At 61.8% G+C, this 225,381-nt stretch carries 234 protein-coding genes, 2 tRNA genes and 3 pseudogenes (1 of these 239 running past the window's edge); 86 read left to right on the top strand and 153 right to left on the bottom strand.

Annotation, left to right across the window (positions count from 1 at the left end; all coding sequences use genetic code 11):
* Positions 1-127 precede the first annotated feature (127 nt).
* Genes M2395_RS14560 through M2395_RS14570 form a run of 3 tightly spaced genes read left to right on the top strand, consistent with a single transcriptional unit; the run spans position 128 to position 2,699 of the window.
* Positions 128-430 (top strand): helix-turn-helix transcriptional regulator, encoded by a 303-nt coding sequence (locus M2395_RS14560; RefSeq protein WP_011059679.1) that lies wholly within the window; start codon positions 128-130, stop codon positions 428-430.
* Positions 431-448: 18 nt separating this feature from the next.
* The gene (locus M2395_RS14565) at positions 449-1,615 is read left to right on the top strand and encodes an MFS transporter (RefSeq protein ID WP_041116345.1); all 1,167 of its coding nucleotides are present in this window, start codon (positions 449-451) and stop codon (positions 1,613-1,615) included.
* 34 nt (positions 1,616-1,649) lie between these two features.
* A complete protein-coding gene (locus M2395_RS14570; protein WP_011059677.1) occupies positions 1,650-2,699 on the top strand; it encodes an alkene reductase in 1,050 nt (349 codons plus the stop codon).
* A gap of 193 nt (positions 2,700-2,892) precedes the next feature.
* Here M2395_RS14570 and M2395_RS14575 read toward each other — a convergent pair whose 3' ends face one another.
* Both M2395_RS14575 and emhR read right to left on the bottom strand, forming a co-directional pair.
* Entirely contained in the window at positions 2,893-3,777 is an 885-nt protein-coding gene (locus M2395_RS14575; RefSeq protein WP_011059676.1) for a DMT family transporter, read from the bottom strand.
* Positions 3,778-3,920: 143 nt separating this feature from the next.
* Positions 3,921-4,571 (bottom strand): efflux system transcriptional repressor EmhR, encoded by a 651-nt coding sequence (gene emhR, locus M2395_RS14580; protein ID WP_053156695.1) that lies wholly within the window; start codon positions 4,569-4,571, stop codon positions 3,921-3,923.
* Positions 4,572-4,836: 265 nt separating this feature from the next.
* Here emhR and emhA point away from each other — a divergent pair, with 265 nt between their 5' ends.
* From emhA to M2395_RS14615, 7 genes are all read left to right on the top strand, one after another.
* Entirely contained in the window at positions 4,837-5,994 is a 1,158-nt protein-coding gene (gene emhA / locus M2395_RS14585) for an efflux RND transporter periplasmic adaptor subunit EmhA (RefSeq protein ID WP_015634435.1), read from the top strand.
* A gap of 3 nt (positions 5,995-5,997) precedes the next feature.
* On the top strand, positions 5,998-9,144 hold the full coding sequence (locus tag M2395_RS14590; protein WP_041751993.1) for an efflux RND transporter permease subunit: 3,147 nt from the start codon (positions 5,998-6,000) through the stop codon (positions 9,142-9,144).
* On the top strand, positions 9,141-10,601 hold the full coding sequence (gene adeC, locus M2395_RS14595) for an AdeC/AdeK/OprM family multidrug efflux complex outer membrane factor (RefSeq protein WP_077933460.1): 1,461 nt from the start codon (positions 9,141-9,143) through the stop codon (positions 10,599-10,601). The genes M2395_RS14590 and adeC overlap by 4 nt, the downstream gene beginning before the upstream one ends.
* Positions 10,602-10,900: 299 nt before the next feature.
* Positions 10,901-12,163 (top strand): OprD family porin, encoded by a 1,263-nt coding sequence (locus M2395_RS14600; protein ID WP_077933459.1) that lies wholly within the window; start codon positions 10,901-10,903, stop codon positions 12,161-12,163.
* A gap of 243 nt (positions 12,164-12,406) precedes the next feature.
* Positions 12,407-13,597: an FAD/NAD(P)-binding oxidoreductase gene (locus tag M2395_RS14605; protein ID WP_053156689.1), complete on the top strand. Its 1,191-nt coding sequence runs from the start codon at positions 12,407-12,409 to the stop codon at positions 13,595-13,597.
* Positions 13,598-13,622: 25 nt separating this feature from the next.
* Positions 13,623-14,012, top strand: a complete 390-nt coding sequence (locus tag M2395_RS14610; RefSeq protein WP_041116334.1) for a DUF1641 domain-containing protein — start codon at positions 13,623-13,625, stop codon at positions 14,010-14,012.
* Positions 14,013-14,025: 13 nt separating this feature from the next.
* The gene (locus M2395_RS14615) at positions 14,026-14,850 is read left to right on the top strand and encodes a methyltransferase domain-containing protein (protein WP_015634429.1); all 825 of its coding nucleotides are present in this window, start codon (positions 14,026-14,028) and stop codon (positions 14,848-14,850) included.
* Between the two features lie 25 nt (positions 14,851-14,875).
* Here the strand turns inward: M2395_RS14615 and pcaC are convergent, their stop codons facing one another.
* From pcaC to pcaR, 11 genes are all read right to left on the bottom strand, one after another.
* On the bottom strand, positions 14,876-15,268 hold the full coding sequence (pcaC, locus tag M2395_RS14620; RefSeq protein WP_011059667.1) for a 4-carboxymuconolactone decarboxylase: 393 nt from the start codon (positions 15,266-15,268) through the stop codon (positions 14,876-14,878).
* 22 nt (positions 15,269-15,290) lie between these two features.
* Positions 15,291-16,079 (bottom strand): 3-oxoadipate enol-lactonase, encoded by a 789-nt coding sequence (gene pcaD, locus M2395_RS14625; protein ID WP_041116332.1) that lies wholly within the window; start codon positions 16,077-16,079, stop codon positions 15,291-15,293.
* A gap of 11 nt (positions 16,080-16,090) precedes the next feature.
* Positions 16,091-17,455: a 3-carboxy-cis,cis-muconate cycloisomerase gene (locus tag M2395_RS14630; protein ID WP_011059665.1), complete on the bottom strand. Its 1,365-nt coding sequence runs from the start codon at positions 17,453-17,455 to the stop codon at positions 16,091-16,093.
* Between the two features lie 48 nt (positions 17,456-17,503).
* Positions 17,504-18,814 (bottom strand): MFS family transporter, encoded by a 1,311-nt coding sequence (locus M2395_RS14635; protein ID WP_255313395.1) that lies wholly within the window; start codon positions 18,812-18,814, stop codon positions 17,504-17,506.
* 246 nt (positions 18,815-19,060) lie between these two features.
* Positions 19,061-19,627, bottom strand: coding sequence for a protocatechuate 3,4-dioxygenase subunit alpha (gene pcaG / locus M2395_RS14640; protein ID WP_053156683.1), 567 nt, complete (start codon positions 19,625-19,627; stop codon positions 19,061-19,063).
* A 1-nt stretch (position 19,628) separates the two neighbouring features.
* A complete protein-coding gene (pcaH, locus tag M2395_RS14645) occupies positions 19,629-20,333 on the bottom strand; it encodes a protocatechuate 3,4-dioxygenase subunit beta (protein WP_011059662.1) in 705 nt (234 codons plus the stop codon).
* A 37-nt stretch (positions 20,334-20,370) separates the two neighbouring features.
* Complete coding sequence (gene pcaF, locus M2395_RS14650; RefSeq protein ID WP_170866331.1) at positions 20,371-21,576, bottom strand: 3-oxoadipyl-CoA thiolase; 1,206 nt, start codon at positions 21,574-21,576, stop codon at positions 20,371-20,373.
* The gene (locus M2395_RS14655) at positions 21,573-22,352 is read right to left on the bottom strand and encodes a CoA-transferase subunit beta (protein WP_011059660.1); all 780 of its coding nucleotides are present in this window, start codon (positions 22,350-22,352) and stop codon (positions 21,573-21,575) included. Before M2395_RS14655 ends, pcaF begins: the two co-directional genes overlap by 4 nt.
* Positions 22,352-23,209: a CoA transferase subunit A gene (locus M2395_RS14660; protein ID WP_011059659.1), complete on the bottom strand. Its 858-nt coding sequence runs from the start codon at positions 23,207-23,209 to the stop codon at positions 22,352-22,354. Before M2395_RS14660 ends, M2395_RS14655 begins: the two co-directional genes overlap by 1 nt.
* 307 nt (positions 23,210-23,516) lie before the next feature.
* On the bottom strand, positions 23,517-24,863 hold the full coding sequence (locus M2395_RS14665) for an MFS transporter (RefSeq protein ID WP_011059658.1): 1,347 nt from the start codon (positions 24,861-24,863) through the stop codon (positions 23,517-23,519).
* Positions 24,864-25,150: 287 nt separating this feature from the next.
* The gene (gene pcaR / locus M2395_RS14670) at positions 25,151-25,993 is read right to left on the bottom strand and encodes a pca regulon transcriptional regulator PcaR (RefSeq protein WP_011059657.1); all 843 of its coding nucleotides are present in this window, start codon (positions 25,991-25,993) and stop codon (positions 25,151-25,153) included.
* 686 nt (positions 25,994-26,679) lie between these two features.
* Here pcaR and M2395_RS14675 point away from each other — a divergent pair.
* Together M2395_RS14675 and M2395_RS14680 are read left to right on the top strand one after the other, a co-directional pair.
* Positions 26,680-26,880: a hypothetical protein gene (locus tag M2395_RS14675; protein WP_011059656.1), complete on the top strand. Its 201-nt coding sequence runs from the start codon at positions 26,680-26,682 to the stop codon at positions 26,878-26,880.
* Positions 26,881-27,257: 377 nt separating this feature from the next.
* Positions 27,258-28,733 carry an inorganic phosphate transporter gene (locus tag M2395_RS14680; RefSeq protein WP_011059655.1) on the top strand — a complete coding sequence of 492 codons (1,476 nt, stop codon included), beginning with the start codon at positions 27,258-27,260 and terminating at the stop codon, positions 28,731-28,733.
* A 134-nt stretch (positions 28,734-28,867) separates the two neighbouring features.
* Here M2395_RS14680 and ccoM read toward each other — a convergent pair whose 3' ends face one another.
* Together ccoM and M2395_RS14685 are read right to left on the bottom strand one after the other, a co-directional pair.
* Entirely contained in the window at positions 28,868-28,984 is a 117-nt protein-coding gene (gene ccoM, locus M2395_RS31675; protein ID WP_015634423.1) for a cytochrome c oxidase subunit CcoM, read from the bottom strand.
* Between the two features lie 144 nt (positions 28,985-29,128).
* Positions 29,129-29,290: a hypothetical protein gene (locus tag M2395_RS14685; RefSeq protein WP_174394842.1), complete on the bottom strand. Its 162-nt coding sequence runs from the start codon at positions 29,288-29,290 to the stop codon at positions 29,129-29,131.
* A gap of 199 nt (positions 29,291-29,489) precedes the next feature.
* On the opposite strand from M2395_RS14685, the gene gcvA reads away from it, so the two are divergent.
* From gcvA to M2395_RS14700, 3 genes are all read left to right on the top strand, one after another.
* Positions 29,490-30,359 carry a transcriptional regulator GcvA gene (gene gcvA / locus M2395_RS14690; protein WP_041120569.1) on the top strand — a complete coding sequence of 290 codons (870 nt, stop codon included), beginning with the start codon at positions 29,490-29,492 and terminating at the stop codon, positions 30,357-30,359.
* An 88-nt stretch (positions 30,360-30,447) separates the two neighbouring features.
* Positions 30,448-30,918 carry a RidA family protein gene (locus tag M2395_RS14695; protein WP_041116323.1) on the top strand — a complete coding sequence of 157 codons (471 nt, stop codon included), beginning with the start codon at positions 30,448-30,450 and terminating at the stop codon, positions 30,916-30,918.
* Positions 30,918-32,120, top strand: coding sequence for an aminotransferase class V-fold PLP-dependent enzyme (locus M2395_RS14700; RefSeq protein WP_123430179.1), 1,203 nt, complete (start codon positions 30,918-30,920; stop codon positions 32,118-32,120). Before M2395_RS14695 ends, M2395_RS14700 begins: the two co-directional genes overlap by 1 nt.
* Here the strand turns inward: M2395_RS14700 and M2395_RS14705 are convergent.
* Positions 32,117-32,458 carry a hypothetical protein gene (locus M2395_RS14705; protein WP_011059650.1) on the bottom strand — a complete coding sequence of 114 codons (342 nt, stop codon included), beginning with the start codon at positions 32,456-32,458 and terminating at the stop codon, positions 32,117-32,119. The two genes, M2395_RS14700 and M2395_RS14705, sit on opposite strands and share 4 nt — an antisense overlap.
* Positions 32,459-32,676: 218 nt before the next feature.
* Between M2395_RS14705 and rapA the strand changes: the two genes are divergently transcribed.
* Complete coding sequence (gene rapA, locus M2395_RS14710) at positions 32,677-35,526, top strand: RNA polymerase-associated protein RapA (RefSeq protein WP_015634418.1); 2,850 nt, start codon at positions 32,677-32,679, stop codon at positions 35,524-35,526.
* Positions 35,527-35,610: 84 nt separating this feature from the next.
* On the opposite strand, the gene M2395_RS14715 is transcribed toward rapA, so the two are convergent.
* A complete protein-coding gene (locus tag M2395_RS14715; protein ID WP_015634417.1) occupies positions 35,611-36,993 on the bottom strand; it encodes an MFS transporter in 1,383 nt (460 codons plus the stop codon).
* Positions 36,994-37,321: 328 nt separating this feature from the next.
* On the opposite strand from M2395_RS14715, the gene M2395_RS14720 reads away from it, so the two are divergent.
* Positions 37,322-37,690 (top strand): YkgJ family cysteine cluster protein, encoded by a 369-nt coding sequence (locus M2395_RS14720; RefSeq protein ID WP_015634416.1) that lies wholly within the window; start codon positions 37,322-37,324, stop codon positions 37,688-37,690.
* 142 nt (positions 37,691-37,832) lie between these two features.
* Complete coding sequence (locus M2395_RS14725) at positions 37,833-40,112, top strand: bifunctional diguanylate cyclase/phosphodiesterase (RefSeq protein WP_053156675.1); 2,280 nt, start codon at positions 37,833-37,835, stop codon at positions 40,110-40,112.
* Here M2395_RS14725 and M2395_RS14730 read toward each other — a convergent pair.
* Entirely contained in the window at positions 40,003-40,899 is an 897-nt protein-coding gene (locus M2395_RS14730; RefSeq protein WP_015634414.1) for an NAD(P)-dependent oxidoreductase, read from the bottom strand. The two genes, M2395_RS14725 and M2395_RS14730, sit on opposite strands and share 110 nt — an antisense overlap.
* Before the next feature lie 198 nt (positions 40,900-41,097).
* Between M2395_RS14730 and M2395_RS14735 the strand changes: the two genes are divergently transcribed.
* Complete coding sequence (locus M2395_RS14735; protein ID WP_011059644.1) at positions 41,098-43,278, top strand: hypothetical protein; 2,181 nt, start codon at positions 41,098-41,100, stop codon at positions 43,276-43,278.
* 274 nt (positions 43,279-43,552) lie between these two features.
* On the opposite strand, the gene M2395_RS14740 is transcribed toward M2395_RS14735, so the two are convergent.
* Positions 43,553-43,858 (bottom strand): DUF2288 domain-containing protein, encoded by a 306-nt coding sequence (locus M2395_RS14740; protein WP_041116319.1) that lies wholly within the window; start codon positions 43,856-43,858, stop codon positions 43,553-43,555.
* A 340-nt stretch (positions 43,859-44,198) separates the two neighbouring features.
* Between M2395_RS14740 and M2395_RS14745 the strand changes: the two genes are divergently transcribed.
* The 9 genes from M2395_RS14745 (at position 44,199) to M2395_RS14785 (ending at position 51,849) form a co-directional block, all read left to right on the top strand.
* Positions 44,199-45,326, top strand: coding sequence for a branched-chain amino acid ABC transporter substrate-binding protein (locus M2395_RS14745; RefSeq protein ID WP_123430178.1), 1,128 nt, complete (start codon positions 44,199-44,201; stop codon positions 45,324-45,326).
* Between the two features lie 230 nt (positions 45,327-45,556).
* Positions 45,557-46,480, top strand: coding sequence for a high-affinity branched-chain amino acid ABC transporter permease LivH (gene livH / locus M2395_RS14750; protein WP_011059641.1), 924 nt, complete (start codon positions 45,557-45,559; stop codon positions 46,478-46,480).
* Positions 46,477-47,733 (top strand): high-affinity branched-chain amino acid ABC transporter permease LivM, encoded by a 1,257-nt coding sequence (locus M2395_RS14755; RefSeq protein WP_011059640.1) that lies wholly within the window; start codon positions 46,477-46,479, stop codon positions 47,731-47,733. The genes livH and M2395_RS14755 overlap by 4 nt, the downstream gene beginning before the upstream one ends.
* Positions 47,730-48,497 carry a high-affinity branched-chain amino acid ABC transporter ATP-binding protein LivG gene (gene livG / locus M2395_RS14760; protein WP_011059639.1) on the top strand — a complete coding sequence of 256 codons (768 nt, stop codon included), beginning with the start codon at positions 47,730-47,732 and terminating at the stop codon, positions 48,495-48,497. The genes M2395_RS14755 and livG overlap by 4 nt, the downstream gene beginning before the upstream one ends.
* The gene (locus M2395_RS14765; protein WP_015634412.1) at positions 48,498-49,199 is read left to right on the top strand and encodes an ABC transporter ATP-binding protein; all 702 of its coding nucleotides are present in this window, start codon (positions 48,498-48,500) and stop codon (positions 49,197-49,199) included. It abuts the gene before it with no gap.
* Between the two features lie 152 nt (positions 49,200-49,351).
* A complete protein-coding gene (locus M2395_RS14770; protein ID WP_011059637.1) occupies positions 49,352-49,654 on the top strand; it encodes a DUF2282 domain-containing protein in 303 nt (100 codons plus the stop codon).
* A gap of 25 nt (positions 49,655-49,679) precedes the next feature.
* Positions 49,680-50,570 (top strand): DUF692 domain-containing protein, encoded by an 891-nt coding sequence (locus tag M2395_RS14775; RefSeq protein WP_053156672.1) that lies wholly within the window; start codon positions 49,680-49,682, stop codon positions 50,568-50,570.
* A complete protein-coding gene (locus tag M2395_RS14780; RefSeq protein ID WP_123430177.1) occupies positions 50,567-51,337 on the top strand; it encodes a DNA-binding domain-containing protein in 771 nt (256 codons plus the stop codon). Before M2395_RS14775 ends, M2395_RS14780 begins: the two co-directional genes overlap by 4 nt.
* Before the next feature lie 2 nt (positions 51,338-51,339).
* On the top strand, positions 51,340-51,849 hold the full coding sequence (locus M2395_RS14785) for a DoxX family protein (RefSeq protein WP_015634409.1): 510 nt from the start codon (positions 51,340-51,342) through the stop codon (positions 51,847-51,849).
* A 70-nt stretch (positions 51,850-51,919) separates the two neighbouring features.
* On the opposite strand, the gene M2395_RS14790 is transcribed toward M2395_RS14785, so the two are convergent.
* Positions 51,920-52,828 carry a LysR family transcriptional regulator gene (locus M2395_RS14790; RefSeq protein ID WP_123430176.1) on the bottom strand — a complete coding sequence of 303 codons (909 nt, stop codon included), beginning with the start codon at positions 52,826-52,828 and terminating at the stop codon, positions 51,920-51,922.
* A gap of 102 nt (positions 52,829-52,930) precedes the next feature.
* Here M2395_RS14790 and M2395_RS14795 point away from each other — a divergent pair, with 102 nt between their 5' ends.
* The 3 genes from M2395_RS14795 (at position 52,931) to M2395_RS14805 (ending at position 56,130) form a co-directional block, all read left to right on the top strand.
* Positions 52,931-53,530: a short chain dehydrogenase gene (locus M2395_RS14795; RefSeq protein WP_011059632.1), complete on the top strand. Its 600-nt coding sequence runs from the start codon at positions 52,931-52,933 to the stop codon at positions 53,528-53,530.
* Positions 53,531-53,725: 195 nt separating this feature from the next.
* Positions 53,726-54,403, top strand: a complete 678-nt coding sequence (locus tag M2395_RS14800) for a COG3650 family protein (RefSeq protein WP_011059631.1) — start codon at positions 53,726-53,728, stop codon at positions 54,401-54,403.
* Between the two features lie 113 nt (positions 54,404-54,516).
* Positions 54,517-56,130, top strand: coding sequence for an NAD(P)/FAD-dependent oxidoreductase (locus M2395_RS14805; RefSeq protein ID WP_053149409.1), 1,614 nt, complete (start codon positions 54,517-54,519; stop codon positions 56,128-56,130).
* Between the two features lie 132 nt (positions 56,131-56,262).
* On the opposite strand, the gene M2395_RS14810 is transcribed toward M2395_RS14805, so the two are convergent.
* On the bottom strand, positions 56,263-57,357 hold the full coding sequence (locus tag M2395_RS14810; RefSeq protein WP_011059629.1) for a PLP-dependent cysteine synthase family protein: 1,095 nt from the start codon (positions 57,355-57,357) through the stop codon (positions 56,263-56,265).
* Positions 57,358-57,678: 321 nt separating this feature from the next.
* On the opposite strand from M2395_RS14810, the gene nhaA reads away from it, so the two are divergent.
* Entirely contained in the window at positions 57,679-58,866 is a 1,188-nt protein-coding gene (gene nhaA, locus M2395_RS14815; protein ID WP_011059628.1) for a Na+/H+ antiporter NhaA, read from the top strand.
* Between the two features lie 79 nt (positions 58,867-58,945).
* On the opposite strand, the gene M2395_RS14820 is transcribed toward nhaA, so the two are convergent.
* The gene (locus tag M2395_RS14820; protein ID WP_011059627.1) at positions 58,946-59,410 is read right to left on the bottom strand and encodes a glycine zipper 2TM domain-containing protein; all 465 of its coding nucleotides are present in this window, start codon (positions 59,408-59,410) and stop codon (positions 58,946-58,948) included.
* Positions 59,411-59,584: 174 nt separating this feature from the next.
* Here M2395_RS14820 and M2395_RS14825 point away from each other — a divergent pair, with 174 nt between their 5' ends.
* Positions 59,585-59,821, top strand: coding sequence for a hypothetical protein (locus tag M2395_RS14825; RefSeq protein WP_011059626.1), 237 nt, complete (start codon positions 59,585-59,587; stop codon positions 59,819-59,821).
* 12 nt (positions 59,822-59,833) lie between these two features.
* On the opposite strand, the gene pdxH is transcribed toward M2395_RS14825, so the two are convergent.
* The 5 genes from pdxH to dinG all read right to left on the bottom strand — a co-directional run bounded on the left by pdxH (position 59,834) and on the right by dinG (position 67,827).
* A complete protein-coding gene (pdxH, locus tag M2395_RS14830; RefSeq protein WP_011059625.1) occupies positions 59,834-60,481 on the bottom strand; it encodes a pyridoxamine 5'-phosphate oxidase in 648 nt (215 codons plus the stop codon).
* A gap of 23 nt (positions 60,482-60,504) precedes the next feature.
* Positions 60,505-61,755: an OmpA family protein gene (locus M2395_RS14835; RefSeq protein WP_053149407.1), complete on the bottom strand. Its 1,251-nt coding sequence runs from the start codon at positions 61,753-61,755 to the stop codon at positions 60,505-60,507.
* A 140-nt stretch (positions 61,756-61,895) separates the two neighbouring features.
* Entirely contained in the window at positions 61,896-63,041 is a 1,146-nt protein-coding gene (locus M2395_RS14840; RefSeq protein ID WP_019094465.1) for an EstA family serine hydrolase, read from the bottom strand.
* 160 nt (positions 63,042-63,201) lie between these two features.
* Positions 63,202-65,589 (bottom strand): beta-galactosidase, encoded by a 2,388-nt coding sequence (locus M2395_RS14845; RefSeq protein ID WP_123430175.1) that lies wholly within the window; start codon positions 65,587-65,589, stop codon positions 63,202-63,204.
* A gap of 93 nt (positions 65,590-65,682) precedes the next feature.
* Positions 65,683-67,827 carry an ATP-dependent DNA helicase DinG gene (gene dinG / locus M2395_RS14850; RefSeq protein ID WP_011059621.1) on the bottom strand — a complete coding sequence of 715 codons (2,145 nt, stop codon included), beginning with the start codon at positions 67,825-67,827 and terminating at the stop codon, positions 65,683-65,685.
* Positions 67,828-67,926: 99 nt separating this feature from the next.
* Here dinG and M2395_RS14855 point away from each other — a divergent pair, with 99 nt between their 5' ends.
* Positions 67,927-68,391, top strand: a complete 465-nt coding sequence (locus M2395_RS14855; protein WP_011059620.1) for a CopD family protein — start codon at positions 67,927-67,929, stop codon at positions 68,389-68,391.
* Positions 68,392-68,451: 60 nt separating this feature from the next.
* On the opposite strand, the gene M2395_RS14860 is transcribed toward M2395_RS14855, so the two are convergent.
* The 3 genes from M2395_RS14860 to M2395_RS14870 all read right to left on the bottom strand — a co-directional run bounded on the left by M2395_RS14860 (position 68,452) and on the right by M2395_RS14870 (position 70,420).
* Positions 68,452-69,210, bottom strand: coding sequence for a hypothetical protein (locus tag M2395_RS14860; protein WP_015634398.1), 759 nt, complete (start codon positions 69,208-69,210; stop codon positions 68,452-68,454).
* Complete coding sequence (locus tag M2395_RS14865; protein WP_123430174.1) at positions 69,203-69,481, bottom strand: DUF1145 domain-containing protein; 279 nt, start codon at positions 69,479-69,481, stop codon at positions 69,203-69,205. The genes M2395_RS14860 and M2395_RS14865 overlap by 8 nt, the downstream gene beginning before the upstream one ends.
* Positions 69,482-69,730: 249 nt before the next feature.
* Complete coding sequence (locus tag M2395_RS14870) at positions 69,731-70,420, bottom strand: OmpA family protein (RefSeq protein ID WP_011059617.1); 690 nt, start codon at positions 70,418-70,420, stop codon at positions 69,731-69,733.
* Between the two features lie 190 nt (positions 70,421-70,610).
* Here M2395_RS14870 and M2395_RS14875 point away from each other — a divergent pair, with 190 nt between their 5' ends.
* From M2395_RS14875 to M2395_RS14890, 4 genes are all read left to right on the top strand, one after another.
* Positions 70,611-71,108: a DUF6231 family protein gene (locus M2395_RS14875; protein WP_011059616.1), complete on the top strand. Its 498-nt coding sequence runs from the start codon at positions 70,611-70,613 to the stop codon at positions 71,106-71,108.
* A 4-nt stretch (positions 71,109-71,112) separates the two neighbouring features.
* On the top strand, positions 71,113-71,589 hold the full coding sequence (locus M2395_RS14880; RefSeq protein WP_011059615.1) for a YchJ family protein: 477 nt from the start codon (positions 71,113-71,115) through the stop codon (positions 71,587-71,589).
* A gap of 64 nt (positions 71,590-71,653) precedes the next feature.
* Positions 71,654-72,139 carry an LEA type 2 family protein gene (locus tag M2395_RS14885; RefSeq protein ID WP_015634397.1) on the top strand — a complete coding sequence of 162 codons (486 nt, stop codon included), beginning with the start codon at positions 71,654-71,656 and terminating at the stop codon, positions 72,137-72,139.
* Between the two features lie 6 nt (positions 72,140-72,145).
* Positions 72,146-72,346, top strand: coding sequence for an SEC-C metal-binding domain-containing protein (locus tag M2395_RS14890; protein WP_007923047.1), 201 nt, complete (start codon positions 72,146-72,148; stop codon positions 72,344-72,346).
* A gap of 38 nt (positions 72,347-72,384) precedes the next feature.
* On the opposite strand, the gene M2395_RS14895 is transcribed toward M2395_RS14890, so the two are convergent.
* The gene (locus M2395_RS14895; protein WP_041751986.1) at positions 72,385-72,954 is read right to left on the bottom strand and encodes a cysteine hydrolase family protein; all 570 of its coding nucleotides are present in this window, start codon (positions 72,952-72,954) and stop codon (positions 72,385-72,387) included.
* A 141-nt stretch (positions 72,955-73,095) separates the two neighbouring features.
* Here M2395_RS14895 and M2395_RS14900 point away from each other — a divergent pair, with 141 nt between their 5' ends.
* From M2395_RS14900 to M2395_RS14930, 7 genes are all read left to right on the top strand, one after another.
* Entirely contained in the window at positions 73,096-73,737 is a 642-nt protein-coding gene (locus tag M2395_RS14900) for a glutathione binding-like protein (protein WP_015634395.1), read from the top strand.
* Positions 73,738-73,970: 233 nt separating this feature from the next.
* Positions 73,971-76,400: a penicillin acylase family protein gene (locus tag M2395_RS14905; RefSeq protein ID WP_123430173.1), complete on the top strand. Its 2,430-nt coding sequence runs from the start codon at positions 73,971-73,973 to the stop codon at positions 76,398-76,400.
* Positions 76,401-76,725: 325 nt separating this feature from the next.
* Positions 76,726-77,508 (top strand): transporter substrate-binding domain-containing protein, encoded by a 783-nt coding sequence (locus tag M2395_RS14910; RefSeq protein ID WP_077933441.1) that lies wholly within the window; start codon positions 76,726-76,728, stop codon positions 77,506-77,508.
* Positions 77,509-77,564: 56 nt separating this feature from the next.
* Positions 77,565-78,293 carry an ABC transporter permease gene (locus M2395_RS14915; protein WP_011059609.1) on the top strand — a complete coding sequence of 243 codons (729 nt, stop codon included), beginning with the start codon at positions 77,565-77,567 and terminating at the stop codon, positions 78,291-78,293.
* Positions 78,290-79,000 carry an ABC transporter permease gene (locus tag M2395_RS14920; protein WP_011059608.1) on the top strand — a complete coding sequence of 237 codons (711 nt, stop codon included), beginning with the start codon at positions 78,290-78,292 and terminating at the stop codon, positions 78,998-79,000. Before M2395_RS14915 ends, M2395_RS14920 begins: the two co-directional genes overlap by 4 nt.
* Positions 79,001-79,023: 23 nt before the next feature.
* Positions 79,024-80,142 (top strand): succinylglutamate desuccinylase/aspartoacylase family protein, encoded by a 1,119-nt coding sequence (locus M2395_RS14925; RefSeq protein WP_053156655.1) that lies wholly within the window; start codon positions 79,024-79,026, stop codon positions 80,140-80,142.
* Between the two features lie 14 nt (positions 80,143-80,156).
* Positions 80,157-80,921 (top strand): ABC transporter ATP-binding protein, encoded by a 765-nt coding sequence (locus M2395_RS14930; RefSeq protein ID WP_123430417.1) that lies wholly within the window; start codon positions 80,157-80,159, stop codon positions 80,919-80,921.
* 52 nt (positions 80,922-80,973) lie between these two features.
* Here M2395_RS14930 and M2395_RS14935 read toward each other — a convergent pair whose 3' ends face one another.
* Positions 80,974-81,186, bottom strand: coding sequence for a hypothetical protein (locus M2395_RS14935; RefSeq protein ID WP_011059605.1), 213 nt, complete (start codon positions 81,184-81,186; stop codon positions 80,974-80,976).
* A 106-nt stretch (positions 81,187-81,292) separates the two neighbouring features.
* Entirely contained in the window at positions 81,293-81,859 is a 567-nt protein-coding gene (dcd, locus tag M2395_RS14940) for a dCTP deaminase (RefSeq protein ID WP_011059604.1), read from the bottom strand.
* 352 nt (positions 81,860-82,211) lie between these two features.
* On the opposite strand from dcd, the gene M2395_RS14945 reads away from it, so the two are divergent.
* A complete protein-coding gene (locus tag M2395_RS14945; protein WP_002554837.1) occupies positions 82,212-82,421 on the top strand; it encodes a cold-shock protein in 210 nt (69 codons plus the stop codon).
* Positions 82,422-82,525: 104 nt separating this feature from the next.
* Here the strand turns inward: M2395_RS14945 and M2395_RS14950 are convergent, their stop codons facing one another.
* Positions 82,526-83,533, bottom strand: coding sequence for a DUF481 domain-containing protein (locus M2395_RS14950; RefSeq protein ID WP_041751985.1), 1,008 nt, complete (start codon positions 83,531-83,533; stop codon positions 82,526-82,528).
* A 161-nt stretch (positions 83,534-83,694) separates the two neighbouring features.
* Here M2395_RS14950 and M2395_RS14955 point away from each other — a divergent pair, with 161 nt between their 5' ends.
* The 4 genes from M2395_RS14955 to M2395_RS14970 all read left to right on the top strand — a co-directional run bounded on the left by M2395_RS14955 (position 83,695) and on the right by M2395_RS14970 (position 88,472).
* Positions 83,695-84,048, top strand: a complete 354-nt coding sequence (locus M2395_RS14955) for an MGMT family protein (RefSeq protein WP_015634389.1) — start codon at positions 83,695-83,697, stop codon at positions 84,046-84,048.
* Between the two features lie 42 nt (positions 84,049-84,090).
* Complete coding sequence (locus tag M2395_RS14960) at positions 84,091-85,656, top strand: AmpG family muropeptide MFS transporter (RefSeq protein ID WP_011059601.1); 1,566 nt, start codon at positions 84,091-84,093, stop codon at positions 85,654-85,656.
* Positions 85,657-85,785: 129 nt separating this feature from the next.
* Positions 85,786-87,501 (top strand): proline--tRNA ligase, encoded by a 1,716-nt coding sequence (locus M2395_RS14965; RefSeq protein ID WP_019094460.1) that lies wholly within the window; start codon positions 85,786-85,788, stop codon positions 87,499-87,501.
* 17 nt (positions 87,502-87,518) lie between these two features.
* Positions 87,519-88,472: a hypothetical protein gene (locus tag M2395_RS14970; protein ID WP_053156652.1), complete on the top strand. Its 954-nt coding sequence runs from the start codon at positions 87,519-87,521 to the stop codon at positions 88,470-88,472.
* Positions 88,473-88,535: 63 nt separating this feature from the next.
* Here the strand turns inward: M2395_RS14970 and dinB are convergent, their stop codons facing one another.
* Positions 88,536-89,603 (bottom strand): DNA polymerase IV, encoded by a 1,068-nt coding sequence (dinB, locus tag M2395_RS14975; protein ID WP_015634387.1) that lies wholly within the window; start codon positions 89,601-89,603, stop codon positions 88,536-88,538.
* A 295-nt stretch (positions 89,604-89,898) separates the two neighbouring features.
* Between dinB and M2395_RS14980 the strand changes: the two genes are divergently transcribed.
* The 5 genes and pseudogenes from M2395_RS14980 to M2395_RS15000 form a co-directional block, all read left to right on the top strand.
* Positions 89,899-89,975: transfer RNA gene (locus M2395_RS14980), tRNA-Met, on the top strand.
* A 202-nt stretch (positions 89,976-90,177) separates the two neighbouring features.
* Positions 90,178-90,254, top strand: a tRNA-Met gene (locus M2395_RS14985).
* Positions 90,255-90,531: 277 nt separating this feature from the next.
* Positions 90,532-93,180 (top strand): bifunctional lysylphosphatidylglycerol flippase/synthetase MprF, encoded by a 2,649-nt coding sequence (gene mprF, locus M2395_RS14990; RefSeq protein ID WP_015634386.1) that lies wholly within the window; start codon positions 90,532-90,534, stop codon positions 93,178-93,180.
* Positions 93,180-94,478: a virulence factor family protein gene (locus M2395_RS14995; RefSeq protein WP_123430172.1), complete on the top strand. Its 1,299-nt coding sequence runs from the start codon at positions 93,180-93,182 to the stop codon at positions 94,476-94,478. Before mprF ends, M2395_RS14995 begins: the two co-directional genes overlap by 1 nt.
* Before the next feature lie 98 nt (positions 94,479-94,576).
* Positions 94,577-94,732 (top strand): annotated as a pseudogene (locus M2395_RS15000) (DUF3077 domain-containing protein); the annotation flags it as partial.
* A 167-nt stretch (positions 94,733-94,899) separates the two neighbouring features.
* Here M2395_RS15000 and M2395_RS15005 read toward each other — a convergent pair.
* Positions 94,900-96,741 (bottom strand): potassium transporter Kup, encoded by a 1,842-nt coding sequence (locus M2395_RS15005; RefSeq protein ID WP_374046137.1) that lies wholly within the window; start codon positions 96,739-96,741, stop codon positions 94,900-94,902.
* A gap of 381 nt (positions 96,742-97,122) precedes the next feature.
* Here M2395_RS15005 and rimO point away from each other — a divergent pair, with 381 nt between their 5' ends.
* The 6 genes from rimO (at position 97,123) to tsaA (ending at position 102,083) form a co-directional block, all read left to right on the top strand.
* Positions 97,123-98,460: a 30S ribosomal protein S12 methylthiotransferase RimO gene (rimO, locus tag M2395_RS15010; RefSeq protein WP_123430170.1), complete on the top strand. Its 1,338-nt coding sequence runs from the start codon at positions 97,123-97,125 to the stop codon at positions 98,458-98,460.
* A gap of 117 nt (positions 98,461-98,577) precedes the next feature.
* Entirely contained in the window at positions 98,578-99,051 is a 474-nt protein-coding gene (locus M2395_RS15015; RefSeq protein ID WP_077933437.1) for a GNAT family N-acetyltransferase, read from the top strand.
* An 82-nt stretch (positions 99,052-99,133) separates the two neighbouring features.
* A complete protein-coding gene (locus M2395_RS15020) occupies positions 99,134-99,844 on the top strand; it encodes an rRNA pseudouridine synthase (RefSeq protein ID WP_015634380.1) in 711 nt (236 codons plus the stop codon).
* Positions 99,845-99,910: 66 nt separating this feature from the next.
* Complete coding sequence (locus M2395_RS15025; RefSeq protein WP_077933436.1) at positions 99,911-100,372, top strand: DUF1456 family protein; 462 nt, start codon at positions 99,911-99,913, stop codon at positions 100,370-100,372.
* A 127-nt stretch (positions 100,373-100,499) separates the two neighbouring features.
* Entirely contained in the window at positions 100,500-101,270 is a 771-nt protein-coding gene (locus M2395_RS15030; protein ID WP_053149360.1) for an SDR family oxidoreductase, read from the top strand.
* A 117-nt stretch (positions 101,271-101,387) separates the two neighbouring features.
* Complete coding sequence (gene tsaA / locus M2395_RS15035; protein ID WP_123430169.1) at positions 101,388-102,083, top strand: tRNA (N6-threonylcarbamoyladenosine(37)-N6)-methyltransferase TrmO; 696 nt, start codon at positions 101,388-101,390, stop codon at positions 102,081-102,083.
* Between the two features lie 122 nt (positions 102,084-102,205).
* Here tsaA and fpr read toward each other — a convergent pair whose 3' ends face one another.
* On the bottom strand, positions 102,206-102,985 hold the full coding sequence (gene fpr, locus M2395_RS15040; protein WP_003198368.1) for a ferredoxin-NADP reductase: 780 nt from the start codon (positions 102,983-102,985) through the stop codon (positions 102,206-102,208).
* 119 nt (positions 102,986-103,104) lie between these two features.
* Here fpr and M2395_RS15045 point away from each other — a divergent pair, with 119 nt between their 5' ends.
* Positions 103,105-104,031, top strand: a complete 927-nt coding sequence (locus M2395_RS15045) for a LysR family transcriptional regulator (RefSeq protein WP_011059588.1) — start codon at positions 103,105-103,107, stop codon at positions 104,029-104,031.
* A 1-nt stretch (position 104,032) separates the two neighbouring features.
* Here the strand turns inward: M2395_RS15045 and M2395_RS15050 are convergent, their stop codons facing one another.
* Together M2395_RS15050 and erdR are read right to left on the bottom strand one after the other, a co-directional pair.
* Positions 104,033-104,395 (bottom strand): diacylglycerol kinase, encoded by a 363-nt coding sequence (locus tag M2395_RS15050; protein WP_011059587.1) that lies wholly within the window; start codon positions 104,393-104,395, stop codon positions 104,033-104,035.
* A gap of 75 nt (positions 104,396-104,470) precedes the next feature.
* A complete protein-coding gene (gene erdR, locus M2395_RS15055) occupies positions 104,471-105,121 on the bottom strand; it encodes a response regulator transcription factor ErdR (RefSeq protein WP_011059586.1) in 651 nt (216 codons plus the stop codon).
* A gap of 238 nt (positions 105,122-105,359) precedes the next feature.
* Between erdR and M2395_RS15060 the strand changes: the two genes are divergently transcribed.
* Positions 105,360-106,265: a DMT family transporter gene (locus tag M2395_RS15060; RefSeq protein WP_053156644.1), complete on the top strand. Its 906-nt coding sequence runs from the start codon at positions 105,360-105,362 to the stop codon at positions 106,263-106,265.
* On the opposite strand, the gene M2395_RS15065 is transcribed toward M2395_RS15060, so the two are convergent.
* A complete protein-coding gene (locus M2395_RS15065) occupies positions 106,249-106,959 on the bottom strand; it encodes a tRNA-uridine aminocarboxypropyltransferase (protein ID WP_011059584.1) in 711 nt (236 codons plus the stop codon). The two genes, M2395_RS15060 and M2395_RS15065, sit on opposite strands and share 17 nt — an antisense overlap.
* A gap of 191 nt (positions 106,960-107,150) precedes the next feature.
* Between M2395_RS15065 and M2395_RS15070 the strand changes: the two genes are divergently transcribed.
* On the top strand, positions 107,151-107,576 hold the full coding sequence (locus M2395_RS15070; RefSeq protein ID WP_011059583.1) for a quorum-sensing-regulated virulence factor family protein: 426 nt from the start codon (positions 107,151-107,153) through the stop codon (positions 107,574-107,576).
* Here the strand turns inward: M2395_RS15070 and M2395_RS15075 are convergent, their stop codons facing one another.
* Complete coding sequence (locus tag M2395_RS15075; protein WP_123430168.1) at positions 107,577-107,771, bottom strand: hypothetical protein; 195 nt, start codon at positions 107,769-107,771, stop codon at positions 107,577-107,579.
* 444 nt (positions 107,772-108,215) lie between these two features.
* On the opposite strand from M2395_RS15075, the gene M2395_RS15080 reads away from it, so the two are divergent.
* Positions 108,216-109,334: an LOG family protein gene (locus M2395_RS15080; protein WP_011059581.1), complete on the top strand. Its 1,119-nt coding sequence runs from the start codon at positions 108,216-108,218 to the stop codon at positions 109,332-109,334.
* 40 nt (positions 109,335-109,374) lie between these two features.
* Here the strand turns inward: M2395_RS15080 and recX are convergent, their stop codons facing one another.
* The 41 genes from recX to M2395_RS15285 all read right to left on the bottom strand — a co-directional run bounded on the left by recX (position 109,375) and on the right by M2395_RS15285 (position 142,703).
* The gene (recX, locus tag M2395_RS15085; protein WP_011059580.1) at positions 109,375-109,842 is read right to left on the bottom strand and encodes a recombination regulator RecX; all 468 of its coding nucleotides are present in this window, start codon (positions 109,840-109,842) and stop codon (positions 109,375-109,377) included.
* Positions 109,843-109,850: 8 nt separating this feature from the next.
* Positions 109,851-110,903, bottom strand: coding sequence for a recombinase RecA (gene recA / locus M2395_RS15090; RefSeq protein ID WP_011059579.1), 1,053 nt, complete (start codon positions 110,901-110,903; stop codon positions 109,851-109,853).
* A gap of 83 nt (positions 110,904-110,986) precedes the next feature.
* Entirely contained in the window at positions 110,987-111,487 is a 501-nt protein-coding gene (locus M2395_RS15095) for a CinA family protein (RefSeq protein WP_011059578.1), read from the bottom strand.
* A gap of 169 nt (positions 111,488-111,656) precedes the next feature.
* The gene (locus tag M2395_RS15100) at positions 111,657-112,298 is read right to left on the bottom strand and encodes a hypothetical protein (protein WP_041116265.1); all 642 of its coding nucleotides are present in this window, start codon (positions 112,296-112,298) and stop codon (positions 111,657-111,659) included.
* A gap of 269 nt (positions 112,299-112,567) precedes the next feature.
* Positions 112,568-113,083, bottom strand: a complete 516-nt coding sequence (locus M2395_RS15105) for a hypothetical protein (protein WP_041116263.1) — start codon at positions 113,081-113,083, stop codon at positions 112,568-112,570.
* A 108-nt stretch (positions 113,084-113,191) separates the two neighbouring features.
* The gene (locus tag M2395_RS15110; protein WP_015634371.1) at positions 113,192-113,755 is read right to left on the bottom strand and encodes a glycoside hydrolase family 19 protein; all 564 of its coding nucleotides are present in this window, start codon (positions 113,753-113,755) and stop codon (positions 113,192-113,194) included.
* A gap of 50 nt (positions 113,756-113,805) precedes the next feature.
* Positions 113,806-114,183 (bottom strand): phage tail assembly chaperone, encoded by a 378-nt coding sequence (locus M2395_RS15115; RefSeq protein ID WP_041116261.1) that lies wholly within the window; start codon positions 114,181-114,183, stop codon positions 113,806-113,808.
* On the bottom strand, positions 114,180-115,277 hold the full coding sequence (locus M2395_RS15120) for a phage tail protein (RefSeq protein WP_015634370.1): 1,098 nt from the start codon (positions 115,275-115,277) through the stop codon (positions 114,180-114,182). Before M2395_RS15120 ends, M2395_RS15115 begins: the two co-directional genes overlap by 4 nt.
* A gap of 15 nt (positions 115,278-115,292) precedes the next feature.
* Positions 115,293-115,892, bottom strand: a complete 600-nt coding sequence (locus M2395_RS15125) for a YmfQ family protein (RefSeq protein WP_077933433.1) — start codon at positions 115,890-115,892, stop codon at positions 115,293-115,295.
* Complete coding sequence (locus tag M2395_RS15130; protein WP_077933432.1) at positions 115,880-116,920, bottom strand: baseplate J/gp47 family protein; 1,041 nt, start codon at positions 116,918-116,920, stop codon at positions 115,880-115,882. The genes M2395_RS15125 and M2395_RS15130 overlap by 13 nt, the downstream gene beginning before the upstream one ends.
* Entirely contained in the window at positions 116,910-117,308 is a 399-nt protein-coding gene (locus M2395_RS15135; protein WP_077933431.1) for a phage GP46 family protein, read from the bottom strand. Before M2395_RS15135 ends, M2395_RS15130 begins: the two co-directional genes overlap by 11 nt.
* A gap of 2 nt (positions 117,309-117,310) precedes the next feature.
* Positions 117,311-117,817: a phage baseplate assembly protein V gene (locus M2395_RS15140; RefSeq protein ID WP_011059569.1), complete on the bottom strand. Its 507-nt coding sequence runs from the start codon at positions 117,815-117,817 to the stop codon at positions 117,311-117,313.
* Positions 117,818-117,926: 109 nt separating this feature from the next.
* On the bottom strand, positions 117,927-118,967 hold the full coding sequence (locus M2395_RS15145) for a phage baseplate assembly protein (protein WP_077933430.1): 1,041 nt from the start codon (positions 118,965-118,967) through the stop codon (positions 117,927-117,929).
* 3 nt (positions 118,968-118,970) lie between these two features.
* Positions 118,971-120,215, bottom strand: a complete 1,245-nt coding sequence (locus M2395_RS15150) for a DNA circularization protein (RefSeq protein ID WP_077933429.1) — start codon at positions 120,213-120,215, stop codon at positions 118,971-118,973.
* Complete coding sequence (locus M2395_RS15155) at positions 120,205-121,926, bottom strand: phage tail protein (RefSeq protein WP_077933428.1); 1,722 nt, start codon at positions 121,924-121,926, stop codon at positions 120,205-120,207. The genes M2395_RS15150 and M2395_RS15155 overlap by 11 nt, the downstream gene beginning before the upstream one ends.
* 130 nt (positions 121,927-122,056) lie before the next feature.
* On the bottom strand, positions 122,057-122,353 hold the full coding sequence (locus tag M2395_RS15160; protein ID WP_011059565.1) for a phage tail assembly protein: 297 nt from the start codon (positions 122,351-122,353) through the stop codon (positions 122,057-122,059).
* Positions 122,350-122,697, bottom strand: coding sequence for a phage tail tube protein (locus tag M2395_RS15165; RefSeq protein WP_011059564.1), 348 nt, complete (start codon positions 122,695-122,697; stop codon positions 122,350-122,352). The genes M2395_RS15160 and M2395_RS15165 overlap by 4 nt, the downstream gene beginning before the upstream one ends.
* Before the next feature lie 66 nt (positions 122,698-122,763).
* The gene (locus M2395_RS15170) at positions 122,764-124,260 is read right to left on the bottom strand and encodes a phage tail sheath subtilisin-like domain-containing protein (protein ID WP_077933427.1); all 1,497 of its coding nucleotides are present in this window, start codon (positions 124,258-124,260) and stop codon (positions 122,764-122,766) included.
* Positions 124,260-124,442, bottom strand: coding sequence for a DUF2635 domain-containing protein (locus M2395_RS15175; RefSeq protein WP_011059562.1), 183 nt, complete (start codon positions 124,440-124,442; stop codon positions 124,260-124,262). The genes M2395_RS15170 and M2395_RS15175 overlap by 1 nt, the downstream gene beginning before the upstream one ends.
* Positions 124,439-125,020: a hypothetical protein gene (locus M2395_RS15180; protein ID WP_077933426.1), complete on the bottom strand. Its 582-nt coding sequence runs from the start codon at positions 125,018-125,020 to the stop codon at positions 124,439-124,441. Before M2395_RS15180 ends, M2395_RS15175 begins: the two co-directional genes overlap by 4 nt.
* A gap of 52 nt (positions 125,021-125,072) precedes the next feature.
* A complete protein-coding gene (locus M2395_RS15185; RefSeq protein ID WP_077933425.1) occupies positions 125,073-126,224 on the bottom strand; it encodes a glycosyl hydrolase family 18 protein in 1,152 nt (383 codons plus the stop codon).
* Between the two features lie 106 nt (positions 126,225-126,330).
* Entirely contained in the window at positions 126,331-127,374 is a 1,044-nt protein-coding gene (locus tag M2395_RS15190) for a phage late control D family protein (RefSeq protein WP_077933424.1), read from the bottom strand.
* A 61-nt stretch (positions 127,375-127,435) separates the two neighbouring features.
* On the bottom strand, positions 127,436-127,642 hold the full coding sequence (locus tag M2395_RS15195; protein WP_077933423.1) for a tail protein X: 207 nt from the start codon (positions 127,640-127,642) through the stop codon (positions 127,436-127,438).
* Complete coding sequence (locus tag M2395_RS15200; protein WP_077933422.1) at positions 127,617-128,462, bottom strand: phage tail protein; 846 nt, start codon at positions 128,460-128,462, stop codon at positions 127,617-127,619. The genes M2395_RS15195 and M2395_RS15200 overlap by 26 nt, the downstream gene beginning before the upstream one ends.
* A gap of 9 nt (positions 128,463-128,471) precedes the next feature.
* The gene (locus tag M2395_RS15205) at positions 128,472-131,018 is read right to left on the bottom strand and encodes a phage tail tape measure protein (RefSeq protein ID WP_015634357.1); all 2,547 of its coding nucleotides are present in this window, start codon (positions 131,016-131,018) and stop codon (positions 128,472-128,474) included.
* A gap of 141 nt (positions 131,019-131,159) precedes the next feature.
* Positions 131,160-131,465 (bottom strand): phage tail assembly protein, encoded by a 306-nt coding sequence (locus tag M2395_RS15210; protein WP_015634356.1) that lies wholly within the window; start codon positions 131,463-131,465, stop codon positions 131,160-131,162.
* Positions 131,466-131,474: 9 nt separating this feature from the next.
* A complete protein-coding gene (locus M2395_RS15215) occupies positions 131,475-131,984 on the bottom strand; it encodes a phage major tail tube protein (RefSeq protein WP_015634355.1) in 510 nt (169 codons plus the stop codon).
* 12 nt (positions 131,985-131,996) lie between these two features.
* The gene (locus tag M2395_RS15220) at positions 131,997-133,163 is read right to left on the bottom strand and encodes a phage tail sheath family protein (protein WP_015634354.1); all 1,167 of its coding nucleotides are present in this window, start codon (positions 133,161-133,163) and stop codon (positions 131,997-131,999) included.
* Positions 133,164-133,264: 101 nt separating this feature from the next.
* Entirely contained in the window at positions 133,265-133,717 is a 453-nt protein-coding gene (locus tag M2395_RS15225; RefSeq protein WP_134532557.1) for a phage tail assembly chaperone, read from the bottom strand.
* Positions 133,714-134,484, bottom strand: a complete 771-nt coding sequence (locus tag M2395_RS15230; protein WP_134532553.1) for a hypothetical protein — start codon at positions 134,482-134,484, stop codon at positions 133,714-133,716. The genes M2395_RS15225 and M2395_RS15230 overlap by 4 nt, the downstream gene beginning before the upstream one ends.
* Positions 134,484-135,710, bottom strand: a complete 1,227-nt coding sequence (locus M2395_RS15235; RefSeq protein ID WP_015634352.1) for a phage tail protein — start codon at positions 135,708-135,710, stop codon at positions 134,484-134,486. Before M2395_RS15235 ends, M2395_RS15230 begins: the two co-directional genes overlap by 1 nt.
* On the bottom strand, positions 135,707-136,312 hold the full coding sequence (locus M2395_RS15240) for a phage tail protein I (protein WP_015634351.1): 606 nt from the start codon (positions 136,310-136,312) through the stop codon (positions 135,707-135,709). The genes M2395_RS15235 and M2395_RS15240 overlap by 4 nt, the downstream gene beginning before the upstream one ends.
* A gap of 1 nt (position 136,313) precedes the next feature.
* A complete protein-coding gene (locus M2395_RS15245) occupies positions 136,314-137,195 on the bottom strand; it encodes a baseplate J/gp47 family protein (RefSeq protein WP_053149296.1) in 882 nt (293 codons plus the stop codon).
* The gene (locus M2395_RS15250) at positions 137,192-137,518 is read right to left on the bottom strand and encodes a GPW/gp25 family protein (protein WP_015634349.1); all 327 of its coding nucleotides are present in this window, start codon (positions 137,516-137,518) and stop codon (positions 137,192-137,194) included. The genes M2395_RS15245 and M2395_RS15250 overlap by 4 nt, the downstream gene beginning before the upstream one ends.
* A 4-nt stretch (positions 137,519-137,522) precedes the next feature.
* Positions 137,523-137,726: a hypothetical protein gene (locus M2395_RS15255; protein WP_015634348.1), complete on the bottom strand. Its 204-nt coding sequence runs from the start codon at positions 137,724-137,726 to the stop codon at positions 137,523-137,525.
* 92 nt (positions 137,727-137,818) lie between these two features.
* Positions 137,819-138,409 carry a phage baseplate assembly protein V gene (locus M2395_RS15260; protein WP_041751979.1) on the bottom strand — a complete coding sequence of 197 codons (591 nt, stop codon included), beginning with the start codon at positions 138,407-138,409 and terminating at the stop codon, positions 137,819-137,821.
* Positions 138,406-138,927 (bottom strand): hypothetical protein, encoded by a 522-nt coding sequence (locus M2395_RS15265; protein WP_041751978.1) that lies wholly within the window; start codon positions 138,925-138,927, stop codon positions 138,406-138,408. Before M2395_RS15265 ends, M2395_RS15260 begins: the two co-directional genes overlap by 4 nt.
* A gap of 88 nt (positions 138,928-139,015) precedes the next feature.
* Entirely contained in the window at positions 139,016-139,366 is a 351-nt protein-coding gene (locus tag M2395_RS15270) for a phage holin family protein (RefSeq protein ID WP_011059558.1), read from the bottom strand.
* Between the two features lie 517 nt (positions 139,367-139,883).
* Complete coding sequence (locus M2395_RS15275; protein ID WP_019093195.1) at positions 139,884-140,630, bottom strand: XRE family transcriptional regulator; 747 nt, start codon at positions 140,628-140,630, stop codon at positions 139,884-139,886.
* Between the two features lie 374 nt (positions 140,631-141,004).
* Complete coding sequence (umuC, locus tag M2395_RS15280) at positions 141,005-142,285, bottom strand: translesion error-prone DNA polymerase V subunit UmuC (protein WP_123430167.1); 1,281 nt, start codon at positions 142,283-142,285, stop codon at positions 141,005-141,007.
* Positions 142,278-142,703: a LexA family transcriptional regulator gene (locus M2395_RS15285; protein WP_123430166.1), complete on the bottom strand. Its 426-nt coding sequence runs from the start codon at positions 142,701-142,703 to the stop codon at positions 142,278-142,280. The genes umuC and M2395_RS15285 overlap by 8 nt, the downstream gene beginning before the upstream one ends.
* 97 nt (positions 142,704-142,800) lie before the next feature.
* Between M2395_RS15285 and M2395_RS15290 the strand changes: the two are divergent.
* Positions 142,801-143,024 (top strand): annotated as a pseudogene (locus M2395_RS15290) (DUF159 family protein); the annotation flags it as partial.
* On the opposite strand, the gene M2395_RS15295 reads toward M2395_RS15290, so the two are convergent.
* The 4 genes from M2395_RS15295 to M2395_RS15310 form a co-directional block, all read right to left on the bottom strand.
* A complete protein-coding gene (locus M2395_RS15295) occupies positions 142,996-143,166 on the bottom strand; it encodes a hypothetical protein (protein WP_185057761.1) in 171 nt (56 codons plus the stop codon). The pseudogene M2395_RS15290 and the gene M2395_RS15295 overlap by 29 nt on opposite strands.
* Positions 143,163-143,480 (bottom strand): hypothetical protein, encoded by a 318-nt coding sequence (locus tag M2395_RS15300; RefSeq protein ID WP_123430165.1) that lies wholly within the window; start codon positions 143,478-143,480, stop codon positions 143,163-143,165. Before M2395_RS15300 ends, M2395_RS15295 begins: the two co-directional genes overlap by 4 nt.
* Before the next feature lie 171 nt (positions 143,481-143,651).
* Entirely contained in the window at positions 143,652-143,894 is a 243-nt protein-coding gene (locus M2395_RS15305; RefSeq protein ID WP_123430164.1) for a hypothetical protein, read from the bottom strand.
* 59 nt (positions 143,895-143,953) lie between these two features.
* Positions 143,954-144,181, bottom strand: a complete 228-nt coding sequence (locus tag M2395_RS15310) for a hypothetical protein (RefSeq protein WP_123430163.1) — start codon at positions 144,179-144,181, stop codon at positions 143,954-143,956.
* A 486-nt stretch (positions 144,182-144,667) separates the two neighbouring features.
* Here M2395_RS15310 and M2395_RS15315 point away from each other — a divergent pair, with 486 nt between their 5' ends.
* Complete coding sequence (locus M2395_RS15315) at positions 144,668-145,048, top strand: type II toxin-antitoxin system RelE/ParE family toxin (protein ID WP_123430162.1); 381 nt, start codon at positions 144,668-144,670, stop codon at positions 145,046-145,048.
* 19 nt (positions 145,049-145,067) lie between these two features.
* Here the strand turns inward: M2395_RS15315 and M2395_RS15320 are convergent, their stop codons facing one another.
* From M2395_RS15320 to M2395_RS15490, 35 genes and pseudogenes are all read right to left on the bottom strand, one after another.
* Positions 145,068-145,379 (bottom strand): helix-turn-helix domain-containing protein, encoded by a 312-nt coding sequence (locus M2395_RS15320; RefSeq protein ID WP_123430161.1) that lies wholly within the window; start codon positions 145,377-145,379, stop codon positions 145,068-145,070.
* A 357-nt stretch (positions 145,380-145,736) separates the two neighbouring features.
* A pseudogene (locus M2395_RS15325) lies at positions 145,737-145,910 on the bottom strand (site-specific integrase); the annotation flags it as partial.
* A gap of 98 nt (positions 145,911-146,008) precedes the next feature.
* Positions 146,009-146,524 (bottom strand): lysis system i-spanin subunit Rz, encoded by a 516-nt coding sequence (locus tag M2395_RS15330; RefSeq protein ID WP_123430160.1) that lies wholly within the window; start codon positions 146,522-146,524, stop codon positions 146,009-146,011.
* Positions 146,521-147,072, bottom strand: coding sequence for a glycoside hydrolase family 19 protein (locus tag M2395_RS15335; protein WP_123430159.1), 552 nt, complete (start codon positions 147,070-147,072; stop codon positions 146,521-146,523). Before M2395_RS15335 ends, M2395_RS15330 begins: the two co-directional genes overlap by 4 nt.
* Before the next feature lie 27 nt (positions 147,073-147,099).
* Positions 147,100-148,143: a phage late control D family protein gene (locus M2395_RS15340; RefSeq protein ID WP_123430158.1), complete on the bottom strand. Its 1,044-nt coding sequence runs from the start codon at positions 148,141-148,143 to the stop codon at positions 147,100-147,102.
* Positions 148,144-148,204: 61 nt separating this feature from the next.
* Positions 148,205-148,411: a tail protein X gene (locus M2395_RS15345; RefSeq protein ID WP_041118641.1), complete on the bottom strand. Its 207-nt coding sequence runs from the start codon at positions 148,409-148,411 to the stop codon at positions 148,205-148,207.
* Positions 148,386-149,231 carry a phage tail protein gene (locus M2395_RS15350; protein WP_185057760.1) on the bottom strand — a complete coding sequence of 282 codons (846 nt, stop codon included), beginning with the start codon at positions 149,229-149,231 and terminating at the stop codon, positions 148,386-148,388. The genes M2395_RS15345 and M2395_RS15350 overlap by 26 nt, the downstream gene beginning before the upstream one ends.
* 9 nt (positions 149,232-149,240) lie before the next feature.
* Entirely contained in the window at positions 149,241-151,805 is a 2,565-nt protein-coding gene (locus M2395_RS15355; RefSeq protein WP_123430157.1) for a phage tail tape measure protein, read from the bottom strand.
* Between the two features lie 141 nt (positions 151,806-151,946).
* A complete protein-coding gene (locus M2395_RS15360; protein WP_041118644.1) occupies positions 151,947-152,252 on the bottom strand; it encodes a phage tail assembly protein in 306 nt (101 codons plus the stop codon).
* An 11-nt stretch (positions 152,253-152,263) separates the two neighbouring features.
* Entirely contained in the window at positions 152,264-152,773 is a 510-nt protein-coding gene (locus M2395_RS15365; protein ID WP_041118645.1) for a phage major tail tube protein, read from the bottom strand.
* Between the two features lie 12 nt (positions 152,774-152,785).
* Positions 152,786-153,952, bottom strand: a complete 1,167-nt coding sequence (locus tag M2395_RS15370; protein ID WP_041118646.1) for a phage tail sheath family protein — start codon at positions 153,950-153,952, stop codon at positions 152,786-152,788.
* Positions 153,953-154,051: 99 nt separating this feature from the next.
* On the bottom strand, positions 154,052-154,435 hold the full coding sequence (locus tag M2395_RS15375) for a phage tail assembly chaperone (RefSeq protein ID WP_080774201.1): 384 nt from the start codon (positions 154,433-154,435) through the stop codon (positions 154,052-154,054).
* Entirely contained in the window at positions 154,432-156,123 is a 1,692-nt protein-coding gene (locus M2395_RS15380; RefSeq protein WP_123430156.1) for a phage tail protein, read from the bottom strand. The genes M2395_RS15375 and M2395_RS15380 overlap by 4 nt, the downstream gene beginning before the upstream one ends.
* On the bottom strand, positions 156,120-156,809 hold the full coding sequence (locus tag M2395_RS15385) for a phage tail protein I (RefSeq protein ID WP_123430155.1): 690 nt from the start codon (positions 156,807-156,809) through the stop codon (positions 156,120-156,122). The genes M2395_RS15380 and M2395_RS15385 overlap by 4 nt, the downstream gene beginning before the upstream one ends.
* A 1-nt stretch (position 156,810) precedes the next feature.
* Positions 156,811-157,692 carry a baseplate J/gp47 family protein gene (locus M2395_RS15390; protein ID WP_123430154.1) on the bottom strand — a complete coding sequence of 294 codons (882 nt, stop codon included), beginning with the start codon at positions 157,690-157,692 and terminating at the stop codon, positions 156,811-156,813.
* Positions 157,689-158,015: a GPW/gp25 family protein gene (locus M2395_RS15395; RefSeq protein ID WP_123430153.1), complete on the bottom strand. Its 327-nt coding sequence runs from the start codon at positions 158,013-158,015 to the stop codon at positions 157,689-157,691. Before M2395_RS15395 ends, M2395_RS15390 begins: the two co-directional genes overlap by 4 nt.
* 4 nt (positions 158,016-158,019) lie before the next feature.
* Complete coding sequence (locus M2395_RS15400) at positions 158,020-158,235, bottom strand: hypothetical protein (RefSeq protein WP_058433787.1); 216 nt, start codon at positions 158,233-158,235, stop codon at positions 158,020-158,022.
* A 43-nt stretch (positions 158,236-158,278) separates the two neighbouring features.
* Positions 158,279-158,869 carry a phage baseplate assembly protein V gene (locus M2395_RS15405; RefSeq protein ID WP_123430152.1) on the bottom strand — a complete coding sequence of 197 codons (591 nt, stop codon included), beginning with the start codon at positions 158,867-158,869 and terminating at the stop codon, positions 158,279-158,281.
* The gene (locus M2395_RS15410; RefSeq protein ID WP_123430151.1) at positions 158,866-159,378 is read right to left on the bottom strand and encodes a hypothetical protein; all 513 of its coding nucleotides are present in this window, start codon (positions 159,376-159,378) and stop codon (positions 158,866-158,868) included. Before M2395_RS15410 ends, M2395_RS15405 begins: the two co-directional genes overlap by 4 nt.
* Entirely contained in the window at positions 159,371-160,030 is a 660-nt protein-coding gene (locus tag M2395_RS15415; protein ID WP_123430150.1) for a hypothetical protein, read from the bottom strand. Before M2395_RS15415 ends, M2395_RS15410 begins: the two co-directional genes overlap by 8 nt.
* Positions 160,027-160,347 carry a hypothetical protein gene (locus M2395_RS15420; RefSeq protein ID WP_123430149.1) on the bottom strand — a complete coding sequence of 107 codons (321 nt, stop codon included), beginning with the start codon at positions 160,345-160,347 and terminating at the stop codon, positions 160,027-160,029. Before M2395_RS15420 ends, M2395_RS15415 begins: the two co-directional genes overlap by 4 nt.
* A 2-nt stretch (positions 160,348-160,349) precedes the next feature.
* A complete protein-coding gene (locus M2395_RS15425) occupies positions 160,350-160,526 on the bottom strand; it encodes a hypothetical protein (protein WP_185057759.1) in 177 nt (58 codons plus the stop codon).
* A 1-nt stretch (position 160,527) separates the two neighbouring features.
* Positions 160,528-161,562, bottom strand: coding sequence for a major capsid protein (locus tag M2395_RS15430; RefSeq protein ID WP_123430148.1), 1,035 nt, complete (start codon positions 161,560-161,562; stop codon positions 160,528-160,530).
* Between the two features lie 11 nt (positions 161,563-161,573).
* Positions 161,574-161,924 carry a head decoration protein gene (locus M2395_RS15435; RefSeq protein WP_123430147.1) on the bottom strand — a complete coding sequence of 117 codons (351 nt, stop codon included), beginning with the start codon at positions 161,922-161,924 and terminating at the stop codon, positions 161,574-161,576.
* Between the two features lie 8 nt (positions 161,925-161,932).
* Positions 161,933-163,156 carry a S49 family peptidase gene (locus M2395_RS15440; RefSeq protein WP_058437107.1) on the bottom strand — a complete coding sequence of 408 codons (1,224 nt, stop codon included), beginning with the start codon at positions 163,154-163,156 and terminating at the stop codon, positions 161,933-161,935.
* A gap of 2 nt (positions 163,157-163,158) precedes the next feature.
* Positions 163,159-164,766 carry a phage portal protein gene (locus M2395_RS15445; protein WP_123430146.1) on the bottom strand — a complete coding sequence of 536 codons (1,608 nt, stop codon included), beginning with the start codon at positions 164,764-164,766 and terminating at the stop codon, positions 163,159-163,161.
* 2 nt (positions 164,767-164,768) lie between these two features.
* Positions 164,769-164,984, bottom strand: a complete 216-nt coding sequence (locus tag M2395_RS15450; protein WP_123430145.1) for a hypothetical protein — start codon at positions 164,982-164,984, stop codon at positions 164,769-164,771.
* A 15-nt stretch (positions 164,985-164,999) separates the two neighbouring features.
* The gene (locus tag M2395_RS15455; RefSeq protein ID WP_185057758.1) at positions 165,000-166,886 is read right to left on the bottom strand and encodes a phage terminase large subunit family protein; all 1,887 of its coding nucleotides are present in this window, start codon (positions 166,884-166,886) and stop codon (positions 165,000-165,002) included.
* 43 nt (positions 166,887-166,929) lie between these two features.
* A complete protein-coding gene (locus M2395_RS15460; RefSeq protein WP_123430143.1) occupies positions 166,930-167,451 on the bottom strand; it encodes a terminase small subunit in 522 nt (173 codons plus the stop codon).
* 149 nt (positions 167,452-167,600) lie between these two features.
* Complete coding sequence (locus tag M2395_RS15465) at positions 167,601-167,942, bottom strand: phage holin family protein (RefSeq protein ID WP_123430142.1); 342 nt, start codon at positions 167,940-167,942, stop codon at positions 167,601-167,603.
* Positions 167,943-168,204: 262 nt separating this feature from the next.
* Entirely contained in the window at positions 168,205-168,687 is a 483-nt protein-coding gene (locus tag M2395_RS15470) for a hypothetical protein (RefSeq protein ID WP_123430141.1), read from the bottom strand.
* 328 nt (positions 168,688-169,015) lie between these two features.
* On the bottom strand, positions 169,016-171,712 hold the full coding sequence (locus M2395_RS15475; RefSeq protein ID WP_123430140.1) for a bifunctional DNA primase/polymerase: 2,697 nt from the start codon (positions 171,710-171,712) through the stop codon (positions 169,016-169,018).
* Positions 171,709-171,915: a TraR/DksA C4-type zinc finger protein gene (locus tag M2395_RS15480; protein ID WP_123430139.1), complete on the bottom strand. Its 207-nt coding sequence runs from the start codon at positions 171,913-171,915 to the stop codon at positions 171,709-171,711. Before M2395_RS15480 ends, M2395_RS15475 begins: the two co-directional genes overlap by 4 nt.
* Positions 171,908-172,396, bottom strand: a complete 489-nt coding sequence (locus M2395_RS15485; protein ID WP_123430415.1) for a phage regulatory CII family protein — start codon at positions 172,394-172,396, stop codon at positions 171,908-171,910. The genes M2395_RS15480 and M2395_RS15485 overlap by 8 nt, the downstream gene beginning before the upstream one ends.
* Before the next feature lie 321 nt (positions 172,397-172,717).
* Complete coding sequence (locus M2395_RS15490) at positions 172,718-172,948, bottom strand: YdaS family helix-turn-helix protein (RefSeq protein ID WP_077934323.1); 231 nt, start codon at positions 172,946-172,948, stop codon at positions 172,718-172,720.
* A gap of 96 nt (positions 172,949-173,044) precedes the next feature.
* Between M2395_RS15490 and M2395_RS15495 the strand changes: the two genes are divergently transcribed.
* The 13 genes from M2395_RS15495 to M2395_RS15555 all read left to right on the top strand — a co-directional run bounded on the left by M2395_RS15495 (position 173,045) and on the right by M2395_RS15555 (position 181,261).
* Positions 173,045-173,695 carry a helix-turn-helix transcriptional regulator gene (locus M2395_RS15495; RefSeq protein ID WP_123430138.1) on the top strand — a complete coding sequence of 217 codons (651 nt, stop codon included), beginning with the start codon at positions 173,045-173,047 and terminating at the stop codon, positions 173,693-173,695.
* Between the two features lie 138 nt (positions 173,696-173,833).
* Positions 173,834-174,019, top strand: a complete 186-nt coding sequence (locus tag M2395_RS15500; RefSeq protein WP_123430137.1) for a hypothetical protein — start codon at positions 173,834-173,836, stop codon at positions 174,017-174,019.
* Complete coding sequence (locus tag M2395_RS15505; RefSeq protein WP_148071247.1) at positions 174,016-174,591, top strand: deoxynucleotide monophosphate kinase; 576 nt, start codon at positions 174,016-174,018, stop codon at positions 174,589-174,591. Before M2395_RS15500 ends, M2395_RS15505 begins: the two co-directional genes overlap by 4 nt.
* Before the next feature lie 10 nt (positions 174,592-174,601).
* A complete protein-coding gene (locus tag M2395_RS15510) occupies positions 174,602-174,877 on the top strand; it encodes a phage antirepressor KilAC domain-containing protein (RefSeq protein WP_058434354.1) in 276 nt (91 codons plus the stop codon).
* Complete coding sequence (locus M2395_RS15515) at positions 174,874-175,257, top strand: hypothetical protein (RefSeq protein ID WP_123430135.1); 384 nt, start codon at positions 174,874-174,876, stop codon at positions 175,255-175,257. Before M2395_RS15510 ends, M2395_RS15515 begins: the two co-directional genes overlap by 4 nt.
* Complete coding sequence (locus tag M2395_RS15520) at positions 175,254-175,496, top strand: pyocin activator PrtN family protein (RefSeq protein ID WP_058434352.1); 243 nt, start codon at positions 175,254-175,256, stop codon at positions 175,494-175,496. The genes M2395_RS15515 and M2395_RS15520 overlap by 4 nt, the downstream gene beginning before the upstream one ends.
* Before the next feature lie 50 nt (positions 175,497-175,546).
* The gene (locus M2395_RS15525) at positions 175,547-175,897 is read left to right on the top strand and encodes a hypothetical protein (protein ID WP_123430134.1); all 351 of its coding nucleotides are present in this window, start codon (positions 175,547-175,549) and stop codon (positions 175,895-175,897) included.
* A 41-nt stretch (positions 175,898-175,938) separates the two neighbouring features.
* Complete coding sequence (locus M2395_RS15530) at positions 175,939-176,751, top strand: DUF2303 family protein (protein ID WP_123430133.1); 813 nt, start codon at positions 175,939-175,941, stop codon at positions 176,749-176,751.
* A gap of 77 nt (positions 176,752-176,828) precedes the next feature.
* Entirely contained in the window at positions 176,829-177,446 is a 618-nt protein-coding gene (locus M2395_RS15535; protein WP_123430132.1) for a hypothetical protein, read from the top strand.
* On the top strand, positions 177,443-179,407 hold the full coding sequence (locus M2395_RS15540) for a DNA cytosine methyltransferase (RefSeq protein WP_123430131.1): 1,965 nt from the start codon (positions 177,443-177,445) through the stop codon (positions 179,405-179,407). The genes M2395_RS15535 and M2395_RS15540 overlap by 4 nt, the downstream gene beginning before the upstream one ends.
* On the top strand, positions 179,404-179,853 hold the full coding sequence (locus M2395_RS15545; protein ID WP_185057757.1) for a hypothetical protein: 450 nt from the start codon (positions 179,404-179,406) through the stop codon (positions 179,851-179,853). The genes M2395_RS15540 and M2395_RS15545 overlap by 4 nt, the downstream gene beginning before the upstream one ends.
* Positions 179,850-180,047 carry an excisionase gene (locus M2395_RS15550; RefSeq protein WP_123430130.1) on the top strand — a complete coding sequence of 66 codons (198 nt, stop codon included), beginning with the start codon at positions 179,850-179,852 and terminating at the stop codon, positions 180,045-180,047. The genes M2395_RS15545 and M2395_RS15550 overlap by 4 nt, the downstream gene beginning before the upstream one ends.
* Positions 180,014-181,261 (top strand): site-specific integrase, encoded by a 1,248-nt coding sequence (locus M2395_RS15555; protein WP_123430129.1) that lies wholly within the window; start codon positions 180,014-180,016, stop codon positions 181,259-181,261. Before M2395_RS15550 ends, M2395_RS15555 begins: the two co-directional genes overlap by 34 nt.
* A gap of 8 nt (positions 181,262-181,269) precedes the next feature.
* Here M2395_RS15555 and M2395_RS15560 read toward each other — a convergent pair whose 3' ends face one another.
* The gene (locus M2395_RS15560) at positions 181,270-182,607 is read right to left on the bottom strand and encodes a PIN-like domain-containing protein (RefSeq protein ID WP_148071246.1); all 1,338 of its coding nucleotides are present in this window, start codon (positions 182,605-182,607) and stop codon (positions 181,270-181,272) included.
* Positions 182,608-182,809: 202 nt separating this feature from the next.
* On the opposite strand from M2395_RS15560, the gene mutS reads away from it, so the two are divergent.
* The gene (gene mutS / locus M2395_RS15565; protein ID WP_185057768.1) at positions 182,810-185,377 is read left to right on the top strand and encodes a DNA mismatch repair protein MutS; all 2,568 of its coding nucleotides are present in this window, start codon (positions 182,810-182,812) and stop codon (positions 185,375-185,377) included.
* Between the two features lie 143 nt (positions 185,378-185,520).
* On the top strand, positions 185,521-185,844 hold the full coding sequence (fdxA, locus tag M2395_RS15570; protein ID WP_011059555.1) for a ferredoxin FdxA: 324 nt from the start codon (positions 185,521-185,523) through the stop codon (positions 185,842-185,844).
* A 511-nt stretch (positions 185,845-186,355) separates the two neighbouring features.
* On the opposite strand, the gene rpoS is transcribed toward fdxA, so the two are convergent.
* From rpoS to M2395_RS15610, 8 genes are all read right to left on the bottom strand, one after another.
* On the bottom strand, positions 186,356-187,363 hold the full coding sequence (rpoS, locus tag M2395_RS15575) for an RNA polymerase sigma factor RpoS (RefSeq protein WP_011059554.1): 1,008 nt from the start codon (positions 187,361-187,363) through the stop codon (positions 186,356-186,358).
* Between the two features lie 106 nt (positions 187,364-187,469).
* Positions 187,470-188,330 (bottom strand): peptidoglycan DD-metalloendopeptidase family protein, encoded by an 861-nt coding sequence (locus M2395_RS15580; RefSeq protein WP_011059553.1) that lies wholly within the window; start codon positions 188,328-188,330, stop codon positions 187,470-187,472.
* Positions 188,331-188,542: 212 nt separating this feature from the next.
* The gene (locus M2395_RS15585) at positions 188,543-189,178 is read right to left on the bottom strand and encodes a protein-L-isoaspartate(D-aspartate) O-methyltransferase (RefSeq protein WP_169892832.1); all 636 of its coding nucleotides are present in this window, start codon (positions 189,176-189,178) and stop codon (positions 188,543-188,545) included.
* A 41-nt stretch (positions 189,179-189,219) separates the two neighbouring features.
* A complete protein-coding gene (surE, locus tag M2395_RS15590; protein WP_015634343.1) occupies positions 189,220-189,969 on the bottom strand; it encodes a 5'/3'-nucleotidase SurE in 750 nt (249 codons plus the stop codon).
* The gene (gene truD, locus M2395_RS15595; RefSeq protein ID WP_015634342.1) at positions 189,957-191,015 is read right to left on the bottom strand and encodes a tRNA pseudouridine(13) synthase TruD; all 1,059 of its coding nucleotides are present in this window, start codon (positions 191,013-191,015) and stop codon (positions 189,957-189,959) included. Before truD ends, surE begins: the two co-directional genes overlap by 13 nt.
* On the bottom strand, positions 191,012-191,485 hold the full coding sequence (gene ispF, locus M2395_RS15600; RefSeq protein WP_011059549.1) for a 2-C-methyl-D-erythritol 2,4-cyclodiphosphate synthase: 474 nt from the start codon (positions 191,483-191,485) through the stop codon (positions 191,012-191,014). Before ispF ends, truD begins: the two co-directional genes overlap by 4 nt.
* Positions 191,486-191,537: 52 nt before the next feature.
* Positions 191,538-192,383: an S-formylglutathione hydrolase gene (gene fghA / locus M2395_RS15605; protein WP_019093198.1), complete on the bottom strand. Its 846-nt coding sequence runs from the start codon at positions 192,381-192,383 to the stop codon at positions 191,538-191,540.
* 86 nt (positions 192,384-192,469) lie between these two features.
* Entirely contained in the window at positions 192,470-193,582 is a 1,113-nt protein-coding gene (locus tag M2395_RS15610; RefSeq protein WP_011059547.1) for an S-(hydroxymethyl)glutathione dehydrogenase/class III alcohol dehydrogenase, read from the bottom strand.
* A gap of 104 nt (positions 193,583-193,686) precedes the next feature.
* Between M2395_RS15610 and M2395_RS15615 the strand changes: the two genes are divergently transcribed.
* Positions 193,687-194,586: a LysR substrate-binding domain-containing protein gene (locus M2395_RS15615; protein WP_011059546.1), complete on the top strand. Its 900-nt coding sequence runs from the start codon at positions 193,687-193,689 to the stop codon at positions 194,584-194,586.
* 117 nt (positions 194,587-194,703) lie between these two features.
* Here the strand turns inward: M2395_RS15615 and ispD are convergent, their stop codons facing one another.
* From ispD to rpsB, 23 genes are all read right to left on the bottom strand, one after another.
* Positions 194,704-195,411 (bottom strand): 2-C-methyl-D-erythritol 4-phosphate cytidylyltransferase, encoded by a 708-nt coding sequence (ispD, locus tag M2395_RS15620; protein ID WP_011059545.1) that lies wholly within the window; start codon positions 195,409-195,411, stop codon positions 194,704-194,706.
* The gene (ftsB, locus tag M2395_RS15625) at positions 195,408-195,686 is read right to left on the bottom strand and encodes a cell division protein FtsB (protein ID WP_011059544.1); all 279 of its coding nucleotides are present in this window, start codon (positions 195,684-195,686) and stop codon (positions 195,408-195,410) included. The genes ispD and ftsB overlap by 4 nt, the downstream gene beginning before the upstream one ends.
* A 172-nt stretch (positions 195,687-195,858) precedes the next feature.
* On the bottom strand, positions 195,859-197,148 hold the full coding sequence (eno, locus tag M2395_RS15630) for a phosphopyruvate hydratase (protein ID WP_011059543.1): 1,290 nt from the start codon (positions 197,146-197,148) through the stop codon (positions 195,859-195,861).
* Between the two features lie 155 nt (positions 197,149-197,303).
* Positions 197,304-198,149, bottom strand: a complete 846-nt coding sequence (gene kdsA, locus M2395_RS15635; protein ID WP_011059542.1) for a 3-deoxy-8-phosphooctulonate synthase — start codon at positions 198,147-198,149, stop codon at positions 197,304-197,306.
* 5 nt (positions 198,150-198,154) lie between these two features.
* A complete protein-coding gene (locus M2395_RS15640) occupies positions 198,155-199,786 on the bottom strand; it encodes a CTP synthase (protein WP_011059541.1) in 1,632 nt (543 codons plus the stop codon).
* A 274-nt stretch (positions 199,787-200,060) separates the two neighbouring features.
* Complete coding sequence (gene tilS / locus M2395_RS15645; RefSeq protein ID WP_123430125.1) at positions 200,061-201,377, bottom strand: tRNA lysidine(34) synthetase TilS; 1,317 nt, start codon at positions 201,375-201,377, stop codon at positions 200,061-200,063.
* Positions 201,378-201,510: 133 nt separating this feature from the next.
* A complete protein-coding gene (locus M2395_RS15650) occupies positions 201,511-202,458 on the bottom strand; it encodes an acetyl-CoA carboxylase carboxyltransferase subunit alpha (protein WP_011059539.1) in 948 nt (315 codons plus the stop codon).
* Between the two features lie 139 nt (positions 202,459-202,597).
* The gene (gene dnaE / locus M2395_RS15655; protein ID WP_053149264.1) at positions 202,598-206,119 is read right to left on the bottom strand and encodes a DNA polymerase III subunit alpha; all 3,522 of its coding nucleotides are present in this window, start codon (positions 206,117-206,119) and stop codon (positions 202,598-202,600) included.
* Positions 206,120-206,188: 69 nt separating this feature from the next.
* Positions 206,189-206,821 carry a ribonuclease HII gene (gene rnhB, locus M2395_RS15660; protein ID WP_015634336.1) on the bottom strand — a complete coding sequence of 211 codons (633 nt, stop codon included), beginning with the start codon at positions 206,819-206,821 and terminating at the stop codon, positions 206,189-206,191.
* 17 nt (positions 206,822-206,838) lie between these two features.
* Entirely contained in the window at positions 206,839-207,963 is a 1,125-nt protein-coding gene (gene lpxB / locus M2395_RS15665; RefSeq protein WP_015634335.1) for a lipid-A-disaccharide synthase, read from the bottom strand.
* A gap of 2 nt (positions 207,964-207,965) precedes the next feature.
* Positions 207,966-208,742 (bottom strand): acyl-ACP--UDP-N-acetylglucosamine O-acyltransferase, encoded by a 777-nt coding sequence (gene lpxA, locus M2395_RS15670; RefSeq protein WP_011059535.1) that lies wholly within the window; start codon positions 208,740-208,742, stop codon positions 207,966-207,968.
* The gene (gene fabZ / locus M2395_RS15675; RefSeq protein ID WP_007924058.1) at positions 208,739-209,179 is read right to left on the bottom strand and encodes a 3-hydroxyacyl-ACP dehydratase FabZ; all 441 of its coding nucleotides are present in this window, start codon (positions 209,177-209,179) and stop codon (positions 208,739-208,741) included. The genes lpxA and fabZ overlap by 4 nt, the downstream gene beginning before the upstream one ends.
* Positions 209,180-209,288: 109 nt before the next feature.
* Positions 209,289-210,344, bottom strand: a complete 1,056-nt coding sequence (lpxD, locus tag M2395_RS15680; protein WP_015634334.1) for a UDP-3-O-(3-hydroxymyristoyl)glucosamine N-acyltransferase — start codon at positions 210,342-210,344, stop codon at positions 209,289-209,291.
* A gap of 3 nt (positions 210,345-210,347) precedes the next feature.
* A complete protein-coding gene (locus M2395_RS15685) occupies positions 210,348-210,851 on the bottom strand; it encodes an OmpH family outer membrane protein (RefSeq protein ID WP_011059533.1) in 504 nt (167 codons plus the stop codon).
* 45 nt (positions 210,852-210,896) lie between these two features.
* A complete protein-coding gene (bamA, locus tag M2395_RS15690) occupies positions 210,897-213,287 on the bottom strand; it encodes an outer membrane protein assembly factor BamA (RefSeq protein WP_072451168.1) in 2,391 nt (796 codons plus the stop codon).
* Positions 213,288-213,361: 74 nt separating this feature from the next.
* Complete coding sequence (rseP, locus tag M2395_RS15695; protein WP_011059531.1) at positions 213,362-214,714, bottom strand: sigma E protease regulator RseP; 1,353 nt, start codon at positions 214,712-214,714, stop codon at positions 213,362-213,364.
* 49 nt (positions 214,715-214,763) lie between these two features.
* Positions 214,764-215,954: a 1-deoxy-D-xylulose-5-phosphate reductoisomerase gene (gene ispC / locus M2395_RS15700; protein WP_041751975.1), complete on the bottom strand. Its 1,191-nt coding sequence runs from the start codon at positions 215,952-215,954 to the stop codon at positions 214,764-214,766.
* Positions 215,951-216,757 (bottom strand): phosphatidate cytidylyltransferase, encoded by an 807-nt coding sequence (locus M2395_RS15705; protein WP_011059529.1) that lies wholly within the window; start codon positions 216,755-216,757, stop codon positions 215,951-215,953. The genes ispC and M2395_RS15705 overlap by 4 nt, the downstream gene beginning before the upstream one ends.
* Positions 216,757-217,512 carry a polyprenyl diphosphate synthase gene (gene uppS / locus M2395_RS15710; RefSeq protein WP_011059528.1) on the bottom strand — a complete coding sequence of 252 codons (756 nt, stop codon included), beginning with the start codon at positions 217,510-217,512 and terminating at the stop codon, positions 216,757-216,759. Before uppS ends, M2395_RS15705 begins: the two co-directional genes overlap by 1 nt.
* 15 nt (positions 217,513-217,527) lie before the next feature.
* Complete coding sequence (gene frr, locus M2395_RS15715) at positions 217,528-218,085, bottom strand: ribosome recycling factor (RefSeq protein ID WP_011059527.1); 558 nt, start codon at positions 218,083-218,085, stop codon at positions 217,528-217,530.
* A complete protein-coding gene (gene pyrH, locus M2395_RS15720) occupies positions 218,082-218,825 on the bottom strand; it encodes a UMP kinase (RefSeq protein ID WP_011059526.1) in 744 nt (247 codons plus the stop codon). Before pyrH ends, frr begins: the two co-directional genes overlap by 4 nt.
* Positions 218,826-219,034: 209 nt before the next feature.
* Positions 219,035-219,901: a translation elongation factor Ts gene (tsf, locus tag M2395_RS15725; RefSeq protein WP_123430124.1), complete on the bottom strand. Its 867-nt coding sequence runs from the start codon at positions 219,899-219,901 to the stop codon at positions 219,035-219,037.
* A 203-nt stretch (positions 219,902-220,104) separates the two neighbouring features.
* Complete coding sequence (gene rpsB / locus M2395_RS15730) at positions 220,105-220,842, bottom strand: 30S ribosomal protein S2 (RefSeq protein ID WP_011059524.1); 738 nt, start codon at positions 220,840-220,842, stop codon at positions 220,105-220,107.
* Positions 220,843-221,249: 407 nt separating this feature from the next.
* On the opposite strand from rpsB, the gene map reads away from it, so the two are divergent.
* The 3 genes in view from map to dapC are tightly spaced (at most 48 nt apart) and all read left to right on the top strand, a layout consistent with a single transcriptional unit that may run on beyond the window.
* Positions 221,250-222,032, top strand: coding sequence for a type I methionyl aminopeptidase (gene map, locus M2395_RS15735; protein WP_011059523.1), 783 nt, complete (start codon positions 221,250-221,252; stop codon positions 222,030-222,032).
* 48 nt (positions 222,033-222,080) lie between these two features.
* On the top strand, positions 222,081-224,783 hold the full coding sequence (locus tag M2395_RS15740; protein WP_123430123.1) for a [protein-PII] uridylyltransferase: 2,703 nt from the start codon (positions 222,081-222,083) through the stop codon (positions 224,781-224,783).
* A 38-nt stretch (positions 224,784-224,821) separates the two neighbouring features.
* Positions 224,822-225,381, top strand: partial view of a succinyldiaminopimelate transaminase gene (dapC, locus tag M2395_RS15745; protein WP_123430122.1) — the start only. The gene runs 640 nt beyond the window's last position; the window shows 560 of its 1,200 coding nt (coding positions 1-560); the start codon lies at positions 224,822-224,824; the stop codon falls past the right edge of the window.

A 225,381-nucleotide genomic window follows, 5' to 3' on the forward strand; every position in this document is an offset into this window, starting at 1 on the left:
ATATCGTTATAACCCGATATACCGATAAGTAATGATTTGAGAACAAAATCATATTGGTATATCGCGAAATAACGATTTAAATTTCGCTTCATCGCGATACAACGTTTCACAAAAAACGAGCACCGCCATGTCCCTCGACCTCGACGAAATAATAAAAGCCCTGGCACATCCGGTTCGCAGGGAAATCCTGCACTGGCTGAAAGACCCGACTGTCGAATTTCCCGATCAGGCTCACAGCAATGAGCACGGCGTCTGCGCCGGGCAGATCGACCAACGCTGCGGCCTGTCGCAGTCGACCGTGTCCGCCCACCTCGCCACCTTGCAACGCGCAGGCCTGATCAGCAGCCGGAAAGTCGGCCAATGGCATTTTTTCAAACGCAACGAGGAAACCATCCAGCAGTTCCTCACGCAAATGAGCCAACAGCTCTGACCTGACAAGGACCCGACAATGCCCCTTTCGCTTCTCATCCTGGCCTTGAGTGCCTTCGCCATCGGTACCACCGAGTTCGTCATCATGGGCCTGCTGCCCGATGTGGCGGCGGACCTCGGGGTGTCGATTCCCGGCGCCGGCTGGCTGGTCACCGGCTACGCCCTTGGGGTGGCCATCGGCGCGCCCTTCATGGCCCTGGCCACTGCCCGCCTGCCCCGCAAGGCAGCCCTGGTGGCGCTGATGGGAATCTTCATTGTCGGCAACCTGCTGTGTGCACTGGCCAGTGATTACAACGTGCTGATGTTTGCCCGGGTGATCACCGCGCTGTGCCATGGTGCCTTCTTTGGTATCGGTTCAGTGGTGGCCGCCGGCCTGGTGCCCGCCAACAAGCGCGCTTCGGCCGTGGCCCTGATGTTCACCGGCCTGACCCTGGCCAACGTCCTTGGCGTGCCCCTGGGCACCGCCCTGGGCCAGGCAGCGGGCTGGCGCTCGACCTTCTGGGTGGTGACGGTGATCGGCGTAGTGGCGCTGATCGGCCTGCTGCGCTTCCTGCCGGCCAAGCGCGACGAGGAAAAACTCGACATGCGTGCAGAGCTGGCGGCCCTCAAGGGCGCGGGTATCTGGCTGTCCCTGAGCATGACCGCGCTGTTCGCCGCATCGATGTTCACCCTCTTCACCTACGTTGCACCGCTGCTCGGTGATGTCACCGGTGTCTCGCCCAAGGGCGTGACCTGGACCCTGCTGCTGATCGGCCTGGGCCTGACCCTGGGCAACATCATCGGCGGCAAACTGGCGGACAAGCGCCTGGGCGCCACCCTGATCGGCGTGTTCGCGGCCATGGCCGTGGTCTCCACCGTACTGACCTGGACCAGCGTGGCGCTGATCCCCACCGAGATCACCCTGTTCCTCTGGGCCACCGCTTCGTTTGCCGCAGTGCCGGCGTTGCAGGTCAACGTAGTGACCTTCGGCAAGGCCGCACCGAACCTGGTTTCGACCCTGAACATCGGCGCCTTCAACATCGGCAATGCCCTGGGTGCCTGGGTCGGCGGCAGCGTCATCGCCCACGGCTTCGGCCTGACCAGCGTGCCGTTGGCAGCTGCGGCCCTGGCAATCCTGGCCCTGCTGGTGACGCTGATTACCTTTCGCCAGGGCGGCAACGCCGAACTGGCTCCTGCAACCCACTGATCCTCTCCCTATCCCTTAAAGAAGGCTGCACTCCATGACGACTCTCTTTGATCCGATCAAACTCGGCGATCTCGAACTGTCCAACCGCATCATCATGGCGCCGCTGACCCGCTGCCGCGCCGATGCCGGCCGCGTACCCAACGCGCTGATGGCCGAGTACTACGTACAACGGGCTTCCGCCGGCCTGATCCTCAGCGAGGCCACCTCGGTGACCCCCATGGGCGTGGGCTACCCGGACACCCCCGGCATCTGGTCCAACGACCAGGTGCGTGGCTGGGCCAATGTGACCAAGGCAGTACACGGCGCCGGCGGCAAGATCTTCCTGCAGCTGTGGCACGTCGGACGCATCTCCCACCCGTCCTATCTGAACGGCGAAACCCCGGTGGCACCCAGCGCCCTCCAGCCCAAGGGGCATGTCAGCCTGGTGCGCCCACTGGCCGACTTCCCAACTCCGCGGGCCCTGGAAACCGCTGAGATCGCCGACATCGTCGACGCCTACCGGGTCGGCGCGGAAAATGCCAAGGCCGCCGGTTTCGACGGCGTGGAAATCCACGGCGCCAACGGCTACCTGCTGGACCAGTTCCTGCAAAGCAGCACCAACCAGCGTACCGACCAGTACGGCGGCTCCCTGGAAAACCGTGCCCGCCTGCTGCTGGAAGTCACCGACGCGGCCATCGAGATCTGGGGTGCCGGCCGGGTAGGCGTGCACCTGGCACCACGTGCCGACTCCCATGACATGGGTGATGCCAACCTGGCGGAGACCTTCACCTACGTCGCTCGGGAGCTGGGCAAACGCGGTATCGCCTTTATCTGCTCCCGCGAGAAAGAAGGCGCCGACAGCCTGGGCCCGCAACTCAAAGAAGCCTTCGGCGGCCCCTACATCGCCAACGAACGCTTCACCAAGGACAGCGCCAACGCCTGGCTGGCCGCTGGCAAGGCTGACGCCGTGGCCTTTGGTGTGCCCTTCATCGCCAACCCGGACCTGCCAGCCCGCCTGAAGGCCGATGCGCCGTTGAACGAAGCGCACCCGGAAACCTTCTACGGCAAGGGCCCGGTCGGCTATATCGACTACCCGACTCTGTAAGCCTGCATCGCTCGATAAAAAGCCCCGACTCTCGCGAGCCGGGGCTTTTTCATGGCCTGCACATTCGTTGTAGCCGCTGCCACAGGCTCGAGCCGCGTACGCACGGTCGCCCCGAAGGGGCGCGATCATCTCAAGTTCGATGAAGGTCCTGCGGACCTTGTCGCGGCCTGCGGCAGCGGCTACAGAAAGCCATTCAGCGTTTGCGCTGGGCCCAGGCCACCGCCAGGCCGCTGAGGCAGATGACCGCGATACCGACCAGGGCGTACTGGTCCGGGGTATGGTCGAAGATCAGGTAGCCAAAGAGCCCGGCGAAAAGAATCTGCCCATAGCTGAAAGGCGCCAGCATCGCCGGCGCGGCATGGCGGAACGCCTGGGTCAGCAACATGTGGCCGAGCATGCCGCAGGTGCCCAGGCCGATCATGAACAGCCCATGAACCAACGTCGGCGTGCTCCAGAAGAACGGCAGCAGCGCGCTCATGATCAGGCTGTTGAGGATCCCGGTGAGAAAGTTGCTAGTGGTCGGGCTGTCGACACCACTGAGCTTGCGGGTCAGCAACTGGTAGAAGCCGAAGCACAGCGCCGACCCCAGCGGCAGCAGGATCGCCGGCGTGAACAACGCGCCCCCGGGACGCACCACAATCAGCACCCCGACGAACCCCGCCAGCACTGCCAGCCACTGGGCGCGACTGACCCGCTCCCCCAGAAACGGCACCGACAGGGCAGTCACCAGCAAGGGCGCCAGGAAGTTGACCGCGGTCGCTTCTGCCAGGGGTATATAGCGCAGGCCGGTGGTGAACAGCAGGCTGGTGCCGATCAGGCACAGGGCCCGCAGCAATTGCAGCCCGGGGCGCTTGGTGCGCACCACCGCAGAGAAACCACTGCGCGGCACGAAGACCACCAGCATCAACAGGGTGTGCACCACATAGCGGGCCCAGACCACCATGACGATGGGATAAAAAGCCGACAGGTATTTGGATAACGTGTCGTGGCTGGCAAACAACAGGACCGCCAGGCAGATCAGGGCGATCCCCTTGATGGGGTGTTCCGCGCCGTTGAACGGTGAAGGGCTCACACTCATTCACACACCCGCAACAAAATCCCTACAAAATACGTAGCTCGCTATCTATCAACCTGCAGCAAGCCCGTATATAAAAGCACCCCATTGTGAAGTGCGACCCCGGGTATGAACGTCCCTCGCCTTAAATGTTGACACAACCGGACTCAATTACGCATTTTGTCTTTATGACGGAGGTTGGGGCTCAAGCGCAGCATATCCAGCCCGATGTCGATCCAGCGCTCTGCTTCGGTGTGCAGGGCGAAGCTGTCAGGGGCCAGCAACCACTGGTAGAGAATGCCATCGATGAACGCATGCAACGTGATAGCTGCCCGCGCCGCATCGAGATTCTCGGGCAATTGCCCACGATTCACTGCATTACGCAACGCCAGCTCGATGTGTACGTTGCAGTCCAGGCTGGCAGCGCGACGCTGGCGGCGCAGGTCGCACATTTCGTCGGTGAACTCGCACTTGTGAAACAGGATTTCATTGATGCGTCGGGTTTTCGGGTCCAGGGCAACTTGATGAAACAAATGAATGAGCAGCTTGCGCATGCAGCCCAACGGGTCCATTTCATCTACATTCTCACTGGCCGCGGCCATTTCATCCAAAGGTTCACGCAGGCTGTCGAGCATGGCCTGCACCAGATCGGCCTTGTTGCTGAAGTGCCAATAGATGGCACCTCGCGTGACTCCCGCCAGCGCCGCGATGTCGGCCAGGGTGGTACGCGCCACGCCACGCTCGTAAAAGGCCTTTTCGGCGGCCTCGAGTATCTGGCTGCGAGTTTCTTGAGCTTCCTCTTTGGTACGACGGACCATGGCAGTAAAACCTCGATCAGGATCTTTCAGCGATGCGTGAAGACCTTCTGAATAAATATGGAACGGCATCTCGAGTGCCGTTTGCCCAGCCTACAATTCAACACCTACAGGGGCTTTTGTAACCGGATGGGTACGCCGCAGGGGTATTTACAAACAACCATGAACGTAAGTATATTCCTTAGCAAGCTACTTATCCACTCAGCCAAGCATTTTTACCCTTCCACTTTTCTTGTGCGCATCTTGCGTGCCTGACCCGAGGATTTTCATGCAACTCAAGCCAGCTGTTACCGCTCTGGTCACTGCCGTCGCCCTGGCATCGCTGCTCAGCGGATGTAAAAAGGAAGAGGCGGCGCCTGCCCCTCAAGCCCCTCAGGTCGGCGTCGTTACCCTGCAACCACAAGCCTTTACCTTGACTTCCGAACTCCCGGGCCGGACCACTGCGTTCCGCATCGCCGAAGTTCGCCCACAGGTAAACGGGATCATTCTCAAGCGTCTGTTCAAAGAAGGTGGAGACGTCAAGGAAGGTCAGCAGCTTTACCAGATCGATCCATCGGTCTATGAGGCAACGCTGAAGAGTGCCGAGGCTAATCTGCAATCGACCAAGTCGATTTCTGATCGCTACAAGCAACTGGTCAACGAGCAGGCCGTAAGCCGCCAGGAATACGACACTGCCGTGGCCAACCGCCTGCAGTCGGAAGCCTCGCTGCAAAGCGCCCAGATCAACCTGCGCTACACCAAAGTGCTGTCGCCACTGACCGGCCGAATCGGCCGTTCCTCGGTGACCGAAGGCGCCCTGGTGAGCAATGGCCAGGCCGATGCCATGGCCGTGATCCAGCAGCTGGACCCAATCTACGTCGACGTTACCCAGTCCTCGGTGGAACTGCTGGAACTGCGTCGCGAACTGGAAAGCGGCCGCCTGCAGAAAGTCGGCGACAATGCCGCCAAGGTCAAACTGACCCTGGAAGACGGCAGCCAGTACAAGCTCGACGGCAAGCTGGAATTCTCCGAAGTCTCGGTGGACGAAACCACCGGCTCGGTGACCCTGCGCGCAGTGTTCCCGAACCCTGAGCACACCCTGCTGCCTGGCATGTTCGTCCACGCCCAACTGCAAGCCGGGGTGAACAGCGCGGCGATCCTGGCTCCCCAGCAAGGCGTGACGCGCGACCTGAAAGGCACCCCGACCGCCCTGGTGGTTGGCCCGGATAACAAGGTCGAGCTGCGTCAACTCAAGGCCAGCCGCACGGTCGGCAGCCAGTGGTTGGTGGAAGATGGGCTGAAAGCCGGCGATCGCCTGATCACCGAAGGCCTGCAGTTCGTCAAGCCGGGCATTGAAGTCAAGGCCAGCGAAGCAACCAACGTTCCAGCGAAGAACCCGGCCCCTGCACAGGCAACTGACAAAGCTGCAGGCGGCAAAGGGGAGTAAACCATGTCGAAATTTTTTATCGACCGTCCGATCTTCGCCTGGGTAATCGCCCTGGTGATCATGTTGGTCGGGGCTCTATCGATCCTCAAATTGCCGATCAACCAGTACCCGAGCATCGCGCCGCCAGCGATCGCCATCTCCGTGACCTACCCAGGCGCTTCCGCACAGACCGTGCAGGACACCGTGGTTCAGGTGATCGAGCAGCAGCTCAACGGTATCGACAACCTGCGTTATGTGTCCTCGGAAAGTAACTCCGACGGCAGCATGACCATCACCGCGACCTTCGAACAGGGCACCAACTCGGACACCGCGCAGGTTCAGGTACAGAACAAGCTCAACCTGGCCACTCCGCTGCTGCCTCAAGAAGTGCAGCAGCAGGGTATCCGCGTGACCAAGGCAGTGAAGAACTTCCTGCTGGTGATCGGCGTGGTTTCCGAGGACGGCAGCATGTCCAAGGACGACCTGTCGAACTACATCGTGTCGAACATGCAGGACCCGATCTCGCGGACCGCGGGCGTCGGTGACTTCCAGGTATTCGGTGCCCAGTACGCGATGCGGATCTGGCTCGACCCGGCCAAGCTGAACAACTACAACCTGACCCCGGTGGACGTGAAGACCGCGGTTGCCGCGCAGAACGTCCAGGTATCGTCCGGCCAGCTCGGCGGCCTGCCTGCCCTGCCCGGCCAGCAACTCAACGCCACCATCATCGGCAAGACCCGCCTGCAGACTGCCGAGCAGTTCAAGGCGATCCTGCTGAAGGTCAACAAGGACGGCTCGCAAGTGCGTCTGGGCGATGTCGCGGACGTCGGCCTGGGTGGCGAGAACTACGCCATCAGCGCCCAGTTCAACGGCAAGCCGGCGTCCGGCCTGGCAGTGAAACTGGCCAACGGCGCCAACGCCCTGGACACCGCCAAGGCCCTGCGCAACACCATCAAGGACCTGGAACCCTTCTTCCCGCAAGGGATGAAGGTGGTGTTCCCGTATGACACCACCCCGGTGGTGACCGAATCCATCAAGGGTGTGGTTGAAACCCTGGTGGAAGCGATCGTCCTGGTGTTCCTGGTGATGTTCCTGTTCCTGCAGAACTTCCGCGCCACGGTGATCACCACCATGACGGTGCCGGTGGTACTGCTGGGTACCTTCGGCATCCTTGCGGCGGCCGGTTTCAGCATCAACACCCTGACCATGTTCGGCATGGTGCTGGCCATCGGCTTGCTGGTGGACGACGCCATCGTCGTGGTGGAGAACGTCGAGCGGGTGATGCACGAGGAAGGGCTGTCGCCCAAGGAGGCGACGAAAAAGTCCATGGGCCAGATCCAGGGAGCCCTGGTGGGTATCGCCCTGGTGCTGTCCGCGGTACTGCTGCCAATGGCCTTCTTCAGCGGCTCCACCGGGGTGATCTACAAGCAGTTCTCGATCACCGTGGTCTCGGCCATGGCCCTGTCGGTGCTGGTTGCCCTGATCTTCACTCCGGCCCTGTGCGCCACCATGCTCAAGGCCGTACCGCAAGGCGAACACGCCACCGAGAAGCGCGGCTTCTTCGGCTGGTTCAACCGCACCTTCGATCGCAGCGTGAAGAGCTACGAACGCGGCGTGGGCAACATGCTGCGCCATAAGGTTCCGTACCTGCTGGCCTACGTGCTGATCGTCCTGGGCATGATCTGGCTGTTCACCCGCATCCCGACCGCGTTCCTGCCGGAAGAAGACCAGGGCGTTCTGTTCGCCCAGGTACAGACGCCGGCCGGCTCCAGTGCCGAGCGGACCCAGGTGGTGGTGGACGAAATGCGCGCCTACCTGCTGGACAAGGAAAAGGACACCGTGGCTTCGGTGTTCACCGTGAACGGCTTCAACTTCGCCGGTCGCGGCCAGAGCTCGGGCATGGCCTTCATCATGCTCAAGCCGTGGGGCGAGCGTTCCGCGGAAAACAACGTGTTCAACCTGGCAGCCCGCGCCCAGCAGCACTTCTTCAGTTTCCGTGACGCGATGGTGTTCGCCTTCGCCCCTCCGGCGGTACTGGAGCTGGGTAACGCCACCGGTTTCGACGTGTTCCTCCAGGACCGCGCCGGTATCGGCCATGAGAAACTGATGGCTGCACGCAACCAGTTCCTCGGCATGGCAGCCCAGAGCAAGGTGCTGTCCCAGGTACGTCCGAACGGCCTGAACGATGAACCGCAGTACCAGTTGACCATCGACGACGAGCGCGCCAGTGCCCTGGGCGTGACCCTCACCGACATCAACAACACCTTGTCGATTGCCCTGGGCAGTAGCTACGTCAACGACTTCATCGACCGTGGTCGGGTGAAGAAGGTGTACATCCAGGGTCAGGCCGGTGCCCGCATGAGCCCCGAAGACCTGAAGAAGTGGTACGTACGCAACAGCGCCGGAACCATGGTGCCGTTCTCCTCCTTCGCCAAGGGCGAGTGGATCTACGGCTCGCCCAAGCTGGCCCGTTACAACGGCGTGGAAGCCATGGAAGTGCTCGGTGCCCCGGCCCCTGGCTACAGTACCGGTGAAGCCATGGCCGAAGTCGAGGCCATTGCCGCGAAGCTGCCGGCGGGTGTCGGTATCTCCTGGACTGGCCTGTCCTACGAGGAACGTCTGTCGGGCTCCCAGGCACCTGCGCTGTACGCCTTGTCCCTGCTGATGGTGTTCCTGTGTCTGGCAGCGCTGTATGAAAGCTGGTCGATTCCGATCGCAGTGATGCTGGTTGTGCCCCTGGGGATCATCGGTGCACTGATGGCAACCAGCATGCGCGGCCTGTCCAACGACGTGTACTTCCAGGTGGGTCTGTTGGTGACCATTGGTCTGGCGGCGAAAAACGCCATTCTGATCGTCGAGTTCGCCAAGGAACTGCACGAGCAGGGCCGCAGCCTGGTAGACGCCGCGGTGGAAGCCTGCCGGATGCGTCTGCGGCCGATCATCATGACCTCCCTGGCCTTCGTCCTAGGGGTCGTGCCACTGGCCATCTCCACGGGCGCCGGCTCGGGTAGCCAGCATGCGATCGGTACCGGCGTGATCGGCGGTATGCTCACCGCGACTATCCTGGCGATCTTCTGGGTGCCATTGTTCTTCGTCACCGTATCGTCCATGGGCCGCAGGAAAGCGGACCTGTCAGAAACTACTGCAACCCCTAATGAGGCTGGCCAATGAGCAAGTCGCTACTCTCCCTGGCAATCACCGCCATCGCGCTAAGTGGTTGCTCGCTGATCCCGGATTACCAGCGCCCGGAAGCGCCGGTGGCGGCGCAGTTCCCCCAAGGCCCTGCCTACTCGCCAAAGGAGGCCGCCAACGTGGCGGCCGCCGAACAGGGCTGGCGGCAGTTCTTCCATGACCCGGCGCTGCAGCAACTGATCCAGACGTCCCTGGAAAACAACCGCGACCTCAAGGTCGCGGCGCTGAACATCGATGCCTATGCCGCGCAGTACCAGATCCAGCGTGCGGACCTGTTCCCGGCGGTTTCGGCCAACGCCAGCGGCAGCCGCCAGCGCACTCCGGCACGCATGTCGCAGACCGGCGAAGCCGGGATCACCAGCCAGTACTCGGCCACCGTGGGCGTCAGCGCCTACGAACTGGACCTGTTCGGCCGGGTTCGCAGCCTGAGCGAGCAAGCCCTGCAGACCTACTTCTCCAGCGAAGAGGCCCGGCGCAGCACCCAGATCAGCCTGGTGGCCAGCGTGGCCAATGCCTACATGACCTGGCAGGCCGACAAGGAGCTGCTGAAACTGACCCAGGACACCCTCGGTGCCTACGAGGAAAGCTACCGGCTGACCTCGCGCAGCAACGAAGTGGGCGTGGCCTCGGCCCTGGACCTGAGCCAGTCGCGGACTTCGGTGGAAAACGCCCGGGTCCAGCTGGCGCGCTACACCCGCCAGGTGGCCCAGGATGAAAACAGCCTGACCCTGCTGCTGGGTACGGCGATTCCGGCCAATCTGCCGAAGGCCCAGCCGCTGTCGGCCGACCTGCTGAGCGACCTGCCGGCAGGCTTGCCGTCGGAGCTGCTGCAACGGCGTCCGGACATCCTCGAAGCCGAGTACAAGCTGAAAGCGGCCAACGCCAATATCGGCGCGGCGCGGGCAGCGTTCTTCCCGAGCATCAGCCTGACCGCCAATGCCGGTACCTTGAGCCCGGATCTCTCGGGCCTGTTCAAGGGGGGCTCGGGCACCTGGCTGTTCCAGCCGCAGATCAACCTGCCGATCTTCAACGCCGGCAGCCTGCGCGCCAGCCTGGACTACTCGAAAATCCAGAAAGACATCACCGTCGCGCAGTACGAGAAATCCATCCAGACCGCCTTCCAGGAAGTCTCCGATGGCCTGGCGGCACGCCAGACCTACAACCAGCAGTTGCAGGCCCAGCGTGATTTCGTCAACGCCAACCAGGACTACTATCGTCTGGCCGAGCGCCGCTACCGTATCGGGGTCGACAGCAACCTGACCTTCCTCGATGCCCAGCGGTCGCTGTTCAGCGCCCAGCAGGCACTGATCACCGATCGCCTGTCGCAGCTCACCAGCGAGGTCAACCTGTACAAGGCCCTCGGCGGTGGCTGGAGCGAACAGACAGCGAAGAACGAGCCACTGGCGGAAAAAGCCCCGGCGCTGCACCTGTTCTGAAGCGTCACCTGGCCATATGAAAAACCCACCTGACGGTGGGTTTTTTTATATGTACCAACTGGAACATTTGTGTTCGATTACCGCCCAAAAAGTGTTTCGTCCAATTGATTGGCCCTGATCCGCGACGCACCATTCCCGGCACCTGGACACACCAATAACAACAGGTCCGATGCCATGCCCCCACGCCCTGCCCGCTGCGGCTGATACCTCCGGTTCCACCCTGCTCCCCTGAAACCTGTGCCCAGACCCTTTGCGCGGCACTGGCCGGCTGCACCCCTAACAATTAGAGAGACCGACGAATGAAGCCAAGCACCCCGCCGTCCTACCTTCTGCCCAGCCTCCTGGCCCTGGCGCTGAGCAGCACCGCCCTGCCGGCACTGGCCGCAGAGTCGGGCTTTCTCGAAGATGCCCAGGCCAACCTGACCCTGCGCAACTTCTATTTCAACCGCAACTTCACCAACCCGACCAAGGCCCAGGGCAAGGCCGAGGAATGGACCCAGAGCTTCATCCTCGATGCAAAGTCCGGCTTCACCCAGGGCACCGTCGGTTTCGGCATGGACGTGCTGGGCCTCTACTCGCTGAAACTCGACGGCGGCAAGGGCACCGGCGGCACCCAACTGCTGCCCCTGGATCACGACGGCCGCCCGGCGGACAACTTCGGACGCCTGGGAGTAGCCTTCAAGGCGCGACTGTCTCAGACCGAGGTCAAGGTCGGCGAATGGATGCCAGTGCTGCCGATCCTGCGCTCCGACGACGGCCGCTCGCTGCCACAGACCTTTCGCGGCGGCCAGATCACCTCGAAGGAAATTGCCGGCCTGACTCTCTATGGCGGCCAGTTCCGCGCCAACAGCCCGCGTGACGACAGCAGCATGAGTGACATGAGCATGTTCGGCAAAGCGGCCTTCACCTCCGACCGTTTCAACTTCCAGGGCGCCGAATATGCCTTCAACGAGAAGCGCACCCAGATCGCCCTGTGGAATGCCCAGCTCAAGGACATCTACAGCCAGCAGTTCATCAACCTGATCCACAGCCAACCCCTGGGCGACTGGACCCTGGGCGCCAACCTGGGCTTCTTCTATGGCAAGGAAGACGGCAGCGCCCGCGCCGGCGACATGGAGAACCGCACCTGGTCCGGCCTGTTCTCGGCCAAATATGGCGGCAACACCTTCTATGTAGGCCTGCAGAAGCTCACTGGCGACAGCGCCTGGATGCGGGTCAATGGCACCAGCGGCGGCACCCTGGCCAACGACAGCTACAACGCCAGCTACGACAACGCCAAGGAGAAGTCCTGGCAGGTGCGCCATGACTACAATTTCGCCGCGCTGGGCGTTCCCGGCCTGACCCTGATGAACCGCTACATCAGCGGCAGCAACGTGCACACCGCCACCGTCAGCGACGGCAAGGAATGGGGCCGGGAAAGCGAAGTGGCCTACACGGTCCAGAGCGGCACACTGAAGAACCTCAACCTGAAGTGGCGCAACTCCACCATGCGCCGGGACTTCAGCAACAACGAGTTCGACGAGAACCGCCTGATCATCAGCTATCCCCTCAGCCTGCTGTAAGCCCCTCCAACACGGGGCCGAGCCAAAAGGCCGGCCCCTGCAGTTGTCGGCCTTGAACCGTGGCGCCCAAGGAGAGGTCCGCTGGTCGGGCTTAGTAAAAAAAATCCAATACACAGATAAAGTAAAGGGGTATTCACTTCAGGCGGGCAGTGCTCGCTTCCAGGAAAGGAAACCTATCGATTCAGTTCCGTTATCCATCGGATGTCGTACGTGAAGCTGGCGTAGCCTTGGAGGGTCTGCGTTATGAGCAAGCACATCGTCATTGTCGGAGGAGGTGTAGGCGGTACCATCCTGGCCAATCAACTGGTCAGCAAGCTCTACCCGGAGATACTCAGGGACGAGGTCAAAATCACCCTGCTGTCCGAATCGCCGGATCATTTCTACAAGCCCGCCTTCATGTATGTGGCGTTCAACCTGTTCTTCCAAGAAGAACTCAAGCGACCCGAACGCTCCCTGCTACGCCCCGAAATAACCTTCCGGGTCGACCCCGTCACCCGCTTCGATTTTGCCGGCCAGAGCCTGCACACTCGCAGCGGCAAACGTCTTGGCTACGATTTCCTGGTGATCGCCACCGGCTGCGTACCGGCACCGGAACGGATCGAGGGGCTCAAGGAAGCCGGCGACCACTTCTACCAATACCAGCCTGCCCGGCAACTGGCGCAGCGCCTGAGCCGGATCGAAAAGGGCCGGGTGTTCATCACCGTGTCGTTTCCGCAAACACCCAATGTTCCTCATCAATGCGGCATCGCGCCGGTAGAAACGACCCTGATGCTCGATGACTTCCTGCGGCGGCGCGGAGTACGGGATCGGGTCGAGATCATCTACACCTACCCCAGCACCGCGCAGCTACTGCGCAATTGCCTGTTCCTGCAACGCCCGGTCGGCGAGGTGCTGCCGGATATCTTCGAACAGAGGAACATCCGCTTCCAGCGCGGCTTCACCCTGGCCAGGGTCGACCCGGACCGGCGCATCGCCTACTCGGAGGAAGGCGCTGAGCAGCCTTTCGACATTCTCATGGCCACCCCGCCAATCCGGGCCGTGGACGCCGTGCTCGAATCCGGCGCGTCTCAGGCACAGGGCCAGGAGGGCTGGCTGCCGACCCATCACGAAACCCTGCAAGTCTATGGCCTGGAGCGGGTCTATGTGATTGGCGATACCGTCGACCTGCCGATCAGCAAGGCCGGCGGCGCCTGCCACAACCAGGCCCCGGTGATTGCCAACAACATTGCCGGAGAAATCCGCCTGGGCTCTCCCGAGGCGGTTTATGACGGTAGGGTCCAGGCGGTCGCGCAGATGGGCCTCAATGCCGGCATGCCCCTTTGGTACGACTATGCCCACGACGTTCTGCCCACCCCGTCGAGCAAGTTGGGTGGCCTGCTGCGCACCGGATTCAATCGCGGCCTGTACTGGGCCGTAGCCCGCGGAATGCTTTGACCCTGCACAGGGAGGAGACAACGCCATGGACAGCTTTGATCCAAGCATGCCTGGTCCAAGGGCGACCCAGCCTGAAGTCGCCGGCACACCAGGCCTGGAAGCCCTGATGAAAAAGCTCCAGCCGCTGCTGGACAGCGCTCGCCTGGACAACATGGTCGACCTGTTGTCCCTGCTTTGCGATCTGATCGACATGCTCGATCAGGCGATGATCGAAAAACTTGCGCAACAGTTCGAAGAAGCCACCGCTGCCACCTGGATGCTGGGCAATGCACTACGCATGGCCAAGGCCGAAACCTCAGCGCAAGGTACCGCTCCCAGCCTGTACGGGCTGCTCTCGCTGCTGCGTGAGGAGGACACGCGACGTGGCGCAGCCCTGCTCCTCAGAACCCTGAATGTCATTGGACGACAACTTTAAAAAGGATGTTTACATGAGTACCAAGCCTCAGCCGACCACGGCCAGGAACCTCAGCACCCAATGGGATCCCCAGGCCTACCAGCAGTTCGTGCGCCTGCGAGAACGACCGGCGGTCGAGCTACTGGATCATGTCGCCCTGCAGCAACCCCATCACATCTACGACCTGGGTTGCGGAACAGGTATCGCCACTCAACTGCTGGCGCAGCGCTGGCCCTACGCGGAGCTGACAGGCGTGGACAGCTCCTCGGAAATGCTTGCCGAAGCCAGCTGCCTGCCGATCAAGGCGCTGTGGCGCAGGTGCGACCTGCTGCAATGGAAAGCCGAACAGCCTGCAGACCTGTTGTTCGCTGCCGCAGTGCTGCACTTCATGAGTGACCACGAACACCTGCTGCCGCGCCTGTTGAACCAGCTCAACCCCGGCGGCTGCCTGGCGGCGCATATGCCCAATTGGCGCGACGCCCTGTGGTATCAGTTGATACTCGAAAGCCTGGAACAGGCAGGACCGGACGGCAAGCCGCTGGGCACCCCGGAGCTGCGGGCGTTCATGGCCGAGCGCCGGGTACTGTCGCTGGATAGCTACTACCGTTTGCTGGCGCCCCTGACTCGGGAACTGGACATCTGGGAAACCGAACACCTGCAGGTCGTGGAAGGCCAGTCGCCGATCTTCGACTGGGTCAAGGTCTCGGCCTTGCGCCCCGTACTCCTGAGCCTGGACGAGCGGCAACGACAATGCTTCCTCAACCATTACCTGGCACGGGTACATCGCTACTATCCGCCCGAAGGCGATGGCCGGACGCTGTTCCCGTTCAAGCGGGTGTTCATTCTGGCCACCGTCTGAAATCGCGCGGTGCAGCCCCGGCGCCTCAACTGCGGGATTCGATGCCCAGTTCGTCCCACACCGATTCCGCCAGGTGGAAGGTGGCGTTGGCCGCCGGGATTCCGCAGTAGATCGCGCTCTGCATGATCACTTCCTTGATCTCGCTGCGGCTCACCCCATTGTTGGCGGCGGCCCGCAGGTGCAGCTTGAGCTCCTCGTTGCGGTTCATGCCGATCAGCATGGCGATGGTGATCAGGCTGCGGGTGTGTCGCGGCAGGCCCGGGCGGGTCCAGATGTCGCCCCAGGCATGGCGGGTGATCATTTCCTGGAACTCCGAGTTGAACTCGGTCAGGGCATTGAGGCTGCGGTCTACATGGGCATCGCCCAACACCGCGCGGCGAACCTGCATGCCTTCGTCATAACGCTGTTTCTCGTCCACAAAGGGCTCCTTGAATCGACTCTCAGGCCAGCAGAAAATCCACGACCCGGGCGCTGAAAGCGTCGCCGGCCTGGACGTTGGACAAATGCGCAGCATAGAACTCGGCATACTCCGCGCCCGCCACATGCTGCTGGATGAAATGCCCGCCGGACGGTGGTGTCACGGCGTCTTCAGTGCCGGCAATCACCAGGGTGGGCACCTTGATCGCCCCCAGCTGTTCACGGAAATCCGCGTCCCGCACCGCCGCGCAGTTGGCCGCATAGCCTTGCGGCGAGGTGGCCGCGAGCATGTCGGTGATCAGCTTGGCCTGGTCAGGGTGAGCTTCGGCAAAGTCGCTGGTGAACCAGCGGGCGATGGAGGCATCGCGCAGTGCCACCATGGCTGCCTGGCCGTCACGTAGCACGGTCTCGATCCGCGGGTTCCATACGGACGGGTCGCCGATCTTCGCCGCGGTGTTGCACACCACCAGCTTGTGCAGACGCTCGCCGGCATTGATCCCCAGCCACTGGCCGATCAGCCCGCCCATGGACAGGCCACAGAAATGCGCACGCTGGATATCCAGCGCATCCAGCAGCGCCACCACGTCGCGGCCCAGTTGCTCGATGCTATAGGGACCTTCGGTGACCAGGGAACGGCCGTGGCCACGGGTGTCCATGCGCAGCACCTGGAAGTGCCGGGTGAAGGCCGCCATCTGCTTGTCCCACATGTGCAGGTCGGTGCCCAGGGAGTTGGACAGCACCAGTACCGGCGCGCCCTCGGGCCCTTCGAGTTGATAGTGCAGTTCGCCCTCGGCGAGTTTCACGAATCCCACAGCAGTCTCCTTCAGGCCTTCAAGGCAAAATGTTCAGCCACGGCGCGCTCGACCCAGGCCTGCGCCTGGCCCAGGTAGTGCGCCGGGTCCAATAGACGATCCAGGTCCGCCGCCGACAGCTCGGCGGTAACCTGGGAATCCTCCCCCAATACCCCACGCAGATGGCGTTTCTCGGCCACTGCGCGCTTGCAGCATTGTTCCAGCAGATGGTGGGCGGTTTCCCGCCCCAGGCGCTGGGCCAGGGCAATGCTCACCGCTTCGGCCAGCACCAGGCCCTGGGTCAAGTCGAGGTTGTGCGCCATGCGCGCGCTGTCGACCTCCAGGCCTTCGGCCACCAGCAATGCTTGTTGCAACGCGCCAGACACCAGGCAGCAGATCTCCGGCAGGGTTTCCCATTCGGCGTGCCACAGGCCCAGGCTGCGCTCGTGCTCCTGGGGCATGGCGGCAAACATCGTCGCCAGCAGGCCGGGAACCCGGGTCGCGGCGCTGATCAGCACCGCCGCGCCCACCGGGTTGCGCTTGTGCGGCATGGTGGACGACCCGCCCTTGCCCGGCGCCGAGGGCTCGAAGACCTCCGCCGCCTCGGTCTGCATCAGCAGGCTGATATCCCGCCCCAGCTTGCCCAGGCTGCCGGCCAACAGGCCCAGCACCGAAGCGAACTCCACCAGGCGGTCGCGCTGGGTGTGCCAGGGCTGCTCCGGCAGGGCTAATTGCAGCTCGTCGGCCAGGGCCTGGGCAATCGGCAACGCCTGCTCGCCCAAAGCCGCCAGGGTTCCGGAAGCGCCGCCGAACTGCAGCACCAGCAAACGCGGCTTGAGCTGCTGCAGGCGCTCGCGGCTGCGGGTCAATGCCCCCAGCCAGCCGCCGATCTTCATCCCCAGGGTCACCGGCGTGGCATGTTGCAGCCAGGTGCGGCCGGCCATCGGGGTCGTGGCGTAACGTTGGGCCTGGGCAACAAGGATGTCCCCCAGGCGCTCCAGGTCCTGCTCCAGCAGGAGCATGGCGCGGCGCAGTTGCAGCACCAGCCCGCTGTCCATCACGTCCTGGCTGGTAGCCCCCAGGTGCACAAAGCGCTCGGCCTCGCCATCGCTGCGGGCGATCTGTCGGCCCAGGGCCTTGACCAGGGGAATGGCCGAGTTGCCGGCCGTGGCAATCGCCTCGCCCAGCATCTGGAAGTCATACAGCCCGGCATGGCAGGCGGCCTCGATGGGCGCTACTGCACTGGCCGGGATCACCCCGACGCGGGCCTGGGCCCGGGCCAGGGCGGCTTCGAAATCGAGCATGGCCTGGACCCGCCCCTGATCGCAGAACACCCCGCGCATTTCCCGGGCAGTAAAGTAGGCATCGAACAACTGATTGCTCGCAGTCAGGGTCATAAACAGTCCTTGGCAAACCTGCGCCCGAGCCGGGCGCAGGTACACAGGTCAAAGGTCGTGGTGCAGGTAGGCGGCCTGTTTCGGCAGGCGCAGGCTGAACAGGAAGGCAATCGCCATCATCGCCGTGACATACCAGTAAAAGGTGTTTTCCATGCCCATGTTCTTGAAGTTCAGGGCCACCCATTCCGCCGAGCCACCGAAGATCGCATTGGCCACCGCATAAGCCAAGCCCACCCCGAGTGCGCGCACTTGCGGCGGGAACATCTCGGCCTTCACCAGGCCGCTGATGGAGGTGTAGAAACTGACGATGGCCAGGGCCAGGGTGATCAGCACAAAAGCTAGGAACGGGCTGGTGACGGTCTTCAAGGTCAGCAGGATCGGCACTGTGAACAGCGTACCCAGGGCACCGAACCAGAGCATCGAGTTACGCCGGCCGATCTTGTCCGCCAGCATGCCGAACAGCGGCTGCATGCACATGTAGAGAAACAGCGCGCCGGTCATGATGTAGCTGGCGGTCTTGGCGTGCATGCCCGCGGTGTTCACCAGGTACTTCTGCATGTAGGTGGTGAAGGTGTAGAAAATCAGCGAGCCGCCGGCGGTGTAGCCGAGCACGGTGATAAACGCCGCCGAGTGGTTCTTGAACAGCGCAGCGATGCTGCCGGCGTCCTTGTCCTCACGGATTTCCTTGCTGGTGGTTTCCTTCAGCGAACGGCGCAGCAGCAGCGAGATCACCGCGGCGATGGCACCGATCACGAAGGGAATGCGCCAGCCCCAGGCCTTGAGCTCGGCCTCATCGAGAAACTGCTGGAGGATCACCACCACCAGCACCGCCAGCAGTTGCCCGCCGATCAGGGTCACGTACTGGAAGGAGGCAAAGAAGCCGCGCTGGCCCTTGAGCGCCACCTCACTCATGTAGGTGGCGGTGGTGCCGTACTCGCCGCCCACCGACAGGCCCTGGAACAGGCGCGCCACCAGCAGCAGGAACGGCGCCCAGGCACCGATGCTGGCGTAGGTGGGCAAGAAGGCGATCACCAGGGAACCGGCGCACATCATCAGCACCGAGATCATCATCGAGTTCTTGCGCCCATGACGGTCGGCGACCCGGCCGAACAGCCAGCCGCCGATGGGCCGCATCAGAAAGCCGGCGGCGAACACCCCGGCGGTGTTGAGCAACTGCACCGTCGGATCGTCGGAGGGAAAGAAGGCCGGGGCGAAATAGATGGCGCAAAAGGCATAGACATAGAAGTCGAACCATTCCACCAGGTTGCCGGAGGAGGCGCCGACAATGGCAAAGATCCTTTTGCTGCGTTCCTCTCCGGTGTAGTGACTTGTCGTTGTTGTCATGGTTTTTTCACTCATGGGGGACAGTGTGAGTCTAGACACACTTGGCAACATTCCCGTTCCCTGCGGATAGCGCCCTGCCCGCTCCCGGGCAAGGGTCAATCGACCCTGTCAACCTGTAGCGACTGTAGCCGCTGCCAAGCCACGGCGAGGCTGAGAAAAGGCCCGAAGGGCCTTGCTTGGCGGTCTCAAGCCGAACCTCTGCCGGTCTCAAGCCCGCCGCGCCTGCTACGCAACCCGCGGCAGTGGCCACACAAGGCCGGGTCAGTAGTCGAAGAACACGGTTTCGGCGTCAGTACCCTGGAGGATCACGTTCCACTGGTAGTGACCGTCAGCATCGGCCTTGGCCAGCAAGGTGCCTCGGCGCTCCTCGGGCACGCAGGCCAGCAGCGGATCGCTGGCGTTGGCCGGCTCCCCCTCGAAGTAGATGCGGGTCAGCAGGTGCTTGACCAAACCGCGGGCGAACACCAGTACCACCAGATGCGGGGCCTGGGTCGTGCCTTTCAGGCCCGGCACCGTGCCCGGCTTGATGGTGGTGAAGCGAAAGCGCCCTTCGGCGTCCACCGGCACCCGGCCAAACCCCTGGAAGTTCGGGTCCAGGGGTTTGGCCTGATCGTCTTCGGGGTGGCGGTACTTGCCGGCGGCGTTGGCTTGCCAGACTTCCAGCATGGCGTCGTTGACGAAGTTGCCGTTGCCGTCCACCACCTGGCCGGTGATCGCCACCCGCTCGCCCAGGGTGCCTTCCTCGGTCAGGTCTTCGCGGTTCAGCCAGGTCAGGCCGATGTGGTAGTAGGGGCCGACGGTGTGGGATGTAGTCGCGGTCAGGGTCACGTTATTTCTCCATCGGCGTGGCGTCGCGGCCGCGCAGGACAATGTCCCAACGGTAACCGAGGGCGTAGGAAGGAATGGTTTTCTCCAGGTCGAAGCTGGCGATCAGGCGCTCCTTGGCGCGGGTGTCCGGCACGCAGTTGTAGATCGGGTCATAAGCCAGCAGCGGGTCGCCAGGGAAATACATCTGGGTCACCAGGCGGGTAAGAATGCTCGGCCCGAACAGCGAAAAATGGATATGCGCCGGGCGCCAGGCATTGTGGTGGTTGCCCCAGGGGTAGGCCCCGGGCTTGATGGTCTGGAACTGGTACCAGCCGTCGGCGTCGGTAACGGTGCGCCCGGTGCCGGTGAAGTTCGGGTCCAGGGGCGCATCGTGCAAGTCGCGATCGTGGTTGTAGCGACCGGCCGCGTTGGCCTGCCAGATCTCCACCAGGATGCCCGGCACCGGCAGGCCGTTCTCGTCCAGAACCCGGCCGTGGATGATGATGCGCTCGCCCTGGGGCTGCCCTACGTGCTGGGCCGTCAGGTCGTTGTCCCGTTCCTGGATCGACTCGGCGCCGATGCTCGGGCCGGTGATTTCCGACAGCGAGTGGGGAATGAACACCAGCGGCTTGGACGGCGAGCGGGTGTTGGTCGACTGGTAGGCCGGGTGCAGGTAATCAGGCTGAGTGCCCGCTTGCGGGCGCCGGTAACCGGGCTTGTCACTCATGGTGGTTCCTCGTTCTCTTCTTATATAAGGCAGGCAATCAAACGCGCTCGATAGCCAGCGCCAGCCCTTGGCCGACGCCGACGCACATGGTCGCCAGGCCTTTTTTACCGCCGCTCTTTTCCAGCTGATGCAAAGCCGTCAGCACCAACCGCGCGCCGCTCATGCCCAGGGGATGGCCCAGGGCAATCGCGCCGCCGTTGGGATTGACCTGGGGCGCATCGTCCGCCAGGCCCAGCTCGCGCAGCACCGCCAGGCCCTGGCTGGCGAAGGCTTCGTTGAGTTCGATCACGTCGAAGTCGCTGACCGCCACGCCCAGGCGCTCGATCAGCTTGCGCACTGCCGGCACCGGGCCGATGCCCATGACCCGCGGCGCAACCCCGGCGCTGGCCATGCCCAGTACTCGCGCACGTGGGGTCAGGCCGTGTTTCTTGACGGCTTCGGCCGAGGCCAGGATCAGCGCCGCCGCACCGTCGTTGACCCCGGAGGCATTGCCGGCGGTGACGGTCTTGTCCGGGCCGTTGACCGGCTTGAGCTTGGCCAAGGCTTCCAGGGTGGTGTCGGCACGGGGATGCTCGTCCTGCTCCACCACTGTCTCGCCCTTCTTGTGGGCGATGCGCACCGCAACGATTTCCTCAGCGAAGAAACCGGCGGCCTGGGCCGCCGCGGCACGCTGCTGGCTGCGCAGGGCGAAGGCGTCCTGGTCAGCGCGGGACACTTTGTAGTCATCCGCCACGTTGTCGGCGGTCTGCGGCATGGCATCCACACCGTACTGGGCCTTCATCAGCGGGTTGATGAAACGCCAGCCGATGGTGGTGTCTTCCAGCTTCATGTTGCGCGAAAAGGCGGTATCGGCCTTGCCCATGACAAAGGGCGCGCGGGACATGGACTCGACGCCACCGGCAATCGCCAGCTCCATCTCGCCGCTGGCAATGGCGCGGAAGGCCGTGCCGATGGCGTCCATGCCCGAGGCGCAGAGACGGTTGAGGGTGACGCCGGGCACGCTGTCCGGCAGGCCGGCCAGCAGCAGAGCCATGCGCGCCACGTTGCGGTTGTCCTCGCCGGCCTGGTTGGCGCAGCCGAGGAACACCTCGTCCACGGAGCTCCAGTCCACGCTGGGGTTGCGCTCCATCAAGGCCTTGATCGGCAGCGCCGCCAGGTCGTCAGCGCGCACTGTCGAGAGGCCGCCACCAAAACGGCCGATGGGGGTGCGAATGGCATCGCAGATGAATACGTCGCGCATCAGGCTTCTCCAGGGGCTTGGCCATGGGCCGCGGCGGTGCGCGCTTCCAGGTCACGCAGGGCGGTCAGTTCAACCTCGGTGGGTGCTGCGGTCTCGGCCACCTGGTCGGCGAAGCGGATCGCCCAGCCAGTGGCGGCCACCACCTGCTCGCGGGTCACGCCCGGGTGCAGCGAAGTGACGATGAATTCGTGGGTACCGGCTTCCGGCTCCATGATGCACAGGTCGGTGATGATGCCCACCGGCCCCGCCCCTGGCAGGCCCAGGCGCTTGCGCGAATCGCCGCCTTCGCCGTGGCCGACCGAAGTCACGAAGTCCAGCTTGTCGACGAAGGAGCGCGAGGATTGCTTGAGGATGATCAGCACGCTCTTGGCCGAACCGGCGATCTCCGGAGCACCGCCGGCGCCCGGCAGGCGCACCTTGGGCCGGTGGTAGTCGCCGACCACGGTGGTGTTGATATTGCCGAAACGGTCGACCTGGGCCGCGCCGAGGAAACCCACATCGATGCGCCCGCCCTGCAGCCAGTAGCGGAAGATCTCGCCGGTAGGCACCACGGTGTCGGCGGTTTCCGCCAGTTCGCCGTCACCGATGGACAGTGGCAGGACGCTGGGCTTGGCGCCGATCGGGCCGGACTCGTAGATCAGCACCACGTCCGGTGATGAGGTCAGGCGTGCCAGGTTAGCGGCCTTGGACGGCAGGCCGATGCCAACGAAGCACACCGAGCCGTTCTGCAAGCGACGGGCCGCGGCCACGGTCATCATTTCATTGGTGGAGTAGGTCATTACTGGGCCTCCGAAGCTGCGGCCAGCTTGGCCTGGAATTCGCTGAAATCGGCACTGCCGTGGATGTATTCGTTGATCCAGGCGGTGAACGCCTCACGGTCGCGGGCGATCGGGTCCCAGGCCTGGTAGAAGCGGTTGTCGCGCTCGGAGTAGCCGTGGGCGTAGGACGGATGGGCGCCACCAGGCACATGGCAGACCGCGCTCAGCGCCCAGGTCGGCAGTACGCAGGCGTTCATCGGCGCGTTCAGGTCGTCGACGATTTCCTCGACGGTGACGATGCAGCGCTTGGCGGCGAGGGCGGCCTCTTTCTGTACCCCGAGAATGCCCCACAGCAGCACGTTGCCCTTGCGGTCGGCCTTCTGTGCGTGGATTACCGTGACGTCCGGGCGCACCGAAGGCACCGCCGCCAGCACTTCACCGGTAAACGGGCAGGTCACGGTCTTGATCAGGGGGTTGACCTTGGGCAGGTCGGAACCGGCGTAGGCCCGCAGGACGGCAAAGGGCAGGCCCGAGGCGCCGGCGACATAGGCGTTGGCCAGGTCGGCGTGGCTGTGTTCCTCAATCTCCAGGGGCTGTGGCCATTGCTTTTCCACGGCGTCGCGCAGGCGGTGCAGGGAGCCCACGCCCGGGTTGCCCCCCCAGGAGAAAATCAGCTTGCGAGCGCAACCGGCACCGATCAACTGGTCGTAGATCAGGTCAGGGGTCATGCGCACCAGGGTCAGGTCTTTCTTGCCCTGGCGGATGATTTCATGACCTGCGGCCGTAGGAATCAGGTGGGTGAAGCCTTCGAGCGCGACGGTGTCGCCGTCGTTGACGAATTGCTTCACCGCGTCGTGCAGCGAAAGGATTTCAGCCATGGATGGGGTCTCCCGATTGTTATTCAGCGACTGGAGAAAAAGGCGCTCTAGGCGCGCCGCAGTGACTGAAGATTAAGCCGGGGCCAAACCCCAAACAATCCGATAATCGACTGAGCGTTCGATTATCGAACAGATTGTTGCAGGGCTATCGATTGCTTTTCCTCAACCCCGCAACAGCCCTGCCGGCCTTCTGGGGCCGCTGCTGCGGGCGAGGATAACGTTCGAAGAACCCTCTGCGCCCTTCAGGAGCAGCGGGCCCTTCGAGCCCGGTCGCAGCCTGCGGCAGCGGCTACAGGGTAGTCCGCGGTCAGGTCGCGTCTGCGTGACTGACCATGCCCTTGATCACCACCGCGGTGGTGGCCAGGGCCGCCGGAATCACCAGGGCAGTCAGCACTTGTTCGAAGTTCCAGCCCAGGCCCAGCAGGGTCGCTCCCATCCACGCACCGAGAATGGCGCCGAAACGGCCGATGCCAAGCATCCAGGAGACCCCGGTGGCACGCCCCTGGGTCGGGTAGAAGCGCGCGGCCAACGACGGCATTGCCGATTGCGCACCGTTGACGCACATGCCGGCGATCAGCACCAGGGTGGCCAACAGGGTGATGTTGCCCAGGCTCTGCCCGACGGCGTAGGCAAAGACCCCAGCCAGCAGGTAGAAACAGCCGATCACCTTGTGCGGGTTGAAACGGTCCATGGCCCAGCCCACGGCCACCGCGCTGAGGACGCCGCCAAACTGGAACAGGGCGCCGATAAAGGCCGCCTGTTCCATGCTCGCCCCGCTGTCGCGCATCAGGGTCGGCAGCCAGCTGGTGAGCAGGTAGACAATCACCAGCCCCATGAAATAGGTCAGCCACAGCAACAGGGTGCCGACGCTATAGGTGCCGGAGAAGATCACCGCGAACACGTTGCGCGCCTTCACGGTCTTCTGTTCCGGCACGCTGAAGCTGCCAGCCTCGCCGACTATGGCCGGGGCAATCGGCGCCAGGGTCTTGCGCACCTTGTCGGTGCCGCGATTACGCACCACCAGGTAACGCGCGGACTCCGGCAGCCAGAGCACCAGCACCAGGGCCAGGATCAGCGGCAGGACCCCGCCGATCAGCAGCAGGCTGTGCCAGCCGAAGGCCGGGATCAGCTTGGCGGAAATGAAACCGCCGCCGGCCATGCCCAGGTTGAAACCGCAGAACATGCTGGTCACCAGCAACGACTTGTGGCGTTCGGGGGTGTATTCCGAAAGCAGCGTGGTGGCGTTGGGCATGCCTGCCCCCAGGCCCAGGCCGGTAAGGAAACGCAGGACCAGCAACTGGTCGACGTTGGTGCTGTAGGCCGAAGCCAGGCTGAAGGCACCAAACAGCAGCACCGCCCCCACCAGCACCACCTTGCGGCCGAAACGGTCGGCCAGGGGGCCGGAGCCCAGGGCGCCGAAGACCATGCCGATCAATGCAGCGCTCATGACCGGGCCGAGGCTGGCGCGGTCGATGCCCCAGTCCTGGGACAGCGCCGGGGCGATGAAGCCCATGGCCGCGGTGTCCAGGCCATCGAGGAAGACAATCAGGAAACACAGGATCACCACGCGCCACTGGTAACGGGACAGCGGCTGGGCATTGATGAAGGACTGCACATCAAGGCAGTTCCCTACAGCGGATTGGGGTTGGTTCATTGTTGTTATTTCCACGCTAAAACGCAGGCGAGCACAGGCCGCCAGGGCTGATCAGGTCACTAAAGGGGTGGCGATATCAGGCGATGCGAGCGGGACGGCAGGAACGGTCGCGGCAACGACGCAGGGAAAGCGTGCTCATGAGTATTGGCCTCTTCTTTATTATTGGGCGGGCCACCAGCGGCGGGCGAAGATGCCAGCTTGCCGCCGATGACGCTGCCGCGACATTAATGAGCCAGGGGAAACAGCGTCAATTCGCCAAAGGCGTATCTGTGCGTTTATCGAACAGCTTAAGCAAACAACTGCGCGCTCAGATCGCGGCTGGCGCTCAGCAAACCGGGGAGAAAGCGCTGCTCCAGCTCGGCACGGCTGACCCGCCCGGCGTGGGTACTGACGTTCAGCGCCGCCAGCACCTGGCCGGAAGCGTCATACACCGGTACCGCAATGGAGCGCAGGCCCTGCTCCAGTTCCTGATCAACGATGCACCAGCCCTGCTGGCGCACTTGCTGCAGGCACTCCAGCAAGGCTTCCGGGGTGTGCAGGGTGCGGCTGGTCTTGGCTTGCAGGTCCGCATGGTCGAGGTATTCATGCAGCGACGAATCGTCCAGGGCCGCGAGTAGGATGCGCCCCATGGAGGTGCAATAGGCTGGCAAGCGGCCGCCGACAGACAGGTCGACCGAGATCAGCCGCTGGGTCGTGGCGGAACGGGCGATGTAGAGAATGTCGTCGCCTTCCAGGGTGGCCATGTTGCACGCCTCGTGCAGTTGCTCGCTCATGCGGTCCAGGTAGGGCTGGGCGGAGACCGCCAGAGGCGTCGACGAAAGATAGGCGTGGCCCAGGGTCAGCACCTTGGGCAGCAATGAATAGGTACGCCCGTCGGTGGTGGCGTAACCCAGCTTGATCAGGGTGTGCAGGCAACGGCGCACCGCAGCCCGGGGGATTTCCGTGCGATGGCTGATCTGGGCGATGGTCAAGTGCCGCTTGCGCTCCTGGAACGCCTGCACCACCGCCAGGCCCCGGGCCAGAGAGGTCATGAAATCCGGGTCACCGGTCAACGCCTGAATCCTCTTTGCCGCAGACGCCACGATCGGCGGGGCCACTGAGGTAAAGGAATTACGCATCTGATCGTTCATTTCAGGCTCTCTGCGACGAAATTCTTCGGTATTACAAGCCGTATTGGCGAAGAAGCACAAGCTGGGGCCGGCAACATTGGGCGATTATCGAACCATCGGCCGATAATCGCAATCCGCCAAGCCTGGCACACGCGGCAGTGAGCCCGTGGGTTTATTGCAAAAAACCATAGTAATAATCACCAGTGGAATGCCCGGTTATCCCGAGTCTTTTGCAACCGACCACTTGCATCAAGATGCAGACTCCCCATATAGACTTGTACCAGCGGAGTAAGAATCAGGCTTTCCTCGTGTAGGAAATGATTAGAACTTTTGTGTCACAAAACGCTCACAATAAAGTTGGTCATTTTAAACTTGCCATCCATAGAGTTATTCTTCGCCGAAGCTATACTGCCGGAGTGAGGAATGTGGAGTCAGTTGCCCCATGCTCCTCTCTCGGGTGGCTTGAAACGGTAATCGGTCACCTGCCGCAAGCGCTTGACCCCTAACCAGATTCGGCCAGCCCGCTTGCAACCAACAACACTGTTGCTACGACAGTTGTTTTCATCCGGTGACGTGGCCGCATGCAATTAACGGCACGCTTGAGAGACTCGAAGTCAAGGCCAGACTGGCACTGACTTCAGCTCCGCGTAGATGCCCGCAAGCAATGCGTCGCACCGGACTGGACCTTCACTCAATTAGGTAACACTGTGACGAAAGATGAACTGCGCGCGGAACTTGAGCGCCAGGAGCAACGTTACAAGGAAGTTTACGGCGGCGAGATCACCCGTTATGCCGCCCAGCCGGAACCTGAACGCAAACCTTGGCGCAAACGCGCCAGTATTCTCGATCAGGCCTTCACCCAAGAACTGCAAAAGATGGAAAAAGAGCTCAAGGCCGAACAGCCGTAATGCTGGCAGCCTGACTCATTCAGGGCTTGCTCTACTTGCCCGCCCGATCATCCCGGCGGCCAGGCAGACCATTGATGCTCGTTACCCCGGGCCCATGGCCATCTCGCCCATCCACAGCGAGAGAGGCTACCGGGCAAGCCCTTTGGTTGAAATTTCATACACGCGTTTTAACCCTCTGATTTCCGCGCCCAGGCCATCGGATTGACCGCTCGTGCCCAATAAACTCAATGGCTTGCCGTGTTTGAGGGGGATGTGCGAAAACTCTGCTCCCGGTCAGTTTTTTCGTTGAAGAATGTTACCGGCGAGCACCTTGTGCATTGATTAGCGGGGTTTTCTGGCATAATCGCGCCCCCTTATGACCGGGTCAGAAAACCTTCATGATCGATTTATTCAGCGGACTGGATGCTTGGGTGCTTGTGAGCCTCTTGCTCGCCCTGGCTTTTGTCCTCGCCTACGAGTTCATCAACGGCTTTCATGACACCGCAAATGCGGTTGCCACTGTTATCTACACCAAGGCCATGCCGCCGCACCTGGCCGTGTTCTTCTCCGGTGTGTTCAATTTCCTCGGCGTGCTGCTGGGCGGGGTTGGCGTGGCCTATGCCATCGTCCACCTGCTGCCGGTCGAGCTGCTGATCAACGTCAACACCGGCCACGGCCTGGCCATGGTCTTCTCGTTGCTGGCCGCGGCCATTACCTGGAACCTGGGCACCTGGTATTTCGGCATTCCGGCCTCCAGTTCCCATACCCTGATCGGCTCCATCCTCGGTGTCGGCCTGGCCAATGCCCTGCTCAGCGACATCCCCCTGGGGGATGGCGTGAACTGGCAGAAGGCAATCGACATCGGCGCTTCCCTGGTGTTCTCGCCGATGGCGGGCTTCATTATTGCAGCGCTGGTACTGATCGGCCTGAAATGGTGGCGGCCGATCTCGAAGATGCACAAGACTCCGGAACAGCGCCGCAAGGTCGATGACAAGAAGCACCCGCCGTTCTGGAACCGCCTGGTACTGGTGATCTCGGCCATGGCCGTGAGCTTCGTGCACGGCTCCAACGACGGCCAGAAAGGCATCGGCCTGATCATGCTGGTACTGATTGGTATCGTGCCTGCCCAGTTCGTGATGGACCTCAACAGCACCACCTACCAGATCGAGCGCACCCGCGACGCCACCCTGCACCTGAGCCAGTTCTACGAGCGCAATCACGAGTCCCTGGGTGAGTTCCTGGCCCTGGGCAAAAGCGTGAAAGACGACCTGCCGGGCAAGTTCCGCTGCAATCCGCAGCAAACCGAACCGACCATCGCCGCGCTCCTGAGCAGCCTCAAGGGCGTTTCCGACTACCATTCGTTGTCGCCGGAAAGCCGCATCGAAGTGCGTCGCTACCTGCTTTGCCTGGATGACACCGCGAAAAAGGTCGGCAAGCTGCCAGGCATCTCGGCCCGTGAAAAGGCCGACCTGGACAAGCTGCGCAAAGACCTGACCGCCACCACCGAATACGCACCGTTCTGGGTCATCCTGGCTGTCGCCCTGGCTCTGGGCCTGGGCACCATGATCGGCTGGAAGCGCGTGGTACAGACCATTGGCGAGAAGATCGGCAAGCAGGGCATGACCTACGCCCAGGGCATGTCGGCACAGATCACCGCCGCCGGCCTGATCGGCCTGGCGAACATCTTCAGCCTGCCGGTTTCCACCACCCACGTACTCTCCTCCGGCGTGGCCGGGACCATGGTCGCCAACAAGAGCGGCCTGCAGAGCGGAACGGTACGGACCATCCTCCTGGCCTGGGTCCTGACCCTGCCGGCGACCGTGGCCCTGTCCGCCGGCCTGTTCTGGGCAGCCTCCAAGATCCTGGGTACCTGATACCCCAGCCGGCAACAAAAAAGGTGCGTCCCCAGGGACGCACCTTTTTTTATGCCTTGAGCTTTCTTGCAGGCAAAAAAAAGGGCAACCGAAGTTGCCCAAAATGCCTTGCGTGCTCGTTGCCCTGGAAAGACTTAAGGCTTCTTGCGCTTATTCGCGTCTTTCCAGATAAAGAATCCAAACCCTGCGAAAAACAGAACCATGAGGCCGACAGTCAGCACTCCGGCGATCACCACATTGTCGAAAAACATGACTGGCCTCCTGCTCTTGCCCTGTTGCGATGGGGCTAAGTTAACCAAACGGGAGGCAGGGGAAATTGACCGGGGTCAATGTCGCCCATGACTGGGCGCGAGGAAGGGAGAATAAGTGACTTACATCAACAGAAAGCGCCCTGATCAGCGCTTTTTCGGTTTGTTTTTCGGTTTTTTCTTGGTCTTGCCCAAGGGCATGGCGTGTTCGAATGCCTGGCGTACTTCGTTCAGACGCTTTTCATTGAGATCATGCACGCGCTTGGCACGCTCGGCGTTCAGGTCGATCAGCTTGTCGTCTTGATTCATGGCTTGGCTTGCATCACTCGTGGTCAATATCGGCCGCACGCCTTGAAGCGGTGGGCGGCCCTGGCGAATGTGCCAATAATGCGACGTGGCGCCGCACCTGACCAGTGATCAGACCAAGGCGACTGCAATAAAGTCGCTGCCGGGAAGACTTTTTATCCGCACAATGGCCGCCCCTCCCCACAGGAAACCGCATGTGGAAATGCCCAAGCACCTGCCCCCGCTGCTGGCCCTGCGCGCCTTCGAGGCCGTGGCCCGACACCTGAGTTTCAGCAAGGCGGCCCAGGAACTGTGCGTCAGCCAGAGCGCGGTCAGCCATCAAGTGCACAAACTCGAACAGCACCTGGGCCAGCCGCTGTTTGTACGACGCACCCGGGCCATCGACCTGACCACCGCCGGCGCCAGCTATTACCAACAGATCCAGCCGGCCCTGGAGCAGATCGCCGAAGCCACCCGGACGCTGTTGGCAGCAGAGCCATCGCAGGTTCTGCGCATCGGCCTGCTGGCCTCCTTCGCCACCTTGTGGCTGGCGCCGCGCCTGTCGGACTTCAGCCGCCGCCACCCTCAGATCCAGCTGGAGCTGCAACCGGCCATCAACCTGGCAGATGTGGCCGGTGCCGAGGTCGACCTGGCCATTCGCTATGGCAAGGGCCACTGGCCCAACGTCCAGGCCACGCGCTTTCTCGCCGAGCAACTGTCACCGGTGTGCAGCCCCGAGTTCAAGGCCGGAGCCCTGGCCAACGGCACCTTGCTGATGGCCCGCTCCCACCGGCCCTTTGAATGGGACGACTGGAGCAGGCAGAACGCCGTCGACCTCAGCCCTCACCCCAGCGTCATGCTCCACGACTACAACATCGTGGTGGAAGCGGCGGTGGCCGGCCAGGGCATCGCCATGGGCCGCCGCCAGTTGATCCGGCGCCATCTTGCCCAGGGCAGCCTGGTGGATGCCTTCGACCTCCCGGCTCTGCACAACGATCAGATCGGCTACTGGCTGGTGACCGCCGAAGGTCCGGCGAATCCGGCGATGCAGTGCTTCGCCCAATGGCTGCTGGAGCAAGGGCGCGACCCATGAAAAATTCAGATACGTCGGATTAGATCTATCCGTTTGTCGCCCCCAGGCTGAACACCGATGCTGCTGGCCTTCCATTCGAGGACTTGCCATGCGCGACTCTCTGCAGCAACGAGTACAACAACTGGGTCTTGAACTGCCGATCCCCGGCCAGCCCATTGCCAACTACGTCAACCATACCCAGAGCCAGAACCTGCTGTTCATCTCCGGGCAAACACCGCATGCAGAGCAGCATCCCCATCTGCTGGGCCGGCTCGGTGACAACCTCAGCATCGAGCAGGGTGCCCAGGCCGCGGAACTGGCGGCCCTGGCCCTGCTGGCGCAACTCTCGGCGGCCCTGGGTGACGACTTGTCGCGGCTGCAACGCATCAGCCGGCTGGGGGTGTTCATTGCCGCCAGCGCCGACTTCAAGGGCCATGGCCAGGTCGCCAATGGCGCCTCCAACCTGCTGGTCAATGCCCTGGGCGAGAAAGGCCGGCATGCCCGCACTTCGGTGGGCGTCGCCAGCCTGCCTGCCGGCGTCGCCGTGGAGGTCGACGGGATTTTCGAGCTCAAGCCGTGATGCCCCTGAGCCCGGACCACATCGCTCGGCTACGGGCGGCCACACCGGGTTGCACCCGGGTCTGTCACTTCAACCATGCCGGGGGGTCCCTGCCCAGCCAGGGCACCCTGGACGCCATGTCCGGGCAACTGCAGCGGGAGGCCCACAGCGGGCCAATGGAAGCGGCCGGCGCCGGCGCCCAGTTGCAGGAGCAGGCGCGACAGACCGCCGCCCGAGTGCTCAACACCTGCCCGCAAGCCATCGCCTTTACCAGCAGTGGTTCGGCGGCCTGGGGCATGGCCTTCAACGCCCTGCCCGCCTGGCAGCCGGGCGACCGGATCCTGGTGGGGCGCCAGGAATGGGCCGGCAACCTGGCCTGCATGGCCCCGGCCGTGGCCGCCGGCGCGCAGCTGGAAGTCATTCCCTGTGACAGCCACGGTGCGGTTTCAGTCCCGGCGCTGGAGTCCATGCTCGACTCCCGGGTGCGCCTCATCGCCTTGACCTGGCTACCGGCCAATGGCGGGCTGATCAACCCGGCCGCAACCATCGGCCAACTGGCGCGCCAATGGCGCATCCCCTACTTCATCGATGCCGGCCAGGCTCTGGGCCAGGTGCCCTGCGACGTGCAGGCGCTCAACTGCGATGTGCTCAAGGGCGCGGGGCGCAAGTACCTGCGCGGCCCGCGAGGCACGGCCCTGCTCTATATAAGGCCCGGCTTCCTCGAGCAGTTGAATCCGCTGCCGCGGGATGTGCTGTCGGCGCCTTGGGACGGCCAGGGCTTCGCTCTGCGCAACGATGCCCGGCGCTTTGAAACCAGTGAAGTGTCGATGGTGCTGCTGGCTGGCCTGGCCAATGCCCTGCAGGAGTTCGAAAGCATCGGCGTGGCCGCCATTGCGCAAAGGATCAGTGCCTTGAGCGAGCCGCTGCGCAAGAAGCTGCAGCGCTTGCCCGGCCTGCAACTCCAGGACCTGGGCAGCCCGGGGCAGCAATCGGGCCTGATCGCCTTCACTCTCGAAGGTTGGGACGGGCTGGCACTCAAGGAGGAACTGGCGCGGCGCGGCATCAATATCGGCGCCAATGGCGTCAACTACACACCACTGGACATGCAGGCCCGAGGCCTGGGCAACATTGCCCGGATCGCCTTGAGTTACTTCAATACACAAGAGGAAATCGAGCGCCTGTTGCAGGCCCTCGGGGAACTGGCGGGGAACAAGCGCTCCTAGACCTCGACATCCACCCACAGGCCCTGGCGCGGAGCATCTTCGATCAACGGCACCACCGGCACGGTGTTGTCGGCGTTCAGTTCATCGCCGGGCACTGCCAGGTGCTCTTCGGGGTCGTCCTCGGCCTCACGCTCACGGCGCTGCTTCTGTTGCTGGCGCCGCTGTTCCTCGCGCAGCAGCAGGGCGGACTCCTCGGGGTCGCGCTTTTGCAGGTCGATGGTGCTTTCGTTGGAGCTTTCCTGCACCGGTACCACAGGCGGGATGTCCGGTCGCTGGCGGATCGGATCCTGCTGGGCGGTGATCGGCACGGCACTCAAGGGGAGCATCGGTGGCAGCATATTATTGGTCTCCTGTCGGCAGGCTGTCGGCTGCGGCATGGGCGACTTGAGCCATCGGTCGCAAAACTGTGACCCAGTCGTCAGCCGATAGTGCCCCGCCACCCGACGAATGCACGCCGTACGCTACCTTTTAATCCAGGGGATTGATCAGAGTTCTTTGGACTGGAAGCGTCGTTCCGTTAAGATAGTCGGCTTTTTCAAAGCGGGAGTCAGGCAGCATGGCGCAGCAGTATCAACCGGGGCAACGCTGGATTAGTGACAGCGAAGCCGAGCTGGGTTTAGGCACCGTTCTGGCACAGGACGGTCGCTTGCTGACCGTGCTCTATCCGGCCACTGGCGACACCCGCCAGTATGCGCTACGGAATGCGCCCCTCACTCGCGTGAGGTTCTCTCCGGGTGACAGCATCACCCACTTCGAAGGCTGGAAAATGACCGTACAGGAAGTCGATGATGTCGACGGCCTGCTGGTCTACCACGGCCTCAACGGGCAGAACGAAGCCGTCACCCTGCCGGAAACCCAACTCTCGAACTTCATCCAGTTCCGTCTGGCCAGCGACCGTCTGTTCGCCGGGCAGATCGACCCGCTGGCCTGGTTCTCCCTGCGCTACCACACCCTGGAACACACCAGCCGCCAACTGCAGTCCTCGCTCTGGGGCCTGGGTGGCGTGCGCGCCCAACCCATCGCCCACCAGTTGCACATTGCCCGTGAAGTCGCCGACCGCATCGCGCCGCGGGTCCTGCTGGCGGACGAAGTGGGCCTGGGCAAGACCATCGAGGCCGGCCTGGTGATCCATCGCCAACTGCTCTCGGGTCGCGCCAGCCGGGTGCTGATCCTGGTACCGGAAAACCTCCAGCACCAGTGGCTGGTAGAGATGCGCCGGCGCTTCAACCTGCAAGTGGCACTGTTCGATGAAGAACGCTTTATAGAAAGCGATGCCAGCAACCCGTTCGAAGACACCCAGCTGGCCCTGGTGGCCCTGGAGTGGCTGGTGGACGACGAGAAGGCCCAGGACGCGCTGTTCGCCGCCGGCTGGGACCTGATGGTGGTGGACGAAGCCCACCACCTGGTGTGGCACGAAGACCAGGTCAGCCCGGAATACGCCCTGGTGGAACAGCTGGCAGAGACCATTCCCGGCGTGCTGCTGTTGACCGCAACCCCGGAACAACTGGGCCAGGACAGCCACTTCGCCCGCCTGCGCCTGCTGGACCCGAACCGTTTCCACGACCTCGCGGCCTTCCGCGCCGAGAGCGAGAACTACCGCCCGGTGGCCGAAGCCGTGCAGGAACTGATGGATAAAGGCCGCCTGTCTCCCGAGGCGCACAAGACCATCCACGGTTTCCTCGGCAACGAAGGCGAAGCCCTGCTGGCCGCGGTCAACGACGGCGACAGCGAAGCCAGCGCACGCCTGGTGCGTGAACTGCTGGACCGCCACGGCACCGGCCGCGTGCTGTTTCGCAACACCCGCGCCGCGGTGCAGGGTTTCCCCGAGCGCAAGCTGCACGCCTACCCGCTGCCATGCCCGGACGAATACCTGGAACTGCCCCTGGGCGAACACGCCGAGCTGTACCCGGAAGTCAGCTTCCAGGCCCAGCCCGACGTCAGCGATGACGAACAGCGCTGGTGGAAGTTCGACCCGCGGGTCGAGTGGCTGATCGACCAGCTGAAAATGCTCAAGCGCACCAAGGTGCTGGTGATCTGCGCCCACGCGGAAACCGCCATGGACCTGGAGGACGCCCTGCGCGTGCGCTCCGGCATCCCGGCCACGGTATTCCACGAGGGCATGAACATCCTCGAACGTGACCGTGCCGCCGCCTACTTCGCCGATGAAGAATTCGGCGCCCAGGTGCTGATCTGCTCGGAAATCGGCAGTGAAGGCCGCAACTTCCAGTTCGCCCACCATCTGGTGCTGTTCGACCTGCCGTCGCACCCGGACCTGCTGGAGCAGCGTATCGGCCGTCTCGACCGGATCGGCCAGAAGCACGTGATCGAACTGCACGTGCCGTACCTGGAAACCAGCCCGCAAGAGCGCCTGTTCCAGTGGTACCACGAAGCCCTGAACGCCTTCCTCAACACCTGCCCGACCGGCAACGCCCTGCAGCATCAGTTCGGCCCGCGCCTGCTGCCGCTGCTGGAGAATGCCGATGACGGCGAGTGGCAAGCGCTGATCGACGAAGCCCGTGGCGAGCGTGAACGCCTGGAAGCCGAGCTGCACACCGGTCGCGACCGCTTGCTGGAGTTGAACTCCGGTGGTGCCGGCGAAGGCGACGCCCTGGTGGAAGCGATCCTCGAACAGGACGACCAGTTCGCCCTGCCGATCTACATGGAAACCCTGTTCGACGCTTTCGGCATCGACAGCGAGGACCATTCGGAAAACGCCCTGATCCTCAAGCCCAGCGAGAAGATGCTCGACGCCAGCTTCCCCCTGGGCGACGACGAAGGCGTGACCATCACCTACGACCGCAACCAGGCGCTGTCTCGCGAGGACATGCAGTTCATCACCTGGGAACACCCCATGGTGCAGGGCGGCATGGACCTGGTGCTGTCCGGCTCCATGGGCAACACCGCCGTGGCGCTGATCAAGAACAAGGCGCTCAAACCCGGCACCGTGCTGCTGGAGCTGCTGTACGTCAGTGAAGTGGTCGCCCCGCGCTCACTGCAACTGGGCCGCTACCTGCCGCCGGCTGCCCTGCGCTGCCTGCTGGACGCCAATGGCAACGACCTGTCGGCGCGGGTCGCCTTCGAGACCCTGAACGACCAGCTGGAAAGCGTGCCTAAGGCCAGCGCCAACAAGTTCATCCAGGCCCAGCGCGATCAATTGGCGCCGAAGATCAACGCCGGCGAAGCCAAGGTCGCACCGCGTCACGCCGAACGTGTGGCCGAGGCGCAACGCCGCCTGGCAGCCGACACCGACGAAGAACTGGCGCGCCTGACCGCGCTGCAGGCGGTCAACCCGACTGTCCGTGACAGCGAGCTGGTGGCCCTGCGTCAACAGCGCGAACAGGGCCTGGCCATGCTGGAAAAAGCCGCCCTGCGCCTGGAAGCGATCCGGGTGCTGGTGGCGGGCTGATAGCCCGGTTGTCAGCACTGAACAAAAGGCCCGCACTGTGCGGGCCTTTTTTTTGCCTGTCGCCTGCCAATGCAGCAACGCGCCCTAGCGGCTCACTGCACCATCGTTGATCGCCGGCAGACTCACCTCTGCTGGGGCATCAGCGGCATTCCCACAGGCCAGCCCCTCTTTCATCCGCTGGGCGTCACGGACAAAACAGCGTGCTGCCTGGAACAGAAACAGCAGGGTCAGGAACAGGGCCACGGGAATCAGGTACATCGCATCGTGCAGACCGATGGCCTTGAACTCTTCGGTCATCAGCTCTGCGCCTGCGGCATACATTGCCGAATGGGCGAAGTGGTCGGAGAGCGCCCCCACCACCACCGGCCCCAAGCCGCCCCCCAACAGGTACAGGCCGGCGAAGAACAAGGCCATGGCGGTGGCGCGCAAGCGCGGTTCGACCACATCCTGCAGGGCGGTATAGACGCAGGTATAGAAGTTGTAGGCAAACAGCCAGCCGACACTGAATACCGCGACGAACACCCCGACCTCCACCCGCCCGGCATGCAGTGCCCATCCGGTGGCGAGGGTCGAGATGATCAGGCTGCAGGCCGCGAACAACAAACGACCATTGGCTACCCGCTGATGAATCTTGTCGGCGATCCAGCCGCCCAGGGTCAGGCCCACCAGGCCGGTCACCCCGACGATCAGCCCGGTGGCCATGGCGGCTTCCTGCAAGGGCATGAGGAAGTAGCGCTGCAGCATCGGCACCAGGAACGAGTTGCAGGCATAGGTGGCGAAGTTGAACGTCAGCCCGGCCAGAGTCAGCCAGAGAAAGGTCGGTATCGCCAGCACCCGGCGAATGGGCCGGTCAATCCGCACCTGGGCCACTTTCACCGTTTCCGCCGCGCCGCGCTTGGGTTCCTTGATGAAGAACATGAACACCGCCAGCACCAGCCCTGGTACCGCCGCAATGAAGAACGGCGCCCGCCAGCTGTCGAAGGCCTTGACCATGGCACCGATGGTGAAGAACGCCAGCACCAGCCCCAGAGGCAGGCCGAGCATGAAGATGCCCATGGCCCGGGCCCGGCGGTGAGCGGGGAACAGGTCGCCGATCAGCGAGTTGGCGGCCGGGGCGTAGCTGGCCTCGCCAATCCCCACGCCCATGCGCACCAGCAAAAAGCTCCAGAAGCTGCCGACCATGCCGTTGACCGCGGTGAGCCCGCTCCACACCGCCAGCCCCCAGCCCATCAGCTTGCTGCGCGAGCCGGTGTCGGCCAGGCGCCCCAGGGGCAAGCCGGCAATGGCATAGACAATGGTGAAGGCGGTGCCGATGATCCCCAGCTGGAAGTCGCTCAGGTGCCATTCCATGCGGATCGGCTCGATGATGATGGCGGGGATGGTGCGATCGAAGAAGTTGAACAGGTTTGCCAAAAACAACAGGAACAGAATGCGCCAGGCATTTGCCGCTTGAGTCGAATTATCCATGGATCGATCTCTTTTATTGTTATTGGGCCAGACGCGAGCGGGCCTGGAAGCTGCAATCTAGTCAGCCGCACCCACGCTGTCTGTAATCATTCGCCAGCCTGATACCAAGGCATCGCAGGCAGGCGCGGGGATGGCACTTGCGGCTCCCCGGAACAAGCCGCCCGAACTTCGCCACAGCCCCCGCTACCCGGGCCTTTCCCAGTCTTTTCAAGGGCTTGGCCAAGGCCGAAAAAATACCTTGCGCCCCCCCTTCCCAAGGCCGATGCGAAGCCTAGAATAGCCGCCTTGCCAGCCCCCCTTATCAACCCCTCCCCCATCGAATACGCCAATGTCCGAAGCCAGTCCGTGTCTGAATTGCGGTGCCTGCTGTTCATACTTTCGTGTGTCTTTTTTCTGGGGCGAATGCGCCTCATCCGGCGGGACTGTCCCCGACGAGCTGGTGCAAAGTATCAGCCCCAGCCGGGTGGCAATGCTCGGAACCGACTGCAAATCCCCGCGCTGCATCGCCCTTGAAGGCGAGGTCGGCCAGGGTGTGAGCTGTTCGATCTATGACCAGCGCTCCAGCCCGTGCCGCGAGTTCGAGGCTTCCTGGACCGACGGCCAGCCCAACAGCGACTGCGACGCCGCCCGCGCCGCCTTCGGCCTGGCCCCCCTGGAACCGGCGGACACCGAGCCCTGGTACGAGGAAAGCGCTTAGCACCTTTGGCGATAGGGCCCATAAGCAAATCATTAGCAGCAGCGTGCCACCTCCCATTGCAGCCAGCGGGTGCCTTCTATACTCCAAGCACTCGTTGGCGCGCGGCTCCGCCGACCTCAGATGACTCAGAGATGGGCAGGCTATGGACTGGCTGGGCGTGCATTTCATTACCGAGCTTCCTCAGGCCGGGCAAGTGGTCCTGCATTGCACCCACAACCCGGTTCTGGTGCTTCTGGCCTACCTGGTAGCCTGTGCCGCCAGCTTCGCCACCCTGGACATGGCCGAACGTGTCAGTCATGCCGAACGACCGGCCAGCCAGCGCCTGTGGCGCTGGGTCGGAGCCTGCTGCCTGGCCGGGGGGATCTGGGCCATGCACTTCATCGCCATGCTGGCGTTCGAGGCGCCGCTGCAGATCCACTACGACCTGCCCCTGACCCTGCTGTCGCTCCTGATCGCGCTGGTCGCCGCCTGGCTGGCGATGAACACCCTGAGCCACGCGCACATGCCGCTGTGGCGCTATGGCGTTGCTTCGATCTGGATCGGCCTGGGCATCGCCGCCATGCACTACGTCGGCATGGCGGCCATGCGCAGCAGCGCCAGCCTGTACTACGACCCCTTACTGATGGCGCTGTCGGTGCTGGTGGCGATCGCCTGCAGCCTGGCGGCGCTGCTGCTGTCCCGTCACCTGCGCGAAGGCAGCGGCATGTTCCACCAGTTGCTCAAGTACGCCAGCAGCCTGGTGCTGGGCGCTGCCATCGTGCTCATGCACTTCACCGGCATCTGGGCCATGACCCTGGTGCTGCCCGCCGGCAGCCTGCCCGCCCCCGCCACATCCGACGGGCATCTGCAACTAGGCCTGACCCTGAGCGCGATCGTGCTCTTGATCATCGGCAGCGGCATCAGCGCGGCCCTGGCCGACAAGAAGCTGCAACACAAGGAGCGGGACCTGCGGCGGGTCAATGCCCTGCTTTCGCAACTGGACCAGGCCCGGGTTTCCCTGCAGCAGGTGGCCCACTACGACGCCCTGACCAACCTGATCAACCGCCGCGGCTTCAACCAGCTGTTCGCCGAAAAGCTCATCGAGAAAACCACCTTTGGCGGCATGCTGGCGGTGATGTTCCTCGACATCGACCACTTCAAGCGCATCAATGACAGCCTCGGCCACGATGCCGGGGACGAGTTGCTGAAAGTCATCGCCGGGCACATCAAGAGCTCCACCCGCAGCCATGAAGACGTGGTGGCACGCCTGGGCGGCGACGAGTTCTGCATCCTCATCAATCTGTACGACCGCGAAGAAGCCCGGCAGATGGCCCAGCGCATCATGCAGAAAATGAAGGAGCCGATCGAACTGGGAGGGCGGCGCATGGTGATGACCACCAGCATTGGCATCAGCGTCTTCCCCGATGACGGCAAGACCTGCGAGGAGTTGCTCAAGAACGCCGACCTGGCCCTGTATCAATCCAAGGATTGCGGACGCAACAGCCTGCATTTCTTCAACTCCCACCTCAAGACCCGGGCCACCCTGGAACTGCAACTGGAAGAGGAATTGCGCAACGCCCTGCGCGACGACCAGGGCCTGCTGCTGTATTACCAACCTATCTACGACCTCAAGAGCGGCAGGGTCACCAAGCTCGAAGCCCTGATCCGCTGGCAGCACCCGCAACATGGGCTGCTGACCCCGGATCGCTTCATCTCCATTGCCGAAGCCAACGGCATGATCGCCGAGCTGGACAACTGGGTGCTGCGCAAGGCCTGCTCGGACCTGGCCTACCTGTCGCGCCATGGCTGTGGCGAACTGAAGATCGCGGTCAACTGCTCGGCCCTGAACCTGACCCGCGAAGAGCTCGCCGGGGAGATCGAAAGCGCCCTGCGCCAGGCCCAGGTGGCGCCGCAGCGGCTGGAGCTGGAAGTCACGGAAAACGCCCTGATGGGCAATATTGCCAGCACCCTGGCGCTGCTCAAGCAGATCCGCGGGCTGGGGGTGTCGCTGTCGATCGACGACTTCGGCACCGGCTACTCATCCTTGGCCTACCTCAAGCGCTTGCCCCTGAACACCCTGAAGATCGATCGCTCGTTCATCCAGGACATCCCCAAGTCGACCCAGGACATGGAGATCGTCCAGGCGATCATCATCATGGCCCACACCCTGCACCTGCAGGTGGTCACCGAAGGGGTCGAAACCCCGGAACAGCAAGCGTTTCTCCAGCACCATGGCTGCGACTACCTGCAGGGCTACCTGCTCAGCCATCCGGTGCCGCTGCGGGAGTTGCGCGGGGTGCTGGAGGAGCTCGACCAGCGCCACGCCGCGCCGATCAATCCGCGGGCGCCGGGTCCCGATAAAGGCGAACCAGGGTCGCTGGATCTTTTTCCAGATAGCCCTGCCCACCATGCAGACGCATCAACTGCGCAGCTAATCCGCTGATCGGCGTCGCCGAGCCCTGTTCGCGGGAAAACTTCACCGCTCCATCCAGGTCCTTGAGCAGGGTGCGCACATGCCACTTCACCGGCTCGAACCGGCTTTCAGCCATTTGCGGGGCCAGGATCTGCAAAGGTTTCGAGTCGGCAAAGCCACCGGCCAGGGCCTCGGCGATCAACCGCGCATCCACCCCCGAGCGCTCGGCCAGGGCCACCACCTCGGCGATCACCAGGGCGTTGCAGGCGACGATCATCTGGTTGCAGGCCTTGGTCACCTGCCCGGCGCCCACCGCCCCCATGTGAGTGACCCGCTGCCCCAGGGTCAGCAGCACTGGCCGCACCCGCTCGACGTCCGTCGCCTCACCGCCAACCATGATGGCCAGGCTGCCGGCCTCGGCGCCCGGGGTACCGCCGGACACCGGCGCATCGACCCAGGCCACACCGCGGCTTGCGGCCAGTTCGGCGGCCATTTCCCGGGTAGCCGTGGGTTCCAGGCTGGACAGGTCCAGCAGCAGCTGACCGGCCCGGGCGCCCTGGGCGATACCCTCGGGGCCAAACACCACCTCGCGCACCACCTCGGTATTGGCCAGGCACATCAGCATCAGGTCGGCATCGGCGCACAGCTGCGCCGGCGTGGCAACTTGTCGCGCCCCGGCAGCCACCAGGGGCGCGCATTTTTCCGGGTTGCGGTTCCACACCGTCAGCGGATAGCCCGCCGCCAGCAGCCGGCGGCACATCGGCAAGCCCATCAGGCCGATTCCGGCAAAGCCGAGTGAAGGTAACGCTGACATCATATTGCCCTCATTTGATTAAAGATCACCGAATACTGGCCGATTCATCATGATTCAGGAAAGGATTCCCCCGAGCGTCGCTAAGAAAAAACCCTGACGCCTTGGGCAAAATTCGCGCTCCACGCAGCGACGAGGTCCCATTCCGTGATGGTTCGACGACACCTCGTCCACGAGCCAACCTGACCAGGCATATGGCGCACAATGACTTCTAAGAACAAACCTGCCAACGCAGTCTCCGAGATGACGCTGACCTCCCCCACAACTAGCCCCTCAGACCCGAAGCCATTGTCCAGTTCACGCCCCCTGTCGACTCAGCAGTACCTGTATTTCACCGAAACCAATACCGACCGCATCCTCGACAACCTCGACGGTCTGCGCGACACGGTGTTCCCGCGGCCACCGCACCTGGAAGGCGAGCCGGACAACCGTCGCGACCAGGAATTTCCGTCGGTCTGCCTGATCGGGCTGGGCCGCTGCGGCTCCAACATCGCCCTGGATGTGGCCGAGCTGGTGTACAACGCCCGCAAGTTCTACCTCAACGAATTCAATAACGAAGACAAGGCCTACGAAGGCGGCTACAGCCCCGGCCAGTGGATCCGCCAGAACCTGCGCCTGGGCCAGAACAAGGCCAGCAAGCCGGTGTTCCTGGTGGAACCGCTGGTGATGCTCGGCGACCTGGACAAGGACATTGCCGGGCGCATCCGTTTCTCGCGCAAGGGCGAGAAAAGCGGCTTCATCCGCGACTACAGCAAGATGAAGATCATGGACCTCTCGGAAGTCCACGCCGGTGGCGCCGGTAACGCGCCGATCCTCGGCCAATACCTGGCCAAGATCATCCTCAACAAGGACACCCAGCGCTTCTCCAGCCCCGACTGGAAGATGATCCACTCGTACCTGATCGACTCCTGCGGGATCAAGGCCAACCAGTCGCGCCTGTACTTCTCGATCTTCAGTGCCGGCGGCGGTACCGGTTCGGGCATGGCCTCGGAGTTCGGCCTGGCCCAGCAGTACTCGTACATGAACAAGACCTTCGACACCAAACCGATGGACGAGCACGACAGCAAGAGCGGGCACTCCTTCGTCTTCGAGCCGATCTTCACCAGCGGCATCTGCGTGCTGCCGAACATTTCGGACCATCGCAGCGAAATGTCCGAGGCGCTGCACATCAACGCCGGCCGCCTGCTGTGCAAGTACCTTTCGGAAGAGTGGGACTTCTCCTACAACTTCGACAATGAAGACAGCAGCGAAGCCAGCGTGATGGGACGGATCCGCCCCTGGAACGCGATGATGCTGATCTCCAACGATATCATGCGCTACGCCGAAGAAAGCGATGACGGCAACATCCAGAACATCGACGTCAACGCCATGGAGAAGCACGCCAACCAGTACATCTCCCAGCAGATCTTCAACATCCTCACCGCCCAGGCGGTGACCACCGACTACGACCAGAACTACTTCCGGCGGGCCGGCATCGACATCGGCGAAACCATCCGCCTGGATGCCAACGACCTGTTCATGAGCCTGGCTGGCCCGGTGGCGATCGCCTATGCCGAGTCCGTGGTGCCGGAGCAGCCGGTGCCCACCGGCGACAAGTTCAAGGTGTTCGAAAAAGAACCCCAGCGCCTGAACATCGACGACCTGTTCTTCCGCTCCATCGATCTGCCGCACTTCAACAAGGTGACCCAGGCCATCGAGGGCATCAGCCTGCTGCCGATCGAGTCCAAGCGCTACCGCGCGGCCTTGGAGCAATACAAGGCTTCGGGTTATGACGCCGCGGCGCTGCATGACCTGCACTTCTTCAAGAACTGCTCGTCGGTGGTATCGATCGTGTCCCTGCCCAAGGACTACAAGCTGTCCTACATGGACCTGAACCGGCTCAAGACCCACCTCAACAGCCTGTTCCCCAACACCACCCTCAAGCGCTATGCGCTGGTGATCGGCGCTTCGGCCAACCTGTCGCTGACCACCCTGATCGCCAAGAGCCCGTGCCTGTCGGATGACTTCCTGACCCTGATCGTGGCCTTTATCAAGCGTTGCTTTGCGCGCAATCCGTACCGCTTCGACGACACCCTGGACAACTCGGTGCTGGATTTCATCGTCAGTGACCAGTTCGATGAAGACCGCATCGACGATCTGCTCAACGAATTCGAGAACCCGGCGAAGATCCTCGACACCAACTGGTATGCGATCAAGCCGATGTACGAGAAGAAGTACCGCGAGCTGATCAACGACAAGGACAAGTTCGTCTCGATCAACGACATCCGCCTGTCCCGGGATTGCGTGAAGAAGGCCATCAAGTACCTGCGGGAAATCTACCGCCACCGTATCGGCAAGACCCGGGTCATCTCGCTCAACAGTCACACAGGCAAGACCGCGTATTAAGAAGGGCTTCGCCGGCCAGCCGGCTCCTGCACGGCAGGGAAAAACCTGCTGTCCTGTGGGAGCCGGCTGGCTGGCGAATGGTCAATTTACTCACATCGCGAAACAATTAAGCAGCTCGTCGGCTGCGCTTGAAACTGTTCCCCTTCCGTGAACGTCACCCTGAGAGAAAAGCCCGTGGGGCCTTTCTCTACGGCAAGGTGCCATCACTGGATTCACGGTTACTCGGCTACACACTTTTGTCCGACAAAAACCTGCCCCTTATCGGTGCACGCTCTTAGCGCGATGCCCTTTCCTGGATCAGGATCCAGGGTGAAACCACCACCGCCCACAGCGTCGGATCACGTTCCAGCAGATCGGATGCCCGCGTCGCAGACAGTTTCTCGACCTTTCCTTCGGCCAGCCAGGCCGCCACTTTTTCTGCCTGGTTCTCGGCCACGGCCTGGGCCGCCTCGATCAGATCCAGGTCAGCCTCGACCCACAATAGGGCACCCTTGGCGAAGAACGGCTCCAGTTCCTTCCAGCTGATAGATGCGGTCTCACCAAGCAGCTTGGCATAGAGGGTGCTAGGTTCTTGAGTCATGGGACTGTCCAGAAATGAAATCGGCGCAATCATAACGTCGGGGCTCTGGCAGAAAAACCCAGAAGCAAGCGCGACACCGATCGAGAAGCTCAGAAGCGCCAGGGACTGACGCCGAACCGGGCGCAAGCCACGCCGCAAATCTGTCTTTTTCTTTCAATTAAGCGACACCCCGCGTTTTTGCCCCCAGCAGCCAGCTTTTCAAGCGAACAACCGGCGCTCTACACTGTACCGGTACAGTTGCCAGGGGCATTTTCCGACGGGTATTCACGAAATATCTGATTCGGTTCTGCGACCAAGGCCGCCGGAACTATAAAAATTACAACAGTAAGAGTGGAGCACTATGAATAAGGCTACTAAGCAGATTTCCAAACTGTTTGCCGCTATGGTCCTGGCCGGGGTTGCCAGCCATTCGTTCGCAGCTGACACCATCAAGATCGGTATCGCCGGCCCCAAGACCGGCCCTGTAGCCCAATACGGCGACATGCAGTTCAGTGGCGCGAAAATGGCCATCGAACAGATCAACGCCAAAGGCGGCGTCAACGGCAAGAAGCTCGAAGCCGTTGAATACGACGATGCCTGTGATCCCAAGCAAGCCGTGGCAGTCGCCAACAAAGTGGTCAACGATGGCGTCAAGTACGTGGTCGGCCACCTGTGCTCCAGCTCCACTCAACCTGCTTCCGACATCTACGAAGACGAAGGCGTGATCATGATCACCCCGGCTGCCACCAGCCCGGACATCACCGCCCGTGGTTACAAGATGGTGTTCCGCACCATTGGCCTGGACAGCGCCCAGGGCCCGGCCGCCGGTAGCTACATCGCCGACCACGTGAAACCCAAAGTGGTTGCCGTGCTCCACGACAAGCAGCAGTACGGTGAAGGCATCGCCACCGCCGTGAAGCAGACCCTGGAGAAGAAAGGCACCAAGGTCGCCGTATTCGAAGGCATCAACGCCGGCGACAAGGACTTCTCTTCGCTGATCGCCAAGCTCAAGCAGGCCAACGTCGATTTCGTCTACTACGGCGGCTACCACCCTGAGCTGGGCCTGATCCTGCGCCAATCCCAGGAGAAAGGCCTGAAGGCCAAGTTCATGGGCCCGGAAGGCGTGGGTAACGACTCCATTTCGCAGATCGCCAAGGATGCTTCCGAAGGCCTGCTGGTCACCCTGCCTAAATCCTTCGACCAGGACCCGGCCAACGTGGCCCTGGCTGACGCGTTCAAGGCCAAGAAAGAAGACCCGAGCGGTCCTTTCGTATTCCCTTCCTACTCCGCAGTTGAAGTCATCGCCGGCGCCATCACCAACGCCAAGAGCGAAGACGCGGCCAAGGTGGCTGAAGCCATCCACGCCGGCACCTTCAAGACCCCTACCGGCGACCTGAGCTTCGACGCCAAGGGCGACTTGAAAGACTTCAAGTTCGTGGTCTACGAGTGGCACTTCGGCAAACCTAAAACCGAAGTTTCCCCTCAGTAAGGCGCGGCCTGACTGACTGCCAATAAAGCCCACGGCGTGCCGTGGGCTTTGTTTTACGAATGTATGGGCCTGTGTTCCGTGATCCGGAATCCCGCCCACCTGAAAATCTCAAAACCGTCATCAGCGGTTCGCTGGCAAAACCCAGCCCGAAGTGGGTGCAGATCCACGGGGCCTGGGCGGGAAAATGACTCCACCAGTGAAATGCGTATCAGGTTTTTAGGAGCGTTGTAATGCCTGACATCTATCACTTTTTCCAACAGCTGGTTAACGGTCTCACCGTTGGCAGCACGTATGCCCTGATCGCCATCGGCTATACGATGGTTTACGGCATCATTGGAATGATCAACTTCGCCCACGGCGAGGTGTACATGATCGGTTCCTACGTGGCGTTCATCGCCATCGCCGGGCTGGCCATGATGGGACTCGACAGCGTCCCGCTCTTGATGACCGCAGCCTTCATCGCGAGCATCGTCGTCACCAGTGCCTACGGCTACAGCATCGAACGGATCGCCTACCGCCCCTTGCGGGGTAGTAACCGCCTGATCCCGCTGATCTCCGCCATCGGCATGTCGATCTTCCTGCAGAACACCGTTCTGCTGGCGCAGGACTCCAAGGACAAATCCATTCCCAACCTGATCCCGGGCAACTTCTCCATCGGGCCGGGCGGCGCACATGAAGTGCTGATTTCCTACATGCAGATCGTGGTATTCGTGGTGACCCTCATCGCCATGCTCGGCCTGACGCTGTTCATCTCCCGTTCTCGCCTGGGTCGCGCCTGCCGCGCCTGTGCCGAGGACATCAAGATGGCCAACCTCCTGGGGATCAATACCAACAACATCATCGCCCTGACCTTCGTGATCGGCGCCGCGCTGGCGGCCATCGCCGCCGTGCTGCTGAGCATGCAATACGGTGTGATCAACCCCAACGCCGGTTTCCTGGTGGGCCTCAAGGCCTTCACCGCAGCGGTCTTGGGCGGCATCGGCAGCATTCCGGGCGCGATGCTCGGCGGGCTGGTGCTGGGGGTGGCCGAAGCCTTTGGTGCCGACGTGTTCGGCGACCAGTACAAGGACGTCGTGGCGTTCGGCCTGTTGGTTCTGGTGCTGTTGTTCCGTCCGACCGGCATTCTGGGCCGTCCGGAGGTTGAGAAAGTATGACTAGGAATCTTAAATCGGCGCTGTTCAGCGCCTTGTTGGTCTGGGCTGTCGCCTACCCGGTGCTGGGCCTGAAACTGACCATCGTCGGCATCAACCTGGAAGTCCACAACACCAGCCCGACCATTCTTGCCACCATCGCGGTGTGCTCGGTGCTGATGTTCCTGCGGGTGCTGTTCCATAGCCAGATCAGCGCCGCCTGGAAGTCCTCTCCCAGCATGCCGTTGATCCCGGCCAAGGCCAGCAACTTCCTGACCCTGCCCAGCACCCAGCGCTGGATCATACTGGCGTTGATCCTTGGCGCCCTGGTCTGGCCGTTCTTCGGCTCCCGCGGGGCGGTGGACATTGCCACGCTGATCCTGATCTACGTGATGCTGGGCCTGGGCCTGAACATCGTGGTCGGCCTGGCCGGCCTGCTGGACCTGGGTTACGTGGGTTTCTACGCCGTCGGCGCCTACAGCTATGCGCTGCTGTCGCACTACTTCGGCCTGAGCTTCTGGATCTGCCTGCCGATCGCCGGCCTGATGGCGGCCACTTTCGGCTTCCTGCTGGGCTTCCCGGTGCTGCGCCTGCGGGGTGACTACCTGGCAATCGTGACCCTGGGCTTTGGCGAGATCATCCGTCTGCTGCTGCGCAACATGACCGATCTCACCGGCGGCCCCAACGGCATCAGCAACATCGAGAAGCCGACCTTCTTCGGCCTGACCTTCGAGCGCAAGGCAGCAGAAGGCATGCAGACCTTCCACGAGTTCTTCGGCCTGCAGTACAACTCGATCAACAAGGTGATCTTCCTCTACCTGGTGGCCCTGCTGCTGGCACTGGCGGCGCTGTTCGTCATCAATCGCCTGCTGCGCATGCCCATCGGCCGTGCCTGGGAAGCCTTGCGTGAAGACGAGATCGCCTGCCGTGCCCTGGGCCTGAACCCCACCGTGATCAAGCTCTCGGCCTTTACCCTGGGCGCCGCGTTCGCCGGTTTCGCCGGCAGCTTCTTCGCCGCGCGCCAAGGCCTGGTGACCCCGGAATCCTTCACCTTCATCGAGTCGGCGATCATCCTCGCCATCGTCGTACTGGGTGGCATGGGCTCGCAGCTGGGTGTGATCCTGGCGGCGATCGTGATGATCCTCTTGCCTGAAATGATGCGTGAATTCAGCGAATACCGGATGTTGATGTTCGGCGCCATGATGGTGCTGATGATGATCTGGCGTCCTCAAGGTCTGCTGCCCATGCAACGTCCTCACATGGAGCTGCGCAAATGAGCCGTGAGATCCTCAAAGTAACCGGCCTGTCGATGCGCTTCGGCGGCCTGCTGGCGGTCAACGGCGTAGCCCTGACCGTCAAGGAAAAACAAGTGGTGGCATTGATCGGCCCGAACGGTGCCGGCAAGACCACGGTGTTCAACTGCCTGACCGGTTTCTACCAGCCCAGCGCCGGCAGCATCCTCCTGGACGGCGAGCCGATCGAAGGCCTGCCGGGCCACAAGATCGCCCGCAAGGGCGTGGTGCGTACCTTCCAGAACGTGCGGCTGTTCAAGGACATGACCGCGGTCGAGAACCTGTTGATCGCCCAGCACCGGCACCTGAACACCAACTTCCTCTCCGGGCTGTTCAAGACCCCGGCGTTTCGCAAGAGCGAGCGCGAGGCCATGGAGTACGCCGGCTACTGGCTGGACAAGGTCAACCTGCGGGAGTTTGCCAACCGCCCCGCCGGCACCCTGGCCTATGGTCAGCAACGGCGCCTGGAAATCGCCCGCTGCATGATGACCCGCCCGCGGATCCTCATGCTCGACGAGCCAGCCGCCGGCCTCAACCCCAAGGAAACCGAGGACCTCAAAGCGCTGATCAGCGTGCTGCGCGAAGAGCACAACGTCACCGTGCTGCTGATCGAACACGACATGAAACTGGTCATGAGCATTTCCGACCATATCGTGGTGATCAACCAGGGCACGCCCCTGGCCGACGGCACGCCGGAACAGATCCGCGACAATCCCGAAGTGATCAAAGCCTACCTGGGGGAAGCGTAAATGCTGCAGTTCGAAAACGTTTCCACCTTCTACGGCAAGATCCAGGCGTTGCACAGCGTCAACGTCGAGATCCGCCAGGGCGAGATCGTCACCCTGATCGGCGCCAACGGTGCCGGCAAGTCCACCCTGCTGATGACCCTCTGCGGCTCGCCCCAGGCCCACAGCGGCAGCATCCGTTACCTGGGTGAAGAACTGGTGGGGCAAAGCTCGGCGCAGATCATGCGCAAGAGCATTGCCGTGGTGCCGGAAGGCCGCCGGGTATTCGCCCGCCTGACCGTGGAAGAGAACCTCGCCATGGGCGGCTTCTTCACCGACAAGGGCGACTACCAGGAGCAGATGGACAAGGTCCTGGAGCTGTTCCCGCGGCTCAAGGAGCGCTTCACCCAGCGCGGCGGCACCATGTCCGGCGGTGAACAGCAGATGCTCGCCATCGGCCGTGCGCTGATGAGCAAGCCCAAGCTGCTGCTCCTGGACGAACCGTCCCTGGGCCTGGCGCCGATCATCATCCAGCAGATCTTCGACATCATCGAACAGCTGCGCCGCGACGGCGTGACGGTGTTCCTGGTAGAGCAGAACGCCAACCAGGCGCTGAAGATCGCCGACCGTGCCTATGTGCTGGAGAACGGCCGGGTGGTGATGCAAGGCACCGGTGAATCGCTGCTGACCGATCCGAAGGTGCGTGAAGCCTACCTGGGCGGCTAAGCACCTGCGTCACTGAAAACGGCCCTTCGGGGCCGTTTTTTTTATTCCGGGATAAAAAACTGCCCCGGGCTGTAACGAATCCCCATGAGCCTTCTCTAGAGGGGTAAGCAAGCACAGATGCTTCCTTACCCCAACCGCACTGGAGAAACATCATGAGCAACACTCGTACCCTGTCCGCCACTGCCCTGGTCCTGGCCCTGGGCTCTGCCCTCAGCGTCGCCGCCCTGCCCACCACCGCCCATGCCGCGGACGACATGGAAAAGTGCTTCGGCGTGGCCATGAAGGGCAAGAACGATTGCGCCGCGGGCGCCGGCACCACCTGCGCCGGGACCTCCAAGGTCAACGATCAGGCCAACGCCTGGAAGCTGGTACCCAAGGGCAGCTGCGAGAAAACCGCCAGCAGTACCTCGCCTACCGGTTTCGGCCAGCTCGAAGCCTTCAAAGCCAAGTCCTGATCCTGCGCCTGCCTGAGTGTCGACGATGAACACCGCCCCGCTGCACCACCCTGGCCACGACATTCAGGCGCGCGCCTCCAGCCTGCCGCCCCGCGCCGGGCTGGGGCTCAAGACCGAGCATTTCAAACACGTGCTGGAAGAGCAGCCCGACATCGGTTTCTTCGAGGTGCATGCGGAGAACTACATGGTGGCGGGCGGCCCTTTCCACCATTACCTGGGCCTGATCCGCGAACGCTACCCGCTGTCGCTGCACGGTGTCGGCCTGTCCATCGGTGGCGAAGGCCCCCTGGACCAGGCTCACCTGGAGCGGCTGGCCGGCTTGATCGAACGCTATCAGCCCCAGTCCTTTTCCGAACACCTGGCCTGGTCCAGCCACGGCCCGGTGTTCCTCAACGACCTGCTGCCCCTGGCCTACGACGGGCCCACCTTGCGCCGGGTCTGCGAGCACATCGACCAGGTGCAGAACCATCTGGGACGAACCATGCTGCTGGAAAATCCGGCCACCTACCTGCAATTCCAACGCTCGACCCTGGACGAGACCGACTTCATCCGCGAAGTGGTCCAGCGCAGCGGCTGCGGCCTGCTGCTGGACGTCAACAACCTCTATGTGTCGTGCATCAATCACCAGCGCGATCCCCTGGCCTACCTGCAAGCACTGCCGCTGCAGGCGGTGGGCGAGATTCATCTGGCCGGGTTCGCCGAAGACCGGGACAGCCTCGGTGACCGTCTGTTGATCGACGATCACGGTGCCCCGGTCGACGCTGCGGTCTGGGCCCTGTACCAGGAGGTGCTGGGGCTCATCGGCCCGATGGCCACCCTGATCGAGCGCGACAACCACCTGCCGGCCTTTGCCACCCTGATGGCCGAGGCCAGCCAGGCAGAAGCGCTGTTGCTCGGCGCCCAGGTGCAGCCATGAGCAGCCAGGGGGAATTCGCCAGGGCCCTGCTGAGCGCCGAACCGGGCTGCCCACAGGGGCTGTCCAGCAGCAACGGCGCCGATCCGGCCAGCCGCTTCGCGGTCTATCGCAACAATGTGCAGGCCTCGTTGAGCAACGCCCTGGCCGAGTCATACCCGGTCGTCATGCAATTGGTTGGTCGCGAGTTTTTCAACGCCATGGCCGCGCTCTACATCCGGGACTTCGCCCCCGCCAGCCCTCTGCTCAACGACTATGGCCGGGACCTGGGCGACTTTATCCAGGGCTTCGGGCCGGCCGCCGGCCTGCCCTACCTGGCCGACATGGCCCGCCTTGAACGGCTGCGGGTCGAGGCCTACCACGCCGCCGACGCCCGCCCCCTGGAGCCGTCACGGCTACTGGCGGCGATGAACCAGCCCGACCGCCTCGGCCAGGCGCAACTGCTCCTGCATCCGTCACTGCGCACCCTGCACTCCGGCTACGCCGTAGTGAGCCTGTGGGCGGCGCACCAGAGCGATCAGCCCTGGCCGGCTTTCGACCTGCAGCAGGGGCAGAACGCCCTGGTGCTGCGCAACGCCCTGGAGGTCGAGGTGATCGCCGTGGATACCGGCGCCATGACCTTCATTGAAGCCCTACGCAACCACTGGCCGCTGGAAATCGCCGCGGCCCATGCCCTGGACGCCCAGGCCGACTTCGACCTGGGCCAGTGCCTGGGCCTGCTGCTCGGCCACGGCGCTCTTATCGACCTGCAACCCCAGAAGAAGGCCTGACCATGAACACCCAGACAGAAACACCCATTGCCGGACTGGTGAATCGGATCATTCAAGGGTTTGAGCGCATTCCCTACAGCCTGATCGCCTTTATCGCGCGTTTTTCCATTGCCGCGGTGTTCTGGAAATCCGGACAGACCAAGGTCGAGGGGCTGGCCGTCGACCTGGTCGATGGCACCTTCCAGCTGGGCTGGCCGCGCCTGGCGGACTCGACCATTCCCCTGTTCAAGAGCGAGTACCACGTGCCCCTGTTGACGCCGGAAGTGGCGGCGCACCTGGCGGCCTTTGCCGAGCATTTTTTCCCGATGCTGATCCTGCTGGGCCTGGCCACGCGCTTTTCCGCCCTGGCGTTGCTGGGGATGACCCTGACCATCCAGCTCTTCGTCTACCCGGACGCCTACCCGACCCACGGCACCTGGGCGGCGATCTTCCTGCTGTTGATGGCCCGCGGCCCGGGCGTGTTGTCCCTCGACCACCTGCTGGCCCGGCATTTTCGCCACCGTCCTCTGTAGCCGCTGCCGCAGGCTGAAAAAAGGGCCGCAGGCCCTTCAAGTTCACAAACGACGGTAAAGCCGGAGGAAGCTACAAACGATCCAGCGCCTCACCGCTGCGACGAAACCAGTCCATCAGGTAATCGGCCAGCACCTGGGTACGCTTGGGCAGGCCGCCCTGATAGGAGTGCACCAGGTACATCGGCATGCTGCGGGTCTGGTAGTCCCGCAACAGCCAGCGCAGGTGGCCGTCCGCCAATTCGCTGTGCAGCACATAGGACGGCAGCCGGGCGATCCCCGCGCCCACCAGGGCAGCCTTCTTCAGGAGGTTGTAGTGGTTGCTGGCGAAGGGGCCGCTGACCCGCACCCGCAACAGTTCATGGCGCTGGTGGTACAACCACTCTTCCCGACCGCTGTAATGGCTATTGAGCAGGCAGCGATGCCCGGCCAGCTCCTGAGGCGTGCGCGGCTCGCCGTATTGCTCCAGGTAGGCCGGGCTGGCGCAGGTCATTTCATGCCAGGCCAACAGCGGCCGGGCCACCAGGCGCTGGTCGTTGGCCACCTCCGAGCGCACGGCCAGATCGAAACCCTCCCGGGTCAGGTCGCGGTAGCTGTTGTTCAGGTCCAGCTCGATCTGCACCTGGGGATAGTGCCGGGAGAACTCCAGCAGCAGGCCATCGAAAAAAGTCTCTCCCAGGGACACCGGAACCGTCAGGCGCACCGGGCCGGCCATATCGTCCTTGAGCCGGGCCAGGGCCTGATGGGCCCGCTCCACTTGGACTACCAGCGCCTGGGCCTGAGGCAGAAGCGCCGCCCCGGCGGCGGTCAGGTCCAGACGTCGGGTGGTGCGTTGCAGCAGTACCACGGCGTAGCGGGCTTCCAGGGCGCTGATGCGTTTGGAGAGCTGGCCCTTGCTGCACCCCAACTGCTGGGCTGCCAGGGTAAAGCTGCCGGCTTCCACCAGCACCGCAAATGCCGCCAGGTCATCCATCTCGCTCATGGATTGTTTCCATTTGAAAACCAAAGGTTGCCTATTAGCGCGTTAATTCATGAAAAAAACCACTCTAGACTGCAACCTCACCCCCTTTTCGAGGAACAGCCCATGAAGATTCTCTTGATCGGTGCCAATGGCACCATTGGTTCGGCGGTCGCGCGGGAGCTGGAACAACGTCACGAAGTGGTGCGCATCGGCCGTACCAGCGGTGATTTCCAGGTGGATATCAGCGACAGCCAGTCGATCCGCGCGCTGTTCGAAAAGACCGGGCGCTTCGATGCGCTGGTGTGCGCAGCCGGTAACGTGACCTTCGCGCCGCTGGGGGAAATGACTGCCGAGCACTTCAGCCTGGGCCTCGAGGACAAGCTGATGGGCCAGGTCAACCTGCTGCTGATCGGCCGCGAGTACGCCAACGACGGCGCCTCCTTCACCTTCACCACCGGCGTCCTGAGCCATGACCCGATCCGCAGCGGCGCCTCGGCCGCCCTGGTCAACGGCGCCATCGACAGCTTCGTGCGGGCCGCTGCCATCGAGCTGCCCCGGGGCCTGCGGGTCAACTCCATCAGCCCCAACGTGCTGCTGGAAGCCATGGGCAGCTACGCGCCCTACTTCCGCGGCTTCAAGCCGGTGCCGGCGGCCGACGTGGCCCTGGCCTACGCCAAGAGTGTGGAAGGCCTGCAGACCGGCCAGACCTACCGCGTCGGCTAAGCCCGTTTGTGCAAAAGCCGGCTTGTGCGGGAGCTGGCTCGCCTGCGCAGGCGTCCTCCCGAACCACACAAGGCTCCTGGGCCTCTTCGCCAGCAAGCCGGCGCCTACAGTGGATGGCGCTGCTGCGTTCAATCCGGGGTTGTGGTGGCCGGGCGGGCTGCGTAACGTGTCGGACTTCCGCCTGGAGGCCCAATGATGCGCACCGCCCGTTCCCTGCTTTGTTTCTCCCTGTTGCCGCTGTTTGCCGGCTGCCAGATGCTGCCGATGTTCAACCAACAGCCCCAGGCGCCGTCCATGGCCGGGTTGACCCGGATGCAGGGTGAACTCAGTGCCGCCGATGGCAAGCTGCTATTCAAACCCTGCACCGAAGACCGCCGTTATGTGGTCAACGATGGCGGCAACACCAGTGTGCTGCAGGAAGCGGCAACCCTGGCCGAGAAGCAGGGCAAGCTGTTTGCCGACCTGCGGGGCAAGTTCTCCGCCAGTGCCAGCAGCGACGGCCAGCTGGACCTGCGCCAACTGTACCGCGTCGAGCGCTCCGCCAGCGCCTGCAGCGATCCGAACTTCCAGCGCCTGATCCTGCGGGCCGGTAGCAAGAACCCGGCGTGGAACGTCGATGTCAGCGCCAAGGGCATGATGATCGAACGCGCCGGCCAGCCGACCCTGGCCCTGCCCTATCTGGAAGAACAGCTGGGGGATGGCCGCTTCAACCTCACCAGTGAAGCCAATCACCAGCGCGTGGAGCTGTGGGTGGCCCCGCAACGCTGCGTCGACCCCGTCACCGGCAGCGTTCAGCACCTGAGCGCAGAGCTGCGGGTGGACGGCCAGGTGCAGCGCGGCTGCGGCTATTTCGGCGGCTCGCGCAACGACTGATTCGACGAGCAGCGGTTTTAGCCTCACGGCCAAGGTGGTTTGCGGCTTATAATCGCCGGTTTGTGCAAAGCAAGCCGGCGCACTGTTGCGCACCGCCTACCCCGGATCCTGTCATGTTACGAATCACCGAACTCAAGTTGCCGATCGACCATCCCGATGAAGACCTGCGCGCCGCCATCGTGCAGCGCCTGGGGATCGCCAGCGATGAGCTGCTCGATTTCACCTTGTTCAAGCGCAGCTACGATGCGCGCAAGAAGTCTTCCGAGCTGTGCTTCATCTACACCATCGACCTCAGCGTGCGCGACGAAGCGCCGCTGCTGCTCAAGTTCGCCGACGACCGTAACGTCAACCCGGCGCCGGATGTCAGCTACAAGGTGGTGGGCCAGGCTCCGGCCGACCTCAGCCAGCGGCCGATCGTGGTGGGCTTCGGCCCCTGCGGGATCTTCGCCGGCCTCTTGCTGGCGCAGATGGGCTTCAAGCCGATCGTCCTCGAGCGTGGCAAGGAAGTGCGCCAGCGCACCAAGGACACCTGGGGCCTGTGGCGCAAGAGCGTGCTCAACCCCGAGTCCAACGTGCAATTTGGCGAAGGCGGCGCCGGGACCTTCTCCGACGGCAAGCTCTACAGCCAGATCAAGGACCCGCAACACCACGGCCGCAAGGTGCTCCACGAGTTCGTCAAGGCCGGTGCGCCGGACGAGATCCTCTACGTCAGCAAGCCGCACATCGGCACCTTCCGCCTCACCGGCGTGGTGGAAAACATGCGCCAGCAGATCATCGCCCTGGGCGGTGAAGTGCGCTTCGAGCAGCGGGTTACCGACGTGCTGATCGAAGACGGTCAACTGCAAGGTGTGGAACTGGCCAGCGGCGAACAACTGCATTCGCGGCACGTGATCCTGGCCCTGGGCCACAGCGCCCGCGACACCTTCCGCATGCTCCATAGCCGCGGCGTGTACATGGAAGCCAAGCCGTTCTCGGTGGGCTTTCGTATCGAGCACCCGCAATCGCTGATCGACAGCGCGCGCCTGGGCAAGTACGCCGGCCACCCGAAACTCGGCGCCGCCGACTACAAGCTGGTGCACCACGCCAAGAACGGCCGTTCGGTCTACAGCTTCTGCATGTGCCCGGGCGGTACCGTGGTGGCGGCGACCTCCGAGCCGAACCGGGTGGTGACCAATGGCATGAGCCAGTACTCGCGCAACGAGCGCAACGCCAACTCCGGCATCGTCGTGGGCATCACCCCGGAAGTGGATTACCCGGGCGGCCCGCTGGCAGGCATCGAGTTGCAGGAGCGCCTGGAGTCCCACGCCTTTGTCCTGGGTGGCAGTAACTACCAGGCCCCGGCGCAGCTGGTGGGCGACTTTATCGCCGGCAAGCCCACCACCGCCCTGGGCAGCGTCGAGCCGTCCTACAAGCCCGGCGTGACCCTGGGTGACCTGGCCCTGGCCTTGCCGGACTTTGCCATCGAGGCCATTCGTGAAGCCCTGCCGGCCTTCGAACGGCAGATCAAGGGCTATTCGCTGTATGACGCGGTGCTGACCGGTATCGAGACCCGCACCTCATCGCCGCTGCGCATTACCCGCGACGCCTCGATGCAGAGCTTGAATGTGAAGGGGCTGTACCCGGCCGGTGAAGGCGCCGGTTATGCCGGTGGGATTCTCTCCGCCGGGGTCGACGGAATTCGCATTGCCGAAGCCGTGGCCCGCGACATTCTCGGCATCCAGGCCTGAGGGACGGGCCCTTTCGCCGGCAAGCCGGCTCCTACCGCCTACCGTAGGAGCTGGCTTGCCAGCGAAGGCGTCGTCCAGAACAACGCAAGGCTCAAGGGCCTCTTCGCCGGCAAGCCGGCGCCTACGACAAGTTCAGATACCGGCGCGCAATACGCTGGCAGGTAGCGCCTCACCACGCTCGACACTGGCGGCTACCGCCTCGATCAACACCGTCAGTTCATAACCCTGCTCTGCCAGCCACTGCTCATCGTAGTAGGTGGTTGCATAGCGCTCGCCCCCATCACACAGAATCGCCACGATCGACCCCGACTCGCCGGCCGCAACCATCTGCTGCGCGGCCATCAGCGCGCCGATCAGGTTGGTGCCGCTGGAGCCGCCAACCCGACGACCCAGGCGCTGGGCCAGATAATGCATGGCCGCCAGGGACAGGGCATCCGGCACCTTGACCATGGCATCGATCACCTTGGGCAGGAACGAAGCCTCGACCCGCGGCCGGCCGATGCCCTCGATCCGCGAACCGCAGTCCAGGCGCAGGCTGGCGTCGCCACTCTGGTAATAGTCGAAGAACACCGAGCGCTCGGCGTCGGCACACAGCACCCGAGTGCAGTGCTGGCGATAGCGCACGTAGCGCCCCAGGGTCGCGGTGGTACCGCCCGTGCCCGGGCTGGAAATCAGCCAGCTGGGCTCCGGGTACCGCTCGAAACGCAACTGCTGGAATATCGACTCGGCGATGTTGTTGTTGGCCCGCCAGTCGGTGGCGCGCTCGGCATAGGTGAACTGGTCCATGAAATGGCCGCCGCTCTCCCGGGCCAGGCGCTCGGACTCGGCGTAGATCTGCGTCGGGTCCTGCACCAGGTGGCTCTTGCCGCCATAGAAGGCGATCTGGGCAATTTTCTCCTGGGAAGTGGTCGCCGGCATCACGGCAATGAACGGCAGCCCCAGCAGCCGGGCGAAATAGGCTTCGGAGATCGCCGTGGAGCCACTGGAGGCCTCGATCACCGGCGCGCCGGGCTTGAGCCAGCCATTGCACAGGGCATAGAGGAACAGCGAGCGGGCCAGGCGATGCTTGAGGCTGCCGGTGGGATGGCTGGATTCATCCTTGAAATACAGCTCGATGCCCGGCAGGCCCGGCAACGGCAGCGGGATCAGGTGAGTGTCGGCGCTGCGCTGGAAGTCGGCTTCGATGATACGGATGGCCTCACGGGCCCACTGGCGATTGTCGCTCATGCTCTATTCTCGTTGGATCGCACGCCGTACCGGCGCAAGAAGATGAAATGCACCCAGCATAGGTGATCCAGGCTCGCGACGGGCAGGCGCCTTTTCCTGGAAAAAATGCCCCCTCAGCCGCTGCGGACGGACATGTTAGGAAATATCCTGCCCCCCTTACAGGTACAGCTATGAAGCAATTGGAAACACAACTGCAAGGGGGATTTTTCAGCAGCCCGCTTGCCTTCTGCATATAACAAAAAAGAATATAACTTTTGTTTTAACAACTAACTGTACGGGTTAGGGTGTGCCACCTTTTTAGTTTTTAGATGGAGAGCGACCTTGCCTCTGCGTAGCACTTTCACTCGTTTCTTTGCCATGGAAGCTGCCAGCGGTCTGTTATTGATCGCCGCAGCCATCCTGGCCCTGATTATCAACAACTCCCCCCTGTCCTGGCTGTACAACGGCCTGCTGGAAACCCCGGTGGTGGCCCAGGTTGGCGCCCTGAAGATCGCCAAGCCGCTGCTGCTGTGGATCAACGATGGCCTGATGGCACTGTTCTTCCTGCTGATAGGCCTGGAGGTCAAGCGCGAAGTGCTGGAGGGGCAGTTGGCCAAGCCGTCGCAGATCGTCCTGCCCGGCGCAGCGGCCATCGGCGGCATGCTGGTGCCGGCGCTGATCTACTGGTTCCTCAACCGTGACAACCCGCCCGCCCTCAATGGCTGGGCGATTCCCACCGCCACCGACATCGCCTTCGCCCTCGGGGTGCTGGCCTTGCTGGGCAAGCGGGTGCCGACCTCGCTGAAACTGTTCCTGATGACCCTGGCGATCATCGATGACCTGGGAGCGATCGTGATCATCGCGATCTTCTACTCCGGCACGCTGTCGACCCTGTCGCTGATGCTGGCTGGCGCCTGCATCGCCGCCCTGGTGGCGATGAACCGGATGGGCGTGGTCAAGCTCGGACCCTACATGATCATCGGCCTGATCCTCTGGGTCTGCGTGCTCAAGAGCGGGGTCCACGCGACCCTGGCCGGCGTGACCCTGGCCTTCTGCATACCCTTGCGCACCCGCAACGCCGAACCCTCGCCGCTCAAGGCGCTGGAACACGCCCTGCATCCCTGGGTATCGTTCGGCATCCTGCCGCTGTTCGCCTTCGCCAATGCCGGGCTGTCGCTGAGCGGCGTGACCCTCGAAAGCTTCACCCACCATGTTCCCATGGGGATCGCGGTCGGCCTGCTGCTGGGCAAGACCATCGGCGTCTTCGGCCTGACCTGGATGGCAGTGAAAACCGGTATCGCTGCCTTGCCGTCCGGGGCCAACTGGGGCCAGGTGCTCGGCGTGGCAATTCTGTGTGGTATCGGCTTCACCATGAGCCTGTTCGTCGGCTCCCTGGCCTTCGAGCCCGGCAGCAGCGAATACGCCGGTATGGACCGCATGGGCATCCTGACCGGTTCACTGTTTGCGGCCCTGATCGGTTACGCCGTCACCGCCGCTGCCAGCCGCAGGAACAACACCCTGGCGTCCTGATCCGCAGCGCTTGGCCAGACTGAAAACACAAAACCCCGACCAGTTGCCTGGCCGGGGTTTTGTTTTGTAGCAGGGAGGGTCAGCGGGTAACGCGGCTGGTACCGTTGACCGTCATGATGCGCACGCGGTCGCCCACGCGGAACACTTCGTTTTCCTGAACCTGCTGCACATAGGCACGCATGCTGCCGTCGTCTTCACGCACGGTGATTTCAACGCCCTGGGTACGGGTCAGGCCTTCTTCAGTGGCCGAGCCCAGCAGGCCGCCGGCTACTGCACCGATGACTGCGGTGACGATGCTGCCACGGCCGCCGCCGATGGCGCTGCCGCCAACGCCGCCGATCACAGCACCTGCAGCGCCGCCGATCGGGGTCTTGGTGCCTTCGATTTTCACCGGACGCAGGGATTCGATGGTGCCCATGCGCACGGTTTGCACACGACGCGCTTCATCACGGGAATAGGAGTCACCGGTCAGGTTGGAGGCACAGCCACCGAGCAACATTGCCATCGTGGTGAAGGATGCAACCAGCAAAACAGACTTACGCATAGGATCAACTCCAAAGGACAGATAATCATTAGACTCCGCAGCTTGACGCCTGTCACGGCGTCGCCCGGATAAAATTGCTTTCATTCAGCCAAAGTACAGGCTGCGTAAACGCCAGGCTTTCTCATTACGGTAGCTCCAGCTCCCTGCATAGCGCCACCGAACAAAGGATTTTCCATGGACTACTTCATCATCATCGCGACCACCGCAGCTGGCTTGTATTTCCACTGGTGGCTGTATGTACGCATCAAGCGTTGGACCGATCGGGACCTGGCCCTCTCCCTGGCCGGAACCGATGCCCAGAAGAAGCAATTCATGCTGGAGCAACTGGCCGAGGCCCAGCGCCAGAAAGTAAAACGCCGGGACCTGCCGCAATGGCTGGAAACCGCTGCGGCCGGCTACCCCGGCGAGTGACCTGCAATCCGATCAAGGAGCCAGACGTTCGCGGACCCACTCCTGGCCTTGCAGGCGATAGTTCAAACGGTCATGCAGTCGGCTGGGGCGCCCCTGCCAGAACTCGATGCGCTCCGGCAGCAGGCGATAACCACCCCAGTGTTCCGGGCAATCGGGCTGGCTATCGCTGAAGCGAGCCTCAGTGGCCTTGAGCAACTCTTGCAGTTCGTCACGATCGGCGATCACCCGGCTCTGCGGTGAAGCCCAGGCTCCCAGCCGGCTGCCCAGGGGACGCACCTGATAATAGGCATCGGACTCCTGTGGAGTGACCTTGACCACCCGCCCTTCAATCCGCACCTGACGCTCCAGGGTCGGCCAGAAGAACGTCATGGCGGCGAAGGGCCGTGCAGCCAGCTGCTGGCCCTTGGCGCTCTCGTAGTTGGTGAAGAAGGTGAAGCCCTGCTCATCCAGGCCCTTGAGCAACAGGATGCGGCAGTGAGGGCGACCATCGGTATCGACGGTCGCCACGGTCATGGCATTGGCTTCCACCGGCGGTTGCTCGGTTTTCACCGCATCGGCAAACCACTGGTGGAACAGCGCAAAAGGTTCAGCCGGGGCCTGCGCCTCGGACAAGCCGTCGCGAGTGTAGTCGCGGCGCATATCAGCCAGGGACTGAGTCATGCCTGCTTCCTTATCCTTGAAAATCAGTTTTTAGCCTGGGCGGTAGCCGTTGCGGTCTTCGAAGAGGCGGCGGCCTTCTTCACCGGAGCCTTCTTGGCTGCCGGCTTCTTGGCCACGGTAGCCTTCTTCGCAGGCGCCGCTTTCTTGGCAGAAGCCGCGGGTACTGGAGGCACGGCATCCTGTACGGCAACCATTTCAGTCTCGGAAGGCGTCGGCTGGTTGTACTTGCTCAGCAGGCCCAGCATGGTGCTGCGCTGGGTCAGCATGATTTCTACCCGACGGTTCAGCGAGCGACCCTGGGGGCTGTCGTTGGCGGCACGCGGCATCACCGAACCCATGCCACGCAGCATCAGGCGGTCCTGCTTCAGGCCGCTGAGGCTGAAGATTGCCGCTACGGACTGGGCACGATCACGGCTCAGCTTCTGGTTGGCCAGGGTCGGGCCGGTGGCGTCGGCATGGCCGAGAATCAATACGGCAGTCTTCGGATCACCTTCCACCGCCTTGGCGACGCGGGTGAACGGACCCAGGGTGACCGGCAGCAGCATGGCTGGACGATCCGGGTTGAACGAGGCATCTACCAGCGCAGTGACCACCAGCACGTTTTCACGACGCTCGATCTGCAGCTTGCTGTCCTTCACCGCTTCGCGCAGGCGTGGCTCGTAGTCGTCCAGCCAGGCTTGGGTGATTTTCGGGTCGGGCATCGGGATGTCCGCCACATTGACCTTGCTCAAAGGCTTGGGCTGGCTCTTGGGGAACGGCCACCACCAGTGGGTTTCGGAGTCGGCTGCCGCTGCCACTGCCGGCGCTGGGGCAGGCTCGGCCTTCTTCGCTTCGGCCACTGGCTTGTCGGAAGAATCCTTGGAGGAGAACGGCCACCACCACTTGCTGCTCTCGGCCTTGGCGGCAGGAGCGGCAGGGGCCGCGGCAACGACCGGCGCTGGAGCTGGAGCGGGCTCGGCAGCAGCGACAGGCGCCGGCTTGGCGCCAGCAGCGGCCTTGGCGGCAGGGGCCGGGTGCTTGCCAGCGGCTGTGTTCTTGGCAGCAGGGGCCGGTGCAGCGGCCTTGGCCACTACCGCAGGCTTGCTTGCAGAAGCGGCAGGTGCGGCTTCAGTGGTGGCAACCGGCTTTTCAGGCGCAGCTGGGGTTTCCTTGCTGCTGGCCTTATCGGAGCCGAATGACCACCAGTGGCCGCCATCCGCTTCATTTTGTGGGGTTTGCGCGCAACCGGTGACGGTCAGGCAGATGGCCAAGGCTAGAGACTTGTTCGACGACATGGGATATCCACAAAATGAGATAAAAAATTCGGTCTAAACAACCGTTACAAACAGACGCTTGGAAATTATAAAAGCCACAGGGTTCCATCCTGCAGCTTTCCAAGCATGTTTAAGCAAAAAAGTTCTTAACAGCAACCTTTTTACAGACAATCCGACAAAACCCGCACCAGCTTCTGTGCCCGAGGGTCCATCAATACATAGGGCCCCAGGGTATTTGTCACAAAACCGAACGCCACATCATGCTCCGGGTCAGCAAAACCGATGGAGCCCCCTGCCCCCGGATGCCCGAACGCCCGCGCGCCCAGGCCAAAGGTGGCATTGGCTACCTGGGGCTGGTCGAGCATGCAACCCAGGCCGAAGCGGGTCTGGGTCAGCAACGTCTTGTCCATGCCCAGGCTGTGTTCCCGAGTCAGCTCTTCGAGCATGTCGGCTTCCAGCAAACTGCCGTCCAGCAGGCCGCTGTAGAACCCGGCGAGGCTGCGGGCATTGCCGTGGCCGTTGGCCGCCGGCTGCTGCATGCGCCGCCACTCGGGTTTATTGGTGCTGGTCAGGATAGACGGTGGATTGGTAAATGCCCGAGTACTCATCGCATCGGGTTCGCGCATGGTGACTTGCAGCAGGCGCTGGGCCGCAGCATCGCCGATGTTGCCCTTGCCACGGGCGATATGCGCCACGCGGTAGAACTCCTCATCGGCCAGGCCGACATGGAAGTCCAACCCCAAAGGCCTGGCGACCCGGGCCACGATGGACTCCCCCGGCCCGCGCCCATCGGCACGCCGGATCAACTCGCCCACCAGCCAGCCATAGGTGATGGCTGCGTAGCCGTGCCCCTCACCGGGCGTCCACCAGGGCTGCTCGGCGGCCAGGGCATCGACCATGGTCTGCCATTCGTAAAGGGCTTGCGCGGGCAACAGCTCGCGCACTGCCGGCAGGCCGGCCTGATGGCAGAGCAACTGGCGCAAAGTAATGGCTGCCTTGCCCGCCGCGGCGAATTCCGGCCAGTAGTCGGCCACGGGCGCATCCAGCTTGAGCTTGCCCTCGGCCACCAACTGCAGCGCGGTGACTGCGGTAAAGGTCTTGGTGCAGGAGAACAGGTTGGCGATGGTGTCGCTGTGCCAGGCCTCGGCGCCGTCCTTGTCCGCGGTACCGGCCCACAGGTCGATGACGGTTTCCCCGCCGACCTGGATGCACAGCGCCGCGCCGCGCTCCTGGGAGTCCTCGAACAGGGCGGCGAACGCCTCGCGTACCGCTTCGAATTTAAGCTCGTAATGACCTTGAATCTGCACCCCTGACTCCCCCTGCAACAAAGCTCGACAACGTGGCGCGCATTGTTCCAGCCCCGAAGGCATTTGGGAACAGCCGGCGAGCTGCCGGCTGTCACCGGCAAACCCTCGTTTCAGAGGGCTGCCCGGGGTTTCCCGGAAAGCCGCTCAGGCCTTGTGAACGTCAATGACCGTTGCCGGCATGGCCTCCGGCGTGCCCGCCCGGGCCCTTGCCGGCGCGGCCTTTGTCAGCACCATCGCCCCCATGCTCACCAGCCACGGCCTGCTCCGCCTCGACCCGAGCCTGCTCCGCGGCCTTGCCCAACTGATCAATGGCCTGCAGGTTGCTCTTGCGCACGCTGTCGACAAAGCCCTGGAACGGCACATCGGTGATGCCCACCAGGCCGAAATGGCCGTTTTCACCGTCCAGCAAGCGCCCGGTCACCGGCTGGTCCAGGTACTGGAACCAGTGCACGCCGACAATCGACGGCTCGCTGACCGCCTGCTTGAGGAAGTTGGCATAGGCCGGGCCACGGTCCTCTTCCCGGGCCAGCTCGGTCACACCGCCCCAGAACGGACCGCGATCCCGGGAACCGAAGTTGAACTCGGTCACCAGTACCGGCTTGTCGAGGCTGCGCAGGTAGGCAAAGTCCTGACCGTCCTGGGGCTTGAGGGTGTACATGTTGAAGCTCAAGACATCGCAGTACTGGGCGCAGGAAGCCACGGCCTCAGGGTTGCTCACGGCAAACCGCCCGCCCAGCAGCAGGTGGTTGGGGGCGTGCCATTTCAGCGAGTCGGAGATGGTCTTGAAGTAGGTATCGGCGAAGACCTTCTGGAAATACTTGAAGTCGGCCTCGATCTCCGGGTGCTCCGGGCTCGGCAACGGCGGCACGAACCCCGGGTCTTCCATCAACTCCCAGGCCGGCAGGTCGATGCCCCAGGCTTTCGACAGCCCGGCCTGGTTGCGGTACTTGTCCCGCAGTTGCTTGAGAAACGCGCGCTTGGCCGGTACGTCGGTGGTCAGGCGCAGGGTGCCGTAGGCCAGGGCATAGCGGGATTTGGCATCGTCGCCGGGGCCGGCCCAGGCCAATTCGTTGTCGGCAAAGTAGCCGATCAGCCAGGGGTCGTCCCGATGGTCGCGGGCGGCAATGGCCACGGCACGTTCGGTGGCCATGGCAAAGCGCGGGTCGAAAGGATCCGGCATGCCGCCCCACCAGTCACTGCCGGTGCTGATGCTGGCGTAATCACCCACGATCGACAGCGGCAAGGTGTAAGGCACCCGGTCGGCCAGCCCCAGGGCCGGAGCGCTCCAGTTGCCGATGGTATTGAAGCCCCAGGCCTGCAAGCGGTCCAGGGTGTGGCCAACCCAGCGTTTCTGGTCGAAGGCCGGTGCCACGCAAGGAGTTGCCTGGGGCGCCGGCGAGGTGTCGGCCGGCGCCTGCTGCGCAGTGACACTGTCCGCGGTGCAGGGCTTGCCGTAGGTCCGTTGCAGGTTGGCCTGATAGAAGTCATACCAGCGCCCTGAACCATAGCCACGGCCCTGGTCGGCGCCATTGCCGCCACGGTTGTCGCCTTCACCGTAATACGCCGCCAGGGGTTCGTCGTCCTTGGGCAAGGCACCGAACATCCATTCCCGGCCCGCGACATAGGTCTGGTTGTTGTCGGGCGCCACAGTATTGACCCCCAGGGAATAGAACGGATGCCCCTGCGGGGTCACGAGGAACCAGCGACCATCTCGTTTTTCCGTGCGAAAGAAACCGCTGGCCTTGAAGCTCGGCCCCTTGTTCCAGCCACCGTAGCTGTCCAGCGAAGCCTTCTCGCGCTCCCCCAGCCAGCCCTGGAGCTGTTGTTGCTCCTTGGCGTCGGCCGCCTTGAGCTGATCGTCACTGGTGATCTTTTCCGGCCAGCGGGCCCGGGTCGATTGACCGTAGGCATCCACCAGGGAACCGTAGACCGCCTTGATCACCCCCTCGCCGTCCTGCACGCCGAAACGCTCCAGCAGAATGCTCTGGGCCGCCTTGGGGTTGTCCATGGACAAGGTCACCGACACCACCTGGCTGCGGTCCAGTTGCCCTTCACTGCTGGCCAGCAGGATGCGCTGGCCGTCCAGGGTCATCGGCATCGGTGGCGCGGCCTTCATGCCCTGGCTCAGCGGACTGCTGGCCACCAGTGGCACCAGCAGGGTCTGCGCCGGGCCGGCAGGCAGGTCGACGCGGCTGACCAGGGTCTTGCCATCATTGCTCTGGATGGTCACGTAGAGGGTCAGGGCCCAGTTCATCGCGCTCTGGATACGCAGGCTCATCATTCCCGACTGAGACCAGTCCCAGGCCCCGCTCTGGGGCGCCAGGCTCAGGCTCGGCCGGCTCGTGGGGTTGAAGATGATGCGCCGCAGCACTTCGCCTTCGGCCGTTTGCTCTGCGTTGGATTGCGGCAGGCTGGCATCCTGTGTCGCCACCTGCACCACAGCAGCAGGTCGGACAAAGTTGAACAGCGTCTGTTGTCCGGCAGGGGCCGCCCAGACGGGCGCGGCAAACAACAGGGCAAATACAGCGGGCAACGAACGGCGAATCATATGAACCTGGCTCTCCCTAAAGACCGATGAACGGCCGGTGCTGAAGCGGTGACATGAAATAGACAGCACGGCACGCAAATATGCGGGCCGTGCTTAAGATATTTCTCGGCGAAACGGCGGCAAGGCATTGAGGATAGCCTTGCCATAGCGCTGGGTGACCAGACGGCGGTCCAGCAGAGTGATGGTGCCGCGGTCCTGTTCGGTGCGCAGCAGGCGACCGCAGGCCTGGACCAGCTTGAGGGATGCATCCGGCACCGAGATTTCCATGAACGGGTTGCCGCCACGGGCTTCGATCCACTCCGCCAGCGCCGCCTCTACCGGGTCATCCGGCACCGAGAACGGGATCTTGGCGATCACCACGTGTTCGCAGTAGGCCCCGGGCAAGTCCACCCCTTCGGCGAAACTCGCCAGGCCGAACAGCACGCTGGAATCGCCACCGTCGACCCGCGCCTTGTGCTTGTTCAGGGTTTCCTGCTTGGACAGGTTGCCCTGGATGAACACCTGCTTGCGCCAGTCCCGGTCCAGGCCGTCGAACACGTCCTGCATCTGCTTGCGCGAGGAGAACAGCACCAGGGTGCCTCGCGAGCCCTCCACCAGTTCCGGCAGGTCGCGAATGATCGCCGCGGTATGCGCTGGCGCGTCCCGCGGGTCGGCCCGCAGGTCGGGCACCCGCAGCACCCCGGCATCGGCATGGTGGAAAGGGCTCGGCACCACGGCGGTCACGGCCTTTTTCGGCAGGCCGGCACGCATGCGGAAACGGTCGAAAGTGCCCAGGGCAGTCAGGGTCGCCGACGTCACCAGGGCACCGTAGGCCACGTTCCACAGATTGCGTCGGAGCATTTCCGCAGCGAGGATCGGGCTGGCGTTGACCTCGATGTCGAACAGCGAGCCGCTTTCGGCCAGGGTCAGCCAGCGGGCCATGGGCGGATTGTCTTCCGGGTCCTCGACGGTGAACGCGGTCCACAGTTCCCAGTTGCCCGAGGCACGGGCCAGCAGGCTGCCGAACAGCGGGTACCACTCTTCGGCCTGGTTGCTGGCGATACCGATGTTGACCTCGCCATCCATGCCTTCCTTGAGCAACTCGGTCAGGCGGGTGAACAGGTCGGTGAGACGGGAAAAGCCCTTTTTCAACTCAAGGCCCATCTCGCGCATATGCTCGGGGATCAGCCCGCCGACAAAACGGTGGCGTGGCCGCTCGCGGCCTTCCATGTCTTCGCCGGTGCGGAAATCGGCGATCTGCTCGCAGGCGGTGAACATGAACTGCTGCTGGGTCTTGATCTCCCGCGCCAGCTCCGGCACCTGCTCGATCAGGCGCCCCAGATCACCCGGCAACGGATGCTGGGCCAGCAGCTTGGTGAGGTTCTTGGCGGTCTGCTCCAGCCAGTCGGCAGTGGAGCGCAGGCGGGTGTAATGGGCGAAGTGGCCAATGGCCTTGTCCGGCAGGTGGTGACCTTCGTCGAACACATAGAGAGTGTCGCGCGGGTCCGGCAGCACGGCGCCGCCGCCCAGGGCCAGGTCGGCCAGGACCATGTCGTGGTTGGTGACAATCACATCGACCTTGCCCATGCCCTCCCGAGCCTTATAGAAGGCGCACTGGCCGAAGTTCGGGCAATGGCGGTTGGTGCACTGGCTGTGGTCGGTGGTCAGGCGCGCCCAGTCGGCGTCTTCCAGGGCCGTGGGCCAGCTGTCGCGGTCGCCGTCCCATTTATTGCCGGCGAGTTTTTCGATCATGCTGGTGAACAGCTTCTGGCTGGCTTCATCCACTTCGATCTTGAAGCCTTCTTCCTCGAACAGCTGGGCCGTGGCGGTCTGGGCGTGGCCTTCCTGGAGCAGCATGTCGAGCTTGGACAGGCACATGTAGCGACCACGGCCCTTGGCCAGGGAGAAGCTGAAGTTCAGCCCGCTGTTGCGCATCAGGTCGGGCAGGTCCTTGTAGACGATCTGCTCCTGCAGGGCGACGGTGGCGGTAGCGATCACCAGGCGCTTGCCGGCGGCCTTGGCCGTGGGAATTGCCGCCAGGCTGTAGGCCACGGTCTTGCCGGTACCGGTGCCGGCTTCCACGGCGACCACCGCCGGGTCGCCACTGCGCCGGCCTTCGTCGTCGGTGTCGATATCACCCAGGACCTTGGCCACTTCGGCGATCATCAGGCGCTGGCCGTAACGCGGCTTGAGGCTCTTGGCTTCGAGAAAACGCGAGTAGGCGCCCTGGATCGTGGTTTTGAGTTCGTTGCTGATCATGGTTTTTCGGGCGCACAAAACGCTGGATAAATTTTCAGTGGTTCGAATCGGCCGCTATCATACCCCGCTAATTCATCCCGCGCAGAACGGAGTACCCGAATGACCCCTTTCGCCCTTGCCTACACCCTGCATGTCCTGGCCGCCCTGGTCTGGGTCGGCGGCATGTTCTTCGCCTGGATGGTCCTGCGCCCGGCGGCAATGGTGGCCCTGGAGGGGCCGGCGCGGCTGAAGTTGTGGGCGCAAGTGTTTCCGCGTTTTTTCGTCTGGGTGTGGATCGCCGTGGTGCTGTTGCCGATCAGCGGTATCGGCCTGCTGCATTTGCGCTTCAGCGGCTTTGAAACCGCGCCCAAGTATGTGCAGATCATGATGGGCCTGTACCTGGTGATGACCGCCCTGTTCATCCGCATCCAGTCCCTGCAGTTGCCGGAGCTGCGCAAGGCAGTAGCGGCCGAGGATTGGCCCGCTGGTGCCGCGGCGCTGGGCAAGATCCGCCGGCTGGTGGGCAGCAACCTGATCATCGGCCTGGTGCTGGTCGCCCTGGCGGCGGCCCGGCCGACCTTCTGAAAACAGGCCGCCCGCTACAGAAGCGGGCGGCCGGGCAAGGTTCAACGCAAGCGTTACGGCTTATAGGCGCTGCACCGTCAGCGCGCCAGGCTCGCCGGCTGGGCCAGGCTGCCCCTGGGCGCCGGGCCGTCCGCTCTTGCCACCGTCGGTGCGGTACACCAGGCACCCCTTGGACTTGCCGCCCGCACCCGGCTTGCCACCGGCACCGGCCAGCCCGCCTGCGCCACCATCGACCCAGACCTTGATCTGCTCGCTGGGGAAGTCTCGCGGCAGTTCCACCCGGACCTGGGCGCCTGCCGCACCAGGACGGCCATCGCCGCCATTGTCACCGTCAGCCCCACGCCCCGCGCTGCCCCAGGTGCAGCCCGGTTCCTGGCCATTGGCGCCATCCAGACCGACATAACCCGGCGCACCGGCACCACCCCGGGCGTCCACAGACAGCGTCTCGGCCTGCAACGACTCGATGCGCAGGTTCAGGTTGCGCCCCGGCTTGGCGGCCTTCAGGTAGGTACCCGGCGCGCCTCGGGAAGTGATCTGGCTACCCGCTTCCAGCTCCGCACGGCGGACAGTCAAGTGCAGGCTCTGTTCGGTAGGGACGATGGCGATCCGCGCCTCATGCCCCAGCAGCAGTTCGTCCACCTTGAGCTCGGTGACATTGGCCGGGATCAGCAAGGTGCCATAGTCCGCCACTTCCAGCCGCTCCAGTTGCAGAGTGCTGGCGGTATTGGGCAGACGCATCAGGGAGTTGGTTTCGACCTTGACCACCTGGGCCATGGCCAGGGGGCTGCAGAAAAGAGCCAGCAGGCAGAGCTTACGCATGGTCGGCCTCGACAACGACAGGAGCAGGAAGAGTCTGCAGGTGGAAGATCCCCACCAGCAGGATGTACAGCCGGTCACGCCAGGGATGTGGCCGATCCTTGAGGCTGCCGTTGAACAGCAGCAGTTCCAGCAAATGGGTCAGCAGCAACAGGCTGCCCGCCAGATTCACTAGAAGATGCAGCGGGTTGATCAACGTCCTGGCCAGGTTGATCAGCACCACCAACCAGAAAACCAAGGTCAGAAACTTCCCCAGCCCCCATAAAACCTTCATACGCTCCCCTCGTGAATTATTCTTTGCGCGCACAGTAACGACTTATCCCGGGGGTAAGCCAGAGGGGAATGAAAATTCTTCACGAAGTGGCTGTTTAGCCACCGGATCGACGAGGATCGCCCGTTACAGACAGGCTGAGCCCATCGCCGAGAAGACACCGGGATCAAAGGCTCCTGCGCCATCAGCATGGTCCTGGCACAGGAGCAGAGGCGGCCACGTGCGGCTCGTCGCCGCACAGGCCCTGGGGTTTCAGCGGTTGATCTGGATTTCCGTACGACGGTTCATCGCCCGGCCTTCGGCGGTCTTGTTATCCGCCACTGGCTTGCTTTCACCGGCGCCGGTTACCGAGACGAAGCTGCTGCGGGGAATGCCGTTGCTGATCAGGTACTCCACGACCGAGTGGGCGCGCTTGTCCGAGAGTTTCTGGTTGTAGGCATCGCTGCCGACGCTGTCGGTATGGCCGGTCACTCGCAGTTGGGCACTCGACGCCTCCTGTTTCAGTCGGGTGACAATGGTGTTGAGCTTGGTTTTGTCGGCATCGGTCAGCTTGGCCGAGTCGAAATGGAAGTGCACATCACGAATGACAATGGTTTCTTCCTTGACCACTACCACCTCTTCTACCACCGGTGGCGGTGGTGGGCAGCCGTTGGCATCGACCTGGACGCCTCTGGGTGTGTGGGGGCACTTGTCGCGGCTGTCCGGCACGCCATCGCCGTCCTCGTCGCCATCACCTTTTACCCAGCAGTACGCACCCGCCAGGCCACCGACCACCAGTGCGCCGCCGCCCGCCCACGAGGAGCTTTCGGTGGCGCCCAGCGCCGCGCCCGTGACGCCACCTACCGCGGCGCAGATCGGCCAGTCGGTTTTCTGCAAACCTGCACAACCAGTCAACACACTGGTTAACAGAACCAGGGGTACTGCCGTCCGAATGATGCTCATCTGATTTCTCCTGAGGGATCGGCTCAAGGCCGATTCACGGAGTAAAGACCGCGCATTTCATCTGCGCCAGCACCTGGCTATCACCGGTTTCGCCCCGTAAACACGGGAGGTTCGCCGATTTAGTGGTGAACCGCTCTAGGCCCGCAGATGCCGGCACGCTAGTCTTTAGCGTTCTGACCGAGGAGCTAAGATGAGCGCCGGCATTTCCAACCGTACCCCGCAGCAGGCCCTGGCGGCTTTGCTGGATCGCTACGCACCACAACAGCTGCTGCTGATCGGTGCCAGCGACTTCCCCGCCCTGGCTGCCTTCAAGGAGGCCCACCCCACGACCCAAGTGGCCCAGGCGGCACCCGGCCCTCTGCCTGCGGAACTGGCAGCGCGACGTTTCGACCTGGCCCTGGCCGTGGATTGCCTGGAGCACTTGCCCAAGCGCGACGGCCTGAACCTGCTTGGGGGCATTCGCAACCTCAATGCCAGCCGGATCGCCGTGCTGGCCGACCTGTGTGCCTGCGGCTGGCAGGAAACCGACTTCTATTCCCTGGCGTTGCAGGCCAGCGAACGCTTTCAGCGCGATGAACAGGTCCTGACCCTGTTCACCTACGATCTGCTTGAATACAAGCAAGTGCCCGATTGGCTCAACTCACGATTCTGGGCAAACCCGGAAAACTTTGGAAAGTATTGGTGGTAACACAATGAGTGCCTCGATTTGTCCCTGCGGCAGCGGCAACCTGCTGGATGCCTGCTGCGGCCACTACCATGCCGGCCATCCCGCGCCCTGCGCGGAAGCCCTGATGCGTTCGCGCTACAGTGCCTATGTGCTGGGGCAGGTGGATTACCTGCTGGCCACCACCCTGCCGGCGCAACAGGCGGGCCTGGATCGCCAGTCCATCAGCGACTGGAGCGCCCAAAGCACCTGGCTGGGGTTGCAGGTCGAAAGCTCGGAAGTCTTCGGCGGCCAGCCCGAGCATGCCTTTGTCACCTTTACTGCCCGCTGGCACGACAGCCAGGGCGAGCATAGCCACCGCGAACGCTCATCCTTCGTGCAGAACCAGGGACGCTGGTATTTCATCGACCCCACGGTTCCCCTCAAATCCGGCCGCAACGACGCCTGCCCCTGTGGCAGCGGGCACAAGTTCAAGAAGTGCTGCGCCAGCTATTTCAGCCGCTGAGCCACTACCGGCCGATACCAACCCGGGCCCAGGATGGGCACCGGCATCCAGAGGGAGTCTTGCAATGATCGGTGAGCTGCGTGCGTTACGAACCTTGTGCCTGCTCGGCGCGCTGGGCCTGACGGGTTGTGCCTCCTGGTTCAGCGATGAGTCCGTCGACCCGACGGTGCATCTGGTCAAGGTCGAGGTGGTCAAGGCCAACCTGCTGGAACAACGCTTCACCCTGCACCTGCGGGTGGATAACCCCAACGACAGCGACCTGACCGTGCGTCGCCTGACCTACAAGGTCTACCTGGAGCGCTTCCTGCTCAGCGAAGGCGAGCACGAACACTGGTTCACCGTCACGCCCCACAGCAGCCGCTTCTTCAAGGTGCCGGTGCGGACCAACCTGTGGCCGCAGATCCGCGATGTGGTGAAATTGCTGCGCAAGCCCGAGCGACCTATCCCCTACCGCCTCGAAGGGGAACTGGAAATCGGATTATTCATCGGCCAGGACGTGCACCTGAAGCGCAATGGCGTGATAATTCCCGGCGATTTTATCCCGGAGTAACCCGCAATGACCCAGCAACCTCATGTCCATGGCCCTGACTGCAACCACGATCATGACCATCACGATCACGACCATGGCCATGTTCACGGCCCGCACTGCAACCACGCCCACCAGGAGCCGGTACGCAACGCACTGAAAGACGTTGGCCGCAACGACCCTTGCCCATGCGGCAGCAGCAAGAAATTCAAGAAGTGCCACGGCGCCTGACCTGAGCGCGGGCGGGGCCTGCCTTAGCACTTGCGCCTTCAGCTGCGCCCGGCCTCCTGGGCCAGCAACTGCGCCAGGTCCAGGACGGTGGCGTACTCGCCATCCAGATTGGCCAGCGACATGGCATGCACCTCCTCGGCACTACGGGCCCGACCGCTGAAGTCGGGCTTGTCGAAGGTGTAGCAGGCGTCGGCCACCACCCACACGGCAAAGCCCAGGTTGCCAGCCGTACGCGCCGTCGACTCCACAGAGTTGTTGGTGGCAACACCGACAATCACCAACCCGGCAATCCCCTCGCGCCGCAAATCCGCTTCCAGCGAATTGGCGCAAAACGCATCCGGCACCTGCTTCTGAACCCGCCATTCCCCGTCCCGGGGCTCAAAGCACGGTTGAAACTCCACCCCCGACTGCCCGGGCCAGAACACCGAATCCGGCGAACGCGACAGGTGTTGCACATGGATCACCGGCCAGCCGCGGGCGCGCCAGTGGGCCAGCAGTTCGAGCATCCGCACCTGCGCCTCGGGGTTGTTGCGCGGGCCAAGCCGAGGCTGGAGGATGCCTTGCTGCTGGTCGATGAGCATCAGTGCGGTGCTGGCCGGAAGGGGCATGTTTTTCTCTGTCGAGGTCATTGAATTTGCCGCACTTGAGCATCACTTAGCTGTTCAGGCAAGCCATCGAATGCAGACAGGACGACCTAATGCCGGAGTTTGCTGTCCTTAAGCACAGATACAACCCAATTGGAGCGTTCCATGATCGACCTGTATTACTGGACCACCCCCAACGGCCACAAGATCTCCCTGTTCCTGGAAGAAGCCGGCCTGCCCTACACCCTGTACCCGGTGAACATCGGCCTGGGTGAGCAATTCAAGCCCGAATTCCTGAAGATCGCGCCCAACAACCGCATTCCGGCGATCGTTGACCACCAACCCGCCGATGGCGGCCAGCCACTGTCGCTGTTCGAGTCCGGGGCGATCCTGTTGTACCTCGCGGAAAAGACCGGCCAGTTCCTGCCCCAGGACCTGCGCGGGCGCCAGGAAGCCCTGCAATGGCTGTTCTGGCAGATGGGCGGGCTGGGGCCGATGGCAGGGCAAAATCATCACTTCAGCCAGTTCGCCCCGGAAAAGATCCCCTACGCCATCAAACGTTATGTGGATGAAACCGCGCGCCTGTACGGCGTGCTCGATCGGCGCCTGGCGGACCGCAAGTTCGTCGCCGGCAGCGACTACAGCATTGCCGACATGGCGATCTATCCCTGGATCGCTTCCTACAAGAAGCAGAGCCAGAAACTCGAGGACTTCCCGCATCTGCAGCGCTGGTTCAACAGCATCCAGGCCCGGCCGGCTACCGAGCGGGCCTATGCCTTGGTAGAGCAGGTCAATCCCGCCTCCTGAGCCTTGTGCCTGCAGGAGCTGGCTTGCCAGTCACGGTGCCCGCAAGGGCCAGCCAAGGCCAGAAGGCCTCTTCGCCGGCAAGCCGGCTCCTACGGGTTTTGCCAGGCGCTGACGCGCCGGCGATCGCTATTTGCAGCGTCGTCGAGAAATACCTCCTGCCCCCGCTTGCGCGGCACTCGCCTGCTCACTAACGTAGCGCCTTTATCGACGCTACCCCCCGCAGGAGCTTTGCCATGGCCTCGCCAGCCTTCTCACATTTTCTTCCCCGGTTCGGCGTTGCCGCGGCAGTGGCCAGTGCTCTGAGCCTGGCCGGTTGCCAGTCCTGGAACACTCAAGACACCCTGCCCCCCACCTCTGGCGTGCAACCGCTCAAGGGCCTGGCACAGAACGTTTCCGTGCGGCGCAACGCGGTCGGCGTACCGCTGATCGAAAGCAGCAGCTTCCATGACGCCCTGTTCACCCTGGGCTATGTGCACGCCAGCGACCGCATTGGCCAGATGGTGACCCTGCGCCTGCTGGCACAGGGCCGCCTGGCCGAAATGTCCGGTGCCGACGCACTGGAAGTGGACCGCCTGATGCGCGCGATCAACCTGAAGAAAAGCGCCGATGAGCTGTACAAGGCTTCGTCGCCACGGATCAAGCGCTTCTTCGAGGTCTATGCCCGGGGCGTCAACGCCTACCTGTTCCGCTATCGCGACAAGCTGCCGCCGGACCTGGCAGCCCAGGGCTACACCCCCGAATACTGGAAAGCCGAGGATTCGGCGCTGATCTTCTGCCTGCTGAACTTCGGCCAGTCCGCCAACCTGCAAGAAGAGATCAACGCCCTGGTGCTGGCGCAGAAAGTCGGCAGCGACAAACTGCCGTGGCTGACTCCGAGCTATCCCGATGAACCCCTGCCCCTGGCCGAAGCGGAAAAGCTCAAGGGCCTGAATCTCACTGTGCCGGGCCTGAACGAAGTCAGCCGCGCCATCAACCGTCTGGCCCAGCTCAACAGCCTGGGCACCCGCGGCGGCAGCAACCTGGCCATCGCCCCACAGCGCAGCCGCACCGGCCGCAGCCTGCTGGCCGCCGACAGCCACCTGCAAGCCTGGTACTACACCCAGATCCGCGCGCCGAAATACCAGGCCGCTGGCGCGTCCATCGCTGGCCTGCCGGCGATTCTCCAGGGCTTCAACGGCAAGGTGGCCTGGAGCATGAGCTCGGTGGAGGGAGACAACCAGGACCTGTTCCTGGAAAAGCTCAAGCGCCAGGGCAACGCCCTGTACTACCAGAACAACGGCAAATGGCAGCCGGTGACCGTGCGCAACGAAACCTATTTCGTCAAAGGCCAACGGCCGATTCGCGAAGCCGTGTACGAAACCCGCCATGGCCCGCTGCTCAACAGCGCCCTGGGGGCAGCGCTCGGTAACGGTTTCGGCCTGGCCCTGCAGACGCCGGAGCTCAAGGACGACAAGACCCTGGACGCCTTCTTCGACCTGTCCCGGGCGCAGAACGTCGAGAAGGCCTCGGATGCCAGTCGGGAAATCCGCGCCATCGCCCTGAACATGGTGTTTGCCGACGCCAGCAACATCGGCTGGCAAGTCACCGGGCGCTTCCCCAACCGCCGCGAAGGCGAAGGCTTGCTGCCTTCACCGGGTTGGGATGGCCGTTACGACTGGGACGGCTACGCCGACCCGATGCTCCACCCCTACGACCAGGACCCGCCCCAGGGCTGGATCGCCACAGCCAACCAGCGAGTGATCTCGCGGGGCTACGGCATGCAGCTGTCCAATTCCTGGCACGCCCCGGAACGGGCCGAGCGCATGGCCGGTCTGGCCTCCAGCGGCAAGCAGGACAACCGCAGCCTGATCGCCCTGCAGTACGACCAAAGCACCCTGTTCGCCGCCAAACTGAAAAAGATGTTCGAAGCTCCGGGCATGGCCCAGCCGCTGAAGCAGGCCATCGAGGCCTTGCCCGATACCGAACGCGCCAAGGCCAGGGAAGCCTATAGCCGCTTGCTGGCGTTCGACGGCAAGGTCAGCGCCGGCTCGGCCGACGCGGCGTTGTACGAATTGTTCCTGCAGGAGAGCGCCAAGCAGATCTTCCTCGACAAGCTCGGCCCCGAGTCCAGTGACGCCTGGCAAGCCTTCGTCGCCAACGGCAACCTTTCCTACTCGGCCCAGGCCGACCACCTGTTGGGCCAGGAAGATAGCCCGTTCTGGGACGATTCGCGCACCGCGCAAAAGGAAGACAAGCCAGCCATCCTCGCCCGCAGCCTGGCAGCCGCCATCAGCTCCGGCGAGCAACTGCTGGGCGCCGACCGCAAGGCCTGGCAATGGGGCAAGCTGCACAGCTACCAGTGGACCAACGCCAATGGCCGGCAGATCCGTGGCCCGCTTCAGGCCGGGGGCGACCACAACACCATCAACAGCGCCGCGTACCGTTGGGGGCAGGATTTTGCCATCACCGATACACCGGCCCTGCGCTTGATCGTGGATTTCGGCCTCAGCGAACCCTTGATGGGCCTCAACAGCAGCGGCCAGTCCGGCAACCCGGTGAGCCCCAACTATGCCAACGGCATCGACGGCTGGCTCAAGGCCCAGTACCTGAGCCTGCCGATGCAACCGCAGAACTTCGAGCGCAGCTACGGCAAGACGCTCCTGACCCTGGTTCCAGGCAAGTAACCTTCCCCCACCCGCTTGCACGTCCTGTGCAAGCGGGCCTGCTCCAAAACGAACAGCTCACCGGCGCCCTCAACCGCGCTTGGCACTGGCAGCCCTCTCAGTTCGCCCATCGTAGATTGCCCACCCCTTCGCACCTTATTGGCGCCTACCAAAAATCACGCCCCATCTCAGCGCACGGGTTCCCTCATGTCGCTGCTTTCCAGCGCTTTTAAAACACCTGTTCGGGACTCTGGTTCGGAAATTGCTACTTTCATTAAGTCTTATGCGGTCCAGTAACAGTACTCATGCGCCACAAGCGCTCATATTGGTTCTTAGGGATTGAATAATGAAAAAAGCATTGCTGACCCTTTCTGCATTGGCTTTCTGCATGGCCGCCGGCTCCGCGCTGGCCAAGGAATACAAGGAACTGCGCTTCGGCGTCGACCCTTCCTACGCCCCCTTCGAATCCAAGGCCGCCGACGGCAGCCTGGTGGGTTTCGACATCGACCTGGGCAATGCCATCTGTGCCGAGCTGAAGGTCAAGTGCAAGTGGGTCGAAAGTGACTTCGACGGCATGATTCCAGGCCTCAAGGCCAATAAATTCGACGGTGTGATCTCGTCCATGACCGTCACCCCGGCTCGCGAGAAAGTCATCGACTTCTCCAACGAACTGTTTTCCGGCCCCACCGCATTCGTGTTCAAGAAAGGCTCGAGACTGAGCGAAGACACCGCCTCGCTCAAGGGCAAGACCGTCGGCTACGAGCAGGGCACCATTCAGGAAGCCTACGCCAAGGCCGTGCTGGACAAGGCCGGGGTCAAGACCCAGGCCTATCAGAACCAGGACCAGGTCTATGCCGACCTGACTTCCGGGCGCCTCGATGCCTCGATCCAGGACATGCTGCAGGCCGAACTGGGCTTCCTCAAGTCACCGCAAGGCGCTGACTATGAGATCAGCAAGCCGGTGGACGACCCGCTGCTGCCGGCCAAGACCGCGGTGGGTATCTCGAAAGGTAACAAAGAGCTGAAAGCGCTTCTGGATAAAGGTATCAAAGCGTTACACGATGATGGCACCTACGCCACCATCCAGAAAAAACACTTCGGTGACCTGAACCTCTACAGCGGTAAATAACCTGTCGGCGCCCATCCTCGATGGGCGCCTTTTTTATCGCTACGGGTCACAGATCGATGCTCGAAGAACTTCTAAAAAACCTGGGGCTTTCCGCGCTCAGCCTGAAGGGTTTCGGCCCTCTGCTGCTGGAAGGTACCTGGATGACCATCAAGTTGTCGGTGTTGTCGCTGCTGGTCAGCGTTTTGCTGGGCCTGATCGGCGCCAGCGCCAAATTGTCCAGCGTTGCCCTGCTGCGGGTTCCGGCCCAGCTCTACACCACCCTGATCCGCGGCGTACCGGACCTGGTCCTGATGCTGCTGATTTTCTACAGCCTGCAAACCTGGTTGACCTCCTTTACCGATTTCATGGAGTGGGACTACATCGAGATCAACCCCTTCAGCGCCGGGGTGATCACCCTGGGTTTCATCTATGGCGCCTACTTCACCGAAACCTTTCGCGGGGCGATCCTTGCCGTGCCCCGGGGCCAGGTGGAAGCGGCCACCGCCTATGGCCTGAAACGCGGCCAGCGCTTTCGCTTCGTGGTCTTTCCGCAAATGATGCGCTTTGCCCTGCCAGGCATCGGCAACAACTGGATGGTGATGCTCAAGGCCACGGCCCTGGTGTCGATCATTGGCCTGGCCGACCTGGTCAAGGCTGCCCAGGACGCCGGCAAGAGCACCTACCAACTCTTCTACTTCCTGGTTCTGGCGGCGCTGATCTACCTGTTGATCACCAGTGCCTCCAACTTTGTCCTGCGCAGGCTTGAACGGCGTTACGCCGCCGGCGCCCGGGAGGCCGTGCGATGATCGAACTCCTGCAGGAATACTGGCGTCCCTTCCTTTATAGCGATGGCTACCACGTGACCGGCCTGGCCATGACCATGTGGCTGCTCAGTGCCTCGATCTGCATCGGCTTTTTGGTGTCGATCCCGCTGTCCATCGCCCGGGTCTCGCCCAAGCGCTACATCCGCTGGCCGGTGCAGTTCTACACCTACCTGTTTCGTGGCACACCGCTCTATATCCAGTTGCTGATCTGCTACACCGGGATCTACAGCATCGCCGCGATTCGCGCACAGCCAGTCCTGGATGCGTTCTTTCGCGATGCAATGAACTGCACCATCCTTGCCTTCGCCCTGAACACCTGCGCCTACACCACGGAGATCTTCGCCGGGGCGATCCGCAGCATGGCCCACGGCGAAGTCGAAGCGGCCAAGGCCTATGGCCTGAGCGGCTGGAAGCTGTACGCCTACGTGATCATGCCCTCGGCCCTGCGCCGCTCGTTGCCCTACTACAGCAACGAAGTGATCCTGATGCTGCACTCCACCACAGTGGCCTTCACCGCGACCATTCCCGACATCCTGAAAATCGCCCGCGACGCCAACTCGGCGACCTTCCTGACATTTCAGTCGTTCGGCATCGCCGCCATCATCTACCTGTGCGTGACCTTCGCCCTGGTGGGCCTGTTCCGCCTCGCTGAACGCCGCTGGCTGGCCTTCCTCGGGCCGACCCACTAGGACTTGCTGCAGGAAAACCGTCAATGCGCCACGAGATCCACGACCTGCTCGCCCCGCTGCCGGGCACCGCGCGCCAGGTCCACAGCTTTCACTTCGGCCCGCCCCAGGTCGCCGGCAAGGTCTATATCCAGTCCTCCCTGCACGCCGACGAGTTGCCCGGCATGCTGGTTGCCTGGCACCTCAAGCAACACCTGGCGGAGCTGGAAGCCGCCGGGCGCCTGCGCCAGGAAATCGTCCTGGTGCCGGTGGCCAATCCGGTGGGCCTGGAACAGGTGCTGATGGATGTGCCCCTGGGCCGCTACCAGCTGGAAAGCGGGCAGAACTTCAACCGCGGCTTCGCCGACCTGGGCGAACAAGTCGGCGATGCCATCGAAGGGCTGCTCAATGCCGACCCTGAACACAACCTTGAACTGATCCGCCGTCACCTGATCGATGCCCTGGCGCGCCAGCGGCCGCAAACCCAACTGCAGTCCCTGCAGTTGACCCTGCAACGGCTGGCCTGCGATGCCGACATGGTGCTGGACCTGCATTGCGACTTCGAGGCTGTGGCGCATCTCTACACCACCCCCGAAGCCTGGCCCCGGGTGGAGCCGCTGGCTCGCTACCTGGGCGCCGAAGCCTGCCTGCTGGCCACCGACTCCGCGGCCTGGTCGTTCGACGAATGCTTCAGCCTGCTGTGGTGGCAACTGCAACAGCGCTTCGGCGAGCGTTTCGCCATCCCGACAGGCAGCTTTGCGGTGACCGTCGAGCTGCGCGGCCAGGGCGACGTCAACCACGGCCTGGCCAGCCTCGACTGCCAGGCCCTGATCGACTACCTGACCCGGCTTGGGGCCATCGCCGGTGAAGCGCCGCCACTGCCCGAGCTGCCCTTCCCGGCCACGCCCCTGGCCGGCGTCGAACCGGTGGCGACCCCGGTAGGCGGGCTGCTGGTGTTCAACGCCCTGCCGGGGGAATACCTGGAGGCCGGGCAACTGGTGGCCGAAATCATCGACCCGATCCACGACCGGGTCACCCCCATCCATTGCAACAACGCCGGGCTCATGTACGCCCGCTCGCTGCGACGCATGGCCACCGCAGGCATGGTGATCGCCCATGTCGCCGGTCGCGAGGCCTATCGCAGCGGTTACCTACTTTCGCCTTGAGGATGCACGCCCCCATGTACAAATTGACCGTTGAAGGCCTGCATAAATGCTATGGCGACAATGAAGTGCTCAAAGGTGTTTCCCTCAAGGCCAGGACCGGCGACGTGATCAGCCTGATCGGCGCCAGCGGCTCGGGCAAGAGCACCTTCCTGCGCTGCATCAACTTTCTCGAAACCCCGGATGACGGCGCCATGAGCCTGGATGGCCAGCAGATCCGCATGGTCAGCGACCGCCACGGCATGCACGTGGCCGACCCGGCCGAGCTGCAGCGGATTCGCACCCGCCTGGCAATGGTGTTCCAGCACTTCAACCTGTGGAGCCACATGACCGTGCTGGAAAACATCACCATGGCCCCGCGCCGGGTGCTGGGGGTCAGCCCCAGGGAGGCCGAGGAACGCGCCCGGCGTTACCTGGACAAGGTCGGCCTGCCGGCACGGGTGGCCAGCCAGTACCCGGCGTTTCTATCCGGCGGCCAGCAGCAACGGGTGGCCATCGCCCGGGCCCTGGCCATGGAGCCGGAGGTCATGCTGTTCGACGAACCCACCTCGGCCCTGGACCCGGAGCTGGTAGGCGAGGTGCTCAAGGTGATCCAGGGCCTGGCCGAAGAGGGCCGGACCATGATCATGGTCACCCACGAGATGAGTTTTGCGCGCAAGGTGTCAAGCCAGGTGCTGTTCCTGCACAAGGGCCTGGTAGAGGAAGAAGGGGCTCCGGAGGACGTGCTGGGCAACCCGAAAAGCGAGCGCTTGCAGCAGTTTCTCAGCGGCAACCTGAAGTAACAGCGGTACCGCACCCGTTCAGGCTCTGGGCCGGGCGGGCGCGGTACGGGCTTCAGGCGACAGGCGCGGGAGGCGGCTCGTCGGGCAGGGTCGGTTCGCCCGGCTCGGTGGGTTCAAGGGGTTGCGGGGAATCGGGATCCGGCTGGCCGGGAATGCCACCGGCCATGCTGACGGGAGGATGCGCCAGCAGGGTCCAGGCCAGTACGCCAACCTGATTGGGTTCCAGCCTGGCCAAGGTGGCACTGATTCGCGGATCTATCTTCATGAGGGCACTCCTGAGCTGTGCCGGGTACGCCTTGCGCGTACCGGCAGTACCTCCAATAGAGTGCCTGCCGGCTCAGGAATTCCCGCTATTCGTCAGACAGACGAACTCAGGTGCGTGGCAGGGTCACGCCACGCTGGCCCTGGTATTTGCCGCCACGGTCCTTGTAGGACACTTCGCACTCTTCGTCCGACTCCAGGAACAACATCTGCGCCACGCCTTCGTTGGCGTAGATCTTCGCCGGCAAGGTGGTAGTGTTGGAGAATTCCAGGGTCACGTGGCCTTCCCACTCGGGTTCCAGCGGGGTCACGTTGACGATGATGCCGCAACGGGCATAGGTGCTCTTGCCCAGGCAGATGGTCAGCACGTTGCGCGGAATGCGGAAGTACTCGACGGTGCGTGCCAGGGCAAAGGAGTTCGGCGGAATGATGCAGACGTCGCTCTTGATGTCGACGAAGCTCTTTTCATCGAAGTTCTTCGGATCGACAGTGGCCGAATTGATGTTGGTGAACACCTTGAATTCGTCGGCGCAACGCACGTCGTAGCCGTAGCTCGACACCCCGAAGGAGATCAGCCGATCCTGGCCTTCGCCACGCATCTGGCGCTCTACGAAGGGCTCGATCATGCCGTGCTCTTGCGCCATGCGGCGAATCCACTTGTCCGATTTGATGCTCATGGCGGGTGTCCTGAAATAGCGAGGTGAAAAAAAACGGTCTGGCATCTTACCGGGGCGCGAGGTCGGGTTCAAAGTCTGGGACGTTTTTCTCGCCTCACGCCACGATTTTCAAGGGCTGGGCGACGAGCGCCCCGCCGTCAGTCACGAAAACCGAGAAACCTTCGCACTGACCATTGGCACGTTCAGGAAAAAGGGTTAAGGTGGCGCCACTGTGCTGCTTGTGTCACTGAGAATCTCTACACGATGTTGAATTTCGATCCAACCATCTCCAAGAATTTTTCCTGCTCTTTGCACTCAGTCTCGGCCAGGGCTTTTCCTGAGTCGCAGTTAACTTTGTCCAAGGAGATACACCATGTCTAATCGCCAAACCGGTACCGTTAAGTGGTTCAACGATGAAAAAGGCTTCGGCTTCATCACTCCACAATCCGGTGACGACCTGTTCGTACACTTCAAAGCTATCCAATCCGACGGCTTCAAAAGCCTGAAAGAAGGCCAACAGGTTTCTTTCATCGCTACCCGCGGTCAGAAAGGCATGCAAGCTGAAGAAGTTCAAGTTATCTAACTTGTACTGATCCAGTAAAAAAGCCCCGCCCTCAACAGCGGGGCTTTTTTGTGCCCGTCACTTTTGTCGGCGCCCTCGTTGAAAAGGCGCCCATGCGTCCCGGGTTACCAGGTCACGCCAAAGCCCACGGTGTAGCGGGTCTTGTCCAGATCGCTGTCTTCGGTACCGCGGATCAGGTCTTTTTCCGCCTTGAGGTTCAATGAAGCCCAGTCGGTGACCTTGTAGCGCAGCCCCATCTCGGCATCCAGTGCATAGTCGGCCACCCCCGAAAGCGGTCGCCCCACCTCGCCATTGGTGAAGAACTCCACCCGCTTGCCGATCAGGTAACGGTTGTAGTCCCACTTCATCGCCAGGGAATAGAAGTTGTCCTTGCCGCCATCGGCGTACTCGTAATCGGTACGGTTGAGCAGCGAGCCCAGGGAGAACGCACCCAGCTCATCATCCCAGAACTGGTAGCCGGGGCCGGTACCCACCACCCGCTGCCGCGCCAGGTCCTCGACCTTGTCCCGCTTGTAGGTCAGGCGCCCTTCCCAGAACCACTTTTCCGTGATGAAACGGTCCAGAGCGTACTCGGCGCTCCAGTTGTCCGTGGTCACCACATGATCCTGGAACTCACGGTTGTATTCGCCCTGGGCATTGTGGCGCCAGGCCCCGTGACGCGCCGAGGTCTTGAAGTCGATGTCGTAGTCATCGGTGTTCTTTTCGGCGCGCTTGTAGTCCATGGCCACATCGACGTTGCCTTTCCAGACCATGTCTTCCACCAGCGGCTTGGGCTTCATGATCTGCTGGATGCTCGCCAGCTCCACCGTCTTGGGCACCTCGCCGTTGGCCAGGATCACCTTGCCTTCGTCCGCCGCCTGCAGCGACTTGGCCTTCTCCCCGGTGTAGGCATCCTGCTTGACCAGCAGCTCCTGGTCGCTCTCCAGAGTCTTGACCTGCTTCCAGTCAATATTGATGGCACCGCCATAGTCGGTCTGGATCAACAGCTTGCCGCCGTCGAACACCTTGATCTTGCCACTCAGGCGATCACCGTTCTTCAACCACACGGTATCGGCCAATACAGGCATGGAGGCGCTGAGCACCGCGAAACACAGCAAAGTTCTAGGCAACATAAGCAATAGAGGACTCGATCTTGCGAAAAAAAACGGCATTATTCCTGCTGAACAAGCCTTAGTCAGGACTGACCCGGGTATTGAGAGTGAGTTCAATACTCATCCGGCTTTGATCACCACAGCCGACCAGCGTCCCTCCTCTATTATCTGGAACCGCGAATGTGACCGAACACAGCGAAGAGCCGCAAAGCCCTGCACAGATCCGACGTACGGCGCTGTACCTGACCCTGGCCCAGGTCCCCGAAGGCAGGGTGGTGAGCTACGGCCAACTGGCGGAGATGGCAGGCCTGGGTCGGGCGGCACGCTGGGTCGGGCGCACCCTCAGCCAGTTGCCCGCCGACACCAGCCTGCCCTGGCATCGAGTGCTCGGCGCCGGTGGTCGCCTGAGCTTGCCGGCCGGCAGTCCCTCGGGCGACGAGCAGCGGGCCAGACTGCGTGGCGAAGGTGTCTCTATCCTGAACAATCGCGTGGATATTCAGCGCCATGGCTGGCGCCCGGTGGAGCACAGCGGTTAGAGTGCGCGCTTTGTTTCCGTAATCTGAGGCAGACTTCAGCCCATGCCCCGTAAAACCTGGCGCGCCGCACTTGCCGCCTATGCCAGCCCCTCGACGCTCGTGCTGTTGCTGCTTGGTTTCGCCGCCGGCATGCCTTACATGCTGGTGTTCTCGACTCTTTCGGTGTGGTTGCGCGAGGCTGGTGTGGCCCGCGAAACCATCGGTTACGCCAGCCTGATCGGCCTGGCCTATGCCTTCAAGTGGGTATGGTCGCCCTTGCTCGACCAATGGCGCCTGCCCCTCCTGGGCAAGCTCGGTCGACGCCGTTCCTGGCTGGTGCTGGCGCAGACCCTGGTGATTCTCGGCCTGATCGGCATGGGTTTCTGCGACCCGCAAAAGCACCTTTCCTGGCTGATTGCCATTGCGGTGATCGTGGCATTCGCCTCGGCCACCCAGGACATCGCCATCGACGCCTACCGCCTGGAAATCGCCGACGACAGCCGCCAGGCCGCCCTGGCCGCCAGTTACATGTCCGGCTATCGGGTTGCCGTGCTGCTGGCCACCGCCGGCGCACTGTTTTTCGCCGAAGGCTTCGGCTCCACCGGTTTCAGCTACAAGCACTCGGCCTGGACCGGCACCTACGTGCTGTTCGGGGTGCTGATGATCCCGGCCCTGATCACCACCTTGCTGATGCGTGAACCCGCGGTGCCGCTGCGCACCCAACTGTCCGCCGGGCGCTACAGCTTCGCTCACCAGTTGATCTCGGTATTCGTGCTGATCGTGCTACTGGTTTCCGTCCCCGCCACCTTCACCCAGCTGTACAACACCGACTTCGCCAGCGTGATCTTCGACGGCGTCAGCCTGCTGGACCTGCTGCTGGAAGACCGCGCCTTCCTGCGTGCCATCCTCTACATCACCCTCAGCACCCTGTGCCTCTCGGCCATGGGCCGCCGGGGCCTGGCGCCGGTGCTGACGCCGGTCAACGACTTCATCCTGCGCTATCGCTGGCAAGCCTTTCTGCTATTAGGGCTGATTGCCACCTATCGCATGTCGGACACGGTCATGGGCGTCATGGCCAACGTGTTCTACATCGACCAGGGTTTCACCAAAGACCAGATCGCCGGGGTCAGCAAGATCTTCGGGCTGATCATGACCCTGCTCGGTGCCGGCATGGGCGGCCTGCTGATCGTGCGGTTCGGCATCCTGCCGATCCTGTTCATCGGCGGCGCCGCATCGGCCGGGACCAACCTGCTGTTCCTCATGCTTGCCGACATGGGCCCGAACCTGAAGATGCTGATCGTCACCATTTCCCTGGACAACTTCAGTTCAGGCATGGCCACTTCAGCCTTCGTCGCCTACCTGTCGAGCCTGACCAACCTCAAGTTCTCCGCCACCCAGTACGCCCTGCTCAGTTCCATCATGCTGCTGCTGCCGCGCCTGATCGGCGGCTATTCCGGGGTCATGGTGGAAAAGTTCGGCTATCACGACTTCTTTCTCATCACCGCGATCCTCGGGGTGCCGACACTGATCCTGATCGCCATTCACTGGTTCCAGGAGAGCCGCCGCGCCGGGCCGAAACCCGAGCCCGAAAGCTCCGCCAACAGCACCGCAGTCGGCGAAGAATCCTAGAAAATCCCGGGGGTTGCGCACTTTTCGCAGTAGCCCCCGGCCCCTCCGAGCGCAATCCTGTACGCCAGCGGAACTCGCCCGTACAATGCTCCGTCACTTCCAGTCTTCAGCAACCGACAACGGCCTACCATGCGCACCAGTCAATATTTGCTCGCCACACAGAAAGAAACGCCTTCCGACGCGGTCGTGATCAGCCATCAGCTGATGCTGCGCGCCGGCATGATCCGTAAACTGGCTTCCGGCCTGTACACCTGGCTGCCGATGGGCTTGCGGGTGATGCGCAAGGTTGAAGCCATCGTTCGCGAAGAAATGAACGCCGCGGGCGCGCTTGAAGTGTTGATGCCGAGCACTCAGCCGGCTGAGCTGTGGCAGGAATCCGGTCGCTGGGAAGAATACGGCCCGGAGCTGCTGCGCTTCAAAGACCGTCACGGTCGCGATTTCTGCGCAGGCCCGACCCACGAAGAAGTGATCACCGATCTGGCTCGCAACGAGCTGAGCAGCTACAAGCAGCTGCCGCTGAACCTGTACCAGATCCAGACCAAATTCCGCGATGAAATCCGCCCACGCTTCGGTCTGATGCGCGGCCGCGAGTTCATCATGAAGGACGCCTACTCCTTCCACGCCGACCAGGCGTCCTTGCAGGTCACCTACGACCGCATGCACCAGGCTTATTGCAATGTCTTCACCCGCCTGGGCCTGAAGTTCCGCCCGGTTGAAGCGGACAACGGCTCCATCGGCGGCGCCGGCTCCCACGAATTCCACGTGCTGGCCGAATCCGGTGAAGACGATATCGTCTTCAGCAACGGCTCCGACTACGCGGCGAACATCGAGAAGGCCGAGGCCGTGCCTCGCGAAACCTCGCGCCCAGCGCCAGCCGAAGAACTGCGCCTGGTCGATACGCCAGACACCAAGACCATTGCCGCGCTGGTGGAAAAATTCAATCTGCCGATTGAAAAGACCATCAAGACCCTGATCGTCCACGCCGAAGAGCCAGGCAAGCTGATTGCCCTGATCATCCGTGGCGACCACGAACTCAACGAAATCAAGGCCGCCAACCAGCCTGGCGTTGCCAGCCCGCTGGTCATGGCGTCCGATGCCGAACTGCGTGACGCCATTGGCGCCGGCGCCGGTTCCCTCGGCCCGCTGAACCTGCCGCTGCCGATCATCATCGACCGCTCGGTCGAGCTGATGAGCGACTTCGGTATCGGTGCGAACATCGACGACAAGCACTACTTCGGCGTCAACTGGGAACGCGATCTTCCGGTTCCGACCGTGGCCGACCTGCGTAACGTGGTGGCCGGCGACCCGAGCCCGGACGGCCAGGGCACCCTGGAAATCAAGCGCGGCATCGAAGTCGGGCACATCTTCCAGCTGGGCAACAAGTACAGCAAGGCGATGAAGTGCGAAGTGCTGGGCGAAAACGGCAAGCCGGTGACCCTGGAAATGGGTTGCTACGGCATTGGCGTATCCCGTGTGGTGGCTGCTGCCATCGAGCAGAACAACGATGCCAACGGCATCATCTGGAGCGACACCCTGGCGCCGTTCCAGATTGCCCTGGTGCCACTGCGCTACGAAACCGAGCAGGTTCGCGAAGCCACCGACAAGCTCTACGCGGAACTCACCGCTGCCGGCTTCGAAGTGCTGCTGGACGATCGTGACAAGAAGACCAGCCCGGGCATCAAGTTCGCGGACATGGAGCTGATCGGCATTCCTCACCGGATCGTGGTCAGCGACCGCGGCCTCGCCGAAGGCAACCTGGAATACAAGAGCCGTACCGAAGCCGAGGCGCAAGCACTGCCCGTGGCCGACGTACTGTCCTTCCTTCAAGCCCGTATCCGTCGCTGAAACCAGATAGAGAAGTCATGTTCAAGCGAAACACCTTAAGCCTCGGGGGCGCCGCTTTATGCGGCGCCCTGCTGGTCAGCGGCTGTGCCAACCAGATGTCGCAACGCAGCGAACACGAGGAACGTGTCGAGCGCAAACTGCTCGATCACAGCCTGCAGATCGATGTCGGTGAGCCTAAGGTGCTTGAGCTGCCGCAACGCCGAGTGCGCATTCACGAACAGAAGACCTTCGAAGTCACCGAGTTCGAGGTCACCCGCCGCTACGATCGCTACACGCCCTACCAACCCTGGCGCGAGGTCTACGAGATCCCGCTGGGCGCGGTGGCACTGGTGGCGGGCGTCGGGGCCAATGTGGTCAATGTGTTCGCCCTGGGCAACCTGCCGGACAGCGTGACCAAGGACTGGATCAGCTACGGCGTGTCCGGACTCAACCCGTTCATGAACATGCCGTCCCATGGCCGTGCCCAGCAGAACCTGGCAGCCATCGATGAAGTCCAGCGCGACAAGCGCCTGGAGTATTCGAGCCTGCCATGGAGCGAGCGCCCGGTGCAGGTCAAGGCCGGCAAGCAGACCTACGAGCTGAGCACCGACCGCAATGGCGTGCTGCGCTTGAACCTGCTGGACAATCCGTTTTCCGAGCAGGACCTGAATCACATCGGCAAGCTGCAGATCAGTGTCGAAGACGCTCAGGACGAAGTGCATTCGGACTCCTCCCTGAGCATCAGCAGCGGCCTGCGCAGCAAGTTGCAGGAAGCCCATGCACTGATCTACGACGACCTGGAAGATGATGAGGTGAGCCAGTGGGTGCACCGGGTCAAACGCCTGTCGGAGCTGGGCCTGGAGGAAGAAGCCAGCGAACTGGAGCAAAGCCTGATCGAGCTGACCCGCAACGATCCGGAGCTGCAGAACGAGTTCCTCAAGTCCCTGACCAAGAATGCCGGCCGCCTGGTGGCCGACCCCGGCAGCAACTGACCCCCTGTAGGAGCCGGCTGCCGGTGAAAGCGATGCCTCGGATGGATCGCAACCGGCCAGCCCCTACAACCCCCCTCGGAACAGCTCCAGCTGTTCATGAGCGCCGCGCATATCCTGCAAACGCACGCCAATTCCCAGCAGGCGCACCGGCTTGCCGCCGCGCTTGAAGGCCTGGGTCAGCAATTGCCGATAACTCTCCAGGTCACGCCCCGCCCCCGCCTGTTCCAGGGTGGTCTGGGTAAAATCATGAAACTTCACTTTGACGAAAGGCTTGCCCGGCCGGTAGCTGCTGTCGATGCGCGCCATGCGCCCCGCCAGGGTCTCCATCAGTTCCGGCAACTTCTGCAGGCAACTGTCCAGATCCGGCAGGTCCACGTCGTAGGTATTCTCCACGCTGATCGACTGCCGCCGGCTATCGTTCTGCACTGGCCGCTCATCGATGCCCCGGGCCAGGCTCCACAGGCGCTCGCCAAAACTGCCAAACTCGCGCACCAGCGCCAGCTTGCTCCAGTCCCGTAATTGCAGGCAGTCGACAATGCCCAGGCGCCCCAGCTTGTCCGCCGTGACCTTACCCACTCCGTGCAGCTTGCTCACTGGCAGCTCGGAGACGAAATCCTCCACCTGGTCAGGGGTGATCACAAACAGGCCGTTGGGCTTTTTCCAGTCACTGGCGATCTTCGCCAGGAATTTGTTCGGCGCCACCCCGGCCGACACGGTGATGTGCAACTGATTGGAAACCCGACGGCGAATGTCCTGGGCGATACGCGTGGCGCTGCCGGCAAAGCTCGGGCTTTCGGAAACATCCAGGTAGGCCTCGTCCAGCGACAAGGGCTCGATCAGGTCGGTGTAGTCGCGAAAGATCGTATGGATCTCTTTGGAAGCTTCCCGATAGGCCTCCATGCGCGGCTTGACGATCACCAGGTCCGGGCACAGGGTCAGGGCGTGCCGGGAGGACATGGCCGAGCGCACCCCATAGGCCCGCGCCTCATAATTGCAGGTAGCAATCACCCCCCGTCGATCCGCTGACCCGCCCACCGCCAGCGGCTTGCTGGCCAGGTGCGGGGCGTCGCGCATTTCGATGGCGGCGTAGAAGCAATCGCAGTCAATGTGGATGATTTTGCGCTGCATCATATAAAGGCAGAGATCATGAAAGGCACAGGTCGCAATGAAAGCAGAAGGCAAGTATCTACCGACACCTGTATATAGCACCAGTACCTTGCATCTTCGCGCTGACCTTCATCAGGTCCGGCTGAATTTATTTGCTCAATGACAACAACGCCTTCAATAGAGCTGCAAGCCCCGTTCTAGCTAGGCCCGAGCCTTCCGAAAAGCCCCTTCAAGGAAGCTAAGCGATTGAACCGGAAGCAATTTTCAAAATTTAATGATTGACAGGATCTGCCAGCTCTGTAGAATTCGGCCACACAGACGCGGGATGGAGCAGTCTGGTAGCTCGTCGGGCTCATAACCCGAAGGTCGTCGGTTCAAATCCGGCTCCCGCAACCAAACATCAAAAAAGGCTACTCGAAAGAGTGGCCTTTTTTGTGCGTGCCTGTTTTGTACTACTCCCTCTCAAACATGGCACAGGCAAAACTCTTTAGCTGTCGATGACTTAAGAGACAGAACTGGCCATTCGACGTTTATTTGACCTATTGGACCATTAACGGTTGACACTCGGTCGTTCGCCTGTAGAATGCCGCCACACAGACGCGGGATGGAGCAGTCTGGTAGCTCGTCGGGCTCATAACCCGAAGGTCGTCGGTTCAAATCCGGCTCCCGCAACCAAACATCAAAAAAGGCTGCTCGAAAGAGTGGCCTTTTTTGTATCTGTTGAAAAAGTCCTTTCGCAACAATGACCTGGCAAAGTGTTGCGAGCCGTTAGCGATGCTTCGACCCTTCAAGATGCGAGCTATGCTCTGTCTCGAGCGACCACCCGGTGGCCATTGCCCAGGGTCGCCGGGCCACGGTGAGACGCGTTAATATTTGAAACTATTTTTCCTACAGGGATTGGTAACTTGGCTGGATACCCCCATCCTGTCGCGCACAATCCACGAGGTGATTGATGCGCGCCAACACGTCTGATTCACAAGACAGCGATACCACTACCGCCACTCAACCTGTGACAGCCACTCGCTTGCGCTGGCTGGACCTGTTGAGCAAGTACCGCCAACCCCTGGGCCTGGCCATAACCCTGCTGCTGTTCGCCATTGCCCTGATCGCTTGCCGTCACCTGCTCAGCGAGCTGGATTTCTACGCCCTGCACGACTCGATCCTCGAAGTGCCCAAGCCGGCCCTGCTCGGCGCCCTGGGCGCGACCATCGTCGGCTTCATTATTCTGCTGGGGTACGAGTGGTCCGCCAGCCGTTACGCCGGGGTCAACCTGCCCGGCCGCACCCTAGCCCTGGGCGGCTTCACCGCTTTCGCCATTGGCAACGCCATTGGTCTGTCGCTGCTGTCCGGTGGATCGGTACGTTATCGCCTGTACGCACGTCACGGGCTGGGGGCCTCCGACGTCGCGCACATGACCCTGTTTGCCAGCCTCTCTCTGGGTTGTGCCTTGCCACCGCTGGCGGCCCTGGCCACCCTGAGCAACTTGCCGGCAGCCTCGGCGGCCCTGCGCCTGCCTGAAAGCCTGCTGGCCGGCATTGCCCTGGCTATTCTTCTGCTGGGCGCGGTACTGGCGGTCGGTATCTATCGCCGACGCCTGCCGGAACAGCCCCTGCGCGACAACCTGTTGGTCCGGGTCGGACGTCGCACCCTGCGCCTGCCTGGACGCCGCCTGACCTTCCTGCAACTGATCATCACCGCCCTGGACGTCGCCGCAGCCGCCACCGTGCTCTACCTGCTGCTGCCCGAAGCGCCGCCGTTCGGCGCCTTCCTGCTGGTGTACCTGCTGGCCTTGGCCGCAGGTGTGCTCAGCCACGTGCCCGGTGGCGTCGGGGTGTTCGAAGCCATCCTCCTCGCGGCATTCGCCGACAAGCTCGGCGCCGCGCCCCTGGCGGCCGCATTGCTGCTGTATCGCCTGATCTACGTAGTGCTGCCGATGCTGGTGGCCTGCGTCCTGCTGCTGATCAACGAAGCCCAACGCCTGTTCCAGACCCGGCAATCCCTGCGGGTAGCTTCCGGCCTGGCGGCGCCGATCCTGGCGGTGCTGGTGTTCCTGTCAGGCGTGGTGCTGCTGTTCTCCGGCGCCACCCCGGAAATCGATACCCGCCTGCAGCACATCGGCTTCCTGATTCCCCACCGCCTGGTGGACGCTTCGCACTTCGGCGCCAGCCTGATCGGCGTACTCTGCCTGCTGCTGGCCCAAGGCCTGCGCCGGCGCCTGTCCGCCGCCTGGATGCTCACCACCATTCTGTTGCTGGTGGGCGCCCTGCTCTCGCTGCTTAAAGGCTTTGACTGGGAAGAAGCCTGCTTGATGACCCTCACCGCCAGCCTGCTGGCGGTGTTCCGGCGCTCGTTCTATCGCCCCAGCCGCCTCACCGAACTGCCGTTCTCGCCGCTGTACCTGGTGGCCAGCGTCTGCGTGCTGGGGGCTTCCATCTGGCTGCTGCTGTTCGCCTATCAGGACGTGCCCTACAGCCATCAACTGTGGTGGCAGTTCACCCTCGACGCCGACGCACCCCGGGGCCTGCGCTCGCTGTTGGGAGCTGCGGTGCTGTTGCTGGTGGTGTCCCTGACCTGGCTGCTGCGTACCGCACGCCCGGTCATCCACCTGCCCACCAGCGACGAGCTGGCCAAGGCCGCGAAGATCCTCATGGCCTCGTCCCAACCTGACGGCGGCCTGGCCCTGACCGGCGACAAGGCGCTGCTGTTCCACCCCAACGACGATGCCTTCCTGATGTACGCCCGCCGGGGCCGCAGCCTGGTGGCGCTGTACGACCCCATCGGCCCGACCCAGCAGCGCGCGGAAATGATCTGGCAGTTCCGCGACCTGTGCGACCTGCACCACGCGCGCCCGGTGTTCTACCAGGTACGGGCGGAAAACCTGCCCTACTACATGGACATCGGCCTGACGGCGATCAAGCTCGGCGAAGAAGCCCGGGTCGACCTCAAGCGCTTTGATCTGGAAGCCAAGGGCAAGGAGATGAAGGACCTGCGCTACACCTGGAACCGCGGCACCCGCGACGGCCTGTCGCTGGAGATCCACGAGCCGGGGCAAGCGCCGATGGACGAGCTGAAAGTGATCTCCGACGCCTGGCTCACCGGCAAGAATGTCCGCGAGAAAGGCTTCTCCCTGGGCCGCTTCAGCGACGACTATCTCAAGCACTTTCGCATCGCCATCATTCGTTTTGAAGGGCGCCCGGTGGCCTTCGCCAACCTGCTCGAGACCTACAGCCACGACCTGGCCAGCCTCGACCTGATGCGCGCGCACCCGGACGCGCCGAAGCTGACCATGGAGTTCATGATGGTCGGCCTGATCCAGCATTATAAAAATCATGGATATGCCCGCTTCAGCCTGGGGATGGTGCCGTTGTCCGGCCTGCAACCACGGCGTGGCGCACCGCTGACCCAGCGCCTGGGCTCGATGGTGTTCCGCCGTGGCGAACAGCTGTACAACTTCCAGGGCCTGCGCCGTTTCAAAGACAAGTTCCAGCCTGACTGGGAACCCCGTTACATGGCCGTGCCGGCAGGGCTGGACCCGCTGGTTGCACTGGCCGACACTGCCGCCCTGATCGCAGGCGGCTTGACTGGATTGGTGAAACGCTAATGATTCAACGCTCTTGGCGGTACCTGCTGGCGACCCTGGTGGTGCTGGCTCTGATTGCAGGTGGCGGCTACTGGTGGTGGAACCGCCCCGCTCCCGAACCGACCCTGGAACAACTGACTCAGGCCGACGGCTCGACCCTGACCCGCGTGACCCCAGGTACCCAGGCCAAGGCCCGGGTAGTGGTGGCAGTGCTGCCTGACGCGACCCTGACCGACAAGCAACTGCTGGCCCTGAGCCGCAGCGGCGCGGCGCAGATCGTCCAGGTGGTCCTGCCCAAGGACGACTGCAAGCTGCAGGAACAAGCCCTGCAGAACGCCCTGCCGCAACTCGCCGGCCCGGCCACCCTGGTCAGCGGCATCGGCCCGGGCGCAGCCCTGGCCTGGCGCTGGATCGCCAGCCAGAACGACGACAAGGCCCAGGCCGTGTCGGTAGGCTTCACCATCAACCCGGCGCCCGGCTGCACCGATCCCTTGCCCAAGACCCTGGCCCACGGCCATTGGCTGGTGGCCTGGAACGACAACCCGGATGACGAAAGCGCCGGCTTCGTGCGTGATACCCCCAACGCCACCACCAGCATCAGCGACTACGACATCCACCTGCCCCAGGTGCTGAACAACGAGTTGCGCAAGCTGCTGGTGGGTTCGGAAAACGGCGGCCTTAGCATCCCCGTGGTGGAAGTGCCGGCCGGCCAGACCAAGGACACCGTGACCCTGTTCCTCTCCGGCGACGGCGGCTGGCGCGACCTGGACCGCGACGTGGCCGGCGAAATGGCCAAGATCGGCTACCCGGTGGTGGGCATCGACACCCTGCGCTACTACTGGCAGCACAAGACCCCGGAACAGAGCGCCATCGACCTCACCGAGCTGATGCAGCACTACCGGCAGAAATGGGGCACCAAGCGCTTCGTGCTGACCGGCTACTCCTTCGGCGCCGACGTGCTGCCTGCCATCTACAACCGCCTGCCGGAAGCCGAGCAGCAGCGTGTCGACGCCATTATCCTGCTGGCCTTCGCCCGCACCGGCAGCTTCGAGATTGAAGTCGAAGGCTGGCTGGGCAACGCCGGCAAGGAAGCCGCTACCGGCCCGGAAATGGCCAAGCTGCCGGCCGCCAAGGTGGTGTGCATCTACGGCGTGGAAGAGGTCGATGAAAGCGGTTGCACCGACAAGACCGCCGTTGGTGAAGCCATGAAGCTGCCAGGGGGCCATCACTTCGATGAGAACTACCCGGCACTGGCCAAGCGCCTGGTGGATGCCATCGAGAAGCGCCAGGCCAAGGATCAGGCCACCGCTCAAGAGTGAGCCGAGCCTCGCCCGACAAAGCCCCCGCAGCCTCAGGTTGCGGGGGCTTTTTTACATCGACGGTATAAATGCCCTCACTGATTGGGGACGGGTTAGGTTTGTGGGAAGCCTCCGACCTGCCGACCCTGGCCAAGGCCTTTGCCAAGGACGCCGCCTACAGCAAGGACAGCGATCGTCACGCCTGGGCAGCGTACTACCTGACCGCCATGGGCAAGGCGGTGGTGGACGATGTGGTGCAGGCGCTAGCCGCGTAACGACCAAGGGCGATCTCGGGGCCGGTGGGCTCCGGGAGAAACCGTCCTGTCATTAGCATCGATGTCGATGGCCGGTCCGTTATCGCGAGCAAGCTCGCTCCTACAGGGCCGTGAAACGAAAAAGCCCCCGCTGCCGCAAGGCAACAGGGGCTTTTGTCTGGTCGGGTTTACATCTCGACCTGAGTACCCAGTTCGATCACCCGGTTCACCGGCAGCTTGAAGAAGCGCAGGTTGCCGTTGGCGTTCTTCAACATGAAGGCGAACAGCGCTTCGCGCCAGCGGGCCATGCCCACCAGCTTGGAGGCGATCACGGTTTCACGACTGAGGAAGTACGTGGTGCGCATGGGACTGAAGTCCAGCTCGTCCAGGTGGCACAGTTTCAGGGCCTCCGGCACGTCTGGCTCGTCAGTGAAACCGAAGTGCAGGATCACCCGGAAGAAACCTTCGCCGTAGGAGTCCACCTCGAAGCGCCGATTTGCAGGCACTCGTGGAATGTCCTCGTAGACCACCGTCAACAGCACCACTTGTTCGTGCAGCACCTGATTATGCAGCAGGTTGTGCAGCAAGGCGTGGGGCACGGCGTCTGGACGGGCGGTGAGGAACACGGCAGTGCCCTGCACCCGATGCGGCGGCTGTACGCGGATGCTGCTGATAAAGATTGGCAGCGGCAGCCCGCCTTCGTCCAAGCGATCCACCAGCAATTCCTTGCCGCGCTTCCAGGTGGTCATGAGGATGAACAGCACGATCCCCGCCAGCACCGGGAAGGCGCCGCCCTGGAAGATCTTCGGCACGTTGGCGGCGAAGAACAGCCCATCCACCAACAGGAATCCCAGCAGGAGCGGCACCACCAGCATCGGCGGCCACTTCCACAGCAGCAGGATCACCGCCGACACCAGGATGCTGGTGATCAGCATGGTCCCGGTCACCGCCACGCCGTAGGCCGAAGCCAGGGCACCGGAGGACTCGAAACCGAGCACCAGCAGGATCACACCCACCATCAGCGCCCAGTTCACCGCGCCAATGTAGATCTGCCCCTGCTCGGCGCTGGAAGTGTGCTGAATGTGCATCCGCGGGATGTAACCCAGCTGGATCGCCTGACGAGTCAGGGAGAAAGCCCCGGAAATCACCGCCTGGGACGCGATCACCGTGGCCAGGGTGGCCAGCACCACCAGCGGAATCAGGGCCCAGCTCGGCGCCAGCAGGTAGAAGGGGTTGCGGGCGGCTTCAGGGTTTTCCAGCAGCAGCGCGCCCTGGCCGAAGTAGTTCAGCACCAGCGCCGGCAACACCAGGGCGAACCAGGCCCGGGCAATGGGCTTGCGCCCGAAGTGCCCCATATCGGCGTACAAGGCTTCGGCACCGGTCAATGCCAGAACCACCGCCCCGAGGATGGCGACCCCCATGCCCGGATGGACAATGAAGAAGCGCACGCCCCACATCGGGTTCAACGCCTGCAACACCTCGGGGTGCTGGAGAATGCCATTGACCCCCAGCCCGCCCAGAACCACGAACCAAGCCACCATCACCGGGCCAAACAGCTTGCCGATGCGATCAGTGCCGTGTTTCTGGATCAGGAACAAGGCCACCAGTACCACCAGCGCCATCGGCACCACCCAGTGTTCCAGGCCGCTGAATGCCAGCTCCAGGCCCTCGACCGCCGACAGCACGGAAATCGCCGGAGTGATCATGCTGTCGCCATAGAACAGCGCCGCCCCGATCAGGCCCAGAATCACCAGCATCGAACGCAAGCGCGGATAGGAACCGGAAGCCCGCCTGGCCAGCGCGGTCAGGGCCATGATGCCGCCCTCGCCCTGGTTGTCGGCCCGCAGGACGAACAGCACGTACTTGATCGAGACGACCCAGACCAACGACCAGAAAATCAGGGCCAGGATGCCAAACACCCCGTCATGATTGACCTGAACCCCATAATGGCCGGCAAACACCTCCTTGAGGGTGTAGAGCGGACTGGTGCCGATATCGCCATACACCACCCCGACCGCCGCCACCAGCATCCCCAGAGGCTTGCCCCCGGAGTGCTCGCCACTCGCCGCCTGACTACTTGCCTGACCCATCAATGACTCCTACTACTCAAGACCGGGGCTTCTTATATAGAAAGCGCAAGGTTATACAAGCGCTATTCTCTTAAGTTGCGCAGTTTGCCATGTAATTTGCAGATTCTTATTACCACTAAGGCACCAACTAACACCGTATGAAAGCAACCGGGCATAACGGGACGAAGCATAGTCCAGCGCTCGTCGTATTTCCCCCGCATAAAGCTGGTCAAGCGCTTCGACCATCGCTAGAATTGCGCACTTTTTGATCAGAGGCGCAGCCAGCGCCCAACCGTCGCACTTGCCCCCCAAGTGGCTCGACACCCAATACCGAGGTTAGACATGTCCACCCCCTCCGCGCCGGCCAACCCGAAAGTCGGCTTCGTATCCCTGGGTTGCCCAAAAGCTCTGGTCGACTCCGAGCGCATCCTCACTCAACTGCGCATTGAAGGCTATGACGTGGTCTCCACCTACCAGGACGCCGACGTCGTGGTGGTCAACACCTGCGGTTTCATCGACTCGGCCAAGGCCGAATCCCTGGAAGTGATCGGCGAAGCCATCAAGGAAAACGGCAAGGTCATCGTCACCGGCTGCATGGGCGTGGAAGAAGGCAATATCCGTGACGTGCACCCTAGCGTGCTGGCGGTCACCGGCCCCCAACAGTACGAGCAGGTGGTCAACGCCGTGCACGAAGTGGTGCCACCGAAACAGGACCACAACCCGCTGATCGACCTGGTGCCGCCGCAAGGCATCAAGCTGACCCCGCGACACTACGCCTACCTGAAGATTTCCGAAGGCTGCAACCACAGCTGCAGCTTCTGCATCATCCCGTCGATGCGCGGCAAGCTGGTCAGCCGCCCGGTGGGCGATGTGCTCGACGAAGCCCAGCGCCTGGTCAAGTCCGGGGTCAAGGAACTGCTGGTGATCTCCCAGGACACCAGCGCCTATGGCGTCGACGTCAAGTACCGCACCGGCTTCTGGAACGGCGCGCCAGTGAAGACCCGCATGACCGAGCTCTGCGAAGCCCTGAGCACCCTGGGCGTATGGGTTCGCCTGCACTACGTGTACCCCTACCCGCACGTGGACGAGCTGATTCCGCTGATGGCCGCCGGCAAGATCCTGCCGTACCTGGACATCCCGTTCCAGCATGCCAGCCCGAAAGTGCTCAAGGCCATGAAGCGCCCGGCCTTCGAAGACAAGACCCTGGCGCGAATCAAGAACTGGCGCGAGATCTGCCCTGAACTAATCATCCGTTCGACCTTTATCGTCGGCTTCCCGGGCGAAACCGAAGAAGACTTCCAGTACCTGCTGAACTGGCTGACCGAAGCCCAACTGGACCGCGTCGGCTGCTTCCAGTACTCGCCGGTGGAAGGCGCTCCAGCCAACGACCTGGACCTGGAAGTGGTCCCGGACGAGGTCAAGCAGGACCGTTGGGAGCGCTTCATGGCGCACCAGCAGGCAATCAGCTCGGCACGCCTGCAACAGCGCATCGGCAAAGAGATCGAAGTGCTGATCGATGAAGTCGACGAGAATGGCGCCGTGGGCCGCTGCTTCTTCGATGCCCCGGAAATCGACGGCAACGTGTTCATCGACGGTGCGGGCGACCTGAAGCCGGGTGACAAGGTCTGGTGCCGGGTGACCGACGCCGACGAATACGACCTCTGGGCCGAAACCCTGTAAGGCGTAAAAAAACTGCCAAGCCCCGCTCTCGCCACGAGATGCGGGGCTTTTTTCGGTCTATCGTTTGCTCTGCCAGGCCTGCAATCACTGCGGCCTATCACTTCAGGGGCAGGCGGCATGCGCCAACACTCGGTCGTGCATACACCCAAACTCAGCGATTACCCGGAACTGACCCAGGTCTGGGAAGCCTCGGTGCGTGCCACCCACGACTTTCTCCCGGACAGCTATATAGAGTTGCTGCGCAACCTGGTGCTGACCCGCTACCTGGACGCGGTGATGCTGATCTGCACCCGCGATGCACGCCAGCGCATCACCGGGTTTGCCGGGGTCGCGGCGGGCAAGGTGGAAATGCTCTTCATCGACCCGGCCCATCGGGGTCGAGGCCTGGGCCGCCAGCTGCTGCAGTACGCGGTGGAACACCTCAATGCCCAGCAGTTGGACGTCAACGAGCAGAACCCCCAAGCCCTGGGCTTCTACTTCAGGCAAGGCTTCGAAGTGGTCGGGCGCTCGGAGCAGGACGGCATGGGCCAGCCCTACCCGCTGCTGCACATGCGCCTGAAACAGGCACAACTGCAGGCCAGGCGCGGCTAAAAGCCACAGCCGGCAAATGGACCCGCGATTAACCGGCGCCAGGCAGGTACAATAGCTGCCCTCTTTTGTTACGGCCCCTGTCATGACTGACCCGATTCGTCTCTCCAAACGCCTCATCGAACTGGTCGGCTGCTCCCGCCGGGAGGCTGAGCTGTTCATCGAGGGCGGCTGGGTCACCGTAGACGGCGAAGTCATCGACGAACCGCAGTTCAAGGTCGGCGCGCAAACCGTCGCTCTGGACCCCGAGGCCAAGGCCACCGCGCCGGAGCCTGTGACCATCCTGCTCAACGTGCCTGCCGGCCAGGACCTGGACAGCGCCATGCAGTCCATTGGCGCTGACAGCCTGTCCGAAGAACACCGCTACGGCAAACGTCCATTGCGCGGGCATTTCCTGCGCCTGACCGCCAGCGATGACCTGCAGCCCAACGCCAGCGGCTTGCTGGTGTTCACCCAGGACTGGAAAGTGCTGCGCAAGCTGACTGCCGACGCGGCCAAGATCGAGCAGGAATACGTGGTCGAGGTCGAAGGCGAGATGATCGACCACGGGCTCAACCGCCTGAACCACGGCCTGACCTACAAAGGCCGCGAGCTGCCACCGGTAAAAGCCAGCTGGCAGAACGAGAACCGCCTGCGCTTCGCCATGAAGAACCCGCAGCCGGGCGTGATTGCGCTGTTTTGCCAGGCCGTCGGCCTCAAGGTCGTCGCCATCCGCCGCATACGAGTCGGCGGCGTGTCCATCGGCAAGGTGCCGCTGGGCCAGTGGCGCTACCTGTCGGCCAAAGAGAAGTTCTAAAGCCGCCCCCATTCAGACGCCGTGCCCTTGCGCGGCGCTCCACGCGCATTGATCAGGACTGTAACCATGATTCATAACGATGTACTGCGCAGCGTGCGCTACATGCTCGACATCAGCGACAAGAAGGTCGTCGAGATCATCAAGCTCACCGGCTTCAAGGTCAGCCTGGACGATGTCGTCAGCTACCTGAAGAAGGATGAGGAAGAAGGTTTTGTGCATTGCCCGGACGAAGTCATGGCGCACTTCCTCGATGGCCTGGTGATCTTCAAGCGCGGCAAGGACGAAAGCCGTCCCCCGATGCCGATCGAACTGCCGGTCACCAACAACATCATTCTGAAGAAGCTGCGAGTGGCCTTCGAACTCAAGGAAGACGACATGCACGCCGTGCTCAAGGCGGCCGACTTCCCGGTGTCCAAGCCGGAACTGAGCGCGCTGTTCCGCAAGTTCGGCCACACCAACTACCGCCCGTGCGGCGATCAGCTGCTGCGCAACTTTCTCAAGGGCCTGACCCTGCGCGTACGCGGCTGAACCCCTTGCGCGGCCGCTGTACATTCTCAGCGGCCCTGATGAGCCGCTATTGCCCCAGGCAATAGTGGCTCCCCGGCAAGCGCCTGAAGACTAGGGTAGGCACACACCTATCTGCTCAGGACTTCCCATGCATCCCTATTTCTCCCTGCAAGGCCGCACCGCCCTGGTGACCGGCGGCACCCGTGGTATCGGCAAGATGATTGCCAAGGCCTTTGTCGAAGCCGGCGCCCGGGTGTATATCTGCGCCCGTGATCCCGACGCCTGCCAGCAGGTCGCCGAGGAACTGGCCGCATTCGGAGAGTGCCGGGGGCTGGCCGCCAACCTGGCCAGTGAGGAAGGCGTGCAGCAGCTTGCCGCCACTTTGGGCCAGCAACTCGACTCCCTGGACATCCTGGTGAACAACGCCGGCACGACCTGGGGCGCGCCACTGGAAAGCTACCCGGCCAAGGGTTGGGAAAAGGTCATGCAATTGAACGTGACTTCGGTGTTCAGCTGTATCCAGCAGTTGCTGCCGCTGCTGCGCCGTGCCGGCTCGGCGGCCCATCCGGCGCGCATCATCAATATCGGCTCGGTGGCCGGAATCAGCTCATTCGGCGAACAGGCCTACGCCTATGGCCCGAGCAAGGCGGCGCTGCACCAGATGTCGCGGATCCTCGCCCGGGAGCTGGTGAGCCAGCACATCAACGTCAATGTCATCGCGCCGGGACGTTTTCCCAGCAAGATGACTCAGCACATCGGTAACGATGAACAGGCCCTGGCCGAAGACGTGGCGCTGATCCCGATGAAACGCTGGGGCCGGGAAGAGGAAATGGCCGCGCTGGCCATCAGCCTGGCAAGCACTGCGGGGGCCTACATGACCGGCAACATCATTCCTCTGGATGGCGGCTTCAGTCTCTGATTGATGTTGTGCAATTCGCCGGCAAGCCGGCTCCTACAGGTGGCGCGGGTGTTGTAGGAGCTGGCTTGCCAGCGAACGGGTTATCATGCCCTCCCCTTACAGCCTCGACCCCAGAACATGACCTACAGCGTTTCCCCCATCGGCTTCGTGCGCTCCTGCTTCAAGGAGAAGTTCGCCATCCCGCGCCAACCGCAACTGGCTACGGCCGCGCGCGGGGTGCTGGAACTGGTGGCGCCTTTCGACCAGGGCGACGCGGTGCAAGGGCTGGAGCAGGTCAGCCACGTCTGGCTGCTATTCCTGTTTCACCAGGCCCTGGAGGACAAGCCGCGACTCAAGGTGCGCCCGCCGCGCCTGGGGGGCAACAAGTCCATGGGGGTCTTCGCCACCCGCGCCACCCATCGCCCCAATGGCATCGGCCAGTCGGTGGTCAAGCTGGACAAGGTCGAGGCCAACCGCCTGTGGATCTCCGGCATCGACCTGCTGGACGGTACGCCGATCCTCGATATCAAGCCCTACGTGCCCTACGCCGACATCATTGCCACGGCGAGCAATGAGATCGCCAGCGCCGCGCCGCAGATTATTCCGGTGCAGTGGCAGGACAATGCCCTGCAACAGGCTCAGATCCACGCTCAGCGTCTGCAGGAGCCCCTGGTGGAGCTGATCGAGCAGTGCCTGGCTCAGGATCCGCGTCCGGCCTACCAGGTGCCCACGGCCGAGCGTGAGTACGGCGCCCAGTTCTGGGATCTGGATGTGCGCTGGCATTACCCCGAGCCAGGGCTGATCCGAGTGTTGGAAGTGGTCCCGGCGGGCTGAACCCTGGAAACGAAAAAGCCCGCGCTGCCTTTCCAGGCAACGCGGGCTTTTCTGTGTCCGGGAGAATCCGCCCAGTCAGCACCAATGCGCTGCCTGGACGGTCTTCGCGAGCACGCTCGCTCCTACTTTTCGACGAATGCACGCTCGATCAGGTAGTCACCCGGCTCGCGCATGCGCGGCGAAACGGTCAGGCCGAAACTGTTGAGCACTTCGCTGGTTTCATCCAGCATGCTCGGGCTGCCGCACAGCATGGCGCGGTCGTCCTGCGGGTTGATCGGCGGCAGGCCGATGTCGCGGAACAGTTTGCCGCTGCGCATCAGGTCGGTCAGGCGGCCTTCGTTCTCGAACGGCTCGCGGGTCACGGTGGGGTAGTAGATCAGCTTTTCACGCAAGGCTTCGCCGAAGAACTCGTTCTGCGGCAGGTGCTCGGTGATGAACTCGCGGTAGGCGACTTCGTTGACGTAGCGTACGCCGTGGCACAGGATCACTTTTTCGAAACGCTCGTAGGTTTCCGGATCCTGGATCACGCTCATGAACGGCGCCAGGCCGGTGCCGGTGCTGAGCAGGTACAGGTGTTTGCCGGGCTTCAAGTCATCCAGTACCAGGGTACCGGTTGGCTTCTTGCTGATGATGATCTCGTCGCCTTCCTTCAGATGCTGCAGTTGGGAAGTCAACGGACCGTCTGGAACCTTGATGCTGAAGAATTCGAGATGCTCTTCCCAGTTCGGGCTGGCAATGGAGTAGGCACGCATAAGCGGACGGCCATTAGGCTGTTGCAGGCCGATCATCACGAACTGACCGTTCTCGAAGCGCAGACCCGGATCGCGGGTGCACTTGAAGCTGAACAGAGTGTCATTCCAGTGATGAACACTGAGGACACGCTCGTGGTTCATGTTGCTCATGTACGGGGGCTCCTAGAAATTGCCTGCGCTGACCATGAGCGCAATTGCACAGCATTCTAATGGCGGCGACAATATCTGTTAACTGGATTATTAAGATAAGGGTTATCGGTTATATCGATATGCGATTTACTCTCCGTCAACTGCAAGTCTTCGTCGCCGTCGCCCAGCAAGAGAGCGTTTCTCGTGCTGCGGGGCTGCTGTCCCTGTCGCAATCGGCCGCCAGTACCTCGATCACCGAACTCGAGCGCCAATCCAGTTGCCAGCTGTTCGATCGCGCGGGCAAGCGCCTGAGCCTCAATGCCCTGGGCAAACAGCTGCTGCCACAGGCAGTGGCCCTGCTGGACCAGGCCAAGGAGATCGAAGACCTGCTCAACGGCAAGTCCGGGTTCGGCTCGCTTTCGGTGGGTGCGACCCTGACCATCGGCAACTACCTGGCCACCCTGCTGATCGGCAGTTTCATGCAGGTGCACCCGGAGAGCCAGGTGAAGCTCCATGTGCAGAACACTGCGCATATCGTGCAACAGGTGGCCCACTACGAAATTGATCTGGGTCTAATCGAGGGCGACTGCAGCCATCCGGATATCGAAGTCCAGACCTGGGTCGAAGATGAACTGGTGGTGTTCTGCGCGCCCCAGCATCCACTGGCCAAGCGCGGCCACGCCACCATGGAAGAACTGACCCATGAAGCCTGGATCCTTCGCGAACAGGGTTCCGGGACGCGCCTGACCTTTGACCAGGCCATGCGTCACCACCGCAGTGCACTGAACATCCGCCTGGAGTTGGAGCACACCGAAGCCATCAAGCGTGCGGTGGAGTCGGGTTTGGGGATTGGCTGCATTTCCCGGCTGGCCCTGCGCGATGCGTTTCGCCGCGGCAGCCTGGTGCCGGTGGAAACCCCGGGCCTGGACCTGGCCCGGCAGTTCTACTTCATCTGGCACAAGCAGAAGTACCAGACCTCGGCCATGCGCGAATTCCTGGAACTGTGTCGCGCCTTTACCGCCGGGGTACAACGCAGCGACGAAATCGTCCTGCCAAGCATTCCCTGATTCAGATCAGGATCACCGCCCAGACGATGGTGATCATGCTCAGAGCGACAAACTGCGCCGCGCTGCCCATGTCCTTGGCGTTTTTCGACAAGGGATGACGATCCAGGGAGATGCGGTCGATGGCCGCCTCCACCGCCGAATTGAGCAGCTCGACGATCAGCGCCAGCAGGCACACGGCGATCAACAGCGCACGCTCGACCCGGCTGACATTGAGCAGGAAGCTCAGGGGAATCAGGATCACATTGAGCAGCACCAACTGACGGAATGCCGCCTCGCCAGTGAACGCCGCGCGCAAGCCATCGAACGAATAGCCGGCGGCGTTAAGGATACGTTTGAGACCGGTTTGACCTTTGAAAGGCGACATAAGCTGGGCAACTGAAGAAAAAGAAGTGGGGAAGCTAGTTCAACCAAAGTCAAAAAAGCGTGAACAAACAGCCGGTTAATGGCTGGAAATTGACTCAAGTTGTTGCAAGAGCAGCGCTGCCTGGGTCCGGGTACGCACCCCGAGCTTGCGGAAGATCGCCGTCACGTGGGCCTTGATCGTGGCTTCCGACACGCTCAGTTCGTAGGCAATCTGCTTGTTCAGCAACCCTTCGCAAACCATGGTCAGAACCCGGAACTGCTGGGGCGTCAGGCTAGCCAGGCCTTCGCTGGCGGCCTTGGCTTCGGCTGAGACACTAACCTCTTCAAACGCCTGGGGCGGCCACCAGACATCACCGTCGAGCACACTGCGCACGGCCTGCTGGATGACTTCCAGGGAACTGGATTTGGGAATGAAACCGCTGGCGCCGAACTCTCGGGAGCGCACCATGACGGAGGCTTCTTCCTGCGCCGAAACCATCACCACCGGAATTTGCGGATACTGCCCGCGCAACAGCACCAGACCGGAAAAACCGTAGGCACCGGGCATGTTCAGGTCCAGCAGGACCAGATCCCAGTCGGATTTTTCGGTGAGTCGCACTTCCAGTTCGGCAATGCTTGCCACTTCCACCAGACGCACATCAGGGCCCAGGCCCAAGGTGACAGCTTGATGCAGTGCACTGCGAAAAAGCGGGTGATCATCGGCAATCAGGATTTCGTATGTGGCCATTTTTCAAATGATCCTGTTTTTCATGGCAGGACTGATGCATTCAGCCCTCACCAAAGCAACACGGAGGCACGCCAGAATACCGCACCCAAAGAGCACGAACGCCGCGAAAAGCCTGAGCAAAACAGTGGTTCAAACAGCGCCGGCGCCCTAATCGGCGCCAAGCATGCCCAGCCAAGCCAGGGTGGTCAAGCGTGAAGCTTTGCGGCATCTTAGCTGGCTAACTAATAAGAGAGCCATCATGCGCAGCCAAGCCTTGCGTGCCGATGTCCTGATGCTGATTACCGCGGTGATCTGGGGCTCGGCGTTTGTCGCACAAACTTCCGGTATGGATCATATCGGCCCCTTCCTTTATTCCGGCCTGCGCTTCGCCCTGGGCTCACTCTGCCTCTTGCCGCTGGTGCTGCGTAAAACACCCACGGATCGTCAGCCCGAACCCTTGCTCAATCGTGGGCTGCTACTGGGCGGCGTACTCATGGGGCTGGCCCTGGCCCTGGGCATCAATCTGCAACAGGTGGGGCTGATGTTCACCACCGTCACCAATGCAGGTTTCATCACCGGGCTCTATGTCATTGTAGTGCCGCTTCTGGGGCTGCTGATTGGCCACAAGACTGGCTTGGGTACCTGGCTCGGCGCCGTGCTGGCGGTGGTGGGCATGTTCCTGCTGAGCGTCAGCGACAGCTTCCACGTTGCCTCGGGAGACTGGCTGCAGTTGATTGGCGCCTTCGTCTGGGGTGGGCACGTGATTCTGGTGGGAGTTTTCGCCGGCCGTCATGACCCGATTCGCCTGGCGTTCCTGCAATTTGCCACCTGCGCGGTGGTCAGCCTGATCCTGGCGTTGTGCCTGGAACCGCTTCGCTGGGAAGCGATTGTCAGCGCCGGGCCGGCCATTCTCTATGGCGGGGTGGTGGCCGTCGGTATCGGCTACACCTTGCAGGTGATTGCCCAAAAGGACGCAATCGCCTCTCACGCGGCAATCATTCTGTCCCTGGAAGCGGTATTTGCCGCCATTGCCGGGGCCTGGTTGCTGGATGAGTCGCTGCAGGCCCGCGGCTACTTCGGCTGCGCGCTGATGCTCAGCGGCATGCTGGTAGCCCAGCTATGGCCACAAAAGCCTCATTCCAGCACGACTACACAAAGGGCTTGAGCCGGGCATGCACATCGTCATCCGGATCGATGGCCTTCTGGAACTTCGCTGACAGGTAATGGGTGCTGAACACATCGAGGTAGGCATCCAGTACCTGGCTGACCTGCTCATCGCCGGCCAGTTCCAGGCATAACGCCGCCACTTCAGCGGTACAGAAGTGATCATCACGCTTGGAGCGACGCAGCTTGTAGCGCGAGAGCTTCTCCGGGGACAGGCTGAGAACCGGCAAGTGCTCCAGGTAAGGGCTCTTGCGGAACATCTTGCGCGCCTCGCTCCAGGTAGCGTCCAGCAGAATGAACAGCGGCCGCTTGCCCTCCTCCTGCCTGACTTCGCTGACCACTCGTTCGGGCGCGACGAACTCGCCCGGAAATACGATATAGGGCTGCCACTGCGGGTCGGCCAGCAACGCCAGCAGTTGCGGGTCGACCTCAGTACGCGACCAGCTGAACGCCGTTGTGTCGCCAATTACATCGGCAATCAGCCAACCGGTATTGCTCGGCTTGAGCGGTTCGACGTCGTGCATCACCAGGCACATGGCTGACCGGGCAACGACTTTCGGTCGCCAGGCACACAGGCAATGGCTGGGAATCACTCGGCAGCGGGGGCAGCGTTCAGCCCGTGAGCCACGTGCGAAAAAGGGCTTGGCCACGCGCGCCATCCGCAGATCACGTAGACGGGAAACCGCATGACTCATCGCAGGACATGCCAGCAAGAAACAGAAATCAACACGACAAACACTCAAGAGGGTAAAAAGTCGGACAAGTTTATCAGAGCTATCTGTTCAAACCTGTACCGCCCTGCGGCCTCTCCCCCTATAATTCGTCGCCACTGAACGCACAGTCGAGTGGCTGGTCGAAGCATCAGTCACTGCACCAGGAGAGTTTCATGTTGCGCTTTACCATTCCTACCGTCGCCCTTCTGCTGGCCCTGCCCCTGGGTGCCCAAGCTGCGTCCCTGCAAGAATTCGAACTGGGCAAAATGCTGGAGAAGGTCGCTGCGGAAAGCAACGTCGGCACTCCTCGGGAAATCAACGAGAACATTCTCGACCAGGGCTATACCGTTGAAGGCAAGGAACTGATCAACCACCTCAGCGTGCAGTCTGGCCATGCCGAGCAGATGCGCGCCAATCCCAAGGCGGTCTACCTGCAGCTTGGGGCAAGCGTCTGCCGCAATCCCAACTACCGCAAGCTGATGGCCAAAGGCGCCATCATGCGTTACGAGTTCACTGAAAACCGCACCAATCGCCCGGTGGCCTCGGCGCGCTTTCAGGAGTCGGATTGCCCGGCGCAAAGCACGCCCAAGAAAAAGTAATCACGAACGAGCGGCGCGCCGCTGCTGATCATCGGCGCGCAGTTCGGCGACCAGGGCCTGTAGGTATCGCGATGGCCGCTCCTGTGCTGCCAATCGGCGCCGGCACTCATCCTCCAGGCTTATTTGATGGTCAGCGGCGGCGGCTTGCAGCAGCTGATACAACTGCGGATCAATCTCCAGCGTGACAATGTTCATCCCCTGCCTCCCTGCTCTGGGCCTGCATGGCCCAGAACCCGCCTGCCTCTCTCCGGCCCCTGCTCCTGCGCCAGACGCTGCACCTTAGTAAATCAGAGCCGTCATCCCTTGCCGCCCCTCCTGACCAGCGGTGCCAGCCTGGGGAAAACCGCGAACAAGCGGTTGCCAGCCAAGACTTTATGGGCACATGATCAAGCCATGGTCCGAAACGGCTTGCGGACGGTTGAGGAGGCCGTCCTTGTGCGTCTTGCTGTGCAAATGTTCTCAAATAAAGGAAAGCAGGACCTCTGTGGATGACCCCAACACTGCCCAGCGATTGTCAGCTGTGATCGGGTCCGGAAATTCGCTCATTCGCTGGGCTGAGCAGGCAGCGACACAGGCAGTGTCGTGGCACATTCGAATATCTCGATCGTGCGCAAGGTTCTGTGCAGAAGGAGAAGCTGAATGCCTTACCAATCGAATGACCTGTTAAGTCGTCATTTTCAGAGCAACGGCGTCGACCTGACGAACCAGGTCGAAGCGCAACTCAACCAGATAGCCCCCAACAGCCCGAATCTTCCTCTTTACCGCGACATGGTGCTCACCGTCCTGCGTATGGCCGAGGATGACCTCAATCGCTGGAATGCCAAGATAACCCTGCAGGCCCTGCGCGAACTGGAGCACGCCTTCCGTGTCCTGGAACAGTTCAAGGGCCGACGCAAAGTGACGGTCTTCGGCTCGGCACGCACCCCCAGTGAACACCCGCTATACGCCATGGCCCGAGAGCTGGGCGCGGCCCTGGCCCGCTCGGATCTGATGGTCATTACCGGGGCCGGCGGGGGCATCATGGCCGCCGCCCACGATGGTGCAGGCCTGGAGCACAGCTTGGGGTTCAACATCACCCTGCCTTTCGAGCAGCATGCCAACCCCACCGTTGGCGGTACGGAGAACCTGCTGTCGTTCCACTTTTTCTTCACCCGCAAGCTGTTCTTCGTCAAGGAGGCCGACGCACTGGTGCTTTGCCCAGGCGGCTTTGGCACCCTTGATGAAGCCCTGGAAGTACTGACCCTGATTCAGACCGGCAAAAGCCCGCTGGTACCCGTGGTACTGCTGGACATGCCGGGTGGACAGTTCTGGCAAGGCGCCCTGGACTTCATCCACAACCAACTGGAAGCCAATCGCTACATTCTGCCCAGTGACATGAAGCTGGTACGCCTGGTGCACAGCACTGAAGAAGCGGTGCAGGAAATCCAGCAGTTCTATGCCAACTTCCACTCCAGCCGCTGGCTCAAGCAGCAGTTCGTCATCCGCATGAACTACAACCTCAATGAGCAGGCGCTGGAGCAGATGCAGACAGCATTCGCCGACCTGTGCCTGAGTGGTCAGTTTCAACAGCATGCCTACAGCGGGGAGGAACACGACGAAGTGCAGTTCAGCCATCTGGCGCGGCTGTCATTCGCCTTCAATGCTCGCGACAACGGTCGCCTGCGCGAGCTGATCGACTTCATCAACCTGCCGGAAAACTGGGCCAGGCCTCAGCCCCAAACAACGCAACGGGCACGAGAAACCAGCAAAGCCAACTGACCCCAGCCCTAGCCCGCTGCGTTATGCAGCGGGTACGGCTTCAGTCGTCCATGCCTCGGCCACTCAACAAGCGGCTGATCATGTCCATGGAATACCCGCGATAACTCAGGAAACGTCCTTGCTTGGCACGCTCTCGAGCATCTGCAGGAAACCGCCCGGCAAACTTGCGCTGCCAGACGTCACGCAATTGTTCCTGCCAATCGATACCGCACTCGCGCAGCGCAAGATCAATATCGCTGCGCTGCAAGCCGCGCTGGCCCAGTTCCTCACGAATACGCATGGGCCCGTAACCGGATCGGGCACGGTAGGAAACGAAGCTTTCGAGATAACGGGATTCGGACAGCAGGCCTTCTTCCGTCAAACGGTCAAGGGCTGCTTCGATCATTTCAGGAGGGGCGCCGCGCTGACGCAGTTTACGCGTCAGCTCGACACGACCGTGCTCGCGTCTTGCGAGCAGGTCCATTGCGGTTCGCCGCACCGCGACGAGGGTATCGAGTACGGCGGTCATTGGATCAATCAGATATCAGCGTCGGCCATATCGTCTTCGGTCTCTTTGACCGGGTTGGCTTTGACGTCTGGCGATGCAGTCAGCAGTTTTTCACGGATCTGCTTCTCCAGCGCGTTGCCGATTTCCGGGTTGTCCTGCAGGAACTTGGCCGAGTTGGCCTTGCCCTGACCGATCTTGTTGCCCTGGTAGCTGTACCAGGCACCGGATTTCTCCAGGAAGCCGTGCAGCACGCCCAGATCGATGATTTCACCGTTGAGGTAGATGCCCTTGCCGTAAAGAATCTGGAACTCGGCCTGACGGAACGGCGGAGCCACCTTGTTCTTGACGATCTTGACCCGGGTTTCGCTGCCCACCACTTCGTCGCCTTCCTTCACCGCACCGGTACGGCGGATGTCCAGACGGACCGAAGCGTAGAACTTCAGCGCGTTACCACCGGTGGTGGTTTCCGGGCTACCGAACATCACGCCGATCTTCATGCGGATCTGGTTGATGAAGATCACCAGGCAGTTGGCGTTCTTGATGTTACCGGTGATTTTGCGCAGCGCCTGGGACATCAGGCGGGCTTGCAGGCCCACGTGCATGTCGCCCATTTCGCCTTCGATTTCAGCCTTGGGCACCAGGGCCGCCACGGAGTCGACGATGATCACGTCAACCGCGTTGGAACGCACCAGCATGTCGGTGATTTCCAGGGCCTGTTCGCCGGTGTCCGGCTGGGAAACCAACAGGTCGTCAACATTCACACCCAGCTTGCCGGCGTATTCCGGATCCAGTGCGTGCTCGGCATCGACGAACGCACAAGTTGCACCGGCTTTCTGCGCCTGGGCAATAACCGACAGAGTCAGGGTAGTTTTACCGGACGACTCAGGGCCGTAGATTTCAACGATACGGCCTTTTGGCAGACCGCCAATGCCCAGAGCAATGTCCAGACCCAGAGAGCCGGTGGAAATGGCCGGGATCGCCTGACGGTCGTGATCGCCCATACGCATTACGGCACCCTTGCCGAATTGACGTTCGATCTGACCCAGGGCCGCAGCCAAGGCTTTCTTCTTGTTGTCGTCCATTAAAGTCCTCACGTAATCAATAAGGCCTGACGGCCAACACCTGTATAAGTAGCCAGTATTATTCCACAGCGCTCGAGGATCGCCTACCCCTGATTTGCGATTTCTGCCGCAGCATGTTGCAGCAACCCCTCTAGCGCGGCCTTCACCGTTTGTCGGCGGACCTCATCGCGATTTCCCGGAAAGTGCCGGCACTCGGTGGTCAGCGTCTCTCCCGCCCCCCAGGCCAGCCACACAGTGCCCACAGGCTTCTGCGCAGAACCGCCATCCGGCCCGGCGATACCGCTGACCGCCACGGCAAAATGCGCATGACTCCTGGCCTGTGCCCCCCGGACCATGGCCTCGACCACTTCACGACTGACAGCGCCGACCGAATTGAACAAATCGGCCGGTACATTCAATTGCAGGGTCTTCTGGCGATTGGAATAGGTGACATAACCGGCCTCGAACCAGGCCGAACTGCCAGGGATCCGCGTGATCGCCTCGGCGATGCCTCCCCCGGTGCAGGACTCCGCGGTGGTGACGTGGGCATTCAGAACCTGCAAACGCCTGCCGAGCTCAGCGGCAAGCTGGGTGATTTCTTTCACAATCCTCTCCTGATGGGGCTGGCGTGTGCTTACCGTACACCAGGCGAGGTGGCTTGCAAGTGACAGGCTGTCAGATCGGAATCAGAGTTGAGTACTCTTGGACCGGTCTATCTCCCTTGCGCAGCTTCGACAATCACGCGCGGCCTCCAGAACCACTGATAGAGGCACGTCACTTGGTGATCAGCATGTCGATGGTGCTGGTATCGCAAGAGTAATTGGCCTTCTTGTCCAGGACAAAATAGATGGACGACAACTTGCTGACAGGCACCTTGCTTACCGAAAAAACAGCTCCCGTACCTCTGGCCAAGCTACCCGACTGAAGAACCGAGTCATCCAAATTCAGGGACCAGGCAACCCCATCGCCACAGCTGTCGTGAATGCTGTTGACACGCCCGAGAACATTTACCTCACCAACGACCGGGCTGCTCCAGCGGATAACCGTCTGGCTATTTTTCCCGGGGTGAAACGCCACATTGCCCGGAGCGATAACAAAACTGCCGTTTCCAGTGAATGTATAAGTCTTGAAGTGGACCGATACGTGAGCCCCTGATACCGGATCCTGCCAACAGGTCACAGGTTGAGCAGTGCAGTCGTCCGCCTTGAAGAAAGGTAGCAACGTATAGTTTTCAGGCTTATTCACCCCTGATGTGTTCTGCATGAATGTCCAGGGCGAGTTCGCCACGACGCTCTCCTTGGCCAGCATTACATCCCTTGCCAGGTTCCACGACATGGCCGTCTCTGCACTCACATTGAGGGAAATCCCGATCAGTGCAAACAAGCTCATCAGCAAGATATTTTTAGTATTCTGCATAACTTCTCCAGTAGTTCTCATTCCGAGCGTACATGCTCATTTTTCAAACAAAGCCGTGCGCATTCGGCAATCCTGAAACGGCCAAATAAGGCGAACTTCATATAAATCCCCAAGTACCCGAGGCCATAAGCCAATGTCCTGCATCGCTGATGCGATAGCACTTTTACTGGCTGTCACTGGCCGTCACCTTGTCACTCCTCCCTTCCACCTGGATGCAACCCAACCCGGCCGGCTCCAGTGGAGCCGGAGAGTTGATCGACAACCTGCTCTCAGGGCTGCAGCAACATCTCCGTAGTGCTGCGCAGCACAGCCTGGGATTCGCGCACCCACCGCTGCAACGCCTTCAATTGCTCGGCATTGGCGTGGCATTCGCTGTAGTTGTCGACGACGCTGGCGGCGACGGTAGAGAGTGCAAGGCCCGAGGCGGCGCCATCAGTGACGCTGGGGCCTCCGGCCACGGGCAGGTTGGCGGCGCCGGCGTCGTGCACCCGGACAAAACCAGCAGGCACAACGCAGGCTCTATCAGCCGCTTTCGAGACATAGACAGGAACCTCCTTGGTGATGGTGGCGCCCGTCTGATAGACCTTGACGATACGGTCGACGTACTCGACCACCACCTTTTCCCTGACCGTGCCCAGGGCCCGGCCTTGTTCAAAGGATTGTTTGAGACGAGCCTCATCGAGGCGTTGGTTGTTACTGCGCTCACTGCCGGCACCGCTGACGTAGCCGAGTGCATAAAGCAACCCGGCCGCCACAGCGATGGCCAGCCAGCCACGGATATTCATCAAGCCCTCCTGAGGCGGGCAGGAAATGAATCACCCAGCCTGCCAAAAAAACCTGTAGCCGCTGCCGCAGGCTGCGAAAAGGTCCGCAGGACCTTCAGACGGCAGCCCTCACACCACCGGCAAACACAGCACCGCCCGCGCCCTGGCCCAGAGTTGCAGGCGCTCCTGCAAGCCATTCAGGCCACCATTGATCCGCCGGGTAATGCTGTTGAACTCATCGCGGTCAGCCAGCGCATTGAGCCCACCGCGCTCCCAGAACCAGGCCGCCGACTCGGCGGCCCATTGCGGCTGCTCCAGCAGCTGCGGCAACTCCAGCAGACGCTCATCGCCAAACAGCCCGAGGCTGCACTGGCGATAGTTGCTGCGCCCGGTGATCTGGATCAGCCCACGCCCGCGATACCGCTGACCGTCGCCGTCGGCCTCTGGGGTGTTGCCCAGGCGTGCGGCGAGAGAGCCCGTGTCGTACTTGCTCAGGTATTGATCACTGCCCAATTCGCGTACGTATTGCAGCTGCCCGGATTCGTGTCCGATCTGAGCAAGAAAAGCCGCCTGGCGCTTCGGCGTATCGATCTGCCGCTTGGCCATGGCGGTGTTGAGTGGAGAAACAAAAACGCCCGCTTGGCGGCGGGCGTTAGGCATGATTTGCAGCAGTTGTTCTTCGGTTATTGGCATGGTCAGTGTTTGCAGGTCGGATAAGAAAACGCCCCGGCGGTACGGGGCGTTTATTCAGTTTGTTCAGTAACCCAGGATGGCGCGACAGGGCGGTACTGAGAGTCGGGGAAGTGCGGCGATTGCGGCCAGTCACGCAAGGCCTGCATGTACACAAGCAGTTGCTTGAACTGTGCACTGGCAAGCGTTGTAGGTACTTCGATCTCCAACTGATCGCGGTGCCGCTCACGCAACCACCTCACCGAATCCAGTGCTGAATCACGCCAGACACGCTCTCCTACCGATACAGGTGACGGCGCCGTCGCACTTTCTATGTGGAGCCGAACTTCCTCTTCGGACATCGGGATCAACTGGCTGGATATGAAATGCGCGGGGGCATCGTCATCGTAAGCATGGACACGGTTTGTCTCGGGATTATGAAAATACTTCATGCACGTAACTCCGACCAAACTGGATTGACTGGACTACCAAAAGTTACTGAGTAAGTTGCTCCGACCGGCACCACGAACGATGCGTGATAGGCAGAAGTTGCCACGGCCACACCACCGCAAGTTGCAGTAACCGCACCGGTCGTAATAGATGCCTGAACTTGAATCGGGCGCCCCGTAGTATTGGTGTAGACAGTGCCTGAAACGCGACTGGCCGTAACATTCTGCCAGGCCTGTCCATCACCCAAGCCCCGAGGTCGGGTCTCTAACGCTGAAACGTTCGCAGCCAGACCGGAAATGTCGATATTCCCCTGGTTGATGGGAGCGTTCCAGGCCTTAATGCACCACATAACCGCCAGGTTGCGAGGGCGGGTTTCAATTCCGCCTGTTGGATTGGTTTTTAGATTTTCGTCGTCGGTGACTCCATTTCCAGTATCACCATAAACCCAAGAATCAAACACATTTCCAGCACTCGAGCTGTCCTTCACTGAGTGTGTATGACTCTTGAACTCATCGGCCTGCCAGCTGCCTACCGCCCGCCCAGCATCCACCCCCCGCCCATGATCCCAACCCCGCAAAAACTCGCCTCGCGACTCAGGCAAGCGGAAGTTACCCGCCCCCTCACCCCCGGTATTGAACATAGTCCCCAGATAAGCCGCCAGATCCGGATAGGTCGCAGCACTCTGCACACTGCCATCCACCTCCAGGAATCCGGCCGGCACCGTGCCCTTGGGAAACGGCACCATCGCCCCCACCGGCAAGGCCGACATGTTCTTCAACAGCGCCTCGATCTCCGCCTTGGTATAGGTCACCGACTTGGTATAGGCATCGGTGATCCCGTAATCGGCCAGGGTGGTGCGGATCTTCTCCGGTGGGATCGAATCACGCACGATCGCCTTGATCGCCGCCAGCAACTGGTCATGCTCGGCCTCGGCCGGCTCTTCCCCTCCTGCACGAATCACGTTGAGCAATTCGTCGGTCACTGCATTACCCCAATCGGAAGAAATCATTGAGCCGACTTGGCCCGTGACGGGGTTCTCATCGACAAACTTTCCGTTCAACAGCCCTACGCTGGGAACACTTTTCGGATAGTCCACGTATTCCTGTCCTCTCTAGTCATAGTTGATGTACACCTGTGTATGAGCCGGCGTACTGCGATGGACAAGGCACTCCAGGGCGCTGCCCGGGTTCATGCCAAAACGTTCGCCCCAATAGCTGGCGCCGAAGCGCCGGCCCAGTTGCAGGCGGCCGCCGGTATTGAGGGTCCACATGAAGTTCGCCCGCCAGGTGCCGAAATGCGCGTGACCAAAGCGTGAGCGGCCCATGCGCGGGGTACTCAGCTCAGTGACGCTGGCATTGGGATAGCCCTGGCTGCGGGCGATTTCGACGAAGTAGGCGGCGCGCTGGCTGCCCACTGCCAACAGACGCCGGCGCACGGCCAGGCGCCGGTCTTCGAACAGCGGGGTCAGCCCCAGGCAGGGGTCGGGCAGGTCCATGACCTTTTCCCAATCCGCCACCAGTTCGCTGACGCTGGCCGGGTCCATTTCGTTTTGCAGGTCCACGGCCCGGGCGTCGATGCGCGCCAGCTCCTGGGAGATGCCCTGCAACACCCGTTCAAGCTCCGGCACCCGTTCCGGGTCCCAGGCCGGGCCGCTGGGCAGCAGGCTGCGCAGCTGGCCCTGGTACTGGGTGGCGCTTCTTATTGCAGCCATTGGCAACCTCCGAATACCAGCAACTGATTATTCGCCGCCGGCACATCGGCCAAGGGCGCCAACAGTTGGTGATCCTGCTCGCCGGTGGCGCTGCTGATGGCTTCGCGGATATGGCTGAGCAACAGGGTCTGGCCCAGGCCGGCCTCGCGGCTGTGTAGGTCGCGCAACTGGCTCTCGACGGCGGCGCGCACCGCGCTGGTGTCGGGGGTCAGGCGCAACGTGTAGGTCACCGGCAGCATCACCGGGGCCAGCACATGCACCTCGGCGGTGACCGGGCGCAGCGGCTCGATATAGGCCTGGACCTGCGCCAGTTGCTCGGCGTTGGGAATCGGCTGCAGGTCGTCGTCACGCATGACGAACAAGCCCACGGTGCCCGGCCCCAGGTAATTGCGCCGGCACCAGGCACGGGTGATGCCCGGGCACTCCATGGCCCAGGTTTCGTAGTCGTCCGCCGAGCCGCCATGGGGAATGATCCGATAGGAACGGATCACCCGCGAGCGCAGGGATTCGAGGCTTTCCCGGGCCACGCCACCGCTCAGGCCCGGGGCCAGGACGGTGAACGAGTTGCTGATGCCCTGCACCGGCTGCACCGCGGTCAGCTCCAGGCCGGCATCGGCATTGCCCAGGGTACCGCCGTCGACGGCCTGGATCGTGGTGCTGTTGAGGCCTGCGCTGGTGGTGCGCGCGGCGGTCACTGTGTAGCTGCGACCGTCGCTGCTTTGCAACAGGATGCCGAGATCCAGCACGGCACCGGCTGCCGCGGTGAAACTGACGCTGCCACTGGCCGCCTGGGCGGTCTTGCGCGGCTGGTTCAGGCGCAGCGCGGCGATGCGCTCCAGGGTCGACTCATCGGCCTTGTCCGGAAGGATCTGCTCGGCGATCCAATCCAGGTAGCCATACAGGCCAAAGGCGGCGCCGCTCAGGGTGCGGGCCAGCACTTGGGCATCGGACTGGCGCAGCGAATCGCTGGCCAGGTCGCTTTGGGTGCGCTGAATCAGCACCGGCAGCGAAGGGGTTTCAAACGGCATAGGTCACCTGCCAACTGTGAATGGGGTTGAGGTCCAGACGTTCGCCGTCGGCCAGGATCAGCACCGTGCGCAGGTTCAGGCGCTGGGCATCGAGGCGTTCGCTGAGGATCTCGACAGCGTTGCAATGACCATCGTCGATCAGCCACTGCAGGGCCTCGCGGGCATAGAACTCGGCATCGAGCTGGGTCTGCCGGCTCAGCTTGACCCGGCGCAACAGCCACAGCCGCGAGCCGATACGGTCGTCGGCCACGCTGGGAAAACTGTCGCCCCACCAGCCGTAGCGCTGGTCGTCATCCAGGGCGTCGTCATCGGCGGCGCGGCGCCAGGTGAACAGGCTGATTTCCACAGCCCGGGTCAGGGCGTTCTTCAGGTCATAAGTGGCGAACATGCTTAACCTCCCACCGGCGCGCCGGTCTGCCCCGGGCCGGGTTGCACGCCGCTGTGGACGTGGTTGATCTGGCTGATGCCGGCGGCGACCTGATCGCCCTGGGAGACGATCTTGCCGCTCATGCTCAGGGTCGGGCTGTCGATGATGACGCCGCTGCTGGCGCGGATATTCAAGGTGGCGGTGTCGATGTCGATGACCCGCCCGCGCTTGAAGTGAATCTTGTCGCCCTCGTCGGTGTAGATCGCCACTTCACCGGCGGCCAGGGCCTTGAGGCGATAGCGCCGGTCGGCCACCACCAGCACCACTCCATGGGAGCGATCGCCGCCGAGGAAGGTGGCGATGCCCTCGGCGCCGGCCAGGGGGTTGCTGGTAAAACCGTAAGGCTCGAAATGCTCCATGTCGTCGTTGACCTCGCCGGCGGTGAGGCGCATTTGCAGCGATTGCAATTTGTTGGCCGAATGGGCGAGCACCACGGTGCCCCGCGCCAACAGGCGTGTCAGTAGGCTCATGCTGGGTTCCTTGGGGGGAGAAGAGCCGGCTTGCCGGCGAACAGGGATTGCGCGGTTTCGTGCCGGGTGCCTTCGCCGGCCAGCCGGCTCCTGCGGTTGGGCGCAGGTTTCAGTTTTTTTCGGGTGTCGGGTTGGCATCGAAGGTCTGCGGCGGCGCCACCTGCAAGGTGGTGATGGAGCCCTGGTCGGACAGCGACCAGGTGACCTTGGAGATCAGCATGTCCTGGTCGAAACCCAGCACCGGGTCGATGACCCGCACCAACGTGTTGTGTCGCCACAAATCACCATTGCTCTGGCGCCAGCCCTGCACCTGATAGGTGGTGGTCAGCGCCTTGCCGGTGCGGGTGCCGCACTCCCAGTCAGCCCGCTGCTGAGCCAGTTCCGCACTCAGTTGCGCCGCCTCGTTGATCACCGTCACCCGTTTGCGCGAAGCCCGGGCATCGCTGGCCTGGCCGGACACCTCGCAGACCGCGACACCGCTGCTCTGGTCGCTGCCCTTGTGCTGGCCGATCACCCGGTACTCGGAAAACACCGCGGAAAAATCCATCGCTGCATTGGCCGAAAGAATGTTCTTGCCCAGCTCCAGGGCATCGCTGGCGCGCCCGCCGCTGCCCGGTGCCGCCAGCAGCAGGTAGCCGTCGGCGTCATCGGTGGAGAACACCCGGTACAAGGTCAACAAGCGGTCGATGGAGGCAAACACCGTCTCCCCCGGCACGATGCTGTGGGTGTGCAACTTGCTGGTGGGTGCAATCTCGCTGCGCACTCCCACCCCGTAAGAGCCGGCCAGGGCGCGGACGATGCTCAGCACATCCTGCTGGCGCCACTGGCTCGGCCGGTTGATGGCCGCGCAATCCACCAGATCCTGGGTCAGGGAGCTGCCCTGGATGCTCAGGCTGATCTGCCTGCCGTCATAACTGACCGGCGCCTTGTAGACATGCCCGGTGAGCACCAGGTCGCAGCCGATGCGCACCTGGCAGCGAGCGCCCGGGCGGATCCGCACCTGCCCATCCTGCCCCGGCCATTGCCAGGTGATGTTGAGGCTGAAGGTGCGGAACTGGCGCTCCAGGTCTGCCGTGATCTCCACGCTTTTCCAGCCGCTGTAGTCCAGCCCGTCCACCGTCAGGGTGACGATATTTGCCAGTTCGTCCATGGGTCACTCCCGCGCAATCTGCAGATCGGCCGGCGGCAGGAAGCCCGGATGGGCCACCCGGTTGCGCTGTACCACTTCACCGACCCGCGTCGCATCGGCAAACCGCTCATAAGCCAGGACCAGCGCCGGCATGCTGCTTTTGGGGCTGAGACTGACCAGCCGCACCCCCGATGAAGCCACTGCATTGAGGTGGCCCTGCAATTGCTGGCGCAGGGTGTTGAGCGCCTGGTAATGCATCGGGTCGGCCTTGAGCGCGGCTTGCCAGATCACTTCGTTGAGCTGGTCACGCAGGGCCAGTACATCGTCGGCCACCGGCACCTCCAGGCGCTGCACCGGCTGGCTGGCCTGCTGCGCCAGGGGCGGCGTGCTCTTGAGCTTGACCACCGGGGTGGCCACCGGCAAGGCCGACACCAACCGGGCGATCTGCACCAGCAACGCATCCTGGACCAGGTTCGCTACCGCCTCGGCCGCCGCGGTGGTGTCCTTGCCGGTGGTCAGCTTGGGCGCATCGATGCGCCTGGCCGCCTCCACCTGCTGGGAAATATCGGCGAGCATCTGCCGATAGCCGGTGCGGGCAAAATCCTTGAGTCCGCGTACATCCTCCAGCAACCCCTTGAACTCCGTGCTCAGCTCCTTGGGTATTTCCTTGACCGCCTTGACCAGGGTGTTGAGGTCGCCATACAACTCGATCAGCGGCTTGAACTCGTGTTCGATGACCGCGTGCACCTCGGTCAATCCCTTGCGCAGCGCATCCACGCCGATCCGCGCCTGCTTGATCAGGTTGGTGGCGAACTCGAACCGCAGCACCGCCGAGCCCAGCAAGGTATCGCTGGCCACCAGCACCTGCTGCTGGGTGTTGACCACCGCCGAAGGAAAGCGCAGCGGCTGGTCCGGGTAGAACTTCAGGCTGAAGGTCACCAGGCCACCATCCTGGCGGCTCTGGGTCATCTCGCACTCGCCGACCTTGACCTGCATCCGTCCAAGCCACGGATGCACCAGCTCGCCGCTGCCCTCCTCCAGGGCCTTGAGCAGCCTGTCGCGCTGCTCCAGGCAATCGGCGCCGACGATGAAGGCCGTCAGGTCGTGGATTTTCGCCTGCTGTCCCAGCCCCTCGAAGAAGGGCTGGTCACGCTGCGGGTACTCGTGCAACTGGCCTTTCTGCCCCACCGGGGTTTTCGCCTGGTCGACCCAGAACGGCACGCCGCGAAAGGATGCGGGCAACAAACGATCACGCCAGTTATCCGCCATTGGAACCTCCTAGGGAAAGTGAGCGATAGCCCAGGGTCGAAGCCACGTTCAGGCCTGGTTGATTGGTCTTGGCCTGTTCGGCACGCAGGCCCGCCGGAGCGTTTTCGAAACGCAGGGTCAACCCGCCTTCGAGTTGCGTGCGGTTGTTGGCGGCGTTCTGCTGGATCAGAGCACTGGAGTTCTGGGTCAGCGAGCTGCCCTGGGTTGCGGCAAAGGGTGATGCCAGCCCGCCTTTACCCTCGGCGTTGATCTGCTTTTGCGCCTCGGTAAAGCCTTCGACCTTGCCGTTGACAGTGGCAATCAACCCTCCGAAGCCGCCCTCGAACAGCTCCTTGATCGGCACCATCAGCGCTTGAAGCTGGCTCCACAGCCCGGAAAACCAATCGGCGATGGGCGCCCAGTTGCTCATGATCAGCTCCATCGGCGACCAGTCGAACAGGGCCTCGATGGCCTTCCTGATCGAGTCGATACCCGGTTGCAGCTCGGCCCAGATCGAACTGAAAAAGCCCGTAACCGCGCCCCAGTTGTTGTAAAGAACCACCAGCGGAGAGAAATCGAATAGCGTTTGCAGGACTTTCTTGATCGCATCGATACCCGGTTGCAGCGCCGCCCAGATCGAGCTGAAGAAGCTGCTGACAGCCCCCCAGTTGTTGTAAAGCAACACGGACGGAGAAAAGTCGAACAGCGTCTGGAACACCGTTTTGATCGCCTGGATGCCCGTTTGCAACGCTCCCCAGATCGACGCGAAGAAGCCGGTGACCGCGCCCCAGCTCTTGTTGATCATGTCCATCGGCACCCAGTCGAACAGGCCTTTTAGAAAGGCCATCGCCGGTACCGTCAAGGCCTTGAGCGACTCCCAGATGGATGCGAACAGGCCCGTCAACCCAGCCCAGTTATCGATGATCAGTCCCAGAGGTGACCAGGAGAACACTTCTTTGAGGAAGCCAACGACCGAAGCCGTCATCGCCTTGATACTTTCCCAGAGCCCGGCAAAGAACACCGTGATCGCGCCCCAGTTGCCGATCAGCATGCCCAGAGGCGTCCAACTGAACAGAGTTTTCAGCCCCTCCAGCGCCTGCGCTGCAAGATTCTTTGCGCCCTCCCAGAGGCTGACGAAAAAGGCCGAGATCGGCGTCCAGTTGGCAATGATCACCCCGGCTGCCAGAGCAATGCCCATGGCAATCAACATCACCGGGTTGGCCTTGGCCACCGTGCCCATCAGGTCAATCACCTGGGTCGCCCCGGTCACGGCGGTTTGCATCGCCGAGAAGGCAATGGCGCCCATCGCCAGCCCCTCAACCAGCTTCGGGTTGTCATCGAGCAGTGTTGCCACGCTGTTGAGCATGGGTTCCAGACCGACCACCAGCGCCCCCACTGCCGGCGCCAGTGCAGTATCAATGGCCGAGGACACCTTGGCCATCGACTGACTGAATACATTCATGCCTTTGGCCGCATCAGCCGGCGCGCTGGAGTCGGCGACTTCGGCCAGCTTGCCCTTGAACGCATCGCAGGCCTTGATCCCGTCCAGAAACGGGGTGATCAGGCTGCCGCCCTTGAACAGCCCGCTGATATCCAGCTTGCCCAGCCCGGTCTGCTCAAGGTTTTTCTTGAACGAGTCGACCTTGCCTTGAAGGGCGACGAGTTTGGGTGACAGTTGGTCTATGCCGGTCAACAGCACCGACTTCTTCTCTACGGTTTGTGTGTCTGCCATCACTGCACCTGCTGCATCGCATTGATCCGTTGCGCGTGCTCCAGGGATTCGCGGAGCACATCCAGTGGCCTGGCCATCATCTGTTCGGGGTCAACCTTCCAGAACCAGGCCAGGTCATAGGCGACAGCGATCAGGTCGGCGATGGCTGCGATGCCGCACTCATGAAAAAACTCGCCACCGCCCAGCTCAAGGCGTTGAGGTCCACCAGGTCGAGCTGGTTCACCGAGGACGGTGGAATGCCGGCGCAGACCGCGATGTATTTGGCCGCGACGTCCATGTCGAGGCTGACTTCTTCGCTCTTGTCGATCTTGTACGGCAGCGCCTTGATCGCTCGCACTTCCTGCACCGTCGGGCGGCGCAGGCTGAGTTCGGCCAGCGGCTCGCCGTGGGCCTCGATGGGCACCTGCAGCTTCACCGTGTTGCTCATTGCCAGGTCCCCTTCTGCCCTTCGAAGTTCAGCTCGATGCTGGCGTCGTCGCCCTTGGCAATAGGCTCGTCCACCAGGTAGGCACCGGCCAGTACGTAGACCTTGCCGTTGGCGAACTCGCAGGTGACGGTCATGTCGACGCCTTCGATCAGTTGCTTGAGCGGAAAGTCCGGGGTGTGCAGCGCGGTGACTTTGAACGACGGCGTGAGGTCGGTTTCCTTGTAGAAGCCCGGAACCACGGTTTCCCGCTTGACGGCCATCAGTGGTGCTTCGCAGCCGCCGCTGATGGTCAGTTGAGCGCCGTCCACTTTGACGTAGCAGGTGCCCGCGATCAGTTGACCCATGTTGTTTCTCCCAAAAAATAAGCCCGCTCAAGGCGGGCTGAAAAAGCGCAGCGATGCAGGTCCGGCTCAGGCCGCCGCGTCGTACTGCAGGCGAAATTGGTTGAGCAGCGCGAACACTCGCAGGCCGTTGATGTAGTCCGGCGGGAACAGCACGTTGACCCGGCTCGGGTCCTGCACATCGCGCTCGACGATCAGGTGCTCGGCGAACAGCTCGGCGTTCTCCACATGGCCCTCCAGCTCCAGCTTGGCGTACTGGGCAATCAGCTCACCGCGAATGGTGCTCGGGGTGACGATCGGCTGGCCGGCGCCGAAACGAGTGCCGTCGGCAGCCAGCTTGTGGCGCCCGTATTTGCTGGTGATCACGCTTTGCAGGCGGCGCACGATGAACGCCGACTGGTGCATGGTTTCGCTGTCCAGGTAGGAGTTGTCGGCCTGGCCGTAGGCGTTCTTCTGGTAGGTGGTGATCGCCCGCTGAATACGCATGTAGCCGCCTTCGTAGTAGGCGGTGGCGATGCCGTAGCTCAGCAGCGACTGGCGCTCGGTGAGGGTGAAGCGCTCGCTGGCCGGCGCCGGGTCGACGCCCGGCAGGCTGCCGCTCTGGGTCGGGCGGCTGGCATCGGCGGAGATGAACACCGAAGTCCGCGCCGCCAGGGCGGCGGCCTGGACCCACACCGGTTGCGGCACGCCGCCTTCCAGGGCCTGGATGGTGATGTGCTGGTCGTTGCGTGCCTGGCCGGCCGCCACCAGGGTGCCGACGGTGCCGCGCTTGGCGCTGTAGACATGGCCGAACAGCTGCTTGGCCCAGGACCAGCGGCCGGTGTTGTCGTCCATCACCGTTTGCCAGGCATTCAAGCTGGCGGTATCGGTCCAGGGCATGCAGATGAACTCGAACGGCTCGTCGCCCAGGGCGGCCAGCGCCGCGACCTGATCCGGCACACCGGTGCCACCGGCCATCTTGCCCAGCACCAGGGTCAGGCCCGCCGGGGTCTCTTCGCCATCGCTCTTGCCCAGGCGATTGAGTTGCAGGCTGATGTCGTTGCCGCTGTCGCCGGTCCACTTGGCGTTCAGGGTCACAGTGCCCTCGGCCGCGGTGGCGGTCACCGGCAGATCTACTGCAGCGTTGACCTTCAAGGCCAGGGCGCTGGCCGCTTGTGCGGCACTGGCGCCGCTGACAATGGAGGCTTGCACCCGCACCCCACCGACGTACAGATTGAGCAGGCCGGCGGCGCCGGCGCTACCGCTGATCTTCAGCTCGGCCTTGGCCACGCTGCCCTCGGTGCTGTGCAGCGGCAGGCACCAGATCTCGCCCACCGGGTCGGTCTTGCGCCAGGTTTCGTACATCGAAGCGAGCATCGAACCTTGCCCGCCGATGCTCTTGGCCAGGGCCACGCTGGACACCAGCACCAGCTTGCCGAGGTCATCGCCGGCCTGGTTGTCGTTGACCTGGGCGACGATCAGACGGCGCATGGCCGAGGACGCGCTATTGGCCGCCGAATTGTCCATCTCGGCGTAGAACAGCGGCACACGGATGTCCGTCGGGATATTGCTGAAACCGATCGCCATTATTTGGCTCCTTGAGATTTCGCCGCTTTCACGGCTTTGCTAGTGATATCGCCATCGGCCAGACGCCGGCGCCACCAGGCGCTGTCCGACACTTCACGGCCGGAAGCGGGCAGCAGATCGCCTGCTTCCGGGTCCGGTACGGCGCGGCCGGCAACCGGCAGCACGGTGATGCGTTTGCTCATTGCTTCAGCTCTCCTGAAAAAGTCAGCTCCAGGCGCCCGTCGGGCCCTGGGCGTTGCAGATTGGGGTCCGCCGGATCGATGGCATCGACCCGCACCGTGACCCCGGTCAAGGACGGCAAGCCGTCGAGTTCACGCTCATGCCAGGTTTCCGCCGGCTGACTGGGCAGATTGCGGCCCAGCTGGAACTCGGCGAAGAAGCGCAGGCGGTAGAGCAGGCGGGTGGCGTCGAGCGACACCAGTTCACCGCCGTCGTATTGGATCGGGTTGTACTCGGCGCCGGGTTTGAAACCGACCAGGGCACGCCAGAGTTCGGCGCGCAGGTCGTGGAGCTGGTCGAGGGCTTGTTGTGGGTTGCTGGCGTCGAGGAGCAAGGCGACTTCGAAGCGGTCGCGGATGATCTGGCGGTGGGCGTTCTGGGCCGTATTGGCGGTGGCCAGATCGTTCAGCGGAGCGACGTAGGCGGCGGGAACAGCGGGCGAAGTGCTGCTCAGGGTGTCGAGGTTGACGCCAACAATGATGCGCTCAGCAAGGCTGGGACACTGGGTTTGCAACTGAGTGAGAACAGCGGTGAGTTTCATAGAGAGGCTCCTGGTTTTCGGTGCATGCAAGCTCGATGGACACCGGCCAGGGTCACTCCAGCCCGGCAGGCAGCAACGCCTGACCGCCTTTGAGACCAGCCTGAACCGCCGTCCAGAACTCGGCATTTTCATAGCCCATGGCCCAGATACTGGTACCACCCAGCCCCAGCTTGGCGACCAACGCAGCCTTGGTCCTGATGCTCTTGGCATCGTCGTACCAGAGCACCGGTTGTGCCCGCTCCTGGGTCCATTCCACGCCATCGGCGAAGCTCTGCACTGGGCCCCAGGTGGCGTAAGGCGTGGCCGAAGCGGCGTCCAGATGGGTAGCGGCGCGATGCTCGGTAATCACTTCCTGGTAAGCCGACCAGTGCACCCGATTGCCAATGCTGTAGTCCTGACCGTAAGCCGGGAGCCCCGCCAGGACCTTGCTCGGCGCGACTCGCGACACGGCGTAGCTGAGCAGCGCCTGCTGCCAGTCGGCGCCCGACTCGGGGCCGGGCCAGACTTCATCGTGGAAGCCGCCGCTGCTCCAGCCCGGCCCGACCTGGTCGTAGGTCATGACCTGGAAGTAATCCACGGCCGCGCCCAGGGCCTTGTAGTCGTAGCCTTGGAGGTACTCGGGCTCGCGGTCGCTGGATTTGGGCGGGATGCTGATGATCAGCTTCTTGTTGCTGGCATGCAGGGCGTTGCCCAGGGCTTTGACATAGGCGGAAAAGGCCTTGGCATTCCTCGGTTCGACCTTTTCGAAGTCCAGGTTGATGCCGGCAAAACCGCCCTCCTTGGCCAGCGTCACCAGTTGCTTGATGCTGCCGGCACTCAAGGTTTTGTCGTTGACGATGGAGTGGGAAATCGCCGGGTCGAAATCACCAATGCCTTCGTTGTAGTCGGAGACGGTCGGATACAGCGGCAGGGACTTGGACTGGGCGAAGCGGATGATGTTTTCGGTGGTTTCGTTCATCCCCTCCTGATGTAACTGGCCGGTGACCGTCAGCCCGTAAGTACTGCCCAGACCGACGGCAGATAGGTTGCGGTAGAACGCTTGCAGATTGCTGTAGGACGCTTCGACCTGACCGTCGGTGTAGGCCAGAACAAAGGGCTCGGCATGGGCTGCGGTTGCCAGCAACAGGGTGCAGCCCGCGATCAATCCCTGAAAAAAATGCCGGATGCCTCGCTTCGAGGCCGGGCTGCTGATGCCTGGATTCATGAATACTCCTGCGGGTTTTCCGCGTGGGTTGAAAGGGAGTGAATGCTGGATCGGAGACGATCCGAATGAGCAGTTCGCGAGAATGCTCGCGGCGCCGTTGAAGGGTTTAAAGCTGCACCACCCTGAGTGGTTTTTTGGCGGTGTTTTTCTTGGCCTTGGCCTTGGCTTTGCCTTGCTTGCCGCCGTTGCATTCGACCGTGGTGCTCCACCCGGACGGGTTGAACATCTGCTCCACCGAGTCCACCAGGTACTCGCCATCCAGACCGGGCTTGAAGCCCTGGGCATTGATCAGGCGCTCGGCGAACAGGTCGGTGCGCCCCGGCATCTCCAGACGGACGTTGGCGTTGCTGCGGTTGAAGGCGGCCAAACGGGCCTTGGCCGCCTGCTCGGCGGCGGACTTGTTGGGGTACAGGTGCCGATCGGTATGCACTGCCGGTACGCTGTCCGGTGAGTCGCTGTTGCCCAGGTCGATCACCCTGAGCGTGCCGCTCTTCTTGTCCTGATGCCGGGTCTGCACCGCCTTGTGGGTGCTGCTGTCACTCAGGCGGAACTGATAGCGGCTAACGTCGCCACGGCTGAGGGTGACCACGCCCAGGGCCTTGCCGCTGGCACTCAACCCGGCCTGACGAGGCAGCACCAGCAACTTGCCTTCGGCCACCTTGGCGGTGCAGTCGTACTGCCGGGCCAGGCGGGTGATGAAGTTGAAGTCGGACTCGTTGAGCTGGTCGATCCGCAGCACCTTGGTGGTGACGGGGCAGATGGGCGTCCAGCCGTTGCGGGCCGCCAGGTCGCGGACAATCTGCGCCAACGCCACGTTCTCCCAACTGCCGCTGCGGGTGGTCTTGCCGCTGCCGCGCATGTCGCTGGCCTTGCCGCGGATCTCGATCGAATCCGGCGGCCCGCTCACCACCACTTCATCCACCGTGTAGCGCCCCAGCCGGGTCAGTGTCTGGCCGGCGTAGCCGAGGAATATTTCAATGCTGGCGCCACGACTGGGCAGCGCAACCGCCGAGTCGCGGTCATCAATACGCAGTTCAAACTCGTCCGACTCCATTCCCGGTTTATCCGAGGTTCGCAGCGTCAGCAGCCGGTCGTTGATCTGCGCCGTAATATCCCGGCCATCGGCCAGGATGCGAAAGACTGGGGTCATGCTCCGTGCTCCAGAAAATGAAGACCCCGTACACGACGGGGTCTGTTGATTGGATGCAAGGTCAGTCCCATAGCTGAACCATCGCCTCGGCCCGAATCGGCAGATCCGGCAACAGGATCAGTACCCCGGCCCGAAAGGGTTGTGGCTCATCGGCCAGGCCCTGGTTGGCATCCAGCACCGCCTCGACACAGCCGTTGAGGTGGCCGTAATACTGGTAACACAAGGTATCGAGCAGATCCCCGTCAGACGTTCTGCAAGTCGTCGCCATAGCTTACGAACTCCAATGAAAAACCTTGTTTGCGCGGGATACCGCCGGCCAGCAGGTGGCTCTGATCTTCCTCGATGCTAGTCAGGCACCAGGTGCCCAGCACTTCGCCGTAGCCGGTGGTCAGGCTCAGCGGCTGCAAGCGCCGCCCTATGCTGCGCAAGGTCTGCAACTGCCCCAGGCCGCCCTTGAACCCGGGAAACACCGTGCCTTTGAGAGAGATCCGCTCTTCACCCTGGCCCACCGCCTGCTGGGCGACACTGCGGCTCAGGCGCTCCTGACCGGCCCAGCGGAATCCGCTCTGCCGGCGCAGCTCCTCGAAGGCTGCGGTATCGACGTTGAAGTAGTAAGGCTGGGCGCCCGCCCCGAGCGGTTGCAGGATCAACAGGTGCGCGAAGGGCTTCACCGCCTCGGCCGCCGGAGTGGTCTGTTCGGCAAATGCGGCGGTCGGGAAGATGTTGCCCAGGGAAGGACTGATCTGCCCGCCGATCCGATTGATTGCCGCGCCGGCCTTGGCCACCTGTTCCTGCAGGGCGCCAAGACGCTGCTGCATCTGCCCGGCCACGGTCACTGCCTGGCTGTACTTGGCCGCGACTTCCCCCACCACCGACTGCGCCGCACCGATACTGCGCATCGTGCGTTGCAGTTTGGCGCCCAGCTCCGGCCCGACAACGGGCAGGCTTTCAAGCTCCAGGGCGGCGCCGCTGATGTCGCTGATGGCACCGTTCATGGGCCCGAGCATTTCATCAGCACTGCGCCGCCCCGCTTCCGCTGCCGCCACCAGGGAACCCAGCCCCGATTGCAGCTGCTCCATGTAAGCCATGCGATCTCCTTAAACGTGTGCGGCGTCGAACAGCTGGCGAGCGGCAGCCTGGCGGCTGAACTCGTCGAACTGCCAGCGCAGGTGGGGTTCCAGTTCCCGGGCCAGTTGCGCGGGGTCGCGCACATCACCCTGGACCGAGATCGACAAGTAGGGCGCGAAGCTGAACTGCTGCTCGATGACTGGAGGTACCTGGGGTTTGAGCGACTCCGGCGCGGTGATCGTGGCCGGCGCCGCAGCAGACGACGATGGGCTGAGCATCGAGCGCGCCGCCTGCCCCATCAGCGGGGGCGTCTGGCCTTTCTGGAAGGATTTGGCGATATCGCCCATGACCGGCGGGATGTTCTGTCCAGCGTTGCGCATCATCAGTGGACCGGCGGCGGGCAAGTGCTTGAGCGACTCGTCGGAGCCGAACAGCTTTTTACCCAAGGCGCCACCGGCGGCCGAACCGCCCCAGGCACCCAGGGCGCCGCCCACCAGCCCGCCAATCACCGTGCCGATCACCGGCACCACGGAGCCAATGGCCGCCCCTGCTGCTGCACCCGCGGCGGCGCCAGCAAGATTGCCCGCCGCCTCGCCGTAGCCTTCGGCTTTTTCATCCTGGGTCTGGGCATTCAGGTAAGTGTCCGCCACCTGGAAGCCTGCACCGAGCACCGAAAGGATCGCACCGCCCTTGAGCAAGGGCGCGACTCCCTTGGCCAGGGAACCGGCGCCTTTCATTACGGCACCAGAGGTGGCAGCCCCTCTGGCCACTCTCTCCAGGCCGCTGGGCGTCAAAGGGCTCTTGAAGCCTTTGCTGCCCATGCCCCTCGAACGAGGCTCGCGCCTGGGCGTCTTGCGCCCGCCACGGCCCTTGCGGCGTTTTTTGTCCGGGCCGCAATCGAGCATGGGCGCACAACAGTCGATACCGCTCGCAGTGCCACCAGAGGAGCGCTTCGCCATTTTGCGGCCAACCTGCAGTGAACCTCGAGCGACATTCAGCAGGCCCTTGCCAATGGTGTAGACAGCCATCAGCTTTTTCACCGCGACATAAGTGGCGCCCAGGGCAGTCACCCCCAGTACCAATGAGGGTGCCTTCTCCGCCAGTTCGGTCAGCTTGCCGACCACCAGCGTGATGCTTTGGGCCACCAGATCCGTGGCCGGTTGCAGGGCCTTCCCCACGGCAAGCATGCCACCGTCGACCGCCTGCGCGGTTTCCTTCCACAGCTGGGCGGAGGCTTGCCGACGCTCGGCCAGGTTCTTGTCGATAACCCCCGAAGCACTCAACGAGTCCTTCTTCAGTTGCTCGTATTGCTGCCGGCCCTGGGTGTGAGCCAGCAAGGCCGCCTTGATCTGCATATCGGTGAACAGGTCACCGGTACGCAGGGACTCTTCCAGAGCCTCGAGCATGGACTTGGCCTTCGCCGGATCGGTTTCCTTGCTGATCTGCGCCTGGGCCTCGGCCATCTTCGCGGCCTTGGCCGGGTCGATGGCCCTGACATAGCGCATGGCCAGGGCAAAGCTCGCCTCCAGGCTCGACATACCCTTCTGGATACCGGTGTTCAGCGACGCCTGATAATCAATGCCGGCATCTTCGTAAGCCTTGACCGCCTCACTGGAACCGATTTTCTCGATCCAGTTCTGCAGTTGACCGGCGGCCTGATCAGCACCGCCCGCGGTGTTCATCTGCACTTGCAGCATCGAGCCCAGCTGGCTCACCGCATCCATGCCGGTGAGCCCCTCCCCGCTCGCGCTCTCGAGCAGCGCCGGGAGCAAGCGCGCCATGTCGGCAGCCTCGAAGTTGCCCGCCTGCCCCTGCAGGGCGATGGCCTCCAGGGCCTGCTCCATGACCTTGGGGTCGCTGATCCCGGCCTTCAGCTCAAGGGCCCGCATCAGGTTCGACGTATCTTCGATACCCGCGCCCTGCCCCACCGCGAACCTGGCCGCAAGCCCCGCGTAACCTTGCGCCTTGTCCAGCGACATGCCCTTGGCAGTCATCTGCCCCACCAGAGCCGCCACCTCGTTGCGGGCCATTCCCGTATTCCGTGAAGTCTGAACGACGCTGCGGCTCAGCTGCGCTTCCTGAGGTTGATTGGCCACACCGGCCTTGATAGCGATGTCACGGATCAGCGCCTGATAGTCGGCATTGATCTTGACCGGAATGGCCAGCTTGCCGACCCCGTCCTTGGCCAAGCCATACGCCGCCTTGAAGTCGGCCTTGCCCTGGTCGATCTGCTGGTGCCCCCGGGCCTGCAGAGCGGAGCCCCGGGCCACCTTACCCAGCGCCTGATATTCCTGACGCAGTTTATGTACCTGCACACCTTGCTGGCGCAGGCCATCACGGCTCTGTTCCAACCGGCGCAACAGCCCGGCGGCAGAAGCAGCACCGGTGTCATGGGCCTTTTTCCATTCATCCTGCAGGCGCAGGGTCTGGCCAATGGTCTTTTCCAGTACCCTGGCCTTGCTGCCCTGCTGCTCCAGTTGCTTGATCCGGCCTTCCACCGTCTTGAAGGCGGCGTCCCACGTCGAACTGAGGGCGGTACCCACCACCACCAGCCCTGATTCCAGCTTGTTCGCCATCTGCTTCTCCTGCTCCTTGGGTGACGGGCTCAATCCGTGAGCCACCAGACCATGTCGGAAAACCTCATGGTCATGATTTCCTCGGCGGCGAAATGCAGCTCGCTGGCGAGCCGCTTCGCCGCCATCTTCATCACCGCAGGGTCAAAGCTCGTCGTCTTGCACCAGGCGAAAATAGCCGGCCTGCAGGCGCTGATAGTCCTTGAGCGCCATGCCCTCCAGATCCTTGGCACTGATTTGCGCCAGGCTGGCAAACAGCATCAGTTCGCGCTGTTCATCATCGCCGGCAGCCCCGGAGTTGGCCGCACGCACATCACGCACGGTGGGGGCGCGCAAGGTGACCTTGTCGCAGACCACGCCATTCATCTCCACCGGTTTGCTCAGCGCCAGCACCACGCTGTCGCTGCTCAGGGTCATCCAGGACGGGGTCTTGTCGATTGCTTGAGACATGTTTTTTCCTTACAGGCCCAGGGCAGAACGTTGCGCGGCCAGTTGGTCGACGCCGTTGATCACGCGCTTCATGCCCAGGGCATCGATCTCGTAGATCAAGCGACCATCGACTTCCAGCTTGTAGTAGGTCAGGGCCACGTTGTGCTTGACCTCGGCCTTGTCGCCGGATTTCCAATCGCCCATGTCGACTTCCTTGAGCAAGCCGCGCAGGGTCACGATCACCGGCGTGACCTTGCCCTTGAGGCCCTTGAAGGCTCCACGGAACACGCCGTTGAAACCGCTGCCATCGGCCAGGCCGAACATCTTCAGCGACTCGCGGCGCACACCGGTGGTGGTGAAGCCGGCTTCCTGCTTCTCCATGCCCATGTCCAGCTCGACGGGCACATCCATGCCGCCGACCCGATGTTCCTCGGTCTTGAGGGTCAACTTGGGCAGGGTCAGGCTCGGCACGTCGCCTTGAAAGCTGATGCCATCGACGAACAGGTTCATGTTCGCCAGGGTTTCGGGAATCATTGCCATTGCTGCTGCTCCTTAAGCGGTGTGTTCGAGGACTTCGGTCAGCCACTGGTTGGTGACCTCGACGCGGAAGTTGGGGTTTTCGGCCGGTGGCACGTCGGTGAAGCGGATGTTCCAGTACACCTTGCCCTGCTCCAGCTGGCTGGCGGTGTTGAGTTCGGTGTCGGCGTAGACCTCGAAGTTGATGATCGCGCCCTGGTTCTTCAGATCACGCATGAACGCCTGCAGGCCCTCGGTGACGTCCTTGACGTAGGTCGCGGTGATCGAGCGGTCCACTGCCCATTTGTGGCCGTAGAGGATCGCGTCCATGACGATGTCCATGGTCCGTACCCGGGTGACAAAGGCCCACTTCGGATCGCTGGAGAGCGTGCGGTTGCCCCACAGGCGGAAACCTTCATCACGAATGATGGTGGTGATGTTGGCGTTGTTCAGCAGGTTGGCGCGGCAGGTTTCATCGCCGTCCAGGAACTCGATGGCACGCGCAGTGCCGGTGATGCCGACAAACTCCTTGTTCGACGGCGAGGCCCAGAAGCCGTACTCGTTGTCGGTCCAGGCAAACAGGCCCGCGACCCAGGCCGAAGCCGGCGCATCGACGGTGGCGCTGGCGCCGTTGTCCCAGTACTGAATGCCCGGGTCGACCATGTAGGCGCGCTTGGCGCCGAAGTGCTTGGCATACGCCATGGCCGCTTCGTCGGTGCTGTTGGGGCCATCGATGATCGCCAGGCCACGCAGCTTGTCGGCCAGGGCCACCAGCGCAGTACCGACCGCCTGGGTCGAGCTGTGCTTGGGGGTCACCAGCAATCGCGGCTGGGCGTTGAAACGGCTCTTGCCATCCAGCAAGGCTTGCAGGCCGGTACGCTTGCCGTCGGCCAGCACCCCGCCGATGATCGCCGAGGTCTGCTCGGCCGCATCCGCCACCTTGGCCACGCCGCAAGCGACGATCACCGCCTTGGCCCGCTGGTAGATGGCCTGGCAGGCCTTGGTGATGGCCGCGTCCGGGCCCCAGGCCGCAATGGCCTCACGCTCATTGGTGATCAGCAGCAGGTCGTTGGCCTTGGCGCTGAAGTCAGGGCCTTCGGTGAAGGTATCCACCAGGCCGATGATCGAAGACGTGGGCAGCGAGATGGTGCGTGCGCCGGTGTCGACGTTGGTGACAGTAACGCCGTGGAAAAAACCACTCATGGATAAACTCCAGACATGAAAAAGCCCCGGGTGAAGGGGGCTCGTAGGGATGATTGATTAGTGGGAAGCGGGAAAGAAAACGCCCCGGCGGTGCGGGGCGTTTATCGGGTTTGTTCGGCGATCCAGAATGGAGCTGCGGGGCGGTGTTCGGTTTGTGGAAAGTGTGGAGATTGGGGCCAGTCGCGTAGGGATTGCATGTACATCAGAAGCTCGTTGAACTGCTGCTCCGAAAGATTGGTGGATACCTTCATTTCAAGCTGATCGTAATGGCGATCGCGCAGCCAGGTCACCGTCGTCAACTGCGCGGCACGCCAGAGTCGCTCATCGTCTCCAAGGCTGGAAGGTTCAACCATTGCGTGGAGTGCTTGAGGCAACTCCAAGGCGACAGCTGGAGCTGGGCGCATACTCTCGATGACTTGGGCCAAGGCCACGGCATCGATGTCGGGGGTGGTCAGAATCTCCTGGGGTATGTAGTGGTTCAGCGTCACATCGCCCCAGTCGACAAGCATGGTGCCAGCGGTCGCCGACACAGAGAGAACTTTAAATCCATTCACAAGATATTCCCCTTTACTCGATCAGGGCTGTTGCCCGCTTCAAAGATCAAGTTGTTGCCATTTTTCTCAATCGAATAACCGCCAGCACCAGCGGGATTGGACGAGCCGACACCAGGGCTGCCCGGTGCTCCGCCGGCACCACCATTCCACCCGGCGGTGTACCAGCCGCCAGCGCCGCCAGCATCCAAAGTGCCGGCCGCTGGATAGCCATAGCCGTAAGTCGAGACTTGATACATCCCTCCACCCACGCCACCAGGACGCCCCGCGCCGCCGCCACCGCCGGTGTGCAGTACGTTGGGCCAATAGGCATCCCCACCGCCCCCGCCGCCACCGAAAATGTACCCGTTACGGTTGTCCAACGTTGCTGGGTAATCCAGAACAAAGGCTGTAGCGCCTGGCAAAGGGCGAGGAGGATAAGCCCCCGCGCCGCCCGCACCACGGATGTAGTGTTCATTGATGATTTTCAGTGTGGAGCCTGGGGGAAATACACCCGTTCTCAGTGAGTATCCAGCGCCACCGCCGTAGATCATCGCGCGATTGATAAAGAGATAATTCCGGGCTCTGGCGGGACTGCCCATGAGCTCAAAAATGCTCGCACCTGCTCGCTCCACCGTGTTGATAAACACAAACGTTCGCCGCCAGACCGTGCGCCACCCACTTTCGGTTTTGATGAACAGTTCCGCACCCTCTCGCCAGCCGTCTGCAAGCTTTACATAAGGCATGACACCAGGCCGGTAACCGCCATCCAGTTTTACGTGGAAGTTCATCATGGCTCCTCGTATTGCAGCCAAAGCGTACCGACCGCCCCCTCAGTGGGTTTAGGGGCATTTGGAGAGTAGATCAGCCGATTCGCCGGTAAAGCATCAGTGATGCCATATCCTGCAAGCGTGGTCGCTTTGTCTGCTTTTCGCGTCGGGTCAAAGTTGCCAGCATTCCATAGCAAGTTGCCAAAGACGGTGGCGGTCCTGTCGGCAAGACTCAAAAGAAGCGGTGTTGACGTTTCACCGCCATAACTTGCAAAAACCCTCACGTTGTTATTTAGAACATCCATGCGAGCGTCACAGGTGGGCGTCACCCAGCCAAACTCCGGCGAGTCGTTATTGTCACTCGACAGCAATACCGATCCCGTCAACCGTCCACCCGTTGTGGGAAGCAAATTGCTGACTGCGCTCGCCAGGTCAGTTTTTGTTACCCCGTCTGTAATCCCATATCCACCGAGAGTGGTGGCTTTTACTGCTTTGCCGGCAAGCGCATTCGTCACTGTCGTTGAAAAGCCAGGGTCATCGCCCACTGCGCCAGCCAGCTTTTTTAGTGTGTCGAGTGCAACAGGCGCCGCCGCTACGATGCTCTCCTTTGAAAGCTGTATGGCTGAACTGGTCTCTGACTTGGTAAATGCATCAGCAATGCCATAACCGGATAGCGTTGTGGGGTTGGTGCCACTGACAACTATGCCTCGCTTATCGATAGTGACTTGCCGATAAGCGCCGGCAACCTTATCCGCCGGAAGGGCTGCCACCAGGGAATCATCCACATATTGACGAGTCGCCAGCACCACCGCCGGATCAATCTTCAACACGATCTGCGCAGTGTTGGCGACGATGAAGTTCATGCGGATGACCTGGGTCTTGCCGGTACCCTGGGCCAGCAGGGGCTTGAAGCTCGGTGCGCAGTTGGCCACCGCCACCAGGTCGCCGTCGGCATCGAGCAGGCCGATTTCACGGATCCAGCGCCCGCCGACATCAGGCGGAATCACCTGTTCGGTGATGATGATGTTGGGGTTGGCCGGATCAGTACGCACCTGATTGACCGGGGCACGTCGCCATTCGTTGATCAGCTTGGTCTGGGTTCTGTTCGGGATGGGGTCGGTGCCGTTGGCATCGCCGATCGCCATTTCCTTGAAGGTCCAGGGCGTGCCCAAGGCCGTGGCGTTGGCCTGTTTCGCCTCGCCCACCGCAGTGAGGATGGCGAAGAACTGACTGTTGGAATCGATCATGAGTACACATCCAGGGTGTCTGTTTCATCAATGCACATGATCTGGCCGTAACGGCCGATCACTTCAATATCGCGAGGGGTCGGGGGGTAAACGTCGAGTACTTCACCCTGGTCCACATAAGCGCCGTAACCGATGACACCGGAGGTTTCCAGGCTGATGGCAAGGCCCGTCATGTGCCGGCTCACCGGCCTGGCGTCATCGATCAGCCGGGTCAGTTCCTGGTACATCTGTTCGGTGATGCCGGTATCCAGCACCCCGACTTTCAGGGCAAAGGTGGCTGGCTCGCCTTCGGGAGCCATCTGCCACCACTCGACCACTTCAATCAGGTAGCCCAGCGGTTCCACCACACGGCGCAAAGCGCCGATGGTGCCCTTGCGGGCATGGATGAAGAACGAGGCGCGAATGGCATTGCGCTTGACCGTCTCGCTCCAGCGCGGGTCCCAGCGATCCACCGACCAGGCCCAGGCCAGCTGGGGCAGCAGGTGCACCGGGCAGGTCGAGGGGTTGTACAGGGTGCGCAACATGGTGGCGGTGTCGCTGCTGTTGGTCGCCTCCAGGGCGCGTTCCAAGAGTGTGCTGTTGCTTGGCAGCAGGCTGGTCATATCAGCTCCCCAAGGTAACGCTGTAGCCGGTGCAATACGCGGCCTGGGCCTTGCTCGGGACTATGTCCTGCCAACCCCGCAGTTCAACCCGGGCCACGCCGGCCACATGCAGCTGGGCATCTATGGCTGAACGCGCCACCTCGATGCCCAGGCGCCGGCGTGGGTTGACCCAGGCGGCCAGCTTGCGCTCGGCCTCTGCCAGGGCGGCATCGCTTTCCGGGCCCGGCCCTTTCATGTGCAGCACCGCGTCGATGCGATACGGCAGTATCTGGGCGCTGTTCACCGTGACCCGATCCCCCAGCGGTCGCACGTCCTCGTCATTGAGGGCCGCGGCGACCGTCGCCAGCAGTTCCGGCGCCGCTGCGCCGTCACCTTCCAGGCTCATCACCGTAACCGTGACGCAGGCCGGTGACGGGCTTTCGGCCTCGGCGTCCGCCACCCGGGCCGAGGCATTGCGGGCATGCAGGATGTAGCTGTTGCGTGGCCCGGCGGTGGTCAGGCCTTCATAGGCCAGTTGGACACGCTCGCGCAGTGCGTCGTCGGCTTCCTTGACCTGCGCCACAGGCGGTACCGCTTGCAGGTCACCGGCCTGGATCACCAGGCGCTGCAGGTTGACGTTGGCGGCCAACTGATCCAGGTCCGTGCCTTGGGCATGGGCCAGCAGCAGCGCCTTGGCCGCATCGTTGACCCGGGCCCGCAACAGCATGTCGCCGTAGGCCGACAGCTCCAGTTGCTTGGTGACCGGATCGCTTTCCAGATTGGCCGTCCAGTTGTCGCCCATATAGCGGCGAAAGGTCGCCAGCTTGCCCTGATACAGCGCTTCAAAATCCAGGGTTTCCAGCACCTGCGGCGCCGGCAGTGCCGATAAATCCAGCATGCTCATGCCGTCACCTCCAAAACCGCGTCATTACCCAGGTAGCGGCCCGTCAGTTGGAAACTGACCTGGCCCTCCACCACCGCTACAACCTTTACCCGCTCCAGCTTCAAGCGGGGCTCCCAGCGCAACAGCGCCCGGGCGACTTCTGCCTGAACCGCGCTTTTCCAGCCACCGGTCACCGGCAAGTCGACATAACGGCGCAGGTTGCTGCCGTATTCAGGAAGCATCCGCCGGCTGCCCAAGGGCGTGGTCAGGATGTCCTCGATGGACTGCCGCAAATGCTCGATGCCGGACAGCGGCAAGCCGGTACGGCGATCCATTCCGATCATCGTGTTACTCCTGCAACTGAAAGTCCGGGTGCTGCTCCAGGTAGTCTCGGGCGAGGGTGTCGCTGACCGGTACCGATACCTCGCCCTGGGCCACCGACAGCGCGCGGCCATCCGCCAGGATCAGAATGCGCGAGGTGTAGAGGGTGTCGCGAAAGACCGCAGCGCCACTGTTGGCCGTGCGGCCGGCCTTTTTTTTCGGGATTGCCATGCTTTTCTCCGGGTACAAAAAATCCGCATTCGGCAGATTGATCGGGTTTATCGGGGTTGTAGGTTGGGTGGCCGGCGTTGATCGCCAAGGCGTCACTGCGGTGGAGCGGTTGCTCCGGGGCCGGGCATCACGGCTGGATGGATGTGGGTCGAGCCGACATTCACCCCGTTGTGCTTCAAGCTCGCACCGTTGATTTGCACCTCGCCATTCAAGGTGATTGCCCCCGTCAGGGTGATGCTGTCGGCGTTGCCGGTAATGCTGCTGTCCGTCACCAAGACCGAACTGGTGCCGACCTGAATCGTCACCGTGCCGCTGGGCAGGGAGATGCTGTAGCTCTTGGCCTGCCAGTCGTAGACCAGCGAGCCGCCATCATCGAAGCGCCAGACCTCGACGTGCTCGCGGTTATCCGGCTGGGCACCGGCATCGCCATATAGGCCGGGAACGAAGGTGCCCTGCGCCGGCTCGCCACTGGGGCTGATCAGTACGCCCTGCTCCCCCAGGCTCGGCGCCCGCCAGTGCCGGGCCTTGCCGGCGGCCTGGCTGTGCCAGCGAACCCAGGCGCTGGTCCAGCCCGCGCCATCGGATACCCGCAGTCTGCCCGCGGCAAGGTCCACGCCGACCACAGCGCAAGGCAGGATCAGGCCAGAAAGCATTCGGTCGTGAGTTGCGGTGACGTAATTCACGACATCTGCTCCGGCGCCTGATAGTGCCCCTCGTGACCGGGGCCGGTGTCGGGGCTGAAACCCAATACCAGTGTTCCCGGGGGTTGATCGGGCCAGGGCCATTGTTCCTGGCCCAGGTAGATGGACTGCTGCCATTGCACGGTCCACTCGGTTTTCGGCGCCGAATCCACGGCCGTGCCGGCTGGTTTGGCCCACACCGCCTTCGCACTATCGACAGAATCAAGATTCCAGTACTGGCAACGCAGCAGGTCCATGAGCTGCGCTGCCAGAACAACCGCCTGCAAGGAGGCTTGCGCAAGGCTCGGGTCAACCCGCACCCGGGCCTCGAAGGTCGCCCGCAGGCAACTACGGCCGTCGCCCGGATCAGCTCCCGGGTCCATGCCGGTGATTGCAAAGTAGATCGCTGTCTCGGCGGAGCCATCAACGGTCTCGGGAAATGCCTCGACCTTGTGCAGATGCGGCATGGCCGTCTTGATCGTGGACGTGATGGCCTCGGGTAGCTGCGTCAGTACGCTCATTGTCTGCTTCCAGAATCAGGCCGAAGCGGCCCCGGCGGCGAAAGCCCGGGGCGCACGACCGTGTTGAGGGCGGTAGCCGCCCGGTGAGTCAAGGCTGGTCCGAATGGGAATCCCGGGAAGGCGGTTCGCATACCCCGATGCGCTTGGCCGCCCAGCGCTCATAAAGGCCGATGGCGACGTCGGCGCCGGCCATGGCGGTCAGGCAACCGAAGGCGCAGGCGGTCCAGATCGACACGCCGGCGGCATACAGCAGCATGATCGCCGAGACCCCACAGACCACGCAGGCCCCGGAGCGCAGCGCCAGGCGCCGCAGCAGCGACCAGCCACGGGCGCCCTCCTTGTCGGCGCGCCACATTTCGCCGGAAACGCCACCGACCAGGGCCAGGACGATGACCAGCCAGATCGGCATGTCCAGCAACGCTTGTTGCTCGTTTGTCATTCACGTCTCCCGTGCGGATTGAGGCCAGCGAAATGGCCGGTTGATAGAAGGCTGATAACGATGTTTCAAAGGGTCCCTGTCTGTTGGTGGCCCACGTTAGGCAGGCATTCCAAAAAGCCCGGTCGCCCGGGCTTTTCAGTAATGCAAACCTTGGTCTTTCGGCACTACTGGTGCGGTACGGACCCATTCAAATTGTTCCTCCGACCGCGACCCTGTCCGCCGGATAACTGCTTCTGGTGCTTTACGCTGCACACCCGGGCCAGTTGCCAACCCTCTGAACCGTCGAGGCCGGTTCATCGCTGCCTTTGCTTTGCCACTAAAGAGCGTCTTTGCAGCCGCTGTTGCGCGGCTTGAGGCTCATATTATGCATTCATGCATATGCAGTCAATGCGTAAATGCATTTATTTATGCACAGGATTTGCTGGAATGCATGGAAGGCGCATAAACAAAGGGCTGGGGATTTTTCGCGGGCAAAAAAAAGCCCGCTCAAGGGCGGGCTTTGTTCAAGAGGGCTGGCTTAGCGAGCGTACATGCCCCACCAGAAGACGTGACCGAGGATGCTGATCTGCTCTTCCTGGATCTCCTGGAAGCTGTAGTCCTCATCCGGGTGTTCATCGCGGTTGAAGCTGCGCAGGCGGATCCCTGTAGGTAGGCGATACAGCTGCTTCACCCGCAATTGGCCGTTGTGGTTGATCGCGTAGAGGTCGCCATCAACGATGTCGCCAATTGCGCATTTGCCGGCATTGACGCCCACCGTGGCGCCGTCCCGCAGCACCGGCAACATGCTGTTGCCACGCACCGTGACGCACTTGGCCTGGTCGAACTGCACGCCGTTGTGCCGCAGGCTGCGCTTGCCGAAGCGCAGGCTGGCGCGCTCGCTTTCCTCGATGACGAATCTTCCTGATCCAGCAGCCAATTCAACCTCACGCAGAAAAGGAACCGACACCTCGTCGTCATCGACAGGGGTATCGTCGTCCCACAGGCTTATGTCCTTGAGTTCCGAATGAATCTCGTCACGGGGGGCAGCAGCCCGGGCAGGCGCGATATCCACGCGCCCACGCAACTGGTCGGTGCTCACCTGGAAGTATTCGGCGATCCGCGAGATGTGCTTATCCGAAGGATCGACGATCTTCCCGCTGAGAATCCGCGAGAGGGTGGATTGAGGCACACCGGTGCGACGGTGAAGCTCCGTGGGGGAGATTCCGTCACGATCCAGCAGCTCTCTTAAGACAGTAGAAACGTTGCGTATTTGCATAGAACGCATATTGCTTGATCTTTTGCGCAATGACAAATGCTGATTTGCATATATGTAATGCATTTACCGGACAACCACAGGAGCGCCTTGGTGCCTGCGAGGCCGGGGCACCCATGGTAACCTTGCCGCCATCTGCAAAAAGCCGAGCCCAGCGCTCCTTTGCTTCACCCATTCAACGAATCCGCCTGAATACCAATGAGTAAAAATACCTCCGATCTGTCCTCCCACACGCCGATTGTGCTCGGGTATTAACGCAAAAAAGCCCTACAGCCCCGTGTAAAAAGGGCTATAGGGCTTTTTCGACGCAGCTGGATATATGGTTGCTTGGCATTAAATGGCATTGATTGGCGTACAGATTGCCCCATTTTTGCCCCACGACATCCTCAATTGCAGGATACCTTCCAAAGCTGATCAAGCTTTGTCGTGTAACTCTGGCTCATCATCTCCCGCCGCATCCCCCAATCGGGGTTTGTAGGGACGCTGGCAGCACGGAGTGTGCCCCTCCCCCAGCGACTGTTGATCTGGTCCAGAACCTTCATAACCTTGTCGGTTTCCGACGGTTGCGCCACTGCGAAGAGATCGCCGGTGTACTCGCCTGGTTGGCATAAATTCAACAACATGACCTCGGCCTTACTGTATTTGAAACCCGGCCTGAAAACGCGGTCCAGCGCTTCCACAGCCATTTTCGTCATTAGCCGGACGTCGTTGGTTGGATACGGCAGCTCTACCAGGACACCGTTTGCATACTTGGCTTCCTCGGGGTTAAACATGCCCGTGCGAATGCTGACGCGGATTTTCTTACACAATGAGTTCTGAGCCCGTAGTTTTTCCGAGGCTCTCATCATGTAAGTGGCAACCGCCTCCTTGATAGGAGCCAACTCGGTTAGCCGCCTCCCAAACATCCGGCTACAGCAGATCTCCTGTTTCGGCGGATCTGGCTCGTCCAGTTCCAGGCACGGCGTGCCCGCCAGTTCCCGGGCCGTCTTCTCGATCACGACACTGAAGTTCTTGCGCAAAGTCCACGGATCGGCCTTGGCCAGGTCCATAGCAGACTTGATTCCCATCCCGTCCAGATGCGCCTTCATCCGCCGGCCGATACCCCACACCTCGGCGACATCAGTGTTTCGCAACACCCAATCTCGCTTCACGTGATCGGTAATATCTACAACGCCCCCAGTGTGCGTTTGTAGACGCTTGGCAGTGTGGTTTGCCAGCTTGGCGAGCGTCTTTGTAGACGCGATCCCTACACCAACCGGAATGCCTGTACAGCGCAGCACCTGGGCCCGGATCTGCCGGCCGAACTGCTCAAGACTATTGATCCCCGTAAGATCAGCGAAGGCCTCATCGATGCTGTAGACCTCGACCGCCGGCACCATCGACTCGATCAACGTCATCACTCGCTCACTCATGTCACCATAAAGCGCGTAGTTCGATGAGAACGGAACGATGCCGTTCTGCCTCAGCTTGTGCTTGATCTGAAAATACGGCTCTCCCATTTTGATGAAGGGCTTTGCGTCGTAGCTGCGCGCAATGACACAACCGTCGTTATTGCTCAGAACAACAATCGGCACCTTTGCCAGATCAGGGCGAAACACTCGCTCGCAACTGGCATAGAAGCTATTGCAGTCAATCAGGGCAAACACCGGCTCATTGTGTTTAGACATGGCTGCGTACAGTGCCAGTGATCACGCCCCAGATTGACAGCTCATCACCCTCAAGGATGTAGCGGGCTGGGTACTTGGGGTTTTCCGAAAGCAAGACCACCTCCGACCCACGCTTGCACAGTCGCTTGCATACCGGGTCGTTGTTCAGCAACGCCACCACAATGTGGCCATGGGCAGGTTCTATCGAGCGGTCAACAACCGCCAGGTCGCCTTCGAAAATGCCTGCGCCCTGCATACTCTCCCCGGTGATGGAGATCAGGTAAACGTGCGGTGCACGAATATTCAGGATCTCATCAAGTGAGATATGTGCCTCGATGTGATCCGCTGCAGGAGAAGGAAAACCAGCGGGCACCTGGAATAGACAAAGGGGCAGCTTGAGGCCGCCTTCGGAAGCAGGACCTAAAATGACATAACTCATGACGCACGACTTCTTATAACTGTACGAATATACAGTTAACTTGGGGAACACCTTGCGGTCAATTTTGCATAGGAAATATCTGATAGGCGGGCGAACTATGTGCGGACGACTTTCGCAATACAGCGACTTCACGACTTCGTCGCAACTCTCAGCATGCCCGAGGCCCTAATTAATAAAGTCGGTGATCAGCCTCTGGGGCGCTACAAAGCAGCGCCGACAATGCAACTCGCCCTCTGCCTCATCACCGCCGACACGTCACACGTTGACGCTGTGCGGTGGCGGCCGCACTGGGCTACCGATAATCGAGGACGGCCAGCCCCTTGGCCAACTGGGCGTGGATCAACTGCAGATTGGGTGCCTGAGTGATCGCCAGCAGGGCGACGGTGGCCGCGTCTTGTAGGGTAGCCGGAGACAGGTAGTCGCCCCGGACGCAGGGCTCGGCGTTACCGTAACGGGCGCTCATGGCTGAAGAGCCCGAGCTTGAGCCATGAAGTGCTGAGCTTGATCGGCAGCTAAAGCGCCGTCCTTAACGAACTGTGCCAGCCACTCCTGCAACTTGGGCAGGCTGTTTTCAGAGCGTTTCGCCAATTGACTGCCCAGGGCCAACACCATGCCGCGAAGCTGCAGCTCATTGCGGATACAGGCCTTTCGATAGTCGATTGCGCCCATGATACCTTGGGTAATGGCCGCTTCGGCCGGGTGATTGCGATGCATGTCGGCCAATCGCTGGCTAAGGAAGCGGGCTTCAAAATCTGGATCAATGCCATCGCCGTTCATGATCGGAGTCCTTTCGAGTGACGGGCCGGCACCGCGTAAAACCAACCCCCCGGGTGTATGGGTGTCCAGTCTAGGGGGGCGTGGAAACCGGGGTCCACAAAAAAGGCCCCCGCACCTGGCTTAGGTGGAGGGCCTATTTGACATAGCACACGTTATTCGTAGCGCGGCGGCCTATTCGGCTGCGCTGGCCTGCTCGAGCGCTGCGTGCACTGCAACGGACAGACGGAACAATGCCTGATGGTACCGCTTTTCTTCGCTAGCCATTTCAGCTCGAAAATGGCGGATCTTTTCAGCGTTCCGGGGTTGTTCATTCTGTAGATAAGCAATCTCATTGTTCGCGGCCCTCATCGCCTGAATCGCTGCCTGTACGGCGTCACTGGCGGGCTGGAGCAGGGCGGTGTCGATCATCGGCATAGCGGGGGTTCCTTTCCTTTGGGATTAAGTCGTTACGGGTAACGCGGGCCGGCACCGGCTCACTCACGGCCGGCGGTTTCCCACGACAGCGGCTCACCTTCGCACTCACCGAGCGGACCGGCCAAGGTGTAATCAGCTCCAGGGCGAGTATCCACCTGATACGGCGGGCAGGCCCAGCTCCACGCCTGATCCCAGTTTTCCCCCGGCTGGGCGCCGGCCTGGACCTGGGCGTCCGTCAGCGGCGGCAGCTTTTCGAACTCCAGCCTTTTCGTGTCGAGCATCGGCATGAGGGCCTTGCTCACTTAAGGTTGGAGGCACCGGCTTGGGCGAACCAGGGGCGCAGGTGGGGGACTTTAAATCTGCGCATCACTTTGAAAATGGGCTCTAGAGCCGTGACGGAATCGAGCACTTTAAAGCCGACCAAATTTGTTCTTTTTTTGCCCTTCAAAAAAAAAACTCACAGCACGGCGAGAAGCGCTGCGCGCATGTAACCCCTTATTTAGCAAGGCTTCAACGCCTGAGCCCAAACATCATGGGTAAGTTCAATCGTATCAACATGCCATGACGCGATCGCTAGTTATATTTTCTGGTAATATTGGCGAGTCGCTCAGATTTCTGAGATGACGTACGGCTTGCCGACTGAACAAAACAGGAAGCAGGCCGGGGAGTGTTCCACCGAATGAATCGGTAGACGCTCTGACCATCCATTAACGAGGAAATCGTAATGAAAACATCACCTTATTCTTTAATTTTCCCAGGGGGGAACAGCCCAAATGGCAACACGCGACAGCAACACCCACGACACCCCATCTAAGATTCGCGAAGTACGGTTCTACCCGGATAAGGCGGGCAAGAAAGAAATGCAAGAAGTACCTGTCAAGGTGCGGAATGTATTCCTGACAAACCTCAACTTACTCATGGTAGGCGAAGAGCCGGCGTGTGCGTTTGGTACATTGAGTTCTTTGGGCCACGGCATCTACGAACTCAAGATCAACGGCTCACCAGCTTGGCGCTGCATCTACTACACCGGCTTACCAGGGCAGATTGTAGTGCTGCATACCTGCAAAAAAACTACGAACGGAGTGGATCGACAGCTCTCGAACGTGGTCGAGAAGCGTTTAGCCGCCTTGAGGTCTGAACTCAAGACAGGCTAATCGTGGAGAAAGCGGTGCTTTAGAGCATCGCTTTTTTTAGGTTCATCACCAACGGCTGCGCTTTGTTTTCAGGGTCAAAGTCAGCGTCCAGCTTGTAGCCAATTCGGACCAGCATTTGCAGCAGCGCATCAATCGAGAACTTATCCAAGTAGCCTTTGAACAGGTTGCTCATGCGCGGTTTGGTCACGTTCAGGTGCTGGGCGGCCGTAGCCTGATTCCAGCCTTTCTGGCGGATCAAGGTAATAAGCACCATGAAAAGCTGCGTCTTCAGGTGCTGCAGGTTGTATTCCACAGGGTCATCTGTGAACAGTTCGAATAGGTTCTGGCTCATGGTAGTCCTCCGATAGTCAATGGAGGGAAACTCTCAGTATGTTTCGCTTGAGTGCGGATCGTAGAGAAAGCATGCAAATCAGTTTCACGACTTTTTGCAGCTTAACGACTGTTAACGACGTACGGCCAATACTATTATCTTTTCTGGTAACACTGCAATAGTTGTTATGCCAAAATTCTTGCAGAAAAAAGCGTCAAAAAACTATTCTGATTCTGAGCTTGGCTGCCCGAGGCTCTAGCCGGGGCTTGGGCCTGCTCATTTGCTTAATCGTTTAAGCGCTTTCCTTAGGCTCTGACGGTGACGAAGCCCGCCTATTCCGGACGGTCGGTCAGAGCGCCACTGCCGACATTGAACAGAATACAGCACGTCTGCAACCTCCAGCAGGGCCAGCTCGGTGACGCGGATACCGGTCGTGTGTGCGAGCCAAAGCGACATCACGTCGCGCTCTGGTAGTCGGCCAGTTGCGGATGCAACGTGAATAAGGTGTCTGAATTGTCCAGGGCGTAGCGAAGTGGCAAGGCGGGGAGTCATATGGGCTCTCTGTAAGGATTGCGCGGGAATCGCAATGAATCTATAGAGAGTGGCCAGCGGGTCTCCTGAATTGCTTACAGGCAAGCCCGCTGTAGAGTTCACGGAAAATTCTCGCGTACGTACGTCTGACATGCCCGCAAAGCGATCAATCCTTGGTCACCGTCTCCGGCGATGGCGACAATTCGTTGAGCAGCCGCTGGGTCAAGTTCGGCTCGCGCTCTTCCATGAACCACGCCGCAGGTGCTGGCGGTCGCTGACACCCCACCGCTACCACCCGAGGCGGCGGTGTTGAGAAGGACTGACAGCCGCAGGTCAGCAGTAGCAAGCCGATCACGCAGGCGAGCCTGGTTCGTTTGTGCATCGCGCAATTCCTTGTAGTGGGTTTCGTCATTCGCCTGCAGGCGGTCCTCCAGCGCCCGGCGGGCGTCCTGCTGGGTTTCCTGCCAGTTGATCACTGCCGTAGCGGCCTGCTCGCGATCAGTGCCGTACGCCTCGGCCTGGGCAGCCAGATCCTTGCCGTAGGCGTTGGCCTGCCACGTCCAGGCGCCCCAGCCGCCCAGGGCGAGCCCCAGCACCAGGGCCAGAACCGGCAACAACCATCCCGGGGCCTTCAAGGCAGCACCTTCAATGCACGCTGATACAGCGCCTCACGATCCGACAGGCCGTTGGTCCCGCCGTTAATGCGCTTGGTGATGGTGAGAAAGTCGCTCTTATCGGCAAGGCTGTTCAGGCCCGCACGCTGCCAGAACCAACCCGCCGACAGCGCGGCATAGACCGGGGTTTCCAGCAGCTCCGGGGTGTTGAGCAATCGAGCATCGCCAAACAGCGCCTCGCTGCAGGCTTCATAGTTGGCCCGCCCAGTGACCTGGATGAGCCCCCTGCCCCGGTACTTCTGGCCGTCGCCATCCGCTTCGGGGGTGTTACCCAGGCGCTTGGCCAGGGTGCCGGTGTCGTACTTGCTCAGGTACTGATTGCTGCCCAGTTCGCGCACATACAGGAGCTGGCCTGACTCGTGGCCGATCTGCGCGATGAACGCAGCCATGCGCAGGCGGGTGATGATTGCGTACTTGCTCATGGCGGCGTTGAGAGCTGGAACAAAAACGCCGGCTTTAGCGCCGGCGTTGGGGAGGATCTGCAGCAGCTGCTGCGCGGTAATGGTCATACGTGATTTCTCCAGTGGTGATGGGGTTTAGAGCTGCTCGACCCTGAGCGGCTTGGTTGCTTTCTTTTTCTTGCCCTTGGCTTTTGCTTTGCCCCTCTTGCCGCCGTTGCACTCGACCGTGGTGCTCCACCCAGACTGGGTGAACACCTGCTCGACCGAGTCCACCAGGTACTCACCATCTAGGCCGACCTTGAAGCCTTGGACATTGATCATGCGCTCAGCGAATAGATCGGTTCGGCCAGGCATCTCCAGGCGCACGCCGGCGGTGCTGCGGTTGAATGCAGCCAACCGCGCCTTGGCGGCCTGCTCGGCAGCGGACTTGTTCGGATAGATATGTCGGTCGGTGTGCACCGGCGGCAGGCCGTCCGGCGAGTCCTCGTTGCTCAGGTCGACGACCCGCAGCTTTCCGCTCTTCTTGTCCTGGTGCTTGGTTTGCACCGCCTTGTGGGTGCTCTTGTCACCCAGGCGGAACTGATAGCGGCTCACATCGCGGCGGGTGATGGTGACGGTGCCAAAGGCTTTGCCGCTCGCGCTCTGCCCGGCCTGCCGAGGTAGCACCAGCAGCTTGCCGTCGGCCACCTTGGCTGTGCAGTCGTACTGCTTGGCCAGGCGGGTGATGAAGTTGAAGTCGGATTCGTTGAGCTGGTCGACCCGGGGCACCTTGGTGGTCACCGTGCACACTGGCTGCCAGCCGTTGCGGGTAGCCACATCGCGCGCGATCTGCTGCAGCGGGACGTCTTCCCAGCTACCGCTGCGGGTGGTCTTGCCACTGCCACGCATGTCGCTGGCCTTGCCCCGGATCTCGATAGAATCAGGCGGCCCCGTCACCACGACCTCGTCCACCATGTAGCGCCCAAGGCGGGTCAGTGACTGGCCGGCGTAGCCCATGAACACCTCGATGCTCGCGCCCCGGCTGGGCAGCGCCACCGCACCGTCGCGGTCGTCGATGCGCAGCTCAAACTCGTCCGACTCCATGCCGGGCTTGTCCGAGGTGCGCAGGGTCAACAGCCGGTCATTGATCAGTGCGGTGATGTTCTTGCCGTCTGCAACGATTCGGAACTCAGGTTTCATTGCTCATGCTCCAGAAATGGAAAACCCCGCACATGGCGGGGCCTGTAGGTGACTCTGACAATCAATCCCAGAGCAGCACAGAGGAATCGGCCTGGCTCGGCAGATCCGGCAGTACGATCAGCAGCCCAGCCCGGAACGGCTGGGGCTCATCGGCCAGCCCCTGGTTGGCATCCAGTACCGCTTCGACACTGCCATTCAGGTGCCCGTAGTACTGGTGGCACAAGGTGTCGAGCAGATCCCCGTCAGACGTTCTGCATGTCGTCGCCATAGCTCACAAACTCCATTGAAAAGCCCTGCTTACGCGGGATGCCCCCGGCCAGCAGATGGCTCTGTTCTTCCTCAAGGCTGGTCAGGCACCAGGTGCCCAGCACCTCGCCATAGCCCGTGGTCAGGCTCAGCGGCTGCAGGCGCCGCCCGATGCTGCGCAGCTTTTGCAACTGACCCAGCCCACCCTTGAACCCAGGAAACACCGCGCCCTTGAGGGTAATTTTGTCGTCGCCCTGCCCCACCGCCTGCTGCGCGATGCTGCGGGTTAGGCGTTCCTGACCAGCCCAGCGGAACCCGGTCTGACGCCGCAGCTCTTCAAAGGCAGCGGTGTCGAGGTTGAAGTAAAAGGCTGCACCGGCAGCCCGGAACGGCTGAATGATCAGCAGGTGCGGGAACGGCTTCACCGCCTCGGCGGCCGGAGTACCCAGGCCGCCGAACGATCCGGTCGAGAAAATGTTGCCCAGGGATGGGCTGATCTGCCCGCCGATCCGGTTGATAGCGGCGCCGGCCTTAGCGGTCTGCTCCTGCAACGTACCGAGCCGCAGCTGGATCTGCCCCGCCGCCGACACGGCCTGGCTGTACTTGGCCGCCACCTCACCGACCACAGACTGCGCGGCGGTGATGCCGCGCAAGGTCCGCTGCAGCTTGGCGCCTATCTCAGGCCCCACAAACGGGATGTTCTCCAGCTCCGAGGCAGCACCGGTAATCTCGCTGATGGCTCCGTTCAACGGGGTCAGCATGCCATCCGCACTGCTGCGGCCCGCCTCCCCCGCCTCGACCAGGGACTGGAACCCTGACTGCAGTTGTTCCATGTACGCCATGGCACCTCCTTAAACGTGTGGTTCGTCCGACAGCTGACGAGCCGCAGCCTGGCGGCTGTACTCGTCGAACATCCGGCGCATATAAGGCTCAACCTCCCGGGCCACCTGAGCCGGGTCTTTAACGTCCCCCTGCACCGTGACCTGCAGGCTCGGCGAGAAAGCAAATTGCTGGTCGACCTTGGGCACCTGCTTCGCAGGTTCGGGCGCCTTGAGCATTGCCGGCACAGCAGCCGACGGTGAGGCGGTCCCCATGGAGCGCACCACCTGACCCATCATCGGAGGCGTCTGCCCGGTCTTGAACGATTTCGCGATGTCCCCCAGGACCGGCGGGATGTCCTTCCCGGCATTGGCCAGCATCAACGGGCCCGCTGCGGGCATTCGCTTGAGCGACTCATCAGAGCCGAACATCGACTTGCCAGCAAAAGAGCCCAGGGCATCACCTCCCAGGTAACCGACAGTGCCCCCGATGGCAGCACCGATAGCGCCCCCGATGGCAGTGCCAAGCCCTGGAACGACAGAGCCAATGGCCGCACCGGCAGCCAACCCCATTTTTGTCCCGACCAAAGCACCCGCCAGCCCCCCAGCCGCGCCGCCATAGCCCTCTGCTTTCTCGTCCTTGGTTTTGGCATTCTGATAGGTGTCTGCAGCCTTGATGCCGGCACCCAGCACAGACAGGAAGGCCCCGCCTTTGACCACCGGTGCCAGCCCCTTGAACAGGGAACCTGCACCTTTTAAGGCTGCCGAGCCTAAACCCACCGCACCCTTTGCAACGGTCCCCACACCGCCCCGGCTAAAGACACTCCTGAGCGCCCGCCCGACACTACCAAGTCGGCCGCGCCCCGCCCTTCCTGCACGGGAGCCCCTGCCACCTTTGCCTCCCTTCTTGTCCTTACCACCATCGACGTCGTAGTCGCCACCACCCAGTCCACCTGCGTTGGTGACAAACACCCGCTGGATCACGTTCGGGTTACCCATCAACGAGCCCCGGGCGACATTGAGCAGGCCCTTGCCGATCTTGAAGGCGGACACCACGCTCTTAAGCGCGACCAGCCCTGCGCCCAGGGCGGTGATCCCCATCACCAGGGGCGGGGCTTTCTCCGCCAGCCCAGTCAGTGACCTGGCCACCGTGGTGATGTGCTTGGCTACCGCATCTGTTGCCGGCCGCAGAGCGTCCCCCACGGCCCGCATGCCGTCGTTCATCGCGTGAGCTGTTTCGGCCCACAGTTGCGAGGAGGTCTCGCGGCGCTCTGCCAGGTTCTTGTCGAGAATGCCACTGGCGCTCAGGGAGTCTTTCTTGAGCTGCTCGTACAGCTCCCGGTTCTGCGAGTACGCCGTCAGTGCCGCCTTGACTTGCATGTCGGAGAACAGGTCACCGGTGCGCAAGGACTGCTCCAGAGCGTTCAGCATGGCCTTGGCTTTGGCCGGATCCGCCTCCTTGCTGATCTTCGCCTGGGCCTCGGCCATCTTCGCGGCCTTGGCCGGGTCGGTGGCCTTGATGTACCGCATGGCCAGCTCAAAGCTCGACTCCAAGGTCGACATACCTTTCTGAACACCGGTACTCAGCGAGGCCTGGTAATCAATACCGGCATCCTTGTACGCCTTGACCACTTCCCCGGAACCGATTTTCTCCATCCAGTTTTTCAGGTTGTTGGCTGCCTCATCGGAGCCACCGGCAGTCTTCATCTGCACCTGCAGCATCGAGCCCAACTGACTCACCGCATCCATACCGGTGATTTCCATCTTGCCCATGCCCGCCAGCAGCTGCGGAAACCAGCGCGCCATGTCGGACGCCTCAAAGCTGCCCGCCTGACCCTGCATCGCGATGGCTTCCAGGGCCTTCTCCATGACCTTCGGGTCGCTGATCTTGGCGTTCTGCTCCAGCGCCTGGATCATTTTGGCGGTGTCCTCACCACCCGAGCCCTGGCCCACGGCGAACTTGGCCGCCACCGGCGCATAGGACAGCGCCTTGTCCAGCTCCATCCCCGCACCAACCAACTGATTCACCAGCTCGGCCACGTCGTTGCGGCCCATTCCAGTGTCTTGCGAGGTCTGAATGATGGTGCGGTTCAACTGGGCTTCTTGTGGCTTGTTCGCCACGTCGGCCTTGATTGCGATGTCGCGAATGATCGCCTGATAATCCGCGCTGATCTTGGTCGGAATGGCTACCGCCCCGACGCCGGCCACGGCCTGGCCAATGCTGGACTTTAGACCCTCCTTGCCCTGCTGGATTTGCTGGTGCCCCTTGAGCTGCAGATCCGCACCCCGGGCCACTCGACCGAGCGCCTGATATTCCTGGCGCAGCTTGTTGACCTGGATCCCTTGCTTCTGCAGGGCACTCAGATTGCCCTCTAGCTTGCGCAGCAATCTATCCGCCGAGGCGGCACCGGTTTCATGGGCCTTCCTCCACTCGTCACGAAGACGCATGGTTTCGCCGATGGTGCTCTTCAGCACCTTGGCCTTGTTGCCTTGTTCCTCCAGCTTCTTGATCCGGCCCTCAACCGTCTTGAAGGCGGCCCCTACCGTCGAACTGACGGCGCCACCGATCACCAGCCCTAACGCGATATTCCGTGCCATACGATCCACCTACGCCCGAGTTGATGGGCTCAGTCCGTGAGCCACCAGACCATGTCGGAAAACCTCATGGTCATGATTTCCTCGGCGGAGAAATGCAGCTCGCACGCGAGCCGCTTCGCCGCCATCTTCATCACCGCCGGGTCAAAGTTCGTCGTCTTGCACCAGGCGAAAATAGCCGGCCTGCAGGCGCTGGTAATCCTTGAGGGTCATGCCCTCCAGATCCTTGGCGCCGACCTCGGCCAGGCTGGAGAACAGCATGAGTTCGCGCTGTTCGTCGTCACTGCCGGCGGCAGTGTTGGCGGCGCGCACATCGCGCACGGTCGGTGCGCGCAGGGTGACCTTGTCGCAGACAACGCCATTCATCTCCACCGCCTTGGTGAGGGTCACGACCACGCTCTCGGCGCTCAGGGTCATCCAGGCCGGTGTCTTTTTCGCTACTTGAGTCATTGCTGTTTTCCTTACAGGCCAAGGGCCGAACGTTGCGCGGCGAGCTGGTCGACGCCGTTGATCACGCGCTTCATGCCCAGCGCATCGATCTCGTAGATGAGGCGGCCGTCGACTTCGAGCTTGTAGTAGGTCAACGCCACGTTGTGTTTGATCTCGGCCTTGTCGCCGGCCTTCCAGTCGCCCATGTCGACCTCCTTGAGCATGCCGCGCAGGGTGACGATCACCGGGGTGACCTTGCCCTTCAGGCCCTTGAAGGCACCCCGGAACACGCCGTTGAAAGCGGTGCCGTCGGCCAGACCGAAGAGTTTCAACGACTCGCGCCGCACGCCAGTGGTGGTAAAGCCGGCCTCTTGTTTTTCCATGCCCATGTCCAGCTCCACCGGCAGATCCATTCCGCCGGCCCGGTGCTCCTCGGTCTTGAGCGTGAGCTTGGGCAGGGTCAGGCTCGGGACGTCGCCCTGGAAGCTAATGCCATCGGCGAACAGGTTCATGTTCGCCAGGGTTTCGGGAATCATTGCCATTGCTGCGGCTCCTTAGGCGGCGGAATCGAGGACTTCGGTCAGCCACTGATTGGTGACCTCGACGCGGAAGTTGGGGTTTTCGGCGGGCGGTACGTCGGTAAAGCGGATGTTCCAGTACACCTTGCCCTGCTCCAGCTGGCTGGCGGTGTTGAGCTCAGTGTCCGCGTAGACCTCAAAATTGATGATCGCGCCCTGGTTCTTCAGATCACGCATGAAGGCCTGCAGGCCCTCGGTCACATCCTTGACATAGGTCGCAGTGATCGAGCGGTCCACCGCCCATTTGTGGCCGAAGAGGATCGCGTCCATGACGATGTCCATGGTTCGCACTCGCGTGACAAACGCCCACTTCGGATCGCTCGACAACGTGCGGTTGCCCCACAGCCGAAAGCCCGCATCACGAATGATCGTGGTGATGTTGGCGTTGTTCAGCAGGTTGGCCCGGCAAGTCTCATCCCCATCCAGAAACTCAATGGGCCGAGTGGTGCCGGTGAGGCCGACAAACTCCTTGTTCGACGGTGAAGCCCAGAAGCCATACTCGTTGTCGGTCCAGGCGAACAAGCCCGCGGCCCAGGCCGAGGCCGGCGCATCAACGGTCGCGCTCTCTCCGGTGTCCCAGTACTGAATCCCAGGGTCAACCAGATAGGCCCGCTTGGCGCCGAAGTTTTTCGCGTACTCCATGGCCGCCTCGTCGGTGGTGTTGGGGCCGTCGAGGATGGCCAGGCCACGCAGCTTGTCGGCCAGTGTAACCATGGCTGTACCGACCGCCTGGGTCGAGCTGTGCTTGGGGGTGACCAGCAAACGCGGCTGGGCGTTGAAACGGCTCTTGCCGTCGAGCAGCGCTTGCAGGCCGGTACGCTTGCCGCTGGCCAGCACCCCACCGATGATCGCCGAGGTCTGCTGCGCGGCGTCCTGAACCTTGGTCACACCGCATGCAACGATCACCGCCTTGGCGCGCTGGTAGATAGCCTTGCAGGCCTTGGTGATGGCCGCATCCGGGCCCCAGGCCGCGATGGCCTCGCGCTCGTTGGTGATCAGCAACAAGTCGTTGGCCTTGGCACTGAAGTCGGGGCCTTCGGTGAAAGTGTCCACCAGGCCGATGATCGAGGACGACGGCAGCGAGATAGTGCGCGCGCCGGTGTCCACGTTGGTGACGGTGACGCCGTGAAAAAAACCACTCATGGATAAGCTCCAGACATAAAAAAGCCCCGCATGAGCGAGGCTGTGGGAGGAACGGGCGCCGTAGCGCGGGAAAGAAAACGCCCCGTCAATGCCGGGTGTTTACTCAGATTGCTCGGCAATCCAATCCGGGGGCAGTGGCCGATGGTCGACGGCCGGAAATTCAGCCCCGGCCGGCCAATCGCGCAAGGCGCGGATGTAGGACAAAAGCTCGGCGTATTGCTGGGCCGTTATGGTGGTTTCAATGGCCAATTCGACCTCATCACGATGTCGATCACGTACCCAGGTCACCCGGACAATCTCCGCATCACGCCAGGCACGCTCGGCGGTATCAGGGTCGACCGTTCGCATGGACTGGAGAGCCAGGAAATTCAGGTACCGAGCGTCGTCATCAGCAACCGCAACAATGTCCGTCCAATAGCTTTTGTCGGGCTCAGCCTCGAAGGCAAAACGAACAATCCCATCAATCACTTGAAGGTGCTTCATATGAAATAACCTGTGATGAAAGCGTTAAATATTGGCGTACCCGAGGCCGCGTTACTTGCCGACACCCACCAAGTCTGCGGCGTAATGATGGCTAGGTTTGAAAATGCGGACGTGTACAAGCCGCCTCCAGTGCTAACCGTTGCGGTTTGCCGCGCAAGCCCAAAGCCGGTAGCGGCGGAATAGATATCCATCGAGACGGTGCCGACACCTGAGCTCCCCAAGCCCATCAGCCCGTTTGCGCGCACGGCGTTAAGGGGAACCGCACCTGCTAAAGGAATAGGGGCAGAGGTAATTGCCGCCGCCCCGTTAAGGATTTGCCTCGCGCCTACCGTGACCATTCGATCTTCAACGAAACAAACATCGAAGTTGCCGGCGCCACCGGTCGGCACGACGGTTAACAAAGCGGACGCTGTGAAGCCGGGGGGAGCGTTAGCGCCACCGTAAAGCACTGGGGCAACCGCAGCCGTAGCATTCACGGCCATCAGGCTGCGCTCATTCGTGTTCGGGCTATACAGCGCATACAAAGCGACATATCCATTCACTGGCGATGCGCCGACATCCATCGCCCCCAGCCCCTTGACCGCCGACGCGAGATTGACCACCTGACTGAACGCTTTGAGCCGATAGGACTTGCCGGCAGCGTCTTGCAGCAATACCTCATCAGCGATAAAGGTGGCATTGGCCGAAGCCTGTGGCACATTCATGCGCCCTCTTGAGGCGCCCGCCATTGGCCCCATCGCCTCGATTTCAGCCTTTGTGTAGGCGTCTTTTATGCCGGAGGCAGCCAGTGTTTCCGGGTTCGTTCCCGCAATAGCACGACCGAGCTTATCCACGGTCAAGCTACGGTAGGTCCCAGCGACGATACCCGTACGCCCTGCTACCACCTCAAAGCTCAGTGCAGTAGTGCCCAGCACAATCGGCCCATCCGTCGAGAGCAGCCAGAGGGAATCAGCGCCTGCTGTACCCTGCTCCACCGCAACGAGCAGCCCTGGAGTGACCTTGGCGCTGCTGTCTGCATCGGCGGCCCGCTTCCAGATCTCGCCTGTGAGGTAAATTCCATTGTCTTTCGAATGGACCTGGTCCTTCACCAGCACCCGCGAACCCAAAGGCACCGGAATCCCGTCAATCGTCGGGGTCCCCGCCAGCTGAATCGGACCCGTGGTCGCCACCAGCACCGACGCCTTGGCGTCCTGTCGGTTGACCGCATCGACAATCGAGTCATCGACATATTGCCGGGTGGCCAGCACCACGGCCGGGTCGATTTTCAGCACCACGCTGGCCGCACTGGACACGATGAAGTTCATGCGCACGACCTGGGTTCGGCCGGAGCCCTGGGACATCAGCGGTTTATAACTCGGGGCACAGTTCGCCACCGCGACCAAAGCGCCGTCAGCGTCATACAGGCCAATCTCACGAATCCACCAGCCCCCCTCGTCGGCCGGGATGATCTGCTCGGCGACAATGATATTCGGGTTTGCCGGGTCTACCGACAGCTTGTTCAATGGCCGGCGCCGGCGCTCGTTGATCAGTCGAGTTTGCGCCCGGTCGGGGATTGGGTCGGTGCCGTTGGCATCCCCCACCCCCATCTCTGTGAGCTTCCAGGGTATGCCCAAGGCGTCGGCGTTGGCCTGCTTGGCCTCACCAGCCGCCGTAAGAATTGCGAAGAACTGACTGTTCGGGTCAATCATGGGTAGGTGTCCAGGTAGTCGATTGAATGTTCATGCCCAGGGGCGCCGATGTAGCAAGTCAGGGCAATGGCCCCAACGGCAGGCGGATAAACGTCGACGCTGTCGGTTGAGTCCTCGCGGCCGGTGTTGCCGAGGATGCCGATCGTGACGATGTCGCGTAGCACGGGCGGATACACGTCGATTTCGTCGCCGAGGCTCAGCGCCACACCGAGATTCAGTGCGCCCTTGGTTTCAAGGCTGATCGCCAGGCCGGTCAGGTGCCTGGTGACCGGCTTGGCATCGTCGATCAGGCGTTCCAGCTCGCGATACATCTCCTCAGTGATCCCGGTTTCGAGAACACCGACCTTCAGGGCGAAGGTCCCGGGCACGCCCTGAGGCACGGTGTTGAACCACTCGATGATCTCGATCAGGTAACCCAAGGGCTCCACCACCCGCCGCAGCGCACCGATGGTGCCCTTGCGTGCATGGATGAAAAACGAGGCTTTGATGGCGCTGCGCTTGACCGGCTCCGACCAGTTCGGGTCCCAGCGGTCCACCGACCAGGCCCACGCCAACTGTGAGAGCAGGTGCGCCGGACAGGTGTCGGGGTTGTAAAGCGTGCGCAGGATACTGGCCGTGTCCTGGGTGTTGACCGCCTCCAGGCCGCGCTCCAGCGCCGTGCTGTTGATGGGGAGTAGGCTCGGCATGTCAGGTCCCCAGCTTGATGCTGTAGCCCGTGCAATACGCCGCTTGGGCTTGGGTCGGGGCCAGGTCCTGCCAACCCAGCAATTCCACCCGGGCCACACCTGCGACATGCAATTGCGCATCGATAGCCGAACGGGCGACCTCGACGCCCAATCGCTTGCGCGGGTTCATCCAGGCTTTGAACCTGCGTTCTGCCTCCACCAGCGCGGCATCACTTTCCGGGCCTGGGCCTTTCATGTGCAACACCGCATCCACGCGGTAGCGCAACACCTGGGCACTCTGCACAGTGACCCGATCCGCCACCGGCCGCACGTCGTCATCATTGACGGCCCGGGCAACAGCAGCGAGCAGTTCAGGTCCAGCGGTGCCGTCGCCCTCCAGGCTCAGCACCGACACGGTGACGCAGGCCGGGGCCGGGCTTTCTGCCGATGCATCCGCCACCAGCGCCGAGGCACTGCGGGCGTGTAGGATGTAGCTGTTGCGCGGCCCGGCGGTGGTCAGCCCCTCGTAAGCCAGCTGGACGCGCTCGCGCAAGGCGTCGTCGGACTCCTTGACCTCCTCCAGCGGCGGCACAGCGAGGGGATCTCCGGGCTGGATCACCAACCGGGCCAACTTTACGTTGGCCGCCAGGTGATCCAAATCAGAGCCCTTGGCGTGGGCCAGTAGCAACGCCTTGGCCGCGTCGTTGATCCGCGCCCGCATCTGCATGTCGCCATACGCCACCAGCTCCAGTTGCTTGACGACCGGGTCACTCTCGAGCGCGGCGCTCCAATTCTCCCCCATCGCCAGGCGGAACAGCGCCAGCTTGCGCTGGTACAACTCTTCATAGTCCAGGGGCTCCAGCACCTGCGGCGCCGGCAGGGCCGACAAGTCCAGTATGCTCATGCCGTCACCTCCAACACTGCGCTATCCCCCAGATACTGGCCGATCAGTTGAAAGCTGATCTGGCCACCCACTACCGCCACCACCTGCACACGTTCCAGCTTCAAGCGCGGCTCCCAGCGCAACAGCGCCCGGGCCACCTCGGCCTGGACGGCGCTTTTCCAGCCGCCGGTGACGGGCAAGTCGACGTAGCGGCGCAGGTCGCTGCCGTACTCCGGACGCATCCGCCGGCTGCCCAGCGGCGTGGTCAGGATGTCCTCGATGGACTGCCGCACATGCTCAAGGCCCGACAGCGGCTGGCCCGTTCGGCGATCCATTCCGATCATCGCGTCACCCCTGCGGCTGTAAATCCGAGTGCGATCGCAGGTAGTCCAGCGCCACCTGGTCACCCACCTCGGCCGTTACCTGGCCCTGCTTCACCGGCAGTTGACGGCCGTCCGGTAGGATCAGCACGCGGGAGGTATAGAGGGTGTCGCGGAACACCGAAGCGCCGGGCGCTGCCGGCTCCCCGCCGGTTTGCTCGGCGGGTTTCTTGGTAGTGATCATGTTTGCTCCAGGCGAAAAAAAACCCGCTGCTGCGGGCTTCTGGTTATTGAGGCATCGCGGTCGATCCACCGCCGGGCAGCACGCCCGAATGGGTATGAGTCGAACCGACGTTGACCCCATTGTGTTTCAGGCTTGCGCCGTTGATTTGTACGTCACCGTTCAAGGTGATTTGCCCGGTCAAGGTGATGGTGTCGGCCTTGCCGGTGATCGCGCTATTGGTGATCACCGCCGAGCTGCCGCCGACCTGAATGGTCACCATGCCGCTGGGTAGGTTGATGCTGTAACTCTTGGCCTGCCAGTCGTAGACCAGCGAGCCGCCATCGTCAAAGCGCCAGACTTCGACGTGGTCGCGGTTGTCTGGCTGGGCTCCAGCGTTGCCATACAGCCCCGGGACGAAGGTGCCCTGGGCCGGCTCACCACTGGGGCTGATCAAAGCGCCCTGCTCGCCCAGGCTCGGCGCCCGCCAGTGCCGGGCCTTACCGGCGGCCTGGCTGTGCCAGCGCACCCAGGCGCTGGTCCAGCCGGCACCGTCGGACACGCGCACCATGCCGGCAGCCAGGTCGACCGCAACCACGCTACAAGGAATGATCAGGCCCGCCAGCATTCGGTCATGCTGCGCACTGACATAACTCATGTCAGTTCCTCGGGCCGGACGTTGCCGACACCTTCGCCGAGGTTGAACACCAGTGTTCCGGGCGGCTGGTTGGGCCATGGCCATTCCTCAAGGCCGAGGTACAAGACATGGATCCACTCCACCGCCCACACCGCCATGGTGTCCAGCTCGGGGCGCGTCCAGTCCCGGCCAGCCCGCACAAACTCGGCAGGCTCCACCTCCACGCCCCAGGTTTGCAAGCGCAGCAGCACTGCCAACTGAGCCGCACCAAACGCGGCTTGCTGCTCGCAGTCTTCCTGCTCGGCCGCGACGATAACCCGCGCCTCGAAACGGGCCTGCACAGCGGTTTGGCCGGTTAGCTGATCCAGAGCGGGCTCAAACTCCACCAGCTCAATGACCACGGCCGGCAAGGCCACTTCTTGGAGCATGTGCGGCATCGTACCGACATACTGCAGGTCGGGAATGGCGTCCTTGATGTGTTGCTCGATGGCGCCATACAACTGGCCAAGACTGAAGGGTTCGTCAGACACGGTTACTCCCTCGCAGGTACTTCTGCAGTTCGTAGTTCAGTTCCTGCTCCAGGATCACCAGCAGGCGTTCATCCGCACGTTTCACCCACTCGTTGAAGCTCGGGCGCACGTCATCGAGCGACACTTTGGCTTTGGCCAGGGGGAAGCGATTGTCCTGCTCAGACACCCAGCCCGCCCCCGAGCCGAGGCCCGAGATATCGCTTTCGGGGTAGTCCCTCGCGTTGAAGTGCTTGCTACTGGTCCGAATCCAGATATCGGCCTTGCCGCCATAGACGCGCTTGAAGAACGCACCTTGATAACGCCGCCCCGCCACCGATACACCGGTTCGATTCTGGCGGGCCCGACCGATCCGGCTCGACTCAATCGGGTTGATGCCGAACCACAGGCGCCCCTGCCCGTTGCCGTTGACCGAGTACGCCCGCAGGCGTTGGCGAACAGCGCCGACCACGATCCGTTCCTTGGCGCTGACCGCCCGGGCGATATGGGTTCGCAGCCAACCCAAGGTCTTGTTGATCGCTCGCCGCTGGGCGGCCGCAGCGGCCTTGGGCACCAGGGCCGCGAAGTCCTGGAACGCCCGCAGATCGGCGGCCGACGATTGCAAGGTGATCATCCCGTGCTGGGAAGCCACCCGAGCATAGCTACCGACGTTCATGGTTTCGCCCTCAGAATCAGCGCCACCCAACCGGCCTGAGCCGGGTCGACGCGCACCAGGTCATAGTTGCCGCCACCATCTTGGGCCGGCAGATCAATCGACACCTGCCGGCCAGAGGTGATACCCACGGCATCGCTGACACGGATCTCAAAACGTGGCTCACGCAACCCGGTGTTGATTTGCCCCAGCTTCGGCCGTAACCAGGGCGCGGCAAGAAATCCGGGCACCGGCTGGGCTATGCCCTCGATCACCGCTTCATCACCGAGAACGTCCAGCAGCCGTGCATCCATCATTGACACGCGGTCGCGAAAGGACATGATCAATCGTCCCCTGGCTGCTCGGCGTCCAGCTTCCCGCGCTTGGCGATCTTGCCTTCTTCCAGCAACAGATCCCGAACCTCGGTGTTGGGCGGGTCGTAGACGTCGCCCTTCTTGACGATCTGGCTGCCATCCTGAATGCAACCGTCCACCACCACGTATTCAACTTTCGCGGCCATGTCACACCACCTTTGCGTAGATAAAGGCGTTCGGCTCCAACAGGCCGGCCAGGGGTGCACTCTGAAGTTTCAGCCAGCGCCGGCTCGGCTCCTGGGTCACCCAGCTTTTCGGGAAACGAGCAGCCTCGACCAGACCACTCTCGATGGCATCGAGGTCCTGAATTGCGCCGTACAGCATCGCGTTTCGGGTGCCAGTAGAACCCAGGATCAACCCGCCGGCAGGAATCATTGGCGATTCACCATCGCCCTCATCCTCAAGAAACCACTCGTTGTAGACATACAAGTCCACGCCTGGATCGTTCAGGTAGCCCAAGTAGGTCACGCCATCAGGCAGCAGTTCGGGCTTGATCATCCCCATGTCGACCCGACGGCTGTTGAGCTGATCGAGAACCGTTTTATTGCTTTGGAAGGCGTCCTGCGCTTCGGCACTCAGTACCGCCACGCTCGCTGTGCGACCAGAGTCCTTGGCCACCAGGCGTTGCCACTGGCGAAGGTTGCCAATGGGGTCGGAAGCCGAGGCGTTCCAGCGGCCTTGCCCGAGGGTAATCTTGTGGCTGTCCTCCATCTGAAAATCGATGGTGTCATCCACTCCCTCTCCAATGACGCGGACCTTGCCGGTGGTCAGCGCCTGCGCGCACATCCACTCCTCGCGACGGACGATCTGCTCGTCAAGATCCCGAAGGTCCCGCCCCAGTTGCTCGCCCGCCCGCTCCAAGGGAGTGCGAGTAGAGAATGGGTTCTCACCGGCCGCACGTTTGAGGATCAGGTCAGCATTGGTTGGCAACTTGGGCTGGATGTACGGCGGCTCGTAGGTGTTCGATACAAAGCCCTTACGGGAAGCAACGCTACCCGGAAGCGAAGGATGAACAAACGGCGCCATCCTGCGCTGGCCCTTGACGATATCGATCGTCACCGTTTTGGTGCCGAAGGTCTGCGGAACCGAACCATTGAAGAAGGTGTTCATCAGAAAGCGACGCGGCGGCGTAATCTGCTCGACCGCTTCCAGCATGGTCAGGGTGTCGAAAATGTCAGTCATGATGGCTCCGGTCAGCGAATGAAAATGCACAGGGGACGCAGGGCAGCCTTGGCATCAGCCAAGGTCAGGCCTTCGCCCAGGATGAGTTGCTTGCCCAGCACCTGCCCGGTCAAGCGGATGGGAGCGCCCTTGGCGCCCTCGGTGGTGTCCACGTCTTGATCGAGGATGGCCACTGGGGTTTTCGAGCCATCCTCAGCAGCAGCCTTGCACAGCACATATTCCTTGGAGGCCGCCACCTGGCCCAGCACCGCGCCGGCCAGCAGCTTTTGGCCAACAGCGATCACCCCGGCCTCGACAACAATGGGGAAGTCGCCAGCCGTGATCTGGCGGGGTGTGTAAGTGTCGCGTTTAGGGTTAGTCATGGGATCTCCTAACGGCGCGAGGCGCCAACAACGATTGCGCTAACAGCCGCCTTACGCTCGGCCTCTTTGCTGTCGCCGGCCGGGGTGGTGCCGGACACGCCCTGGGCATCGCTCTTGATACCCTGAAGCGAAATGCCCCGGTCCTGGGCCGCCTTGAACAGCACCAGGGCGGTGGCCTCGACCGTGCTGCCGTTATCGATGGCGGCTTCGATCTCCGTTTCGAAGCCTTTGCTGGCCAGGGCGTTGATGCCCTTGATGCGCTCGCGCTCGACCGTCGCGGCCTCGGTGCGAATCGCGCCCAGGTCCGGCTGGGAGGCCTGGGCAATTTCGATGGTGGCGGGGTCGGTGCCGGCTGCCAGAGCTGTGCGCAGCTCAGCCGTAGTCGTGACGGTGGTCATGGTGTGTATCCTTGGGTTGGTGGTGATGGCCGGCTTGGCCAGTTCGGTGATCAGTGCTTCCAGCGAGCCCACGCGATGGGCCAGGCCGTGCTGGACGGCGTCGGCACCGACGCGCAACCCGCCGTGATCGCCCATCTCGGGGACCGTCTCAGCGGCAACGCCCAGGTTGCGGGCAACCTTGCCCACAAACACCTCGCCCAGGGCGTCGATGGTTTCGCCGATCTTGGCCCGGCCCTCTTCGGTGGCCAGGTCTGGGCGCTTGTTCGGGGCGTTGCGGCTGACGATCTGGTATCGCTTGCGCCCGGTGGCGTTCTCACCCTCCACCACGGCCTCGACCACAACACCGATGCTGCCGGCAAGGCTGGCCTCGTCGATCACGATTTCGCTGGCCGCCGAAGCGATCCAATAGCCCGCACTGGCGCCCGTGCCGCCGATGTACGAAACGATCCGCTTACGGTCGCGGCCGGCGTAGATCAGCTCGGCCAGCTCGTTGATGCCAGATGCCACGCCGCCCGGGCTGTCGATGTTCAGGACAATGGCCTTGATCTTGGGGTCATCCAGCGCCTGCTGAATGTCCGTGGCCAGCACCTGGGTACTGGTCGCCCCGCTGATTTCGGTAAAGAGATTGGCGTAGCGAAAGATCGGCCCCACCACCGGCACCACGGCCACACCGTTGCGCACGGTGACCTGGCGGGTGTTCTCCAGCCGTTCGCCGCGCTTGGCTTCCAGGGCCATCGGATCGCCCAGCCGGTCGGATATGGCCAGCAGGTTATCCAGGGCAGCAGGCAGCATCAGCCAGGGCTGCGAGGCAGCCAGCTCGAATGCTCGCGACATGGTTAATCCTCTTTGGGTTCAGGGTCAGGCGCGTTTTCCAGCCCACCTTTGGGCAGCGCTTGCAGGTTGTTTTTGCGCCGCTGCTCGACTTCGCGCACGCGCTGGCGGAACACCTGTTGCCAGGGCTCGCCAGTCATGGCCGCGGTTTCCAAGGTTTCGTTGCTCACACCGATCTCGATTCGCTTGCCGGCGGCGTTGGCCTCTTTCAACTCGTCGATGGCGCCTCGGGCTGGGCCGATCCATAGCGCCTGGCAATACGCCTTGCGCTTGGCTGGGTCGCTGTAGCCAGGCAGATCGATCAGCCCTCGGGCCACCGCTTCATCGATCACCAGTTCACGGCTGGGCTGGCAGAAGTCACAGGCCAGCCACCAGCGCCGCAAGCTGTAGAAGCGCCACGCCTGGAGCATCGCGGCCCGGGCGGCGCTGTAGCTGCTGCTGTAGTGCAACAGCAACTCCTCTAGGGGCAGCTCCAGGGCGGCGCCGATCTCCTTCACCACGGCCGAGAAGAACGGATCGAACTGAGCGTTTGGCCGGCCTGGGTTGGCCACCACCGGTTCTTCACCCACTCCGAGATCCACGACGGCGCCTTCACCCAGGCTCAACTCACCGTCCGAAGTGTTGTCGCCCCCGGGCTGTTCATCGGACAAGGCCGTCATCGGCAGATTGCTCGTTGGGAACTCGGAGCTTTTCTTGATGAACACGGTGAACATTGCCGAAATCACCGCCGCCATCAGCTCGGCACTGCTGTAGCGCTCCAGCTTCTGCAACGGCTCCAGCACCGGGGCCAGGTAGGGCATGCCGCGCTTCTGGCCGGGCCGCTCCTTGTCCGCGAGGACGTGCAGCACTCGGCGGCGTCCGGTCACAGCACCGAAGGCGGTCAACCGCTCCCAAGCCAGAGTGCGCCCGGCCAGGTGTTCGCCGGGATAGCCGGTGCAGACGTGGTAAGCAATCGGTGCACCCAGGCCGTCGAACTCGACGCCGTCGACCAGGTCGACCCGATCCAGCCCGCCGTTCGGGTTGCTCACCCGGTCGGCCTCGATCAGTTGTAGCCGGGTGCTGAACACACAGCCGGCGCGCTCCTGGTCCGGGCTGGCCACCAGTACATCCCCCGCCACCAACGACGACACCAGCACCAGGGCCTGGAGCTGGTAGTGGTTCAAGGTGGCCTCGGCATCACACTCGCGAGGGTCATCGGCGTACAACGACCAGACCCGATCCAGCTCGCCGTTGAGCGCGTCGCCCTGCTCCTCGGTCAAGCCCAGCGCTTCGTGGTCGACCTGGGCCCGACACACCAACCCGGTGCCCACCACGTTGGTGCGCAGCCGGGTGATGGCTGCCCGGGCGATCAGGTGATTGCGCATCGCATCGCGAGAGCGCGCCACCAGCATGCGCCGCTCGCCCTGGTTGAAGTCACGGCGAGGACTACCCAAACCAGGTATCCAACTGGCCATGCTGCGCAGCATCCGCGAGGCGCCACGCCAGCGCGTTTCAACACCACCGCCGCCGCCCTGGGCGACGATCTGCCCGCCGTCAACCGAAGCTCGGGCCACCTTAATGGCCTCGTGCATCAGTTGCTCGGCCGGTGCCTCTCGGCTACGGAATGGCCACATGATCAAATCCCCATGTAGGAAACGCGACTACGGCCACGCCCCTGGAGCGCGGCCTGCTCGGCGGCGACATCAGCGACGTACTGTCTTTCCAGCAGCCGCAAGCTGTTGAGTTCGGCCAGCTGGATCTCACGATCAGCCCGGCGCAGGCGCTGGCCTGTTTGCAGGACAGCCGAGATCGCCGCCCTGACTTCCACCAGGCGTTGTTGTGCATCAGTCATGTTGAACCTCAGTGGTTAGCCGACTCGGCTCCGGGTGCCCCTGCCGCGGCTCACTGCGCGGCGCGGAACCGGGGCTACCGCCTGCTCGGTGGTAAAGAGGGTGGGTTGGAGCAGCTGCTGCTCCAGTTGGTCCCATTCGTTGTCGCGCAGCAGGTGCGTCTTCAGGCTTCGGGCCGCGTGCAGCGCGTACACCTCACAGTCCAGCGCTTCGTTGCGCCGGCCGGCCTTCTTCTGCCAGACCATCTTGCTGGGCTGGCGGGGATGTGGGGCCAGCACCTCGTTGGTGACCTGCTCGTAATAGTCCGCGCGGATCTCGCTGTACCAATGCATCCGGCCGGGCCCGTTGCCGGTGAGCCGCATCCGGCCATCGATCAGCGTCTTGGCCTTGTGCGTGCCAACGATGAACACCCGCAGCCCGTACTTGGCGGCCTTGGTGTTGTCCTGGGTGGTGTCTGCGGACTGCGCCGGCTTGGTGAAGATCTCCCGGTCCCGGCTGTCGATGGACGCGCCCTTGATCGCCATGATGTTGAAGCGCTGCCGGTCCCGCACGTAGGTGTACACCGCATCACTGGTGTTGCCGTCCGAGCTGTCGAGGCTCACCGCCGACACCGCGATCTGGGCGCCGCCATCCACCGGAATCGGTGTAGCAATGATCTTGTCTAGTTCGGACCAAACTGAGTCATGCGGGTCTATCGGGTTGCCCGGAAGCTCACCCCAGTACAACCGCCACGACTCCTCCCCCCTGCCCCAGCCCACGATCACCAGGGCCAGGCGGTCGCCCTGGACGTCCACACCCACCGTCACCAGTAGCACGCCCCTGGGCGCGGTCAGTTCGGCGTAGGGCTCGGCGCGCTTCTCCAGGTCGTCGGTCTTGGGCGCGTTGCCCTTGTACTCGTAGCTTTCACCCATCGAGCTGTTGGTGAAGGCGATCATAGGGCCAATGTTGCCGTTCGAGGCGGCATGCTCGGCCTGCAGCTTCTTCTCCATCAGGACTTCGAAGCGTGAGCCGTGGAAAGTGGCATACAGCTCGTTGATAATGTAACCCGCGATCCCGCGAAACTCGGTAGTCGCTTCCCAGCGGCCGTGCTTGAGGTTCGCGTTCTTCTGGTGGTCATCCCAGATGGCGCTGCAATGCGGGCAGACATAGAACGCCGTTTCGGGGCGGCGCTTGCCATAGACCTCATGGAAATAGTGCGGATCTTCATCGCAGTGCAGATGTTCGAAGCTCAGGGCGTGGGCCTGCCCGCATTCGTGACACGGCACCAGGCCGATACGCTTGTCCGACAGCTCCAGCTCAGCATCGATTGCCGACAGCCCCTTGATGGTCGGGGTGCCGCCGATGATGATCTTGGAGCGGCGGAAGGTCTTCAAACGCTCCTTGGCCAACTTGATGCTGTCCCCCTGCCCCCTCAAGTTGAGGTTGCAATCGTCGGGCTCCTCCACCGCCACCCGAGGCACCGGCGTCGACTTCACGCTGGCCGGGCTGTTGGACCCGACCATTTTCAGGAAACCACCGGGAAAGCGCTTGAAGTCCTGGCGCTGCTGCAGCTTGCGGCTGCGCAGGTCGACCTTCTTTCGCAGCCGTGGGGTTGCCTCGATCATTGGTTCCAGCTTCTCGGCCACATACTGCTTGGCGGCTTCGGCCTTGGGAAATAGGATCAGGATCGGCGAAGGGTCTAGGTCGATCCACTTGCCGATGGCATTACCCATCACCCCCGAGGTCCAGGCAACCTGGGCCGACTTGCGACCGACGATCTCGACCACGTTCGGATCGTCCAGCGCTTCAAGCGGGCCGCCTGGCCAGATCAGGTGGGGCGTCTTGTCAAAGCGGTACTTACCCGGGGTTGCGGACTCCTCCGGAGCCAGCCAACGGAACCGGTCGGCCCACTCGATAACGCTCATGCGTGGCGGCGGGGCCCACTTGCGACAGGCCCGGCGCATGCCCTTAATCGCCGTTTTCTTCAGCGCCTTCCGCGTCGTCTGGCTGGTCAAGATCCCCATCGAGATCGCCATCGTCCTCATAGGCGGACAACCTCCTCAGTATCAGTTCGATGGGCTCACGAACCAGTTGATCGTCCACCTCGACGCCGTAGCGAGCGGACAAGGTGGCCGCCAGTTCATCAGGAAAGGTGTTGAGCAGTTCGATCTTGGCAGCGGTGATTACCGCTTCGAAGCGCTGGACGATCTCGGCTTCAATCACGACCTCGCCCAGGTCCTTGGCCAGCGCCAGCTCCTCGCGGTCGCCGCGTATCCTGTCGAGCCGGTCACGGGTGGATTCCTTCTTGCCATTCAAGGCCGCTTGGCGCATCAGCCACTCGATCACCGCCTGGGTGTCGTACTGGTTCTCGTTGCCGCGCCCTACCCCGAACTCGATAACCGGCATACCTTCGTTCTGCCACCGACTCAGGGTGCGTTCATCACGACCGACGATCTCGGCGAGTTCCAGTTTGCTGACTGTCTTGCCCATTGCTAAGTCCTTGAAAAGACGGACATCCCTGCACCAATCTCAGCTGCAGGGAAACCGCGAGTTCGCTAACCCGTGTAGGGGCCGGCCCCGGGGGAGGACCCAAAAATCTGGAAATCCGGCCCAGCCCGCCAGGGCCTCGCCCCTACCATTCAGGCCGTCCCGCCGCTGGGTGGCTGCTCCGAGACGCCGATCCGCTTCGCCGCCCACCGCTCGTACAGGCCAATTGCAACATCCGCCCCGGCCATCGCCGTCAGGCAGCCGAAGGCGCCCGCCGTCCAAATCGACACACCGGCGCCGATCAGAAGCATCATTGCTGCCATACCGCAGACGATGCAGGCACCGGACCGCAGCGCGAGACGACGCACCAGGGCCCAACCTCGCGCCCCTTCCTTGTCTGCTCGCCACATCTCCCCGGAAACCCCGCCCACCAGGGAAAGAACGATCACCAACCAGATCGGCATCTCTGCCAGCGCTTGTTGCTCATTAGTCATGTTGTGCCTCGAATGATTGAGCGCGGCAGACGCCGAAAAAAGAAAACCCCGCCAGGGAAGGCAGGGTTTTCAGTGTCCTGGCTTGCGCCAAGGCGGGGTGCACAGCACGTGCTCGGTGAGCGCCAAGGCGCAAATTGCATATCGTGGGGACTTTTTACCCCTCTCCGGAAAAACCGAAAAGGGGTCATTTTCGGTTGTTCAACTCCACGCAACTTTGACGCAACTTTGGCTCACCTTTGAGGTAAACCACCCCGACGAACGGTCAGCAGGCTTGCCGGCGTTTCACCGTCGAAACCCGGGTCAGATCCGTTTCAGCATGCCCACTGCGGCGAGTGATACCGCGTGTCGTAGCGCTGCGCACGGTGAGAATGAGCTGCACCTGCTGATGCAGCCGATGAACCCAGTTTCGGTAGGTCCGATCAGCATCCTCAGATAGCCCCAGCAGCGCCAACTGAGCGCGAACAGTCAGGGGCCTTTCCGGCAGGTAACGGTTGTACGCCAGCTTGGCCAACTGGGCGCCCTTCTCTGATTGGCGCTCAAGTTGTGCAAGCGCCGCTGCAACTTCGCAGGCAATGTGATCCATACCGGCACCACCACCAGGCAAGCGAGGCCCCGGCGTGCCACGGGGAGCGCTGCCACCCCACTCCATGATCGTCGCCATTGGGCTGCCCAGCCCGCCGCCTTCACCAAGCCGGCAGCACTGGTGGCCCCAATGCTTCATCAGTTCTTCGATTTCCTCAATCATCGCGCCATCCCCCTGGAAATCGAACCCGACACAAAAAACGCCATACCCAACACAAACCCAACACAAATAAATCCCTTTAAAATCAATATCTTTATCAACTTTGAGTTAGGTGTGTTGGGTGTGTTGGGTTTATCGGTCCTCGCATGAGAAGGAATTCCAGCGCCACGTTCACCAACAAAGAACGTCACGCATGCGCGCATGCGAAGCAAAACCCAACACACCCAACACACAGCCCGCAAACCCGCGAAATTGAAGGGCAAAACCTGTGTTGGGTTTGCAATATCGACCCGACACACAACCAACACACCCGACACACATTCAGACGCAGTCATGTTGCTGGCCCCTTTACATGGTCCCAGTTGTCCACGTTCCAGCCCGCCAACCGCGCCTTGGCCCGCCAGTTCTCCACCTGCTTGCCCAGCTCGGCCGCTTTCATTGATGGGGGTGGGGAAGCATTCGGATCGACAGGAAAGAAGAACGCACCAAACCGCCGGTTGTTGCCATCGGTCCAGGGGATTGCCCGCGTCTTATCCACCTCGGAACTGATGAACAGCGAGAACTTGGTCTGGCTCATCACATGTTCCTTGTTGCGCTGACACCACTCAAGGAACAGCGAATAGAGGTCTGTGGACAGGCACGGCCCCCAAAGGCCGTGCCCCAGCTCGCTGTACTTCCATAGGTGCAGGAAGGTTTGCCAGCCGGCCCGACTCAAGGCCACCAGGCGCTCCCGGGCCTCAGTTGACGGTGGTCGCGTGCGTTGGTTGAAGTCGCCCAAGTCAATCGACAGAAGCCAGCCATACAGCGCGGCAACGCCGCCCTGCTCAAGCTCGCGCCCGATTGCCTTCTGCCGCTCCACCGGCAGGGTTTCCATGGGCCACATGACCAGCATCCGGCGGTCGCTCTCGCTGATCGGCCAGGGCAAGATCTCGTTGCTCAGGAACACCGCGTTCATGTGGTTGGCTTCTTCCCAGCCGTTGATGAACTTGGATTCCATCCGGACGGTCTTGCCGGTGATCAGGTGCTTGATCTTGCCCACCTGGTTGTACCGCTGATCACGGCTCACCACCTCTTCAAACACCGCCCACAGCTTGCGGCTCTGCCAAGCGTTGAAGTTGCTTTCCAGCTGGGTCTGCCCCACGGTCGCTGCGTACTGTCCGTAAAGCATGCCCAGGGCATCGGCGAACAGCAGGCTTTTGCCCGACCCTTCCATGATCGAATGCATCAACACGGCGGTGTCCATCTTGGCGCCCAGGTGCTGTAGCGGGTACGCCAACCAGCGTGTCAGCCACTGGGCCGCCGCTTCGTCGTGGTTGCACAGAAACGAGATCAGCCAACGCAAGTTGGCACAGGCGGCATCATCCCTGACGGGCTCCAGCGGCAGGCCATCAAAGGTGTTGATGTACACCGCCGGGTCCTTGGTCATGGTCGGGTCGAACACGATGTGCTCAACGTCCACCGTGCGCCGCTCGCTGCTGTTCAGCCACAGTGGATAGGTATCGCCAAGGGCCATCTTTACCGCGCCCTCGGCTATGCGCCGTTTTTTCTCCCGGTCCCAGACATCCTTGGTCCCGTCGATGTACACATAGCGGTCAGTCGGCGACATGCCGAAGGCATCACCCTTCTTACCGGCCATGCGCCGCGCCTGCTCGATGTCGCTGACATGATCGGCGGAGATAAGCCGCTTCGCGGTGTTGTCCAGCCACTCCTTGGCGATAGGCTTGCTCACTCGCGCTTCAAATGCCGACTTCTTCATCGCCCGCGCTTGGTCGCAGTCCCACACATGCGTGGTGCCCTCGATCAGAGCAAACCGCCGCAGCACTTGATCGACCGTCAACGCCTCCCCCGCGCCCCCCATAGGAGCCGGAGCGGCCTCGCTGGCTGCGATGTCGCCACCCTGGCTCGGCCCGCTCATGTCATCAGAAGGGGGCGGGGGAAGGTCCCGGGGATCTGGGCGTGACGAATGCTGCATGCCGAGCATGCGCGCCGCCTCTTTCACCGCCCGAGACTGGTCGCCGTTGTGTTCCAGCAGGCAATAGACCTCAAACGCATCATTCTGGTGACCGTTGGCAAGCGGATCAGCGCCGTGGTGCGAGTACACTTTATGATCCTTGACCGTGATGCCCGGCATGCCGGTACTGCTTTGTGCGTACAGCCACTTGCTGCCGCGCTTGATGTAGCCGTGGGCCCGCAGCAGCTCCTCGACGTCGTGACAGCGGTTGAATTCATCAATCACCGAGGGCTTGTCGCCTTTGGGCGCCGGGCGCTTGAGCGCTTTGCCCGGGTCCTTCTTAGGCTTCGGCGCCCACGGGCAGGCCGCCTCGGCATCCCGCTTGAAGATGTCCCAGTTGTTCCAGATCGAAAGCAGCTCACCCGGCAGCACCGGCAGCCCTTCGGCCGCATTGGGCGCTTTCCGCCAGAAATAAGGCTTACCCGTGCCGGGATGAATCGACGGGGGCAACACGTCCTGCACCAGGCCGGCGCGCAGCTCCAGCACCGTGAAGCGCTGATACAGTTGCGCCTCGGCCTTCGCGGCGGCCTCCCCGGCCAAATCTCCGGATGCCTTGGCCGCCCTGGCCTGGGCCGTCAATCGCTTGTAGATCGACCCGTCCGGGTCATTTTCATTCGGCCACGAAAGCGAATGTCGGGTCAGCCCAACGCCATCCGGTACCTGGAACATCACCCGGAAGCGCGCCGGGTTACCGACCACAGTCGGAAACACCAGCGCCATTGCATCCAGGTCGATGCCTAACAGGTCGTAAAGTACGTGGCGGGTCCATTGCACATCATCGACATCGAGCGAGCAGGCCCGACTTGGGCCCAGGACTACGCCGAGATTGTGCGCAGGATTCTTCTGCCAGAACGCATCGGCTTTGGCAGCGTCTGTGAAGTAGCCGCCGGGCTTGTTCCACCCCAGGCCCTTGGGGCCTTTCTCTCCGGGCTCGATGGGTACCAGGGACAGACCGAAGTCTTCGATGTAGCGCCGCGCCCACTCGGCGGTGGGCGCTCCATTGGCCTGATCAATCATCCGTTCCGCTCCCGCCACCCCTGACAAAGAATGCAGGTTTCGCACCCTTCAATCGCCTGCTGGCGGAGCAGCGGAATCGGTTCGCCGCAGTCCTCGCAGAACTGGGCACTGACCCGGTTCGACGGAAACACTCGATTGCGGTGGATGGCAACGTCCAACAGATACTGTGCCTGATCATTTGCCCGGTCGATGTCATCAGCCATGGTCGTGCCCTTCCATAGCTGCGCGGGCACCTGCCATGATCCCGAGTACAGCTCGGATCACATCGACGCCATGTTTATCCAGGGTCGCCACTTCGTGCGGCTCCCAGATGCTGTCAGCTGCCCCGGCGTGCATGCTCGAAACGAACTCACCGGTTTCCGCGAGCAACTTGCCGACGGCCTTAAGCGCATCACCTGTAGCAGGCACCGGAACTGGCTTGTACCAAACCACCCCTGCCGGACGCATCAGCGCATCGAGCAAAAGCGGGTACTGAGTGAGCCTGATGACCTCTTCAAGGTCATCAGGGGTCAGCCAGCGGCGTTCCTCATTGAATTTCAGCTTCTTCTGCAGCTCGTCGTACTCCATGACCATGTCATGGGCCAGCGAGGTGATTCCGCCGTGATAGTCGCGCCCGGCACGATAAAGTGCCTCACGCAGAGAAAGGACCGGACCCGCGTCCGGCAACAGATCTGTGCGACTCATAACCGTAAATGCCCCTGTTACGGTGTAGCCAGACGTTAGGGCGCGCCCTATCATCCAACCCACGACCGGTGTGCTGTGCGAATCGTGCTGTGCAGCACGGCTCATCGTTCCAGTCGATCCGGGGAATTCTTGTGGTGAGAGGCCCCGGACCGACGCCTATGCGGCGACTTGCATGTACCTCGTGTAAGTCGCTGCAGCCGGCCTGGTGTTTCTTTGGTGAGAGGTTCCAGGCCGGTGTTTCAAGTGGCGGCATGTATGTGCTGGTGCTGCCACCGCTGGACCGGGGGATTCTTGTGGTGAGAGGCCCCGGACCAGCACCCTTTATGCCGCAGCCCTTGAGCCGCGCAAGTACGCCCAATCAATATCCGGGCGAAGCTCCTCACAGGTGACTGCGCCCTGTGTCTCTCGCTCTATGTTCACAGCAAGACCACCATTTGCTCGCCGATTGCGATAGGCGACCTGCTTAAGCTGACCCGCCGTGGTCTGGCAACGACTGGCCAAGCTATCCAACTCTGCTTTCTCGAGACCTTTTATGTATGAATGCAAGCTCATAGGCACCTCCGTTTCGCAAAAGACTAGCAGCCGCTAACGGCATTAACAATAGCTGCGCGCAATTTACAAAACGCTAAACGAAATTAAGATGCTTGGATGAATATCAGCCAGCTACGAATTGACGCTCTGCGAAAGCTTATTGGCGACCTGAAAACCAAAGAGTTTGCAGACCGCTATAACCTCGACGCGTCCTACATCTCCCAGCTTTTGAATGGTCATCGCCCATTGGGTGATAAAGCAGCCAAAAATCTTGAAGAAAAGATTGGCCTGCCTGGTGGAACACTCTTGATGCCCGCGCACTCAGCCCAGGACGGCATGGCGCTTGGCATTGAGCCAGGTCCTAATTTAACGACACGTTTCCGGCGGGCGCCCATTCAAGGACAAGCCCAAGTGAAACCGGACGGATCGTGGGATGAGCTGACACCAACGGGTGGCTGGATCGATGTACCTACTTCGGACCCAAGTGTTTACTCAGTGCGCATCAAGGGCGATGCGCTGGCACCAGCCATCAGAAATGGTTGGATTGTGTGGTGCGAGCCCCGCCACGTCTTAGTACCTGGCGAATACGTGCTGGTATCAAAGACTAGCGGCGAGCAAATGATTAAGGAGTTGCTGTATTCGAATGACGAAGAAGTCAGCCTAATGTCAGTTAACGACACCTATGGGAGGGTCACCATCCCACGAACGGAGATCGAAAAAATCCACTATGTCGGAGGCATCATGCCACCGAGCCAGATTCAAGCCTGATCAAAGATCAGCAAACAAGAAACCGCTCTCAGAGCGGTTTTTTTTGCATTACGTAAAAATAATATAGCCACAGCTATTGTTAATTCTGTTAGCCGTTGCTAACTTTGCCTCGTACACCTCTCACCAAGAGTACGAGATATGCAAACCACTACACAGCACAGACTCGCCCGCTGCCCGGTGTACCTCCACCCAGCAGCCTGCACCAGCCCCGAAGCCATCGACAAGATCCAGCGCCAGACCGGCCTGCTGGTGATCGCCACAACCCGCCGCACTGCCGCCGCCAAACCGGTAGACCTCGGCCCGTTCGGGGGTGACGCAGCATGAAACCATTGCTGATCGGCCTTGCCGGCCCGGCTCGCTCGGGTAAATCCACTACCGCTGACCACCTGGTGCGCAACCACCTGCTGGAGCACTACGCCTTCGCCAACCCGCTGCGCTCCGGGCTCATGGAGATCTTCAACCTCGACCCGGACGACTTCGAAGGCGAGCGCAAAGAGCAGCCCCTGGACTGGCTTGGCCGGTCCCCGCGTGAACTGATGCAGTCGATGGGCACCGAGTGGGCCCGCCAGCTGGTGCACCCGGACGTCTGGGTAAAGATCGCTGAGCAGAACCTCAACTACCTACAAAACTCGCTGTCGAGCGTGGTCGGCTTCGTCGTCAGCGACGTCCGCTTCGAGAACGAAGCCGAATTCATCCGCCAGCGAGGCGGCACGATCCTCCACATAAGCCGCCCCGATGCTCCTGCAGTGAACCCACACGCCAGCGAGGCAGGCATCCACGTCAAGCAGCCAGACCTGATCGTTCGCAATACCAGCGATCGAGAGCATTTGCGGTGCCTGATCGACGACTGCGTGCGGGTCATCCGGCGCCGCAACCTGGACAAGACCGCAGCCTGAGGACACGGCCATGAACCGCACCCTTGACGAAACAGCGGCGCTGCTGGGGCTCAAACCCCGCGCCTTCCGCGCAAAGCTCCGGGAACTGCGTGTGCTGGCAAAGGACGGGACCCTGGCCAGCCACCACCGCGACCAGGGCCACCTGTACTCCGACCCGCGCTCTGTGCAGATCGGCAAGTCCGGGCAGTACAAGCACTACGCCGTGGTGATGGTCACCGAAAGCGGCGTGCAGTACTTGGCCAAGAAACTGGGCATCACCATCGCGAACAAGGAAGCCGCAGCATGAAGACCAACTACTTCAACGCCTACACCCAAGCCCTCGGCGCCCTGGCCCTGATCCCGATCTACCTGACCAGCCCCGGCACTGTGAGCAAGGCCACCCTGATTGGCACCGCCAACGAGGCCACGCTGGCCCTGGCGAGCATGCCCGCCTGTGCGGTCGAGTTGGCGGAGGTTTATCGGTGCGTCAGCAGCGTGATCCAACCCGGCCAGATTGCCTACGTCACCCCGACCAATGTCCCCGAGACGCCCTTCGGGGCCGTCGTGGCGGATGAGCGCGGCCTGATCTGCGCCGCCGCCCGAGGCGCCAGCAAAGAGGGGCTGGCGGAACTGATCCGCCTCAAGCTGCAGCCCGCCGAAGTGGGGGCCGGGGAGGCAAGCACATGAGCGACACCCTCGACCAACTGAGGCGCCAGTTCGCCACGCCCTGCCCCACCCTGGCAGCGGTGCGGGAGCAGTATTTCGCGCACATCCGCACTGACCGGCATCTGCTCAGCGAAATCAAAAAGGGCCGGGTGAAGCTGATCGTGACGCGCCTTCACGGGTCTGCACGCGCCAAACCCGTGGTTTATCTGCACAACCTGGCCGCCTACCTCGACGCCCAAGCGGAGAAAGCGGCGGCCTGACAACGGTGGCCCCTGCCGTCCAGGGGCGAACATCCAGTGAGACACAGCACATGAAACCAACCGACACCGCCGAATTCATCGGCGAACTCAACGCCGGAGTCTTCGCCAGCCAGATCGGCCACGCGCTTTCAGAAGTCGCAGCAGGCGTGGTCGACCACGGCAAGGTCGGCACCGTGACCATCACCTTCACCTTGAGCCAGATCGCATCCAGCCATCAGGTAACCGTCAACCACAAGCTGGCCTACAAGGTGCCAACCAAGCGCGGCAGCCGCAGCGAGGACACCACCCTCGACACGCCGATGCATGTCAACGAAGGCGGGCGCCTGACCCTGTTCGCCGAGGCCCCAGGCCCTGGGCAGTTGTTCGACCGGAACGACGCACCGATTCACGCCAAGTCCTAAACCACCCTGCTCCAAACCTCTCACCACAAGGAACAGATCCAATGGAAGCCAAAGCAATTCAACTGCTCCAAGACACCGCCATCCTGGCCCACGCCAAGCGCCTGGACACGCACACCCCAACCCTGGTGCTGCCGTCCGACCAGAAGATACACAGCATCGAAAAGTTCCAGCCTCTGCGCAGCCGCTTCCGCGGTGAGCTGGTCACCCACTCGCTGCACGACTTCGGCAACTACGTGCAACACCACAGCTCCGAAGCTGCAGCCGCCGGTTTCGTTGACGCCGAACAGATGCGCTGCACCGTGTACTTCAATCTGGGTGACATTACAGCCCCCGGTCACGGCGACTTCACCGCAACGCTGAACCTGCGCAAGACCGCCGGGTTTCAGGCCCTGGAACGCGCCGCCAGCACGACGTTCCAGCAGAAAGACCTGAGCGACTGGATCGAAGACTGGGCCCCTAACCTGGCCTCCCTAGCCGCCGACGACTCCCCCATCGACTTGCGCAAAGCAGCGAGCGCCATTCGCTCGATCAGCATCGAGCAGGCCCGCAAGAGTGAGCACGTCGTGGGCGACCTGAGCGCATCGCGCTCCGCCATGGACCAGATCGAGGCCAAGTCGTCCGAAGGGCTGCCCGCCGAATTCCGCTTCACCGTCGAGCCCTACGAAGGGCTCACTGCGAGAACCATCCGCTTGCGTGTGGCGGTACTGACCGGCGGCGACAAGCCACTGCTCAAGCTGCGCTGGATCGGCGAGGAACAACTGCGCGAAGACCTGGCCCAGGAATTTAAGGAAGTCGTCCAGGCCGATGTGGGCACCGCCGCAACGCTGACCATCGGCAGCTTCAAGCTGGCGTAACCACCTGCAACACCCCGCCGCCGTCCTCTCACCACGATACATATCCGGCGGCGGGGCTCTAACGAGGATCACAGCACATGCAAACTCAACACCTGATCATCATCGCCATAGGCCAACTGCTTGGACTGGCCGTACTGGCCTACTTCATCCGCCGCGCGTTCCTACGCGCCTTGGCACGCGCCACAGCAGACGACCGCGACCGGATCTATGCACTGAACAACGATCTGGCCCGAACTGTCGAGGCCCGCGAGGAACTGAAAAAGCAACTCGCCGACCACAACACCCGCCAGCGCCAGCTCAAGGCGCAGCCCTTCACCCTGGAAGACCACCAGACCCTAATCAGCATCGCCCAGGCCCTCGGCCTTGCTGCCTCGACCTACAAGGCAATCCCAGGGACCGCCCCCGTCCAGGCCAAAGCAGACGCCCTGGCCGCACAAGCCCGCACCCTGGCCTATCGAGTCTTCCACACCGTCACCGCGGCTACCGCGCACAACGGCGAATCGCTAGACACCCAGCTCATTGAATGGCTCAACGCCCACGGTGACCTCTGGGGCAGCCTTGAGAACAGCACCATCACCTTCCCGCATGAGGCAGACACCGAGGGCTATCCGCATGTACGCGAAGCACTGAGGGAAGCCTATGAGCTGCACCAGCAGCGCGAAGCCCGCGAGCTGGGCCAGGAGGACGCGGCATGACCTCCCTGAAAGCGCCTCCTTTCAACTTCAAGACCCAATATTCCCTCGGGCTCAACGCTCAAGACGATGAGATCGTCGTTGATTTCTTCTGCGGTGGTGGGGGTGCCGGAACCGGCCTGGAGATGGGCCTGGGCCGCGCTGTGAACGTCGCGAAGAACCACAGCCCTGCAGCGATCAGCATGCACACCGTGAATCACCCAGGCGCCGTGCACTACACCACCGACGTGTTCGACGGTGATCCGGACACCGAATGCGGCGGCAAGGCCGTAGGCTGGTTCCACATGTCGCCGGACTGCACACACCACAGTCAGGCCGCTGGTGGCCAGCCACGCAAGCGCGAGATCCGAAACCTTTCGTGGATCGGTTTGAAATGGGCCGGCAAGAAGAAACCCCGGGTAATCAGCCTAGAGAACGTGAGGCAGATCCTGCAGTGGGGCCCTCTCGTTGCCAAGCGTGACAAAGCCACTGGGCGGGTAGTGAAACTCGGTGGCAGTGTGGCTGCCCCTGGTGAGGTTGTGCCGGTCCACCACCAATTCCTGGTGCCAGATCCAGCCCGGCGCGGGCAAACCTGGGCCGTGTTCGTCGCCGAGCTGCAACGCCTTGGCTATGCCGTCGAGTGGCGCGTGATCAAGGCGTGCGACTTCGGTGCGCCGACAAGTCGGGAACGCCTGTTCATGATCGCCCGCTGCGACGGCCAGCCCATCGTGTGGCCAGAGCCAACCCATGCCAAGAACCCAGCAAAAAGCCAGAAGAAGTGGCGCACTGCTGCCGAGTGCATTGACTGGACGATCCCAAGCAAAAGCATCTTCGACCGGCCCAAGCCTCTGGCACCAGCCACCCTGCGGCGAATCGCCAAGGGCATGAAGAAATTCGTCCTCGATGCCGCTGACCCGTTCATCGTGCCGATTGCGAACTGGTCCGGCGATAGCGTGCAATCAGCCCATGAGCCGCTACGGACCGTGACGTCCTGGCCCCGCGGCGGATCATTCGCCATCGCCAGCCCGATCATCGCGCCAGCAACGCACCAGGGCAGCGATCGCATCAACGACCCGTCCGCCCCGCTGCCGACTGTGACCTGCGCGAATCGCGGCGAGCTGACGTTGATCAGTCCGGTGATGGTCACTGCTGCGCATGGCGAAGGGAAGCCTGGCGGTGTTCAACGCTGGGGCAACGGCAGCAAGTTTGCCGGTGCCCCGCTGGGGACGGTGACAGCCAGCGGCGGGCATTCAGTTGCAGCCGCTCACCTGGTGAAGTTCCGGTTCTCGGACGACGGCAAAGCGCTGGATGAACCGCTGCCGACCATCACCAGCGGCGGCAACTACCAGCGCCCGGCCGGCGCCGCACACGCCATGGGTATCTCAACGGTGTTCATGGCCCAGATGAATGGCGGCTTCAACACCACGGACGCCAAGAGCATCGAGGACCCGATGACCACGGTGACAAACACCGGCAGTCAGCAACAGCTGGTGACGGCAAACCTGCTGCACCTGCGCGGCAACTGTGACGCGAAGGATTGCGCCGAACCGCTACACACTGTCAGCGCAGCCGGCACCCATCACGGCCTGGTCGAGTACACCCTATCGCCTGAGCACGAAGAGGGCGCCCTGCGGGTCGCCGCATTCCTGATCAGCTACTACGGCGCCGAGAACGTGAGCGCTGCAAACGAGCCGGCCCCAACGATTACCACCAGGGACCGCCTTGGCCTGGTAACCGTCACCATCAAGGGCACCCCCTATGTGATAGTCGATATCTGCCTGCGGATGCTGCAGCCCTCCGAGCTGTACAAGGCCCAGGGCTTCCCCGCCGACTACATCATCAGCCACGGCGCCGACGGCAAACTGTTCACCAAGACCCAACAGGTGCACATGTGCGGCAACAGCGTCAGCCCACCGCCGATGGCTGCCCTCGCACGCGCAAATGACCCTTGGCGCCAAACCGAGCAGCTCAAGGAGGCCGCATGAGCCAGAAACCTCTATGTGACCACACCGAACTGAAGGAACTGATTGTCCGCGCGTTTACTGATCGCCGGTTCTGCGCTGACGAGCATCACCGGGCCCTGGCCCAGGGCGCGAAGGCCCTGATCGCGGAGAATGAGAGACTTAAAGGACTTCGCCCAGAACCGCCGCCGCGCCCGCCAGAGGGCGAAGGGCTGCCACGTTATGGCCTCCGCTGGAACGGTCCGCAGCAGCCCTTGGCCACTCCCATGGACGACGGCTACTGGACGCCCTGGCACCTGGCCAACGAGCTGCGCCAGGACGCCGAGCGATATCAGTGGCTACGCTCCCGCGACCTCGAAACCATCAGCCATGGCGGTGTCTTCGCCGGCATAACCCCACAGAACATAGTCCTAAACGAGGAAACCCTCGACGAGGCCGTAGATGCGGCCCGGACCCAGGAGGCGCTATGAGCCTGCCACGCTGGGTGATGATCTGCCGAGCTGCCGAACTCACCGGGTACAGCGAAGACGCCATACGCCACAAGGTAAAGAACGGCACCTGGGCCCAAGGCCGAATTTGGCGCAAGACACCTGACGGCCGTATCGCAATCAACATGACGGAGTATGACAAGTGGGCCGAGAGCGCACCCCAAGAAGCGGCCTAGTGGCAGAACTGGCAAAGCACAAGGGCATTGAGATACACGGCGGCAATTTGCGCGTCGTGTTCATGTGGCGGCGGATACGCTGCCGTGAGTCCTTGGGCTTGCCCATCACCAAGGCCAACATCAAACACGCCGCCCTTCTAAGGGCGGCAATTATTCATGAGATCAAAACCGGCCACTTTGATTACGGCCGGCACTTTCCAAACTCGAAGCACGCCACCCACTACAGCAACGCCAGAGACGAACGCCTCAGTGCACTCCTTGAGCGATATAAGCCGCTCAAGGCTGTTGATATCACTCCGGAAACCGAAGAGAAGTACGGTTATGCACTTGATATATGCACTCACCTGGTGGGCAAGGATCGCCTTGCCGGCACATTGCTGCCTGAAGATATCCAACTGCTCAGGACCCTACTGATCGCAGAGCGGGCACCATCGACCGCTAACCATTACCTCGCCACCTTCGCCGGCTTCCTGGGTTGGTGCGAAAGTAATGGATACTGCCGAGAGGGGCTGGCGGCCGCGTGCATTCGCTTTGCCATGCAAGATCGAGAGCCCGACCCACTGACACAAACCGAGTTCGGCTTGCTCATAACGAAGGGCTGCCTTCATCGTCAGGACTCAGCCGCCGTAACTCTGGCTGTGTATACCGGCCTACGCCCCGGCGAGCTATGCGGCCTGGCTGTAGAAGACATAGATCTAGATCAGGGCCAAATAAGGATAACCAGGGCCATCACCGCACGAGGTACATTCAAACTGCCCAAGACCGGGAAGCCCCGTACAGTGATGCTGATGCCTCCGGCAATCGAGGCATGCAAGGTGTTAATGGACTTGGTCAGGGGTGACAAACCGGAGAAGATCAACATCTACCACAACCGGCACGAAAGCCGCACCGTAGACGCAACACCGTTGCTTTCTCCAGCCACCCAGGCGCGCAAGAAAGTGATCAACAAGTGGTTCGTTCCAACAGCCTGGAATACCAAGTGGGCGGCCATACAGCATCGAGCGCAAATCAGGCCTCGCCGTCCCTACCAAACCCGACACACTTACGCATGCTGGTGCCTGACTGCACGTGGGAACCTGGCGTTCATCGCAAAACAGATGGGCCACAAAGACTTCACCATGCTGGTCGAGGTCTATGCCAAGTGGATGGATGATGAATCTCCAAACGAACTTTCAAGAATTTGGAAAGCCTTATTAGCCAGCCGCACTACATAACATAAAACTTACTCTTTATCATACTTCTCATGCCTGAGAGCGTTCAGTGCGCTCTGAAACTCCCTCATATCTTCATTCAACTTTTTTATCTGGCCAGTCACTGAATGAAGCTGCTCATTTAGTGACGGAGCCTTATCTTCAAAATCAAGCGAGCTTGCACTTCTATTCAAATCAGACAAAGCAGACAGATATATTTCCTGCTCCTTTCTAAGAGAAGCCCTTTTATTTCGAAGACATCTGATTTGCTCTTTAAAGTAAAGCTCTTCAAGCTCTAAATCACGCTCTGAAAAAAACCTTTCCAAGTCTTTACTTTCAAGCTGATGACCATTCTCTATGCGCCCATCAGAGCCAACATGATAGTGATGATTAAGGAAAACTGTTCGACCATCCTTTAAAATCTCATCATCCCAAAAGCCAGCCCGATGAAAGGCATTTTCCAATTCAACAAACTTCTGAAATTTATCATCACTAAAATCAGCTACAGTAACATCTCTAATTTCCTCAACCGCATCTGGCGACGCCTCTTGCTGTAAGAAATTATTTGCGTACTCAAGGAAGCGATCTGGCTGATACATGTGAAATTGCTGCGAGGTTTTAAACATAAACTCTTCAATCAATTCAGGCAGAGGACCAATTGTCTTTCCTGAATGCCTTAGCCACCAATCCTCCTTAACATCTCCGGTGACAAAAATAACTCCACGCCCCACTAATTTTGAGTAATCCATAAGCTGCATCCAGCCTATATAATCACCATAAGGTACGCACCGCTCCTTTAACCGTTCACCAATTGGTTTACTGTCATCTTTAAAACCTGGTGGAATTTTATTCTTATACCTTTCAGCCCCATCCGTTATCATCCCTTCCAAGCTTGCATCATCATAAGACGGCCCCACCCGCCCATCGAACAAATCACCAAGAATCTCCTTAATTTCATCCTCATTAATTCTTCGAGCATGAGCCGCCTGACTTTCCTTCAACTCAGAAACAAGTTTATTGAAAGAATCAATAAAGTCACTGAGCGTCTCACCAGCGACAAACGGATGTTGCTTCTGGTTCTCGAAACCCGCCCTAAGCTTCTCCAAACTCTTTATAGCATCATCGTAATGCTTAGCTTGAGCACTTATTACAGAAAGTCTATTTGAGAAATACTCGCCGGCAACTTGATACGAAATCCAAACTCTTTCCCTCATCAATTCAAGTACATTTAAAAACGCAGAACGAGTTGAATCAGAGTATCGATACAAATCCAACAAAACATTTGCATCCAAAGCAATTATCGCCTCATCCCAAAGACTCTTTATGCTTTTAGAATTGCTAGAGAACTGACCAGGGAACGCGCTTTTCATGAAGATCCTTCGACAAGAGACAACGGCAGTTTCTTGAGTATCGCATTCGAACTCACCTCAAGGAACCCTCCCCTAGAGATCATGATAGTCTTCAACACAAGCCGACGGCCGTGACTGGCACTCTCCTATCATGCTTAGACGCTGCCCCATTTCTGCCCCAGCACAACGAATATTTAGAAATAACTCATTGATGAATAAAGCAATTTCTGATCTGTCCTCCCACACGCCGATGATGCAGCAGTACTGGCGCCTCAAGAACCAGCACCCTGATCAGTTGATGTTCTACCGCATGGGCGACTTCTACGAGATCTTCTATGAAGACGCGAAGAAGGCCGCCAAGCTGCTGGACATCACCCTGACGGCGCGCGGGCAGTCGGCCGGCCAGGCGATTCCCATGTGCGGTATTCCTTACCACGCCGCCGAGGGCTACCTGGCCAAGCTGGTAAAGCTCGGCGAGTCGGTGGTGATCTGCGAACAGGTGGGGGACCCGGCAACCAGCAAGGGCCCGGTGGAGCGCCAGGTGGTGCGTATCATCACGCCAGGCACCGTGAGTGACGAGGCTCTGCTGGATGAGCGCCGCGACAACCTGATCGCCGCCGTGCTGGGCGACGAGCGCCTGTTCGGCCTGGCGGTGCTGGACATCACCAGCGGCAACTTCAGCGTCCTGGAAATCAAGGGCTGGGAGAACCTGCTGGCCGAGTTGGAACGCATCAATCCAGTGGAGCTGCTGATCCCCGATGACTGGCCACAAGGCTTGCCGGCGGAAAAACGCCGCGGTGTGCGACGCCGTGCCCCCTGGGATTTCGAGCGGGACTCGGCGCACAAGAGCCTCTGCCAGCAGTTCTCTACCCAGGACCTCAAGGGCTTTGGCTGCGAAACCCTGACCCTGGCCATCGGCGCCGCCGGTTGCCTGCTCAGCTATGCCAAGGAAACCCAGCGTACCGCCCTGCCCCACCTGCGCAGCCTGCGTCATGAGCGCCTGGATGACACCGTGGTGTTGGACGGTGCCAGCCGTCGCAACCTGGAACTGGACACCAACCTGGCGGGCGGGCGCGACAACACCCTGCAATCGGTGGTCGACCGCTGCCAGACCGCCATGGGCAGCCGTTTGCTGACCCGCTGGCTGAACCGCCCGCTGCGCGACCTCAAGGTGCTGGAAGCGCGCCAGTCCTCTATTACTTGCCTGCTGGACGGCTACCGTTTCGAACGGCTGCAACCGCAGTTGAAGGAAATCGGCGATATCGAGCGGATTCTGGCGCGAATCGGCCTGCGCAATGCTCGTCCGCGGGACTTGGCCCGTCTACGTGATGCCCTGGCTGCACTGCCCGAGCTGCAAGAAGCCATGACCGAGCTGGAGGCCACTCACCTCAATCAGCTGGCTGCCACCACCAGCACCTACCCGGAGCTGGCCGCTCTGCTGGCCAAGGCCATCATCGACAACCCGCCGGCGGTGATCCGTGACGGCGGTGTACTCAAGACCGGCTACGACGCCGAGCTCGACGAGCTGCAGTCGCTGAGCGAGAACGCCGGACAGTTCCTGATTGACCTGGAAGCCCGCGAGAAAGCCCGTACCGGCCTGGCCAACCTCAAGGTCGGCTACAACCGTATCCATGGCTATTTCATCGAGCTGCCAAGCAAGCAGGCCGAACAGGCCCCGGCGGACTACATTCGCCGCCAGACATTGAAAGGCGCCGAGCGCTTCATCACTCCGGAACTCAAGGAGTTCGAAGACAAGGCGCTATCGGCCAAGAGCCGTGCCCTGGCCCGGGAGAAGATGCTCTACGACGCGCTGCTGGAAACCCTGATCAGCCATTTGCCGCCGTTGCAGGATACCGCTGGTGCCCTGGCTGAGCTGGACGTGTTGAGCAACCTGGCCGAGCGCGCCTTGAACCTGGACCTCAACTGCCCACGTTTTGTCAGCGAACCTTGCATGCGCATCACCCAGGGTCGTCACCCAGTGGTGGAGCAAGTGTTGACCACGCCTTTCGTGGCCAACGACCTGAGCCTGGACGACAACACGCGGATGCTGGTGATCACCGGTCCGAACATGGGCGGTAAATCCACCTATATGCGCCAGACGGCCCTGATCGTGCTGCTGGCCCATATCGGCAGCTTCGTCCCGGCGGCTAGCTGCGAGCTGTCCCTGGTGGACCGGATCTTCACCCGTATCGGCTCCAGCGACGACCTGGCCGGCGGCCGTTCGACCTTCATGGTGGAAATGAGCGAAACCGCGAACATCCTGCACAACGCAACGGAACGCAGCCTGGTGCTGATGGACGAAGTGGGACGCGGTACCAGCACCTTTGACGGACTTTCCCTGGCCTGGGCTGCGGCAGAACGTCTCGCCCACCTGCGCGCCTATACCCTGTTCGCCACCCACTATTTCGAACTGACGGTACTGCCGGAAAGCGAGCCGCTGGTGGCCAACGTGCACCTCAATGCCACCGAGCACAATGAGCGCATTGTGTTCCTGCACCATGTCCTTCCAGGCCCAGCCAGCCAGAGCTATGGGCTGGCGGTAGCCCAGCTGGCCGGGGTTCCCAGCGCAGTCATCACCCGCGCCCGGGAGCACTTGAGCCGCCTGGAAACCACCAGTTTGCCCCATGAAGTGGCGCCTCAAGCGCCGGGCAAACCCTCGGTTCCGCAACAAAGCGACATGTTCGCCAGCCTGCCGCACCCGGTGCTCGACGACCTGGCCAAGCTGGATCTGGATGACATGACGCCACGCCGAGCGCTGGAAATGCTCTATACATTGAAGACACGCATCTAACGCGAACGCCTTCAAGCTGTTAGAATCTCGCGCGGTTTGGGATGCTGCGGACTATTAGCCTGGTTGCGCAGACTATCGCTCCCAAACCTGGCGACCCCGTCATGTAGGGGCTCCGCTGCCGCCGCCTGAGGAGAGAATTAGAAATGACCTTCGTCGTCACCGACAACTGCATCAAGTGCAAGTACACCGACTGCGTAGAAGTCTGTCCGGTGGACTGCTTTTACGAAGGCCCGAACTTCCTGGTGATTCACCCGGATGAGTGCATTGATTGCGCACTGTGTGAGCCTGAATGCCCCGCTGTAGCGATTTTCTCCGAGGATGAAGTCCCGGAAGAGATGCAAGAATTCATTCAGTTGAACGTCGAGCTGGCAGAGATCTGGCCGAACATCACTGAAAAGAAAGATCCGTTGCCGGATGCCGAAGAGTGGGATGGCGTCAAAGGCAAGATCAAGGATCTCGAACGCTGATTGCAGCTGCGTTCCCAAAGGCCCCTTGCGGGCCTTTTTGCGTTTCTGGGGCAAGGAAACTCCGGCGGGACTTTTCGACAGACGAAAAAAAGGGGCGGTATGACCCGCCCACATTTTTCCCTAGTCCCTGTGTTCCTTTTCATCGTCCTGATGAATCGCTTCCTGCGATGTCCTGACCATCGTCCTTGATGGCTGTGTCTATCCGTCGACACAGGGCTGATATTAGAGAGTTCCCCGGCAAGAGCAATCGCACTATTCGTGTGAAACTTGGTCGAAACTCATAGCCACTCATAAAAAATATTATATAAATCAATAATATAAAAAACAGCCTACGCAAAACTAGACAACGCAGAAGTAGCCGAGAACCGAATGCGTACGAAAAAGTAATCTTTGGCTTACATGACGGTTGAGAGTTAAGCCAACTTCTCTGGCAATAGCCCATTCAAAACCACAAGCTGCGTGCAATAAAAAGCCCCGAGTCGATCGGGGCTCTTGTGAATCGATCCAGTGGCTACTGAAACAGCGACTCACTGGACAATCCATTCTTCTCGAGAATTTCCCGAAGGCGCTTGAGCCCTTCAACCTGGATCTGCCGAACCCGCTCACGGGTCAGACCGATCTCCAGGCCCACATCTTCAAGGGTGCTGCTCTCGTGTCCTCGCAGGCCGAAACGTCGCACTACCACTTCACGCTGCTTCTCGGTCAATTCGGAAAGCCACTGATCGATACTTTGTGACAGATCGTCGTCCTGCAACAGCTCACAAGGATCTGTCGGACGGTCGTCGGTCAGGGTATCCAGCAGGGTCTTGTCCGAATCCGGGCCCAGGGAGACATCAACCGAAGAAACCCGCTCGTTCAGGCCGAGCATGCGTTTGACTTCGGCCACCGGCTTCTCCAGCAGGTTGGCGATTTCTTCGGGGGAGGGTTCATGATCGAGTTTTTGCGTCAACTCACGGGCGGCGCGCAAGTAGACGTTGAGTTCTTTGACCACATGGATCGGCAACCGGATGGTCCGGGTCTGATTCATGATGGCCCGCTCGATGGTCTGACGAATCCACCAGGTGGCATAGGTCGAGAAGCGGAAGCCGCGTTCCGGATCGAACTTCTCCACCGCTCGGATCAGCCCGAGGTTGCCCTCTTCGATCAGGTCCAGCAGCGACAGGCCACGATTGACATAGCGCCGGGCGATTTTCACCACCAGCCGCAAGTTGCTTTCAATCATGCGCTTGCGCCCGGCCGGATCACCACTTTGCGACAACCGCGCAAAGTGCACTTCCTCTTCGGGGGAGAGCAATGGAGAAAAGCCGATTTCATTGAGGTACAGCTGCGTCGCATCGAGTGCACGCGTGTAATCAATGTATTTATGTTGCTTTAATGAAGCGGAGCTTTTGGATTTGGTGCGAACGGAAGGTGGAGTTGCCCCCTCATTATTCGACATCGAATCCATATCGATGCTGCTCTCCATAAGGAGAACCTCATCGTCGATGTCAAACTCCGGCACTTCTTTACTGAGAGCCATTGTTATAGTCCTTTGGTGAGTTCGACCTCAGGCTCAAGCGGCGCCTTTATCCCTGGCAACGCTGGAGCCTGTTCCCTCTACGTGAGCGGAACAGGCTGGTAACGGATCAACGACGTGGCAGGAATTGCAGCGGATCTACAGGTTTACCTTGTCGGCGAATCTCAAAGTGCAGTTTCACCCGGTCTGTACCAGTTGATCCCATCTCGGCAATTGTCTGTCCGACTTTGACCTGCTGTCCCTCCCGAACCAATAGCTTGCGGTTGTGGCCGTAAGCACTGACGTAGGTTTCGTTGTGTTTGATGATGACTAATTCGCCGTAGCCCCTTAAGCCACTCCCGGCGTAAACCACCGTCCCATCAGACGCAGCTAAAACAGGCTGTCCCAAATCTCCGGCGATATCAATGCCTTTATTCAAACTACCGTTTGAAGAAAATTTTCCAATCAGAACACCGTTCGAAGGCCATCCCCAACCCGTAGGAGCGGGGCCCGCGGGGGTAGCCGGAGCAGGCGCCGGCTTGCTCGCTGGGTTGGTGGTGGTGGCAGTTGCAGGCGTTGTCGTGGTGCCTGCCGGGCGACGAATGACCGTGGTCTTGCTGGAGGAAGAGGCGCTGGACTGGGTGCTGGTAACAACCGTCGCCGGCGTAGTGCCAGTGCGGCCGTCAAAGCGAATGACCTGCCCGGGATGGATGGTGTAAGGCTCGGCGATGTTGTTGCGAGCGGCCAGCGCCTTGTAGTCCCAGCCATAGCGGAAGGCAATGGAAAACAAGGTGTCTCCGCGACGCACCGCGTACTGCCCGGTGGTCACCGTAGGGCGCTGCGGCGCAACAGTGTTACTGCGCTCGACCACCCCCACGCTGCTGGATTTGGTGCTGGAGCAACCGACCAACAAGGAACTCAAGGCAAGGCCAATCATCAGTCGCTGAAAGCTTGTTGTACCTATACGCTGCGCAATGACTGTGAGACTCACCCGCCGCTCCCTTTGTGGTGGTTGACGATATAGATTGCCTGACTCAGGCGTGAAGTGACGCAAGTATAACTGGACACAGGCGCTTTACCGCTGGCCCAGCACAAGGACAGCCGCAAGAACCTGCCTCTGACCGTCGTATCACTCATTGACGATCGATACGGCACTAAGACACAGCCCGCCAGACAGAATTCACCCCAGCCTGATAAATGCCTTCAGGCCAGGGGACCATTGAGCAACGGCACAAAACGCACCGCCCCCAGGACGTGCCGGGCAAAGCCCTGTTCTTCACGGATGATCAGCATCAACTGCTGCACCTCCCCTGCCCCCACCGGAATCACCAGGCGCCCGCCAGGCGCGAGTTGATCGAGCAGGGCCTGGGGGATATCGGTGGCGACGGCAGTGACGATGATGCCGTTATAGGGCGCCAGCGCCGGCCAGCCTTCCCAGCCGTCGCCCCAGCGAAATACGACGTTGCGCAGGTTCAATTCCTGCAGGCGCTCCTTGGCCCGGTCTTGCAGGACCTTGATCCGCTCCACCGAAAACACCCGCTCCACCAGCTGCGACAACACCGCAGTCTGGTAGCCCGAACCGGTGCCGATCTCCAGTACCTTGTCCAGCGGCCCGGCCGCCAGCAGCAGCTCACTCATGCGGGCCACCATATAAGGCTGGGAGATGGTCTGGTTGTGGCCGATCGGCAGCGCCGTGTCTTCATAGGCACGATGGGCCAGGGCCTCATCGACAAACAGATGCCGCGGTGTGCGCCGAATCACTTCCAGTACCTGAGGGTTGGACAGCCCCTCGTCATACAGGCGCTGGATCAGGCGTTCGCGGGTACGCTGGGAAGTCATGCCGATTCCCCGCCGCAGCAGATCGTCTTGCTCGCGAGCCATCAGCGCAGCCCCTCCAACCAGCCATCCAGACTCCTGAACGCGTCATTGAAGGTGCGATCCAGCTGCAGCGGCGTGACAGACACGTAGCCCTGCATCACTGCATGAAAGTCGGTGCCGGGCCCGCCATCCTCGGCGTCGCCGGCGGCAGCGATCCAGTAACCCGCCTTGCCGCGGGGGTCGACCACCTTCATCGGTGCCGCAGCACGGGCGCGATGGCCCAGGCGGGTCAACTGGATGCCCCGAATATGATCAAGCGGCAGGTTGGGAATATTCACGTTCAACACCGTCCGTGGTGGTAAATCCAGCAAGGCCTGGGCTTGCACCAGCTTGCGCGCGAAATAGGCTGCGGTCGCAAGGTTCTCCACCTGGCGCGAGACCAGCGAAAAGGCGATCGCAGGGCGTTGCAGGAAGCGCCCTTCCAATGCAGCGGCGACCGTCCCGGAGTACAGCACGTCATCACCGAGGTTGGCCCCCAGGTTGATGCCCGACACCACCATGTCCGGGTCATGCTCCAGCAGGCCGTTGAGCCCCAGGTGAACACAGTCGGTGGGGGTGCCATTGATGCTGATAAAGCCGTTGCCAAGGGTGTGCGGATGCAACGGACGGTCGAGCGTCAGCGAGCTGCTGGCGCCGCTTTTGTCTTGATCCGGAGCGATAACCACGCACTCGGCGTAATCCGCCAGCGCAGCGTGCAACGCCGCGATACCGGGTGCAGTTACCCCATCATCGTTAGAAATCAGAATGCGCATGAGCTGTCCGTCTGCCCCACCGGCACCAGATCGACGAGTTCACGCACCAAGGCGGTGGCGAAACATCCGGCCGGGAGGACGAATTCCAGTTGCAGAATATCAGGCTCGGGATAATGCCACGTCAAACCGCCAATGGGCAGCCGCAGGATGCGTCGTTCGTGGCTCATGCCGGCTTTTATCAGCCATTCGCACAGTGCCGCCTCGCGGTCGGCCATCTGCTGTTCAAGTTCATGAACCACACCACCCGCCGGAGACTCGCCTTCGCCCCACAACGGGCCTGTGGGATGCAAGTCAAGAATTGCCAGGCGCGGATCCGTGCATTCATCCGGGCCGGCCATGAAAAAGCTGCGGCTGTCGGTAAATGCCAGCAAGTCGCCCACTTGCGCCTGCTGCCAAGTGCCGTCCGCCACTCGCGCTGCCAGCGCCTGGTTGAACAGGTAGCTGCGGGCGGTGGACAACAGGCGCGAACGCACATTGCGCTGCTCCGGCAGCGCCTGGCGGGCAGCCCAGCTACGGGCGTCCGCCAGGTTGCCACCGTCGTAGCCGAAGCGCTGGGCGCCGAAATAGTTGGGAATACCTTGAGCGGCAATCCTCTTCAGGCGCTCGTCGATGGCTGCCTGATCCGCCTTGAGCTCTGTCAGACGCAGGGTAAAGCCATTGGCGGCATGGGCCCCACGCTGCAATTTGCGCTTGTGGCGGGTGGCCTCGAGGATCTTCAGAGTGTGATTTTCCGCTGCGCCAAGATCCGGATCGGCCTTGCCCGGCAGTTGCACACTGAACCACTGGCGGGTCAGCGCCTGGCGATCCTTGAGCCCGGCATAGCTGACGGTGCGCAACGACACCCCCGCCGCCTTGGCGATCCGCCGCGCCGCTTCCTCGGTGTTCAAGCCGCGTTTTTCCACCCACAGCCACAGATGCTCGCCTTCCCCGCTCAGCGGGATATCGAGTACTTCATCAACCTGGAAGTCTTCGGCAGTGGCCTTGAGTACGGCGCTGCCCAGGGCATCGCCATAGGCCCGCGGGCCCAACAATTGCAGTTCATTCATGGGCGTTGCAACAAGGCCACGGAATGCACGGCGATGCCTTCCTCGCGGCCGACAAAGCCGAGTTTTTCGGTGGTGGTTGCCTTCACGTTCACCTGGTCCAGCTCGACCTGCAGGTCCTCGGCAATCAAGGCCCGCATGGTTTCAATGTGAGGTGCCATTTTCGGTGCCTGGGCGACGATGGTGTTGTCGACGTTGCCGATCTTCCAGCCCTTGGCATGAATCAGCGCGACAACATGACGCAGCAGGACACGGCTGTCGGCGCCCTTGAACTGCGGATCGGTGTCCGGAAAGTGCTTGCCGATATCACCCAGCGCGGCAGCGCCCAGAAGGGCATCACTGAGTGCGTGTAACAGCACATCACCATCGGAGTGCGCGAGCAGCCCGAAATGGTGGGCAATACGCACCCCCCCCAACGTGATGAAGTCGCCCTCAGCGAAACGGTGCACATCGTAGCCGTGGCCAATACGCATAAAAAAACGCCCCGAAAAAGTCAGGGCGTGATTCTACCTGCTTTGGCAGGTATTAGGCGTTAAGAGCACGTGCATGGTGCTGCAAGTGGTCGTCTATGAAACTGGCGATAAAGAAGTAGCTGTGGTCGTACCCCGGCTGCATCCGCAACGTCAGCTCATGCCCGGCATTCTTTGCCGCTTGCTGCAGCACTTCAGGCTTGAGCTGACCGGCAAGGAAGTCGTCACGATCCCCCTGATCCACCAGCAACGGCAGCTTCTCGGTGACTTCGGCGATCAGCACGCTGGCATCCCACTCGCGCCAGCGTGAGCGTTCCTCCCCCAGGTAACGGGAAAACGCCTTCTGCCCCCAGGGGCAATCCATCGGGTTGCTGATGGGAGCGAAGGCCGAAACCGACTGATAGCGCCCCGGATTACGCAGCGCGCACACCAATGCCCCGTGACCGCCCATGGAGTGCCCGCTGATCCCACGCTTGTGCGAAGCGGGAAAATGCGCCTCCACCAGCTCCGGCAGCTCGTTCACCACATAATCGTGCATCCGGTAATGCTGGGCCCAGGGCTCCTGCGTCGCGTTCAGGTAGAACCCGGCACCCAGACCGAAATCCCAGGCACCGTCCGGGTCACCGGGCACGCCGGGGCCACGCGGGCTGGTATCCGGAGCGACGATGATCAAGCCCAGCTCGGCAGCCATGCGTTGAGCCCCGGCCTTGTGCATGAAGTTCTCGTCGGTACAGGTCAGGCCGGACAACCAGTAAAGCACCGGCAGCTTGCCGCCCTGTTCGGCCTGGGGCGGCAAATACACGGCGAACACCATGTCACAGCCCAGCACCCGGGAATGATGCTTATAGCGTTTATGCCAGCCGCCGAAGCTTTTCTGGCAGGAAAGGTTTTCCAGACTCATGGCAGACCTCCAGCGGCACGCCGCAAGCCATGGGCCGCAAGCGGAACTCCCGCTTGGCGCCTGTGGCTTGCCGCTTGCCGCTGCTCTTAGAAGTGAATGACGGAGCGAATGCTCTTGCCTTCGTGCATCAGGTCGAACGCCTTGTTGATATCTTCCAGGCCCATGGTGTGGGTGATGAAGGTATCCAGGGGGATCTCGCCGGTCTGGGACATTTCCACGTAGCTTGGCAGCTCGCTGCGCCCGCGCACGCCACCAAAGGCTGAGCCGCGCCATACCCGGCCGGTCACCAGTTGGAAGGGACGGGTGGAGATTTCCTGGCCGGCACCGGCCACGCCGATGATTACCGATTCGCCCCAGCCCTTGTGGCAGCACTCCAGGGCCGCACGCATCAGTTGCACATTGCCGATGCACTCGAAGGAGAAATCCACGCCGCCATCAGTCATGTCGACAATGACCTCCTGAATCGGACGGTCGAAATCCTTCGGATTGACGCAGTCGGTGGCGCCCAGTTGCTTGGCGATCTCGAACTTGGCCGGGTTGATATCGATGGCGATGATACGCCCGGCCTTGGCCTTGACCGCACCGATGACCGCCGACAGGCCAATGCCGCCCAGGCCGAAGATGGCCACGGTATCACCGGCCTTGACCTTGGCGGTGTTGATCACCGCTCCGATCCCGGTGGTCACGCCGCACCCCAGCAGGCAGACCTTTTCCAGCGGCGCTTCCTTGGGAATCTTGGCCACGGAGATTTCCGGGAGCACGGTGTACTCGGAAAAGGTCGAGGTACCCATGTAGTGGAAAATCGGCTGACCCTTGTAGGAAAAACGCGTGGTGCCATCAGGCATCAGGCCCTTGCCCTGGGTGGCGCGAATGGCCTGACAGAGGTTGGTCTTGCCCGACAGGCAGAATTTGCACTTGCCGCATTCCGGGGTGTACAGCGGGATCACATGGTCACCCACAGCCACCGAGGTCACGCCCTCGCCCACCGCCTCAACCACCGCACCGCCTTCATGACCGAGGATCGCCGGGAAGATGCCTTCAGGGTCGGCACCAGACAGCGTGTAGGCGTCGGTGTGGCAGACGCCGGAGGCGACGACCCGCAGCAGCACCTCGCCCGCCTTGGGCATGGCGACATCCACTTCGACGATTTCCAGCGGCTTCTTGGCCTCGAAGGCTACGGCAGCACGTGACTTGATCATCCTGACTCTCCAGCGAATAAAAACGAGGCACAGAGTGTAAAACAGCGCAATGCGATGAATAATCCAGGCAAAAGCAAAACATTATTGCTGTATGGGGACAATCAATGAATGACAACCGTTGGGAAGGTATCGACGAATTTGTCGCGGTCGCCGAATGCAGCCAGTTCACCGCTGCCGCCGAGCGCCTGGGGGTCTCTTCGTCCCATATCAGCCGTCAGGTGGCACGGCTTGAGGAGCGCTTGCAGACTCGCCTGCTGTATCGCAGTACCCGCCGGGTGACCCTGACCGAGGCCGGGCAGACCTTTCTCCAGCATTGCCAACGTCTGCAGGATGGTCGCGAGGAGGCCCTGCGGGCCGTAGGCGACCTGACCAGCGAGCCCAAGGGAATGCTGCGCATGACCTGTGCAGTGGCCTACGGCGAGCGCTTTATCGTGCCCCTGGTTACCCGGTTCATGAGCCTTTATCCGCAGTTGCGGGTGGATATAGAGCTCAGCAACCGCCCCCTGGATCTGGTGCATGAAGGGCTGGACCTGGCGATTCGCCTTGGGCGCCTGCAGGACTCGCGCCTGGTCGCCACTCGCCTGGCCCCACGCCGCATGTACCTATGCGCCTCGCCCTCCTACCTGGAACGTTATGGACGCCCACACAGCCTGTCGGAGTTGAGCCGGCACAACTGCCTGATCGGCAGCTCGGATATCTGGCAATTAGAACTGGATGGGCGCGAATTTTCGCAACGGGTGCAGGGTAATTGGCGCTGCAACAGCGGGCAGGCGGTGCTGGATGCGGCCTTGCAAGGGGTAGGGCTGTGCCAGTTGCCGGACTACTACGTCCTGGAGCACCTGCAGAACGGTACGCTGATTTCCTTGCTGGAAGCTCACCAACCGCCCAACACCGCAGTCTGGGCGCTGTACCCGCAGCAACGGCACCTGTCACCGAAAGTGCGCAAGCTGGTGGATTATCTGAAACAAGGGCTGGCGCAGCGCCCGGAGTACCGCGACCTGTAGCTGCTGCCGCAGGCTGTGACAAGGCCCGCAGGGCCTTCAGGGCCTCAAGAGCGGCGCCTCCTTCCGAGTCGTTCGCAGCCTGCACCAGCAGCTACAAGGTGCAGCGCAAGCCAGCAGTCAGCGGCGGTTGGACCAGCGCTGGCGCAACCATTCCAGGTCTTCGGGACGGGTGACCTTGAGGTTATCCGAGCGGCCTTCGATCAGGCGCGGCGCCTGGCCGGCCCATTCCATCGCCGAAGCTTCATCGGTAATCGCCACATCGGCCACCAGGCTGTCGGCCAGGGCCCGATGCAGGGCACCGAGGCGGAACATCTGCGGTGTGTAGGCTTGCCAGATCAAACTGCGGTCAACGGTTTCCAGCACTCGACCGTGCTTGTCCACACGTTTCAGGGTGTCCCGGGCAGGAACTGCGAGCAGCCCCCCCACCGGGTCATCCATCAACTCACCCAGCAGTTTGTCCAGGTCATCCCGGGAAAGATTGGGCCGGGCGGCATCGTGAACCAGCACCCAGTCGTCATCGGCTGCGCCCTGGGCATGCAGATGGAGCAAGGCATTGAGCACCGAGCCGGAACGCTCAGCACCACCTTCGACCCGCTGGATCCGCGAATCATGGGCGCAAGCCAGGGCCGGCCAGTAAGGATCATCAACCGCCAGGCTGACCACCAGCCCCTTGAGCCCGGGGTGGTCGAGAAAGCAGCCCAGGCTGTGTTCAAGAATTGTGCGTCCACCCAGTTGCAGGTACTGCTTGGGGCGGTCCGCGGCCATGCGGGCACCAACGCCCGCGGCAGGAATCACGGCCCAGAAGGCCGGCAATACGTCGCTCATTGGGCCAACTGGTAGAGGGTTTCACCCTCCTTGACCATACCCAACTCGTGGCGAGCCCGTTCTTCCACGGTCTCCATGCCTTTTTTCAGCTCCATGACTTCCGCATCGAGTACGCGATTTCGTTCCAGCAAACGCTCGTTTTCAGCGTGCTGGTCGGCAATCTGCTGAGTCAGGTCAGCAACCTGGGCCAAGCTGCCGTTCCCCACCCACAGGCGGTACTGCAAGCCAGCCAGCAGCAAGAGCAAGACCAGGAACAACCAATTGGGACTGCGCATCGAATATCGGGTATCCAGTGAAAAAAGACAGCCATGCCAACAACTTCGGACCTACTGATAGCACGAAGCCTGGAAGACCCAGGCTTGTGCTCTTAAGGCATCAGATTAGTGGCAAAAAACTCGCTGTAGCGATTTTCCCGACACAATCCGGTGTCTTTTTACCATCTACTGCTTAGCCGCGAAACTCACCGCGACCGTTGTACTTGGCCTTGCCGTTCAATTGCTCTTCGATACGCAGCAATTGGTTGTACTTGGAAACGCGGTCGGAACGGCACAGGGAGCCGGTCTTGATCTGGCCAGCCGAGGTACCCACGGCCAGGTCGGCGATGGTCGAATCTTCGGTTTCACCGGAACGGTGGGAGATCACCGCAGTGTAGCCGGCAGCCTTGGCCATCTGGATGGCTTCCAGGGTTTCGGTCAGGGTGCCGATCTGGTTGAACTTGATCAGGATCGAGTTGGCGATCTTCTTGTCGATGCCTTCTTTCAGGATCTTGGTGTTGGTCACGAACAGGTCGTCGCCGACCAGTTGAACCTTCTCGCCGATCTTGTCGGTAAGGATTTTCCAGCCGGCCCAGTCGGACTCGTCCAGGCCGTCTTCGATGGAGATGATCGGGTAGCGCTGGGTCAGGCCTTTGAGGTACTCGGCGAAACCTTCGGCGGTGAACACCTGGCCTTCGCCGGACAGGTTGTACTTGCCATCTTCATAGAATTCGCTGGCAGCGCAGTCCAGGGCCAGGGTCACGTCGGTGCCCAGGGTGTAACCGGCGTTGGCCACGGCTTCGGAGATCACTTTCAGAGCGTCTTCGTTGGAAGCCAGGTTCGGTGCAAAACCGCCTTCGTCACCCACTGCGGTGTTCAGGCCACGGGCCTTCAGCACGGCTTTGAGGTGATGGAAGATTTCAGTGCCCATGCGCAGGCCTTCCGAGAAGGACTTGGCGCCAACCGGCTGCACCATGAACTCCTGGATGTCGACGTTGTTATCGGCGTGCTCGCCACCGTTGATGATGTTCATCATCGGTACCGGCATCGAGTAGACGCCCGGAGTGCCATTGAGGTTGGCGATGTGGGCGTACAGCGGCAGGTCCTGGTCCTGAGCGGCGGCCTTGGCAGCAGCCAGGGACACGGCGAGGATCGCGTTGGCGCCCAGGGTGGCCTTGTTCTCGGTACCGTCGAGCTTGATCATGGCCTGATCCAGGGCCTTCTGATCGATCGGGTCCTTACCCAGCAGCAGGTCGCGGATCGGACCGTTGATGTTGGCTACCGCCTTGAGCACGCCCTTGCCCAGGTAACGGCTCTTGTCGCCATCACGCAGCTCCAGCGCTTCGCGCGAGCCGGTGGAAGCACCGGACGGCGCGCATGCACTGCCGATGATGCCGTTGTCGAGAAGCACGTCCGCTTCGACAGTGGGGTTGCCACGGGAGTCGAGAACTTCACGACCTTTGATGTCGACGATTTTTGCCATTGTTGTAAACACTCCAAAGTTGACGAAAACGACGCAGCTGTAGGAAATCTTTTACCGTCGGCAAGGCGGGGAAAGCGGGCAGTCTTGCAGACGATAAGGCTCAGGCCCGGGGGCCTGAGCAATAATCGTGCGGTACTTTACCGGAGAAATCGGTTTTACGCGGTTTCTACCGTCGGAAAACTCTTGACCAGCTCGTCCAGGGCCTTGAGCTGGGCCAGGAACGGCTCGAGCTTGTCCAGGCGCAGGGCGCAAGGACCGTCGCACTTGGCGTTGTCCGGATCCGGATGGGCTTCGAGGAACAGCCCGGCAAGAGACTGGCTCATGCCGGCCTTGGCCAGGTCGGTGACCTGGGCCCGGCGACCGCCAGCGGAGTCGGCGCGACCACCCGGCATCTGCAGGGCGTGGGTCACATCGAAGAACACCGGGTATTCGAACTGCTTCATGATGCCGAAGCCGAGCATGTCCACGACCAGGTTGTTGTAGCCGAAGCTGGAACCGCGCTCGCAGAGGATCAACTGATCGTTGCCCGCCTCTTCGCACTTGCTCAGGATGTGTTTCATTTCCTGGGGTGCGAGGAACTGGGCTTTCTTGATGTTGATCACCGCGCCGGTCTTGGCCATGGCCACCACCAGGTCGGTCTGCCGCGAAAGGAAGGCCGGCAGCTGGATGATGTCGCAGACTTCGGCGACCACGGCAGCCTGGGCCGGCTCGTGGACGTCGGTGATGATCGGCACGCCAAAGGCCTGCTTCACGTCTTCGAAAATCCGCATGCCTTCTTCCAGGCCCGGGCCACGGTAGGAGGTCACCGACGAACGGTTGGCCTTGTCGAAACTGGCCTTGAACACGTAGGGGATACCGAGCTTCTCGGTGACCCGCACGTATTCTTCACAGACCTGCATCGCCATGTCGCGGCTTTCCAGCACGTTCATGCCGCCGAACAGCACCATCGGCTTGTCGTTGGCGATCTCGATGTTGCCTACGCGGATGATCTTCTGCGCCATCAGGGTCACGCCTTCTTCTGGTGTTGAGCCAATGCTGCTTTGACGAAACCGCTGAACAGTGGGTGGCCGTCACGGGGAGTCGAGGTGAACTCGGGGTGGAACTGGCAAGCGACGAACCATGGATGATCCTGGGCCTCGACCACTTCAACCAGCGCGCCGTCACCCGAGCGACCGGAGATCTTCAGGCCAGCTTCGATCAGTTGCGGCAGCAGCTTGTTGTTCACTTCGTAACGGTGACGGTGACGCTCGATGATCACGTCCTTGGCGTAGCAGTCGTGGACCTTGGAGCCCGCTTCCAGCAAGCATTCCTGAGCGCCCAGCCGCATGGTGCCGCCCAGGTCGGAAGCTTCGGTACGTACTTCAACGGCACCGGTGGCGTCTTCCCACTCGGTGATCAGGCCGACGACCGGATGGCCGCTGGTGCGATCGAACTCGGTGGAGTTGGCGTCTTTCCAACCCATGACATTACGGGCGAACTCGATGACCGCCACTTGCATGCCCAGGCAGATACCCAGGTACGGCACCTTGTTCTCGCGAGCGTATTGCACCGCGGTGATCTTGCCTTCCACGCCACGCAGGCCAAAACCGCCTGGAACCAGGATCGCGTCGACGCCTTCCAGCAGCGCGGTGCCCTGATTCTCGATGTCTTCGGAATCGATGTAGCGCAGGTTGACCTTGGTACGGTTGGTGATGCCGGCATGACTCATCGCTTCGATCAGCGACTTGTAGGCGTCCAGCAGTTCCATGTACTTGCCGACCATGGCGATGGTGACTTCGTGCTCTGGGTTGAGCTTGGCGTCCACCACTTTTTCCCACTCGGACAGGTCAGCACCGTTGCACTGCAGGCCGAAACGCTCGACGACGAAATCGTCCAGGCCCTGGGCGTGCAGCACGGCCGGGATCTTGTAGATGGTGTCAACGTCTTCCAGGGAGATCACCGCACGCTCTTCAACGTTGGTGAACAGCGCGATCTTGCGGCGCGACGACACATCCACCGGATGGTCGGAGCGGCAGATCAGCACGTCCGGTTGCAAGCCGATCGAACGCAGCTCTTTTACCGAGTGCTGGGTCGGCTTGGTCTTGGTCTCGCCAGCGGTGGCGATGTACGGAACCAGCGTCAGGTGCATCAGCATCGCGCGCTTGGAACCGACTTCCACACGCAGTTGACGGATGGCTTCGAGGAACGGTTGCGACTCGATGTCACCCACAGTACCGCCGATTTCCACCAGGGCCACGTCGGCATCGCCGGCGCCCTTGATGATGCGACGCTTGATCTCGTCGGTGATGTGCGGAATCACCTGGATGGTGGCACCCAGATAATCACCACGGCGCTCCTTGCGCAGCACGTGCTCGTACACGCGGCCGGTGGTGAAGTTGTTGTTCTGGGTCATGGTCGTGCGGATGAACCGCTCGTAGTGGCCCAGGTCCAGGTCGGTCTCGGCGCCGTCGTGGGTGACGAACACTTCACCGTGCTGGAACGGGCTCATGGTGCCCGGGTCGACGTTGATGTACGGGTCCAGCTTGAGCATGGTGACCTTAAGCCCCCGCGCCTCCAGGATGGCCGCCAATGAAGCCGAGGCAATGCCTTTCCCCAATGAAGAAACAACACCGCCCGTGACGAATATGTAGCGCGTCATGAAAAACCCTAGAAGTCTGCGTTAAAGCGGTCAGTGCCGCCGGGGAAAGCGAAGGAAGGCCGAAGCCCCCGATCACCTGCATTAATCACAGTGCACCTTTCAAAAAAACCGCCGCGTGGTGACAGACCGGATGCAAAAACACCGGTAGGTTGCTCGCTACACATTTTTTGGAATCGCCCAGCAAAGACTGCTTGGTAATCGGCAACTCCTGCAATTCAGGCGAATCCACAGAAGTTGTATCAAGAAGGGAGCGTAGTCTACCGGAAAGCCCCTTTCAGCTCAAACCTTGATCGCTGGTTGGTGGCAGCCATTGCAATGGCCAGCCACCCTGGGGGTTTGTCTCAAGTGCCGGCAGGTTCGCCACCGCGAGCAAGCGGTCATCCTGATACAGCAGCGGCAATCTGCCACGGACGAAACCCGGCAGCCCGCTTTCATTGAGCAAACGCTTCAAGTCCCGATGGCCGCGGCCGGCCAGGTGCATGATCTCGCCCCCCTGGCGATAGCGGATATGCAGCGACCCGGTCGGCACTGGCCCAGGGAACGACACCTGACCGTTGCCCGGCAGATGCAAGGGCTTTTGCGGATCGAGCCACTGCAACCGTCCGTCGACCGGTTGCAGCCAGCTGCCGGACAGCCACCAGACTCGCCCTGCCGCACGATGCAAATCGCCATCGGCCAAACGCCACACCGGTCGCCCTTCGGCACCCGCATCTCGCAGGCTGTCCCAGCCGCGCCAGTGATCGGTATCCGGCAGACGGCCAAACCGGCTCAACCAATGGCTCAAGGCATTGCGTTGGCGCGCGCCCGACAAAGACTGCAAAGGTGCCAGGGCCAGTGAGGGCAGATCCAGCCAGGGCCAGACGCTAGCACCGCGGGCTGCATCCAGATCCATGATCGCCAGCTCATCGAGCAGGCCCTGGGCTTCATTCAAGTGCGCGGCGCTGCGGCTCATGCTGAGTGCCGCCTGGGGCCAGCGCGCGGTGATCGCCGGCATGACCTGGTGGCGCAGGTAATTGCGCGAATACTGATGATCGGCGTTGGATGGGTCTTCGACCCAGCTCAACTGATGCTCCGCGGCGTAGCACTGCAGTTCGGCACGTGACACATCAAGCAAGGGTCGCAGCAGCTGCCCGTCGCCCAACGGCCGCTCTGACGGCATTGCCGACAAGCCCCTGACTCCGGCACCGCGCAGCAGGCGGAACAGCAGCGTTTCCGCCTGGTCGTCACGATGCTGCGCCGTCAGCAGCACTTCACCGCTCGCTGTGAGCCGTGCGAAAGCGCCATAGCGTGCCTCGCGGGCGGCGCGCTCCAGGCTGGCACCGGCTGGCACCTGGACGCGAAGCACCTGCAGCGGCACCCCCAGCGCATCACAGAAGGCCTGACAATGCTCCGGCCAGGCGTCGGCCGCAGCCTGAAGTCCATGATGGATATGCACAGCCGAAAGTGGAGGAAGGCGATGGTGCTGCGCCAGATCGGCGAGCAAATGCAACAGGACGGTGGAATCCAGGCCACCGGAGAAAGCCACGCGCCAACTCCTGGAGTCGCGCCAGGGCGCGAGGCTTTGCAGTAGTTTGGCGGAGAGAGCGTTCATGACGTGTTCAAGACCTGTAGGAGCGGCCGAGTGGCGTACTGCTTGCCCGCATAAGCAACAACGCCGCCATCGAATCGATGGCGGCGCCTGGGTCGCGAACGAGCGTGCCCCTACAAGGGGAGGCAGTGCTCGATCAGAGACCGTAGCTCATCAGGCGGTCATAGCGACGGGCCAGCAAGGTGTCGTTGTCCATTTCCTTGAGCATGGCCAACTGCGTGCTGAGTTCGGCACGGATCGAGGCCGCCGCGGCAGCCGGATCCCGATGGGCACCGCCCAATGGCTCGCCGATGACCTTGTCGACAATACCCAGGCCTTTGAGGCGCTCGGCGGTAATGCCCATGGCTTCGGCGGCATCGGCAGCCTTTTCCGAGGTTTTCCACAGGATCGAGGCGCAGCCTTCCGGCGAGATCACCGCGTAGGTGGAGTACTGCAGCATGTTCAACTGGTCACAGACACCGATGGCCAAGGCACCGCCGGAACCACCCTCACCAATCACGGTAGCGATGATCGGGGTCTTCAGACGCGCCATGACCCGCAGGTTCCAGGCAATGGCCTCGCTCTGGTTGCGCTCTTCAGCATCGATGCCCGGATAGGCGCCGGGTGTGTCGATGAAGGTCAGGATCGGCATCTTGAAGCGCTCGGCCATCTCCATCAGGCGGCAGGCCTTGCGGTAGCCTTCCGGACGCGGCATGCCGAAGTTGCGGCGGACCTTCTCGCGTACTTCACGGCCTTTCTGGTGCCCGATGATCATCACCGGCTGCTCGTCCAGGCGAGCAACGCCGCCTACGATGGCGGCGTCGTCAGAGAAGTGGCGATCGCCATGCAGCTCGTCGAACTCGGTGAAGATGTGCTGGATGTAGTCCAGGGTGTACGGGCGACGCGGGTGCCGCGCCAGACGTGCGATCTGCCAGCTGGTGAGCTTGCCGAAGATGTCCTCGGTCAGGGTGTTGCTCTTGTCCTGCAGGCGGGAAATCTCATCGCCGATATTCAGCGAATTGTCATTACCGACCAAGCGCAACTCTTCGATCTTGGCTTGCAGGTCGGCGATCGGCTGTTCGAAATCAAGAAAATTCGGGTTCATAGGCGTCCGTCTGGGCTCGACGTCCAAGGGAGCTTGGGCCGGCCGGTTGTCTATTCGCGCCCTACCTTAAGGGACGGACGCGTTGAGGTCGAGATTAAAAATTCAAGTGACGATGAGGCGCAATGATGGCACCTCACCGTCAACGGTATTGGAGGAAGACGTTGTCTCGCCCGAACTGGTCACGCAGGGCTTGAATCAAGCTGTCCGCCGGATCGATCCGCCAGTTCTCGCCAAACTGCAGCAGGGCCTTGGCGTCATCCCGGGTGTACTCCATGGTGATCGGGCATGCGCCGCGGTGGCGCTTGAACAGATCACCCAGCCAGCGTAGCTGATCGCCCTTCAGGGCATCGCTGTGGATCTTCAGGCGCAGGCTTTCCGCCAGGTTGGTCCGCGCATCCTCCATGCTCATCACCCGCTTGACCCGCAGGCGCAGGCCGCCGGAGAAGTCGTCGTTGCTGACCTCGCCCTCCACCACCACCATGGCGTCGGTCTGCAGCAGCGACTGCGCCGAGTGGAACGCATCGGCAAACAGCGAGGCTTCGATCCGCCCCGAGCGGTCGTCGAGGGTGATGAAGCCCATCTTGTCGCCCTTTTTATTCTTCATCACCCGCAGGGCGATGATCATGCCAGCAACGGTCTGGGTATCCCGGGCCGGCTTCAGGTCGATGATGCGCTGGCGGGCGAAACGACGGATCTCGCCTTCGTATTCGTCGATCGGGTGCCCGGTCAGGTACAGCCCCAGGGTGTCTTTCTCGCCTTTCAGGCGTTCCTTGAGGGTCAGTTCCTTGGCCTTGCGATGGTTGGCGTAGACATCCGCATCCTCATCGACGAAGACACCGCCGAACAGATCGGCGTGGCCGCTGTCGTGGGTACGGGCGGTCTGCTCCGCGGCCTTGATCGCTTCTTCCATGGCCGCCAGCAGCACGGCGCGGTTCTGGTCGATATTGGCCTGGTAGGCCTTGGGCTCATCGAAGAAGTGCGGCCCCAGGCGGTCCAGGGCGCCGCTTCGAATCAAGCCGTCCAGGGTCCGCTTGTTGATGCGCTTGAGGTCGACCCTGGCGCAGAAATCGAACAGATCCTTGAAAGGGCCTTCCTCGCGGGCTTCGGTGATGGCTTCCACCGGCCCCTCGCCGACGCCCTTGATCGCCCCCAGGCCGTAGACGATGCGACCTTCGTCGTTCACCGTGAACTTGAACTCGGAGGTGTTCACGTCCGGCGCGTCGAGGCGCAGCTTCATGATCCGCACTTCCTCGATCAAGGTCACGACCTTGTCGGTGTTGTGCATATCCGCGGAGAGTACCGCCGCCATGAACGGCGCCGGGTAGTGCGCCTTGAGCCAGGCGGTCTGGTACGACACCAGGCCGTAGGCGGCGGAGTGGGATTTGTTGAAGCCGTAGCCGGCGAACTTTTCCACCAGGTCGAAGATGTTGCCCGCCAGGTCTGCATCGATGTTGTTGCTGGCGCACCCCTCAATGAAGCCGCCACGCTGCTTGGCCATCTCCTCGGGCTTTTTCTTACCCATGGCCCGGCGCAGCATGTCCGCACCGCCCAGAGTGTAGCCGGCCATGACCTGGGCGATCTGCATCACCTGTTCCTGGTACAGGATGATGCCGTAGGTCGGCGCCAGTACCGGCTGCAGGCCGTCGTACTGATAGTCCGGGTGCGGGTAGGCCAGCTCGGCGCGGCCGTGCTTGCGGTTGATGAAGTCATCCACCATGCCCGATTGCAGCGGCCCCGGACGGAACAGGGCCACCAGTGCGATCAGGTCTTCCAGGCAGTCGGGCTTGAGCTTCTTGATCAGCTCCTTCATGCCCCGGGATTCAAGCTGGAATACCGCGGTGGTTTCTGCTTTCTGCAACAGGCTGTAGGTCGGCTTGTCGTCCAGCGGGATAAAGGCGATATCCAGCGGTTCCTCGCCGACCTTGGCGCGGTCGCGGTTAATGGTTTTCAGCGCCCAGTCGATGATGGTCAGGGTCCGCAGACCGAGGAAGTCGAACTTCACCAGGCCAGCAGCCTCGACGTCATCCTTGTCGAACTGGGTCACCAGGCCGCCGCCTTCTTCGTCGCAGTAGATCGGCGAGAAGTCGGTAAGCTTGGTGGGCGCGATCACCACGCCCCCGGCGTGTTTACCGACGTTACGCACCACGCCCTCGAGCTTGCGCGCCATCTCCCAGATTTCCGCCGCCTCTTCATCGACCTTGATGAAGTCCCGCAGGATCTCCTCTTGCTCGTAGGCTTTTTCCAGGGTCATGCCGACTTCGAAGGGGATCATCTTCGACAGACGGTCGGCCAAGCCGTAGGACTTGCCCTGCACCCGCGCCACGTCACGGACCACCGCCTTGGCCGCCATGGAACCGAAGGTGATGATCTGGCTCACCGCGTTGCGGCCGTATTTCTCGGCCACGTAGTCGATCACTCGGTCGCGACCGTCCATGCAGAAGTCGACGTCGAAGTCGGGCATGGAGACCCGTTCCGGGTTAAGGAAACGTTCGAACAGCAGGTCGTATTCCAGCGGATCGAGGTCAGTGATCTTCTGCACATAGGCCACCAGGGAACCGGCACCCGACCCCCGGCCCGGACCTACCGGTACGCCGTTGCTCTTGGCCCACTGGATAAAGTCCATAACGATCAGGAAGTAACCGGGGAAGCCCATCTGGATGATGATATCCAGTTCGAAATTCAGCCGGTCGACGTAGACCTGACGCTTGGCCTCGTAGTCCTCGGTGGTGTCCTTGGGCAGCAGCACGCTGAGGCGCTCTTCCAGGCCGTCGAAGGAAACCTTGCGAAAATACTCATCGATGGTCATGCCATCGGGAATCGGGTAGTCAGGCAAGAAGTGCTTGCCCAGCTTGACCTCGATGTTGCAGCGTTTGGCGATCTCGACAGTGTTTTCCAGCGCCTCGGGCAGGTCACTGAACAGCTCGGCCATTTCTTCGGCGCTTTTCAGGTACTGCTGGTCGCTGTAGTTTTTTGAGCGGCGCGGATCGTCCAGGGCCCGGCCTTCACCGATGCAAACCCGGGTTTCGTGGGCTTCGAAGTCTTCCTGCTTGATGAAACGCACGTCGTTGGTAGCCACCAGCGGCGCGCCGATCTTGTCGGCCAGGGCCACGGCGGCGTGCAATTGCTCTTCGTCGTTGGGGCGGTTGGTACGCTGCACTTCCAGGTAGAAGCGCTCGGGGAATACGGCCATCCACTCCCGGGCCAGGGTCTCGGCAACCTCGAGATCGCCGGCGATCAGGGCCATGCCGATCTCGCCCTCCTTGGCCGCCGAGAGCATGATCAAGCCTTCCGCGGCCTCCGCCACCCACTCACGCTCGATGATGATCTGGCCGTTGCGCTGGCCATCGATGAAGCCACGGGAAATCAGCTCGGTCAGGTTGCGATAACCCACGGCGTTCATCACCAGCAGGCTGATGCGGCTCAGGGGGTTATCCGGGTCCTTGTTCGACAGCCACAGGTCGGCGCCGCAGATCGGCTTGATCCCCGCACCCATGCTGGTTTTATAGAACTTGACCAGGGAACACATGTTGTTCTGGTCGGTGACCGCCACCGCCGGCATGCCCATGCCGGCCAGCGCCTTGACCAGCGGCTTGATCCGCACCAGACCGTCGACCAGGGAATATTCAGTGTGCAGGCGCAGGTGAACGAATGAAGCCGGCATAGTGATCCTGTAATAAGCGCGAAAACAACAAGGCCCGGATTGTACCGGGCCTCGACTAAAACATCAGCCTCAGGACTGAATCTCGCCCAGCGCCTCGCGGGCTTCGTAGGCTTGCCGCACCGGAGCGAAAGAGCGCCGGTGAATCGGTGTCGGCCCCAGGCGGGCCAGGGCTTCCAGATGCACCGGGGTCGGGTAGCCCTTGTGGCCACCGATGCCATATCCCGGATAGATCAGCTCGAAAGCGGCCATTTCTCGGTCACGGCTGACCTTGGCCAGGATCGATGCCGCGGCAATCGCCGGAACCTTGCTATCGCCCTTGACCACCGCTTCAGCCGGCATCGCCAGCTTCGGGCAACGGTTGCCATCGATCATCGCCAGCTTCGGGGTCACACTCAGCCCCTCCACTGCGCGCTGCATGGCCAACATGGTGGCATGGAGGATATTCAGCTCGTCGATTTCCTCGACCTCAGCCCGGGCGATGCACCAGCTCAGGGCTTTCTCGCAGATTTCGTCGAACAGCTTCTCGCGCCGGGCTTCGGTGAGCTTCTTCGAATCGTTGAGGCCGAGAATCGGCCGCGTCGGGTCGAGAATCACTGCCGCGGTGACCACTGCACCACACAAAGGGCCGCGGCCGACCTCATCGACCCCGGCCACCAGGTCCTCGGCGTCCGCCACCAGGGTGAAATCCAGGCCCATTTGCATTTTCGGGTTACTCACAGTCATTTGCCGATCAGCCCAAGCACGGCTTGCGCGGCCTGGTTGGATGCGTCGCGACGCAAGGTTCGGTGGATCTCGTCAAAGCCGCGAGTCTGCTCTTCACCACCTTCGATCAGCGGCGACAAGGTCTGGGCCAGAGCATCGGCCGTGGCATCGTCCTGCAGCAGCTCAGGCACCAGGAGGCGCTGGGCCAGCAGGTTCGGCAGGGAAATGTACGGGCTCTTGACCATGCGCTTGAGAATCCAGAACGTCAGCGGCGCCAGGCGGTAAGCCACGACCATCGGGCGCTTGTAGAGCAAGGCTTCCAGGGTCGCGGTACCGGAGGCGATCAACACCGCATCGCAAGCAGCCAGCGCCTTGTGGGACTGGCCATCGAGCAACGTCAGTGGCAGATCACGATTGGCCAGCAACTGCTCCAGCTGGACCCGCCGCTCCGGGCTGGCGCAAGGCATGATGAAACGCACGCCGGGGCGCATGGCCCGCAGGCGCTGAGCGGCATCGAGGAACAAGGCGCCCAGGCGCCCTACTTCGCCACCGCGACTACCGGGCATCAAGGCCACCAACGGCCCTTCTGGCAACCCCAGCTCCGCGCGTGCAGCGGCTCGGTCGGCCTCCAGCGGAATGGCATCGGCCAGAGAGTGACCGACGAACTTCACCGGTACCCCCTTCTCTTCATAGAAGCGGGCTTCGAAGGGGAACAGGGTCAGCATCAGGTCGCAGCCTTCGCGGATCTTCAGCACCCGCTTCTGCCGCCAGGCCCAGACCGAAGGGCTGACGTAGTGCACGGTCTTGATCCCGGCCTGACGCAGCTTGAGTTCGATATTCAGGGTGAAATCCGGGGCATCGATACCGATAAACACATCCGGTTTTTCAGCAATCAGGGTCTGGATCAGCTTCTTGCGTCGAGCCAGCAGCTCACGCAGGCGCCCAAGCACCTCTACCAGCCCCATGACCGCCAGGCGCTCCATGGGGAAGTAGGAAACAAGGCCTTCGGCCTCCATCAGCGGACCACCGACCCCTATGAATTCGACGGCCGGGTGCTGAGCCTTGAGAGCTCGCATCAAACCGGCGCCGAGAATGTCGCCGGAGGCTTCGCCAGCCACCAGCGCAATACGCAGAGTGCTCATGATTAACGGGTGATGCCGCGAGTCGAGGACTGGATCGAGTCACGAAAGACCGCGACTTCAGGAAACTGTGCAGCCGGCTCGGCCAGCTCGGCCAAGGCCTGATCAACCGTCAGCCCCTGGCGATAGACCGTCTTGTAGGCACGACGCAGCGCGTGGATCGCATCTTCGCTGAAGCCGCGACGGCGCATGCCTTCGAAGTTCATGCTGCGGGCTTCGGCGGGGTTGCCGAATACGGTGACGAATGCCGGCACGTCCTTGCCGATGGCGGTGCCCATGCCGGAAAAGCTGTGGGCGCCGATATGGCAATACTGATGCACCAGGGTGAAACCGGAGAGAATCGCCCAGTCATCCACATGCACATGGCCGGCCAAGGCGGTGTTGTTGACCAGGATGCAGTGGTTGCCGATAACGCTGTCATGGCCGATGTGGGCATAGGCCATGACCAGGTTGTGATCACCCAGAGTGGTTTCGGAACGATCCTGGACGGTGCCACGGTGAATGGTCACGCCTTCGCGGATCACGTTGTGGTCACCGATCACCAGGCGGGTTTCCTCGCCCTTGTATTTCAGATCAGGCGTGTCCTCACCTACCGACGAAAACTGGTAGATGCGGTTGTGCTTACCGATCCGGGTAGGGCCCTTGAGAATCACATGGGGCCCGATCACTGTACCCTCGCCGATTTCCACACCAGCGCCGACGATCGACCACGGGCCAACCTCAACGTCGTCGGCCAGGACGGCCGTCGGATCGATGATTGCGCGAGGGTCAATCAAACTCATAGTTTGCGTTCCGCACAGATGATCTCGGCAGAGCACACCGGCTTGCCGTCGACCGAAGCCTGGCATTCGAACTTCCAGATCTGGCGCTTGCAGCTGATGAACTTGGCTTCAAGGATCAGCTGGTCACCCGGCAGCACCGGCTGGCGGAAGCGCAGCTTGTCGGAACCGACGAAGTAATAGAGGGTGCCGTCGGCGGGCTTCACGTCGAGCATCTTGAAACCGAGAATGCCCGCAGCCTGAGCCATGGCCTCGATGATCAGCACGCCCGGCATGATCGGGTGCGCAGGGAAGTGACCATTGAAGAACGGTTCATTGATGCTGACATTCTTGTAGGCACGAATGCACTTGCCTTCAACATCCAGGTCCACTACCCGATCCACCAACAGGAAAGGGTAACGGTGAGGCAAGTATTCGCGAATCTCGTTGATGTCCATCATTTCGGGGGGAAGCCTGTAGTAAAGAGTGGGAGCGCGCGACTAACGCACGCTCCTCTAGCAAATCAAGGAGGCAGTCTAGCGGCTGTGCACACTTGATATGGAAATGGTATCAGCCATCAGATGAAGCATTGCCGCCGGGGGTCACGTCCCCAACGCGCTTTTCCAACTGACGCAAGCGCCGTGCAAGGTCATCCAGCTGGCGGATGCGTGCCGCGCTTTTGCGCCACTCGGCAGCAGGCTGCATGGCCGTACCGGAAGAGTAGGCGCCCGGCTCGGTAATCGAGTGGGTCACCATGGTCATCCCGGTGAGGAATACGTTGTCGCAAATATCGATATGCCCAACCAGGCCCACGCCACCGGCGAGCATACAGTGCTTGCCGATCTTGGTACTGCCGGAGATCCCCACACAAGCAGCCATGGCGGTGTGATCACCGACCTGGACGTTGTGGGCGATCTGGATCTGGTTGTCCAGCTTCACGCCATTGCCAATGACGGTATCGGCCAGGGCACCGCGGTCGATCGCCGTGTTGACGCCGATTTCCACATCGTCACCGATGGTCACGCCGCCAATCTGGGCGATTTTCTGCCAGACGCCTTTTTCATTGGCAAAACCAAAGCCTTCACCCCCCAGCACAGCACCTGACTGAATGACCACACGCTTGCCGATACGCACGTCGTGGTACAGGGTCACCCGTGGTGCCAGCCAGCCACCTTCGCCGATTTCGCAACGGGCGCCGATAAAGCAGTGAGCGCCGATGGTCACACCTGCAGCAATCCGCGCACCGCTCTCGATCACGGCAAAGGGGCCAATGCTGGCCGCAGGATCTACCTGCGCATCAGCGGCAATCACCGCAGAAGGATGAACACCTGCCTGTGCCTTTGGCTTGGGATCGAACAAATGGGAAATGCGCGCATAGGCCAGGTAGGGATCGTCCACTACCAGTGCATCACCGGCATAGGCTTCGGCATCCGCGGCCTTCAACAGCACCGCGCCGGCCTGACAATCCACCAGGTACTTGCGGTACTGGGGATTTGCCAAAAAGCTCAACTGAGCTGGGCCAGCCTCCTGCAAGGTGGCTAGCCCAGTGATTTCCTTCTCCCCGTCGCCACTCAAGGTGGCGCCGAGGAACTCGGCCAACTGGCCGAGCTTTATGGTCGCGGTCATGGCTTACTTCAGCTGATTCATACGCTCGATAACCTGGCGAGTGATGTCGTACTGAGGTTTGACATCAATCACTGCGCCACGCTCGAAGACCAGGTCGAAACCGCCTTTCTTGATGACTTCTTCCACAGCGCTGTCCAGCTTCGGCTTCAGCTGCTTGAGCATTTCGCGGTCGGCAACGGCTTTGGCTTCGTTCAGCTCCTTGGACTGGAACTGGAAGTCACGGGCCTTTTGCTTGAACTCGAGCTCCAGGCGTTCACGCTCGCCCTGCTGCATCTTGTCGCCACCGGCCACCAGACGGTCCTGGATGCCTTTGGCGCTGCTTTCCAGAGTCTTCAGCTTGGTCAACTGAGGGCCGAACTTTTTCTCGGCATCCACGGCGTACTTCTTGGCTGCGTCAGATTCCAGCAGGGCCATCTGATAGTTCAGGACGGCGATTTTCATTTCGGCAAATGCCGGGCTCGCGACCAGAACGGTGGCCAGGAGAACCAATTGAGTCAACTTACGCACGATGCACTCCTACAAAATCCATTGTCGTTATCTTGGATCAGGCTATTAGAAAGTCTGACCGAGAGAGAATTGGAACACCTGAGTTTCAGCGTCATCCGGTTTCTTGATCGGCATCGCCAGGGCGAAGCTCAATGGCCCCAGAGCGGTGACCCAAGTCACACCGACACCAACCGAACTGGCCAGATTGCTCAGGCTGATATCGTTGCACTGCGTTTTCACGTTCGACGCCGCAATGGTGTTGGACGTGCTTTCACAGCGAGAGTTGAAGACGTTACCCACATCCCAGAACAAGGAAGTACGCAGCGAGCGCTGATCCTTGACGAAAGGCAACGGGAACAGCAACTCGGCACCACCCTGGATCAATACGTTACCGCCGAATGGCAGTGGATCCTGGTCCGGGTCGGCAGCCGTACCGACGTTACCGGTTACACCAACACCACGACTAGGAGTACTGCGTGGGCCCAGAGTGCTGTCCTTGAAGCCACGTACCGAGTTGAAGCCACCAGCATAGTAGTTCTCGTAGAACGGCAAGCCCTTGGTATCACCAAAGCCGTCGCCATAACCCAGCTCGGTATGGAAGCGCATGGTGTAGTTCTCACTCAACGGCGTGAACAACTGGCCACGGTAGTCGAGCTTGAAGAACGACAGGTCGCTGCCCGGGGTAGTGGTTTCCAGCACCAGGCTTTGCGAGTGACCGCGGGTCGCCAATACGCCTTTGTTCAGGGTCGACTCGGACCAGCCGGCCGAGGCCTTGAAGTTCAGGTAGCTGTCGCCCTGCTTGTTCACGAAGTCGAAGATTTCGTCGACGGTGTACAGGCCGGTCTTGATCTTGTCCTGCTGCGCGGTCAGACCGAAGGTCAGACGCGAAGTCTCGCTGATCGGGTAGCCCACGCTGACGCCGGCACCCAGGCTGTCCACCGCATAGCTGGCCACGTCGACGTCGAGGTCTTTGTAGTCAGTGGTGCGATAGAAGGCGTTGTAGCCCAGGCTCACGCCATCGGCGGTCCAGTAGGGGTCTACGTAGCCGAAGTTGTAGCGGCTCTGGTATTCGCTGCGGGTCAGGCCGATGCTGACCTTGTTACCGGTACCCAGGAAGTTGTTCTGGGTGATCGAACCACCGAGGATCAGGCCCGCGCTCTGGGCAAAACCGACGCTGGCGGTGATCGAACCGGATGCTTGTTCTTCAACCGCGTAGTTCACGTCTACCTGGTCATCCACACCCGGCACGGCCGGGGTCTCGACGTTGACTTCCTTGAAGAAGCCCAGGCGCTCAAGACGGGTCTTGGATTGATCGATCAGGTAGGTCGAAGCCCAGCCGCCTTCCATCTGGCGCATCTCGCGACGCAGCACTTCGTCCTCGGACTTGGTGTTGCCACGGAAGTTGATACGGTTGACGTAGGCACGCTTGCCCGGGTCCACCACAAAGGTGATGTCCACGGTGTGGTCTTCATCGTGAGGCTGAGGCACGCCGTTGACGTTGGCGAAGGTATAACCCTCGTTGCCCAGGCGGCGAGTGATGAGTTCGGAAGTGGTGGTCATCAGCTTGCGCGAGAACACCTGGCCCTTCTCCACCAGCAGCAGCGCCTTGACCTGGTCTTCAGGGACTTTCAGGTCACCGCTGAGCTTCACGTCACGAACGCTGTACTTCTCGCCTTCGTTGACGTTGACGGTGATGTAGACATGCTTCTTGTCCGGGGTGATGGACACCTGGGTCGAGGCGATATCCATGTTGATATAGCCGCGGTCCAGGTAGTAGGAACGCAGGCGCTCCAGGTCACCGGAGAGTTTTTCACGGGCGTACTTGTCGTCGTTCTTGAAGAACGACAGCCAGTTGGTGGTCTTGAGTTCGAACAGGCCGATCAGGTCTTCATCAGGGAAGACGGTGTTGCCTACCACGTTGATGTGCTGGATGGCTGCGACTGTGCCTTCGTTGATCTTGACCTTCAGGCCAACCCGGTTACGTGGCTGCGGCACGACTTCGGTTTCAACGCTGGCCGAGTAACGACCCTGAGCGACATATTGACGCTGCAGCTCGTTGCGCACGCCTTCGAGGGTCGCGCGCTGGAAGATTTCACCTTCCGCCAGACCGGACTGCTTGAGCCCTTTCATCAGGTCTTCAGTAGAGATCGCCTTGTTGCCTTCGATCTCGATACTGGCAACCGACGGACGTTCGACTACCGTGATGACCAGGACGTTGCCATCGCGGCCCAGCTGGATGTCTTGAAAGAAACCGGTTTTGAACAGCGCACGAGTGGATTCCACCAGGCGACGGTCGTCCGCCTGCTCGCCGACGTTCAACGGCAAGGCACCAAAGACGCTACCCGCGGAAACGCGCTGGAGGCCGTTGACGCGGATATCGGAGATAGTGAAGGACTCGGCGTGAACTTCGGCGATCATCAATACGGTGAGAACCGCAGTTAGCAGCAGACGTTTCATGAAGTCCTTTCTTATTCCAACTGGCAATAAACAAACTGCCGCAAAATGCGGCAGATTCGCAATTCAGCGAAGCGTTACAGACGACCCAGATCGTTGACCAGAGCAAGCAGCATGACTCCGACCACCAAGCTGATACCGATCTGTATCCCCCAACCTTGCACCCGATCCGACAAGGGACGACCACGCGCCCACTCGATCAGATAAAACAGCAAATGCCCCCCATCCAGTACCGGGATGGGCAACAAATTCAGAACACCCAGGCTAATACTCAGATAAGCAAGGAAATTCAAGAAATCAGCAATGCCCGACTGGGCAGAAGCGCCCGCCACTTTAGCAATGGTTATCGGTCCACTCAAGTTTTTTACCGAGAGCTCGCCGAACAACATTTTCTTCAGCGATTCGAGGGTCAGGACGCTCATGGTCCAGGTCCGTCGGGCCCCTTCACCAATCGCCTCCAACGGCCCGTAGCTGACCTCGCGAAGCATCTGCGGCGGCCAATCCACCGCTTTCACCCCGGCCCCCAGGTAGCCATTTGGCGCTTTGCTTTCGCCGCGGCTGGCCAAGGTCACGGGGACGTCGATTTGAGCACCATCGCGCTCGACATGCAGCACAATTTTCGTATCAGGGTGCACACGGACCCAATCCACCACTTGCTGCCAGTCATTGAGGGGCTGGCCATCAAGGGCCAACAGACGATCGCCGGTCTTCAGGCCAGCGGCCTGGGCCGGGCCCTTGGGGTCAAGTTCAGCCAGCACCGGCGGCAGGGCCGGACGCCACGGACGAATGCCCAGGGAGCGAATCGGATCCGGCTCATCAGCCCCTTTCAACCATTTGTCCAATTCCAGCTGGCGTGGCGAATCCACAGTGGCGCCCTGCTCACGCACCAGCACCTGCAGCGCACCGCTTTCACCCAGGCGCCGCACCAGTTGCAGGTTCACGGCCGCCCAGCCGGTAGTCGGCTCGCCGTCGATGGCGACGATTTCCTGGCCGGCACTGAGCCCGGCCTTGGCAGCAATACTGCCAGCCTCTACATCACCGATGACCGGCCGCACCTGCTGGCTGCCCAGCATCGCCAGGGCCCAGAAAAACACCAGTGCGAGGAGGAAGTTGGCAATCGGACCGGCAGCAACAATCGCGATACGCTGGCGAACCGACTTGCGGTTGAAGGACTGATCGAGCTCCTCGGCAGCTACCTCGCCTTCACGCTCATCCAGCATCTTCACGTAGCCGCCCAGCGGGATAGCGGCGATGACGAACTCGGTGCCGCGACGATCATGCCAGCGCAGCAAGGGCATGCCAAAGCCCACGGAGAAGCGCAGAACCTTGACGCCACAGCGACGGGCGACCCAGAAGTGACCGAATTCATGGAAGGTGACCAGCACACCCAGGGCTACCAGGGTGCCGACAATCATATAGAGCGCGCTCATCTACTTTCTCCGCAATCCTATTCGCCGCCACTCGCCCCGGTCGCGAATCCTATCGCCCGTTACGCTGCAACCATTGTTGCGCCAGGACTCGAGCCCTGGCGTCTGCCGCAAACACTGCGTCGAGTTCATTGACTGCGACCACAGGCTCACGGGTTAAAACCTCATCGATGATACTCGCGATCTCCGGGTAGCGGATGCGCCGCTCGAGAAACGCCGATACCGCCACCTCATTGGCCGCATTCAGCATGGCCGGAGCGCTGTTACCCGCCTCGGCAGCTTGCCGTGCCAGGCGCAGGCAAGGGAACCGCTGCTCGTCGGGTGCCTGGAAATCCAGGCGAGCAATGGCGAACAGATCCAGCGGCGCTACACCGGAATCAATACGCTCCGGCCAGGCCAGGGCATTGGCGATCGGGGTGCGCATATCCGGATTACCCAACTGCGCCAGGACCGAGCCGTCGACGTAATCCACCAGCGAGTGGATCACGCTTTGCGGGTGCACCACCACTTCGACCTGGGAAGGCCTGGCATCAAATAGCCAGCAGGCCTCGATCAGTTCCAGCCCCTTGTTCATCATGCTTGCCGAGTCCACGGAGATCTTGCGCCCCATGGACCAGTTCGGATGGGCACAGGCCTGTTCGGGGGAAACATGCTCAAGCTCTTCCAGAGGCGTCTGACGGAAAGGACCGCCCGAAGCCGTCAGAAGAATACGTCGCACACCGACCCGACTCAGCCCGCGGGAAAAATCCGCGGGCATGCATTGAAAGATCGCATTGTGTTCACTGTCGATAGGCAACAGCACGGAACCACTCTTGCCCACTGCCTCCATGAACAGCGCGCCAGACATCACCAGCGCTTCCTTGTTGGCCAACAGGATCTTCTTGCCAGCCTCAACCGCCGCCAGAGTCGGGCGCAACCCCGCCGCACCGACAATCGCCGCCATCACGGCATCGACTTCCGGAGCCGAGGCCACCTCGCACAACCCCTGCTCCCCCACCAGCACCTGGGTAGCCAGGCCGGCGGCGCGCAAATCTTGCTGAAGGCGGCTGGCGGCCGAGGCCTCGGGCACCACCGCAAAACGGGGCTCATGCTTTACGCACAACGCCAGCAACTCGGCCAGACGCGTGAAGCCCGTCAGGGCAAACACCTGATAACGATCCGGATGACGGGCAATCACATCCAGGGTGCTCAGACCGATAGAGCCGGTAGCCCCCAGAACCGTGATCTGCTGTACAGCAGTCACAGCGCAGCCATCCACAACAGCACGGCAAACACCGGAATGGCCGCGGTCAGGCTGTCGATGCGGTCCAGCACCCCACCATGACCGGGCAGCAGGTTGCTACTGTCCTTGATACCCGACTGGCGCTTGAACATGCTCTCGGTCAGGTCGCCGACCACCGAAATGAATACAACGATCGCTGCACCCAGCAGCCCCAGAATCATCTGCCCCAGGGTCCAGTCACGCACCAGCCCCACCACCGCGGTGATCACCAGGCTCAACGCCAGGCCGCCGTACACGCCCTCCCAGCTCTTGCCCGGGCTGACCTGGGGCGCCAGCTTGCGCTTGCCGAAGGCCTTGCCGGAGAAGTAGGCACCGATATCCGCACCCCACACCAGCACCATCACCGCCATGATCAACCAGTTGCCCAGTGGCAGTTGCTTGATGAACACCAGCCCTTGCCAGGCCGGCAGCAGGATCAGCAGGCCGATCAACAATTTGGGTGCGGCACCGGACCATTGCTCGCTGGAACGCGGATAGGTCAGCACCAGGTAGGTCGCCAGCGCCCACCACAGCACCGCAGCACCCAGCACCCAGGGCGCAACGCCCGGAACCAGATGCATCAGGAACAACAGCGCCGCCACCACCACGGCGAAGGCCACCCGAGCCGGCTGCGCCTCGAAGCCCGCCAGACGCGCCCACTCCCAGGCACCGAGGCTTACCACCAGACCGATGAACAGGGCGAACCCCGAGCCTTCGAGCAGGAAGAACCCGCACAAGGCGATCGGCAGCAGGATCAGCGCAGTAATGATTCGTTGTTTAAGCATTAAACCCGGGCTCCAGCCTCGACCTGCTCGCTCGTCTTACCGAAGCGTCGCTGGCGAGATGCGTAATCGGCCAATGCGTTACGCATGGCTTCGTGTTTGAAGTCCGGCCAGAACAGGTCGGAGAAATACAGCTCGGCATAGGCCAGCTGCCACAACAGGAAATTGCTGATGCGATGCTCGCCACCGGTCCGGATGCACAGGTCCGGCAGCGGCAGGTCGCCGGTCGCCAGGCAGGTCTGCAGCAGGCCCGGAGTGATGTCCTCGGGCCGCAGATGCCCGGCCTGGACCTCGCGCGCCAGGCGCTGGGCGGCCTGAGCGATATCCCACTGGCCGCCATAGTTGGCGGCGATCTGCAGGATGAAACGATCACTACCCGCGGTAATGGCCTCCGCTTCGCGCATCGCCGCCTGCAACTCGGGATGGAAGCGTGAACGATCGCCAATGATCCGCAGGCTGATGTTGTTCTCGTTGAGGCGCTTGGCTTCACGACGCAGGGCCTTGAAGAACAGATCCATCAAGGCACTGACTTCGTCAGCCGGGCGCTGCCAGTTCTCACTGGAAAAGGCAAACAGGGTCAGCACCTCGACCTTGGCCTCAGCGCACACTTCGATCACTGCACGTACCGCATCAACACCCGCCTTATGCCCGGCGACACCCGGCATAAAGCGTTTTTTTGCCCAGCGGTTATTACCATCCATGATGATTGCCACATGACGCGGCACCGAGGACAACACGGACTGCTTGGTCTTTTCCATGAAAACGCCTGACCCTTATACGGCCATCAAGTCCTTTTCTTTTTCCTCAGTCGCCTTGGCGATCTGAGCTTCAAAGTCCTTGATCAGCTTATCGATTTCGGCGCTGCCACGGCGCTCTTCGTCTTCGCTGATTTCCTTGTCCTTGGTCAGCTTCTTCAACTCACCCAGGGCATCGCGGCGAATATTGCGCACTGCAACCCGCGCATCCTCGGCGGCAGCACGCGCCTGCTTGGTGAAGCCCTTGCGGGTTTCCTCGGTCAGCGGTGCCATCTTGATCAGCAGCAGCTCGCCCAGGTTGGTCGGATTGAGGTTAAGACCGGCACTGCCGATGGCCTTGTCGATGGCTCCGAGCATATTGCGCTCGAACGGCACTACCTGCAGGGTCTGGGAGTCCTTCACGGTAACGTTGGCAACGCCACTCAACGGTGTGTCGGTACCGTAGTAAGGCACCATCACACTGCCCAGGATGCTGGGGTGAGCCTTGCCGGTGCGAATCTGGCCGAATGCATGGGCCAGGGACTCCAGGGATTTCTTCATGCGCTCTTGAGCGTCTTTCTTGATTTCGTTGATCATTGCTCGCCTTCCTCGATCAGGGTTCCTTCAGCGCCACCATGCACGATATTCAGCAGGGCGCCGGGCTTGTTCATGTTAAATACCCGCAGCGGCATCTTGTGGTCGCGGCACAGGCAGATTGCCGTCAGGTCCATCACTCCCAGCTTGCGATCCAGCACTTCATCGTAAGTCAGATGATCGAACTTCTCGGCATGCGGGTCCTTGAACGGGTCTGCAGTGTAAACACCATCGACCTTGGTTGCCTTGAGCACCACGTCGGCATCGATCTCGATAGCGCGCAGGCAGGCTGCGGAGTCGGTGGTGAAGAACGGGTTGCCGGTACCGGCCGCGAAGATCACCACCTCTTTGGAGTTCAGGTGGCGCATCGCCTTGCGACGGTCATAGTGATCGGTCACGCCGACCATGGAAATAGCCGACATCACGATGGCCGAGATATTCGCACGTTCCAGTGCATCACGCATGGCCAGGGCGTTCATCACAGTGGCCAGCATGCCCATGTGGTCGCCCGTGACCCGATCCATCCCGGCCGCGCTCAATGCAGCGCCGCGGAACAGGTTGCCACCACCGATCACCAAGCCTACCTGGACGCCGATACCAACCAGCTGGCCGACTTCCAGCGCCATGCGATCCAGCACCTTGGGATCGATCCCGAACTCTTCCGAGCCCATCAGGGCCTCGCCGCTAAGCTTGAGTAGAATGCGTTTATAGCGAGCTTGATAACCACTGCCCTGCTGAGCCATTGCGAATCTCTCCTGCGGCGTATTTAAAAAATTCTTTGCGGGCTGTTTACAGCCTGCGTTCACTCTAGCTTGACGCTGTCACAGCGCCATCAGAACACGACTTTGTAAGGCGGTTCCGAGGATAAACAACTAAATTACCCTGCCCATTTGAAAAGAGGCTGCGCGCGTGAGCGGGCAGCCTCTTCTGGGCGACAGTTGAAAAAACCGTCTTACTGTTGCTTGGCAGCAGCCAGTTGTGCAGCAACTTCTTCGGCGAAGTTGTCTTCTTTCTTCTCGATGCCTTCACCTACCGCGAAACGGGTGAAGGAAACGATTTCAGCGCCGCCTTTCTTGGCCAGAGCACCTACGGTGACTTCTGGGTCCTTGACGAAAGCTTGCTCAACCAGGCTGGCTTCGGCCAGGAACTTGCTGATACGGCCAGCGATCATTTTTTCAACGATTTCGGCTGGCTTGCCTTTCATCTTGTCTTCGTTCAGCTGCAGGAACACAGCCTTTTCACGCTCGATCGCTTCAGCCGAAACTTGCGATGGCAGCAGGAACTCAGGGTTGCTGGCCGCTACGTGCATGGCGATGTCTTTGGCCAGTTCAACGGAACCGCCTTTCAGAACAACCGCAACACCGATCTTGTTGCCGTGCAGGTAGGTGCCGACCACGTCGCCTTCAACGCGAGCCAGACGACGGATGTTGACGTTCTCGCCAGTCTTGCCAACCAGGATCAGGCGCGCAGCTTCTTGAGCTTCGATCAGCGGAGCGGCGTCAGTCAGCTTGTCAGCGAAAGCCTTTTCCACGCTAGCGGCAACGAATGCCTTGAAATCGTCCTGCAGAGCCAGGAAGTCGGTCTGCGAGTTGACTTCCAGCAGGACAGCGGCTTTACCGTCGTCCTTGATGGCGATAGCGCCTTCAGCAGCAACGTTGCCTGCTTTCTTGGCAGCCTTGATGGCGCCGGAAGCACGCATGTCATCAATGGCTTTTTCGATGTCGCCGCCGGCCTTGGTCAAGGCCTTTTTGCAGTCCATCATGCCTTCGCCGGTACGCTCGCGCAGTTCTTTAACCAACGCTGCAGTAATCTCTGCCATTTTCAAAATCCTCTTGGATAGGTTTTCAACCATTCCACCCGATCGAACGGGCGCTCAATTCTTGGGCATTGCCCCGAAACCACTTCATAACAGCCCCGCATTACAGAAACTGTCGGGGCGCGACGACGAAATGATTTTCGAGTTGGCAAAAAGGGGGCCAAGCCCCCTTTTTGCGTGCTGAGTCAACGCTACGCGTCAGTTACTCAGGCTTCAGCCGCCGGTGCTGCAGCTTCTTCGAACACTTCGGTGCCGCCAGCAACGTTGTTGCGACCACGGATCACAGCGTCAGCCATCGAACCCATGTACAGCTGGATGGCGCGAATGGCGTCATCGTTGCCTGGGATGATGTAGTCAACGCCTTCCGGGCTGCTGTTGGTATCGACAACGCCGATGACCGGGATGCCCAGCTTGTTGGCTTCGGTGATCGCGATGCGCTCGTGGTCAACGTCGATCACAAACAGTGCGTCAGGCAGGCCGCCCATGTCCTTGATACCACCCAGGGAACGATCCAGCTTTTCCAGATCGCGAGTGCGCATCAGCGCCTCTTTCTTGGTCAGCTTGGCGAAGGTGCCGTCTTCTGCTTGCACTTCAAGGTCACGCAGACGCTTGATGGAAGCACGGATGGTTTTGTAGTTGGTCAGCATGCCGCCCAACCAGCGGTGATCGACGTACGGCGAACCGCAACGTGCTGCTTCTTCAGCAACGATCTTGCCAGCGGAACGCTTGGTGCCGACGAACAGAATCTTGTTTTTGCCCTGGGCCAGACGCTCTACGAAAGTCAGAGCTTCGTTGAACATTGGCAGGGTTTTTTCAAGGTTGATGATGTGGATCTTGTTGCGCGCGCCGAAAATGTACTTGCCCATTTTCGGATTCCAGTAACGGGTTTGGTGACCGAAGTGCACACCGGCCTTCAGCATATCGCGCATGTTGACTTGGGACATGATAGTTCCTTAATAAGTCGGGTTAGGCCTCCACGTATCCCAATGACCAACCAACAGCTTGTGCTGAGGGCACCCAGGTCATCGTGTCGACACGTGTGTGGGTTTGAGCTTTTCGGGGCATCCCCGGAAAGCGGCGCATTTTATACCACAGCAAGGGCAAAAACGGAACCCGGATTCACACTCGGCGATCCGCAGGCATTTTGCCCGCCTCTTGGAATCGGTCCAGAATGCACCATTGTATGGAGAGAAGCGCCAGCAGAACCTCAGATTTGCGCTGAGCCTCTGTTAGAATCGCACCTTTGCGGCTTTTGAAAACCTTGCTGGCCCATCGTAGGCCAAGCCTTGCGCATGCGGGTTTTCGAGCCATTTCCGTGTTTATCGCGCCCCTGGGCGTCAAGAGAGCCTGTATGACCGTCACCCTCAAAACTCCCGAGGACATCGCCAAAATGCGTGTCGCCGGCAAACTGGCCGCCGACGTGCTGGAAATGATTGCCGAGCATGTCAAACCCGGTGTCACCACCGAAGAACTGGACCGCATCTGCCATGACTACATCGTCAATGTGCAGGGTGCGATCCCTGCCCCGCTGAACTACAAGGGCTTCCCCAAATCCATCTGCACCTCGATCAACCACGTGGTGTGCCACGGCATTCCCAACGAGAAGCCGCTGAAGGATGGCGACACCCTGAACATCGATGTGACCGTCATCAAGGACGGCTACCACGGCGACACCAGCCGCATGTTCCACGTCGGCACCGTGCCGGTCTGGGCCGAGCGCCTGTCGCAGATCACCCAGGAATGCATGTACAAGGCCATTGAACTGGTGAAACCGGGCTGCCGCCTGGGCGACATCGGCGAAGTGATCCAGAAGCACGCGGAAAAGAACGGTTTCTCGGTGGTTCGCGAGTTCTGCGGCCACGGCATCGGCAAGGTGTTCCACGAAGAGCCGCAGATCCTGCACTACGGCCGTGCCGGTACCGGCATGGAACTCAAGGCCGGCATGACCTTCACCATCGAGCCGATGATCAACCAGGGCAAGGCCGACACCAAGGTCCTGGGCGACGGCTGGACCGCCATCACCAAGGACCGCAAGCTCTCCGCGCAGTGGGAACACACCCTGCTGGTGACCGAGACCGGTTACGAGATCTTCACCCTGCGCAGCGATGACACCATCGCCCGGGTGTCTGCCTGATCCACAACGCTGCGTCCCGACCTTATAGATAGAAAGGAAAGCCAATCGATGCCGCAGGTGGACCCCGAACTCTTCGACCGCGGCCAGTTCCAGGCGGAACTGGCGCTGAAGGCCAGCCCTATCGCCGCCTTCAAGAAGGCCATCCGCCAGGCACGGGAAGTGCTCGATACGCGCTTTCGCAGTGGGCGGGAGATCCGCCGGCTGATCGAAGACCGCGCCTGGTTCATCGATAACATCCTGCAAAAGGCCTGGGACCAGTTCAGCTGGAGCGACGACGCCGACATCGCCCTGGTGGCGGTCGGCGGCTACGGTCGCGGCGAGCTGCACCCCTATTCCGACATCGACCTGCTGATCCTCCTGGACAGCGCCGACCACGAAATTTTCCGCGACTCCATCGAACGCTTTCTTACCCTGCTCTGGGACATTGGCCTGGAAGTCGGGCAAAGCGTGCGCTCGGTGGACGAATGCGCCGAACAGGCGCGGGCCGACCTGACGGTGATCACCAACCTGATGGAAAGCCGCACCATTGCCGGCCCCGAGCACCTGCGCCAGCGCATGCTGCAAGTGACCAGCACCGAGCACATGTGGCCGAGCAAGGATTTCTTCCTGGCCAAGCGGGCCGAGCAGAAGGCCCGCCATCACAAGTACAACGACACCGAATACAACCTGGAGCCCAACGTCAAAGGCTCGCCGGGTGGGTTGCGGGACATCCAGACCATCCTCTGGGTCGCGCGCCGCCAGTACGGCACCCTGAACCTGCGGGCCCTGGCCGGCGAAGGCTTCCTGGTGGAAAGCGAAAACGCGCTCCTGGCCTCGTCCCAGGAGTTCCTGTGGAAGGTCCGCTACGCGCTGCACATGCTCGCGGGGCGCGCCGAGGACCGCCTGTTGCTCGACCACCAGCGCTCCATCGCCACCCTGCTGGGCTTCGAGGGCGAAGATGCGAAACAGAGCATCGAAAGCTTCATGCAGCAGTACTACCGGGTGGTGATGAGCATCGCCCAGTTGAGCGACCTGATCATCCAGCACTTCGAGGAGGTGATCCTCGCCCCCGAGGACGAGGCACCGCCACAGCCGATCAATGCGCGCTTCCAACTGCACGACGGCTACATCGAGGCGATCAACGACAACGTATTCAAGCGCACGCCGTTCGCCATGCTGGAGATCTTCGTGCTGATGGCCCAGCACCCGGAAATCAAGGGCGTGCGCGCCGACACCATCCGCCTGCTGCGCGAACACCGGCACCTGATCGACGACGACTTCCGCCACGATATCCGCAACACCAGCCTGTTCATCGAGCTGTTCAAGTGCGAAATCGGCATCCACCGCAACCTGCGGCGGATGAACCGCTACGGCATTCTCGGACGCTACCTGCCGGAGTTCGGCTTCATCGTCGGGCAGATGCAGCACGACCTGTTCCACATCTATACCGTGGACGCCCACACGCTGAACCTGATCAAGCACCTGCGCAAAATGCAGTACACGCCGATCTCCGAGAAATTCCCGCTGGCCAGCAAGCTCATGGGCAAGCTGCCCAAGCCCGAGCTGATCTACCTGGCCGGTCTGTACCACGACATCGGCAAGGGCCGTCATGGCGACCACTCGGAAATCGGCGCCGTGGATGCCGAAGCCTTCTGCATGCGCCACCAGTTGCCGCAGTGGGATACCCGGCTGATCGTCTGGCTGGTGCAGAACCACCTGGTGATGTCCACCACGGCTCAGCGCAAGGACTTGTCCGACCCGCAGGTGATTCACGATTTCGCACAGATCGTGGTCGACCAGACCCGCCTCGACTACCTCTACGTACTGACCGTCGCCGATATCTACGCCACCAACCCGACGCTCTGGAACTCCTGGCGCGCCAGCCTGTTGCGCCAGCTCTACACCGAGACCAAGCGAGCCCTGCGCCGCGGCCTGGAAAACCCGGTGGACCGCGAAGAGCAGATCCGCCAGACCCAGAGCGCCGCCCTGGACATCCTGGTGCGCAACGGCACCGACCCGGACGAAGTGGAACAACTCTGGTCCCAACTGGGGGACGACTACTTCCTGCGCCACACCGCCGGCGACGTGGCCTGGCACAGCGACGCGATCCTCCAGCAGCCGGCCGACGGCGGGCCGCTGGTGCTGATCAAGGAAATCACCCAGCGCGAGTTCGAGGGCGGCACCCAGATCTTCATCTACGCCCCGGACCAGCACGACTTCTTCGCGGTGACCGTGGCCGCCATGGACCAGCTCAACCTGAACATCCATGACGCGCGCATCATCACCTCCAGCAGCCAGTTCACCCTCGACACCTACATCGTCCTGGACAATGACGGCGAATCCATCGGCAACAACCCGCAGCGAGTCGAGCAGATCCGCAAGGGCCTGACCGACGCCCTGCGCAACCCCGACGACTACCCGACCATCATCCAGCGCCGGGTGCCGCGCCAGCTCAAGCATTTTGCCTTCGCCCCCGAGGTGACTATCCACAACGACGCCCAACGCCCGGTGACCGTGCTGGAACTCAGCGCCCCGGATCGCCCGGGTTTGCTGGCGCGGATCGGCAAGATCTTCCTGGAGTTCGACCTGTCGCTGCAGAACGCCAAGATCGCCACCCTGGGCGAGCGCGTGGAAGACGTGTTCTTCATCACCGATGCGCACAACCAGCCCCTGTCCGACCCCCAGCTGTGCAGCCGCTTGCAGGATGCGATCGTCGAGCAGTTGAGCGTCAGCCACGAACCGACTATCGAAATGACCCGCCTGAGCATCTGACGGGTCCGAACCACCGCTTTGAGTGAGATACCGCCTCCATGAACAACGCTCTGAACCAGTTGCAGCCCTACCCGTTCGAAAAGCTGCGCGCCTTGCTCGGCACCGTGACGCCCAACCCGGACAAGCGCGCCATCGCCCTGTCCATCGGCGAACCCAAGCACCGCTCGCCAAGCTTTGTCGCCGAAGCCCTGGCCAGCAACCTCGATCAGATGGCGGTCTACCCCACCACCCTGGGCATCCCGGCCCTGCGCGAAGCCATCGCCGGCTGGTGCGAGCGGCGCTTTGGCGTGCCCGCGCTCTGGCTCGACCCGGCGCGCAATGTACTGCCGGTCAACGGCACCCGCGAAGCGCTGTTCGCCTTCACCCAGACCGTGGTCAACCGCGGCGAAGACGCCCTGGTGGTCAGCCCCAACCCCTTCTATCAGATCTACGAAGGCGCGGCCTTCCTCGCCGGGGCCAAGCCGCACTACCTGCCGTGCCTCGACGAAAACGGCTTCAACCCGGACTTCGACGCCGTGCCGGTGGAGATCTGGCAGCGCTGCCAGATCCTCTTCCTGTGCTCGCCGGGCAACCCCACCGGCGCGCTGATCCCGTTGGA

This window comes from Pseudomonas sp. BIGb0176 (assembly GCF_024810175.1).
GTDB classification, from domain to species: domain Bacteria; phylum Pseudomonadota; class Gammaproteobacteria; order Pseudomonadales; family Pseudomonadaceae; genus Aquipseudomonas; species Aquipseudomonas protegens.

Coding starts and splice junctions, on each gene's coding strand:
- M2395_RS14560 (WP_011059679.1), top strand. CDS start 128: ATGTCCCTCGACCTCGACGAAATAATAAAAGCCCTGGCACATCCGGTT.
- M2395_RS14565 (WP_041116345.1), top strand. CDS start 449: ATGCCCCTTTCGCTTCTCATCCTGGCCTTGAGTGCCTTCGCCATCGGT.
- M2395_RS14570 (WP_011059677.1), top strand. CDS start 1,650: ATGACGACTCTCTTTGATCCGATCAAACTCGGCGATCTCGAACTGTCC.
- M2395_RS14575 (WP_011059676.1), bottom strand. CDS start 3,777: ATGAGTGTGAGCCCTTCACCGTTCAACGGCGCGGAACACCCCATCAAG.
- emhR (WP_053156695.1), bottom strand. CDS start 4,571: ATGGTCCGTCGTACCAAAGAGGAAGCTCAAGAAACTCGCAGCCAGATA.
- emhA (WP_015634435.1), top strand. CDS start 4,837: ATGCAACTCAAGCCAGCTGTTACCGCTCTGGTCACTGCCGTCGCCCTG.
- M2395_RS14590 (WP_041751993.1), top strand. CDS start 5,998: ATGTCGAAATTTTTTATCGACCGTCCGATCTTCGCCTGGGTAATCGCC.
- adeC (WP_077933460.1), top strand. CDS start 9,141: ATGAGCAAGTCGCTACTCTCCCTGGCAATCACCGCCATCGCGCTAAGT.
- M2395_RS14600 (WP_077933459.1), top strand. CDS start 10,901: ATGAAGCCAAGCACCCCGCCGTCCTACCTTCTGCCCAGCCTCCTGGCC.
- M2395_RS14605 (WP_053156689.1), top strand. CDS start 12,407: ATGAGCAAGCACATCGTCATTGTCGGAGGAGGTGTAGGCGGTACCATC.
- M2395_RS14610 (WP_041116334.1), top strand. CDS start 13,623: ATGGACAGCTTTGATCCAAGCATGCCTGGTCCAAGGGCGACCCAGCCT.
- M2395_RS14615 (WP_015634429.1), top strand. CDS start 14,026: ATGAGTACCAAGCCTCAGCCGACCACGGCCAGGAACCTCAGCACCCAA.
- M2395_RS14630 (WP_011059665.1), bottom strand. CDS start 17,455: ATGACCCTGACTGCGAGCAATCAGTTGTTCGATGCCTACTTTACTGCC.
- M2395_RS14635 (WP_255313395.1), bottom strand. CDS start 18,814: ATGAGTGAAAAAACCATGACAACAACGACAAGTCACTACACCGGAGAG.
- pcaH (WP_011059662.1), bottom strand. CDS start 20,333: ATGAGTGACAAGCCCGGTTACCGGCGCCCGCAAGCGGGCACTCAGCCT.
- M2395_RS14655 (WP_011059660.1), bottom strand. CDS start 22,352: ATGACCTACTCCACCAATGAAATGATGACCGTGGCCGCGGCCCGTCGC.
- M2395_RS14660 (WP_011059659.1), bottom strand. CDS start 23,209: ATGGCTGAAATCCTTTCGCTGCACGACGCGGTGAAGCAATTCGTCAAC.
- M2395_RS14665 (WP_011059658.1), bottom strand. CDS start 24,863: ATGAACCAACCCCAATCCGCTGTAGGGAACTGCCTTGATGTGCAGTCC.
- pcaR (WP_011059657.1), bottom strand. CDS start 25,993: ATGAACGATCAGATGCGTAATTCCTTTACCTCAGTGGCCCCGCCGATC.
- M2395_RS14680 (WP_011059655.1), top strand. CDS start 27,258: ATGATCGATTTATTCAGCGGACTGGATGCTTGGGTGCTTGTGAGCCTC.
- ccoM (WP_015634423.1), bottom strand. CDS start 28,984: ATGTTTTTCGACAATGTGGTGATCGCCGGAGTGCTGACTGTCGGCCTC.
- M2395_RS14685 (WP_174394842.1), bottom strand. CDS start 29,290: ATGAATCAAGACGACAAGCTGATCGACCTGAACGCCGAGCGTGCCAAG.
- gcvA (WP_041120569.1), top strand. CDS start 29,490: ATGCCCAAGCACCTGCCCCCGCTGCTGGCCCTGCGCGCCTTCGAGGCC.
- M2395_RS14695 (WP_041116323.1), top strand. CDS start 30,448: ATGCGCGACTCTCTGCAGCAACGAGTACAACAACTGGGTCTTGAACTG.
- M2395_RS14700 (WP_123430179.1), top strand. CDS start 30,918: ATGCCCCTGAGCCCGGACCACATCGCTCGGCTACGGGCGGCCACACCG.
- M2395_RS14705 (WP_011059650.1), bottom strand. CDS start 32,458: ATGCTGCCACCGATGCTCCCCTTGAGTGCCGTGCCGATCACCGCCCAG.
- rapA (WP_015634418.1), top strand. CDS start 32,677: ATGGCGCAGCAGTATCAACCGGGGCAACGCTGGATTAGTGACAGCGAA.
- M2395_RS14715 (WP_015634417.1), bottom strand. CDS start 36,993: ATGGATAATTCGACTCAAGCGGCAAATGCCTGGCGCATTCTGTTCCTG.
- M2395_RS14720 (WP_015634416.1), top strand. CDS start 37,322: ATGTCCGAAGCCAGTCCGTGTCTGAATTGCGGTGCCTGCTGTTCATAC.
- M2395_RS14725 (WP_053156675.1), top strand. CDS start 37,833: ATGGACTGGCTGGGCGTGCATTTCATTACCGAGCTTCCTCAGGCCGGG.
- M2395_RS14730 (WP_015634414.1), bottom strand. CDS start 40,899: ATGATGTCAGCGTTACCTTCACTCGGCTTTGCCGGAATCGGCCTGATG.
- M2395_RS14735 (WP_011059644.1), top strand. CDS start 41,098: ATGACTTCTAAGAACAAACCTGCCAACGCAGTCTCCGAGATGACGCTG.
- M2395_RS14740 (WP_041116319.1), bottom strand. CDS start 43,858: ATGACTCAAGAACCTAGCACCCTCTATGCCAAGCTGCTTGGTGAGACC.
- M2395_RS14745 (WP_123430178.1), top strand. CDS start 44,199: ATGAATAAGGCTACTAAGCAGATTTCCAAACTGTTTGCCGCTATGGTC.
- livH (WP_011059641.1), top strand. CDS start 45,557: ATGCCTGACATCTATCACTTTTTCCAACAGCTGGTTAACGGTCTCACC.
- M2395_RS14755 (WP_011059640.1), top strand. CDS start 46,477: ATGACTAGGAATCTTAAATCGGCGCTGTTCAGCGCCTTGTTGGTCTGG.
- livG (WP_011059639.1), top strand. CDS start 47,730: ATGAGCCGTGAGATCCTCAAAGTAACCGGCCTGTCGATGCGCTTCGGC.
- M2395_RS14765 (WP_015634412.1), top strand. CDS start 48,498: ATGCTGCAGTTCGAAAACGTTTCCACCTTCTACGGCAAGATCCAGGCG.
- M2395_RS14770 (WP_011059637.1), top strand. CDS start 49,352: ATGAGCAACACTCGTACCCTGTCCGCCACTGCCCTGGTCCTGGCCCTG.
- M2395_RS14775 (WP_053156672.1), top strand. CDS start 49,680: ATGAACACCGCCCCGCTGCACCACCCTGGCCACGACATTCAGGCGCGC.
- M2395_RS14780 (WP_123430177.1), top strand. CDS start 50,567: ATGAGCAGCCAGGGGGAATTCGCCAGGGCCCTGCTGAGCGCCGAACCG.
- M2395_RS14785 (WP_015634409.1), top strand. CDS start 51,340: ATGAACACCCAGACAGAAACACCCATTGCCGGACTGGTGAATCGGATC.
- M2395_RS14790 (WP_123430176.1), bottom strand. CDS start 52,828: ATGAGCGAGATGGATGACCTGGCGGCATTTGCGGTGCTGGTGGAAGCC.
- M2395_RS14795 (WP_011059632.1), top strand. CDS start 52,931: ATGAAGATTCTCTTGATCGGTGCCAATGGCACCATTGGTTCGGCGGTC.
- M2395_RS14800 (WP_011059631.1), top strand. CDS start 53,726: ATGCGCACCGCCCGTTCCCTGCTTTGTTTCTCCCTGTTGCCGCTGTTT.
- M2395_RS14805 (WP_053149409.1), top strand. CDS start 54,517: ATGTTACGAATCACCGAACTCAAGTTGCCGATCGACCATCCCGATGAA.
- M2395_RS14810 (WP_011059629.1), bottom strand. CDS start 57,357: ATGAGCGACAATCGCCAGTGGGCCCGTGAGGCCATCCGTATCATCGAA.
- M2395_RS14820 (WP_011059627.1), bottom strand. CDS start 59,410: ATGCGTAAGTCTGTTTTGCTGGTTGCATCCTTCACCACGATGGCAATG.
- M2395_RS14825 (WP_011059626.1), top strand. CDS start 59,585: ATGGACTACTTCATCATCATCGCGACCACCGCAGCTGGCTTGTATTTC.
- pdxH (WP_011059625.1), bottom strand. CDS start 60,481: ATGACTCAGTCCCTGGCTGATATGCGCCGCGACTACACTCGCGACGGC.
- M2395_RS14835 (WP_053149407.1), bottom strand. CDS start 61,755: ATGTCGTCGAACAAGTCTCTAGCCTTGGCCATCTGCCTGACCGTCACC.
- M2395_RS14845 (WP_123430175.1), bottom strand. CDS start 65,589: ATGATTCGCCGTTCGTTGCCCGCTGTATTTGCCCTGTTGTTTGCCGCG.
- dinG (WP_011059621.1), bottom strand. CDS start 67,827: ATGATCAGCAACGAACTCAAAACCACGATCCAGGGCGCCTACTCGCGT.
- M2395_RS14855 (WP_011059620.1), top strand. CDS start 67,927: ATGACCCCTTTCGCCCTTGCCTACACCCTGCATGTCCTGGCCGCCCTG.
- M2395_RS14860 (WP_015634398.1), bottom strand. CDS start 69,210: ATGCGTAAGCTCTGCCTGCTGGCTCTTTTCTGCAGCCCCCTGGCCATG.
- M2395_RS14865 (WP_123430174.1), bottom strand. CDS start 69,481: ATGAAGGTTTTATGGGGGCTGGGGAAGTTTCTGACCTTGGTTTTCTGG.
- M2395_RS14870 (WP_011059617.1), bottom strand. CDS start 70,420: ATGAGCATCATTCGGACGGCAGTACCCCTGGTTCTGTTAACCAGTGTG.
- M2395_RS14875 (WP_011059616.1), top strand. CDS start 70,611: ATGAGCGCCGGCATTTCCAACCGTACCCCGCAGCAGGCCCTGGCGGCT.
- M2395_RS14880 (WP_011059615.1), top strand. CDS start 71,113: ATGAGTGCCTCGATTTGTCCCTGCGGCAGCGGCAACCTGCTGGATGCC.
- M2395_RS14885 (WP_015634397.1), top strand. CDS start 71,654: ATGATCGGTGAGCTGCGTGCGTTACGAACCTTGTGCCTGCTCGGCGCG.
- M2395_RS14890 (WP_007923047.1), top strand. CDS start 72,146: ATGACCCAGCAACCTCATGTCCATGGCCCTGACTGCAACCACGATCAT.
- M2395_RS14895 (WP_041751986.1), bottom strand. CDS start 72,954: ATGCCCCTTCCGGCCAGCACCGCACTGATGCTCATCGACCAGCAGCAA.
- M2395_RS14900 (WP_015634395.1), top strand. CDS start 73,096: ATGATCGACCTGTATTACTGGACCACCCCCAACGGCCACAAGATCTCC.
- M2395_RS14905 (WP_123430173.1), top strand. CDS start 73,971: ATGGCCTCGCCAGCCTTCTCACATTTTCTTCCCCGGTTCGGCGTTGCC.
- M2395_RS14910 (WP_077933441.1), top strand. CDS start 76,726: ATGAAAAAAGCATTGCTGACCCTTTCTGCATTGGCTTTCTGCATGGCC.
- M2395_RS14915 (WP_011059609.1), top strand. CDS start 77,565: ATGCTCGAAGAACTTCTAAAAAACCTGGGGCTTTCCGCGCTCAGCCTG.
- M2395_RS14920 (WP_011059608.1), top strand. CDS start 78,290: ATGATCGAACTCCTGCAGGAATACTGGCGTCCCTTCCTTTATAGCGAT.
- M2395_RS14925 (WP_053156655.1), top strand. CDS start 79,024: ATGCGCCACGAGATCCACGACCTGCTCGCCCCGCTGCCGGGCACCGCG.
- M2395_RS14930 (WP_123430417.1), top strand. CDS start 80,157: ATGTACAAATTGACCGTTGAAGGCCTGCATAAATGCTATGGCGACAAT.
- M2395_RS14935 (WP_011059605.1), bottom strand. CDS start 81,186: ATGAAGATAGATCCGCGAATCAGTGCCACCTTGGCCAGGCTGGAACCC.
- dcd (WP_011059604.1), bottom strand. CDS start 81,859: ATGAGCATCAAATCGGACAAGTGGATTCGCCGCATGGCGCAAGAGCAC.
- M2395_RS14945 (WP_002554837.1), top strand. CDS start 82,212: ATGTCTAATCGCCAAACCGGTACCGTTAAGTGGTTCAACGATGAAAAA.
- M2395_RS14950 (WP_041751985.1), bottom strand. CDS start 83,533: ATGTTGCCTAGAACTTTGCTGTGTTTCGCGGTGCTCAGCGCCTCCATG.
- M2395_RS14960 (WP_011059601.1), top strand. CDS start 84,091: ATGCCCCGTAAAACCTGGCGCGCCGCACTTGCCGCCTATGCCAGCCCC.
- M2395_RS14965 (WP_019094460.1), top strand. CDS start 85,786: ATGCGCACCAGTCAATATTTGCTCGCCACACAGAAAGAAACGCCTTCC.
- M2395_RS14970 (WP_053156652.1), top strand. CDS start 87,519: ATGTTCAAGCGAAACACCTTAAGCCTCGGGGGCGCCGCTTTATGCGGC.
- dinB (WP_015634387.1), bottom strand. CDS start 89,603: ATGATGCAGCGCAAAATCATCCACATTGACTGCGATTGCTTCTACGCC.
- mprF (WP_015634386.1), top strand. CDS start 90,532: ATGCGCGCCAACACGTCTGATTCACAAGACAGCGATACCACTACCGCC.
- M2395_RS14995 (WP_123430172.1), top strand. CDS start 93,180: ATGATTCAACGCTCTTGGCGGTACCTGCTGGCGACCCTGGTGGTGCTG.
- M2395_RS15005 (WP_374046137.1), bottom strand. CDS start 96,741: ATGCTGGTGGCGGCGGTCGGGGTGGTGTATGGCGATATCGGCACCAGT.
- rimO (WP_123430170.1), top strand. CDS start 97,123: ATGTCCACCCCCTCCGCGCCGGCCAACCCGAAAGTCGGCTTCGTATCC.
- M2395_RS15015 (WP_077933437.1), top strand. CDS start 98,578: ATGCGCCAACACTCGGTCGTGCATACACCCAAACTCAGCGATTACCCG.
- M2395_RS15020 (WP_015634380.1), top strand. CDS start 99,134: ATGACTGACCCGATTCGTCTCTCCAAACGCCTCATCGAACTGGTCGGC.
- M2395_RS15025 (WP_077933436.1), top strand. CDS start 99,911: ATGATTCATAACGATGTACTGCGCAGCGTGCGCTACATGCTCGACATC.
- M2395_RS15030 (WP_053149360.1), top strand. CDS start 100,500: ATGCATCCCTATTTCTCCCTGCAAGGCCGCACCGCCCTGGTGACCGGC.
- tsaA (WP_123430169.1), top strand. CDS start 101,388: ATGACCTACAGCGTTTCCCCCATCGGCTTCGTGCGCTCCTGCTTCAAG.
- fpr (WP_003198368.1), bottom strand. CDS start 102,985: ATGAGCAACATGAACCACGAGCGTGTCCTCAGTGTTCATCACTGGAAT.
- M2395_RS15045 (WP_011059588.1), top strand. CDS start 103,105: ATGCGATTTACTCTCCGTCAACTGCAAGTCTTCGTCGCCGTCGCCCAG.
- M2395_RS15050 (WP_011059587.1), bottom strand. CDS start 104,395: ATGTCGCCTTTCAAAGGTCAAACCGGTCTCAAACGTATCCTTAACGCC.
- erdR (WP_011059586.1), bottom strand. CDS start 105,121: ATGGCCACATACGAAATCCTGATTGCCGATGATCACCCGCTTTTTCGC.
- M2395_RS15060 (WP_053156644.1), top strand. CDS start 105,360: ATGCGCAGCCAAGCCTTGCGTGCCGATGTCCTGATGCTGATTACCGCG.
- M2395_RS15065 (WP_011059584.1), bottom strand. CDS start 106,959: ATGAGTCATGCGGTTTCCCGTCTACGTGATCTGCGGATGGCGCGCGTG.
- M2395_RS15070 (WP_011059583.1), top strand. CDS start 107,151: ATGTTGCGCTTTACCATTCCTACCGTCGCCCTTCTGCTGGCCCTGCCC.
- M2395_RS15075 (WP_123430168.1), bottom strand. CDS start 107,771: ATGAACATTGTCACGCTGGAGATTGATCCGCAGTTGTATCAGCTGCTG.
- M2395_RS15080 (WP_011059581.1), top strand. CDS start 108,216: ATGCCTTACCAATCGAATGACCTGTTAAGTCGTCATTTTCAGAGCAAC.
- recX (WP_011059580.1), bottom strand. CDS start 109,842: ATGACCGCCGTACTCGATACCCTCGTCGCGGTGCGGCGAACCGCAATG.
- recA (WP_011059579.1), bottom strand. CDS start 110,903: ATGGACGACAACAAGAAGAAAGCCTTGGCTGCGGCCCTGGGTCAGATC.
- M2395_RS15100 (WP_041116265.1), bottom strand. CDS start 112,298: ATGCAGAATACTAAAAATATCTTGCTGATGAGCTTGTTTGCACTGATC.
- M2395_RS15105 (WP_041116263.1), bottom strand. CDS start 113,083: ATGAATATCCGTGGCTGGCTGGCCATCGCTGTGGCGGCCGGGTTGCTT.
- M2395_RS15110 (WP_015634371.1), bottom strand. CDS start 113,755: ATGCCAATAACCGAAGAACAACTGCTGCAAATCATGCCTAACGCCCGC.
- M2395_RS15115 (WP_041116261.1), bottom strand. CDS start 114,183: ATGAAGTATTTTCATAATCCCGAGACAAACCGTGTCCATGCTTACGAT.
- M2395_RS15125 (WP_077933433.1), bottom strand. CDS start 115,892: ATGGCTGCAATAAGAAGCGCCACCCAGTACCAGGGCCAGCTGCGCAGC.
- M2395_RS15130 (WP_077933432.1), bottom strand. CDS start 116,920: ATGCCGTTTGAAACCCCTTCGCTGCCGGTGCTGATTCAGCGCACCCAA.
- M2395_RS15135 (WP_077933431.1), bottom strand. CDS start 117,308: ATGTTCGCCACTTATGACCTGAAGAACGCCCTGACCCGGGCTGTGGAA.
- M2395_RS15140 (WP_011059569.1), bottom strand. CDS start 117,817: ATGAGCCTACTGACACGCCTGTTGGCGCGGGGCACCGTGGTGCTCGCC.
- M2395_RS15145 (WP_077933430.1), bottom strand. CDS start 118,967: ATGGACGAACTGGCAAATATCGTCACCCTGACGGTGGACGGGCTGGAC.
- M2395_RS15150 (WP_077933429.1), bottom strand. CDS start 120,215: ATGGCGGATAACTGGCGTGATCGTTTGTTGCCCGCATCCTTTCGCGGC.
- M2395_RS15155 (WP_077933428.1), bottom strand. CDS start 121,926: ATGGCAGACACACAAACCGTAGAGAAGAAGTCGGTGCTGTTGACCGGC.
- M2395_RS15160 (WP_011059565.1), bottom strand. CDS start 122,353: ATGAGCAACACGGTGAAGCTGCAGGTGCCCATCGAGGCCCACGGCGAG.
- M2395_RS15165 (WP_011059564.1), bottom strand. CDS start 122,697: ATGGGTCAACTGATCGCGGGCACCTGCTACGTCAAAGTGGACGGCGCT.
- M2395_RS15170 (WP_077933427.1), bottom strand. CDS start 124,260: ATGGCGATCGGTTTCAGCAATATCCCGACGGACATCCGTGTGCCGCTG.
- M2395_RS15175 (WP_011059562.1), bottom strand. CDS start 124,442: ATGAGCAAACGCATCACCGTGCTGCCGGTTGCCGGCCGCGCCGTACCG.
- M2395_RS15180 (WP_077933426.1), bottom strand. CDS start 125,020: ATGAAACTCACCGCTGTTCTCACTCAGTTGCAAACCCAGTGTCCCAGC.
- M2395_RS15185 (WP_077933425.1), bottom strand. CDS start 126,224: ATGAATCCAGGCATCAGCAGCCCGGCCTCGAAGCGAGGCATCCGGCAT.
- M2395_RS15190 (WP_077933424.1), bottom strand. CDS start 127,374: ATGACCCCAGTCTTTCGCATCCTGGCCGATGGCCGGGATATTACGGCG.
- M2395_RS15195 (WP_077933423.1), bottom strand. CDS start 127,642: ATGGCGACGACTTGCAGAACGTCTGACGGGGATCTGCTCGATACCTTG.
- M2395_RS15200 (WP_077933422.1), bottom strand. CDS start 128,462: ATGGCTTACATGGAGCAGCTGCAATCGGGGCTGGGTTCCCTGGTGGCG.
- M2395_RS15205 (WP_015634357.1), bottom strand. CDS start 131,018: ATGGCGAACAAGCTGGAATCAGGGCTGGTGGTGGTGGGTACCGCCCTC.
- M2395_RS15210 (WP_015634356.1), bottom strand. CDS start 131,465: ATGTCTCAAGCAATCGACAAGACCCCGTCCTGGATGACCCTGAGCAGC.
- M2395_RS15215 (WP_015634355.1), bottom strand. CDS start 131,984: ATGGCAATGATTCCCGAAACCCTGGCGAACATGAACCTGTTCGTCGAT.
- M2395_RS15220 (WP_015634354.1), bottom strand. CDS start 133,163: ATGAGTGGTTTTTTCCACGGCGTTACTGTCACCAACGTCGACACCGGC.
- M2395_RS15230 (WP_134532553.1), bottom strand. CDS start 134,484: ATGAACTTCCACGTAAAACTGGATGGCGGTTACCGGCCTGGTGTCATG.
- M2395_RS15235 (WP_015634352.1), bottom strand. CDS start 135,710: ATGATCGATTCCAACAGTCAGTTCTTCGCCATCCTCACTGCGGTGGGC.
- M2395_RS15240 (WP_015634351.1), bottom strand. CDS start 136,312: ATGACCAGCCTGCTGCCAAGCAACAGCACACTCTTGGAACGCGCCCTG.
- M2395_RS15245 (WP_053149296.1), bottom strand. CDS start 137,195: ATGAGCATGCTGGATTTATCGGCACTGCCGGCGCCGCAGGTGCTGGAA.
- M2395_RS15250 (WP_015634349.1), bottom strand. CDS start 137,518: ATGATCGGAATGGATCGCCGTACCGGCTTGCCGCTGTCCGGCATCGAG.
- M2395_RS15255 (WP_015634348.1), bottom strand. CDS start 137,726: ATGGCAATCCCGAAAAAAAAGGCCGGCCGCACGGCCAACAGTGGCGCT.
- M2395_RS15265 (WP_041751978.1), bottom strand. CDS start 138,927: ATGAGCGTACTGACGCAGCTACCCGAGGCCATCACGTCCACGATCAAG.
- M2395_RS15270 (WP_011059558.1), bottom strand. CDS start 139,366: ATGACAAACGAGCAACAAGCGTTGCTGGACATGCCGATCTGGCTGGTC.
- M2395_RS15275 (WP_019093195.1), bottom strand. CDS start 140,630: ATGCGTTCTATGCAAATACGCAACGTTTCTACTGTCTTAAGAGAGCTG.
- umuC (WP_123430167.1), bottom strand. CDS start 142,285: ATGTCTAAACACAATGAGCCGGTGTTTGCCCTGATTGACTGCAATAGC.
- M2395_RS15285 (WP_123430166.1), bottom strand. CDS start 142,703: ATGAGTTATGTCATTTTAGGTCCTGCTTCCGAAGGCGGCCTCAAGCTG.
- M2395_RS15295 (WP_185057761.1), bottom strand. CDS start 143,166: ATGAGCGCCCGTTACGGTAACGCCGAGCCCTGCGTCCGGGGCGACTAC.
- M2395_RS15300 (WP_123430165.1), bottom strand. CDS start 143,480: ATGAACGGCGATGGCATTGATCCAGATTTTGAAGCCCGCTTCCTTAGC.
- M2395_RS15305 (WP_123430164.1), bottom strand. CDS start 143,894: ATGCCGATGATCGACACCGCCCTGCTCCAGCCCGCCAGTGACGCCGTA.
- M2395_RS15310 (WP_123430163.1), bottom strand. CDS start 144,181: ATGCCGATGCTCGACACGAAAAGGCTGGAGTTCGAAAAGCTGCCGCCG.
- M2395_RS15315 (WP_123430162.1), top strand. CDS start 144,668: ATGGCAACACGCGACAGCAACACCCACGACACCCCATCTAAGATTCGC.
- M2395_RS15320 (WP_123430161.1), bottom strand. CDS start 145,379: ATGAGCCAGAACCTATTCGAACTGTTCACAGATGACCCTGTGGAATAC.
- M2395_RS15335 (WP_123430159.1), bottom strand. CDS start 147,072: ATGACCATTACCGCGCAGCAGCTGCTGCAGATCCTCCCCAACGCCGGC.
- M2395_RS15340 (WP_123430158.1), bottom strand. CDS start 148,143: ATGAAACCTGAGTTCCGAATCGTTGCAGACGGCAAGAACATCACCGCA.
- M2395_RS15345 (WP_041118641.1), bottom strand. CDS start 148,411: ATGGCGACGACATGCAGAACGTCTGACGGGGATCTGCTCGACACCTTG.
- M2395_RS15350 (WP_185057760.1), bottom strand. CDS start 149,231: ATGGCGTACATGGAACAACTGCAGTCAGGGTTCCAGTCCCTGGTCGAG.
- M2395_RS15355 (WP_123430157.1), bottom strand. CDS start 151,805: ATGGCACGGAATATCGCGTTAGGGCTGGTGATCGGTGGCGCCGTCAGT.
- M2395_RS15360 (WP_041118644.1), bottom strand. CDS start 152,252: ATGACTCAAGTAGCGAAAAAGACACCGGCCTGGATGACCCTGAGCGCC.
- M2395_RS15365 (WP_041118645.1), bottom strand. CDS start 152,773: ATGGCAATGATTCCCGAAACCCTGGCGAACATGAACCTGTTCGCCGAT.
- M2395_RS15370 (WP_041118646.1), bottom strand. CDS start 153,952: ATGAGTGGTTTTTTTCACGGCGTCACCGTCACCAACGTGGACACCGGC.
- M2395_RS15375 (WP_080774201.1), bottom strand. CDS start 154,435: ATGAAGCACCTTCAAGTGATTGATGGGATTGTTCGTTTTGCCTTCGAG.
- M2395_RS15380 (WP_123430156.1), bottom strand. CDS start 156,123: ATGATTGACCCGAACAGTCAGTTCTTCGCAATTCTTACGGCGGCTGGT.
- M2395_RS15385 (WP_123430155.1), bottom strand. CDS start 156,809: ATGCCGAGCCTACTCCCCATCAACAGCACGGCGCTGGAGCGCGGCCTG.
- M2395_RS15390 (WP_123430154.1), bottom strand. CDS start 157,692: ATGAGCATACTGGACTTGTCGGCCCTGCCGGCGCCGCAGGTGCTGGAG.
- M2395_RS15395 (WP_123430153.1), bottom strand. CDS start 158,015: ATGATCGGAATGGATCGCCGAACGGGCCAGCCGCTGTCGGGCCTTGAG.
- M2395_RS15400 (WP_058433787.1), bottom strand. CDS start 158,235: ATGATCACTACCAAGAAACCCGCCGAGCAAACCGGCGGGGAGCCGGCA.
- M2395_RS15405 (WP_123430152.1), bottom strand. CDS start 158,869: ATGAGTTATGTCAGTGCGCAGCATGACCGAATGCTGGCGGGCCTGATC.
- M2395_RS15415 (WP_123430150.1), bottom strand. CDS start 160,030: ATGAACGTCGGTAGCTATGCTCGGGTGGCTTCCCAGCACGGGATGATC.
- M2395_RS15420 (WP_123430149.1), bottom strand. CDS start 160,347: ATGTCCTTTCGCGACCGCGTGTCAATGATGGATGCACGGCTGCTGGAC.
- M2395_RS15425 (WP_185057759.1), bottom strand. CDS start 160,526: ATGGCCGCGAAAGTTGAATACGTGGTGGTGGACGGTTGCATTCAGGAT.
- M2395_RS15430 (WP_123430148.1), bottom strand. CDS start 161,562: ATGACTGACATTTTCGACACCCTGACCATGCTGGAAGCGGTCGAGCAG.
- M2395_RS15435 (WP_123430147.1), bottom strand. CDS start 161,924: ATGACTAACCCTAAACGCGACACTTACACACCCCGCCAGATCACGGCT.
- M2395_RS15440 (WP_058437107.1), bottom strand. CDS start 163,156: ATGTCGCGAGCATTCGAGCTGGCTGCCTCGCAGCCCTGGCTGATGCTG.
- M2395_RS15445 (WP_123430146.1), bottom strand. CDS start 164,766: ATGTGGCCATTCCGTAGCCGAGAGGCACCGGCCGAGCAACTGATGCAC.
- M2395_RS15450 (WP_123430145.1), bottom strand. CDS start 164,984: ATGACTGATGCACAACAACGCCTGGTGGAAGTCAGGGCGGCGATCTCG.
- M2395_RS15455 (WP_185057758.1), bottom strand. CDS start 166,886: ATGAGCGTTATCGAGTGGGCCGACCGGTTCCGTTGGCTGGCTCCGGAG.
- M2395_RS15460 (WP_123430143.1), bottom strand. CDS start 167,451: ATGGGCAAGACAGTCAGCAAACTGGAACTCGCCGAGATCGTCGGTCGT.
- M2395_RS15465 (WP_123430142.1), bottom strand. CDS start 167,942: ATGACTAATGAGCAACAAGCGCTGGCAGAGATGCCGATCTGGTTGGTG.
- M2395_RS15470 (WP_123430141.1), bottom strand. CDS start 168,687: ATGATTGAGGAAATCGAAGAACTGATGAAGCATTGGGGCCACCAGTGC.
- M2395_RS15475 (WP_123430140.1), bottom strand. CDS start 171,712: ATGATTGATCAGGCCAATGGAGCGCCCACCGCCGAGTGGGCGCGGCGC.
- M2395_RS15480 (WP_123430139.1), bottom strand. CDS start 171,915: ATGGCTGATGACATCGACCGGGCAAATGATCAGGCACAGTATCTGTTG.
- M2395_RS15485 (WP_123430415.1), bottom strand. CDS start 172,396: ATGAGTCGCACAGATCTGTTGCCGGACGCGGGTCCGGTCCTTTCTCTG.
- M2395_RS15490 (WP_077934323.1), bottom strand. CDS start 172,948: ATGAGCTTGCATTCATACATAAAAGGTCTCGAGAAAGCAGAGTTGGAT.
- M2395_RS15495 (WP_123430138.1), top strand. CDS start 173,045: ATGAATATCAGCCAGCTACGAATTGACGCTCTGCGAAAGCTTATTGGC.
- M2395_RS15500 (WP_123430137.1), top strand. CDS start 173,834: ATGCAAACCACTACACAGCACAGACTCGCCCGCTGCCCGGTGTACCTC.
- M2395_RS15505 (WP_148071247.1), top strand. CDS start 174,016: ATGAAACCATTGCTGATCGGCCTTGCCGGCCCGGCTCGCTCGGGTAAA.
- M2395_RS15510 (WP_058434354.1), top strand. CDS start 174,602: ATGAACCGCACCCTTGACGAAACAGCGGCGCTGCTGGGGCTCAAACCC.
- M2395_RS15515 (WP_123430135.1), top strand. CDS start 174,874: ATGAAGACCAACTACTTCAACGCCTACACCCAAGCCCTCGGCGCCCTG.
- M2395_RS15520 (WP_058434352.1), top strand. CDS start 175,254: ATGAGCGACACCCTCGACCAACTGAGGCGCCAGTTCGCCACGCCCTGC.
- M2395_RS15525 (WP_123430134.1), top strand. CDS start 175,547: ATGAAACCAACCGACACCGCCGAATTCATCGGCGAACTCAACGCCGGA.
- M2395_RS15530 (WP_123430133.1), top strand. CDS start 175,939: ATGGAAGCCAAAGCAATTCAACTGCTCCAAGACACCGCCATCCTGGCC.
- M2395_RS15535 (WP_123430132.1), top strand. CDS start 176,829: ATGCAAACTCAACACCTGATCATCATCGCCATAGGCCAACTGCTTGGA.
- M2395_RS15540 (WP_123430131.1), top strand. CDS start 177,443: ATGACCTCCCTGAAAGCGCCTCCTTTCAACTTCAAGACCCAATATTCC.
- M2395_RS15545 (WP_185057757.1), top strand. CDS start 179,404: ATGAGCCAGAAACCTCTATGTGACCACACCGAACTGAAGGAACTGATT.
- M2395_RS15550 (WP_123430130.1), top strand. CDS start 179,850: ATGAGCCTGCCACGCTGGGTGATGATCTGCCGAGCTGCCGAACTCACC.
- M2395_RS15560 (WP_148071246.1), bottom strand. CDS start 182,607: ATGAAAAGCGCGTTCCCTGGTCAGTTCTCTAGCAATTCTAAAAGCATA.
- fdxA (WP_011059555.1), top strand. CDS start 185,521: ATGACCTTCGTCGTCACCGACAACTGCATCAAGTGCAAGTACACCGAC.
- rpoS (WP_011059554.1), bottom strand. CDS start 187,363: ATGGCTCTCAGTAAAGAAGTGCCGGAGTTTGACATCGACGATGAGGTT.
- M2395_RS15585 (WP_169892832.1), bottom strand. CDS start 189,178: ATGACTTCCCAGCGTACCCGCGAACGCCTGATCCAGCGCCTGTATGAC.
- surE (WP_015634343.1), bottom strand. CDS start 189,969: ATGCGCATTCTGATTTCTAACGATGATGGGGTAACTGCACCCGGTATC.
- truD (WP_015634342.1), bottom strand. CDS start 191,015: ATGAATGAACTGCAATTGTTGGGCCCGCGGGCCTATGGCGATGCCCTG.
- ispF (WP_011059549.1), bottom strand. CDS start 191,485: ATGCGTATTGGCCACGGCTACGATGTGCACCGTTTCGCTGAGGGCGAC.
- fghA (WP_019093198.1), bottom strand. CDS start 192,383: ATGAGTCTGGAAAACCTTTCCTGCCAGAAAAGCTTCGGCGGCTGGCAT.
- M2395_RS15610 (WP_011059547.1), bottom strand. CDS start 193,582: ATGATCAAGTCACGTGCTGCCGTAGCCTTCGAGGCCAAGAAGCCGCTG.
- M2395_RS15615 (WP_011059546.1), top strand. CDS start 193,687: ATGAATGACAACCGTTGGGAAGGTATCGACGAATTTGTCGCGGTCGCC.
- ispD (WP_011059545.1), bottom strand. CDS start 195,411: ATGAGCGACGTATTGCCGGCCTTCTGGGCCGTGATTCCTGCCGCGGGC.
- ftsB (WP_011059544.1), bottom strand. CDS start 195,686: ATGCGCAGTCCCAATTGGTTGTTCCTGGTCTTGCTCTTGCTGCTGGCT.
- eno (WP_011059543.1), bottom strand. CDS start 197,148: ATGGCAAAAATCGTCGACATCAAAGGTCGTGAAGTTCTCGACTCCCGT.
- kdsA (WP_011059542.1), bottom strand. CDS start 198,149: ATGGCGCAGAAGATCATCCGCGTAGGCAACATCGAGATCGCCAACGAC.
- M2395_RS15640 (WP_011059541.1), bottom strand. CDS start 199,786: ATGACGCGCTACATATTCGTCACGGGCGGTGTTGTTTCTTCATTGGGG.
- tilS (WP_123430125.1), bottom strand. CDS start 201,377: ATGAACGCTCTCTCCGCCAAACTACTGCAAAGCCTCGCGCCCTGGCGC.
- M2395_RS15650 (WP_011059539.1), bottom strand. CDS start 202,458: ATGAACCCGAATTTTCTTGATTTCGAACAGCCGATCGCCGACCTGCAA.
- dnaE (WP_053149264.1), bottom strand. CDS start 206,119: ATGCCGGCTTCATTCGTTCACCTGCGCCTGCACACTGAATATTCCCTG.
- rnhB (WP_015634336.1), bottom strand. CDS start 206,821: ATGCAAATGGGCCTGGATTTCACCCTGGTGGCGGACGCCGAGGACCTG.
- lpxB (WP_015634335.1), bottom strand. CDS start 207,963: ATGAGCACTCTGCGTATTGCGCTGGTGGCTGGCGAAGCCTCCGGCGAC.
- lpxA (WP_011059535.1), bottom strand. CDS start 208,742: ATGAGTTTGATTGACCCTCGCGCAATCATCGATCCGACGGCCGTCCTG.
- fabZ (WP_007924058.1), bottom strand. CDS start 209,179: ATGATGGACATCAACGAGATTCGCGAATACTTGCCTCACCGTTACCCT.
- lpxD (WP_015634334.1), bottom strand. CDS start 210,344: ATGACCGCGACCATAAAGCTCGGCCAGTTGGCCGAGTTCCTCGGCGCC.
- bamA (WP_072451168.1), bottom strand. CDS start 213,287: ATGAAACGTCTGCTGCTAACTGCGGTTCTCACCGTATTGATGATCGCC.
- rseP (WP_011059531.1), bottom strand. CDS start 214,714: ATGAGCGCGCTCTATATGATTGTCGGCACCCTGGTAGCCCTGGGTGTG.
- M2395_RS15705 (WP_011059529.1), bottom strand. CDS start 216,757: ATGCTTAAACAACGAATCATTACTGCGCTGATCCTGCTGCCGATCGCC.
- uppS (WP_011059528.1), bottom strand. CDS start 217,512: ATGGAAAAGACCAAGCAGTCCGTGTTGTCCTCGGTGCCGCGTCATGTG.
- frr (WP_011059527.1), bottom strand. CDS start 218,085: ATGATCAACGAAATCAAGAAAGACGCTCAAGAGCGCATGAAGAAATCC.
- pyrH (WP_011059526.1), bottom strand. CDS start 218,825: ATGGCTCAGCAGGGCAGTGGTTATCAAGCTCGCTATAAACGCATTCTA.
- tsf (WP_123430124.1), bottom strand. CDS start 219,901: ATGGCAGAGATTACTGCAGCGTTGGTTAAAGAACTGCGCGAGCGTACC.
- rpsB (WP_011059524.1), bottom strand. CDS start 220,842: ATGTCCCAAGTCAACATGCGCGATATGCTGAAGGCCGGTGTGCACTTC.
- map (WP_011059523.1), top strand. CDS start 221,250: ATGACCGTCACCCTCAAAACTCCCGAGGACATCGCCAAAATGCGTGTC.
- M2395_RS15740 (WP_123430123.1), top strand. CDS start 222,081: ATGCCGCAGGTGGACCCCGAACTCTTCGACCGCGGCCAGTTCCAGGCG.